The sequence below is a fragment of the Antarctobacter aquimaris genome (genome assembly GCF_900184945.1).
Classification (GTDB): domain Bacteria; phylum Pseudomonadota; class Alphaproteobacteria; order Rhodobacterales; family Rhodobacteraceae; genus Maliponia; species Maliponia aquimaris.
Genome location: NZ_FXYF01000002.1, coordinates 336,608 through 559,734 on the forward strand (window position 1 = coordinate 336,608; position 223,127 = coordinate 559,734).

Consider the following 223,127-nt stretch of genomic DNA (forward strand, 5'->3'; position numbering starts at 1 on the left):
GCCGAACCCTCTGTCGCCGTGCGGTCATCGGCCACCGCCGAGGACCTGCCCGACGCCAGCTTTGCCGGCCAGCAGGAGACGTTTCTGAACATCCGCGGCGAAACCGCGCTGCTGGCGGCCTGCCGGCGCTGCTATGCCTCGCTCTTCACCGACCGGGCGATCACCTACCGGCAATTGAAGGGCTTTGACCATTTCGAGGTTGCGCTGTCGATCGGCGTGCAGCTCATGGTGCGGTCGGACATCGGCGGCTCGGGCGTCATGTTCTCGCTGGATACGGAAAGCGGCTTTGACAAGCTGGTACTGATCAACGCCGCCTGGGGCCTGGGCGAAAACGTGGTGCAGGGCGCGGTCAGCCCGGACGAATACCAGGTCTACAAGCCCTTCCTCGACCGGCCCGGCACGGTGCCGATCCTGCACAAGGCCCTGGGGGCGAAAGAGATCAAGATGGTCTACGGCAGCGGCGACGGCGCGCCCACGCGCAACGTCCCCACCTCCAAGGCCGAGCGCGCGCGCTTCGTGCTGTCGGACGACGAGATCCTCGACCTCGCCCGCGCCGCCGTGCTGATCGAGCAGCACTACGGTCAGCCGATGGACATGGAATGGGCCAAGGACGGCGAAACCGGGCTGGTCTACATCGTGCAGGCCCGGCCGGAAACGGTGCAGTCGCGGTCAGAGGTAGGCGTGTTCAGGACCTACACGCTGGGCAAGACCGGGGAGAAACTGCTGTCCGGCCTCAGCGTCGGCGGCGCGGTCGCCTCGGGCGAGGTCTGCCTGATCGAGACCGCCGCCGAGATCGACCGTTTCGTCGACGGCTCGGTCCTTGTCACCTCGACCACCGACCCGGACTGGGTGCCGATCATGAAGCGCGCCGCCGCCATCGTGACGGACCACGGCGGCCGCACCTCGCACGCAGCGATCATCAGCCGCGAGCTGGGCGTGCCCGCCATCGTCGGCACCGGCAACGCGACCGAGGTCCTGCACGACGGCCAGCAAATCACCGTCTCCTGCGCCGAAGGCGACGAGGGCGCGATCTACGAAGGCACGGCCGAGGTGAGCATCACCGAAACCCACCTGGACGCGGTGCCCGAGACCCGCACCCAGGTCATGCTGAACATCGCCAACCCGGCCGCCGCCGCGCGCTGGTGGCGCTTGCCGGCGGACGGCGTGGGCCTGGCGCGGATGGAATTCGTCGTCTCGAACGAGGTCAAGGTGCACCCGCTGGCGCTGACCCGCTACGACCAGCTGGAGCCGGGCGAGGCGCGCGATGCCATCGACCGGCTGACGCAGGGTTACAAGGACCGGACCGAGTATTTCGTCGACAGCCTGGCCATGGGCCTCTCTCGCATCGCGGCGACCTGGTATCCGAACCCGACCATCGTGCGGATGAGCGATTTCAAGACCAACGAATACGCCGACCTGCTGGGCGGGCGGGCGTTCGAGCCGGCCGAGGAAAACCCGATGATCGGCTTTCGCGGCGCCTCGCGTTACTACTCGGACGGCTACCGCGACGGGTTCGCGCTGGAGTGCCGGGCGATTCACCGGCTGCGCGAGAGAATGGGATTCGACAACGTGGTGGTCATGATCCCCTTTTGCCGCACGGTGCAGGAGGCCGACCGCGTGCTGGAGGTCATGGCCGACAACGGGCTGAGACGCGGCGAGAACGGGCTGCAGGTCTACGTGATGTGCGAGATCCCGTCGAACGTGATCCAGGCCGAGGCCTTGGCCGAACGGTTCGACGGTTTCTCCATCGGCTCCAACGACCTGACCCAGCTGACGCTGGGCATCGACCGCGATTCCGAGGCGCTGTCGGGGCTGTTCGACGAACGCGACCCGGCGGTGCTGTGGATGATCGAAACGGTGATCGCCAAGGCGCGCAAGGCCGGGCGCAAGATCGGCCTCTGCGGCCAGGCGCCCAGCAACGATCCCGATTTCGCGCGGCTGCTGGTCAAGGCCGGGATCGACACGATCTCGGTCACGCCGGACAGTTTCCTGGCGGTCAAGGCGCATGTCGCCGAAGCCGAAAAGGACGGCTGATCCGGGACACATCTCTGGACACATCTCTGGGCGCGGGGTGGATGGATCCGCCCCGCGCCCATGCCTCGTGTCGCCCTGGCAGGGGTCACACGATGAGGAAATCGTCCGCGCTGATCGTCGGCAGGCTGGTCAGCTGGGCAAAGGCAACGGCGGCGGCGCCACCGGAGCCGTCGGCATCGTAGTACAGCGTGCCGGTGTCGGTCTCGTAGAGGATGCGATGGTCGGCCGATGTTGCGACCGGCGTGTCGCTAGCCAGGAAGGCCGACGCATCGAGATCGCCAAGCGCCAGCGCGCCAAAGATGGCGCGGTTCAGCACGATCGTGTCCACCCCGGACTCGAAGTCCAGGATGCGGTCCACGTTCGACGCCGCCAGCGCGGTGTCAAAGACAAAGTGGTCTGCGCCCGCGAATCCCTTCAACACGTCCCTGCCCTCGCGGCCGGCGAGGGTGTCGTTGCCGGCATAGCCGTACAGGTAGTTGCGCCCCGCGTCGCCGGTCAGATGGTCGTCGCCATCGCCGCCAAACACGTTCTCGAAGCCCGAGATCACGTCGCCCTGCGCCTCGCCGCCCGACGCGCTCTGGAAACCGGTCACGCCGACCCGCAGGTCGATCCGCACACCTTCCGGCAGGTCGACGTATTGCAGCGTGTCGATGCCATCGCCGCCCAGCATGGTGTCGGCCCCTTCGCCGCCGCGGATCGAATCGTTGCCCGCGCCACCGTCGATGTAATCCGACCCGGTAAAGCCCCAGATGTAATTGTCGCCCGCGTCGCCAAACAGACGGTCGCTGTGCTCGGAGCCCTGGATGTTCTCGAACCCGGTCAGCACGTCCCCCTCGGCATCGCCGCCGATCCCGACCACGCCCGCCACCAGGCTGACGGTTACCCCGGTGGGCGAGCCAAGGTAGCGCACCCAGTCGAGGCCGTCGCCGCCGTCCAGCGTGTCCGCCCCCGCACCGCCGCGAATGACGTCATCGCCGCCAAAGCCCAGGATGACGTCGTTGCCGCCATAGCCGAACAGGATGTTCTTGCCCGCGTCGCCCCGGATGGTGTCGGCGTATTCGGAGGCGTAGACATGTTCGAACCCCGAGATCACGTCGCCCTGCGCCTCGCCGCCCGAGGCGCTCTGATTGCCGCTGGCGTCGGCGTTCAGGTCGACGACAACCCCGGCGAACGATCCGCGATAGTACAGGACGTCGTCCCCCGTTCCACCGAACAGCGTGTCCGCCCCCGGGCCGCCGACGATCGTGTCGTTGCCGGCATCGCCATAGATGACGTCATCGCCCGCCATGCCGTCGAGAAAATCGTTGCCCGACATCCCGATCATGACGTTGCGCCCCGCCTCGCCGTACAACGTGTCGTCCAGCGCGGTGCCCGTCACCGTGTCGGTCACGTCCGCCAGGTTCACCGGGATCGCACCCAGCGACATGATGTACTTGTCGCTTTGCACGGCAAAGGACAAGGTGGCCGCTCCGATGCCGAACACGTCCTTGGCGCCGGTATAGGACAGCGCCGTCGGATTGCCGAGGTAGGTCATCAGGTCCGACAGCTTGCCCATGAGGGCCAGCACGCCGGTCCCCGCGCCGGACACCGCCACACCCGAACCCGCGGCCGCGTCGAGCGTGCCCGAGTTGGTGGAGACGAAGATCGTCAGCACGTTCTTCTTGGACCCGAGGCTGTTGAACTTGACCCCGGACAGGTCGATGTGACCGGGAACCTCTTCGGAAAGGTTCAATACGGTCGGCATGTCCTTGGAGATGGCGTGCCTGACCGCGCCACCTGTGTCCGGGGCGGTGGTGACGGTGACCTCGGGCGAGATCGAGAGGCTGGTCTTGAGGGGTCTGGTCTTGGCCACGGTATCGAGTTCCTCTGCTTTTTCGTCTTCCAGGCAGTTCCCGGTGGGCGGCATGTCGGGCGCTGACGAATAGCGCCGCCGTGACGACCGCCCGCAGGATCCCCCGGTTCAAAGCCGGTGCGGTTAACGTTAATCGCGAGTTAACTGTTCGAATGTGGCAAACATTTGGTGAAAAGACGCAGGGTTCGAGGTTTTTGGGAAACGCTGCCTGACCGCGCAGGCTGCTTCCGGCCCCCGTTTTCAGGTGGTTCCCGATCCAAACTCACCCCTCCCGGCCGGATTGTTCACCCCGACCGCCCAATCGGGTTAACCCGCCGTTAATGTTTCGAAAAAGGCGCAAACTTTCGCCACAATTGCCTTTCATTGTCGGCGTCAACCAAGAAATGGAGAGCAGGCAAATGGTTTCGACAACGCTTCAGGACGCCCGCCTTAACAGGGACGCACGGATCACCCGTCTGCGGCTCGTTGCGGACAAACAGGCCGGCAAGGCGCGGCACGAGGACATCGCCGTTATCGGCCTGGGCTACGTCGGCCTGCCGCTTGCGGTGCGGCTGGCGCACAGCTTCGAACGGGTTGCCGGCTTTGACATCTCGGCACGCCGGGTGGACCAGATCAACGATGGCTACGACGCCACCAACGAGATCGACCCGCTGACCCTGCGCGGCAGCGGCCTGACCGCCAGCACCGCCTGCGCCGACATCGCCGATGCCAGCTTTTACATCGTCACGGTGCCGACCCCGATCGACGACGCGCGCAAGCCCGACCTCGGTCCGCTGGTCTCCTCCTGCGAGGTGGTCGGCCCCTGCCTGAAGGCGGGCGACATCGTGGTCTTTGAATCGACCGTCTACCCCGGCGCCACCGAAGAGATCTGCGTGCCGATCCTCGAACGCCTGTCGGGCCTGCGGATGGGAGTCGACTTCGGCATCGGCTACAGCCCCGAGCGGATCAACCCCGGCGACAAGGTCAACACCGTGACCAACGTGGTCAAGGTGATCTCGGGCGACAGCCCGGACACCCTGGCGCGGGTGCGCGCGGTCTACGAAACGGTGATCGACGCCGGCCTGCACGCCGCACCCAGCATCAAGGTGGCCGAGGCCGCCAAGGTGCTGGAAAACACCCAGCGCGACGTGAACATCGCCCTGATGAACGAGATGTCGCTGATCTGCGACAAGATCGGCATCAACACCCATGACGTGATCGATGCCGCCGCGACCAAGTGGAACTTTGTCCGCATGACCCCCGGCCTGGTGGGCGGGCACTGCATCGGCGTCGATCCCTACTACCTCGCCGCGCTGGCCGAACGGATCGGCCACAACCCGCAGGTGATCATGGCGGGACGCCGCACCAATGAAATGATGGTGCGGCACGTCGCCGACGCGGCGCTGCGCCTGCTGATCCAGCAGGGCGGCGAGATCGTCGGCAAGCGCGTGGGCGTCTGCGGCGTGACCTTCAAGGAAGACGTGCCCGACCTGCGCAACTCCAAGACGCTGGAGCTGATCGAGGTGCTGCGCGGCTACGGGCTGGACCCGATCGTGCACGATCCGCACTGCGACGCCCGGGATGCCGCCAACCACGGGATCAAGCTGACCCGGAACGAGAATTTCACCGACCTGGACATGATGATCCTGGCCACGGCGCACCGCGAATACATCGAGGACAAGGGCTTTGTCGGCCGGATCCGCGACGGCGGCGCGCTGATGGACGTCAAGGCGGTGCTGCGCAAGGTGCCGATGCCGGAAAACCTGACCTACTGGTCGTTGTAACCGCTCGGGTGGGGGCCGCCACGATGTACACAGTCACGCCGATCGGATCGTGCCGGATCACGACGCCGCTGAAGCTGGGCCAAGCCTCGCACGGGTTGCGCCTGAACCTCGGGCGCAGCTACGGCTACTGCCATTCACCCGCCGAGGCGGTGCAGCAGGCCCGCTTTCTGCGCGGCGAGCTGGACATCCCGGCAGAGGTCTGGCCGCTAGTCTCGCGCTCGCGCGACCGCGACGAGACGGCGGGGCAAGAACACGCCCAGTCCGACCTCTACCTGGTCGAGATCTCCTCGGCCAAGGAACTGACGCTCGACGGGTTTTCGATCCAGCTGAACTACCTGCGCGCAGGCTTTGCGGAGTTCTTTGCCGACACCGACCGCGCCCGGCGCTATTGGGACCTGGCCGAGACCGGCGACAGCGCCGCGACCGAAGAATTCCTGGCCAAGACCTGGGGCCGAAATCGCAAGCAGCGCGCCGAGGCCGCGACCCTGTCGCGCATCCGCCGCCGACTGGTGACCCCCGACAGCCTGCGCGCCGACCTGCAAACGCTGGCCGCTCTGCTGACCGAGGTGGTCTTTGTCACTCACGTCGACGCCGTCACGCCGGACGGGCAGGTCATCGCCTCGCGTTCGGCCCTGATCGGGATGCTGCGCGCGGAAACCCGCGCGCTGGGCCTGCCCTGCTACGACCCGACCGAGCTGATGGTTGAGTATGGCCAGGCGGCGGCGCTGGAGGATGACAGCACCAGCCTTGCCCATTTCACCCCCGAGTTCAGCGCCGCCCTGATGGCCGACTGGATGCGGCAGCACGTGGCACCGCGGACCGCGCGGATGGCCGCCACCCGGCCCGAGGCGCTGGCCGCCCAGGTCGCCGCCGCCATCGCCGAAACCCGTCTGGTCGAGGCGCAGGCCCGGCTCACCGCTCTGCCCAAGGACGCGCCGCAGACCGCGACCCTGACCCGCGACCTGAACGACAGTCAGGCCAAGGCTCTGGCCGCATGCGCCGCCGAGACCGGCACAGACCCGGTGGACCGGCTGCGCCGCGCCGCGCGGCTGGGCGCCTTCGAGACAGTCGCGGCAATCATGGACTCGTTGCCTGGCGGAACCGATGCCCTGCCCTGTCCGATCCTGACCGAGCTTGCGCTTGCCGCCGTCGATGCAGGTGAGGTGGCGCAGGCGGCCACCCTTGCCATCGCGGCCTGTCGCGCGAACGGCACGGCGCCGCGCCCGCTGCGGATCCTCGCGGACCTGGCAAGCGATCACGGGCTGGCGCTGGCGCGCCGGGTGACCCGGGACGAGCTGGCCCGCATCCAGGCGCAGCTGACAGATGCCCAGATCGCCGAGGCCCTGGCCCACCCCCGCGCGCCGGTCAGCACGCTGATCGCCGCCGCCCTGCCCGGGGACCGCATGGCCAGGATCGCCGAGCGGACCGGGCCAAAGACCGCCGCCAGGGCGCTGACCCGCTGGCGCACCTTGCAGGGCAAGGGCCGCCTCCGTGACCCCGCGCTGGTCGCGCTGCTGGACCGCTGGACAGGCGAAGCCATGGCCCTGCCAGACCCGCTGGACCGGGCCAGGGCGCTGGCCGTCCTGCGCACCGCCGACGCGCGCCACCCGGGCCTGCGCGCCGCCCTGCGCGGCGCCAGAGGCGACCTGGTTTTCCGCATTCGCGCCCTGGGCAGGGCGCAGGACCTGGCCGCGCTGCTGGCCCTCGAACCCGAGGTGCGGCTGTTGCCCGCCGCCGGCGCCGAGTTCGACCTGTGGTGCGCCCGGCTGCACGCCGCCGCCGGCAACGATGATCACGCCATCACGTCGGGCCTTGCGGCGGCCGAGGCAATGCCGGACAACATCAACATCTGGGTGCTGCTCATGCGCGCCGCTACCAGAACGGGCGACAAACCCCTGGCAGACCGCGCCGCGGCGCAGGTGGTGCAGCTGTCCGGATCCGAGACTTGCAAACTGCGGACGGAGGCGCTGAAAGTCCGGAGCAACCTGAACGTCGAGGTATGAGGTGATGACCAATCTTGCGAACAGGCTGGATTTCTCAAACGGCGCCCCGCCGCTGCCGCAGGGCGTGTCCGACGAGATCTTCGAGCTGTCCAAGACGGTGACCTGCGCCGAAAAGGCGGCGCAGATCCTCGACCGGCTGGAGCCGCTGCTGGACAGCTACCGCGCCGACCGCAACCTGGCCATCGCCTCCGGGCTGCTGATGGAAAAGCTGCGCACCGAATTCGACATGCGCGGCGTCTGGAAGCAGTTGTTCGAGCAGTTCCCCGACGATCCCATCGCCCTGCGCATGGTGATGCGCTGGTTTCGCCGCGACGGCCGCGTGGCCGAAGGGCTGGACCTGATCGCGCGCTTCTACCCCGATTGCTGGCGCAGCCTGCCGCAGGCGCGCATCGCCCTTCCCGGCCTGTTCGAGCTCAAGGCCTGGGCCGAACTGGACCAGCTCTGGTCCACCCTGTCGGTCCTGCACACCGGCGACCGGACGATTCGCATGGAGTACATCAAGGCGCTGGTCGAGCAGCACCGCTATCCCGAGGCGGCCAAGGTCGCCGCGACGGTGCCGGGGCGCGACCGCATGGGCAAGGCATCGCAGGATCTGCTGGAAGAGGTCGAGGCCAAGGCGGCGATGATGTCACGGCTGGAACTGGACAACGCCATGATGGCGATCGACGCGCTGCTGGCCCGTGCGCCGGCGCGCCGGCCGCTGGAGGATGCGACGCGCGTCGTCTTCTTTTCCGGGCAACTGGGCACCGGCGGCGCCGAACGCCAGATGACCCGCATCGCCTGCGCCCTTCGGGACAGCGCCGCGCGCACCGGCGCACCCGCGCCCGAGGTCTGGGTCAAACACGCCAACCCGGCAACCGGCGCGGATTTCTACCGCCCCATGCTGGCCGAGGCCGGTGTGCCCACCCGGGTCTTCACCGAGGAACCGGAGGTGCCGCCGGAGGCGCTGGAGGGCCTGACCGACGAACAGCGCGCCTTGCTCGACCTTCTGGCGCCCGACGTGCGCCGCCACACCTGCCAGCTGTTGCAGGCCTTTCGCGCGCACCGGACCCAGGTCGCCTATCTCTGGCAGGACGGCGGCATCGTGCAATCGGCCATCGCCGCCGTGCTGGCCGGGGTGCCGCGCATCGTCACCTCGTTCCGCGGCCTGCCGCCCAACCTGCGCCCGCACTTCTGGCGCGACGAACTGCCGGTGCTCTACAAGGCGCTGGCGCGGATGCCGCATGTCACCCTGACCGCGAACAGCCGGAAGGCCGCCACCGCCTACGAGGACTGGCTGGACCTGGCGCCCGGCACGGTCCAGGTGATCCCCAACGCGGTCAACGTCATGCCGCCTGACGGCGACGCGACGGACCGGGCGATCTGGTTCGACATCCTCGACCGCTCGGAAGGCTGCACACGGACCGTCGTCGGCGTCTTTCGCTTTGACGAGAACAAGCGCCCGCTGCGCTGGATCGAGGCGGCGGCGCGCTACCTGGCGCGGCGCGACGACACCCGTTTCGTGATGCTGGGCGGCGGCACGCTGTTCGCCGAGGCCGAGGCGCTGATCCGCAGCCTGGGTCTTCAGGACCGCATCTTTGCCCTGGGCATCCGCAGCAACGTGGGCTTCTACATGCACCGCGCCGACCTGTTGATGCACCTGGCGCAGATGGAGGGCCTGCCCAACGTGCTGATCGAGGCGCAGCAGGTCGGCACCCCGGTGCTGGCGACCCCGGCGGGCGGCACCGACGAGGTGGTCGAACACGGCATCACCGGCCATATCCTGTCCGACGCCGAGACGCTGCCCGAGGACGAGCTGGACGCCGAACTGGCGCGCCTTCTGGACCACCCGGAGGCGCTGGCCGCGCTGGGCGCCACCGCCATGGTGCATTCGATCGATCGCTTCTCGGTCGAGACAATCCTTGACCGCACGACCGAACTCTTCAAGACAGTGGGAAAATAGGGCACACTCCAAACAATAATAACGAGCAGGCAGACCGACATGACAACCGTTTTCGTGACCGGAACCGCAGGGTTCATCGGCTTTCACCTCGCAGGCAAGCTGCTGGCGGACGGTTTTGACGTGGTCGGCTACGACGGCATGACCGATTACTACGATGTCGCGCTGAAACGGCGCCGGCACGGGATCCTGTCGCAAAATCCGCGGTTTCGCGCCGTCGAAGGCATGCTGGAGGACATGGAGTCGCTGTCGCGCACGGTGGACGATGCCGCGCCGGACGTCATCGTCCACCTCGCCGCGCAGGCCGGGGTCCGCTACAGCCTGGAGAACCCGCGCGCCTACGTCGATTCGAACCTGACCGGCACCTTCAACGTGATGGAATGCGCGCGCGAACACGCGGTCGGCCACCTGCTGATGGCCTCGACCTCCTCGGTCTACGGCGGCAACACCGAGATGCCGTTCGACGAGAGGCAAAAGACCGACATCCCCCTGACGCTCTACGCCGCCACCAAGAAGGCCAACGAGGCCATGGCCCACAGCTACGCGCACCTGTGGCACATCCCGACGACGATGTTCCGTTTCTTCACGGTCTACGGCACCTACGGGCGGCCGGACCTGGCGCTGTTCAAGTTCGTGCGCGCCGCGCTGGCCGGAGAGGCGATCGACGTCTACAACCACGGCCAGATGTACCGCGACTTCACCTATGTCGAGGACCTCGTCCACGCCATCCGCCTGCTGATCGACACGCCGCCGCCGCAGGTCGAAGGCCGCGGCGACCCTCTGGAGGGCGACAGCCTGTCTCCGGTCGCGCCGTTCCGGGTGGTCAACATCGGCAACGGCGCCTCGGTCGCGCTGATGGACTTCATCACCGAGATCGAAAAGGCGCTGGGGATGGAGATCCCCAAGAACATGATGGAGATGCAGAAAGGTGACGTGCCCGCGACCTGGGCCAACACCGACCTGCTGGAGCGGCTGACCGGTTACCGGCCAAACACGCCGGTGTCCGAGGGCATCGCCAGGTTCGTCGCCTGGTATCGCGACTACCACGGGGTCTAGCGGATGACGATGGCCACCGCGCAGATCACGCCCCCGGGCACCTTCGGCAGGATCCTGATCCTGCTGGACCGTGAACGGCGGACGCGGTTCGCGGGTGGCGTGCTGGGCTACCTGTGGGCCTACATCACCCCCATCGTCTGGATCGCGCTGATCGTCGGGCTGTTTGTCCACCTCGGGCGCACGCCGCCCATCGACGCCGAACTGGCGATCTTCGTTACGACCGGGGTGCTGCCCTACGTGGCCTTTCGCCAGACCGTGACGGCGCTCAGCCGCGTGCTGCCGGCGCATCGTCACCTGCGCTACCTTCCGGGGGTGTCCACCGACTCGGTCCTCTGGGCGGCGATGCTGCTGGAGGCGTTCAACCTGATGATCTCGGCGCTGCTGATCTTCGGTTCGGTCACGCTGTTGTTCGGCTCGGCGCTGCCGGCCTCGCTGCCGGGGGTCTTGTCGGCCTTCCTGGTGGCCTGGGTCCTGGGCATCGGCGTGGGCCGCTTCGTGGCGATCGGAGGGCTGATCAGCCCCACATTCGCGCGCTTTGTCCCGCTGGCGCTGCGGCCGTTCTTCTGGCTGTCGGGGGTGTTCTACGTCGCCGCCGAGCTGCCCGGCCCGGTGCGCGAACTGTTGTGGTACAGCCCCTTCCTGCACGTGACCGAGCTGCTGCGCGAGGGGTACTTCCTGTCCTTCACCTCGCAGTTCGCCGATGCGCAGTACCCGCTGATGGTGGGCGCGGTGCTGTACCTGGCCTCCATGCCGCTGGAACGCTTTGCCGCGGACCGGCGTCTGCTGCGGCGGATGACATGATCGAGCTGCGCAACGTCAGCGCCCTGACCCCGGGCCTGCTGCACCGCCAGCCCATCGTGTGGGACGCCAGCGTGCGGTTCGAGAGCCGCGAACGGGTGGGCATCCTTGCCATGCCAGGCAGCGGCAAGTCCACGCTGGCCCGGCTGCTGGCAGGGATCGACCAGCCCGACCGGGGCACCGTCCTGAGCGAGGGCCGCGTCAGCTGGCCGATCGGCTTTGCCGGCTTCCTGCACCCCGAGATCTCGGTCCGCGCCAACCTCGAGACCTTTGCCCGGCTGGTCGGGATGACACCGCGCGCGGTGACCACCTTCTGCGAGGATTTCGTGGGCATCGACGGGCTGCCCGGGATGGTCATGAAACAGCTGACGCCGACGCAGCGCGCGATCCTGGCCTATGCCTGCGCGCTGGCGGTGCCGGGACCGGCGACCTGGATCGCCGACGAGGTCATCTCGGTCGGCGAGAACCAGCACCGGCAGCGCTGCAACGAGGTCCTGACCGAACGTCTGACCGAGGGCGGTCTGATCTTCCTGTCGCGCAGCCCGAGGTTGCTGCGCGCCTGGTGCGACCGGTTCCTGGTGCTGATCGACCGCCGGCTGATCCCCTGCGAGGACGTGGACGTGGCGCAGGGAGCGCTGGAACTGGACGCCCGGGACCGAAACGCCATGGGACGAGGTGCGGCATGAGCAAACCAGTCAAGACCGAGGCGGAACGCATCGCGGCCTGGAAGGAACAGCGCGCGCAACTCGCCGCCGCGGACGAGGCCGAGCGGCGCGAGAGGGCCAGCCGCCCCGCGCCCGCGCCGCAGGACACCGACAAGGACGCCGTCACCGTCACGGCACCGGAGGGCGCGGCGGACATGGCCCCCGTGGCTCCGGCCACGGATGCCCCGGAACAGGACGCCGGCCCGGCAGAGGCCACAGCCCCCGCCCCCGAAACGCCCGCCCCCGATGCGCCCGCCGCATCGACGCCGGCCCCCGAGGCCCCCGCGCCCGAAAGCCCTGCCCCAACTGCCGCCAAGATCGCCCCCGAGGCCGAGTCCACGGCGCCCGAACCGGCACCGACGCCCGAAGTCACCCGTTCACCCGCCGAGCTGTTTCTTGACAGCGTGCGTGCCTCGGCCCCCAACGCCCTTGCCAAAGACGCGCCGGACGCCTCCACGGGCCGGATGCGGCTGGCGCTGGTGGTGGTCGTGCTGCCGATGCTGCTGGTGGCGGCCTACCTCGCCCTGATCGCCACCCCGCTCTACGAGGCGCGGTCGGTGATCGCCATCACTCGCACCGGCGACGCAGGGATCAGCGTGCAGGCCGGTCTGCTGGGTGGCGAAAAGCCCGCCAACCTCCAGGACGTGTTTCGCGCCGACACCTTCATCAAGAGCCGTGCCGTGATGGACTCGCTCGAGGAAGACCTGGGCCTCGTGTCGGACCTGTCGGGCGAGGCAATCGACCCGCTGCGGCGGCTGCGCGACATCCCCTTCCTGTCGATCAGCAAGCACGACCAGTTTGACCGCTTCGTGCAATCCTCGGTGGACGTGCAAAGCGGTCTGCTGACGCTCTACGTGCGCGCCCAAAGCCCCGAAAAGGCGGTTCTGGTCTCCGAGGCGGTGCTGCGCCATGCCGAGGCGCAGGTGTCGAGGCTGGGCCAGGCCCTGTTCGACCAGCGCCTGTCGGACGCCGCCGCAATGCGGATCGCCGCCGAAGACCAGGTCAAGCAGGCGCAGGACGACCTGGTGACGCTGCAACTGCGGTTTCAGGACGTCGATCCGCGCCAGCGTGTCGCCAACATCTACGCCCGCATCCGCGAGCTGGAGGACGAGGCCTACCGCACCCGCAACGAGATCCAGAAGCTGCAGATCGCCGGGGTCGGCTCCAGCCGCCAGACCGAACAGCTGGAGGCGCTGGTGCTCAGCCTCGAGGCGCAGATCGGCCAGCAGCGCGCGCAGCTTGTCTCGCCCGATGGCGGCTCGGCCACGCCGCTCAACAACATGCTGATCGACTACGAACGCGCGACGCTCGCGCTGGACCTCGCGCGCGAGTCGGTCCGCACCGCGATCGAGACCGAGGCCGAGACCACCCGAGAGGCCGCGCTGAACCGCAGCCATTTCCAGGTGGTGGTTCCCCCGGGCACGGCCGACCAGCCGCTGTACCCGCGCAGCTTTGCCACCTTGCTGGTGTCGCTCGTGCTCTGCCTGACCATCTTTGCGGGCATCCTGTCGCTGCGCAACGCGCGTTACTGATCCGGCACGCAGGCCCCTGTGCGCCGCGCAGACCGGCCGGCGCGCTCCGCGCTCAGGTCTGCAACAGCCTCGCCAGCTGATCGCAGGCGCGCATCGCCTTGTCCGGCTCCCCGGCCTTGACGAAGTCCGCGATGCGCTGCACGGCCGCGGCAGAGTTGATAGGGTCAAGGCACAGGTCGGCATCCGCGTCGCGCGTGGCGGTCAGGGTATAGCTGGCTTCCTTCTCGGTCTCGAAACCCCGGCTGTAGCGGCTGCTGATGCGGCCGAAATCGTAGAACAGGCCGCCGTTCTCGATCGCCCATTGCATCGCCAGCAGCGTCAGCATCGCGCGCGCATCGCTGTCCTGCCCGGTCACGCCGGCCAGGTGCGTCAGGGTGCCTTCGAGCGGATCGAACACATGCGCGAGGCCGCCCAGCAACGTCTCGCCGGCCCAGAGGTGCGGCAGCACCAGGCACTGTTCCGCCGCCGCGATCCGCAGGGCCGGGCGCGCCTCTTTCAGTCGGTCGCGGGCGCGGCGGTCGCCCCGGGCCTTGGCCAGCGCGTCCAGCGCGGCCAGTGCCGGGTCCAGGTCCTGCGCCGCGGCGAAGCGCAGATGCAGGTCGCCGCGCCCCATCCGCGCGCGCCAGTGCCCCCACAGCGCCGCCACCTCGCGGCTCACCTGCCCGGCCAACAGCTCCTCGATGCTGTCCGGCAAGGGCAGCACGCGCGCGACCATACGCTTGCCCGACGGGGCGGAGGCAGGATCCTCGACCGTCACGCGGCAGCCCTGCGCGGCCAGCCGTTGCGCCATCTTCTCGACCCGCCCGCCCTGCGGCAGGTAAGCCAGGGTGAACTTGCTCCACGGCATGGTTTGCAGGGCGCGGGCAAAGCGGTCGATCACCTGGTCCTCGACCTCGGGCGCGCAGAGCAGCCCGCCGCAGGGCGCATGGGACAGCCGGGTGCCGCATTCGATCTCGGTCTGGAGACGGTTGCGCGACCGGCTCCAGTGCAGGCGGTATTTCAGCGGTAGCGCGCCGGCCAGCTGCTGCGATCCGCGCGCGGTGGCGGTCAGCACCGACCAGCGCGCCGGGTTGTCGCAAAAACTGCGCCGCAGCCATCCCCAGGAAAGAAAGACACTGGACTCCAGATCGCGACGGCCAAGCGCCTCCCACGGCTCCCGAAGGGCGTCAAAGCCGGTCAGGCTGTCGACCAGCGACACGTCCATGTCGGCGCTGAAACGGGATCTGTCGGGGGTTTGCAGCATCTCGATCACGCCGCCTGTGCGATCATCTGGTCGAACATCCGCGCGGCATCCTCGAAATCGCGCCCGATCGGCGCGGTCAGGGCGCGGCGCGCGGCGAAATGTGCCCCGACGCGGCAGAGATGCGCGGCAAACTCGGGGTGGACCCCGGCGTCGTCGTAGCGGCGCACGCGGGTCTTGGACAGCCAGCCACGCTTGCGCGCCTCCTTGACGATCAGCTTGAGCCGCTGCACGCAATGCAGCGTGACATAGAGCGCGAGGTAGTCGAGATAGGCGTCGCGCGTGTGCCCGGTGCCGGGGTCGTAGGCGTCGCTGACGATCTGTTCCATCGTCGCCGGGGGCAAGGGCCAGGATTCGTCACCGATCAGCCAAGCCAGGTCCTCGGCGCCGTGGCGGACGCCGGCATATTCGAAGTCGAACCACTTCAGCGCGTCGCTGTCGTCCAGCGCCGCATTGCCGGATCGGCAATCCCATTTCACGAACTGGCGCGCGGGGGTGCGGACCGCCTCGGCCAGCGCCGCGCGGTCCACCCGGGCCGAGCGCCCCGACGACAGCGGCGCCAGCGCGTCGATCGCCTGGGTGAAGTTGTCGATCCAGTCGTCGTTCACGCCCAGGTGCGGCAACTGCCGGTCCAGTCCAGCCTGGCGGGCGGCGGCCTGGATGCGCAGGATCTTGTCCACCGCCTCGGTCGCCAGCTCCAGCCGCCGGCGCTGCCCCACGCGCGCGATCTCGACATTCAGGCGGCGCGCGCCGATGTCGGACTGGAACAGGATCTCACCGACCACGCCCAGGCATTCCGGAGCATCTTCGGTGAAAGGCCGCAACCGCGACAGCACAAAGGCCTCGAGGTGGGCGCGGCGGAAATTCGGCCGCAGGGTGGCGATGACCGTGCGGTCGGCAAAGTGGAGGCGGCAGCTGGATCGGGAGTCGCCGCCCGGGGTGCTGACCTCGCGCACCTTGGCGCCAAAGCGCGCCTCTGCGGCCGTTACGATGCGATCGCGTCTGGTCTGGCGGCTGCTGGTTCCCAATGTGATCTCCCCCGTTTCGGTGTGCCGTGCGCGCCCGGTGCGAACCGGCACATCGGGCCACGGCGATGGTGTGGACCCGGCCCATCCAGAGATGGGCCGGGCCGTCTGTGCCGGCGATCAGTAGACGTCGCCGTAAGTCCCGCCGGAGGTCGCGCCGGACACGGTCCCGCCCGAGGCTTCGCCGTCGATCTCCTGGGTCATCAGGTCCATCACGTCCTCGGTGTGCGGCTGGTAGGCGGGCAACCCGGCCGAGCTGTGATGCGGCCCGGAACTGCCGGTGGTGCCGCTGCCCTTGGTGCCGCCCGAGCCGGAGCCCTTGGTGCCGCCCGAGCCGGACCCCTTCGTGCCACCCGAACCGCTGCCCTGGGTGCCACCAGAGCCGCTGCCCTTTGTGCCACCCGAACCGCTGCCCTTGGTGCCGCCCGAACCGCTGCCCTTCGTGCCACCCGAACCGCTGCCCTTGGTGCCGCCCGAACCGGAGCCCTTGGTGCCACCCGAACCGGAGCCCTTCGTGCCACCCGAGCCGGAGCCCTTCGTGCCACCCGAGCCGGAGCCCTTGGTGCCGCCCGAACCGCTGCCCTTGGTGCCACCAGAGCCGGAGCCCTTGGTGCCGCCCGAGCCGGACCCCTTCGTGCCACCCGAACCGCTGCCCTTCGTGCCGCCCGAGCCGGAACCCTTGGTGCCGCCCGATCCGCTGCCCTTGGTGCCACCCGAACCGCTGCCCTTGGTGCCGCCCGAACCGGAGCCCTTGGTGCCACCCGAGCCGCTGCCCTTCGTGCCACCCGAACCGCTGCCCTTGGTGCCGCCCGAACCGGACCCCTTCGTACCACCCGAACCAGTACCCATCGTGCCGCCCGAGCCATCGGGATCGTCCTCGATCGGGTCCTTGACGAGGTAAGGGTCCAGGGACACCTTCGGTGGCAGGCCCGGGCCATGCTCTCCGATGACCTCGAAATCGCTGATGGTGTAGTAATAGCTGGTCGGATCTTCCGGCAGAATGATCTCGCTCACTCCGTCGAAGTGGCCCCAGCCCACGGCCTGGCCGTTCTCGTCCAGAAACTCGACGCTGCCGCCCTGCAACCCGGTCTCGGGGTTCACGCCGACGTTGATGACAAAGGCCGCCCCGGCGTCCGACAGGTCCAGCACGAGGTCATGCGCCCCGCTGTCCGGCGCATCCGCCCCCAGCGCGTCCATCTCGCCCGCAAGGTTCGCGTCGTACCAGGTCTCGAAGGAATCGCCCTCGACGCCGCCATTGTGGTAGGCCTTGCCCGAGCTTGCCGCCTCGTGGCCAGAACCGGAGGTGCCGCCCGTCGCGGACGCCTCCTTGGACTTCGCGACCTTGGCCGTCTCTTTGATTTTGCTCATATGACTCTCCAATCGTCCGTTTTGAAATTCCGGCCAGACGTTCCACATCGCCGATGCCGTGGATCAGGAGAGAAGCTTTCGGCTTTGAGTCTCATTTTCCAGAGAAACCAGGAATTAAGGAATTTTCAGGGCAGGACTGTCCGGCCGGCAGAGACCAATGGCGGCGCCCCGGCAGAGGTGTTCCTCAACCGGGAACAATCCCGTCGCGGGTTTTGGCCGGGCGCGCAGCTGCAGGTTTTCGAAATCCGGGTCGATTCGCAGCGGGCCTGTCGTGCCGACGCGCTGGCGGTCCGGCCCGACCGCCGCCATGGCAACCGCCCGCCCTGTCACCGCGGGGCCGATGGTCCGCCTTGTTCAACGCCCTGGATGGGCGCATTGACCGGCGGCGGCAAATCGCCCTCCGGCACGTCGAAATAGGCGGTATAGGCCGCCACGATCCTTGGCAGGTCTGTCAGCAGCTCGCGCAGGTGCAGGCGGACCGCCGCGTTGGCCCCGGCGATGGCGCCGCGTTTGATCTGGTCGACGATATCGCCGTGCTGCGCGATCACCTTGCGCAGCGGGAACTGGCCCAGCGACAGGAACCGCACGCGGTCCATCTGCGACTTCAGCCCCTCGATCTGTTTCCAGGCCCCGGCCTTTCCGGCCGCATCGGCCAACGTGCGGTGGAACAGCTCGTCCATCTCGATGAAATCGGCGGGGTCGCCACGGCTGGCGTCCTCCTGCCACGCCAGCTGGCTGCGCAACTCGGCGATCACGGCGACGTCGGGAGCCCGGGCAAGGATCTTGGCGATGTCGGCCTCGATCGCCTCGCGCAGGAAACGCGCGTCCAGCACGGCGGCATAGCCGATCCGGGTGACGATGGTCCCGCGCTGCGGCAGCACCGCCAGCAGACCCTGGTCGGCCAACCGGATGAACGCCTCGCGCACCGGCTGGCGGCTGACGTCGTAGACCCGCGCAACCTCGGATTCGGACAGCCGGTCGCCCGGTGTCAGATCATTGCGGATGATGCGTTCGCGCAGGATGCGGGAAATCTGCGGCGTGATGGGCATCGCCTGGTCCAGGGCCCACCTCGCGTTGCGCTTGATCGTCATGATTCGCCGTCCTCCCGCCGATCTACCATACTAGCTTGCAAGATGATGGGCTGCTAAGAAAGGCGGGCCACACCGACTCGGGAGGACACCATGAAGCAGACCTGGCGCTGGTTCGGACCAAAGGACCCGGTGACCACCGACGACGTGGCCCAGGCGGGGGCCGAGGGCATCGTCTCGGCCCTGCATCACCTGCCCAGCGGCGCGGTCTGGACCCCCAAGGAGATCGCCCAAAGGCAGGCCGAGATCGCCCGGATGCGCGATGGCACGCCCTCCGGTCTTGACTGGGCGGTGGTCGAAAGCCTGCCCGTCTCCGAGGACATCAAGAAGCAGCAGGGCGACTGGCGCGACCATATCGCCAACTACAAGACCAGCCTGGAAAACCTCGCCGCGGCGGGGATCGAGGTGATCTGCTACAACTTCATGCCGGTGCTCGACTGGACCCGCACCAACCTTGCCTGGCGGCTGCCCAACGGCGCGACCTGCATGCGCTTTGACCTGACCGATTTTGTCATATTCGACCTGCACATCCTGCAACGCCCCGGCGCCGAACACGACTACGACGAGGCGCTACGCGAGGCCGCCGCGCGCCGCTTTGCCGCGATGACCGCGCAGGCACGCGCGGCGCTGGCCGGCAACGTCGTCCATGGCCTGCCCGGCGCGGCGGAACACTTTTCGCTGGAGGACGTGCGCGCGCACCTGGCGCAATATGCCGCGATGACCGAAGACACCCTGCGCGGCCACCTCATCGACTTCCTGTCCGAAATCGCCCCCATGGCGCAGGCGCTGGGCCTGCGGCTCTGCTGCCACCCGGACGACCCGCCCTTCCCCCTGCTCGGCCTGCCCCGCGTCATGTCGACCGAGGCGCAGTACCGCACCATGATGCAGGCGGTGGACCTGCCCGCCAACGGCATCACGCTGTGCTCGGGCTCGCTGGGGGCGCGGCCGGACAACGATCTGCCCGGCATGATGGACCGCCTGGGCGACCGGGTGCATTTCCTGCACCTGCGCAACGTCACGCGCGAGACATCGAACATTCGCGGATCCTTCCACGAGGCCGAGCACCTGGGCGGCGACACCGACATGGTCGCGCTGGTCGAGGCCGCGCTGAAGCAAGAGGCGCGCCGCAAGGCCGCCGGGCGCGCCGACTGGTCGATCCCCTTCCGCCCCGATCACGGGCAGGACATCCTGGACGACCTGGGCCGCCGGACTCAGCCGGGCTACCCCCTGATCGGGCGGTTGAAGGGGCTCGCCGAACTGCGCGGCGTCATTGCCGCGCTGTCGCCCCGGATCACCGTTTGACCGGTCGCCCGGGCGGATCTGCACCCGGTCGCACCGTGCCGAAAGAGCGTGAAAATCCTTCCAAGACAGTGTCTTGCGCGTTCCTTTTGGGACGGGTGGTGGGTGATGAGAGACTCGAACTCCCGACATCTTCGGTGTAAACGAAGCGCTCTACCAACTGAGCTAATCACCCGGAACCGGAGTTGCAGATAGCCAAAGCCCGCGTCGGGTGCAAGCCCGAAGACCGACGCCCGAAAACAGCCGTCCGGACATGCAAGACGCGCCCGCATCGGGGCGCGTCGAGGCAAACCTGGTGGGTGATGAGGGATTTGAACCCCCGACATCTTCGATGTGAACGAAGCGCTCTACCACTGAGCTAATCACCCGGTGCGGGTCTATTAAAGCCAGCGGCGCCATAGCGCAAGAGGCCCCGGACGCAAAAATCGCGCCGTCCCCGCCCCGGAAAATCGCGGCACAGGCATCACACCGTTACGCGAAAAACACTGTTCATCAAGCGCTTGCTTGACTCGTCACGAATCCCCATTGCACGATTTTCGATACACACACCACCTGGGCTGGAGACACACATGAGAAAGACACTTGCTGCCGCAAGTCTTGCCATCGCCGCATCGACATCGACCGCCGCCCTTGCGGGCGGCTACAGCGATCCGGTGATCCCTCCCCCGGTCATCGTCGAAGAGACACAGGCGACCAGCAGCAGCGCCGGCATGCTGCTTGCGCTGATGACCATCGTCGTCTTCGGCGTGGCCGCGTCGCAGTAATCCGCGCGGTCCGGCCAAACCGGACCAGCGTCACGCGACGGAGACGAGACGGACAAAGATCGAAGGGGCTGTCCGGTTGACGCCGGACAGCCCCTTTGCATGTCCGAAACCGCCCAGGCCGGTCAGAAAGCGCAGATTTGGCCCGTTTTCACCGTCCGATCGGCAAATTTCACTTGCCGCAAGGTCAACCCCTCTGACACCCTATATCCTGGGCGTGGGTATTTTTTTGCGCCGTGTGGAATTCGTTCTGCCAGAACACCACAAAGGGGGAAATCATGAAACACCTTGCATTGACGACGGCGCTCTGCGCCGCGATGGCCACCGGCGTCGCCGCCGATCAGAAGATGCGGCTTTCGCCGGACCAACTGCGCAAAGACATGGTCGTCTCGACGCAATCCTTCGACATCGCCGAAGGATCGGCCGCCACCTCGTCCGGCGCGGGGCTGCTGATCCCGCTGCTGCTGATTGTGGTCCTCGCGGCCGCCGTCAGCTCGGGCGGCGGCGGGCATGGCCATCACTACTACCCATACTAGCCCGGATTTGTGCCGCGGAACCGCGGCGACAGACGCAAAACGCGCGGTGCCAGGCACCGCGCGTTTTCCGTTTCCGGCATCCCGGGACAGTCAGTGTGCCGTGGCACCGGCAACCGAGTCCTCGGCCTGCTTGTTGGCCGCGGCCGCCGCCGCTTCCTCGGCTTCCTCATCCCATTCGATCGGTTCCGGCGTCGCCACCAGCGCGATCTTCAGGACCTCGGAGACATGCTTGACCGGGATGATCTCCAGCCCGTTCTTCACGTTGTCCGGCAGTTCGGCCAGGTCCTTCTCGTTCTCTTCGGGGATGAGAACGGTCTTGATCCCGCCGCGCAGCGCCGCCAGCAGCTTTTCCTTCAGCCCGCCGATCGGCATCGCGTTGCCGCGCAACGAAACCTCTCCGGTCATGGCGATGTCCTTGCGCACCGGAATGCCGGTCAGCACCGACACGATCGAGGTCACCATGGCCAGGCCCGCCGAGGGTCCGTCCTTGGGCGTCGCACCGTCCGGCACGTGGACGTGGATGTCGATCTTGTCGAACTTCGGCGGCTTGACCCCGATCTTGGGCGAGATCGAGCGGACATAGCTGGAGGCCGCGTCGATCGACTCCTTCATCACGTCGCCCAGCTTGCCGGTGGTCTTCATCCGGCCCTTGCCCGGCAGCTTGAGCGCCTCGATGTGCAAGAGGTCGCCACCCACGGAGGTCCAGGCCAGCCCGGTGACGACACCGACCTGGTGTTCGTCCTCGGCCAGGCCATAGCGGAATTTCCGCACGCCCAGGAAATCCGCCAGGTTCGCGGAACTCACCACGACCTTCTCGGTCTCCTTCTTGACGATCTTGGTCACCGCCTTGCGCGCCAGCTTGGCGATCTCGCGTTCGAGGTTCCGCACCCCGGCCTCCCGCGTGTAGTAGCGGATGATGTCGGTGATCGCGCCATCCTCGACGGTGAACTCGGTCTTCTTCAGACCGTGGTTCTTGGTGACCTTGGACAGCAGGTGCCGCTTGGCGATCTCCAGCTTCTCGTCCTCGGTGTAGCCCGAGAGCGAGATGATCTCCATCCGGTCCAGCAACGGGCTGGGCATGTTGTAGCTGTTGGCCGTGGTCACGAACATCACGTTCGACAGGTCGTATTCCACCTCGAGATAGTGGTCGACGAAGGTCGCGTTCTGTTCAGGGTCGAGCACCTCCAGCATGGCCGAAGCCGGATCGCCACGGAAGTCCTGCCCCATCTTGTCGATCTCGTCGAGCAGGATGAGCGGGTTCGTGGTCTTGGCCTTTTTCAGCGCCTGGATGATCTTGCCGGGCATGGAGCCGATGTAGGTCCGGCGGTGGCCACGGATCTCGGATTCATCGCGCACGCCGCCCAGCGAAATGCGGATGAACTCGCGCCCCGTGGCCTTGGCCACCGACTTGCCCAGCGAGGTCTTGCCGACGCCCGGAGGGCCGACAAGGCACAGGATCGGGCCTTTCAGCTTCTGGCTGCGCGCCTGCACGGCGAGATACTCGACGATGCGCTCCTTGACCTTGTCGAGGCTGTAGTGATCCTCGTCGAGGATCTCCTGCGCCTTGTTGAGGTCCTTCTTGACGCGGCTTTTCACGCCCCACGGGATCGACAGCATCCAGTCGAGGTAGTTGCGCACCACCGTCGCCTCGGCACTCATCGGGCTCATGTTGCGCAGCTTCTTCAGCTCCGCTTCGGCCTTTTCCCTGGCTTCCTTGGACAGCTTGGTGCCGGAGATCTTTTCCTCCAGCTCGGCGATTTCGCCCTCGCCCTCCTCGCCGTCGCCCAGCTCCTTCTGAATGGCCTTCATCTGCTCATTCAGGTAGTACTCGCGCTGGGTCTTCTCCATCTGGCTCTTGACGCGGGTCTTGATCTTTTTCTCGACCTGGAGAACCGACAGTTCCCCCTGCATCAGGCCATAGACCTTTTCCAGCCGCTCGCTGATGGCAAGCGTCTCCAGCAGGTCCTGCTTTTTCTGAACGTCCACGCCCAGGTGGCCGGCCACGAGATCGGCCAGCTGCGCCGGGTCGGTCGCCTCGCCCACGGCGGACAGCGCCTCTTCGGGGATGTTCTTCTTGATCTTGGCGTAACGCTCGAACTCTTCGGCCACGGTGTGCAGCAGCGCCTCGATGGCGGCGGGATCGCCGGGCATCTCGGTCAGGTGCGCGGCCTTGGCCTCGAAGTAGTTGTCGTTCGGGATGTATTCCTCGATCCGCACGCGGGTCTGGCCCTCGACCAGCACCTTGACGGTGCCGTCAGGCAGCTTGAGCAGCTGCAACACGTTGGCGAGCACCCCCGCCTTGTAGATGCCGTCGGTGCCGGGATCGTCGATCGACGGGTCGATCTGGCTGGCAAGCAGGATCTGCTTGTCGTCGTTCATCACCTCTTCCAGCGCGCGCACCGACTTTTCCCGCCCCACGAAGAGCGGCACGATCATGTGCGGAAACACCACGATGTCTCGCAGCGGCAGCACCGGGTAAGAGGGATTGAGGGGATGTTTCATGCTCGTGTCCTGTTCTTGGCAAGACCGCCCGGCCCCGATCGCGGCAACCACGGCAGTCTCCGGTCATAGGGGCTAGATGTGGGGTGGGAGCGCCAGCTTTCAAGCGCACCGGCCCGCGCGGCCCAGCGTCACGCCAGAATGACCCTCCGACGATGCCGGTGCAAGTGGACTTCGTGTCGAATGCCGCTTTCCCCCGGGCGCGCGGCCCGGCATCACCGTGGCGCGACCGCAACAGCCCCGTCCGCGCGGCCCCTGCCGGACAGGCGGGACTTGACGCCCTTTCACGTCAAACCTAGGCGAACGCCCAGTAAATCAAAGGTTTGACCGAGCATCATGAAACCACGTCATTGCCTGCTGGCTCTCCCGCTGATCCTCACCGCCTGCGTCAAGTACAGCGAGATCACCACCCCGCCGCAGACCGTCACCTTTACCGAAGCCCGTGCCCAGAGTGCCGCCACCGGGTTCACCGACACGATCTTTCGCAGCTTTCGCAGCACCGCGAAGGGCACAAGGGATGACCAGGAGTTGATCGGCCTGCGCTGCACCCTGCAGGGCAACGGGTTCAAGGCGTCCTTCGTGACCCCGGCGATCCTCAGGATGCCCGCCTACAAGGGCGCCGCCGACCCCGCCAGCGTGACCTGCGGCGACAAGGCCGACAGCGCGACCGAAACGCTGCCGCCGATCAACATGACGTTGGCGCGGATGAACCAGTCGACATCGTCGTCGGGCGGGCTGCTGGGCGTCGCCCTGACCGCGGCGGCCAAGGGCATAGCCAAGGCCGCGCGCGACCCGCTGAAGGACGAGTTCAACTATCCCGGCACCGTGCATGTTGTCCTGGGCGCGAAATGAGGCGCGCCGCGACCCTGGCAGCGCTGGCGCTGCTGTCCGCCTGCGCCCCCGAACACGATCCACCCGAGACCCCCGTCGCGTTGCCGCCGGCCCCCGGCCGCAGCGTGATCGCCACCGAAACGGTGACTGTCAGCGCCTTCCTCGCCGGGGCCTCCGCCTCGCTGGCGGAACTGAACACCGCGCGCTGCGCGCTGCGGCGCGGGGCACAGTCGGTGGCTTTCACGACCCCGCGCAACGTCGCCATCCCGATCCACGATGGCCCGGCCGACCCGCTCGACATTTCCTGCACCGCCGCCATCGGACCGCGCGAGGCGCGCACCGCCCTGCGCCACCTGCCGTTGGGCGGCACCACGTCCGGGGGGCGCCGCTACCCCGCGACGATCACCCTGCGCTTCAAACAGTGAGACGGACCCGCCGCCCCTGACCGGCGGCGGGTGACCGCACATCGCCAAGCGCGTCGCCGCGTGGATCCTCGCCTCTTCGTCGGCGGTGAACCGCTCTTCCCGGCAAGCTGGGCGCCAGGACACCGCCAGGGTCACAGGGGACCTCTCGCGGTCCGGCGACCTGCCGGGGCGCGCCACGGGTCCGCACCGCCGTCTGCCTCGGCGCCACGAAACACCGCTTGGCCACCCCGCGCGTGACGGGCCCACCCGCGATGCCCGGCGCCCGGGCCGTTACATCAACCCGCAGGGCGGCCCGGGCCCCAACGGATGGTCGATGGTCACTTCCGTGGGCGACCAGTCAAAGACCGCCAACGCCTGCCCGCCGTCAAATCCGATGAACAGCGTCTCCGTCTCCGGCTGCAAGGCCACCCCTTCGGCGTCGTACCCCCAGGCCGACAGCGGCGTGACCGAGATCACCCGCCCGTCCGGCGCCAGCTCGAACAGCGCGTTCAGCCCTTCGTTGTCGTCCACCACCAGGATGTTGCCCGAATACGGGTCCCGCTCCACGCCCTGCGGCTCCACCATGGGCGGGTCAAAGCTGTCGCCCCACAATTCCATCAGCACCGTGCCGTCCGGCGCCACCCGCATCAGCCGCGCCGGATCGTCCTCCACCACCAGAAAGGAGCCATCGGCGTCCAGGTGCATCCCCTCGGTGTCGCGGATCGTCGGGCTCAGCGAAAACGGCGCCTGCATCGGTCGGCCCCTGCGGTCGACCCACTGGAAACCGCCCCAGCCGTTGGCGATCAGCACGCCCTGCTCGGCCACGGTGACCGAGCGGACATAACCCATGTCGGTCTCAAACCGCAGGATCTCGCGCCCGCCGGTCGACAGCAACACCAGTTCGGAACTCTCGCTCGCCACCCAGACGCCGCAGACCTGCGCGTCATAGGCCAGGCTCACCGCCCGCAGGCCCGGAAAGGTCTCGAGGTGTCGAAGATCCGCGGCCGCCGGGGTTCCCAGCACAAGCAGCCCACCCAGAACAAGCCCGCGCATCGCTCCCTCCTTCACCAGTTGAAGCAGGCTATGGGCCGGAACCCGCCCCGATCAATGCCGGCGCGGCGCAGGGGCCATCTTTGGTCGAAAAACATCCCGGTGGAGTCGCCCTCATGGGCGACGGGGGCAGCGCCCCCTACACCGGCGGGATGTCGCCTTCTGCCCGCTGCGCGTGAAACGCCGCCTCGAAATCGGCAAAGGACCCCGCCTCGATCGCCGCCCGCATCCCCGCCATCAATTCCTGATAATAATGCAGGTTGTGCCAGGTCAGCAGCATCCCCGAAATCATCTCGCCGGCCCGGAACACGTGGTGCAGGTAGGCGCGCGAATAGCTGCGGCAGGCCGGACAAGTGCAGTCCGCGTCCAGCGGGCGCGGATCGTCGGCATGGCGCGCGTTCTTGATGTTGACCTGTCCGCGCCGCGTCCAGGCCTGCCCGGTCCGCCCCGACCGCGAGGGCAGCACGCAGTCCATCATGTCGATGCCGCGCTTGACCGCGCCGACGATGTCGTCGGGCTTGCCCACGCCCATCAGGTAGCGCGGCTTGTCCTCGGGCAGCATGTCCGGCGCATAATCCAGACAGCCGAACATCGCCTCCTGCCCCTCGCCCACCGCAAGGCCCCCCACCGCATAGCCGTCAAAGCCGATCGCCTTCAGCGCCTCGGCCGATTCCCCGCGCAAATCCTGTTCCAGCCCACCCTGCTGGATGCCGAACAGCATGTGCCCCGGCCGGTCGCCAAAGGCCTCGCGCGACCGCGCCGCCCACCGCATCGACAGCCGCATGCTCTCGGCGATGCGCTCCCGATCGGCGGGCAAGGCGGGGCATTCGTCAAAGGCCATGACGATGTCCGACCCCAGCAGCTTCTGGATCTCCATCGACCGCTCGGGCGACAGCATGTGCTTCGATCCGTCGATATGGCTGCGAAACGTGACCCCCTCCTCGGTCAGCTTGCGCAGATCGGCCAGGCTCATCACCTGAAAGCCGCCCGAATCTGTCAGGATCGGCCGCTCCCAGTTCATGAAGCGGTGCAGCCCGCCCAGCCGCGCCACGCGCTCGGCCCCGGGCCGCAGCATCAGGTGATAGGTGTTGCCCAGCAGGATGTCCGCCCCGGTCGCCGCCACGCTTTCGGGCAGCATGCCCTTGACCGTCGCGGCGGTGCCCACGGGCATGAAGGCGGGGGTGCGGATCTCGCCGCGCGGGGTGCGGATCACGCCCCGCCGGGCGCGCCCGTCGCGGGCCGATACGTCAAAGGATGTCAGAGCCATGCGCCCTGCTCTACACGGTTCCCCCCGCTGGGCGGAAGCCCCAAAATCCACCCCCGCGCCGACCCGAGGCAAGGCCCGGTACGGCCGCAGCCGAGATACCCTGCGCGCGCCGACAGGCGCGCTCCGCCGGATCACGCGCCCCCTTGCCGAAGCACGCGGCCCCCGCCACTGTGCCGACATGAGCAGAACCCCCACCTACAAGGGCGGCATCAAGGCCGTCCTCGACCAGTACGAAGCGCGCCGCGCGCCCCTGCCCGGCGGCGACACCGCCTTGCCGCCCTCCGATACCGACCTCGCCGCCCTGGCCGCGCAGACCGTCGCAGACCCCGCCACCGGTCCCTTCGCTCCGCCCTTCAAGGACCACCTCCACCGCAAGCTCTACCAGCTGCGCGAGGAACTCCAGGGCGCCTCCGAACTGACCGTCCTGCACGGGCTCACCATCTCGCACCTGCGCAAACGCAGCTACCCGGACCAGGCGCCGCACCTCTTTCAGCGCATGTGGGCCGAACAGGGCGCGCACCTGCTGAGCCAGCTCGACGCGCGCTGGCTGGTTTCGGCCGTCACCACCTTCGGCGACCACGGCACCACCCCGGTACAGCGCGCCAGCGGTCTTGCCCTCTCGACCCTGTTCGGCGCGATGAAGCTCTACGAAAGCGAACGCCTCTACAGCGGCAAGACCCCGGACAAACCCTTTGCCCTGGCCGACAAGGTCCGCGCCAAGCTGCCCTTGCAGATGGACTCCTACGCGCTGGTCAACGGCGGGCTGGACGTCAACCTGATCGCCCGGCTCTGGCAGGAGGCCGAGGGCGACGCCGTCATCCGCCCCCTCGCCCACCACCTGCTCGACCTGCTGATCCATGATGAGGGCGGGGTCTTTCGCCGGCTCGCCGTCCTGAGCGCGCGCAAGTCGCGGCGCGAACAGATCGAAAAGGCACCGGTCAACATCGCCCCCGTCCCGGCCCGCCCCCGCGCCACGCCCGAAACCACCCGCTGGGGCCTCGTCGCCACGGTCAAGGCGCCGTTGCCGCAACTGGCCCGCTTTGCCGCGCACCACCTCGACCTCGGCGCACATGTCATCCACCTCTACATGGATGCGCCCGACCCGGAGGCCGCCGCCTACCTGTCGCGCCACCCTCGCCTGCGCGTGATCCCCTGCGATGACGCCTACTGGCAGGCCTCGGGCCGCGCCCGCATGCCCGCGCACCAGCTGCGGCAGGCCTTCAACGCCACCCGCACCCTGCGCGACAGCGCCGACACGCTGGACTGGCTGGGCCACATCGACCACGACGAATTCCTGATCGCCGCGCGCCCGGTGGCCGAGGTCCTCGCCACCGCCGACCCGAACGCCGCCTTTGCCCGCGTCCCGCCCGCCGAGGCGCTGGCCGTCGACCAGGGCACGCCTTGTCACTTCAAGCTGACGCACAAACAGGCCGGCGTTGCCAAGGCGAAACTCCAGGAGATCTATCCCACCTTCGGCCTGCACCTCTACGGCGGTTTTCTCAGCCACACCGGGGGCAAGGTCTTTGCCCGCCCCGGCATCCCCGACACCCGTCTTGGCATCCACACCCTGAAACACAAGGGCGAGGACGCCACCAACAAGACCCGCGCCGAGGGGCTGGTGCTTGCGCATTTCCACGCGCCGTCGTGGCAGCATTTCCGCAGCCACCTGGGCTTTCGCCGCGACAAGGGCTCGTACCGTTCCCACTCCGAGCGCCCCGAGATGGGACAGGCCGCGCTGCTCGAATTCCTGATGCAGGAAGAGGGCGACGCCGGCCTGCGCGCCTTCTTCGACGAGGTTTGCGCCGACACGCCCGCCCTGTGTGACCGCCTGGAGAAACATGGCATGCTGGTCACCCACGATTTCGACTTCGACGCCACGGTGCGCCGCGTCTTCGGTCAAATGCCATGACTCGCTGGGGCACCGTCACCACGGTCAAGGCGCCGCTGCGCGCGGTGCTGGACTTTGCCGCCTGGCACCTCGAACAGGGCGCGCACCGGCTCTACGTCTACCTTGACGCCCCCGCGCACGACACGCAGGCCGTGTTGTCCGCGCACCCCAGGATCCGCGTCTTTGCCACCGACGACGCCTGGTGGGCAAAACGCAACGGCCGGCCGGACAAGCACCAGGCGAGGCAGGCCGCCAACGCCCGTCACGCCAACAACCGCAAGCCCGAGGTCGACTGGCTGGCGCATATCGACGTGGACGAATTCCTGCTGTCCGATATCCCCGTCGCGGATCATCTGGCCGCCCTGCCCGCCAGCGCCCTCTGCGCCCGCGTCCGGCCGGTCGAGGCGCTGGCGCCGGGCAACGGCACCGCGCCGGGCGAAACCGCGTTCAAGGCGTTCCCACTGGACCAATCCGCCCGGCAACAGGCGGCCGAGGCGTGTTTTCCCACCTGGGGCCGGCACCTGTCGGGCGGGTTTCTCAGCCATGTCGCGGGCAAGCTGTTCTTTCGCGCGGGCACCAAGGGCCTGCAAATCCGCATCCACAACGTCACCCTCGACGGCGTGCAGAACCCCGGCCAGGCCGACCTGCCACAGATCGAACTGGGCCATTTCCATGCCGCCAGCTGGGAGCATTTCCTCGCCGCCTACCGCTTTCGCCTGGAGCGCGGTTCCTACCGGGCCGAGCTGAAACCGCAGGCGCGGACAGAGGACGCGGTGAACCTGCACGACCTGTTCCGCAGCATCGAGGCCGCCGGCGGAGAAGCCGCGCTGCGCGCCTTTTTCGACGAAACCTGCACCGCCGACCGCGACCTTTGCACGCGGCTGGAGGCGCATGGCCTGCTGCGCCGGCGGCGGATGGACCTCGACACCCTGCGGACTCGTCACTTTCCCGGGATCAATCCGTGACATTCGCCCCGATCGTTTCCATATAGCAACCAGCGGACCGGGAGGCGTCCGGGTGTCCTTTCGGCGCCGCGAGCGTTCTCATTGACCTTTCTCCCAGTTTTTACTATGGCGAACCGCACACAGGGGTGACAGCACTCAAGATATGGGCCATCCGGCCCACCCCCCAGCTAGACGTGCGGGCCAGGTTCAGTGTCCGCAAGCAAACGGACATCCATGACCAAGTTCAGCGATCTCAACCTCAGCCCCAAGGTTCTCAAGGCCGTCGAAGAAGCCGGCTACGAAATCCCCACCCCGATTCAGGCCGGCGCCATTCCGCCCGCGCTCGAAGGCAGGGACGTGCTCGGCATTGCCCAGACGGGCACCGGCAAGACGGCCAGCTTCACCCTGCCGATGATCACCAAGCTGGCGCGCGGCCGCGCCCGGGCGCGGATGCCGCGCAGCCTGGTGCTGTGCCCCACGCGCGAACTGGCCGCGCAGGTGGCCGAGAACTTCGACACCTACTCCAAGCACGTCAAGCTGACCAAGGCGCTGCTGATCGGCGGCGTCTCGTTCAAGGAGCAGGACACCCTGATCGACAAGGGCGTCGACGTGCTGATCGCCACCCCCGGCCGCCTGCTTGACCATTTCGAGCGCGGCAAGTTGCTGCTGACCGGCATCGAGATCATGGTGGTGGACGAGGCGGACCGGATGCTCGACATGGGCTTCATCCCCGACATCGAACGAATCTTCAGCCTGACCCCCTTCACCCGGCAGACGCTGTTCTTCTCGGCCACCATGGCGCCCGAGATCGAGCGCATCACCAACACCTTCCTGTCGGCCCCGGCCCGGATCGAGGTGGCCCGCCAGGCGACCGCCTCCGAAACCATCGAGCAGGCCGCCGTGGTGTTCAAACCCTCCCGCAAGGACCGCGAGGCCAGCGAGAAACGCGCCGTGCTGCGCGCCCTGATCGACAGCGAAGGCGAGGCCTGCACCAACGCCATCATCTTCTGCAACCGCAAGGTCGACGTGGACACCCTGTCCAAGTCGCTGAAGAAATACGGCTATGACGCGGCGCCGATCCACGGCGACCTCGACCAGTCGCAGCGCACCCGCACGCTGGACGGCTTTCGCGATGGCAGCCTGCGCTTCCTGATCGCGTCGGACGTGGCGGCGCGCGGTTTGGACATTCCGGCGGTCAGCCACGTGTTCAACTTCGACGTGCCCAGCCATGCCGAGGACTACGTGCACCGCATCGGCCGCACCGGCCGCGCCGGGCGCAAGGGCAAGGCATTCACCATCTGCGGCCCGCGCGACGACAAGTACCTCGAAGCGGTCGAAAAGCTGCTCCAGAAGGAAATTCCGCGCGTCGAAAACCCGGCCGCCAAGGGCGGCTCCGACGTGGAGACTGCCCCGGTGCGGGATGAGGAACCCCGCAAGACCGAACGCAAGCCACGCAGCCGCAAGTCCGACAGCCGCCCGCCCAAGGCCGCCGAGGCCCCGCGCGTCGCCGAGGCCCCGGTTGCCGAAACCCCACGCGCCGAGCCGGCCCGCAGCGACAGCCCGCGCACCGAAACCCCGCGCAGCACCCCGCCCCGCAATGAAAGCCCGCGCGGCGACCGCCGTGGTGGCCGTGACAGCACCGTTGTCGGCCTGGGCGACCACATGCCCGAATTCATCGCGCTCAGCTTCGACGAGCGCCGCGCCGGCTGAATGACGCCCGGAGGCAACTCCGGGCCGCCTGTCCTGTCATGGTACGGGATCGTCACGTCCGGCAGGACGTGACCCCGCGCCGCGACAGAGACGGCTCAAAGCACCCAGATTGACAAAGGCCGCGCCCTCGGACGCGGCCTTTCTTCATCGCACCGTCCCGCGCGCCCTCAGCTCAGGCGGCTGACCACCACCGTCACTTCGGGCTTCTTGCCGATCTCGGTCAGCGAGGTGTTGCGCACGACGCGGCGCAGCCCTTCTTCCAGCTTGTCGTCATCCTTCAGCGTCTTGTCCCCGGCCCGCGCGATGAACTGCGCCAGGTCCTCTTCGAGGATGTCGACCAGCGGCGCATGGCTGCGGCCGGTTTCCGGCAGACCCATCAGGTCGCACCAGGGCTCTCCCAGCGGCGCGTCCTCTTCGTCGAGGATCACGGTCACCACGACATGTCCGTTCAGCGCCAGGCGGATGCGGTCACGCACGATGCCATCCATCGCGCCGATCTGCACCGACCCGTCGAGGTAGGTGCGCCCGGTCTCGATGTATTCCGCCACGGTGGGCGCGTTGCCGCTGAGGTCGATCATCATGCCGTTGACCGCCAGCACCCCTGTCCGTCCGCGCGCCGTGGCGATGCGGGCATGTTCGCGCAGGTGGCGGTGTTCGCCGTGCATGGGCACCACGATCTGCGGCTGCACGATGTCATGCACGGTCTCCAGGTCAGGCCGGTTGGCATGACCCGAGACATGGTAATCGCCCATCGACTCGTCGACCACGTCGACGCCCTTTTCCGACAGCGCGTTCATGATGCGGATCACGTCGCGCTCGTTGCCCGGGATGGTCTTGGAGGAGAACAGGAACAGGTCGCCCTCCTTCAGCTCGATGCCGTTGTACTTGCCCCGCGCCAGCTGCGCGCTGGCGGCGCGGCGCTCGCCCTGGCTGCCGGTCACCAGAAGCATGACGTCTTCCCGCGGCATGTGCGCCGCGTCCTCGGGGCCGATCACCTTGGGGAAATCCTTCAGCACGCCGGTTTCCACCGCCGCCTCGATCATCCGGCGCATCGCCCGGCCCAGCAGGCAGATCGACCGCCCCGCGCGCGACCCGGCCTCGGCCAGCGTCTTCACCCGCGCGACGTTGGAGGCAAAGGTGGTGGCGACGACCATGTTCTTCGCCTCCTTCACCAGTTTTTCGATCGACGGCCCCAGCATCTTTTCCGACCGGCCCGGATGGCGCGAAAACACGTTGGTCGAATCGCAGATCAGCGCCTTGACCCCCGGTTTGGACACCTCGGCCCAGAGCGCCGGGTCCCACGGTTCCCCTACCAGCGGTGTCGGGTCCAGCTTGAAGTCGCCCGAGTGGATCACCCGCCCGGCCGGCGTGTCGATCACCAGTGCGCTGGTTTCCGGGATCGAATGCGAAATCGGCAGGAACCCCACGGTGAACGGCCCCACCGTCACCGTCTGCGGCCAGGCCGACACGGTGCGCACGGCCTTGCCCTCGACCCCGTATTCCGCCAGCTTGCCGCGCGCGATGTTCGACGTAAAGGCGCGGGCGTAGATCGGCATCCCCAGCGCGTCGAAGGTATGGCCCACCGCGCCGACGTGGTCCTCGTGCGCGTGGGTGATGAAGAGCGCCTCGATGCGTTCCTTGTTCTTCTTCAGCCAGGTGATGTCGGGCAGGATCAGGTCGACGCCGGGCGTCGAATCCATGTCCGGAAAGGCCACGCCGATGTCGACGACGATCAGCCGTTCCGCACCCGGCTTGCCATAGCCGTAGACGTAGCAGTTCATGCCGATCTCGCCGGCGCCGCCCAGCGGCAAATAGATCAGTCGGTTCTCGCTCATGTGCCTGCTCTCTCGGATGAATTGTATTTATGGATGACGGTCAGCCCGTGCATTGTCAGGTCCTCTCGGACCACGTCGAATAGATCGGTCGATTGCTGGAACAACGGCGCCAGCCCGCCGGTGGATATGACCTGCATCGGGCGGTCACGCTCGGCCTTGATGCGGGCGCAGATTTCGCGCACGAGACCGACGTAGCCCCAGAAGATGCCGGACTGCATGCAGGCCACGGTGTTGGTGCCCACCACGCTTTGCGGCTTGGAGATGTCGACATGCGGCAGCGCCGCGGCGGCCAGGTGCAGCGCCTCCAGCGACAGGTTGACCCCCGGCGCGATCACCCCGCCGACATAGGCGCCGTCGGTGTCGACCACGTCAAAGGTCGTCGCGGTGCCGAAATCGACCAGGATCAGGTCGCCGCCGTACAGCGAATTGCCCGCCACCGTGTTGACCAGCCGGTCCGGCCCCACCTGTGTGCCCGCGTCCACGCGCACATCGACCGGCAACAGGCAGTCCGGTTTGCCCACCACCAGCGGGCGGGTGTTGAAATAGCGGTCCGACAGCACCCGCAGGTTGAAAACCACGCGCGGCACCGTCGACGAGATGATCACATCGGTGATCTTCGGGTCGATCTTCTGGAAATTCATCAGCGTCGACAGCCAGACATAGTACTGGTCCGCGGTGCGCTGGTGCTGCGTCGAGGTGCGCCAGGTCGCGATGAACCGCGTGCCATCCCAGATCGAGAAGACGGTATTGGTGTTGCCACAATCAATGGCCAGGAGCATGGGGTGCCTATTCGAAGAAGATGTCTGCCGCGGCGATGCTGACGCGGCCCTTGGGGGTCTTTAGGACAAGTTGGCCACTGGCGTCCACCGTCTCGAACACGCCGCTCACGCTGTCACGCAGCGTTCGCGCGGTCACCCCCTCGCCCAGCCGCGCCGCGCGGTCCAGCCAGAGCCGGCGCAGCGGGTCGAAACCGTAGGTCGCCAGCGTGGTCTCGTGCCGGGCAAATGACGCTGCCAGCGCGTCCAGGAATCGCTCCGGCGTGACCCGCACCCCGGTTTCCACCAGCAGGGACACCGGCGGCACCGCGCCCGGCTCCACCTGCGCCGCGTCCGGCGCCGCCAGCAGGTTGACCCCGACCCCGATCGCCAGCCAGCCACGCGGGCCGCCCGCGCTTTCCAGCAGGATGCCTGCCAGCTTGCCGCCGTTCAGCAGCACGTCGTTAGGCCATTTCAGCGACAGCCCGGCCCGGGTCCCGATGACCGCCTCCAGCGCATCGTAGAGCGCCAGCGCGGCGACGAAGGACCGCAGCGCCGCGTGGTCCGGCGGCTCGCTCATCGGCATCACCAGCGTCGCGGCGAAATTGCCTTCGGGGTTTACCCAGGGCCGCCCGCGCCGCCCGCGCGCCGCGGTCTGCCGCAGCGCCAGGATCCACTCCGGCCCCGCCAGCCCGGCGGCGATGCGCGCCGCCTCGGCGTTGGTGCTGTCCACCTCGTCCAGCACCCGCCGCCCATAGCCTTCGGGCCAGTCCGTCATGCGCGGCTCCCCGTGCTTCTTCTGGCCCCAAGTATCCCGGGGGAGTCCCGGACCTTGTCCGGGACGGGGGCAGCGCCCCCGAACCGCCGTGCGCCCGCAGGGCGCACGGCCACCAGGATCACTTGACCAGCGTCGCCGCCGCGGCCTGTGCCACCCCGTCGATGCCGAACAGGTTCACGATCCCGACCACCATGAGGATCGCCGACCCCATCAGGAAGCCCCAGAGCACCGGCGACTTGCCCCCGTCCAGCGCATCCTCGCGGTCCTGGCCAAAGTACATGTAGAACACGATCCGCAGGTAGTAGAAGGCGCCGATCACCGAGGCCACCACACCCGCCACGGCGAGCCAGGCAAAACCCGCCTCGTAGGCCGCGCGCAGCACGTAGAGCTTGCCGAAGAAACCCACCAGCGGCGGCACCCCGGCAAGGCTGAACAGCAGCACCAGCATGGCCAGCGCCTTGCCCGGCTCGCGTGCCGAATACATGCCCAGCGACTGGATGTCCGTCACCGGCTGGCCGTCGCGCTCCATCGACAGGATAAAGGCAAAGGTGCCGACGTTCATGGTGACGTAGATCGCCATGTAGATCAGCATGGCCTGCACGCCCAGCTGGGTGCCGGCCGCCAGGCCCATCAGCGCATAGCCCATGTGGGCGATCGAGGAATAGGCCATCAGCCGCTTGATGTCGCGCTGCCCGATCGCCGCGACCGCGCCCAGGAACATCGACAGCAGCGACAACAGCGCCACCACCTGGCCCCAGTCCGCCGTGGCATTGCCGAAGGCGTCGAACATCACGCGGGCGAACAGCGCCATGGCCGCGACCTTGGGCGCGGTGGCAAAGAACGCGGTCACCGGCGTGGGCGAGCCCTGGTAGACGTCCGGCGTCCACATGTGGAACGGCACCGCCGAGACCTTGAACGCCAAGCCCGAGATCAGCATCACGAGGCCGATCAGCAGGCCGATGGACATCTCGCCATGGGTCGCGGTCTGCACGATGCCCGAGAACAGCGTGGTGCCCGCGTAGCCATAGGTCAGCGACGCACCGTACAGCAGCAGGCCCGACGACAGCGCCCCCAGCACGAAATACTTCAGCCCCGCCTCGGTCGACTTGGCGCTGTCGCGGCGCAGCGAGGCCACGACGTACAGCGCCAGCGATTGCAGCTCGAGCCCCATGTAGAGCGACATCAGGTCCCCGGCCGAGACCATCATCATCATGCCGACCACCGCCAGCGCGATGAGCAGCGGGTATTCAAAGCGCAGCAGGCCGCGGCGCTCCATGTAGGCTTCGCTCATCAGCAGCACGCAGGCGGCCGAGATCAGGATGGTGACCTTGGCAAAGCGGGCAAAGCCGTCGTTCACGAACATCCCGTTGAAGGCGACCTGCGTGCCATGCCCCGTGGTGCCGATCCAGAAGGCGAGCGCCAGGAACAGCGCCGAGGTCGCCCAGACCAGCATCGGCGCGAGCTTGTCCTTGCTGGTGTAGACCGCCCCCACCAGCGCCGCCATCGCGTAGACCGACAGCAGGATTTCCGGCAGGATGATGTTGAGATCAGCCGAGATCATGCCCGCACTCCTCAGTGTTCAGCCACGGCAACGCGCGTGTCGACCGCACCGCGGCCGGCACTGGCAAGCGCCGTGTCGTATTTCGAAACCAGCGCCTCGACCGCCGGACCGGTGCGGTCCAGGATCGGGGCCGGGTAGACGCCCATCCAGATCGTCATGATCACCAGCGGCGCAAAGATCGCCTTTTCCCGCCGGTTCATGTCCTTGATGGTCTTCAGGCTTTCCTTGATCAGGTCGCCCATGACGACGCGGCGGTACAGCCACAGCGCATAGGCCGCCGACAGGATCACCCCGGTCGCGGCGCCCGCCGCCACCCAGGTGTTGACCTGGAAGATGCCCATCAGGGTCAGGAATTCGCCGACAAACCCGCTGGTTCCCGGCAGGCCGACGTTGGCCATGGTGAACAGCATGAAGATCAGCGCATAGGCCGGCATCCGGTTCACGAGACCGCCGTAGGCGTCGATCTCGCGGGTGTGCATCCGGTCATAGATCACGCCGACGCAGAGAAAGAGCGCGCCAGAGATGAAGCCGTGGCTGATCATCTGGAAGATCGCCCCGTCGACGCCCTGCTGGTTGGCGGCAAAGATGCCCATGGTCACGTAGCCCATGTGCGCGACGGACGAATAGGCGATCAGCTTCTTCATGTCCTCCTGCACCAGCGCGACGAGGCTGGTGTAGATGATTGCGATCACCGACAGGGTGAAGACAAAGTTCGCCATCACGTCCGAGCCCACCGGGAACATCGGCAGCGAGAACCGCAAGAAGCCGTAGCCGCCCATCTTCAGCAGGATCGCCGCCAGCACAACCGACCCGGCGGTTGGTGCCTGAACGTGCGCTTCGGGCAACCAGGTGTGAACCGGCCACATCGGCATCTTCACCGCAAAGCTGGCAAAGAAGGCGAGGAACAGCATGGTCTGCATCCCGCCGACGACGTGAATGCCCAGAATGCTGAAATCTTCGGAGGCAAAGTTGTGTTTCAGCAGCGATACGTCACAGCCGCCAATGCAGGTGGTGCCCGCATCCGCATACATGCCCACCATCGCCACCAGCATCAGCACAGAGCCAAGGAAGGTGTAGAGGAAGAACTTGAACGAGGCATAGATCCGGTCCTTGCCGCCCCAGATGCCGATGATCAGGAACATCGGGATCAGCCCCGCCTCGAAGAACATGTAGAACAGCACCAGGTCCAGCGCCATGAAGACGCCCAGCATCAGCGTTTCCAGCACAAGGAAGGCGATCATGTATTCCTTGACCCGGTGGCTGACGTCCCAGCTGGCCGCGATGACCAGCGGCATCATGAAGGTGGTCAGCATGACAAACAGCACGCTGATCCCGTCAACGCCCATGCGGTAGCTGAGGCCCAAGAGCCATTCGCGCTCTTCCAGCATCTGGAAGCCGGTGTTGCCGGCGTCGAACTGGAACAGGATGAAGAGCGAGATGACGAAGGTCGCCGTCGTCGCAATCAGCGCAAGCCACTTGGCATTGCGTTGTGCCGCCGCGTCGTCGCCGCGCAGGAAAAGGCCCAGGATCAGGGCCGCCAGCGCGGGCAGGAAGGTGACGATGGAAAGCAGGTTATCCATTGGCTTTCTCCCTTTTGTCCAGGCTCAAGACCGCCACACATAGAGCAAGACACACACAGTACACGACGATTGGCAACCAAGAGAATTTGATCGACACGATCAAACCAACAACGCCCAATCCCAGAAAAAGCGCCAGAACCATGACGATCCCACCGATCATCCGCGTCAATCCCCACCGCCGGGATTGGTCGGTGCCACGATCAAGCCAAGCGCCCAATGCGGACGCAATCACGCCCAGCACGAACAGTAGAAAAACAAGCGCCATTAGTGCGCCCCTCCGCTGAGCGTCATCCAGGTGATGAAGACCGCGATCCCGATCACCATCCAGAAGGCATAGGTAAAGATGTAACCGGACTGCGCCCGCCCCGCGAGCCGGGTGAAGAAGGGCACGACGCCCATGGCAAGGCCGTTGATGCCGCCCTTGATGATCGCCTCGTCACCGCCCTTCCACAGGATGCGTCCCAGCGCCTTGGCCGGCTGCACGAAAAGGAAGTCGTAGATCTCGTCGATGTACCACTTGTTCAGCAGGAACAGGTACAGCGGGCGCTGGCTTTCGGCCAGACGCCTGGGCATGGCCGGGTTCACGATGTAGAACCAGTAGGCCACGGCAAAGCCGATGATCATGGCAATGAAGGGCGAGACCTTGACCCATTTGGGCGCGTGGTGTGCGTCGTCCATCACGTGGTTGTCCGGCGCCATGTAGATCGCCCCTGCCCCCGGTGCCGCGTAGCCGGCATCGGCATGGCCGTCCGCGGCCTCGGCCTGCGCGGTGTCGGCTGCGGGCTCGGCATGGGCCGCGTCGGCGGCGGGGGCCGCATGGTCTGCCTCTGCGGCAGGTGCTGCATGCCCGGCGTCGGCCGCCTCGCCATGCTCGGCTGCGGCAGCATGCGCCGACGGGATGCCGAAGAAGCGGTTCACCCGGTCATGGTCGCCGAAGAAGGACCCGTACCACAGCATCCCCGAGAACACCGCCCCCAGCGCCAGCACCCCGAGGGGGACCAGCATCACGGTCGGGCTTTCGTGGGCGTGCTCATGCGTGTGCTTGTCGCCGCGCGGCTTGCCGTAGAAGGTCATGAACATCAGCCGCCAGCTGTAGAAGCTGGTGAACAGCGCCGCGATGACCAGCGCCCAGAAGGCAAAGCCGCCGTTGGTGCCGGCATAGGCGCTCTCGATCACCGCGTCCTTGGACAGGAACCCGGCAAAACCGATGGTGGTCAGCGGGATGCCGACGCCGGTGATCGCCAGCGTGCCGATCATCATCGCCCAGAAGGTGTAGGGCAGTTTCTTGCGCAGGCCGCCGTAGTTCCGCATGTCCTGCTCGTGGTGCATTCCGTGGATGACCGACCCTGCGCCAAGGAACAGCATCGCCTTGAAGAAGGCGTGCGTGAACAGGTGGAACATCGCGACCGAGTAGACCCCCACACCGGCGGCCACGAACATGTAGCCCAGCTGCGAACAGGTCGAATAGGCGATCACGCGCTTGATGTCGTTCTGCACCAGGCCCACGGTCGCCGCGAAAAACGCGGTGGTCGCCCCGAGGAAGGTGATGAAGGCGGTCGCATGCGGCGCGAATTCCATGATCGGCGACATGCGGCAGACGAGAAAGACACCGGCGGTCACCATGGTGGCCGCGTGGATCAGCGCCGACACCGGGGTCGGGCCTTCCATCGCGTCCGGCAGCCAGGTGTGCAGGATGAACTGCGCCGACTTGCCCATCGCGCCGACGAACAGCAGGAAGGCCACCAGTTCGGCCGCGTTCCACGAGGTCCACAGGAAGGTGATCTGCGTCGCCGCCAGGTCGGGCGCGGCGGCAAACACGTCGTCGAACTTGACGCTGTCGGTCAGGAAGAAAAGCGCAAAGATCCCCAGCGCAAAGCCGAAGTCGCCGACCCGGTTGACCACAAACGCCTTGATCGCGGCGGCGTTGGCACTCGGCTTGCGGTAGTAGAAACCGATCAGCAGGTAGGAGGCGACGCCCACACCTTCCCAGCCAAAGAACATCTGCACCAGGTTGTCCGAGGTCACCAGCATCAGCATGGCGAAGGTGAAGAACGACAGGTAGGCAAAGAAGCGCGGCTTGTAGCTCTCCTCGCCTTCCTTGAAGTTGTCGTCATGCGCCATGTAGCCGAAGGAATAGAGGTGCACGAGCGAAGACACCGTGGTGACCACGATCAGCATGATCGAGGTCAGCCGGTCGAGGCGGATGCCCCAGGAGGTGTCCAGCGTGCCGGAGGTGATCCACGACATCACCTCGACGTGGCGCGTCTCGGGCCCGTGCTGGAAGAAGATGATCCAGGAAAAGGCGCAGGCCAGGAACAGCAGGCCGGTGGAGATCCACTGGGCGCCGCGGATGCCCGTCAGCTTCCAGCCGAAGCCCGCGATCAGCGCCCCCGCGAGGGGAGCAAAGAGGACGATGCTTTCCATTTTTGTTTTCCTCTCAGGCGGTGATCAGCGACAAGATCAGCATCAGCTGCGGATCGGGAAATGGCACAGGAAGAAGCTTTGCGACCGCAAGGCCGATCCACATTTCCGGCGAAAAGCCAGTCAGCAGGGCAAGGCCGGGCAAACCGATAGTTGACATGGTCGACCTCAGCCTTTCATCACGTTGACGTCTTCGACCGCGATGGTGCCGCGGTTGCGGAAGAAGCAGACCAGGATGGCGAGGCCGATGGCGGCCTCGGCCGCGGCGACGGTCAGCACGAAGAGCGTGAAGACCTGCCCCACCAGGTCACCCAGGTGCGTCGAGAAGGCGACGAGGTTGATGTTCACCGCCAGCAGCATGAGTTCGATGCTCATGAGCAGGATGATCACGTTCTTTCGGTTCAGGAAGAGCCCGAAGATGCCGATGACGAACAGCACCGCCGCCACCGTCAGGTAATGTTCCAATCCGATCATGTGCGTCCCTCCGGGCGTTTTGCCCGCTTTTGGTCTTTCAGTCTTGTACTCCGCCGCACCGGCGAAGCCCTGTCTTGCGCCCCGCCTTGCGCGGGACGGGTCATCCCAGCGGGCGCGCCCGCCCCCGCAGCTTCAGCCGGGACAGCTTGTCCTCGGTCCAGCCTTGCACGCGCACCGGCAGCAGCAGCATCGCCCGGCGCAGCAGCCACGCCCCGGCCACGATCTTGAACAGCCAGAAACCGGCGTAGAGCGCCAGCCCGGTGGGCGACAGCAGAATGTCCCAGACTGCGCTCATCCGCGCGCTCCCTTGCTGTCGGGATAGAACAGGCGGCAACCGCAGGACAGGTCGAACGGCTTGCCCGACTGGCCCAGCATCACCGGCGCGGCCAGCGAAGCAATGCGAGTCACCTTCAGCCCCTCTTCCCCGGCCACCTGTCCCAGCACGTCCAGCGACACCGGCGTCTGGGTGTACTCGGCAAAGAGCTGGCCATAGGCACCCTCGGTCGCGGCCATGTGGTCTTCCATCGTCATCGGGTCGGCCGGGCCGAACAGCAGCGCCTGGCCTTCGAGGCAGTCGAGGATCACCCGCGCCTCGGAGACATAGCAGGCGTTGCCGTCGAAATGCAGCTGCGTGACAAAGCCGGAGCGCACGTCCTCTGCCTCGGTCACACCCTCGGCGCCAATCGGCATCCTGTCATGCCGCAGCGCGCAGTTCGCCCCCGCGACGGTCTGCGCCGCCTCGTTCATCGCCGGCGAACAGGCCAGCGCGGGACCGGCCGCCATCAGGACCGCCGCCGCCAGGATATGCCGAAGCGCTGCGTTCACAGACCCTGCCCCGGTTTGACGTCGCGCAGTTCCATCGCCTTGGCCGGGTCGCGGTACATCTGCGCCAGGATGTCCTGACGTTTGACGTCCTGGCGGTGGCGCAGGGTCAGCACGATTGCGCCGATCATGGCGACCAGCAGGATCAGCCCTGCCAGCTGGAACAGCAGGAAATACTGGTCGTACAGGATCAGCCCCAGCGCCTGCGTGTTGTGCACGCCCTCGGGCGTCGGTTGCGCCAGCTGTCCCGCCGCCAGTTCGGAGGCTTCCCAGGCGCCGAAGGCCATGGCCAGCTGCATCAGGATCACCAGGCCGATCAGCAGCGCCAGCGGCATGTATCTCGCCATCTCGGCCTTCAGCTCGGCGAAATCCACGTCCAGCATCATGACCACGAACAGGAACAGCACCGCGACGGCCCCGACGTAGACGATCACCAGCAGCATGGCGACGAATTCCGCCCCCATCAGCACGAACAGCCCGGCCGACGACAGGAAGGCCAGGATCAGCCACAGCACCGAATGCACCGGGTTGCGGCTGATGACGGTGAACAGCCCGCCCGCGATGACGCCGAAAGCGAAGAGGTAGAAGGAAAAGACCATCATGTCTCGTCATCCTTGTTGTCAGAGATGACCTCGCGCGCCAGGTCCATGGCGCGGGTCATCGCGGGAATTCCGGCGAACATCGACATGTGGCCGATGGTTTCGGCGATCTCTTCCGGGGTGGCCCCCGCCTCGAGCGCGTGGCGCACGGTCAGCCGGAACGGCGTCTCGGCCTGCGCGCCCTGCATGGTCAGCCCCGACAGCGTCAGCAGAAGCCGGGTCTTGGCGTCCAGCCCGGTCTTCGACATGCCCTTGCCGAACCACATCTCCATGGCGTCCTTGGACATGGTCGGCCAGAGCTTTTCAAAGCCCTTGGGGTCAAAGCTGGACAGCGCCGGGTTGAAGGCCTTGGCCATCTCCTGCGCCTGCGCCATCATCAGCTCGAACGGTGTCTTGTTATCGCTCATTTCGCGTCCTCCGCGTCCACGTCCGGCCCAGGGCAGGCGCCAAAGACCGAGATCCGCGCCTCCAGCCAGTTCTGCCCGTCGAACTTGCGTCGCTCCAGGATCGACACCGCCTCCACGCCGTCCCGCTCGAACGGCGCCACGCTGGCCAGCCCGTTCGGCAGGCCGGTGTAGCTGTCGCCCCAGTCCGCCATCAGGCGGGCATGGATCGCCGCGATCATCGCCTCCTGGTCCGGCGCGCCGGCGGTCAGGAAGCAGCTGCAAAACCCGTCGTGCGCCATCAGGTTGACCACCGCCTCGGGCGCCAGAACCCAGCTCTGCTTGACCCGCTCCAGACCCGCCGACTCGGCCCGTGCGTCGAGCGTGGCAAAACCGGGCGCCGCCGCCATGCAGACCTGGGAAAACACCTCGGCCCGCTTGGCGCGCCATTCCGGCCCGCCCTCCAGGATGGATTGGCCGGCCGCGGCCTGCGCGGCGAGGATCACGGATATGAACGACAGTCGGATCATGTGCGGGTCAGCGGTACGGAGCGTCGATTTCGAGGTTTCGGGCGATTTCGGCCTCCCAGCGCTCGCCGTTCGCCAGCAGCTTGGCCTTGTCGTAGTACAGTTCCTCGCGCGTTTCGGTGGCGAACTCGAAGTTCGGCCCCTCGACGATGGCATCCACCGGGCAGGCCTCCTGGCAGAAGCCGCAGTAGATGCACTTGGTCATGTCGATGTCGTAGCGCGTGGTGCGGCGGCTGCCGTCGTCGCGCGGTTCGGCGTCGATGGTGATGGCCTGCGCCGGGCAGATCGCCTCGCACAGCTTGCAGGCGATGCAGCGTTCCTCGCCGTTGGGATAGCGGCGCAGCGCGTGTTCGCCGCGGAACCGCGGGCTGAGGGGGCCCTTTTCATGCGGGTAGTTCAGCGTGGCCTTGGGGGCGAAGAAATACTTGAGCCCCAACTGGAAACCCTTGATGAAGTCGGCGAGCAGAAAGTACTTTACGGCCCGGCCATAGTCGATGGTCGCCATGTCAACCTTGCTCCTGTGCGAGTCTGTTCAGTTCCGCGTCCAGCGCCTCGGCCATCGGGTCTTCGCGGTGCTGACCGCCCTGCGACGCCGGCACTGCGGCCGGTCTTGCGACGGGTGTGGGCGCCGGGGACTTGGTGCGGGCCGCCTCGGCCGCCTTCATGTCCGCCGCCCAGCGAAAGATCGCGGCGGCGATCTCGGTCGCCTGCGGCATCAGGTTGCCGTCGCTGTCGACATCCGGCAGGCCGGTGTCGCGCACGACAAAGTCACCAAGGTCGATCATGTCGACATACTTGGCGTCGAGGATGGCGGATTTCAGGTCAGACATGGCGCAGGCCTCCCTTGGCACGGGCACGCACCTCGCGCGCCCCCGCCGTCAGGATACCACGTCCGCGCGATCCCATGACCGCCCGCCCCACGCCGGGGTTGTCCGAAACGATATGTTTCCGATCCGGCAACACTGTCAGCCTCCGACCGTCCAGCGGGCATAGCTGTCGAAGAACCAGCCGAACTTGGCCGCGAAGGCGACGAAGACCACCCAGCCCAGCGAGAACGGCAGGAAAACCTTCCAGCCCAGGCGCATCAGCTGGTCGTAGCGGTAGCGCGGGGTGATCGCCTTCACCATCGCGAAGATGAAGAAGAAGAAGGCCATCTTGGCGACCATCCACAGCGCGCCGTCCGGCAGGCCCGGGATCGGCGACAGCCAGCCGCCGAAGAACAGCAGCGTGGTCAGCGCGCACATCAGGAAGATGGCGATGTATTCCCCGGCCATGAACAGCAGGAAGGGGGTCGAGGAGTATTCCACCTGGTAGCCCGCCACCAGTTCAGATTCCGCCTCCGGCAGGTCGAAGGGCGGGCGGTTCGTCTCGGCCAGCGCCGAGATGAAGAACAGGAAGACCATCGGGAAATGCGGCAGCCAGTACCAGCTGAAGAAACCGTAAGAGCCGTCCTGCGCGGCGACGATGTCGCCGAAGTTCAGCGAGCCGGTCGAGAGGATCACGCCGATGATGATCAGGCCGATCGACACCTCGTAAGAGATCATCTGCGCGGCCGACCGCAACGAGCCGAGGAACGGGTATTTCGAGTTCGACGCCCAGCCGCCCATGATCACGCCGTAGACCTCGAGCGAGGAGACGGCAAAGACGTAGAGGATGGCCACGTTGATGTCCGACAGCACCCAGCCGTCGTTGAACGGGATCACCGCCCAGGCGATCATCGCCAGCACAAAGCTGGCCATCGGCGCCAACATGAACACGGTGCGGTCCGCACCGGCGGGAATGACCACTTCCTTGACGACGTATTTCAACGCGTCGGCGACCGTTTGCAGGATGCCGTAGATGCCCACGACGTTGGGACCGCGCCGCATCTGGACCGCGGCCCAGATCTTGCGGTCGCCGTAGACGAGGAACAGCAGCGACACCATCACGAAGCCAAGCACCGCGAGGCACTGCGCAAAGATGATGACAAAGGTGCCCAGAGGCGTGGCGAAGAAATTTTCCATCAGGTCCTCACACCATCGGTATTCCGTTCTCGGCACAGGCCAGCGCCACCACCTCGGCGTCGATGGTCTTGAGCCCGCGGGGCAGCGCCGCCGAGATGGTGTAAACCGCATCTCCGCGCCAGAGGCCACCCTCTTCGTATGCAGTCGTGCGCAAATGCCGCGCGAAACCGTAGCCCCGGATCAGCGCATACTGCGCCGCCGCACATTCGGCGTAGTCCTCGACGTCGCCGGCATCCCGCGCGCCCCGCATCGTCACGTCGAACTGCACCAGGTCCCCATCCAGCAGCCGCGTCTCGATGCCCTGGTAGACGGGCAAGAAGGGAGCTGCCGGCGTTTTCTCCGGGGTGGTGCAGGCCGACAGGCTCGTGGCGAGGGCCAGCAGGGTTATCACGGCGATCTCCCGCACTTATTCCGCGGCCAGGGGGGTGGCGGCGCGGTCGCGGGCCATCTTTGACAGCTCGGCCATCAGCGCGCTGGCGCGGGCGATCGGGTTGGTCAGGTAGAAGTCGCGGATCGCATAGCGGAAATCCGCATCGCCCAGCGTGCCCGTCTCCAGCGGATGCCAGTCGTTTTCCGGAACCTCGTCGATCTGCGCCAGGTGCGGCACCTCGGCGACCAGCGCCTGGCGCAACTGCGCGAGGCTGTCCCAGGGCAGCTTGGCCCCGACCTCGGCCGACAGCGCACGCAGGATGGCCCAGTTTTCCTTGGCCTCACCCGGCGCGAAACCGGCGCGCAGCGCCAGCTGCGGGCGGCCTTCGGTGTTGACGAACAGGCCCTGTTCCTCGGTGTAGGCCGCGCCCGGCAGGATCACGTCGGCGCGGTGCGCGCCCCGGTCGCCGTGCGAGCCCTGGTAGATCACGAACGCGCCTTCGCCGATCTCGACCTCGTCGGCGCCGAGATTGTAGATCACGTCCGCGTCCTGCACGGCTTCCATGCCGCGGTCATTGACCGCGCCCACGTCCAGCGCGCCGACACGGCCGGCCGCGGTGTGCAGCACCAGCAGCTTGGCGTCGCGCGCCTCGGCAATGGCCATCGCCATGGCCAGCACCGCCGCGCCGTCCGCCTCGGTGATCGCCCCTTGGCCGACGATCACGATGCCGCGCTCGCCTTCCCCCACCGGTTCGCTTTTCGCCAGCTCCAGATGCTCGGCCAGCGCCGCCCGGTCGGTGCCGAAGTGGTGCACCTCATAGGTCAGGTCGACCATCGGCCCGATCAGGCCGACGGTTGCACCGTTGATCCAGGCCTTGCGAATCCGCGCGTTCAGCACCGGCGCCTCGTCGCGCGGGTTGGCGCCGATCAGCAGGATGCCGTTGGCCGAGTCGATGTCCTCGATCGCCGCCGTGCCGACATAGGCCGAGCGGTTGCCCGCGGGCAGTTTCGCCCCGTCGGTGCGGCATTCGACGACGCCGCCCTTGGCTTCGACCAGCTTATTCAGCGAATAGGCCGCCTCGACCGGGGCCAGGTCGCCGACGATGCCGGCCAGCGCCTTGGCGCCATTGATCTTCGACGCGGCGAGGCCGAGCGCCTCACCCCAGGTCGCCGGGCGCAGCTTGCCGTTCTCGCGGATGTAGGGGCGGTCAAGGCGCTGGCGCTTCAGCCCGTCCCAGACGAAGCGCGTCTTGTCGGAAATCCATTCCTCGTTCACGCCGTCATGGTTGCGCGGCAGGAAGCGCATCACTTCGCGGCCCTTGGTATCGACCCGGATGTTGGACCCCAGAGCGTCCATCACGTCGATGGATTCGGTCTTGGTCAGTTCCCAGGGACGGGCGGTAAAGGCGTAGGGCTTGGACACCAGCGCGCCCACCGGGCACAGGTCGATGATGTTGCCCTGAAGGTTCGAATCGAGCGTCTGATTGAGGTACGAGGTGATCTCGCTGTCCTCGCCGCGCCCGGTCTGGCCCATCTGGGTGATGCCGGCCACCTCGGTGGTGAAGCGCACGCAGCGGGTGCAGGAGATGCAGCGCGTCATGTGCGTCTCGACCAGCGGGCCGAGGTTCAAGTCCTCGGAGGCGCGTTTCGGCTCGCGGAAGCGGCTGAAATCGACGCCGTAGGCCATCGCCTGGTCCTGAAGGTCGCATTCGCCGCCCTGGTCGCAGATCGGGCAATCCAGCGGGTGGTTGATGAGCAGGAACTCCATCACCCCTTCGCGGGCCTTCTTGACCATCGGCGAGTTGGTCTTGACCACCGGCAGTTCGCCGTTGCGGCCCGGGCGCAGGTCGCGCACCTGCATGGCGCAGGACGCGGCGGGCTTGGGCGGGCCGCCCACGACCTCGACCAGGCACATGCGGCAGTTGCCGGCGATCGACAGGCGTTCGTGATAGCAGAAGCGCGGCACCTCGATGCCGGCCACCTCACAGGCCTGGATAAGGGTCATCGCCCCCTCGACCTCGATTTCCCGTCCGTCGATGATGATCTTGCGCAAATCGGACATGCCCATGCCTCTCCCGTGTTTCGGCTGGCAGCGCCCACGCCGAGGCGGGCTGCAGTCGCAGCGGTTCTATCGCGCAACGGGCGACATGACCAGATGCCGGGACGATGAAAAACCGGGAAAAAACGACGCGGGGCCGTGGATTATCCGCGGCCCCGCGCTGGTGTGATCGCGGGATCCGAATACGTTCTCGCTGCGCCGCAGCTAAGCCATGGACTCAGCGCAGAAAAAAGCCCACCGGGCCGCCGCTGGCGATCTGGTCGCGGCCGTAGCGGCACAGCGCCTTCTTGTCCTTGGCGTTCACCCCCTGCGCGGCCAGGTAGGCTTCGGCCTTTTGCCGCATCCGCTTCTTTTCCGCGCTGGAGTTGACGTAGTCGTCGATCTCGTCGTCGGAGTATCCCAGCGCCTTGGCCCGCTTCTCCAGTTCCTTGATCTGCGACAGCGCGCGGATCATGCGCGCGTTGATGTCGTCGCAGGTCTTGCGAATCTCGTCGGCGATGGCGATCGCCATGAGTCCGTCGTCGATCTCGGAGACCTCGCGCAGCGGCGGCTTGGCGCTGGCGGGCAGAGCGAGGCACAGGCAGAGGAACGAGGTGAGAATCAGGCGCATGCGCGGCCCTCCTGGTTGATATCACGGCGTACAGGTGGGGTCTGTGCGGGCGGATATGCAATAACAGGCTGCTGCGCGCGCTGGCTTGGGCGGATTTCCACGGGCCGGGGCGCGCCCTGCGCAATCTCTTGCCGGTCAGACGTCGCGGCAGACCCCGCGCAGGGTGAGCGTGTCGTTCGCCACCGGCAGCGGCCGGGCATCCGGCCCGACGACCCAGTCGATGTCGGAGGTGCCGAAATACTGGATGCAGTGCTGAGTCGCCTTGTATTCCGCCGCCGCCACCGCGCCGACCGCCGATTTGGACACCTGGTTGATGGTCACGGTAAAGGTCTGACGCGCCTTGCGCTCGGACTTGACCTGGCCGCGAAAGCGCTGGCCGTCGAATACCGGAGCGTCGCTGCGGAAGATGCCCGCGCGTTCACACCCGCCCAGGCTGGCCGCCATCAGAACCACGCATAGAACCCGAGTCATCATAGTGCTGCCCTCTCCGCCGTGTCCGCCCTGCCCGTCCGGGGGGCGCTGCGGTCGCCGTTGTCTGCCATGTCCCGCGCCGCCGGTCCAGCCCGCCTAGGTCGCGCAGCGCCGTTCGCGCCACATCCGCGCCTGTGGCAGATGGGCCCAGCCGAACGCCTGGTCACTGTCTCCGTTGCGCTGGAAGAGGTCAAGCCGCGCCAGCCCCTCGTCCAGGGTCGGGCGGTGCCCCTCCGCGATCCACCACATGACGAAATGCTGATCGGTCATCAACTCGAACCATTCGGCGCGGCGGTCGTAGAACTGCTTGTGGATGGTGCCCCAGACAAAGCGCTCCAGGCTCTCGGCGTCCTGCCAGACCGTCAGGTTGGCCACGAACTGCGGGTCGCCGCCGATCTTGGTGTCGGTGTTGCCGGTGCCCGGCTCGCCGGAGCCTTCCATCATCCAGACGAATCCCGGCATCCGCTTGCCCAGCCCGTTGACCCTGTCCAGCGCGCCCATGAACTCGGCCACGCGCGGATCGTCGGTGGGGGCAACGAGGCGCCCGATGTTCAACTGTGCCAGATGCATGGATGGCTCCTTTCAGAGCGACGCCGCGTGTCGGTCCTGTTTCGTGGTCGGCACGTCCCAAATACCGAAGTCAAGGACCAACCCGGCCGGTATGCCTGCGGGAGTTTTTTCTTCACCCCGCGCAGTTCAAATAGGAGCTGCTCAGCCTCTGCGGCAATTGTCTTTGGAGCAGATACCCCATGATCGGCCAATGCCTTCAAGTCTTGGAAATCTGCCAAGGAAATAAATGCGCTTTCCAAATGCCCCCGCATGGTTGGGTCAGTTGTCAGTTTTAGCGCTTCAAGGAGCCCTTCTTTGATTACTTCTTTTGAGAAAGGGAGTTCTCGAACGTCTCTTTCAACGCTTCCGCCCTCGCCTAAGACCTTTCCATATTCATTGATGATGATCTCCAGGCTTGGTTTTTTTGGCGCTGAATGTCCTGAAAACAGACGTTTGAGCCAGTTCATCTATCAATTCCCCAGAGGTTTGCGCCCGTGCCAGGCCTTTTCCAGAAAGGACAGCGTCACCCCTGCCCCGACAAACACCAGCCCGGCGATCGCACCATACAGCCACTCCGGCGCCAGCCGCACCGTGATCGCGACATGGGCGTACCAGGCCGGCAAAAAGCAGAAGGCGGCGGTCAGGACCGCCGCCGCCAGGTTCTGCAAGGTTCTCAGGAGGCGTCCGAACAGACCCCGCACCGGATCACTCCGCGGCGACCGCGCTCACCCGCCCGGTCTTCTGCGCCTTGATGCGGTCCTCGATCTCGTCGCGGAAGTTGCGGATCAGGCCCTGGATCGGCCAGGCCGCGGCATCCCCCAGCGCGCAGATGGTGTGGCCCTCGACCTGCTTGGTCACGTCCCACAGCATGTCGATCTCCTCGGGGTCGGCATTGCCCTGCACCAGGCGTTCCATCACCCGCATCATCCAGCCGGTGCCTTCGCGGCAGGGCGTGCACTGGCCGCAGCTCTCGTGCTTGTAGAACTTGGCCAGCCGCCAGATCGCCTTGATGATGTCGGTCTGCTTGTCCATCACGATGACCGCCGCGGTGCCCAGGCCCGAGCCCAGTTCGCCGCGCAGGTAGTCGAAATCCATGATCGCATCGCGCATCTTCTCTCCGCGCACGCAGGGCACGGACGATCCGCCGGGAATCACCGCCTTGAGGTTGTCCCAGCCGCCACGGATGCCGCCGCAATGCTTTTCGATCAACTCTTCGAAGGAGATCGACATGGCCTCTTCGACAACGCAGGGGGTGTTGACGTGGCCGGAGATGGCGAACAGCTTGGTGCCCTTGTTGTTGTCGCGGCCAAAGCCCGAGAACCACTCCGCCCCGCGGCGCAGGATCGTCGGCACGACGGCGATGGATTCGACGTTGTTCACCGTGGTCGGGCAGCCGTAGAGGCCCGCGCCGGCCGGGAACGGCGGCTTCATCCGGGGCATGCCCTTCTTGCCTTCGAGCGATTCCAGCAGCGCGGTTTCCTCGCCACAGATGTAGGCGCCGGCGCCGTGGTGCAGGAACAGCTCGAAGTCCCAGCCGCTGCCGGCGGCATTCTTGCCCAGCAGGCCCGCGTCATAGGCCTCGTCGATGGCGTTCTGGAGCGCCTCTTTCTCGCGGATGTATTCGCCGCGGATGTAGATGTAGCAGGCGTGCGCCTGCATCGCGAAGCTGGCGATCAGGCAGCCCTCGATCAGCGTGTGCGGATCGTGGCGCATGATCTCGCGGTCCTTGCAGGTGCCCGGCTCGGATTCGTCGGCGTTCACCACCAGATAGGCAGGGCGGCCATCCGATTCCTTGGGCATGAAAGACCACTTCAGGCCGGTCGGGAAACCTGCCCCGCCGCGTCCGCGCAGGCCCGAGGCCTTCATCTCTTCGATGATCCAGTCCCGGCCCTTGGCGATGATGTCCCTGGTTCCGTCCCAATGGCCGCGCGCCTTCGCCCCCGCGAGGGTGCGGTCGTGCATGCCGTAGAGGTTGGTAAAGATCCGGTCCTTGTCCTGCAGCATCTCTCAATCCTTGTCTTTCGGGCGGTCCCGCCAGAGTCCGTATACCAGCCACAGCGCCCAGACAAAGCCCCCAAGTGCGGCAAGGTCAAAGAGCGCGTGCAGGCGCTGGCTGATCCCCAGCGCCATGCCGATGGCATTTGCCGCAACCCAGCCGAGGCCGGTTCCGGCGATCACCAGCGCGGCCACACGGCCGCGCCGGCTGAAGTCCTGTCTGCCCGGCACCGGTGCCGCGGCTTATTTCGCCAGACCGGCGGCCTGCGCCACCCAGCCATTGCGCGAGGCGCGCCCGGGCACGCCCGGCAGGTTTTCGTCGGCCCAGGCGACATTGGCGTCGGTCCAGGCGGCGATCTGGGCGTAGGTGTAGATGCCTTCGGCGTTCAGCGCCTCGGCCAGCTTGGGGCCGACACCGTCGAGCACGGTCAGGTCATCGGGCTTGGCCGGTGCCGCGATGGCCTTGGGCTTGGCCATGGCGGGGGCGGCTTCGGCCTTGGGGGCCGCTGCGGCTTCGGCGGCCTTCTCGACCTTCGGCGCAGGCGTGGCTTCGGCCTTGGCGGCCGGGGCGGCCTCGGCGACCTTCGCGGCCGGCGCAGGCTCGGCGGGCTTCTCGACCTTCGGCGCGGGCGCGGCTTCGGCCTTGGGGGCCGGTTCGGTCTTTGCAGCGATCGGGGCCGGCGCAGCTTCGGCGGGTTTCTCGGCTTTTGCCACCGGGGCGGCTGCGGGTTTCTCGGCCTTCGCCGCGGGCGCTGCGGCCACCTTCTCGGCCACCGGAGCCGGGGTCGCCACCGGGGCAGCCTTCGCCTTGGGCGCCGGGGTCTCGGCCACTTCGACCGCCTTGGCCTCGATCACCTCGGGCGCGGCGCTCTTTGGCTTCGCGGCGGGCTGGACCACCACGGGCTTGGCGGGCTTGGACTCGGCCGCCTTGGCGGCGACGGTCACGCTGCCCAGCGGCGTGCAGATCGAGGCAAAGCCCCTCGGCAGGCCAGACCAGGGCAGCATGGCCAGCTTCATCATGCCCTGGCTCGTCTCGATGGCGAAACGGGTCTGCATCGCCATCATGCGGACGATCGGGGTGTAGTCCGGGGTCATCGAAAAGATCGGGGTCGTTCTGGTCACGTTCTTGCTCCAATAGACGGGCGCAGGTCACCTGCGCGTGTATCAGCGCCGTTCCTCCCCAACAGTGCCGCGGCCACGCCTCGCATACACCATCACGCTGCGCAAGCCTTGGAAATGTCGCAGTCGCCGCACGCGCGCCGGCGTGACCAAGGACCCGGCAAAGGGTCGCCGAAAACCGCCCGCGCGGCGATCAGGACCCGGTCCCTCCGCCGGCCTTATCCCGGGCAAGGTCCTTCGCCTGGGCCACCCAGGCATCGCGGATCACCCGGCCCTTGAAGCCCTCGAGGTTGGAGTCGACCCAGGCGATCTCGGCCTCGGTCCAGGCGGCGATCTGGTCAAAGCGGTAGATCCCGAGGCTCTTGCACAGCTGTTCCAGCTTGGGACCGATGCCCTTGATCTGCTTGAGGTCGTCGCCGCCATCCTCGGGCGCGGCGTCCAGCATCCTTGGCCGGACCGGCGCGGCCTCCGCCGGGGCGGTGTCCTCGGCAGGCGATTCGGGTGCCGGTTCCGGGGCGGGCTCCGGCACCGGTTCGGCCGCGACCACGGGCTGCGGTTCAGGTGCAGGGTCCGGCTTTGGCGTGGCTGCCAACGGCGCGGCAACAGGAGAGGACGGCGCCGGCCGGGCCACGGGGGCCGCAGCCGCAGGCCTGGCCGACGCGGGCAGCCCGCCGGGCAGCACCGGCCCGGGCAGTTTGGCGCAAAAGATCGTGGAAAACGCCAGCCCCAGCGCCGCCAGGATCACCAGCGACACGAAGATCGCCGATATCACCCGCCAGTCGCCCAGCACGATCAGCAGCACAAAGGCCACAAAGGCGGCCATCGCTGCCATGGTCCAGCTCATCAGGCCGCAGTCTTCCATCTCGGTCTTTTGGGCCATGTCATCCTCCCCCATGCCGCTCCAGGCCGTGTGTGACCACGACTATCGCCGCAAAAGGACGCCAAGGCCAAGGAGACTTTCGCCCAAGCCGTGGATTGCGCTCAGGTCTGCGCCTCGGCCGCCAGTTCGCGCGCCTGCGGGATCCATTCATCGCGCGAAGCGCGGCCCTTGAACCCTTCGAGGTTGGCGTCGACCCAGGCCAGTTCGCGGTCCGTCCAGGCGGCGATCTGGTCAAAGTGGAACACCCCCATGCCGTTCAGCATCTCTTCGAGCTTGGGGCCGATGCCCTTGATCCGCTTGAGATCGTCGGGCGTGCCGTCGCGCGCGGCCTCCAGCGCGGCGGGCTTGTCCGCCTCCGTCGGCTCTGGGGCGGCGTCGTCGGAGGCGGGCGCTGCCTCCTTGGCGGTGGGCGCCGGAGCGGCGGCGCGGCGGCCGGACTGGTCAGTCCAGGGCGCGACCAGCGGCACCTCGGTGCCGTCGATCCGCTTGACCGTGTCGCCGATGTCCTGCGCCAGCTGCGCGCTGGCGTTCAGCTTGATCGAGCCGTTGACGTATTCGGTCAGCGTGGTGATCCCGCCCTTGGGTTCCGAGGCAAAGCGGCCGTTCTGCGGCCCCACCTGCGGCACCTCGCCTTTCGCAAGCGCGTCCAGCAGCGCGCGCAGCCTGTCGGCGGTCAGGTCCTCGTAGTAGTCCTTGCCGATCTGCGCCATCGGCGCGTTCGTGCAGGCGCCAAGGCATTCGACCTCCTCCCACGAGAACTTGCCGTCGGCGGACAGTTTGTGCGGCTTGTCGGCGATCTTTTCGCGGCAGACGGCGATCAGGTCCTCGGCGCCGCAGATCATGCAGGAGGTGGTGCCGCAGATCTGGATATGCGCCACCGATCCGACCGGCTGAAGCTGGAACATGAAGTAGAAGGTCGCCACCTCCAGCGCCCGGATATAGGCCATGTCCAGCATCCCGGCGACGTGCTCGATGGCGGGACGGCTCAGCCAGCCCTCCTGCTCCTGCGCGCGCCACAACAGCGGGATGATGGCGCTGGCCTGGCGGCCCGCCGGGTACTTGGTGATCTGCTCGTTCGCCCAGGCCAGGTTGGCGGGGGTGAAGGCAAAGCTTTCGGGTTGCTCGGAGTGCAGTCGGCGCAGCATGGCTTTCGGCTTTCGGTCTCTCGGCGGGCACCTTGGCGCGGCGCCCGAAGGGTTTCAGTCTGTCATCCTCTCCGGTCTCTGGACCGGCACGTCAACTGGCGGGGGCGGCGGGCGCCTCTGCGGTCTGGGTCTTGGGGGCGCAGGCGCCGGTCAGCAGCCGCACGCCGCCGTTGGACAGCGACACCGCCTGCTTCTGTTCCACCTTGTACTGCGCGATGCTGATCAGCTTTTCGCGCGGCATCCCGGTCTGAAGCTCGACCGGCAGGTAGTCGCTTTCGTCCACCAGGTCGCAGCCGATCGACGCCACCGCCGCGTCGAACACCGCGAGATCCTCTTCGGCCACCCCTTCGGGCAGCACGCAGCCGGCCAGCGGCATCGCGGCAACAAGGGCAAACAGCGTCTTCTTCATCGTCTCTTCCTTACGTCCGGCCACCGCGCGGCGGCCTGTCCAAAGCCCGCGTCAGGGACAGCCCAGCAGGCGCACCCGGCGGTCATCCTCGGCATCGACGACGATCAACCCGGCGTCGATCATCATCTTCAGCGTGTCTTCGCCCTTTTCGCCCACCGCGTCCAGAACGTCCTCGGTCAGCGGTCCGCGATAGCCGGCGTCCTGCGCGGCCTGGCGTGCCAGTTCCATCTGGATCTCGGTCTTGTCGTCGTCCTTGGACAGGGTGCAGCCAAAGGCCTGCAAGGTGCGTTCGACCGCGCCCACCATCGCCACGGGCGGCAGCCTGTCCACCGCCTCGGCAAAGCTCTCCGCGCTCTGCGCGGCCCCGGCGGCGGCCTCGTCCAGTTGCGCCGCGGCCTTGGGCCCAAGGATCGGCAGGCAGGTGTCGAGCACGAGATAGCCATCGTCCGGCCCCTCGCCGACCTCGCAATAAAAGGTCGCGCCGCCGTTCGACAGGATCAGCCCGTCATCCACGGTCCCGCGCACCTCGAAGCCCAGCGATTCGTCGAAGACCGGCAGATCCTGGGCCAGCGCCGGTGCGGCGACCAGGGCCGCCAATGCGATTGCGTAACGTGTCATGCGTGTCTCCCTCATGACCGGCAGGGCGGCACCGCCACCCGCAGGCTGCTGCGATCCTCGGCCACGTTGGCGGCGCACGCGCCGATCTCGAACCGCTCGTCACTGGTATCGAGACCGCTGCGGTAGCCCTGCCCCGCACTGGTGACCGGCACCAAGGTGTCGGTCAGGCCGATCACCGCGTAGGGCGCATCGGGGGCCAGCACGGGCAGCGGTTCCGCGAAGGCGGGCCATGCTGCCAGGGCAAGGAAGGCCCCCGTCCCTCTCACCTGTCGATCTCCCCGAACACGACGTCCATCGTGCCGATGATCGCCGCCACGTCGGCCAGCTGGTGGCCGCTGGCGATGTGGTCCATCGCCTGGAGGTGCGGATAGCCCGGCGCGCGCAGCTTGGCGCGGTAGGGCTTGTTGCTGCCGTCCGCCACCAGGTAGACGCCGAATTCGCCCTTGGGTGCCTCGACCGCGGCGTAAACCTCGCCGGCGGGCACGTGGAAGCCTTCGGTGTACAGCTTGAAGTGGTGGATCAGCGCTTCCATCGAACGCTTCATCTCGCCGCGCGACGGCGGGGTGATCTTGCCCCGGGCCAGGATGTCGCCCTGCCCTTCGGGCGCGCGCAGCTTCTCGATCGCCTGGTGGATGATCTTCAGGCTCTCGCGCATCTCGGCCATGCGGCAGAGGTAGCGGTCATAGCAGTCGCCGTTCTTGCCCACCGGGATCATGAAGTCGAACTCGTCGTAGCACTCGTAGGGCTGCGACCGGCGCAGGTCCCAGGCAAGGCCGGAGCCGCGCACCATGACGCCCGAGAAGGCCCACTCGTTGATCTCTTCCTCGGTGACGACACCGATGTCGCAGTTGCGCTGCTTGAAGATGCGGTTTTCCGTCAGCAGACCGTCGAGGTCGTCCAGCAGGCGCGGGAACTCATGCGCCCACTGCTCGATGTCGTCGATCAGCGCCGGCGGCAGGTCCTGGTGGACGCCGCCGGGGCGGAAATAGGCCGCGTGCAGCCGCGCGCCGCAGGCCCGCTCGTAGAACACCATCAGCTTTTCGCGTTCCTCGAAGCCCCAGAGCGGCGGCGTCAGCGCGCCCACGTCCATGGCCTGCGTGGTCACGTTCAGCAGGTGATTCAGGATGCGGCCGATTTCCGAATACAGCACCCGGATCAGCGAGGCGCGGCGCGGCACCTGCACGCCGGTCAGCTTTTCGATGGCCAGGCACCAGGCATGTTCCTGGTTCATCGGCGCGACGTAGTCCAGCCGGTCGAAATACGGCAGGTTCTGGAGATAGGTCCGCGATTCCATCAGCTTTTCAGTGCCGCGGTGCAGCAGGCCGATATGGGGATCGCACCGTTCCACAATCTCGCCATCCAGTTCCAGCACCAGGCGCAGCACGCCATGGGCCGCCGGGTGCTGGGGCCCGAAGTTGATGTTGAAATTGCGGATTTTCTGTTCGCCCTGCAGCGCGTCCACGCTGCCGTCGTCAAATTTTGATCCGTCCATCATTTCATTCCCTCAGAATACCGCCCGGACAAGCGCATCAAGCGCCCCGCCGACAAGCCCCAGACCGACAAACACCGCGGAAAACGCCGCCAACTCCCGGTATTGCAACATCGAAATTGGCGGCTTTGGCATCGCCATAACATCGCCCGCGACTGCGACCCGTGTACGCATTTCTTGACCTGTCATGGCCATATCCGAGCCTCCGGGCCAAAAACCGCGCCGAGCGCGGCCCCAAGCATGGCAATGCCCGAAAAGACCACACCCGCGACAATGGCAACGCCAACAAGCCAGCTTGTGTTCCTGTCTGACATGCCGCCAGAGGCAAAGGCCATCTGGACCACATAAGCGACCGCAACGATGATCGCCACAAAGACCACGCTGATCAGGATGCCGACCGCACCGCCCCAAAACGCACCAGCAAGGCCGGGCAAGGCCAGAACGGCCAGAATACCCGTGCCACCAATGCGCTTTTTCAAGCGGATGGGGATGCGGGCACCGCTCATGCGCGCGTCGCCTTGAGGGTCGCGTTGGCGGGCACTATTTCGCCCCTTCCTTTTCATCCCCGGGCAGCACGTATTGCGCGCCTTCCCAGGGGGACATGAAATCGAACTGCCGGTATTCCTGCACCAGGCTCACCGGCTCATACACGACGCGCTTCTGCTCTTCGTCGTAGCGCACTTCGGTATACCCCGTGGTCGGAAAATCCTTGCGCAGCGGGTAACCGCGAAAGCCGTAGTCCGTCAGGATGCGGCGCAGGTCCGGGTGGCCAGAAAACAGGATCCCGAACATGTCGAAGACCTCGCGCTCGAACCAGTTGGCGCTGGGATGCACGGTCACGACCGACGGCACCATCTCATCCTCGCGGATGCTGACGCGCAGGCGGATGCGGTGGTTCTGGTACATCGAGAGGAAGTGGTAGACCACGTCGAACCGCTTGGGCCGTTGCGGGTAGTCCACGGCAGTGATGTCGATCAGCGTGGAAAAGCGGCAGGTTGCGTCGTTCTTGAGGAACTCCACGAAGCCGCGGATGTTCGAGGGCGCGACGTCGATGTTCAGCTCGCCGTGGGTGACGTCCCAGCCCAGCACGCAGTCGGGGCGCTTGAGCTCGATGTGCGTGCCAAGTTCGTTCAGGGCTTCGGTCATCTCACTCTCCTCAGCGGACCAGCGTGCCGGTGCGGCGGATCTTCTTCTGCAGCGCCATGATGCCGTAGACCAGCGCCTCGGCCGTCGGCGGACAGCCGGGCACGTAGACGTCCACCGGCACGATGCGGTCACAGCCGCGCACGACGCTGTACGAATAGTGGTAATAGCCGCCGCCGTTGGCGCAGGACCCCATCGAGATCACATAGCGCGGCTCGGGCATCTGGTCGTAGACCTTGCGCAGCGCCGGGGCCATCTTGTTGGTCAGCGTGCCGGCGACGATCATCAGGTCGGACTGGCGCGGGCTGGCGCGCGGCGCGGTGCCGAAACGTTCGAGGTCGTAGCGCGGCATCGAGGCATGCATCATCTCGACCGCGCAGCAGGCCAAGCCAAAGGTCATCCAGTGCAACGACCCGGTGCGCGCCCAGTTGATGATGTCCTCGGTGGAGGTCAGCAGAAAGCCCTTGTCCTGCAACTCCCGGTTCAGCACCTGCGTGGCGTGCTCCCGGTCGGGACCGGCGTCATTCGCAGCAACCGTGAAACTCATGTCGACCCTCTCTCGATACCGCGCCCCGACCGCACCCCGGTATGGCGGGGCGGTCCGACGCGGACGTCATCCAAAATCCAGTCGGGCCGGCGCGCCGCCAGCCCTGCCGCCCGGAACAGCCGCTGTGCGGCTCACTCCCATTCCAGCGCGCCCTTCTTCCATTCGTAGGCAAAGCCGATGGTCAGCACGCCAAGGAAGACCATCATCGACCAGAAAGCCACGTCCGACACGTCCTTGAACGCCACCGCCCAGGGGAACAGGAAGGCGATCTCGAGGTCGAAGATGATGAACAGGATCGACACCAGGTAGAACCGCACGTCGAACTTCATCCGCGCGTCGTCAAAGGCGTTGAACCCGCATTCGTAGGCCGAGACCTTTTCCGGGTCCGGGTTGCGCACCGCGATCACCACGGCGGCCAGGATCAGGACAAGGCCGAGACCGATGGCAATGGCCAGAAAGACGAGGATGGGAAGGTATTCCCGCAGCATCTCTTCCAAGACGAGGCTCCTTCAGGATCGGGCGCGAGGGCGCTTGGCAAAGAGACCCTTATCGCCGCGCCCCGGCAGGGTCAACAAGTGCCGAAAGCATTCAAAACCCAGCGAATAATCGCGTTTTGCAGGCGCAGAACGGATTTTCCTTTGTACACAATGGGATGCTGCCCGATGCGTTGGACCTGTCGTGAATCCCCGCGCCCAAGCGTCGCGCCCCATCCCCTTGGCACCACGCGGGTTTCCCGCGCCGGGACTCGACCTGCCGCCTCAGCGCAGCGTGACGATCATCACGTAGCCCGCCAGCCCCGCCATCACCAGCGTCACCGGGAACCAGACCGCCCGTTCGGGCCGGGACGGGGTGATGCCGTTCAGGATGCAGGTCAGCACGCTCACCCCCAGTGCCAGCCAGCCGGTCCAGCGCGGCCAGTCCAGCCCGGGAAAGCCCGCGGCCGCCAGGATCGCCAGGCCCTGAAACAGCAGCACCGGGATCGAGATTGCCGCCACCAGCCGCCCTGACAGGGGCAGCGCGCCCTTGTGCCGCCCGCCTTGCGTCCATTCGCCCAGCGGAGCGCCGCCGATCAGCGCCAGCTGGAAAAAGATCACCGCCAGGCAGGCGGTCGCATACAGGTGGGCAATCTGAATCAGCATCCGTCCGGCTCAGGCCCAGGGCGCCGGCCGCTTGTCGAAGAAGGCGGCGATGCCGTCGCGCGCCTCGTCGGTTTCCCAGCGGTCGGCCAGCGCGTCGATCGCACCCTCCACGTCCCCGGCGGAGACCTCGCCGCCCAGCCGCCGCAGCAGCGCCTTGGCGTCGCGCACCGCCCCCGGCGCGCAGGCCAGCGTGCGGGCCACCTCTTCCTCGATGGCCGCGTCCAGCGCAGCGGCGGGCACGACCCGGTTCACCAGCCCCAGCCGCAGCGCCTCACCCGCGTCGAAGAGGCGCGCGTTCATGAAGACCTCGGCGGCATTGCGCGCGCCCATCCGGTGGACAACATAAGGCCCGATGTTGGCCGGGATCAGCCCCAGCTTGACCTCGGTCAAACCCAGCCTGATCCCCTCGGCCGCGATCACCTGGTCGCAGACCGCCATCAACCCCAGACCGCCGCCAAAGGCATTGCCCTGCACCTTGCCCAGCAGAGGCTGCGGCAGCGCGTAGAGCGCCCCCAGCGCCCGGGCGATGCGCGCCGATTCCACCCGCCGGGTGTGCCGGTCCATGGCGAATTGCTCGCGCATCCAGGCGAGGTCCCCCCCGGCGCAAAAGCTGGCCCCGGCGGCCGACAGCACCACCACCCGCACCGACGGCTCCCGCGCCAGCGCCTCGGCGACGCCTTGCAGTTCCGACATCATCTGCGCCGACAGGGCGTTGTGCTTGTCCGCCCGGCTCAGCACGATCTCCGCCAGGCCGCGCCCGTCGCGCCGCACCTCGATGTAGTCCATGTCTGTCCTCATTTGTCGTCCACCCGTCGCAACAGGCTGATCTGAAAGGCCTGTTCGCGCCCCGAGGGTGTCACATGCACATGACGCTGCGCCGCCTCCAGCCGCAGCCCCTGCCCCAGTTCCGCCGCCAGCGCCTCGGGCGCATAGCGCACCACCGGCAGGCCGGAACAGCGCTCCGGCCCGTCCTCGGCAAAGGTGGCGATCACCGCCGCCCCGCCGATCCGCAGCCCGGTCCGGAGGGCTGCGGCATAGGCAACCCGGTCCTCCGGCGCGGTCAGGAAATGGAACACCGCCCGGTCGTGCCACAGGTCAAAGGGCAGCGCCGCGCGCCAGCGGGTGATGTCCGCCGCCACCCAGGCGATCTGCGCCGCCCCCTCGCCCAGCCGCGCCTGCGCGATCTCCAGCGCCGCCTGCGAGATGTCCAGCACCGTCACGTCCCAGCCCAGCCCCCGCAGGTGCCCGGCCAGCCGCGACGCGCCGCCGCCCACGTCGATCGCCCGCCCCGGCGCCAGACCGGCCCGTACGATCATCGCCAATGAGACCTCGGGCTCCGCCTCGAACCAGCTCACCCCCGCCTCACCGCCGGCGTAGGCCGCCTGCCAGTGGTCCTGCCGGTCGGTCATGGCGTCCCCCGCATCGCCCGCGCCATCAGCGCCCCGCGCATCAGGACATCGCGGTCAAGCCCAGTCTCGTAACCCCGCGCGACGACGAAATCATGCACCTGTTCGGTCGCCACGTTGCCCGCTGCACCCGGCGCATACGGGCAGCCGCCCAGCCCTCCCACCGCCGCGTCAAAGACCCTCAGACCGCGCGCCAAAGCCACCGCGACATTCTCCAGCGCGTGTCCCGCCGTGTCATGGAAATGCCCCGCCAGCCGCTCCGCCGGCATCTCCTGCAAGACCGCCTCCAGCATGGCGTCCACCGCCTCGGGCACGCCGCGGCCGATGGTGTCGCCCAGCGAGACCTCGTAACAGCCCATGTCCCGCAGCGCCGCCACCACCCGCGCCACGGCCCCCGGCGCCACCGCCCCGTCATAGGGGCATTCGACCACGCAGGAGACATAGCCGCGCACCGGCACCCCGGCGTCCCGCGCCGCCTCGGCCACCGGGACGAAACGCGCCAGCCCCTCGTCGACCGAGGCGTTGATGTTGGCGCGCGAAAACCCTTCCGAGGCCGCGCCAAATACCGCCACCTCGTCCGCCTGTGCCGCCAGCGCGCGCTCCAGCCCCTTCAGGTTCGGCGTCAGCGCGGCATAGGACACCCCCGGCGCACGGGTGATCCCGGCCAGCACCTCGCCGGAATCGGCCATCTGCGGCACCCACTTCGGGCTGACGAAAGAGGCGCATTCGATCCGCCGGAACCCCGCCCCCGACAACAGGTCCACCAGCGCGATCTTTTCCGCCGTCGGGATCAGCCGCGCCTCGTTCTGCAAGCCGTCCCTCGGCCCGACCTCAAAGATCTCGACCCGTTCCGCCATGTGCCCCTCCCCCTGCTTCTTCTCTGTCCAAATACCCCAAAAACGCCGCCCCCGGCGGTGTCCCTCAGCTCTCCGGCACGGGGTAGAAGTCGCGGTCGTAGAACCGCTGCGCGCCCTCGCGCGCCACCGCGCGGGCATAGGCGGGCCGCGCCTCGATCCGCGCCTTGTAGGCCTGCAACTCCGGGAAAGGATCCAGCTTCACGTAATAGGGGACAGCGAATAGGTTGAACCCCATCATCACGTCCGCCGACGAGAACCCGCCCGGCAGCAGCCAGTCGCGCCCGCCCAGCCGCGCCTCCATCCCGGCCAGCGCCTGGCGCAGCCGCGCCACCGTCAGCTTGACAACGATGGGCGACGGTTTCGCCGGCGGCCGCAGAAAGACCATCTGCAGGTTCAGGTTCTCGATCAGGCTGGCCTGCGTCTCGGCGTAGTGAATCCATTGCAGGTAGGCGGGCCGCTCCGGGTGGTCGGGCGTGCGGCCCAACTCGGGCGCGCAGCGCTCGGTCAGGTGCTCGACGATCGCACCGGACTCGGCCATCTCCAGCCCGTCCCATTCGATCGCCGGGATCCGCACCGCCGGAGAGACGCGCGGCAGGTCACTCTCACGCATGGCCGGGGTGCCGATGCGATGCTCGATGACCTCGAGCCCGCCGAACCGCTCGATACCGATTTCTTCCAGCAGCCAGAGCACCCGGAACGAGCGGCCGTACTGCACGTGATGCAGCCGGATCATGCCGCCGTCTCCTCTGTCTCTTCCAGCCGCACCAGCGGCGCGCCGGCCTCCACCTGATCGCCCTCGCGCACCAGCACCTCGGCGATGGTGCCGTCGCGGGCCGCCACCATGGTGTGCTCCATCTTCATCGCCTCCAGCACGGCCAGCCGGTCGCCCGCCAGCACCGCTTGCCCGGCGTGGACATGGACCGAGACCACCCGCCCCGGCATCGGCGCCAGCGTCAGCGCCGCCCCCGCCGTGGCCCCGTCAGAGCGCACCAGCGGATCGGGAACGGTAAAGCCCACGCCGAAATCGGCAAAGACCGTCACCCGGCCCGGCGAGACATGCACGCCGCCGCCCGGCGCACCGTCAAAGGTCCAGCCCGCCGCGCCGCGCCGCGCCGCGATCTCCTGCCCCTCGACCCGCACCCGCGCCCTGCCCGGCCCCTGCATGGCGACCGCGACGTCGCGCCTCTCGCCGCCATGCTCCAGCACGACCGAACGCCAGGCCGGCGCCCAGAGCGCAAAGCCGGTCTCCCATCCCGTCGCGTCCAGCAGGCACAGCGCACCCAGCGCCGCCTCGGCCCAGACCTGCGGCCGCACCTCCGTAGAGGGCACCAGCGCGGTCATGTCGCGCGCGATCAGCCCGGTGTCCACCTCGCCGCGTGCGAACCCGGCGTGCTCCGCCAGCGCACCCAGAAAGGCGAGGTTGGTCACCGTGCCCGCGACCCGCGTGCGCCGCAGCCCGGCGGCCAGCCGCCGCAGCGCCACCGCGCGCGACGGCCCGTGCACCACCAGCTTGGCGATCATCGGGTCGTAATGCGGGCTGATGACATCACCCGCGCGCACGCCGGTCTCGGCCCGCATGCCTTCGGGAAAGGCCAGTTCGGCCAGCGTCCCGGTCGCGGGCAGGAATCCGGCGGGCACGTCCTCGGCATAGAGCCGCGCCTCGAAGGCGTGGCCGGTGATCCTCAGGTCCTCTTGCCGGGCGGGCAGCGGCTCTCCGGCGGCGACGCGGATCTGCCATTCCACCAGGTCGACGCCGCAAATCTCCTCGGACACCGGGTGTTCCACCTGCAACCGCGTGTTCATCTCCATGAACCAGAAACCGTCCGTCCGCAGCCCGTCCGAGCCGTCGACGATGAACTCGATGGTGCCTGCGCCCTTGTAGCCGATCGCCTCGGCGGCGCGCACCGCGGCCGCCCCCATGGCTTCGCGCATCTCGGCGGTCATGCCGGGCGCGGGCGCCTCCTCGATCACCTTCTGGTGGCGACGCTGGAGTGAACAGTCGCGTTCGAACAGGTGCACCGCGCGGCTACCGTCTCCGAACACCTGCACCTCGATGTGCCGGGGCCGCTGGATGTAACGTTCCAGCAGCACCGCGTCGTTGCCAAAGGCGGTGCGCGCCTCGGCGCGGGCGCGCTCCAGCGCGTCGATGAACTGCTCGGGCGCCTCGACCAGCCGCATCCCCTTGCCACCGCCGCCGGCGACGGCCTTGATCAGCACGGGATAACCGATGCGATGCGCCTCGACCTCCAGGTGCCCGGGGTCCTGGTCTTCGCCCAGGTAGCCCGGCACCACCGGCACGCCGGCCTCCTGCATCAACCGCTTGGCCGCGTCCTTCAGCCCCATCTTGCGGATCGCCTGCGCCGAGGGCCCGATGAAGACCAGCCCGGCCGCCTCCACCTCCTGCACGAAGTCGGGGTTCTCCGATAGAAAGCCGTAACCCGGGTGGATCGCCTGGCAGCCGGTGGCCAGCGCCGCCGAAATGATGCGGTCGCCGCGCAGGTAGCTTTGCGCCGGGGCGGCCCCGCCGATGTGGACTGCCTCGTCGGCCAGCGCCACGTGCAACGCCTGCGCGTCCGCGTCCGAATGCACCGCCACCGTGCCGATGCCCATCGCCTTGGCCGTGCGGATCACCCGGCAGGCGATCTCGCCCCGGTTCGCAATCAGGATCCTGTCAAACATCGCCATGTCCCCCGCCCACGCCAAGGCGTGTGTGTTTCGTTGTATCCGCAGGAAAGAAACCGTGGTCCCGCCATCGCGCGCCCGGGCCAGGGCCCGCGGCGTGGCGGGTCAACGGTGTTGCACCGCCGCCCTCAGGTGCCGTTCCGTCACCGAGTTGTCCGCGACCAGGATCACCCGCAGCGCGCTGGTGCTGACCACCCCTGCCGCGATCTGCGCCGCCTGCTCGCGCGGAAAGCCGAACAATCCGGTCGAGATCGCCGGAAAGGCGACCGACTCGCAGCCCGCTTCCTCGGCCAGCCGCAGACACTCGGAATAGCAGCGTTTCAGCAGCTTGGCCTCGTGGTGCGTGCCGCCTTTCCAGACCGGGCCCACCGTGTGGATCACGTAGCGCGCCGGCAGGTCGTGTCCGAGCGTCAGCTTGGCCTCGCCCACCTCGCAGCCACCCAGGCGGCGGCAGGCTTCGCGCAGTCCGGCGCCGCCGGCCTTCAGCAGGGTGTCGTCGGGGCTGCCGGCCTGGGTCAGCGAGCGGTTGCCCGCATGGACGACCGCGTCGACCTCCAACCGGGCCAGGTCCGCTTGCCGGATTTCGACACTCATATGCTCTCCCTTCGCGCCCCCCCCGCCCGATCATGGGGCGGGTACACGCAAAAGGTGAGTCCCCCATCGGCATGTCAGCCGATTCTTGCCGACTCCACTGCGGACGACGGCGTATGGCCAAGGCTCCCACGACGCCCCCCGTCACATGCGGAACACGCCAAAGCGTGTCTCCTCGATGGGCGCGTTCAGCCCGGCGCGCAGGGACAGGGCCAGCACCGCGCGGGTCTTGCGCGGGTCCATCACGCCATCGTCCCAGAGCCGTGCGCTGGCATAGAGCGGGTGCGACTGGCGCTCGAACATCTCCAGCGTCGGGCGCTTGAACGCGGCCTCTTCCTCGGCCGTCCACTGCCCGCCGGCGCGCTCGATCGCGTCGCGCTTCACCGTGGCCAAGACACCCGCCGCCTGCGGCCCGCCCATGACCGAAATGCGGCTGTTGGGCCAGGACCACAGGAACCGCGGCTGGTAGGCGCGCCCCGCCATGCCGTAGTTGCCCGCGCCGAACGATCCGCCCACCAGCACCGTCACCTTGGGCACCGAGGTGGTGGCCACGGCGGTCACCATCTTGGCGCCGTGGCGGGCGATGCCCTCGTTCTCGTACTTGCGGCCGACCATGAAGCCGGTGATGTTCTGGAGGAAGATCAATGGGATGCGCCGCTGCGAACACAGTTCCACGAAATGCGCGCCCTTCTGCGCGCTCTCGCTGAACAGCACGCCATTGTTGGCGACGATGCCCACGTCCATGCCCTCGATCCGGGCAAAGCCGCAGACCAGTGTCTCGCCAAAACGCGGCTTGAACTCGTCGAAATACGAGCCGTCGACCGTGCGCGCGATCACCTCGCGGATGTCGTAGGGGGTGCGCAGGTCGGCCGGGACCACGCCCAGCAGTTCCTCGGGGTCATAGGCAGGCGCCTCGCCCGTAGGGTGGGTTTTCAACCCACCACCCCCAAGGCTGTCCACGGCGCGACGCGCCAGCGCCAGCGCATGCGCGTCGTCCTCGGCCAGGTAATCCGCCACGCCCGACAGCCGGGTGTGCACGTCGCCGCCGCCCAGGTCCTCGGCGCTGACCACCTCGCCGGTCGCGGCCTTGACCAGCGGCGGCCCGGCGAGGAAAATCGTCCCCTGCTCACGCACGATGATCGACACGTCCGACATGGCCGGCACATAGGCGCCGCCCGCCGTGCAGGACCCCATCACCACGGCGATCTGCGCGATGCCCTTGGCGCTCATCCGCGCCTGGTTGTAGAAGATCCGTCCAAAGTGGTCGCGGTCGGGAAAGACCTCGTCCTGGTTGGGCAGGTTGGCGCCACCCGAGTCCACCAGGTAGATGCAGGGCAGCCGGTTTTCCTCGGCGATCTCCTGTGCGCGCAGGTGTTTCTTGACCGTCATCGGGTAGTATGTGCCGCCTTTCACGGTGGCATCGTTGCAGACCACCATGACCTGCCGCCCCTCCACCAGGCCGATGCCGGCGATCACTCCCGCGCAGGGCGCCGCGCCGTCGTACATGCCATGCGCCGCCGTCAGGCCCACCTCGAGGAAGGGCGAGCCCGGGTCCAGCAGGTTGGCCACCCGATCACGCGGCAGCATCTTGCCGCGCGACAGGTGCCGGTCGCGCGCCTTGTCGCCGCCGCCCGCCATGGCCAGCGCGGCGGCCTCTTCGATCTCGGCCAGCGCGGCCAGGTGTGCGGCGCGGTTGGCGGCAAAGGTCTCGCTGCCGGTCAGCGCCTGTGAGTGCAGTTTCATCGCCCCGTTTCCTTGTCCGTGGGCCGTGTGTCCGGCCCGCTCATGGTTTCAGCCCGTCGGGCCGCGCCTTTGGCCGCGTCGGCGGCGGCGGTACGGCCCAGCCCGCCACTGTGGCCGGTTCGGCCAGGTCCAGGTAGCGCGCCGCCTGCCAGGCCAGGATCGCCGTCTCGACCGCCCCGCCCGCCTCGCGCGTTTCGCACCAGGCCTGCAAGGCCTCGGACTGCCCGTCACAATCCGGACCCGCCGAGATGCCCTGCGACAGCACATAGGCGCGGCGAAAGACCTGCCCGGCAAAGCCGCCGTCGGTCACCGTCTCGGGTGCGGGCAGCGCGGCCAGGATCGCCGCCTTGAGCGCCTCCTGTTCCGCCGTCAGCGCGCGCTGACAGTCCAAAGGCGCCTCGGAGCGGTCGCAGCGCACGATGCCGATGGTGCCGCAAAACTCGGTCTCGCGCATGTCGCCGATGTCGAAGTCCTGTTCCGTTTCAGGACGTTCGCGCAGATTTTCAAGGTCCTGCTCATAGCGCGCCACGACCACCGCCATGCAGCTGGCGAAATCGGGCAGCGGCTCGGGCTCCGGTTCGGTCTGGGCCAGCACGGGCAGCGCGGCCAGGGCCGCCAGCAGGGCGATCGGTCTCATGCCCGGTCCCCCTCCACGTCCGGCGGAGCCAGCAGCCGCCGGTGCATCAGCCAGCGCATCCGGTAGGCATAGCGCGCCGCGCGGCTCACATCGGTCTGGAAGCTGGCGTTGACCACCGCCGCCACCGCGCCGCCGATCACCGGCACCACCTGCGCCGCCTTGCGGCTGCCCAGCGACACGCCGGCCTGCCGCAGGATGCGCTCCACCACCTTTTCGGTCACCCATTCGCCGCCCTTGTCCAGCGCCATGCGGCCAACCGGGTTTTCCAACACGCGGGCCATCTGCGACAGCGCGCCCAGCGACTCGTGCCGCGCCTGGTCGGCATGGGACGAGGCGAGTTCCAGCACCAGCAGGCGATAGGCGCGTTCGTCCTCGGTGTCGGCGACAAAGCCGAAGGCGGCCCCCGTCGCCCGCACGTTACGCGCCGCCATGGCAAAGGTCGCGGGGATGTCCGCCGTCAGGCCGGCGACGCCGAACCATCCCGCCGCGCCGCCGGTCGCGGCGTTGGTGCCCGCCGCCCAGGCCTGCACGCGCACCGCCGCCGCCTCGCAGGCGGCGATGTCGTGGATGTCGTGCGAGGTGATCTCGGCGGGGATCGTCAGCCCCGCCGCGCGGTCCGCCAGCGCCAGCCCGCGCCGCATCAGCCAAGGCGGTATCGCCCGCGCCATGGCGTTGCCCACGGGCCGCGTCACCCTCTCCGCGCCCTGGCCCAGCAGGGTCTGGCGGCGCTGTTCATAGGCGCGTTGCGCGTCCAGCGCGCGGCGCACGGCTTCCGAGGGGATGATGGGATCGTCGGACGTCATTCCAGTCCCTCCCGCGCCGCCAGCGCCTTCAACTCCTTGCGGATCACCTTGCCGGTGACGGTCATCGGCAGGGCCTCGACGAAACTGATTTCCCTTGGGTAGGAATAGCTTGCCAGCCGTCCTTTCACCCAGTCCTGAAGCGCCTCGGCGCTGATTTCGACGCCGGGCCGGGTGACAACGTAGGCCTTGACGATCTCGGTGCGCAGGGCGTCGGGTTTGCCCACCACGCCCACCGTCGCCACCGCCGGATGGGTCAGCAGGCAATCCTCGATCTCGGCCGGGCCGATGCGGTAGCCGGCAGAGGTGATCACGTCATCCTCGCGGCCCACGAAGCGGATGAAGCCGTCCTCGATCACGCCCCGATCGCCGGTGATCAGCCAGTCGCCGCGGAATTTCTCCGCCGTGGCCTCGGGGCGGCGCCAGTATTCCAGCATCATCGAGGCACAGCCCCGCCGCACCGCGATGTCGCCTTCGCCCTCGGTGGGTACACCCTCCGCGTCCACCACCGCCACGTCGAACCCCGGCACCGCGCGGCCCAGGCAGCCGGGGCGCGGGGCAAACAGGGTGCCGCAGGAGCTGGCCACCATGTTGCACTCGGTCTGGCCGTAGAACTCGTTGACCGTCACGCCAAAGGCCTCGCGCCCCCAGGCCAGCATCTCGGCGCCCAGCGGCTCGCCCCCGCTGGCGACCGAGCGCAGGCCCGGCACCACGGCGCCCTCCGCCTTCAGCATCCGCAGGGCGGTCGGCGGGAAAAACACATTCCTGACAGCGCCTTCGGAGACGATCCTCAGGCAATCCTCGACGTCGAATCGGCGCATCCGCGCGGCCACCACCGGCACCCCCAGCGCCAGCCCCGGCATCAGCACGTCGAACAGCCCGCCGATCCAGGCCCAGTCCGCCGGGGTCCACAGCACGTCGCCGCGCGTGCCGAGGAAATCGTGGCTCACCTCGACCCCCGGCAGGTGGCCGGTCAGGATGCGGTGGCCGTGCAGCGCGCCTTTGGGCTTGCCCGTGGTGCCCGAGGTGTAGATCAGCACCGCCGCCTCCTCCGGCCCCGTGGCCACCCCGGCGCGCGAGGCCAGCCAGGGCGACGGCAGGTCCGACCCCCTGAGCACCGCGCAATCGAAGGGGCGCAGCATCCCGGCGCCCTCCTCGTCCGTGACCACCACCTTGCAGCCCGAATCCTCCAGCCGCGACCGCAGCGCATCCTCGCGGAACAGCATGAACAGCGGCACGGAAATCGCCCCGATCCGCCAGGCGGCGATGTGTGCGGCGGCGCAGAGCGGCGACTGCGACAGCAGCACGCCCACCCGGTCGCCGCGCAGAACGCCGCGCGCGATCAGGCCCGCCTCGACCCGCCGCGACAGCTCCCACAACTGGCGGTAGGTAACGTTGCGGCGATGCCCGCGCGACAGGTCGATGATGGCCAGGCGGTCCGGTTCCACCGCCGCCCAGCCGTCACAGACCTGGTGCGCCAGGTTGAGGTCCGACGGCAGGTCCCAGCGGAACCGGGCGCAGAGCGCCTCGTATGTCGGAGCGCGGCGCAGCATCAGCCCGGTGTCACCATGCTCTCGAGATACCAGGTCTGTTCAGCCGTCACGCGCAGCTGGCAGGCGGCCTCGGCCGGGCCGCCGCCGGTACCACCGCCCCAGAAGCTGCGCTCGTAGGCGCAGGTGGTGTCGCGGAAGGTGATCCAGGCGCGCTGCATCTCGCGCAGCGCCGCCTCCATCGAGGGACCAAAGCCCGCGTTGTCCTTGTCGACCTGCTTGGCATGGCGCAGGGCAAAACCGTAGGAGGTGTTCAGCCGTGCGTCCCACCAGTCCAGTTCGCGGTAGTTGCAGCCCGACACGGCCACGGTGGCATAGCCGCCCGGCGTGTCGTTGATGCAGGCTTCGGCCGACAGGCCGATGCAGTCGCGGAAATCGGCACCGGACGCGAGGCAGGATTCGGTCGCGCGCGGCGAAAAGACCAGCTCCTGCGCGGCGGCGGGCGCGGCGACCATGGCCCCAAGGACCAGGGAAAGGGCAAGGATTTTCATATGTTCGGCTCCAATATCGTGCTGTTGCCGCCGTCCGGGTCGGCAGGGCGCACCAGCCGCCCCAGTCGGTCCAGCCGGTAGACCCGCCGATCCTGCCCCGTCCCGCAGCGGATCACCAGCCACACCTGCACCCCCGGCACCGCCGTGCAATCCGCCTGCGCTGCTCCGGTCTCGTCCATGTAGCGCGCGGCCCAGGTCTCGATCGCGTCGGATTCGGTCAGGTTGGCGACCCGCCAGCCGTGCCGGTAGCCCAGCACCGCCGCCACCAGCAGCAGCCCGGCCAGCGGAGTGAACCACAGCCAGCGCGGCACCTCAGCCTCGGCTCACGCCATCGCCGCCATCAGCTCGCGCCCGACCAGCATGCGCCGGATTTCCGAGGTGCCGGCGCCGATCTCCATCAGCTTGGCGTCGCGGAACAGCCGCGCCACCGGCGCATCGGAAAGGAAGCCCGCCCCGCCCATCGCCTGCACCGCCTGGTGCGCCTGCACCATGGCCTGTTCCGAGGCGTAGAGACAGCAGGCAGCGGCGTCCTGCCGCGTCACCTGTCCCCGGTCGCAGGCCTTGGCGACCTCGTAGACATAGGCGCGGGCCGAGTTCATCGCCGTGTACATGTCGGCGATCTTGCCCTGCATCAGCTGAAAGCTCCCGATCGGCTGGCCGAACTGCCTGCGCTCGGCCATGTAGGGCATGATCTCGTCAAGGCAGGCCGCCATGATGCCGAGGCCGATGCCTGCCAGCACCACGCGTTCATAATCCAGCCCCGACATCAGCACGCGCACGCCCTTGCCCTCTTCGCCCAGCACGTTGTCGAACGGCACCTCGACATCCTCGAAGATCAGCTCGGCGGTGTTCGACCCGCGCATCCCCAGCTTGTCGAAATGCTTGCTGGTGGAAAACCCCTTCATCGACTTCTCGATCAGAAAGGCGGTGATGCCCTTGGCCCCGGCCTCGGGATCGGTCTTGGCATAGACCACCAGCGTATCGGCGTCCGGGCCGTTGGTGATCCAGTACTTGTTGCCGTTCAGCACGTAGCGGTCGTTGCGCTTTTCGGCGCGCAGCTTCATGCCGACCACGTCCGACCCGGCCCCCGGCTCGGACATGGCCAACGCGCCGACGTGTTCGCCCGAGATCAGCCCGGGCAGGTACTTCTGCCGCTGCGCCTCGGTGCCGTTCAGCTTGACCTGGTTCACGCAGAGGTTGGAATGCGCGCCGTAGGACAGCGAGACCGAGGCCGAGGCCCGCGCCACCTCCTCGACCGCGACGGTATGCGCGAGATAGCCCATGCCCGCGCCGCCGTATTGCTCGGGGACCGTGATGCCCAGGAGGCCCAGTTCGCCCATCTCGCGCCAGAGCGGCGCGGGAAACTCGTTGCTGCGGTCGATCTCGGCGGCCATCGGCTTGACCCGCTCCTGCGCCCACTTGTGCACCATCTCGCGCAGGGCCTGGACGTCCTCGCCCAGATCGAATGTCATCGTCGCCAGAAACACGCCCGCCCCTCCCAAAGTAATGAACGCTTGTTCATTTAACGGCTTTGACCGAGTCGGGTCAATGGGTTTGCACGCGGGGTTTGTACGCGGCGAACGGCGGCCCCCTGCGCGGGGGCCGCCTGGCCGGTGGTCCGTCTGTGCGGTGCGCCGCGGGGTCAGCGCAGGATGTAGACAATCCTGCGGGTGTCGGGATCGACCACGGTCACCGTGTTGTTGAGCGCGATATAGGCATAATCGCTGTCCGGGATCGGCACCAGCTCGGCCTCGCCCTCCAGCGTGGCGCCGACGACCACCTCGCCCTCGGCATAGACCGGGTCGAGCGGGTTCTCGTGGATGTAGGTGATCGTGCGCTCTTCGACATCGGCCGAGGCGCCGAGACCGCCGCCCAGCATCGCGCCGCCGACGATGGCGAGCGGACCGCCCAACAGCGCCGCACCGGCGACGGCGCCGGTCAGGGCACCGACGGCAGCCCCCTCCTCGCCGCCGGTCGTGTAGGTCACCGTGCCCACCTGCAGTTCCGAGGCCGGATCGTAGATCGGCAGCGGCGCCACCAGCGAGGCCGTCAGGTAGTCGCCATAGGCCCAGCCCTCCTGCCCGTCGTGGATGACCTTGCACCAGTTCGCCTCCGGCAGGCAGCCCACGACATCTGTCGCGGCCTCGGCGTCGATCACACCCAGCACCTCGTATTGCGGGCCGGGCCCGGCGCGCAGGTTGAGGTCGGTGACGGCATAGCCGACGGCGGCCTGGGCTGCGCCGGCGGTGGTCAGGGCAATGGCCGAAACGGCCGCAAGAATACGGGTTCTCATCACAAGTCTCCTTGGTTTTCAGTCACATGCCGACAACACGCCCCGGACCGTGAAGTTCCGTGAGGGTGCCCCGTGGCTGCGCGGATCACCGCCGACGCGCGGGGTGTCGCGGGCCGGACGATCACCGCTTGACCCCCCGCGCGCGGCTGTCCTAATGGCGCCATGACCATGACCGCCCCTGTCTCTCATGCCCCGCTCTGGCTGCTGATCCTGTTGCAGGCCGCCATCTCCGCCGCCAGCATGGTGGTCGAAATCGTCGCCGGGCGGATGATCGCCCCCTATGTCGGGATGAGCCTCTACACCTGGACCGCGATCATCGCCGTGGTGCTGGCGGGGCTGTCGGCGGGCCACTGGTGGGGCGGGCGGATCGCCGCGCAGGACACCGGCCGCGCGCTGCGACAGGCCGGCTGGACCATGGTCGCTGCCGCGCTGGCCACCGCCGCCGCGTCGCTGCTGCTGCGCGCCACGGCGGGGCCGGTGCTGAACAGCCTCGCCCATCCCATCGCCGCGATCACCGCGCTGAGCGCGCTGGCCTTCTTCCTGCCCTCGCTCTTTGCCGGGGTGCCCGCGCCGGTGCTGACCGTCGCCGCCATGCGCGGCCGCGACCAATCGGAACGCGCGCTGGGGGCGATGTTCGCCGCCGGCGCCATGGGCGCCATCGCCGGCACCCTGCTGGCGGGATTTCTCTTTGTCGCCTGGCTGGGCTCGGTGGCGACGCTGGCGGTGATCGCCGCGGTCTACGCACTGGCGGCGCTGGTCTGCTTCCGGCTGGGCCGGGCGGCGCGTGGCGAAACCACGCTGGCGCTCGGCGCGCTGGCGGGGGCGATGCTGACCGCCACCGCAGCCCTGACCCAGCCCGCCGTCTGCGACCGTGAAAGCGGCTACTACTGCCTGCGCACCGTCGCCCTGTCGGACGACCCGAACGCGCCGGTCAACCTGATGGTGCTGGATCACCTCGCCCACGGCATCAGCGCCCGCAACGACCCGCGCGTGATGTTCACCGATCACACCGCCATGCTGGACGCGCTGCCCCGGATGCGCATGGGCGACCGGGCGTTCAGCTCCTTTCACATCGGCGGCGGCTCCTACTCGGTGCCGCGCGCCTGGGCCGACCGCGGCATGACCCAGATCACCGTCGCCGAGATCGACCCCGAGGTGACGCGCAAGGCTGTGGCCGAGTTCTGGTTCGACCCGGCCAGCGCCACGGTCCTGCACCGCGACGCCCGCATCAGCCTGCACGACGATCCGCAGCGCTACGACGTCATCGTCGGCGACGCCTTCACCGACATCGCCGTACCGCAGCACCTGATCACGCGCGAATTCTTTGCCCTGGTCGCCGATCGCCTCGCGCCCGGCGGCGTCTACGCCATGAACCTGATCGACAATGCGGACCGGCTGGACGCGCTGGCCGCCGTGGTCACCACCCTGCGCGCGGTCTTCCCCTCGGTCGAGGTCTGGACCGAGGCGCGCCCGCCGCAGCCGGGCGAGAGGCGCATCTTCGTGTTGCTGGCCGGCGCGCAGGACAGCCCGGTCTCCAGCGTCACCACCCCCGCACCCGAACCGAAACGCTTTGCCGCGCTCGACCCCGCCTTTGTGGCGGCGATCCTGGCCCGCACCGCGCCACGGGTGCTGACCGACGACCACGCCCCGATCAGCCGGCTGATGGGCCTCGACCCGGTCATCGATTGAGCGCCTCGCCGCGCGCCGGTGTCTTCCGGCCGCAGGTATCCCGGGGGGCAAAACCGCCCTCCGGCTCTTGCCCCCGCCCCGGCCTGCACCGTACCAAGGCCCTGTAGACAACGGACCCGAGGCACCATGGACCGGCAGGCATACGAGGCGGAACTGGCCCGCGCCGACACGGCGCTGGCAGGCGGCGCGGCCCCCGAGGCGGCGGCGCGGCTGGATGCCCTGCCCGAACGCTGGGCCTTTGCGCCCGAAACCCTGCACCTGCGCCACCGGCTGTTCCGGCGCGGCCAGCCCGCCCTGCTGGCGCGTCCGCTGCCGCCCGAGGCGGCGCAGCGACTCTCGGCGCTGCTCAATACCCGCCGGCTGGACGCCGCCGTGACGCTGGCGCGCAGCCTTGCCGCCGCGCATCCGCAGGCCGCCACCCCGCACGAGGCCCTGGCCCTGGCCTACAACGCCGCGCGCCGCTTTCCGCTGGCCTACAACGCCGCGCGCGAGGCGCTGGTGCGCGCCCCTGACCGCGCCGCGCTCTACCGCGAACTGGCGCTGGCACTCTATGAAACCGGCCGTTTCGAGGCGATGCAGGCCCCCGCCCGCCACGCCGCCGAGGCGCTGCCCGACGATCCGCAGGCGCAGCGCATGGGCGCGGTGGCCGCGCTGATCCACGGCGACCGCGACACCGCGCGCGACCGCTACGGCCGCCTTGCCGCCCTTGTCCCGGAAAACGGCGCGGCGCATCGCGGCTATGCCGAACTGCACCGCTACACCGACCGTTCCGACCCGCACCTGAAGAAGATGCTGAAGATCCTGAAGTCCGGCAAACCCACCCCTGCCGAACAGCTGGAGTTCCACTTTGCCCTCGGCAAGGCCTATGCCGACCTCGGCCAGGCCGACGCCGCCTTTGACCACTACGCGCGCGGAAACGCGCAGAAAAAGGCGCTGCATGACCTCGGGGTCGACAAGGACCGGCAGGACTGCGCCGCGGTCAGGGCCGCCCTGCCCGCCTTTTACCCCGCCCCGGCAGATGCCCAGGCGGACCCGGTGCCGATCCTGATCGTCGGGCTGCCGCGCTCGGGCACCACGCTGACCGAAAGCATCCTGGCAGCACACCCGCAGGTCGCCACCGCCGGGGAACTGCCCTACCTGCGCCAGCACCTGCTGCCGCTCCTGCGGGCGGGCACACCGCCCGACCCGGCGCAGCTGGACAAGGTCCGCAAGGGCTATCTCGAGACGCTGCGCGCCGCGTCCGGGGGCAAGGCCTGCGTCATCGACAAGATGCCCGCCAACTTCGTGCTGGCCGGTCCGCTGGCCCGGCTGATCCCCCAGGCGCGCATCGTCGCCATGCACCGCGCGCCGGTGGCGCTGGGCTGGTCGGTGTTCCGCCAGTGCTTTGTCCGCACCGGCAACGGCTTTGCCTACGACCTGCGCGACATCGCCGATTACATGGCCCTCTACCGGGACATGCTGGACACCTGCGAAACCAGCGGCATCGCCCTGCACCGGCTGGACTACGCCACGCTCACGGACCGGCCCGAAGAGACCGTCGCCGCGCTGTTGCAGGCGCTGGACCTGCCCTGGGATGCGGCCTGCCTCGATTTCGCCGGGTCCGGCCGCGCCGTCGCCACCGCCAGCGCGCTCCAGGTGCGCGGCGGCATCTACCGCGGCAGCGACGAGGACTGGCGCCCCTATGCGGCGCATCTTGGCCCCCTGGTTTCCCGCCTCAGGGACAACGGCCTGATCTGACCGGCGGTCCGCCGGGGCGCTCTTGGCTTCGGACTAGTCCGCGTAGGTCACTTCGGTCCGCAGGTCGGGCCGCCGCGTCCAGTCCCAGTAGAGCGCGTTCAGCCGGTCCGCCACGGGGCCCGGACGCCCGTTGCCGAACAGCCGGTCATCGACTCGCGTCACCGGCAGCACGCCCCCGCCCGAGGAGGACAGGAACACCTCGTCGGCCTCCAGGAATTCCTCCAGCGGCAGCGCCCGTTCCTCGGTCTTCAGCCCGATCGCGCGCGCCATCTCCAGCGCGGTGCGCCGGGTGATCCCCTGAAGCACGCCCAGGTCGGGGGTTACCACCGTGTCGCCCTTGACCGCAAAGGCGTTGAAGCCCGGCCCCTCGGTCACGTTGCCGGCGTGATCGCACAGCAGAACGGTCTCGAAGCCCGCATCCTTGGCCTCGAACAGCCCGGCGGTGAAATCGCCCCAATGATAATTCTTGGCCCTCGGGTCGACGCTGTCGCGCGGGATCCGCCGCACCGCCTTGCCGATCCAGACCGACGCGCCGGCCTCCAGCACTTCGGGGCGGATCACGTGCACGTAGGGGACGACCCAGGAATAGAAGTGGTTGACGCAATCGCGCGGGTCGCGCGTACCGGGGACGCGCGGGGTGCCGCGCGCCACGACCATCGCGCAATAGGCATCCCGCAGACCGGAGGCCGCGACGATGGCGGCCAGCGCCGCGCGGATCTCGTCCCGCCCCTCCGGGACCTGGTAACGCCCCGCCGCGATGGAGGCCAGGAAACGGTCGAGGTAATCGTCCAGCCGGAAAAACGCCCCCGCGACCACCGGCACCACGTCGTAGACGATGTCGGAATGGGTCAGGCCCCAGTCGGTCACGCCGATCCTGGCCTCCGAGATCGGGATCACCTCGCCCTGCATCCAGGCCGCGCCGGCGGCGAGGGCGTTCATGCGCTCTGCCCCTGGAACACGGCGCCCACCTCGGCGCGGATGATGCGGGCGATCAGCGCGCAGTCCTCCAGGCTGAAGGTCAGTGGCAGACGCATGTCCAGCAGGCCGCGCAGGATGCGGTCGGTCTGCGGCATCGGCTGGGAGGGGGCATAGCGCCAGCTGTCGTAGCGCGAGGTAAAGCCGGTGGGCTCGGCCCCGCCGAACCACTTCAGCTCAACCCCGCGCGCCGCGCAGCGCCTCAGCACCTCCTGCACCGCTGCCCCCGGCCAGTCCGGCAGCAGGAACTGGATCGACGAGCCGACATAGCGTTCGGCCTCGGGCCGGACCGGCAGGCGCAGGCCGGGCGTGCCGCGCAGCCCCTGCTCGACCGTGCGGTAACGGTCGTTCCAGCGGTCGACCTGGGTATCCAGGGCGCGCAGCTGCGGCCGCAGGATCGCCGCGCGCAGGTTGTCCATCCGGCCCGAAACATTGGGGGTGACGTATTTCACCCGCTCGAAAACCTCGGGCGGCGGTCCGGCCAGGTGGCGTTCGTACAGCATGTAGGAACCGGACAGCACGATCGCGCGGGCCGCGACCTCGGCATCGTCGGTCACCAGCAGCCCGCCTTCGCCGGAATTGACGTGCTTGTAGGTCTGCATGGAATAACAGCCCACCAGCCCGTGCCGCCCGGAGGGCACGCCGTTCCAGGCCGCGCCCATGGTGTGGGCGCAATCCTCGATCACGGTGATCCCGGCCCGCGAGCAGATCGCCATGAGGCGGTCCATGTCGCACAGGTGCCCGCGCATGTGGCTGAGCATCAGCACGCTTGTCCCGTCGACCTTGGCCTCCAGGTCATCGAGGTCGATCACCAGGTCCTCGGTCACGCCGACGAACACCGGCACCGCGCCGACGCTTGCGATGGCGCCGGGCACCGGGGCCAGGGTAAAGGCGTTGGTCAGCACCTTGTCGCCGGGGCGCACGCCGACCGCGCGCAAGGCACAGCCCAGCGCATAACCACCCGAGGCCACGGCGAGGCAGTAGCGCGCGCCGGTCAGGGCAGCGAATTCCTGTTCCAGTATAGCGGCATGCGCGGTCTCACCGGGGACGGTGTTGTAGCGGTGCAGACGCCCGCCGCGCAGCACCTCGACGGCGGCGGCGATGGCCTCCTCGGGAATCGGTTCCTGCTGGGTGAAACTGCCGGTGAAACGCTCTGTCATGCGTCCGTTTTGGCGCAGGGCGGCGGCGCGGGTCAATCCATTCGCGACCGTGCGCGCACGGTCCGCGTCGCTTTCCGCCCGCACCGGGCACCGGCGCGCGCCTAGTCTGGCGGCATGACACCGATCTCGTTCCTTCATGACCTGACTTGGGACGACCTGCCCGACCTCGTCCGGGCGCGGGCCAGGGCCTGCCTGCTGGACCTGCTGGGCGTCGCCGCCGGAGGCCTGGGCACAAGGCTGTCGCGGATCATCCGCGACCATGCGGCCGAGGACATGCCCGGACCCATGCCGCTGCTGTTCGACGGGCGCAGCGCCGCCCCCGCGGCGGCGGCCATGGCCATGGGCATGACCATCGACAGCCTCGACGGGCACGACGGCTACAACCCCGCCAAAGGGCATATCGGCTGCCCGCTGCTGCCCGCGCTGCTGGTCTTTGGCCACCAGCGCGCGGTCTCGGGGCAGGAGGTCCTGACCACGCTGGTCATGGGCTATGAATTCGGCGCGCGCGTCTCCGAGGCGCAGCACGCCACCTGCCCGGACTATCACACCTCGGGCAGCTGGGGCGCGGTCACGGCGGCGGCGGCGGGGGCGCGGCTGTGCGGGCTGTCGCCCGAGGTGACGCGGCACGCGCTGGGCATCGCCGAATATCACGGGCCGCGCAGTCAGATGATGCGCTGCATCGACGATCCCACCATGGTCAAGGACGGCTCGGGCTGGGGCGCGCTCTGCGGCGTCTCGGCGGTGCAGCTGGCGGCGCGCGGCTTTACCGGCGCGCCGGCGATCACGGTGGAGGATGCGCCCGGCGCCTGGACCGGGCTGGGCACGGACTGGCGCATCCTCAAGCAGTATTTCAAGCCCTACCCGGTCTGCCGCTGGGCCCAGGCGCCCATCGAGGGCGTGCTGGCGCTGCGCCGGGCGCATGGGGTGACGGCGGCGCAGGTCGACCGGATCGAGGTGGAAAGCTTTCACGAGGCGATCCGGCTGGCCACGGCCCGCCCTGTCACCACCGAGGAGGCGCAGTATTCCACGTCCTTTCCGTGCGCGGTGGCCATGGTGCGCGGCGATGTGCGGCCCGAAGACATCGACGGCGACGCCCTGTGCGACCCGGAGGTGCTGCGCCTGTCCGAAGGGCTGGTGATGACCGAGGCGGCGGAGGCCAACCGCGTCTTTCCGGGCACGCGGCTGGCGCGGGTGACGCTGGTGCTGCGCGATGGGCAGCGGTTAACGGGCGACTGGATGACGCCGCGCTGGGACTGGCAGGACCCGCCCTCGGACGTCGAACTGGTCGACAAGTTCCACGCGCTGGCCGACCCGGTGCTGGGGCGCGACCGGGCAAGCGCGATCCACGCCGCCATCGAAGGACTGGAGCACACACCCCTGAGCGATCTGACCGCGCTGCTGTTTCGCGCGGTGTGACGCCGATAGCAGCGGCAGGTCAGCCTATTCCGGGCTGATGACGCATCAACCGATCAGGCGCGCAACGGTCGGGGCAAGCTCGTCGAAATGGTCGATCACCGCCTCGGGGTTCAGGTCCAGCACGGCGCGGCCTTCGGGCGCGAAGGTCACCAGCACGCAGGGCACGCGGGCGGCGGCGGCGGTCTTGCGGTCGGTGTCGCTGTCGCCCACCAGCAGCGAGGCGCCGCGCGCGCCGCCGCAGCCGTCCACCGCCGCCCAGTAGGGCGCGACGTCGGGCTTGCGCGTGGGCAGGGTGTCGGCGCCGATCATCGAGCCGAACAGGCCGCGCACGCCCAGCCGGGTCAGCAGGGTTTCGGCCAGGCCTTCCGGTTTGTTGGTGCAGACACCCACGGCATAGTCGGCGCGGCGCAGGTCTTCGACCGCCGCGACCGCGCCGTCATAGAGCTTGGTATGCACGTCAAGCGCCTGCCCATAGGCGTCGAGCAGGTGGGGATACCAGGCCTCGACCTCAGCCTCGGTATGGCGGCCCTCGCGGGTCAGACCCTCGGTCAACATCCGCTTGCCGCCGCGCAGGGCGATGCCGGCATCGGCCAGCGGATCGAGCCGGGTGGCGATGCCCATGCCTTCGAAACAGGCGTTCGCGGCGGCGATGAGATCGCCGCTGGTGTCGGCCAGGGTGCCGTCGAGATCGAAAATGACGCATTTGCGCATCGGCTGGTCCTTCTGTCACATGCCGCAATCCGACGTGAACCGCCCGGCCTTGCACCACTGAACCAACCCGATAAAACGGACAGGAAAAAGAGGCAATTCCGGAGCAGCCCATGAACAGCGCCCTGATCGTCCTGGCTGCGGGCCAGGGCACCCGCATGAAATCGGACAGGCCCAAGGTGCTGCACTGCGTCGCCGGTGCCCCGCTGCTGTGGCACGCGCTGCGCGCCGGTGCCGCGCTGGAACCGGAGCGCTGCGTCGTCGTGGCGGGCCACGGGTACGACGCGGTCAAGGCCGCGGTCGAGGAGTATGACCCCGACATATCCGTCGTCCTGCAAGCCGAACAGCTGGGCACCGGCCACGCGGTGGCGCAGGCGCTGCCCGCGCTGGACGGCTTCGAGGGCGATGCCTACGTGCTCTATGGCGACACGCCGTTCATCTCGGGTGAGACGCTGGAGGCGATGCGCACCGCGCGCGCGCGGTTCGACGTGGTCGTTCTGGGCTTCGAGGCCGCCGATCCGGCGCGCTATGGCCGGCTGGTGATGCAGGGCGAGGCGCTGGAACGGATCGTCGAGTTCAAGGACGCCTCCGAAGACGAGCGGGCCATCACCCTGTGCAACTCGGGCGTCATGGCGATGGATGCGGGCGTCTTGCGCGGCCTGCTGGACAAGGTCGGCAACGACAATGCCTCGGGTGAATACTACCTGACGGACGTGGTCGGGCTGGCGCGCGCGGCGGGGTTGAGCGCCACCGCCGTCTCCTGCGCCGAGGCCGAGACCATGGGCGTGAACTCGCGCGAGGACCTGGCGCGGGCCGAGGCGGCATTCCAGGCGCGGGCGCGAGCCGAACTGCTGGACATCGGCGTCACGATTCAGGCGCCCGAGACGGTGCACCTGGGCTGGGACACCCATATCGGCCGCGATGCCGAGATCGAGCCCATGGTGGTCTTTGGCCCCGGGGTCACGGTCGAATCAGGCGCGCGCATTCGGGCGTTTTCGCACCTCGAAGGCTGCCATGTCAGTCGCGGCGCGGTGGTCGGCCCCTATGCGCGACTGCGCCCCGGGGCGGAGCTGTCCGAGGACGTGCACATCGGCAATTTCGTCGAGATCAAGAACGCGACCCTGGCCGAGGGCGTCAAGGCGAACCACCTCAGCTATATCGGCGACGCCGAGATCGGCGAACGGACCAACATCGGCGCCGGCACCATCACCTGCAACTACGACGGCGTGTTCAAGCACCGCACCGTGATCGGCAAGCGCGCCTTTATCGGCTCGGACACCATGCTGGTGGCGCCGGTGACGCTGGGCGACGGCGCGATGACGGGCTCCGGCTCGGTCATCACGGCGGACGTGCCGGCGGGCGCGCTGGCGCTGGGCCGGGCGCGGCAGGAGGTCAAGCCGGGCTTTGCGACGCGGCTGATGGACATGCTGCGGGCCAAGAAGGCAAAGCAGAAACAGGATGCGGTCTGACCGCGCCGCAGGTTTTCGGGCAAGGGATTTGGGATCATGTGTGGAATAGTCGGCATCCTGGGCGAACACGAGGTTGCGCCCCAACTGGTCGAGGCGCTGCGGCGGCTGGAATACCGCGGCTATGACAGCGCGGGCATCGCGACGGTGCACAAGGGGCAGCTGGACCGCCGCCGCGCCATGGGCAAGCTGGTGAACCTGTCGGACCTGCTGGTGCACGAACCGCTGGCGGGCAAGTCGGGGATCGGCCACACCCGCTGGGCGACCCATGGCCAGCCCTCGACCGACAACGCGCATCCGCACCGCTCCGGCCCCGTCGCGGTGGTGCACAACGGCATCATCGAGAACTACAAGGAGCTGCGCGCCGAGGTGGCCGCCGCCGCCGGGCTGCACCCGCAGACCGAGACCGACACCGAGACCATCGCCCTGCTGACCCATCACCTGATGCAGACCGGGCTGGGCCCGGTCGAGGCGGCGATGGCCTGCATCGACAAGCTGGACGGCGCCTTTGCGCTGGCCTTCCTGTTCGACGGCGAGGAGGACCTGATGGTCGCCGCGCGCAAGGGCTCGCCGCTGGCGATCGGGCATGGCGAGGGCGAGATGTACGTCGGCTCGGACGCCATCGCGCTGGCGCCCTTGACGCCGCACATCACCTACCTGGAGGAAGGCGACCGCGCGGTGCTGACCCGCACCGGGGTGACGATCCGCGATGCCAAGGGGCGGCTGGTCAACCGCGAGATGCGCACCGTGCAGATGGACGCCGCCCGCGTCGACAAGGCCGGCTACAAGCATTTCATGGCCAAGGAGATCGCCGAGCAGCCGCGTGTGTTGTCGAACGCGCTGAACGCCTACCTGACCGAAGAGGGCATCGCCCTGCCCGACCCGGGCATCGATTTTACCCGGATCGACCGGCTGACCATGGTGGCCTGCGGCACCGCCTTCTACGCCTGCCTGACCGCGAAATACTGGTTCGAGCAGCTGGCCGGGATGCCGGTGGAGGTCGATATCGCCTCGGAATTCCGCTACCGCGAACCGCCGATCATGCCGCGCACGGCGGCGCTGTTCGTTTCGCAATCGGGCGAGACGGCCGACACGCTGGCGGCGCTGCGCTACTGCCGGGGCAAGGCGGACAAGATCTATTCCGTGGTCAACGTGCCCAACAGCTCGATCGCGCGCGAAAGCGACCTGGCCCTGCCGATCCACGCCGGGGTGGAGATCGGCGTCGCCTCGACCAAGGCGTTCACCTGTCAGCTCAACGTGCTGCTGCTGCTGGCGCTGAAGGCGGCGGAGGCGCGCGGCCGGCTGACGCGTGAGGCGCGCGACGAGATACTGACCGCGCTGCGGGCGCTGCCGGGGACGTTCAACGCGGCGCTCGACCGCGACGAGGTGATCGCCGGCGTCGCCCGGCGGCTGGCCGAGGCGCGCGACATCCTGTTCCTGGGGCGCGGGCTGATGTATCCCCTGGCGCTGGAAGGCGCGCTGAAACTCAAGGAAATCAGCTATATCCACGCCGAAGCTTATGCGTCTGGCGAGCTGAAGCATGGTCCCATCGCGCTGATCGACAAGCATGTCCCGGTGGTCGTCATGGCCCCCAGGGATGCGCTGTTCGAAAAGACCGTGTCGAACATGCAGGAGGTCATGGCGCGCGGCGGCCGGGTCTGCCTGATCACCGACAGCGAAGGCGCGGCCGCCGCCGGGCAGGACGTCTGGCGGGTGATCCAGATGCCAAAGGTGCCGGACGTGCTGACGCCGATCCTCTATGCCCTGCCGGCGCAACTGCTGGCCTACCACACTGCCATCGCCAAGGGCACTGACGTGGACCAGCCGCGCAACCTGGCGAAATCGGTGACGGTGGAGTGAGATGGCAACGCAATACCCCGGTCTGACCGAGGCGCTGACGCGCTTCGTCGCGGCGCAGCACATCTTTTTCGTCGCCACGGCGGCCGAGGACGGGCGGGTGAACCTGTCGCCCAAGGGGATGGACAGCCTGCGGGTGCTGGGACCGAACCGTGTGGTGTGGCGCAACCTGACCGGCAGCGGCAACGAGACGGCGGGCCACCTCGCCCGCGTCAACCGCATGACGCTGATGTGGTGCGGCTTTGAACGCCAGCCGATGATCCTGCGCGCCTATGGCGCGGCCAAGGTGCTGCACCTGCGCGATGACGGATTCGCGGAGCTGAACGCCCGGTTCCCGGCCTCGGTCGGGGTGCGGCAGGTCTACGACGTGACGCTGGAGATGGTGCAAAGCTCCTGCGGCTACGCGGTGCCCCACTTCGATTATGCCGGGGAGCGTGATACGCTGGCCGAATGGACCGAGCGCAAGGGACCGGACGGCATCCGCGCCTACTGGGACGAGAGGAACCGAGTTACCATCGACGGGATGCCCACCGGCGTTCTGCCGGAATGAGCGGGCGCCAAGGTTTGACGGCGGTCGGGGGCTCTGCCCCCGTCTCCCTTCGGTCGACTCCCCCGGGATATTTGTGGCCAGAAGAAACGCGGGGCGCGGCGCATGACGGTTGACGAGGCGCTGGATCTGTTGCGGGCGGCCGGGGATGTTCGGCGGGCGGCGGGATCGGCCGCCTACCACAAGGCGGCGCGCGTCTACCTGGGCGTGCCGAACCCGGTGTTGAACGATTTCGCCCGCGACTGGCGGCCCGGGATGGACCTGGAGGCGCGGATCGCGCTGGCGGACGGGCTGTGGCGGAGCGACATCCACGAGGCGCGGATCCTGGCGGCCAAGCTGCTGACGCAGGCGCGCATTCGGCCGGACGACGCGCCGGTTTGGCGGCTGATCTGTTCCTGGGCGCCGGAGTTCGACGGCTGGGCCGTTGCGGACCACGCCTGCATGGCGGGCCAGCGCCGGGTGATGGCGGACCTGTCACGGCTGGACGAGGTCGAAGGCTGGACCCGCAGCGACCACATGTGGACCCGGCGCGCGGCGCTGGTGATCACCCTGCCGCTGGCGAAACTGACCTTTCCCAAGCCCGAAGAAGTGGCGGCGCGGGACCGGGTGCTGGGCTGGGCGGCGGGCTATGTGCCCGACCGCGACTGGTTCATACAGAAGGCGGTGGCCTGGTGGATCCGTGACCTGTCCAAGCACGACGCGCCCGCGGCACGCGATTTCCTTGTGTCCCATGGCGCGGGGCTGAAAGCCTTTGCCCGCAAGGAGGCGGGCAAGTACCTGCGCGGCTAGCCGCCGGCGAACACCCGCAGCGTCGGCAGGGCGGTGAGCGGCGCCTCGACCAGCCGCATCGCGGCCAGCGACAGGCGGCTGCCGGCGGTGGGCGGGCCGTCGATCGGGATCAGGTCGACCTGGGCGGACTTGCCCGTCGCGGGGTTCAGCACCCGGCCCTTCTGCGGCGCACTGACCAGCGGCGTTTCCAGCCAGAAGCCGGGGCGCACCGGGTCGCCCAGGCTGGCCACCGTTTCGCCCAGCAGCTTTTCGGCGGCAGCGGCGGGCGCGGCGGCGGCCTTGCGACGTTCTTCGGCGGTGGTGGTGTCGAACTGCTCGGCGGTGCGGGCGTTGGGCGGCGGCTGGCGCGCGTCGACCGCCTCCGGCCGGGCCTGCGGCCGCGTGGTGCCGGGCGGCGGGGTGGCATCGGCGCGCGCGGCCTCCTTGCCGAAGGGCAGCTTGCCGCAGCTTGCGAGGGTCAGCCCCGCAAGGATGACAACCATGGTCGTGAGACTCCGCACCGGGCACCTCCCTGAGACTATTGTATGGCAAGACCCACTATTGCCGAAATTGCGACCGGGGACTAGTGTTGCCCGCATGACAGCCCCGCTCATAGATCCGTTCCGCCGCCCGATCTCCTATCTTCGGGTCTCCGTCACCGACCGCTGCGATTTCCGCTGCGTGTACTGCATGTCGGAGAACATGACATTCCTGCCGAAGAAGGAGCTTCTGACGCTCGAAGAGCTTGATCGCATGTGTTCGACCTTCATTCTACTGGGGGTGGAAAAACTGCGGATCACCGGCGGGGAACCGCTGGTCCGGCGCGATATCATGACGTTTTTCCGCCGCATGACGCGGCACCTGGAGGCCGGCGCGCTCAAGGAGCTGACGCTGACGACCAACGGCTCGCAGCTGGAGCGGTTCGCCGGGGACCTCCACGAGGCTGGCGTGCGGCGGGTCAACGTCTCGCTCGACACGCTGGACGAGAAGAAGTTCGCCGACATCACGCGCTGGGGGCGGCTGCCGCAGGTGATGAAGGGGCTGGACGCGGCGCAGGCGGCCGGTCTGCGGGTCAAGATCAACGCGGTGGCGCTGAAGGGCTTCAACGAGGACGAGCTGATCGCCATGACCGAATGGTGCGCCGAGCGGGACCTCGACCTGACCTGGATCGAGGTCATGCCGATGGGCGACATCGGCAACGAGGACCGGCTGGACCAGTACTGGAAGCTCTCGGACCTGCGCAAGCGGTTGGCCGAGCACTACACCCTGACCGACCTGCCGGAACGCACCGGCGGCCCGGCGCGCTATGTGCGGCTGGAGGAGACGGGGCAGAAGATCGGCTTCATCACGCCGCTCACGCACAACTTCTGCGAAAGCTGCAACCGTGTGCGCCTGACCTGCACGGGTGAGTTGTTCATGTGCCTCGGGCAGGAGGACAACGCCGACCTGCGTTCGGCCCTGCGCAATTTCCCGGGCGACGACGCACCGCTGGAACAGGCCATTCGCGCCGCCATCGACCGCAAGCCCAAGGGGCATGACTTCGACTACTCGCGGCAGACTGTAGACGGGCGCGTGTCGCGGCACATGTCGCACACGGGTGGCTGACGTCTTTCTGGAGGTCGCGCTGAACGGACCCTGGTCGCGCGACCGCCAGCCGCTGATGCCGATTTCGGTCGAGGACCTGGTGGCCGAGGGCCTGGCCTGCGCGGCGCTGGGGGCCGCGGTGATCCACCTGCATGTCTACGATCCTGCGACGGGGCGCCAATTCGAGGATTTCGACGCCTACGCGCGGGTGATCGAGGGCATCCGCGCGCAGGCGGACGTGATCGTCTACCCGACCTTGCCGCTGGCCGGGTCAGCCGACGCCATTGCGCCGATGCGCCCAGAAGAGAGATTCGCGACGGTCGAGGCGCTGGCACGCGCGGGGCTGCTGGAGTGGGCGGTGATCGACCCCGGCAGCACCATCCTCGCGTCGCACGCAGAGCTGGCCACGGGCGGCAACGGGTTTCTCTACCGCAACTCGGTCGAGGAATTGCGGCACGGCTTTGCGCTGGCCGCCGAGCACCGGTTTCACCCCAGCTACGCGATCTACGAGCCGGGTTTCCTGCGACTGGGGGCCGAGATGGCATGGCGGGCCGGCTGCCCGGAGCCGGTCTATCGCCTGATGTTCAGTGACGGCTTCACCTTCGGCTTTCCCCCGCGCGTCTATGCGCTGGACGCCTACTGCGCGCTTCTGGACGAGGTGGCCCCCGGGGCGCTGTGGATGAGCGCGGGCTTGCAGGTGGACCTTTCCCCGGTCTTCGACGCGACGCTGGCACGCGGCGGGCACATTCGAGTCGGGCTGGAAGACGCGCCGTTCCACTGCGACACAGGCAACGTGGCGTTGACCGAAGCTGCGGTGGCGCGGATCGTGGCGGCGGGCCACAGCCCCGGATCGGCAGCCGCCTTGCGCGCTCGGCTGGGCTAGGTCGGGCGGCTGATCTGCCCGCCACCCACCGGCGCGGCGACGCCGGTCGTCGAGGGCGCCGAGGTGGGCAGGCCGCGCGCGACGCGCACCGCGAGATAGGCAAAGGCCTGCGCCTCCAGCATGTCGCCGTCCAGCCCCACATCCTCGACCGGTATCACCGGGCAATCCAGCCCTGCGGACAGCATCCGCATCATCACAGGGTTGTGCCGCCCGCCACCGGTGACAAGAAGGCGCTCGGGCGGGCTGGGGCAATGCTCCATCCCCTGCATCACCGCCGCCGCCGCCATGGCCGTCATCGTGGCCGCCGCATCGGCATCCGACAGTTCGCGCACGAGGTCCAGCATCAGCGCGAAATCGTCCCGGTCCAGAGACTTGGGCGGCATCTTGCGGAAAAACGACTCCGCCAGGAACAGCTCCAGCGCGCCCTCCTCCACCCGGCCCTTGCGGGCCAGCGCGCCGTCGCGGTCGCAGTCGAGGCCAAGCCGGTCGGCCACGAGGTCGTTGATGGGCGCGTTGGCCGGGCCGGTGTCGAAGGCCAGCAGCGCGCCCTCGGAATCGGGTTTCGCGGCCGCAGGGTTCACCCAGGTCAGGTTGCCGACGCCGCCAAGGTTGAGAAAGCACAGCGGCCGTTCCGCCCCGATCCAGCGCGCGCAGGCCCAGTGGAAGAAGGGCGCCAGCGGCGCGCCCTCGCCGCCCAGCGCCACGTCGGCCGAACGGAAATCCCAGACCACCGGCTTGCCCAGCGCCTGCGCCAGCGCCGCCCCGTCGCCCAGCTGGTGCGTGCCGCGCCCGCGCGGGTCATGCGCCAGCGTCTGGCCGTGAAACCCCACCAGGTCCGCGTTGGGAAACTGCGCCAGCAGCTCGGCATGGACGTCCTGCACGACGCCCAGCGCCGCCTCCAGCCCCGGCCCCGGCCAGCGCCCGAGGGCAGCGCGCAGCACCGCGCGTTCCTCCGCCGAATAGGCCCGGTAGCCGCAGGTGCCGAAATCGAAAATCCGCTCGCCATCGGTGTGCAGCATCGCCGCGTCGACCCCGTCCAGCGACGTGCCCGACATCGCGCCCAGCGCCCAGATCGCCTGCCCCTTCAACATGCACTTTCCCTCGGCCTTGCCCGTGCTTATACCTGCGCGGCAAAGTATACAGAGGCACCGACATGACCTACCATCCCAAATCGGACTTCATGGCCGTCATGATGCAGCGCGGCTTTCTTGCCGACTGCACCGATTACCAGGGCCTCGACGAGGCGCTGTCCAAGGGGATCGTGCCGGGCTACATCGGGTTCGATGCCACCGCGCAGTCGCTGCACGTGGGCAGCCTGATCCAGATCATGATGCTGCGCTGGATGCAAAAGACCGGGCACCAGCCGATCACGCTGATGGGCGGCGGCACGACCAAGGTGGGCGATCCCAGCTTCCGCGCCGAGGAACGCCCGCTGCTGACGCCGGCGCAGATCGACGCCAACATCGACGGCATCAAGCAGGTCTTTGCCAAGTACCTCGACTACGACACCGGGCCGAACAAGGCCTTGATGCTGAACAACGCCGAGTGGCTGGACGGGCTCAACTACCTCGAGTTCCTGCGCGACATCGGGCGGCACTTCTCGGTCAACCGGATGCTGTCGTTCGAATCGGTGAAATCCCGGCTGGACCGCGAACAGTCGCTGTCCTTCCTCGAATTCAACTACATGATCCTCCAGGCCTACGATTTCCTTGAGCTGCACCGCCGCTACGGCTGCCTGTTGCAGATGGGCGGGTCGGACCAGTGGGGCAACATCGTCAACGGCATCGACCTGACGCGCCGGGTGGTCGACGCGCAGATCTTTGGCCTGACCTCGCCGCTGCTGACCACCTCGGATGGGCGCAAGATGGGCAAGTCGCAGGACGGCGCGGTCTGGCTGAACGCCGACATGCGCGCGCCCTACGAGTTCTGGCAGTTCTGGCGTAATACCACGGACGCAGACGTGGGCCGGTTCCTGAAGCTCTACACTGAGCTGCCGGTCGAGGAATGCGCGCGCCTGGGCGCGCTGGCGGGGTCGGAGATCAACGAAGCCAAGATCGTGCTGGCGAACGAAGTCACCACGCTGTGCCACGGGGCGGACGCGGCAGCGGCGGCTGAGGCGACGGCGCGCGAGGTGTTCGAGCGGGGCGGCATCGGGGATGACCTGCCGACGCTGGAGCTGAGCGCCGAGGAGATCGGCGGCGGCATCTCGATCGTGCAACTGCTGGTGCGGTCGGGTCTGGCCAAGTCCGGCAAGGAGGCCAAGCGGCTGATCGCCGAGAACGGCGCGCGCATCGACGATGCGGCACTGACCGACGCCGGTCTGGTGCTGGACGCCGGCGCGCTGTCCTCGCCGGTCAAGCTGTCGGCCGGCAAGAAGCGGCACGCGCTGGTCAAGCTGGCGGAGTGATCCGCCGCAGGCTCAGAACACCGCCTGGGTCAGCGCCAGAGCCGCAAAGGGCAATGACAGGACCGAGGCCAGCAGCAGGGCGGCGGCAGCGGTAGGCCGTGGCCGGGCGAGAGCCTTGGCATGGGAGCGGGGCGGCGTGGCGCGCGGGGGGGCGTTTTTCATGCCGCCAGTTAACACGATGGAAACTTGCCACAGGGTTAACATGCGCCATGATTCACGCGCTCGCCCTGCCTCTGCCCCAGTCCGAGGAATTTGCCCGCACGTTTGAGGCGCTGGGCCGTCCGCTGCGCCGCTACCGGCGCACCTGCGGCGATGATCCGCGGCTGTGGTGGCAGGTGCAGTCGCGGCGGCTGAAGGCGCTCGGCCGGATCGATCTCGTGTCACGCGGGCCGGTCGCCGCCGAGCCTGCCGACCTGGACGACTGGTCCAACGAGTGGCGCCGCTGGCATGACGGGCGGCCGCTGGTGCTGAATGCCGACGGCATGCCCGCGGGGGCGCTGCGCCGGGCCGGGTTCTGGCCGCTGATGACCCCGGCCAGCCTTGCGCTGCTGCCGCTGGGCGATGACGCAGCGATGCGCGCCGCACTGCGGCAGAAGTGGCGCAACCGCCTGAACCGGGCCGAGGCCGGGCCGCTGACCGTGACGGAACGGGCGCTGACCGACGGCCACTGGATCCTGGGGGCCGAGGCGGCGCAGACGCGCCAGCGGCGCTACCGTGGCCTGCCCGTCGACTTTGCCGCCGCCTTTGCCGCGACAAACCCGGGGCAGGCCCGCGTCTTCGAAGCGCGGCTGGGCGATGCGCCGATCGCCGCCGCGCTGATCCTGAAACATGGCCGCATGGCCACCTGGCAGATCGGCGTGACCAGCGACGAAGGCCGCCGCCACCACGCCATGAACCTGCTGCTGTGGCGCGCCATGTCGCAGCTGGCGGACGCCGGGCATGACTGCCTCGACCTGGGCATTCTCAACAGCCAGGACGCGCCCGGCCTCACGCATTTCAAGCTGGGCACCGGCGCGCGCACCCACCGGCTGGGCGGCACCTGGCTGCATCTGGGCGCGCTCGCCCCGCTCGCCCGCCACCTGCCCGGCTGGCTGATGCGCTGACCGGCAAGCGCACCCCAGGGTTTCTTCTGGCCACAAATATCCTCGGGGGGAGTCGCCCGCAGGGCGGCGGGGGCGGCGCCCCCTCTTCCCCTCACAACAAGCGGTCAGTTCCCCAGCATCCACTTCCCCTCCGGCCAAAAGGCGTGAAAGGCAAAGGCGAACATCACGTCATGCGGCAGGTCCGCGCCACTTTCGTCCCGCACCCGGACGGACCCAACGTCGCGCCCCGCGGCAATCGCGCCCGCATCCAAGGCCGAGGCCTGGCCAGCGCGCCAGGTGATCACCACGCCGGCCTCGCGCACCTCCTGCTCCTGCGCCAGCCGGTCCATCGGCCAGGCGCGGTCGCCCACGCGCACCACCCGCATCAGCGCCGGCACGCCGTGCGGCGGCGGTTCGCCGGAATAGAGGAACGGCCGCTTCGAGGTGTCGTAGCCGCGATAGGGGTTCTGGCCATAGGGGCGGTTCCAGGCGGGTTCCGCCATGACCACCCCGTCGGGATGCCTCTCGCGGAACTGGTCGAGGCTTTCCATCCAGCTGGGCAGCGCGGTCAGCCGCACGCCGGTCAACTCGCCGACGATGCCTTCGCCCAGCGCCTGCTGCCACCAGCTCTGCGTCTCGCGGTCATACATCACCATGTCCGAATTGCGCAGCTTGCCCGAAACGCCGAAGGTCAGCACACGCCCGCCGACCCGCCGGTCGAAGGTCAGCGCGGAATTGCACAGCGGGCAGAAGGTGACCGCCACCGGCACGCCGCCGATGACGTCGTTGACGATCTCGTGCCAGGTCAGGTAGCGGATTGGGTAGGCGCGCGGGCGCTGGCCCTGGATCACAACGGCGATCAGCGGTTCGTTGCCCGGAATGCCGGTCACCTTGTCCAACTCCACGAACTGCGGGTCCGACAGCGCCGGGATGCCGTCCTTGGGCGGGCCGCCGGAGAGGATCTCGGTCCAGCTGGTCACGCTGGTGCGGTCGAAATCCGTATCCGGCCATTCCGACCGCCAGAACGCGGGATCGGCCGTGGCGGCGGCCGCCCAGAGCACGGCAAGACATGAGATGAGCAGACGCATGGACCTTCCTCCCGGGGTTGGCAGGAAGGATGCCGGACCGCAAGCGATCTGGCCAGCCCCGCGCACGCGCTCGTGACGGCGCGTGCGCGGTAGGATCACTCTCCGGTGACGGTCACCGCGACCATGCGGTCGGGTTCGCCCAGCACAGCGCCGTTGGCACGCGCGTCGCCGCGCTTGATGGCGTCGACCACCTCCATGCCCTCGGTCACCTTGCCGACCACGGTGTATTGCCCGTTCAGGAAGGGCCCCGCATCGAACATGATGAAGAACTGCGAGTTGGCGCTGTCCGGGCTCTGCGAGCGGGCCATGCCGACCACGCCGCGCTCGAACGGGATGTCCGAGAACTCGGCCTTGAGGTCGGGCAGGTCCGATCCGCCCATGCCGGCGCGGCGCATGTCAAAGCCCTCGCCCCCCGACTTGCCGAAGGTCACGTCGCCGGTCTGCGCCATGAAGCCGTCGATCACCCGGTGGAACACCACGCCGTCATAGGCGCCGGATTTCGCCAGCGCGGCGATCCGCGCGGCATGGCCGGGGGCCACGTCCTCTAACAGGTCGATGACAACGGTGCCGTTCGCCTCGCCGGCGATCTGGATGCTGAGACCCAGGTCGGCCGCCTCCGGGGTGACGGCAGGCTCTGGCGCGGGGGCCGGAGCGGATGCGGGATCAGGCGCCGGGGCGACAGCCACGGCCTCCGGCACGCCGGTGTCCGGTCCCTGCCTGTCGCGCAGGATCGTGTAGACGCCGGCCAGCACCAGCACCACCGCGATGGCGATGAAGCGTCCGCTATTGCGCGACATCAGCGGCCACCTTGACCGAGATCATCCGGTCGGGTGCTGTGGGCGGCTCGCCCCGGGCGATCTTGTCGACATGCTCCATGCCCGACAGCACGCGGCCATAGACCGTGTACTGGCCGTTCAGGAAATGGTTGTCCTTGAAGTTGATGAAGAACTGCGAATTGGCGCTGTTCGGCGCCTGGCTGCGGGCGGCGCCCAGGGTGCCGCGGTCATGCGGCAGCTTGGAGAACTCGGCCGGCACGTTCGGCAGGTCCGATCCGCCGGTGCCCGCGCGGCGCAGGTTGAAGTCCTTTTCCATGTTGCCGTGGGCCACGTCGCCGGTCTGCGCCATGAAACCCTCGATCACGCGGTGAAAGCAGACGTTGTCATAGGCTCCCGCGCGGGCGAGGTCCTTCATCCGCGCCGCGTGCTGGGGTGCAACCTCGGTCAGCAGTTCGATGACGACGGTGCCGTCCTTGAGTTCCATGAGGATCGTGTTTTCGGGGTCCTTGATGTCGGCCATGTCTCTCTCCGTTCCAAAACTGCGACGAGAGGTAGCCTGAGCCGGGGCCAAAGCCAAGACGGCGTTGACCTCCGGGCCGCTTAGGGTCTAGTGGGCCGGGGAGCACGACACCGGAGGGAACGGGATGGGCTGGAACACGCTGGACGACATGGACCTTGACGGCAAACGGGTCCTGACCCGCGTCGATATCAACGTGCCGATGGAGAACGGGCAGGTCACCGACGCCACCCGGATCGAGCGCATCGCCGCGACGGTGCAGAGCATCCTGGACAAGGGCGGCAAGCCGATCCTGCTGGCCCATTTCGGCCGCCCAAAGGGCGAACGCCGAACCGACATGAGCCTGCAGCCGCTGATCCCCGCGCTGGAGGCAACGCTGGGCGTCGAGGTGGTCTTTGCCGCCGACTGCATCGGTCCCGCCGCGGCGGCGGTGATCGACGGGCTGGGGCCGAACCAGGTGGCGCTGCTGGAAAACACCCGCTTTCACAAGGGCGAGGAAAAGAACGACCCCGAGCTGGTGGCCGCGATGGCGGCGCTGGGCGACGTGTTCTGTTCCGATGCGTTTTCCGCGGCACACCGGGCGCATGCCTCGACAACGGGGCTGGCGCATGCCCTGCCCGCCTGTGCGGGGCGGCTGATGCAGGCGGAACTGGAGACCCTGAACAGCGCGCTGGGCGCGCCGCTGCGGCCGCTGCTGGCGGTCGTGGGCGGGGCCAAGGTCTCGACCAAGCTGGACCTGCTGGGCAACCTCGTCGAAAAGGTCGACGTGCTGGTGATCGGCGGCGGCATGGCCAACACCTTCCTGGCCGCCAAGGGCGTCGACGTGGGCAAGTCGCTGGCCGAGCACGACATGGCCCCCACCGCCCGCGAGATCATGGCCCGGGCCGAGACCGCCGGCTGCCGGATCCTGCTGCCGGTCGACGTGGTGATCGCCCGCGAGTTCAAGGAGGGCGCCGCCAACGAGGTGGTGGCCGTGGACGCCTGCCCGCCGGATGCGATGATCCTGGACGCCGGGCCGCAATCGGTCGAGGCGATCACCGACGCCATCGACGAGGCCCGCACGCTGATCTGGAACGGCCCGCTGGGCGCCTTCGAGATCGCGCCCTTTGACGCCGCGACCAACGCCGCCGCCCGCCACGCCGCCGAGCGCACCGGCCTGGGCAAGCTGGTGTCGGTGGCCGGCGGTGGCGACACGGTCGCCGCGCTGAATAAGGCCGGGGCGGCCTCGGATTTCTCCTACGTCTCAACGGCGGGCGGTGCCTTTCTCGAGTGGATGGAAGGCAAGGTCCTGCCCGGCGTCGCGGCGCTGGACGTGGCAGGCAACGAGCATCACGACGAAGAAGAGTGACGCACCACAGGGCACCCGGGATACTGCCGGGTGCCCGGATCACCGCCCCTGGGCGATCTGGCGTTCCATCGTATAGAGCAGGCGGATCGCCGCGGGCGCGGTAAAGGCGGTGGCATGCCTGCGCTTGTCGCCGCCGTCGAAATCGCTCAGGTCCACCACCTCGATCGGCAGGCCGGCAAGATGCGTCTTGTCCTGGATCGAACCCAGCCGCCAGGGCTTGCCCGTCAGCCAGGCCGAGATGTTCAGCGCCGAGTCCTCGGTCGAGATCACCACGAGAAATGGCTCGGGAAAGGGTTCGATGCGCAGCGCCTGCTGGACAAAGACGTCTTCGTCGATGTCCGGGCTGATCAGCGCCACGCCGCGCAGCGCCTTCAGCACCTTTGTCTTGCCGCCGATGGAGATCTGCCGCAGCGTCTCCATCGTCAGTTGCGAGCCCATGGAATGCGCCAGCAGCGTGACGCGCCAGCCGTCATCGGCCAGGTCGGTCAGCACCTTTTCCAGCCCGTCGCGCGAAAAGATGACGCTGTCGCGGTCGTAGACATAACCACGCGGGTTGCCGGCTGAGGCCCAGGAATAGACCACGATGGGGATCTGCGCGTCAAAGTCGTGCGCGACCTGCGCGACGCGGTAGACCGCCTCGGCGTTGTTGACGTTGTAGCCGTGGACAAACAGCACCATGTCGCGCCGCCCCGGTTGCGAAGCACCCTTGAGCCCGTCGAGAAAGGCCCGGTCTGCGCCGTAAGGCCCGCCGTTGCGGGTCACGAAGTGCTTGTGTGGGTCCGGTTGCGCCCGACCGGGCCACTCGATCTCGCCTCTTTTGTGGCCCGGCGGGATCGAGATGTCGGCCCAGCCATAGCGCAGCGCCCGCCCGCGCGAGTCGCCAAAGGCCTGCTGGACGAGATTCACGTCGCCTTGGGGCGCAAGGTTTCGGTTGGTGGCGACAAAGACGCGCCGCAGGGTGGCGGACTCGCCCTCGGCCAACGGGACATAGCCGATTTCGCCCCGCGTGGCGCAGGACGCAAGGAGGACGCACAGCGACAGGATCAGCAAACCGCGCAACATTCAGGAAAACTCCGCCGTTGCCCGATTCGTTTCCAGCCCCCGGCGGCAGTTCGCGGCGTTGGCGTGCAAGCGTGCAACGCCCGCACCGCGCGGACGGACCTCACGGCGCGGCAAGGTCGCGCAGCAGCCGGATCGCCACCGGCGAGGTGAAGGCGGTGGAATGGCCTGTCCGGTCGCCGCCCTCGATGGAACTCAGATCGATGATGTCGATCGGCAGGTTGGCCAGCCGCGCGGGGTTCTGGATCGAGCCGAGCCGCGTGGGGGTGCCGGTCAGGAAGGCCGAGAGGCTCAGCGCGCGGTCGCGGGTGGAGACGATGATCAGGAAAGGCTGCGGGAAGGGCTTGATGCGGCTGGCCTGCCGCAGGAACACGTCCTCGTCGATGTCTGGGCTGATCAGCGCCACGCCCGACAGGTCCGCCAGCGCGGCACCGCTGCCCGAGATCGCCATCTGGCGCAGAGTCTCCATCACCAGCTGGCTGCCCATGGAATGCGCCACGATCAGCGTGCGCCGGTTGGCGGCGGACAGGCCCTTGAGCAGGGTTTCAAGGTCGTCGCGGGTGAAGATCACGCTGTCGCGGTCATAGACATAGCCGCGCGGATCGCCCGCCGAGGGCCAGGAGAACGAGATCACCGGGTCATCGGTCTCGAAGTCGTGGGCGATCTGCGCCAGCCGGTAGATCGCCTCGGCGTTGTTGATATTGAAGCCGTGCACGAACAGCACCACGTCGGGCCGCCCGTTGTTGCGCGGAAGCGCGCGCAGGAAGGCCTGCTGGTTCGCGTAGCGTTCACCCGAGCGGGCGACGAAATGCCGTGCCGGATCGGGTGTCTGGTCTTCCGGCCACTCGATCCGGCCGATTTCGTGCACCGGCGGAATGGAGATGTCCATGTGCCCGTAGCGCAGCACCGCATCCCGGCTTTCGCCGAAGGTCTGGTTCAGCGCCTCGTCCGGCGCCTCTGCGTCCAGATGGCGGTTGCTGGCGATGTAGACGCGCTGCACCGTCGCGCCGTAGCGGTCCGGCATGAACCCCTGCACGACGGTGATGACTCCGCGCGGCGCACAACCGACGATGGAGAGCGACAGGATCAGGACGACAACGATACGACTCATGGCAGCACAATCGCGCACAGCCGAAGGCGCGTCGAGGGCGTTCACCCCTCCGGAATGACGACGCCGGCGAAATCCGCCCGGATCACCTCGCGCGCGACCTCGGCGAGGCGGTTCAGGCTGGCGGCGTTGCCGCTGCTGGCGCGCCAGACCAGCCCGATGGAGCGGGTAAACCTGCCGCGCCGGAAGGGGCGCACCGCCACGTCGCCGCGCGGGGCGCTGATCTCGGACCGGACGTAGAGCGCGGGCAGAAAGGTCAGCCCCATGTTCATCGCCACCATCTGGCGCAGGGCATCCAGGCTGGTTCCTTCGTAATCCGCGCTGAGATGCGCGCCGAGATCACGGCACAGCGTTGCGATCTGGCCATGCAGGGCATAGGCGCTGGACAGCGACAGCACCTCCTGCCCGGCCAGATCCTCGTCCCGGATCTCGGCGGCTTGGGCCAGCGGATGTTCATGCGCCAGCGCGACCGAAAGCGGCTCACGGAACAGCCGCAGCACGGTGACGTCCCTGGCCGCGACCGGCAGCTGGGTCAGGATGACGTCGTGCCGGCCGGCCACCAGGTCCTCGGTCAGCTCGCGCGGGGCGCCGTCGCGCAGCACCAGCTTGGCTTCGGGGTAGGCGGCGTGCAGGCGGCGCACCAGTCCCGGCAACAGGTACGGCCCGATGGTGGGGGTGGAGCCCAGCCGCAACTGCCCCGGCATCCCGGTTTCCAGCAGCTGCGCGGTTTCGACCAGCGCCTCGAGTTCCTCGACGATCCGGGCGGCGCGTTCCCGCACGGCGCGGCCCTCAGGGGTCAGCACCACGCCGCGCCGACGCCGTTCCACCAGCTTCAGCCGCAGCCGCCGTTCCAGTTCGGCGATTTGCAGGCTGAGCGATGGCTGACTGATCCCGGCGCGCGCGGCGGCGCGGCCATATTGGCCGGTCTCGGCCAGGTGCAGGAAATAGCGCAGCTGGCGCAGGCTGGGGGCTTCGGTCATGGGTGGGCCTCTGGTCGGGGGGCGACACTGGTAATATAGGTATTTCCTATCCAACTTTGCAGTCCCATTGGCTTTCACCCGGGACACCAAGGCCCCATCTCAGGTCCACGGTACACGGCAAGGAGGTAGAAATGACGACGACACGGATGACCAAGGGCAACAGCGCATCGGTTCAGGCGCGGATCGCGGCCCTTCGGACACGCCATGCGGACCTCGAGGCGCAGATCGACAACGAGCACGGGAGACCGCTGCCCAGCGCCGGGCGCCTGCGCGCGCTGAAGGCGCGCAAGCTGATGCTCAAGGACGAGATGGCCTATTACGATGGCGTGTTGCGCACGCTGGCCAACCTGGATTCGGACTCCTCGCGGGGCGCCGCATGATGACCCCGATGGACTACCTGCGTGCGGCGCAGTTGATGCGATCGGGTGACCTCGACGATTTCGCCGACGCCCTGGGCGAGGCGACACCGCCGCCGCCGCGGCCCGGGAGCACCGCCGGCCGAGTACCGGGGCGTGCAGAAATGCAACGCCGGCCGGCAGAGAGCGGCCGCTAGACGGATGATGACCCGCGCGGGATTCCCTTTCCCGCGCGGGTGTGCGAGTCTGGCTGAAGGCGCTCGTTGAATGAGGCGCCGCAAGAGGCAGAGACATGACCACCCGCAGGCCCCGCCCGTCGCTGGGCGTTCTCGTCTTCTTCACCGCCACGCTGAGCCTTTCGGCCTATTTCACCTTTGCCGCCGTGCAGGGCGACTACGGGCTGTTCCGCCGCGCCGAGATCACCACCGAGGGCGACCGCCTCACGCGGGAACTGGAAGGGCTGCGGCTCGAGGTGGTGCGGATGGAGAACCTGACCCGCCGCCTGTCGGACGAATACCTCGACCTCGACCTGCTGGACCAGCAGGCCCGCGACGTGCTGGGCCTGGTGCGCACGGACGAGATCGTGGTGCACTGACCCGGCTGACCGGTCCGACACGCATCGGAAGCGCCCCGGACGGGCTTTACGCCGGGCCGCCCCCCGCCTATCCTTCCGCCAGATAGTTCAGCCTTGAACGATTCCGGGGAGGAGACGGCATGGCGGCCCGCAAGACCACGGCGAAACCCAATGTTTCGCCCGAGGAGCTGACGAAATACTACCGCGACATGCTGCTGATCCGGCGGTTCGAGGAAAAGGCCGGCCAGCTCTATGGCATGGGCCTGATCGGCGGGTTCTGCCATCTCTACATCGGACAAGAGGCCGTGGTGGTCGGCCTGGAGGCCGCCGCCGAAGAGGGTGACAAGCGCATCACCTCCTACCGCGACCACGGCCACATGCTGGCCTGCGGGATGGACCCCAAGGGCGTGATGGCCGAGTTGACCGGCCGCGAAGGCGGCTATTCCAAGGGCAAGGGCGGCAGCATGCACATGTTCAGCCGCGAAAAGCATTTCTACGGCGGGCACGGCATCGTCGGCGCGCAGGTGCCGCTGGGCGCGGGGCTGGCCTTTGCCGACCGCTACAAGGGCAACGGCCGCGTGACCTTTACCTATTTCGGCGACGGCGCGGCCAACCAGGGCCAGGTCTACGAGACCTTCAACATGGCCGCGCTCTGGCAGCTGCCGGTGATCTTCGTGATCGAGAACAACCAGTACGCCATGGGCACGGCGATGAAACGGTCGACCTCCACGCCGGACATCTACCACCGCGGCAACGCGTTCGGTATCCCCGGCGAGATGGTCGACGGCATGGACGTGCTGGCGGTGCGCGACGCCGGGCTGAAGGCGGTGGCACACTGCCGCGCCGGCAAGGGGCCCTACATCCTCGAGGTCAAGACCTACCGCTACCGCGGCCACTCGATGTCGGACCCGGCCAAGTACCGCACCCGCGAGGAAGTGTCGAAGATGCGCGAGGAGCGCGACCCGATCGACCACGTGCGCGACATGCTGCTGCAAGGCGGCCACGCCTCCGAGGAAGACCTCAAGGCGATCGACAAGGCGATCAAGGCCGAGGTCAACGCCTCCGCCGACTTTGCCCGCGAAAGCCCGGAACCGGCGCTGGACGAACTCTGGACCGACATCTACGCGGAGGTCGGCTGATGCCCCACTTCGAGATCCACGCGACCGATCCGGCCCGCGCGCGCCGGTTCTACGGCGGGCTGTTCGGCTGGCGCTTTGACCCGATACCGGGGGCGGAACAGGTGGACTACCAGCTTGTCGCCGGTGCCCTTCTGGGTGACGGCCTGACCGGAGGCATGATGAAGCGCATGGGCCCGGCCCCCGCCCCGCATGGCCCGGTGCGCGGCTGCACCCTGAGCTTTGAGGTCGCGGATGTGGATGACCGCTATCGCTGGGCGCTCGACAACGGCGGGGCCGAGGCGCTGCCCCCGACCGACTATCCCGGCATAGGCCGCGCGGCCTATGTCGAGGATGGCGAAGGCAACATCGTGGGGCTGATCACGCCCGAACCGCGGGGAGAGTGACCGCATGGCAACCGAAATCCTGATGCCCGCGCTGTCGCCGACCATGGAGGAAGGCACCATCGCGAAATGGCTGGTCAAGGAGGGCGACACGGTCTCCTCCGGGGACGTGATCGCCGAGATCGAGACCGACAAGGCGACGATGGAGTTCGAGGCGGTCGACGAAGGCGTGATCGGCAAGATCCTGGTCGCCGAGGGCACGGCGGACGTGAAGGTGAACACCCCCATCGCGGTGCTGGTCGAAGAAGGCGAAAGCCTGGACGCCGCACCCGTTGCCACCGCGCCAAAGGCGCAGGCAACTCCGGCCGCCGAGGTGGCCCCCGCCAGGGCGGCCGGCGAGGCGGCCGGCGCCCCTGCCCCGCAGCCCGAGCGCAATGAGCCCGACTGGCCCGAAGGCACGAAGACCAAAAAGCAGACCGTGCGCGAGGCGCTGCGCGACGCCATGGCCGAGGAGATGCGCCGCGACGGCGAGGTCTTCCTGATGGGCGAGGAGGTCGGCGAATACCAGGGCGCCTACAAGATCAGCCAGGGCCTGCTGGAGGAATTCGGCGCCAAGCGCGTGATCGACACGCCGATCACCGAGCACGGTTTCACCGGCATCGCCGTCGGCGCGGCCTTCGGCGGACTGCGGCCCATCGTCGAGTTCATGACCTTCAACTTCGCCATGCAGGCGATGGACCAGATCATCAACTCGGCCGCCAAGACGCTCTACATGTCCGGCGGGCAGATGGGGTGTCCCATCGTCTTTCGCGGCCCCAACGGTGCGGCCGCCCGCGTCGCCGCCCAGCACAGCCAGGACTACGCCGCCTGGTACGCCCATGTCCCCGGCCTCAAGGTGGTGATGCCCTACTCCGCCTCGGACGCCAAGGGCCTGCTCAAAAGCGCGATCCGCGACCCCAACCCGGTGATCTTCCTCGAAAACGAGATCCTCTACGGCCGCAGCTTCGACGTGCCCGTGCTGGAGGATTTCACCGTCCCCTTCGGCAAGGCCCGCATCTGGCGCGAGGGCACCGACATCACGCTGGTGAGCTTCGGCATCGGCATGACCTACGCGCTCGAGGCCGCCGAGAAACTGGCCGAGGAGGGCATCAGCGCCGAAGTGATCGACCTGCGCACCCTGCGCCCGCTGGACACCGCCACGGTCATCGCCTCGGTGCAAAAGACCAACCGCTGCGTCACCATCGAGGAAGGCTGGCCCGTTGCCTCCATCGGCAACCACATCTCCGCCGTGCTGATGCAGGAGGCCTTCGACTGGCTCGACGCCCCGGTGATCAACCTCACGGGCAAGGACGTGCCGATGCCCTACGCCGCCAACCTCGAACGCCTCGCCCTGGTCACCACGGCCGAGGTGGTCGCCGCGGCGAAGAAGGTCTGCTACCGATGAGCACCCCGGTCGAGGTCCAGGGCCGCGACGTCGCGCGCGAGGCCTACCGCATTGCCACCGATGCAGGCCGCGCCTGGGTCCCGGAATGCCTGATGCAGGGCGGGTTGCGCCCTGGCGGCCGCCCCTCGCACCAGGAGGCCTACGAATGGATCGCGGCGCACCGGACCGCCCTCGCCCGCGCCATCGACGACTTGGCGCGCGGCCGGACCCCGCGCCCGCCCTATGACCTCGTCACGCTGATCGAGGCCCGCTGACATGGGTCTTCTTCTCTGTCCAAATACCCAATTCCACGCCCCGCAGCCGCGCTGAGAGGAGGATCAAGATGCCCACGGAAATCCTCATGCCCGCCCTGTCCCCCACCATGGAGGAAGGCACGCTGGCCCGATGGCTGGTCAAGGAGGGCGACACGGTGTCTTCCGGCGACGTGATCGCCGAGATCGAGACCGACAAGGCGACGATGGAGTTCGAGGCGGTCGACGAAGGCACCATCGGCAGGATCCTCGTCGCCGAGGGCACCGAGGGCGTCAAGGTCAACACCCCCATCGCCGTTCTCTTGGAAGAGGGCGAAAGCGCCGCCGACATCTCCGACGCCCCGGTTGCCACGGCGCCGAAGGCGCAGGCAACCGCGGCCGCCGAGGTGGCCCCGAATGGGGCCGGCGAGACGGCCGCCGCCCCGGCGCAGCCGCGCGAGGGCACGCGCGTCTTCACCTCCCCCCTCGCCCGGCGCATTGCCGATCAGAAAGGCCTGGACCTGGCGCAGATCAAGGGCACCGGCCCGCGCGGCCGCATCGTCAAGGCCGACGTCGAGGCCGCGGCCGATCAGCCCCAGCCCGCCGCCGCACCGACCGCGGCTGCAGCCCCTGCTCCGCAGCCGCGCCCCCCCCTTGCCGCCAACGCCGAGGCCGTGCTCAAGACCTACGCAGACCGCCCGCACAAGGAGATCGCGCTCGACGGGATGCGCCGCACCATCGCCGCGCGCCTCACCGAGGCCAAGCAGACGATCCCGCATTTCTACCTGCGACGCGAGATCCGGCTCGACGCCCTCATGGCCTTCCGCCAGCAGCTGAACGACCAGCTCGCCCCGCGCGGCATCAAGCTCTCGGTCAACGACTTCATCATCAAGGCCTGCGCCAATGCGCTGCAGCAGGTGCCCGCTGCCAACGCGGTCTGGGCTGGTGACCGCATCCTGCAACTGACTCCCTCCGACGTGGCCGTGGCGGTGGCGATCGAGGGCGGTCTGTTCACCCCGGTCCTGCGCGACGCCCACCAGAAAAGCCTCTCCGCCCTCTCGGCCGAGATGAAGGACCTCGCCACCCGCGCCCGCGACCGCAAGCTCGCGCCGCAGGACTACCAGGGCGGCAGCTTTGCCATCTCCAACTTGGGCATGTTCGGGGTCGAGAACTTCGACGCGGTGATCAACCCGCCGCATGGCGCGATCCTCGCCGTCGGCGCCGGACTCAAGAAGCCCGTGGTCGCGGCGGATGGCAGCCTGGCGGTGGCGACCGTCATGTCCGTCACTCTCAGCGTGGATCACCGGGTGATCGACGGCGCGCTGGGGGCCGAATTGCTCAAGGCCATTGTTGAGGGTCTCGAGAATCCGCTCGCCCTGCTGGCCTGACCCGGCCCGCCATGAAAAACGCCGGCACGGCCTTTGGGCCGCCCGGCGTTTCCTTTTCCATTGACCGCACGGGTGCAGCCCCTGTCGTCCGATCAGACCTCGTCGCCGAACAGCAGCTGATCCATGGTCACGGAGGGTTGCGAACACCCCGCCTCCCCGACGATCTTCGCCGGCACACCCGCCACGGTCTTGCAGGGCGGCACGTCCTTCAGCACCACCGACCCGGCGGCGATGCGCGAGCAGTTGCCCACCTTGATGTTGCCCAGCACCTTGGCCCCTGCGCCGATCAGCACGCCATCGCCGATCTTGGGATGGCGGTCCTCTTCTTCCTTGCCGGTGCCGCCCAGTGTCACCGAATGCAGCATCGACACGTTGTCGCCGACGACAGCGGTTTCGCCGATCACGATGGAATGGGCGTGGTCGATCATGATGCCCCGGCCGATCCGCGCAGCGGGGTGGATGTCGATCCCGAAGACCTCGGAACAGCGCATCTGGAAGAAATACGCCAGATCCGTCCGGCCCTGTTGCCAGAGCCAGTGCGCCACCCGGTAGGCTTGCACCGCCTGGAATCCCTTGAAGAACAGCAGCGGCTGTAGAAAGCGATGGCAGGCGGGGTCCCGTTCGTAGGTCGCGGTGATGTCGGCCCGGGCGGCCAGCGCCAGCTCCGCCGACGCGCCATAGGCTTCGTCGCAGATCTCGCGCACGATCTGCTCGGACATCTCTCCATTGGCCAGCTTGAGCGAGATGCGGTAGCTCAGGGCCCGGTCGATCGACGGATGGTGCAGGATCGAGTAATGCACCAGCCCGCCCAGCAGCGGCTCGTCGATCACCGCCTGCTCCGCCTCGCGGCGAATCCGGGCCCAGACCGGGTCCAGTTCCGCCAGTTGTACGCGCGTTTCAGCCATGGCTGTCCTCCTTTGACGCCGCAACCCTATCAGATAGGGTCGCGGGACCGAAACTCAAATCCGTGATGCAGGAGATTTCAATCATGGATGACAGCCGGATCGACCGCTTCCGTGACCTGATCATGTCCCGCCTGGCGGGACTCGACGATGACGACGCGCTGGGCCGCAAGGGTCAGTCGACAGTGCAACTGGACCAGCAGGCCGTCGGGCGGCTTTCGCGGCAGGATGCGCTGCTGAACCAGTCCACGGCCTGGGCCACCCAGGCACGGCGCGACCTGCAACGCCGAGCGTTGCAGGCTGCCCTGGCCCGGATCGAAACCGGAGATTTCGGCTATTGCGCCGACTGCGGCGAACCGATCGTCGAATAGCGGCTGGAACTGGACCCGGCCGTCACCCGCTGCATCTCCTGCGCGTCCGGTTGACACAGCGCCAACAGCGCGCCCAGCACCTGCAACTGGCAGTCCAGGTAGTCCGGGTCGTCAAAGGTCCGCTCGCGTCCCATCTCGTGTCCGTAGGCGGCCGCCATCAAGGTGCCGTTGCCCCAGCGCGGATGCGCCTTGCCTTCGGTCTGGCAGAAAAGGTCGGCCGCCTGCGCCTCGGCGATCAGGCGGCGGGCAACGTCCGCCCGCCGCGCGCCGGTGACCGGCAGCAGTGCCCGCGCCGCAGCACTCACATCCCCCGGCAGCACCGGTCTCATGCCGCCTTACCCCTTTTCACAGCGCGGTTGCAGGTGAGAAGCTGCGGGCGCGCAGGCGATGCGGGTATGGCTGTCATGCTGGCTGTCCCCGATGGCTTGGGTCGCTGAGCCGCCCGTATCGCCGCCTCTGTCCGACCGCTGATTACGCGGTGCCCCCGATGGCTTTGTAAGGCGATGCAGGCGGGACGAGGCACGCTGGCGCCAGTGGGAAAGGAGGCTGGGCGATGAAGATGTGCGTCGGCATAGACGCGGCGAAGGTCACGCATTGGGCGGAGGCGGTGGCGGTGGATGGCGAGGGCCGGGTCGTTCTCGACCGCGCGGTCGAGAACGACCCGGAGGCGATCGACGGCTTTGTCGCGGAGCTTCGCGGGCTCGGACAAGAGATGGCGATCGGGCTCGACGTGGTGGGCTCCTTCGCCCGTTTCCTGGAAGCCACGCTTCTGGCCGAGGGCTTCGCGCTGGTTCACACCCCCGGGATCGCGGTGAACCGCGCCAGTCAGGGCTTCGCCGGCGGCGAGCGAAAGTCCGACCCGCGCGACGCCCGCACCATCGCCGAGCTGGTGCGCACCCGCGATCTTCGGCCGATCCTGCCCGACGACGACAGCATCGTCGCGATCCGGCTCAAGGTCGGGCGCCGGCGCGAGCTGATCCAGGACCAGACACGGCGCATAGCGCGTCTGCGCGGGCTTCTCTGCGGCATTCATCCCGGCCTCGAACGGGCGCTCGACATCACCTGCAAGGGACCTCTGGCGCTGCTCGCGCGCTATGTCACGCCGGCCGAGATCCGCCACGCCGGCAAGGCGCGGATCGTCGCGCATCTGAAGAAGACACCGCATCTGCATGGGACGCAGGCCCTGGCGGACCGTGCCCTGGAGGCGGCCCATGCCCAGAAGATCGCCGTGCCGGGCGAAGCACCCACGGCCGACCTGATCCGGGAACTGGCCGCCGAGGCCCTCGATGCGAGGGCGAAGATCGCGCGCATCGACCGCGACCTCGAGACCCTTCTGACCGACCACCCTGACGGCGCCCTCATCCGTTCGCTGCCGGGGATGGGGGCGGTGCTCGCGGCAGAGTTCATTGCCTGCACCGGCAACATACGGCGCTTCAGATCGGCCGATGCGCTGGCGTCCGCCGCCGGCCTCGCGCCGGTTCAGCGCCAGTCCGGCAAGCGCGCAGTCTGGCGGCGTGCCTATGGCGGAGACAAGGCCCTCAAACGCGTCTTCTACCAGAGCGCCTTCTGCGCCGTCTCCGCCCGAGACCCGCTCTCCAAGGCCTTCTACGACCGCAAGCGCCGCGAGGGAAAGCACCACAACCAGGCTCTCATCGCCCTCGCGCGGCGCCGTGTCACCGTCATCTGGACCATGCTCCAAAGACGCGAGGCCTTCGATCCCGATCGAAAAGCAGCTTGACTTGTCCATTACGCAGCCGCCTCGGCCACTGCGAAGGGTCCCGGCCCGTAACGGTCCGACATCTGCGCCACGGCGATGGCGTAGCTGCCGCTGACCCCGTCGGCGTTCTGTTCCGCGGCGCCATAGGTCCATTCCGGACTGGTCACCAGCGCCTCGCGCAGAACAGTCCCGCCCTGCCGGACCTCGACCCGGTAAAGCTCGCTTGCCTCGCCCAGCGGGACCTCCGCCAGGTCCCAGCCATCGCCGTCAATCCGCGTGCGCCGGATCCAGCGCGCGACAAGGTCGCCGCCCTCGACCGTGGTGCGCAGATGCGCCGGCCGGTAAGGCCGCAGGCCGTTGCCCTCGAAGGTCAGTGCCCGATGGGTATAGGACCCGTGGTCGTAGCCCTGGCTCGCCGGGCCGATGCGGTAATGCCGCTCCAGCCCGCGCTGCGCCGCCTTCAGCCCGATCTGCGCCGGCGCGCCGTTCATCAGCACCACCCAGGAGCCCGCCGGCCAGACCGGGGGCATGATCCCGTCGCTGCCCGCCTGCCCCCGCAACCGGTGCGACAGCAGCCAGCGCCCGTCGGACACCAGCGTCACGTCCCGGAACTGGAACAGTTCCCAGTTGCCCGGCTTGCCGTCACCGACCGCCATCAGGTTCGCGCCGGTCAACAAGGCCGCGTCGCTGACCGAGGCAAGTGTCCCGCTCGCCAGCCGGACTTGCAACGGCGCGCCATGGTCCACTATCCCGGGCCGCGCCGCCGGCAAGTCGGTCTCGGTCACGCCGACCACCGATTGCGCAGCAAGCAGACTGTTCAGGTCATAGCCGGAATCCTGCGCCGCGTCGTAGACAGCGACCGATCCCGGCCAGGGCTCCGCCGTCAGTGCCAGGTGGGGTGCATGCGGCACCTCATCTCCGCTCATCAGAGGCAGGTCGAGGAACACCGGGGCCACCGGCACGGCGGGCGTGAAGGGGCGCAGCCGCGCCGTGTCCTCCGGCATATCCGACGGCAGGAAGACATCCGGCTCGATGCGCACCGCGTCGACGATCTGCCGCTCCATGACTTCGACCCGGTCGATGCGCGCCAGCGTCGTCCCGCTGGCCGCAGGCAGCCGCACGATGTCCCCCGCGCCCAAGGTCAATCGCGACGGCGGCAGGGCAAAGCGCAACGAGTCGCGCGCCACTCGCGCCTCGGACAGCCAGCGCTCGGCGGTCTGCCGTCCCTCGCCTCGCGTCAGGGCCAGCGCTATGTCAGTCTCTGACACCGAATGCGTCGCCTCGTCCGGCAACACCGCCTCTTCGGCGGCCACCTGGTGATCGGCATCCGCCAGGACGAACTGCACCCGCACGCGCCCCGCCATCTCGGCCTCACCCGCTCGGGTCTCTTGCAGGTCGCCGTCGATCTCGTCGCTGACCGCAAGATCGGACATGGACAGATCGACCGCCCCGGACCCGCGCCGCATCCGAAAGACCAGTGTCCCGTCGCGTTCGATCGCGTCAAAGCCATAGGCCAGCATCAAGGGCTGCAAGGCCCGCCGCGCGTCGGTGACCTGCGGCACAACATAGCCGCGAACGACTCCGTGCAAGCCGGAGGTGTCGATCGCCGTCAGCCCCACGCGGTGGCATATCTCCGCGACGACGGACGCCAGGCTCCGCCCCGACAGCCGTCCGTTCAGCCAGTGCCCATGGCGATAGTTGGGTCCGTCCGACCACAGGCTCTCGTTGCCGGGAAACCAGGGGTAAGGTCGCGCGTCCCAAGCCCAGACAAAGGCACGGCTTAGGTCCAGCATCGGCCCCGCGTAGACCGAAGACGCCGGGTTGTTGCCGGTCTCTCCCCAATACCCCAGTTGCGCGCGCAGGTACTGCCGCTGGATCGCCTCGTCGCGCAACCCGTTCGAGAAATGCGGCAGGCGCGATTCCGAGGATTTCGGATCCAGGAACTTGTTGGGCTGGTTAGTGCCCTTGTCGACCGCCGCGCAGCCCAGTTCGGTGAACCAGATCGGCTTGGACTCGGGCTGCCACGCGGTCGGGCTGGCCTGACGCACGCCCGAAATCCGCTCGTGGTGTGCATTGGCCCACCAGTTGCGAATGTCCTTGGTGCGCCAGACCCAGGGTTCGTTATGGGCGCCGTCGCTGATCGGCGTGCGCACCTGCGCCGCGCGGTCCGCTTCCGAATCATAATACCAGTCATACCCCTCGCCGCCCTCGATGTTGGCGCGCAGGTAACCCAGGTCGTGGACCGCGCCCCAGGCGGCATCTGCATGGCTGTCGCCATCGCGCCAGTCGGACAGCGGCATGTAGTTGTCGATGCCGATGAAATCGATCTCGGCATCCGCCCAGAGCGGATCGAGGTGGAAATAGAGGTCACCCGAGCCGTCCTGCGGATGATAGCCGAAATACTCCGACCAGTCGGCGGCATAGCCGATCTTGACCGAGGGACCGAGCAGCGCCCGGCACTCGGCGGCAAGGCTCTTCAGCTGTGCAACGGCGGCAAAGCCGGCAGCCCCCCGAATCTGGGTCAGACCGCGCATCTCGGATCCGATGCAGAACGAGTCGACCCCGCCCGCCACGGCGCACAGCGCCGCCTGGTGCAGGATGAATCGCCGATAGCTCCACTCCGAGGGTCCGCTGTAGGTGACCGCTCCGCCGGACACGCCGAAATCGCTGGCCGAGGCGCTGCCGAAAAACGCCGCGACCTCCGCGTCCGCTGCGGCGGTCTGGTCGGGTGAGCCAGGCTGCCCAGGGGCCATGCTCAGCGTGATACGGCCACGCCAGGGCAGCGCCGGCTGGTCCGCCGCGCCGGTCCAGGGGTCAGGCAGGCCGTTGCCCGCCATCTGGTCCATCAGGATGAAGGGATAGTACATCACAGCAAGGCCGTCGGCCTGCATCCGCCGGATCGCCTGGATGACCGATGCGTCGGTCGGCGTCCCGCCGTACACAGGGCGGCCTGCCTCCTGCGGCACGACCTCCGCCTGGGACCGGGACACCCCAGCCACCGACCAGGCCATTCCCTTGGCGTCGTATTGCGCCTGCTCGACCTTCGGGCGGATCGTGCATGTCCCGCAGCGCAGGTCATCGCCAAACCAACTGACGATCAGAGAGGCCGCACCGATGTTCGGCGCCTCGTCCTTCAACTGCCTCAGGGAGGTGACGAAATCAGGCTCTTCAGACGGCGTGCTCACGTTCGCCACGACACTGCGGCCCGGCGCCGACGGAAGACCGAAGAAGCCCGGCGCGACCTCACTCATGTCACCCAGGTAAACCGGCTCGGTCGCGAGTGCGTACTCCCCGGTGCCCGGGATCATCGCCACGCCCTGCACCAGCGCCGGCACCTCGTCCAGGGCCAGGTCCGGCCGCGCGACCTCGAAACTAAACTGCGGCACCCGGTTGCCAAAGCGCTCCAGCCGCAGGTCCTCGATCACCACATAGGCCGTGCCACGGTAGGCCGGCACCCGCCCGACGCCCTCGACCGCCTCAATCTTGGGGTCTGGGAGTTGGTCCTGCGACCCACTGTAGACGCGCATGTTCAGGTCGCCCACGGCGATCTCTGCCCCGTCCGCCCAGACGCGGTTGACGCCGGTGATCTCGCCCTCGCACAGCGCAAGGGCAAGACTCACCGAATAGCTGTAGGCCTTCACCTTGGGTTGCGACGGCGCCCCCTTGCCCGAGCCGCCGGACTCGCGAACACGCTCCTTGAACTCGGTGGCCCAGATCACGTGCCCGCCCACGCGCATCCGCCCGTGGACTTGCGCGATCGGCGCACCCTCGCCCGCGCCGGTCAGCCGGAACCGGTCGATCTTGCCGGTCTCCACCGCATCGGATCCGGCCCCCAGCAACCGCTGGTCCAATGCCCGCCCAATGGACGCGCCGACAAAGCGGCCCACGGCCGTCATCGACAGACCCAGGAAAGAGCCGCCGATCGAACTGCCGATTGCCGCGCCAGCCGCAGAAAGAAGGATCGTCGCCATCACTCAATCTCCGTTGGAAAGGCAAATCGGGCCACGACCCGACGCGCCCAGGGCGCGCTCAACGCGCTTTCGATCACACCGTGCCCGGTGTAGGCATGGATGAAGGACGCCTCGGCGCCTGTCCTGGCCAGAAGCCCCACGTGTTTGGCCACCGCCCCGTCCCGCATCCGGAACAGCAGAACGTCACCCGCGGCCGCCTCCGCCAGCGGTTTCGCCGACAGGTGCCGCAGCCCCGCATGCCAGAGCAATTCGTCGCCCTGCGGCTCCGACCAGTCCATGCTGTAGGCCGGGATCGCCTCGGGTTCCGGTCCGATCACCTCGCGCCAGACCCCGCGCAAGAGGCCGAGGCAATCACAGCCTGCCCCCCGGACCGAGGCCTGGTGCACATAGGGCGTGCCGATCCAGCCACGCGCGGCCTCCACCACAAGGCTCATCGCCGGCTCCCACCGTCCAGCCGCTTGGCCTGGCTCGGGTGCACGGTGATCCAGTCCTCTTCGGGCAGGTCCGGAAAGCCCCGAAAGTTCAGATGGTTGCCAAATTTCAACCGGCAGGTCTCAAAACGCTTGTCGCAACCGGCGGTGAAGCGCACCTGGTCGCCGGCCACGGGCGCGACGCGCAGCTTCTCCCAGACCTCGATGACCCGCGTGCCATCGGCGCGTAGCTGGTCACGCTTGATCGCAGCGGACAGCCCTTGCGCCGCACCGCTCAGAACCTCCACACGGCCGCGCTGGAACCAGCCCGCGGAAAAGCCCGGCAGGGCACCCGCCAGCAAAACCCGGTCGTCCTCGACGCCGACCAATCCCCCTTCGAAGACATACCCGCCCGAAGTCAGGTCAAACCCGCAATCCTTGTCCCCCAGCACCGCAGTGCACGGTTTCTGGTAGACCCGGCCGACCGGACGGTTCAGCGTCTCGGTCAGGCCACGCAGTTCGGCGTGAAAGGCCCCGTCGCCGCGCCGGATCTCGCCGATCGTGCCGCGGAACAGGATCTTGCGCGCCTCCACGTCCGCCCAGTTCACCAGCCAGCAGACGACCTCCGCGCCATCGTATCGCCCGGCCGCGATGTCGGTCTCCGAGATCGCCGCAGCGCTCAGCGCCCCCATGGCCTCGGAGTTGTCCACCGACAGCCCTGTCGCCTGGCTCAGCGCGCGCGCCGTCAACCCGCTGTCCGCCTTGAAGGTCAGCGTGTCAAACACCAGGTCCCCATCGTGGTCGGTAAACCCCAGGCGCGTCCCGTCCCGGCGCGTCACCGCCCAGGCCCGCGCCACCGTCGTCAGCCCACCCGCCAGGTGGGCGTGTAGCTCCGCCGCCCCCATCAGACCCGAACCTCCACCACCGGTACGTCCGGGACCTGCCCGGCGTTGAAGCTGCCCGCGCTGACATGGATCCGGTCGGTGTCAAACCGCACCGGTACGTCGTAGACAAACCCCGCCCGCACCTCGACGCCGATGCCCGGCGCCACATCCAAAGTCACGACGCCGGTCGCCGGATCGACGGCAAAGCCCGCACCTTCACTCTGCGCAACGCCGCCCACCGCGATCAGCACCGACCCGGCCACAGGCTTGGTGATCGGCCGCAGGTAACTTGCCCCGCCCGAGGCGTAGGTCTTGGACAGTTGGAAAGTCACCGCGACTCCGTCTCCAGTCCCGATCAGCTGGTCCGATGCCGCAGGGATCTGCGACGGCGCGCAGGACTTGAAGTCAGCCCAATCCTTCCAGCGGAAACCGTACAGCTGCCCCTGCCGCGCCTCGAAAAAGGCGATCAGATCCGCCACGTCGTCCAGCGACCGCAGCCCCAGTCCCGCGTCATAGCGGCGGCGCGAATGCGCCCAGGGCGTGTTGCGCTCCTCGAACCCGGAGGTCAGCGCCACGATGTCCGTCCGCCGCTCCGGCCCGCCGACCGAGCCAAAGCTCAGGTCGGTCGGAAATCTCACCTCGTGAAAGCTCATGTCACCCTCCTCAGCGGTTGCGTGCGCCGCGGCCCAGGACCTGGCTCATCCGTGCCGCGATCTGGCTCTGGCTGCGCTGGAAACTGGCCGCATCCGGCGTCGAGATGTTCATCACCACGGTCACCGCCGCCTGCGCCCCGCTCTCGGCGCGCACCCCCAGCCGGCCGTCGGCCCCCCGGGTCAGCGGCATGATCGCCTCCGGCCCCGCCTCGCCCATCAGCCCGGTGCCGCCGCGCATCGGGAACGTTGTCGGCCCGCTGACCACCCCGCCATTGGCAAAGGGCATCACCCGCCCCTGCGAAAAGCTGCCGCCATCGGCAAAGGCGGAAAACCCGCCAAAAACCCCCGACACGGCAGAGGACAACAGCCCGCCCACATGGTTGGCCACCGGCGTCACCGCCGCCTTCCACGCCGCGTCGATCATCGACTGGGCGACCGTCTTCAGCGCGTCCGACAGTTTCATGCCGTCCAGCACCACGCCGTCGATCGCCCGCGCCACACCCCGACTCAGCGTCGCTTCCAGCCTCTCCGCACCGCGGCCTGTCGCCGAAAACGTCTCGTGGATGCGCTTCAGCTCGGCGTCGAACTGCGCCGCCATGCCGACCGCGCCGCCCAGCGAGGTTTCCAGTGCCTCGACCTGGCTTTCCAGGTCCTCGATCATCTCGCTCATGTGCCGTCACCTCGTGTCATGTCGTCGGGAAAGGCCGCCATCAACTCGGTCAGCCGCCCGCGTCCCATCGGCCGCGCACCGCCGCCCTCGCCCAGCATCAGTTGCAGCTCGGCCGGCGTCAGCGCCCAGAATTCCCAGGGTTTGAGGCCAAGGCCCCGCATCCCCGCGCGCATCAGCGCCGGCCAGTCAAACCCGGCCATCCGCCGTCTCCGGCAGCATGAAGGCTCGTGCCAGCAGTTCCGCCGCCGCCCGCGCCGCCGCCATTGGACCGCCGTCGATCTCGGCGGCCAGCAGGTCCTGCGTGCGGCCCGTCCAGCCGCCGCCGCGCAAGCCAGCCACGATCAGCGCCAGAACGTCGCGCGTGCTGAAACTTCCCGCCTCGAACCGCTGCACCAGATCGACAAGCGACCCGCTCTGAAGCTCCGCCTCCAGTTCGGCCAGCGCCCCCAGCGTCAGCCGCATCACGTGGCTCTGGCCATCGACGACCAGAACCACCTCCCCCCGCCACGGATTGCCCATCAGGCCGCCGTAAAGCTCAGGGCCCCGGCCGAGGCGAGCGCCAACTCGTAGGTCGCCTCGCCGTCGTGCGCGCCGGCATATTCGATCGAGGTCACCTGGAACGGCCCTTCGACGGTGCCGAAATCCGGGATGATGACCTGGAATGCCGGTGTCTCGCCGTCAAAGAAGATCTGCCGCGCCCGTTCATCCGTCGCGCCGTCCTTGAACACGCCCGATCCGCTCAGGCTGGCCGAGCGCACGCCCGCGCCGGCCAGCAGCTCGCGCCAGCCCCCGGTCGAGTCCAGCGAGGTCACGTCGACCTGCTCCGCGTTGAAGCTGATTCGCGTGGCACGCAGCCCCGCCAGGGTCTGGAACGACCCGCCCACATCCACCTTGATCAGAAGGTCTTTGCCGTTTTGTGCCGCCATGGCTCTTACTCCGATTTGAAGGGTCAGTTGTCTTCCACGCGCGCGCGGAAAGTCAGATCGATGCGCCGCAGACCGCGGCTTTCGCGCCCGGCCTTGGCCTTTTCGAACCACAGGCCCACCAGGTGCCCGCGGCCCAGCGCCAAGTCCGCCCCGTGCAGGGCATCGCTGATCGCCGCCGCCGCATCCTTGGCCGTCTGGAATCCGGACTTCGAGGTCACGACCGAGACCAGGAAGCGGTGCCAGGCGCCGTTGCCGCCGGTGTCGCTGGCGTCCTTCGCCGTCTCGGGCCCCAGCGCCACGTAGAGCGACGGCAGGCTGCCCTGCGGCAGCGCGTCGTAGATGTCGGCGCCCACCAGCGCGCCCAGCGCCGCGTCGCCCTGCAGGCGGGCATACACCGCCGCCTGAAGCGCTGCTGAAACCGCATAGCTCATGGCGCCACCTCCTCCTGGCACTGGCAAACCAGGTAGAGTCCCGCAGGCTCATCCTCGGTCACTGCCTCGATGCGAAAGATCCGGGTGCCGAGGACAAAGCGCTGCCCCGGCTCGGGCCTGTTCGAATGACCTTGCGGCGCGCCGCGCGTCACGATGCGAAAGGCGCCGACCGACACCGCCCCGGTCTCGCCGCTGGCCAGCCGTCCGGTGCGTGGCTTGACCTCGGCCCAGAGCGTGCCCAGCGCCGTCCAGGTCTCGACATAGCCGCCGGCCCCGTCGCTCACCCGCTGCGGCGACTCCAGCACCAGTTGTCTGTTCAGCCGCCGTGTCATGCGCCCAGCCCCATCCGCACCGGGCGATACCGGGCGATCAGGCTGGTGACGCCGAACGGCATGCAACCCTGGCTCAGCGCTGTGTCGCTGCGATACTCGTAGTAGTGCGCGGCCAGCATCAGCACCGCCTGCTTGAGATCCTCGGGCACGGCGTCGAACGTCGCGCCATAGCCCGCGTCGAACCGGACCTCGACTGAGCCGCCCGAAGGGACGTTGGGCAGGTAGGTCGCCATCGGCCGCAGCTTCGGATCAAAGGCATCCTTCTTCAGGCGGTAGGCGGCAGGATCGACCGTGGTGGCCGCCCCGTAGGCATCGACCAGCGTCACCTCGGTGATCGACTGCACCGGCGTCACCGGCAGCCGCTGTCCTTCCGGCGAGGTCCAGTCGTCCAGCGTCATCAGGAACCCCCGGGCGATCAGCGCCTTGCTGGTGCGCCCCTCGATGGCGGCCAGCGCCGCCCGCAGAAAGGACACCAGCACCGGGTCCTGCAGGTCCGCCTCGGTAAATCCGCTGCCCAGCAGCAGATGATCCTTCAGGGCGTTCACCGGAAGCGCCGCATCCGGCACCTGCGTTTCTTCCACCAACATCATGTCTTTTCTCCGAAATCCTCGACCATCCCAGGTCCGCCGGGGGGTGGGCGCGCGCCGCCCAGGCTGCACTGGCGGAGGGGTTTGGCTGGACAACTTGGACAGGCGCGCGCCCTTGGAGAGACGGGCCCGAAGGCCCGCCCCCCATCTCGTCGCCAGCCTCAGCCGACCGCGATGCGCAGCAGCTTGATGGCCGCAAAGTCGCTCACGTCGCCGCCCACGCGCTTGGAGGCGTAGAACAGCACGTGCGGCTTGGCGCTGAACGGGTCACGCAGCACGCGCAGGTCCGGACGTTCGGCGATGGTGTAGCCGCTGGAGAAGTCGCCAAAGGCGATCGGATAGGCATCCGCCGCGATGTCCGGCATGTCCTCGGCAATCAGCACCGGGTAACCCAGCAGGCGGCCCGGCTCGCCAAAGGCAAAACCGTCGGCCCACAGGTGGCGGCCATCCGCGTCCTTGAGCTTGCGCAGCGCGCCGGCGGTCTTCGAGTTCATCACAAAGGTCGCCTTGGCGCGGTAGGGCGCATTCAGCGCATAGACCACGTCGATCAGCGCGTCGCCGTCGCCGATCCCTGTGCCCGACCCCGACGGAACCGAGCCCAGCGAACCCCAGGTCCAGCTGTCGTTGTCCACGATGGTGTGGTTCAGAAAGCCGCGCGGCTTGTCGACGCCGTTGCCGGTGACAAAGGCGGAGGCCTCGGAGCGCGCGAACTTGTCAGCGATGCGGCCTGCCAGCCAGGTGTCGACGTCAAAGGCGCTGTCGTCCAGCAGGCGCTGCGACACCTTCGGCATGGCGTTCAGCTCGTAGAGCGGGATAGAGATGCGCTCGATCGTCGGCGTGCCGGTCTCGGCGGTCGCGGAGGTCTCGTTCGCCCAGCCCGCGCCGGCGTCGTTGCGGTCGATCAGCACGTCGTACGAGGTCGAATCGACGTTGACAACGTTGGCGACCTTGCGGATCGACGCGGTGCCGCTCAGCGAGGACTTGATGGTGTCCGCGGTCTGCGGATCGACCAGGTAGCCGCCGTCCGAGTTGATGGCGGTGGACATCGCCTTGCCTTCCAGCTCGAGGCCGCGCAGGCCGTCGTCATCGCCGTGGCGCAGGTAGGCATCAAACGCCTTGCGGTGGGGGACTTCGACCTCGACACGGGTCGAAAGCGCGGGGCGGTTCGCCCGGGCGGTCTTGTGATCAAGCATGGTCAGTCGCTCTTCCTGTTTCTGAAGCTTCTCTTCAAGGTCGGCCGCGAGGGCCTTGTAGTCCCCGATCAGTCCCGCCATCGCGGCACTCACCCGGGCGACCGGAGACACATCTTCCCCGGTCCGAGACTTGGTCTCGGTCTTGTTCATCCCTTGGTTCCCTCATGAGTGGCGCGCGTCAGCCGCCCGCCAGGTTGCGGCGCATGGCCTCCAGGGCCTCCGCCAAATCGCGCAGGGCGGCATCGTCCGGGGCCTCGCCCTTGGACGCCACCCGCGCACTGGGCAGCATCGGGAAGGTCACCAGCGACACCTCCCAAAGCTCCAGTTCCGTCAGGACACGATGGCCCTTGTCGTTCTTCGCGGCCTTCAGCGTGCGGTAACCGATCGACAGCCCGTCGATCGCGCCCGCCTCGATCAGCGCCGCCGCCTCGCGGCCGCGCTCGACGCTGTCCAGCAGCCGGCCCTTGACGTAGAGGCCGCGCTCGTCCTCGCGGACCTCGTCCCAGATGCCGATCGGCTGCGCCGGGTCGTGCTGCCACAGCATCTTGACCTTGCGCCCCTCCGTGCCCAGCCGCGTCAGCGACCGCGCATAGGCACCCTTGGCCACCACGTCGCCGCCCTGGTCGCAGGCGCCAAAGAGCGAGGCATAGCCCTCGATCTTGCGCCCCTCGACCGTCACCTCGGCGTCGAAACGGCAGAACTTGTGCTCCAATTCCATCCTGGTTCCTTTCCTCGCAGGCCCACCGCTCAGGGCGTCGCGTTCATCAATCCCTGGAAGACATCCGCCAGGATCGCCCCGGCGACGCCGTAGACCGTCAGCCACAGCCGCCGCTCCAACCGCTCCATCAGCGCCTCCAGACGCTGGAACCGGTCGGTGAGCGCGTCGAACTGCAGCTTGCTCACCCGCTCGTGCGCTTCCAGCCGCAGGCCCGGCGCGCAGGCAAAGGCCTCGTGCCTCGATCTGAGTTCAGTCACCCTCGCTCTCCTCCATCTCGGCCGGCAGGCCCAGCAGCCGGCGCTTTTCGGCGCGGGTCAGGAAATCGGCCAGCGCCACGCGGTTCCACTGCGCATCGCGCTCGGTGGCCAGCGCCGGCACCTGGTCCAGATCGGGCGCCAGCAGCACCTCCTCGCCCAGCCAGCCCGACAGCCAGCGCCCGACGCTCGCCGTGACCTTGGTGGCCAGCGGCAGCACCGTCTGGCGGTAAAAGGCCCGGTGCGCCTCGGCGTAGTTGGCGTAGGTCGCCTCGCCGGGGATCCCCAGCATCATCGGCGGCACGCCAAAGGCAACCGCGATCTCCCGCGCGGCCGACTCCTTGGTCTTCTGGAACTCCATGTCCGAAGGCGAAAAGCCCATCGGTTTCCAGTCCAGCCCGCCTTCCAGCAGCATCGGCCGTCCGGCATTGCGCGCCCCCTGGTGATGCATCTCCATCTCGGCCTGGAGGCGCTCGAACTGCTCGGGGCTCAGATGCCCCTGCCCCTCGGTGCCCTTCCAGACGATCGCGCCCGAAGGTCGCGCCGCGTTGTCCAGCAGCCCCTTGGACCAGCGCGACGCCGCGTTGTGCACATCCACCGCCTGCGCCGCCGCCTGCAAGGGCGACAGGCCATAGTGGTCGTCCTGCGGGTGAAAGGACTTCACGTGGCAGATCGGCGAGATCTCCCCGCCGGCATGAAAGCGGTGCTTGCGCCCGCCCACCGCGTATTCATAGGCCACCGGCCAGCCATCGGCCCCGGGCACCACGCTCATGCGATCGCTGCGCAACACGTGCAGCTCAAAGGGCAGCCCAGAGTCGCCCGCCACCGCCTCGACATAGCCGTCGCCCGACAGCAGCAACTGGCCGTAAAGCGCCTCGAACAGCTCGGCCCGCCCCTGGCCGGGATTCGGCGCCGCCACCAGCTTCAGGATCGGATGCGTCGCATAGCGCTGCCCCTCGTCCTGCAACACCAGCGGCAGCGCCGCCGCCGCCTCCGCGATCAGCTTGACCGCGCGAAAGCCCACCGGATTGCCGGCAAAGGCCTGCTTGGTCAGCGAAACCGTGTCACGCGGGCTCCAGGCCACGCGCCCCGACGACAGATGCGCCACCAGGCGGCCGGTGGCCGAGGCCTTGGCCTCGGGTGCCGCCTGTGCCCCCTCCGTGTCCCGGGACCGCCGCAGAAAATCGAATACCATGCCTCGTCGCTCCTTTCCTCGGGCAGCCGCTTCCGGCCCCGCCCGCACCGTCCGAGAGAACCCGAGGCTTTCCCCAGGCGTCCCGGCTGTCCCGTCATTCGTCTGCCCGGGACCGAAACCCGTCCCGAACGTCTCATGAGCCAACCTAGAAAGCGGCGATTAATCCGGCGTCACAGCACCGCCCGCCCTTGCCGCAACACCCCGCTCCAGGTTTCTTCTGGCCAGAAGTATCCCGGGGAGCGCGAGGGGCTGGCCCCTCGCTAGCGGGGCGGCGCGGGCGGCACACCGCCCGGACATGCACAGGGATGCCCCGCTGTCAGATCACCCGCATCTGCGGCACCCGCCGCGCCGGGCGCACGCCCAGCATCAGCTCGGTCAGCGCCCAGACCAGCGCGTCCACCCGGTCCGGGCTGCCGGAGCCTTCGTAGCCCTGCGGCGTCATCAGGCACATCTGCGCCTCCAGCGCCTCCAGTCCGCGGCCGTGGAACACCCGCCCCTGCTCGTAGAGCGCCGCCACCGGCTCCGCCCGCAGAGTCTTGCCCCGCGTCGCGTGGACCGCCTTGAACGGCAGGTCCGGCGCGATCTGGCGCAGGGTCGCCTCGACCATGGCGCCGCCCTGGTTGACCTCCGCCACCACCCGGTCCGCCTGCCAGCGTTCCGCCGCGCGGACCGCCGCCGTCGCCCAGCCGGTCGGCCCCAGCCCCTGAACCGAGGCATCCTCCAGCACGTAGACCCGACGCTCGCGCGGGTCCTCGGCCTCGACGATCCCCGCCACCACGATCCCGCAGGCGTCCGAACGTTTGCCCCCGCCCGCCGGCGGATCGACCGCGACCACGATGCGGTCCAGATCCGGCACCCGCCCCGACCGCCCCGTATCGAACATCGCCCGCGTCCACAGCGCCCCGTCGACCTGCTCCAGCAACACGCCGTCCAGTTCCTGCCGCCCCAGCGAGCTGCCGGCGTAGCGCGCCCGCACCTCCTCGAGGAAGGACTTGGCCAGATGCGCCCGGTTCGCCTCGGTCTTCGCATGGGTCGACACCGTCGACGGCAGCTCCATGAGCTCCTTCAGAACGTTCACGTTGCGCGGCGTCGTCGTCACGCAGACCCGCGGCGACGCCCCCAGACGCAGGCCGAACTGCAACATGTCCCAGACATCGCGCGCCCGCTTCCACTTGGCGAACTCGTCCACCCAGGCGCCGTCGAACTGCGGCCCGCGCAGCGCCTCCGGGTCCTGCGCCGAGAACAGCACCGCCTCGGCGCCGTTCGGCCAGACCAGCGTGCGCCGGGTCGCGTTGTGGCGCGGCTTGCGGTCGGGCGGCGAGCAGGACAGGATCCCGCTCTCGCCGTAGATCATCACCTCGCGCGCCTGGTCGTAGGTCTCGCCGATCAGCGCGATTCGGCGGCAGCGCCCGGCATCCAGCGGCTTGGCCCCTTCCACCTGTGCGCGCACCCACTCGGCCCCGGCGCGGGTCTTGCCCGCGCCGCGCCCGCCCAGGATCACCCATGTCCGCCAGTCACCCTCGGGCGGCAACTGGTGCGGATGCGCCCAGAACTCGAACAGGTAGGGGAGCGCAAGGCGCTCCCCCTCCGTCATTTCATCCAGAAACCTCTCCTTCAGCACAGCAGGCCCGGAGGCTATCCAGACGGCACCCGACCGCAAGTCGGGCTGCCTCGAGATCGATCGCGTAGGCGTCGACGATCCCCTCTTCCTTTCTGATGATCGCTTCAAGTTCCAACTCCGTTTCCCGGGCTGCACGCAGCCAGTACTTCAGTTCCCCGAGAACCTTTGCGGCCTCGGACTTCCGGTCGATGTCCCCTCGGCGGATCCTGTCCTGTGCCTCCTCGATCTGGTCGAGAAGATCGGTGATTGTCGCCGTCGCCCGCTCTCGCTGCTTTTGCAGTCTTTCGCACCGCGTATCGGCGGTGAGGATGATCGGCTGTCGGTCGGTCTTCTGCTCGTGGCTGCTCATGCTCGACACCTTGCTTGCCTGTAGGTTGCCCCTCCGTCAGGGTGCAAGGAACGAAAGACGGCCCCAAAGGGTCTCCCCCGGGGCCGCCTGCCGCACCTCGTCCAGCATGCGAAAAACATACGCAGGACCGTGCGCCGGGTCAATCCCGCCTCCGCGCGCAACTGTCTGAATTCGTTTACGCTTCCCAACACGGGATGAACGCCGCGCGGAACGGCGCTTGCCGCCGCCCGCTCCCTCTGGCAAGACATGCGTCAGAAAGGACGACCAAATGCCCCAGCTCTCGCACCGCATCACCACGCTCAACGACGGCGGCTCCGACGGCTGGGAGGTGTTCTACCGCGCGCGCGCCATGATCGTCGCGGGCACCCCGGTGACCGAACTCACCATCGGCGAACACGACATCGGCACCGATGCCAGCATCCTTCAGGCGATCCACGCCGCCGCCCTGCGCGGACACACCGGCTATGCCATGGTCCCGGGTGTCCACGCCCTGCGCCGCGCCGTTGCCGAACGGCTCACGGCGCGCACCGGCGTGCCCACAGGCCCGGAGAATGTCCTGATCACGCCCGGCGGGCAGGCCGCGCTCTTTTCCGCGCATGTGACCGTGCTGTCGCCCGGCGACGCGGCGCTCTACATCGACCCCTATTACGCCACCTACCCCGGCACGATTCGCGCCGCCTCCGGCACCCCCATCGCCATCCAGACAGAGGCCGCCCGCGCCTTTCTGCCCTCCGGCGCGGCGATTGCCGAGGCCGCCCGCAAGAGCGGCGCAAAAAGCCTGCTGATCAACACCCCCAACAACCCCACCGGCACCGTCTACCCCCGCAAGACGATCGAAGACATCGCCGAGGCCTGCACCGCGCAGGACCTCTGGCTGATCTCCGACGAGGTCTACGACACCCAGGTCTGGCAGGGCGCGCACGTCAGCCCGCGCAGCCTGCCCGGCATGGCCGAACGCACGCTGCTTGTCGGCTCCATGTCCAAAAGCCACGCCATGACCGGCTCGCGCGTCGGCTGGCTGGTCGGCCCCGCCGAGGCGGTGGATCGCCTGATCGACCTCGCCACCGCCACCACCTACGGCGTGCCTGGCTACATCCAGGACGGCGCCCTCTTTGCGCTGGAACAGGGCCCCGGCCTCGAAGACCGCGTCTCCGAACCCTTCCGCCGCCGCCGCGATCTCGCCCTGCGGGTGCTCGCCGAACAGAACACCGTCACCGCGATCCCGCCGCAGGGCGCCATGTACATCATGCTGGACATCCGCGCGACGGGCCTCTCGGGCCGCGACTTCGCCGAGGCGCTGCTCGACGCCCACCACATCGCCGTCATGCCCGGCGAAAGCTTCGGCCGCTCCGCCGCCGGGCACGTCCGCGTCGCGCTGACCGTCGACGATGCACGGCTGGAGGACTCCCTGCGCACCCTCTGCGCCTTTGCCGAAACCCGCGCGCAGGCCGCCTGAGCGGGCCATGGGCACGCCGGTCAGCAGCCTGCGCAACCTTGGCCCCGCCACCGAAAGGGCCATGACCGGGGCGGGCATCCCGGATGCCGAAACCCTGCGCGGGCTGGGTGCGCACGAAGCCTACCGCCGGCTGATCGCCGCCGGCGAGCGGCCGCATTTCATCGGCTACTACGTGCTGCACATGGCCCTCCAGGGCCGCCCCTGGAACGACTGCAAGGGCGCGGAAAAGGACGCCCTGCGCCGCCAGTTCGACGCGCTCAAGGCCGAAACCGCCGCCAAGCCCCGCAGCGACCTCGATCGCATCCTGAACCAGATCGGCGTGATCGATCGCCGCCCGCGATGACCCCGCCCTTCTTTGGTTTTCCAAATACCTCGGGGGAGTCTCCCGGCAGGGAGACGGGGGCAGCGCCCCCTCCTACCGCAACGCCGAAACCGGCATATCGGCCGGAAAGGCCATCCACGGCCGCAGCACCATCTGACCCAGGTCGGTGTCCTCCAGCTTCAGCCGCATCGACAGCGCGCCCCCCTCCAGCCGCCGCACGTCACAGGTGATGGTGAACAGATCGCCATAGGTCACGTCCCAGCCCTCGGTGACCGCACGCACCTCGCCCCAGCGGCCATCCAGCTCCCAGTCGTCCACGTCGAAACCCAGCTTCGGATCATCAGCCAGCCAGCGCATCCCACCCTTGCAGATCCGCACCAGCGTCTCGTCCGTCACCTCCGGCCGCCGCGTCGTGATCACCCAAATATCCCAGGCCGCCGCCTTCTCGATCGTGTCGACCGCCAGGTAATCCTCGCCCCGGTGCACCAGCATCTGCGCCAGCAGCGAACGGGGAAAGCGGTTGATGTTCGAGGTCAGGTAAGTGTGGTCGAGGTCCCCGGCAATGCGCGCAATGGCATCCACCGCCACGTCAAAGGCCCGCGTGACCGTGGCCGCGTCATAGGCGCCTTCCGGGATCTCCAAAGCCGGCGCATGGAACCCCAGCCGCGCGCCCGGATGGATCAGCCGCATGTTGAAGATGTACTCGTACCAGCCGAACGTCCCACCCATGAAAGCCACCGCGCAGGCCGACAGGCATTCCGCCCCCTCCGGCACCACCGTCGCGGTGAAATGCGCCGCCAGCACCTCGGCGATCTTCACCCCCTCGTCCAGCGACCCACCGGGGCTGTCCAGGCACAGCGCCGGGTTCAGCTCGTCGTGGTCCAGCGGGAACAGCCGCTCCAGCACCTCGCGCAGGCGCTCGGCGTCCCCCGCTCCGATCCGCCCGCTCAGCCGCAGCGCACAGGTGCCGCGCTCGATCTCGTCGAAACTCAGCGTGCGCGCCTCGATCACCTCGATCTCCGCCGCCGCCAGCCGCAGCGGCGCCAGCAGGCCAAGGCACAGCAGGATCAGGACACGCATGGCAACACCTCCGGGCGGATCGAACCGCCGTCAGTCTCGGCCCCGCGCCGCCGCCCTGTCAACGCCCCCGCCCAACTGCAAAGGGCCGCCCGCGACGCGGACGGCCCTGGTCACTTCACGAAGACAGGTGGCTCAGCCAACCAGTTCCAGCCCCGAGAAGAAGAACGAGATTTCCTGCGCGGCGGTGTCCGGCGCGTCCGACCCGTGGACCGAGTTCTCGCCAACCGATTCGGCGAACTCGGCGCGGATGGTGCCCGCGGCGGCATCGGCCGGGTTGGTCGCGCCCATCACTTCGCGGTACTTCACGATGGCGTCCTCGCCTTCCAGCACCTGCACGACGACCGGCTCGGAGGCCATGAACTCGCACAGCTCGTCATAGAAGGGGCGCGCGGCGTGCACGGCATAGAACTGGCCGGCCTGCGCCTTGGTCAGGTGAATGCGCTTCTGCGCGATGATGCGCAGGCCTGCGGCCTCGATCTTGGCGTTGATCGCGCCGGTCAGGTTGCGGCGGGTTGCGTCGGGCTTGATGATCGAGAAAGTCCGCTGGACAGCCATTTGAATACTCCGATGTGGTCAGTTTCGCCGCGCTGTTAGCATGGGTCGCCAAGCTGAGAAAGGGGGGCGCCGCGGTGACAGTGGCGTTTCGGGGGCCGGGACACCTTCCAGGCCGGGCCGGCGGCGCCGGGCAGGCGATGGTGACCGGGGTCGGCGGCAGAACCCGCCCCGTGGGCACCTTCTCCGGAACGATCTCTTGTCTCGATGCCGCGACGGCACCGGCTCGCGTGTTCCCCGAGGCGTCCTGCCCCACAAACATTCGGCACGCCTCCCGCCGGTTTCCCTGCAGTCGAAAACCCTGGCATAGACGGCCCGGCGGGGCTGGTCGCCGTATCCTGGCGGTGCTAGAGGGGCCGAATGCTGCGCATCGAAAACATCTCGTATTCCGTCGAAGGCCGCCCTCTGTTCGAAGGCGCCTCCGCGACGATTCCCGAAGGCCACAAGGTCGGCCTCGTCGGGCCCAACGGCGCGGGCAAGACCACGCTTTTCCGCCTGATCAAGGGCGAGCTGACCCTCGACAACGGCGAACTCACCCTGCCCTCACGCGCCCGCATCGGCGGCGTCAGCCAGGAGGTGCCCGCGTCAGAGACCTCGCTGATCGACACCGTGCTTGCCGCCGACACCGAACGCGCCGCCCTGCTGGCCGAGGCCGAGACGGCGCAGGACCCGCACCGCATCGCCGAGATCCAGACAAGGCTGGCCGACATCGACGCCTGGAGCGCCGAGGCCCGCGCCGCCACCATCCTGCGCGGTCTCGGCTTTGACGACGCGCAACAGAAACAGCCCTGTTCGGCCTTCTCGGGCGGCTGGCGGATGCGCGTCGCGCTGGCCGGCGTGCTCTTTGCCCAGCCCGACCTTCTGTTGCTGGACGAACCGACCAACTACCTCGACCTCGAAGGCGCGCTCTGGCTCGAATCCTACCTCGCCAAGTACCCGCACACGGTAATCGTCATCAGCCACGACCGGGGCCTCTTGAACCGCGCCGTCGGCAGCATCCTGCACGTCGAGGACCGCAAGCTGACCTACTACGGCACGCCCTACGACGGCTTCGTCAAGCTGCGCGCCGAGAAACGCGCCCAGCTGGCCGCGACCGCCAAGAAACAGCAGGACCGCCGCGCCCACTTGCAAGGCTTCGTCGACCGCTTCCGCGCCAAGGCCTCCAAGGCCAAGCAGGCCCAGGCCCGCCTCAAGATGATCGAGCGGATGGACATGATTACCCCGCCCGAGGAGGCCGCCAAGCGCGTCTTTAGCTTTCCCCAGCCGGACGAGCTGTCGCCCCCCATCATCAACATCGAGGGCGGCGCCGTTGGCTACAATGGCACCGCCGTCCTCAAGCGGCTGAACCTGCGCATCGACCAGGACGACCGCATCGCCCTGCTGGGCAAGAACGGCGAGGGCAAATCGACCCTGTCGAAACTGCTGTCCGACCGCCTGCCCCTGATGGAAGGCCGCATGTCGCGGTCCTCCAAGCTGCGCATCGGCTACTTTGCCCAGCACCAGGTCGACGAACTGCACCTCGACGAAAACCCGCTCCAGCACCTGCAACGCGAACGCCCCGACACGCCGCCCGCGAAACTGCGCGCCCGGCTGGCCGGCTTCGGCCTGATGGCGGCACAGGCGGACACCGAGGTCGCGCGCCTGTCCGGCGGGCAGAAGGCGCGGCTGTCGCTGCTGTTGGCCACGCTCGACGCGCCGCACCTGCTGATCCTCGACGAACCCACCAACCACCTCGACATCGAAAGCCGCGAGGCGCTGGTCGAGGCGCTGACCGCCTATTCCGGCGCGGTGATCCTGGTCAGCCACGACATGCACCTGCTGTCGCTGGTCGCCGACCGGCTCTGGCTGGTCAGCCAGGGCAGCGTGCGCCCCTACGACGAGGATCTCGAAACCTACCGCGCCATGCTGCTGGCGCGCGACACGCCGGCCAAGCCCGGCAAACCGATGGAAAAGCCCAAGCGCCTGTCGCGCGACCAGATCCTCGACCTGCGTGCCGAGGCCCGCAAATGCGAGGACCGCGTGACCAAGCTGGAAGAGATGCGCGAGAAGCTGGCGAAAAAGCTGGCCGACCCCGCGCTCTACGAGACCGACAAGGTCGGCGAACTCGAGGTCTGGAACAAGAAATACGCCGAGATCATGGAAGGCCTGCACCGCGCCGAGGCGATGTGGGAAAAGGCGCTGGAACGGCTGGACGAGGCCGAGAGCGTCTGACCCCGCGATTCAGGCCATCCTCACCGCCACACCGCCAATCCCCTCGATCCGCACCTCCACCTCTTGCCCCGGCTTGACCGGCATCGCGCCCAGCGAGGTGCCGCAGGCGATCACGTCGCCGGGCATCAGGGTCATGTCCTTCGACAGCCGCGCCACGATCTCCTCGGGGCCAAAGATCATGTCCGAACAGGCATAGCTCTGCCGCTCGCGCCCGTTCACCGTGACCTTGACCTCCAAAGCCCGCCAGTCGAGGCCCGTCACGATCCCCGGCCCGATCACGCCAAAGCCGTCAAACCCCTTGGCCCGCGTCCACTGCGGGAACGACGGGTCCTCGGTCAGGATGTTGAGCGCGGTGAAATCGTTCACGCAGGTATAGCCCAGGATCGCCGCGCCCGCCTCGTCGGCCGGGACGTTGCGGCACTCGGCGCCGATCACCACGCCCAGTTCGCCCTCGAACAGCACGCGGCCGATGTCGGGCGGGATCGCCACCGTGTCGCCCGGCCCGGCCAGGCTGGTCACCGGCTTGAGGAAATAGAGCGGATGCGCCGGCTGCGCCCAGCCGTTCTTTTCCGCCGCCGCGTGGAAATTGTTCCACAGCCCGATGAACTTTCCCGGCACCACTGGCGCCAGCAAGGTCACCTCCGCCAGCGCGACCGGATCGCCCGCCCCCTGCTCGGCCCCCAGTGCGGCGCGCGGATGCAGCGCGCCGCCCTCCACGATGCCCGTCACCACGCTGCCGTCGCCCTTGCGCGCCCGTGCCCATTCCATGACTGTCCTCCCCGTGCAAAGCCCTGTGTCCGACCAGGGGTCTAGTGCCTGGCCGCGCCAAGGCAAAGCCGGTTGTCTATGCGCGCATCCGTTTTCGCCCATGTTGACCGCCCTGTCCAAAACGGCAATCCGGCCCGGCGCCCAAGAGTTCCCGACAGCAGGCCCTTGATCGCGGGGGCCGAAAATGACAAGGCAGCGCCATGGACACCGCCTTTCTCATCAGCGCCTTCGTCACGCTGTTCGTCGTGATCGACCCCATCGGCCTCACCCCGATGTTCATCGCGCTCACGCAGGACACCGACGCCGCGCACCGCCGTGCCGTGGCGCTGCGGTCTTGCGCGGTGGCCATCGGCATCCTGACGCTGTTCGCCTTCTTCGGCGAGGCGGTCCTGGGCTTCGTCGGCATCTCGATGCCCGCCTTCCGCATCGCCGGCGGGATCCTGCTTTTCCTGACCGCGCTCGACATGCTGTTCGACCGCCGCACCAAGCGGCGCGAGGACAATGCCGAGCGCGAGGATTTCCCCGACCCCTCCGTCTTTCCGCTGGCGATCCCGCTGATCGCCGGTCCGGGGGCCATCGCCTCGATGATCCTGCTGGCGGGGCGCGCGGGCGATGGGCTTGAAATGGCGGGCATCCTGGCGGTCATGGCAGGCGTGATCTGCGTCGCGCTGGCACTGTTCCTGGTCGCCGGCGCGATCGAGCACCTGCTGGGCCGGGTCGGCATCATCGTGATCACGCGCCTCCTGGGCATGCTGCTCGCGGCGCTGTCGGTTCAGTTCGTGCTGGACGGGCTGCGCAGCTTCGGGCTGGCCCCGGCCTGAGGCGACCCCCCCCCTGTACCTTGGCCGCAGAGTGCCTATCTTTGCAGGGTATGCAGGGGGAGCGGGCCATGTCGGGCGACCAGATCGGAAACCTCATCTACCTCGGACTGCTGGCGGCGGTGATCGGCAGCTGGCTGGTCCTGCATGGCCGCAACAGCCTGAACAAGACCCTTCAGCAGATGGCGGCCTGGGCGCTGATCTTTGTCGGCGTGATCGCCGCCTACGGGTTGTGGAGCGACATCCGCGGCACCGTGACGCCGCGCCAGATGGTGTTCGAGAGCGAAGGCAAGGTCGAACTGCCGCGCGCCCCGGACGGGCATTACTACGTGACGCTCCAGATCAACGGATCGCCCACCCGATTTGTCGTGGACACCGGCGCAACCTCGATCGTGCTGACGCGCCGGGACGCCGAGCGTGCCGGGATCGACGACAGCGGCCTGCACTTCCTGACCGAGGCGATGACCGCCAACGGCGTGGTCCAGACCGCCCGCGTGGTGCTGGACGAGGTCGGCCTGGGCCCCTTCCGCGACCAGCGCGTGCCGGCCTATGTCAACGCCGGAGAGATGGAGAACTCGCTTCTGGGGATGAGCTACCTGGGCCGCTTTACCCGGCTCGAGATCACCGGCGGGACGATGGTGCTGCAACGCTGAGGCTCAGGCCTCGGCCTTCTTTTCCCAGCGGCCCGATTCCTCGGACCAGTACTTTGCCTTGCAGCCCGCGCCGGTGAGTGCGCGCCACTGGTCGCGCGCGCGCTGCAAGGCCGGGCCGTCATGGCCGTCGAACAGGACGCAGACCCGCTCCAGCGCGCCGACTTCCTCGGGCGCGACCTCGGCGCCGTCGATGCTCATGAGGCAGGCAGGCTCGTTGGCGGCGCGGCGCTCAGAGGTCAGCAGCACCGGCTGGTCGGCGTCGTGTGGCCCGCCGGACAGGCCGTGCGGCAGAAACCCGTCCTCGGGCCCCAGCCACAGCTTCTGGTCCAGCCAGTCCAGCCGCTGCGGATCGGTGCCGCGCACCGCAACCCGCCAGCCGCGCGCCAGAGACCGGTCCAGCAGCTCCGGCAGCACCGCCTCCAGCGGGCGGCGGGTCAGGTGGTAGAAAAAGGCCTCTCCCATCGCGTGCTCCGCCTGTGACGCCGGGGGCATGGGGGGCGCTGCCCCCCGTCTGCCTGCGGCAGCCCCCCCCCCGGGATATTTCCGGACCAAAGATGCGCTGGCCAGGGTCAGTCCTTTTCGAAGCGGTCGCGCACCAGCCGGTCCAGCGCCAGCACGCCCCAGCCGGTCGCGCCCTTGGGGGCGAGCGCGCCGTCGGTCGTCACCTGCGCCACCCCGGCGATGTCGAGGTGGATCCAGGGGGTTTCCGCCTTGACGAAGCGTTGCAGGAACTGCGCCGCGGTGATCGCGCCTGCCGGGCGGCCGCCGACGTTCTTCATGTCGGCCTTCTGGCTTTTCAGCATGTCGTCGTAGGCCTTGCCCAGCGGCAGCCGCCAGGCGCCCTCGCCCTCGGCCTGCGCCGCCTTGAGGAAATCGGCCGCCAGCGCATCGTCGTTGGAGAAGACGGCGGCGTTTTCATGCCCCAGCGCGATGATGCAGGCGCCGGTCAGGGTGGCGAGGTCGATCATCGCGGCGGGTTTCTCGGTCTCCTGCGCGTGCCACATCACGTCGGCCAGCACCAGCCGCCCCTCGGCGTCGGTGTTGATCACCTCGATGGTGTCGCCCTTCATCGACTTGACGATGTCGCCCGGACGCTGCGCCATGTGCGAGGGCATGTTCTCGACCAGGCCCACCATGGCGACCACATGCGCCTTGGCCTTGCGCAGGGCCAGCGCCTTCATGACGCCAGCCACGGTGCCGGCGCCGCCCATGTCCATGGTCATGTCCTCCATGCCCTGCGCGGGCTTGAGGCTGATGCCGCCGGTGTCGAACACGACGCCCTTGCCGATCAGCGCCAGCGGCGCGCCCTCGGCCCCCTTCCAGCGCATCGTGACGACCTTGGACGGCATCGCCGAGCCCTGGCCGACGCCCAGCAGCGCGCCCATGCCCAGCTTTTCCAGCTCCGGTTCGTCCATCACCTCGACCTCGACCCCGAGATCGCGCAGCGCCTCCAGCCGGGTGGCGAACTCCACCGTCGTCAGCACGTTGGCCGGTTCGCTGATCAGGTCGCGGGTAAAGACCACGCCCTCGGCCAGCGCGCGGCCGGTGGCAAAGGCGGCCTCGGCCTCGGCCGGGTCCTTGACCATCAGCGTCGCCGCGGCCAGCGGCTCGGCCGCCTCGGACTTGCGCGCGGAAAAGACGTAGCCGCGCAGCGCGATGCCCAGCGCGATCTCCTCGGGCAGGCGCGTGACCTCGACCAGAACGGTCATCGCGGATTTGCCCGCCAGCCGCGCCAGCGTGCCGCCGGCCTTGCGCGCCTCGGCGGTGGCGGGGCGGCGGTCCAGCTTGACGATGTCGACCGCCTCGGCGGCCATGCCGGCGGGCCAGGCCAGGCTCAGCGCCTCGCCGGCCGACAGCTTGCCCCAGGCGGCGCTTTCCACCGCGCGGCCCACGCCGCCCTTGGTCAGACGGTTCAGCCGCCGCGCCCCGGGGCTGAGCGTTCCGTCGGCGGTCACCATCACGGCCACCCGGCCAGCGGCCTCGCCCAGCGCCTCGAGTTCCACCTCGGCAAAGCTGATCGCGCGCACATCGGTCATCGTGTTCTTTCCCCTGAGCAGTGTTTCGCCACGAGAGGTAACGCCCGATGCCCCGCTTGACCAGTGCCACCTTTCGCATTCCCGTGTGATCCTTTAGTCTGCGCGCACCTTGTCCGTTCTGGGGGGAACCGGCGTTTGCAGAGATTCGACAGATATGTGCTGTCGCAACTGGTAGTCGTGTTCGGCTTTTTCGCCCTAGTCCTTGTGTCGGTCTACTGGGTGAACAAGGCCGTCACGATCTTTGACCAGCTGGTTTCGGACGGTCATGCCGTCGGCGTCGTGGCCGAGTTCACCGCCCTGTCCCTGCCCGCCGTCGTGGCCATGGTGCTGCCACTGGCGGCGTTTGCCGCCTCGGTCTACGTCACCAATCGGATGAGTTCGGACAGCGAGCTGACCGTGGTGCAGGCGACCGGCTATTCGCCCTGGCGGCTGGCGCGACCGGTGCTGATCTTTGGCGTGCTGGTCGCGCTGATGCTCTCGACGCTGACGCATGTCCTCGTGCCGAAGTCGCTGGAACAGCTTCGCCTGCGCGAACGGGAACTGGCCGCCTCGGTCACCGCGCGGCTGCTGCGCGACGGGGTCTTTCTGCATCCGATCGCCGGCGTGACCTTCTACATCCGCGACATCACCGCGACGGGCGAGTTGCGTGATGTCGTGCTGTCGGACCGCCGCACCGAGGGGCGCGAGGTCACCTACACCTCGGAGCGGGCCTACCTGATCCGCGACGACGAAGGCCCCAAGATGGTGATGCTGTCGGGCATGGCGCAGACGCTGGACATGGTCGAGCGGCGGCTGTCGACCACGAATTTCACCGACCTGACCTATGACGTGTCCGGGCTGATCACCTCGTCCCGGCCAACGAAACGGCGGCTGAACTACATGTCGACCTTCGAGCTGCTGGCCGATCCGGTGGCCTCGGCCGAAGAGGCCAAGGACAAGCCCGGCGAGGCGCTGGAAGAGGCGCACATGCGGTTCCAGCTGCCGCTGCTGGCGCTGGTGGCGGCGCTGGTCGGCAACGCGGCGCTGATGGTGGGCGGCTTTTCGCGTTTTGGCGTCACCCGGCAGATCGTCTTTGCCATCGTCCTGCTGGTGGCGGTCAAGCTGGTGGAAAGCGCGGTCACCGACCCGGTGCGCGGCGATCCGCGACTCTGGCCGCTGGTCTACCTGCCCAGCCTCATCGGCCTGCTGATGGTCTGGGCGCTGCTGCGCCAGGCGGCGCGCCCCTTCCGGCCCCGGCGCGCTCGGCGCGGCGACCCGGCAGAGGTGGCGGCATGATCCTGCACCGCTACTTTGCCCGCCGCTTCCTGTGGCTGTTCCTGGCCCTGCTGGCGATCTTCGGGCTGTTCCAGGGCCTGCTCGACCTGATCGAGGAAATGCGCCGCTTCGACGATTCGGTCAGCTTTGGCCACGTGGTGCAGATGGTGCTGCTGAAATTGCCGACGGGTCTCTACGAGATCATCCCGCTGGTGGTGATCCTGGCCACTGTGGCGATGTTTCTCGGCCTCGCGCGGTCGTCCGAGCTTGTGGTGACGCGCGCCGCCGGGCGCTCGGGCCTGACCGCGCTGCTGGCGCCGGTGCTGGTCGCGCTGGTGCTGGGCGGGCTGGTGGTGGCGCTGATGAACCCCATCGTTTCGGCCACGTCCAAGCGCTACGCCGACCTGCTGGAGGTCTACGAGAGCGGCACCACCTCGGCGGTCTCGATCGGACCCGAGGGCCTGTGGCTGCGGCAGGGCGGAACCGAGGGGCAGGCGGTGATCCATGCCGCCCGCGCCAACCCCGAGGCAACCAGGCTGTTCGAGGTCTCGATCGTCGTCTACGCCCCCGGTGGCGGGCCGATGACCCGCATCCTGGCGGAAAGCGCCCGGCTAGAGGACGGGTTCTGGCTGCTCAGCAACGCCAAGGCCTGGCCGCTGGCGCTGGGCCTGAACCCGGAATCCGGGGCCCGCACGCATGACCTGCTGCGGTTGCCGTCCAGCCTGACGCAGGACAGCATCCGCGACCGCTTTGGCAAGCCCTCGGCGGTGGCGATCTGGGACCTGCCCGCCTTCATCGCCGGGCTGGAATCGGCGGGCTTTTCCGCCCGGCGGCACGTGGTCTGGCTGCACATGGAACTGTCGCGCCCGCTGTTCCTGGTGGCGATGACGCTGGTCGGCGCGGCCTTCACCATGCGGCCCACCCGGCTGGGCCGCACCGGCGTCGCGATCCTGTCCGCGGTCCTGCTTGGCTTTGGCTTGTATTACGTGCGAAGCTTTGCCCAGATCATGGGGGAAAACGGCCAGCTTTCGCCGCTGGTCGCGGCCTGGGTTCCGCCGGTGGCCTCTGTCCTGCTGGCGATGGGGCTGGTTCTGCATATGGAGGACGGATGACACGCGCGTTCCCACGTCTGGCCTCACGTCTGGCCGGCCTGGCCGCAGTGCTTGCGCTGCTGCTGGCCCTGCCCCTGCGCGCGCAGGACACATCGCAGGATGGCGCGGCCAAGCCGGCCATGCTGCTGGCCGATTCCGTCTACGTCGAGAACGAGGAGCGCCTGGTCGCCACCGGCAACGTCGAGGCGTTCCACGACGGGGTGACGCTGACCGCCACCCGCATCCTCTATGACCGTACCACCGACAGCCTGACCATCGACGGCCCGATTCGCATCACCGACGCCGCGGGCAACGTCATGACCGCCGATTTCGCGCAGCTGGACCGCGGCTTGCAGAACGGCTTGCTGGCCGGCGCGCGGCTGGTGCTGGACCAGCAGTTGCAGCTTGCCTCGGTCGAGGCGCGCCGCGTCGAGGGCCGCTACACCCAGCTCAGCCGCGTCGCCGTCACCTCCTGCCAGGTCTGCGGGCCACGCGGCGTGCCGCTGTGGCAGATCCGCGCCGCCCGCGTCGTGCACGACCAGGAAGAACGGCAGCTCTACTTCGACGGCGCGCAGTTTCGCGTGCTGGACGTGCCGGTGTTCTACTTCCCGCACCTGCGCCTGCCGGACCCCACGCTGAAACGCGCGCGCGGCTTTCTCGTGCCCAGTTTCCGCAGCTCCACCCTGCTGGGGTTCGGCATCAAGACGCCCTACTTCGTCCCCTTCGGTCCGCACAAGGACCTGACGCTGACGCCCTACCTGTCGCCCAAGACGCGCACGCTGGAACTGCGCTATCGCCAGGCCTTTCGCAACGGCAGCCTGACCCTGGAGGGCGCGGCCAGCTCCGACACGCTCAAGACCGACGGCCTGCGCGGCTACCTCTTCGCCGAGGGCGATTTTCTGATCGCCGGGGACTACAAGCTGGATTTCCGGCTGAAATCCGTCTCCGACGACGCCTATCTCAACGATTACGGCATCAGCAGCGCCGACCGGCTGGAAAGCTCGGTGTCGCTGCGCCGGGTGCAGCGGGACGGCTTCATGCGCGCCAGCGTGCTGAACTACGAGACGCTGCGCGACTTCGAAAGCAACGACACCCAGCCCCGCTTCATCGCCGATTATTTCATCGAACGGCGCTATTTCCCGCGCATCGGGGGCGAGCTTCGCCTGGCCGCCGAGGCGCACGGCCACCTGCGCCAGTCCAAGCGCGCCACCGACGGCCCCGACGACGATCTCGAGGTCGACGGCCGCGACGTCGCGCGCCTCAACGCCGAGTTTAGCTGGCGGAACCGCTGGACGCTGGCGGGCGGGCTGCGCGCCGGGGTCTCGACCCACCTCTGGGTCGATCGCTACATGACCGAACAGGATGTCACCTCCTCGCCCGAGGTCAGCCGCGCGATCGCCGGTGTCGCGGTGGAACTGCGCTACCCGATGCAACGGCGCGGCGCGGCGGGCGGGCGCACCCTGTTCGAACCGGTGGTCCAGCTGGGCTGGGTCGGCGGCGAACGGCTGAAGAACCCCAACGACGAAAGCACCCGGGTCGAATTCGACGAGGCCAACCTGCTGTCGCTGTCGCGTTTCCCGGCCGCCGACCGGCGCGAACACGGCGCGACGCTGGCCGCCGGGGTGCGCTGGATGCATCAGGCGCCCACCGGCTGGTCCGCCGCGCTGACGCTGGGCCAGGTCTGGCGCGACAGCGCGGACAGCGATTTTTCGCGCACCTCCGGGCTGGCTGGCACCACGTCCGACCTGCTGATCGCCGGGCGCTTTTCCAACCCGCTGGGGATCACCCTGTCGATGCGCGGCCTGCTGGATACCGACATGCAGGTCGCCAAGGCCGAGGCGCGCGCCGGCTGGTCGACCTCGCGGATGGACCTCGGCGCCTCCTACCTGCTGCTCGAGGCCGACCCCGACGAGGACCGCGACCAGACGCAGGCCGAATGGACCTTTGACGGCCGCTACCAGGTGACCCGCCACTGGGCCACCTCGGGCGAGGCGCGCTACGATCTTTCCGACCGCCGGGTTGACCGCGTCGGCCTTGGCCTGCAATACCGCAATGAATGCATCCAGGTGGACTTCCAGGCCACGCGGAACTATGCCTCCGCGACCAACCTCGAACCCTCCACGGAATTCGACCTGACCGTCGCGCTGATGGGTTTCAGCACCGGCGGCAGTGGCAAGGAGTATCGCCGCACATGTTCCTTCTGACCCGTTTCCTCTCGCCGCTCCTTGTCGTCGCCGGACTCGCGCTGGCGCCCGTGCCGGCCTCCGCGCAAAACCTCTTCGGGCCGGCCATCCGGGTGAACGACGCGGTGATCACCGGCTACGAGATCCAGCAGCGCCGGCAGATGCTGCAGGTGCTGCGGGCGCCCGGCGACCTGACCAAGGTCGCGCGCGACCAGCTGATCGACGACCGCCTGCGCGTGCAGGCCGCCTCCGACAACGGCATCCGCCCGACCGAGGAAGAGGTGCTGGACGGCATGGCCGAATTCGCCGGCCGCGCCAACATGGACCGCGACCAGTTCGTCGCCGCGCTCGCCGCCGAGGGCGTGGCCGAGCAGACCTTCCGCGACTTCGTGCAGGCCGGCCTCAGCTGGCGCCAACTGGTGCAGGCGCGGTTCGGCGCGCGCTCTTCCGTCTCCGAGGACGAGATCGACCGCGCCCTGTCGCGGCAGGGCGGCGGCAGCAGCGTCCGCGTCCTGCTGTCCGAGATCATCATGCCGATGCCCCCCGAGCAGGAAACCGAGGTCCGCGAGCGCGCCGAGCGCATTGCCCGGATAACCAGCTTTGGTGCCTTCTCGGCCGAGGCGCAGCGCTACTCCGCAACCGCCACCCGCGACGCCGGCGGCCGCCTGCCCTGGCAGAACCTCAGCGACCTGCCGCCGCCGCTGCAACCGGTGCTGCTGGGCCTCGCCCCCGGCGAGGTCACCGACCCGATCCCGCTCGACGGCGCCATCGCGCTGTTCCAGCTGCGCGACATCGCCGAGGGCGACTATACCGCGCCCAGGGTGGCCGCGGTGGAATACGCCGCCTATTACATGGCGGGCGGGCGGTCGCCCGAGACGCTGGCCAAGGCGCGCGAGATCGCCGGCCGGATCGACCGCTGCGACGACCTCTACGGCATCGCCAAGGGCCAGCCGCCCGAGGTGCTGGAACGTGGCACGCTGCCGGTGAACGACCTGCCGACCGACATCGCCTTCGAGCTGTCCAAGCTCGACCCGGGCGAGGTGTCCACCGCGCTGACGCGGTCCGGCGGGCAGACGCTGGTGTTCCTGATGATGTGCGGCCGCACCAGCGAGATCGCCGAGGACATCGACCGCACCGAGATCACCATCGGTCTGCGCAACCAGCGCCTGGCCGCGCTCGCCGACGGCTATCTCGCGCAGCTGCGCGCCGACGCCCTCATCGTCGAGAAATGACGCGGGCAGAGGCGCCGGTTGCGCTCAGCTGCGGTGAACCTGCCGGCATCGGGCCGGAGCTGGCGGAATCCGCCTGGGAGCAGCTGAAAGGCGACCTGCCCTTCGTATGGATCGGCGATCCGGCGCACCTGCCCGGACAGGTGCCGCATGTCATCGTCGACGATCCGGCACAGGCGGTTGAGGCCTCGGCCGCAGCCCTGCCGGTCTGGCCGATCCCGGTGCCCGGCCCACGCGTGCCCGGCGTGCCGCAGCCAGTGCAGGCCGGCGGCGTGATCCGGTCCATCGAAGAGGGCGTGCGGCTGGTGCAGTCGGGCGCGGCACGGGCGCTTTGCACCCTGCCGATCCACAAGCAGGCGCTGGCCGAGGGCGCAGGCTTTGCCTTTCCCGGCCATACCGAGTTCCTCGCCCACCTGGCGGGGGTGGACGAGGTGGTGATGATGCTGGCCTCGGACCGCCTCCGCGTGGTCCCGGTGACGATCCACATCGCGCTGTCCGAAGTCCCCCGCGCCCTGACCGCCGACCTGCTGGAGCGGCGCATCCGCATCACCCGCCGGGCGCTGGTCACCCAGTTCGGCATCGCCGACCCGCGCCTCGCGGTGGCCGGGTTGAACCCGCATGCCGGCGAAGGCGGGCGCATGGGCCGCGAGGAGAGCCAGCTGATTGCCCCGGTGCTGGAGCGCCTGCGCGCCGAGGGGATGGACCTGCGCGGCCCGCTGCCCGCCGACACGATGTTCCACGAACGCGCCCGCGCCGGCTATGACGCAGCGCTCTGCATGTACCACGACCAGGCGCTGATCCCGATCAAGACGCTGGACTTCGACGAAGGCGTGAACGTCACGCTGGGCCTGCCCTTCGTGCGCACCTCGCCCGACCACGGCACCGCCTTCGACATCGCGGGCCGTGGGATGGCGAACCCGTCCTCGACGCTGGCCGCCCTGCGCATGGCCGCGCGGCTGGCATGAAGTCGCCCCGCGCGCCACGGGCGCAAATTTCACCCCTGAAATTTGCAAATTCCGTCCGCGGAATTTGCGCCAGACCCCGCCGAGGCACATGAGCCAGATCGATTCCCTGCCCCCGCTGCGCGAGGTCATCGCCACGCATGAGCTCAGCGCGCGCAAGTCGCTGGGCCAGAACTTTCTTCTGGACCTCAACCTGACCTCGCGCATCGCCCGTATCGCCGGCGACCTGACGCAGACCGACGTGCTGGAGGTCGGCCCCGGTCCTGGCGGGCTGACCCGCGGCCTTCTGGCCGAGGGCGCGCGCAAGGTGCTGGCCGTGGAAAAGGACCGCCGCTGCCTGCCCGCGCTGGCCGAGATCGCCGCCGCCTATCCCGGCCGGCTGGAGGTGATCGAGGGCGATGCGCTGGATGTCGACGTCTCGGCCCACCTGACACAACCCTACGCGATCTGCGCCAACCTGCCCTACAATGTCGGCACCGAACTGCTGGTGCGCTGGCTGACGCCACCAGATTGGCCGCCGGCCTGGCGCTCACTCACGCTGATGTTCCAGAAGGAAGTGGCCGAGCGGATCGTGGCCGAGCCGGGATCCAAGGCCTACGGACGCCTCGCGCTGCTGGCCCAGTGGCGCTGCGACGCGCGCATCGCGCTGACCCTGCCGCCAAGCGCCTTTACGCCGCCGCCCAAGGTCAGCTCGGCCGTGGTGCACCTGACCGCCCTGCCCGTACCGCGTTTCGCCGCGGACCAGAAGGTGCTGGAACGGGTGGTGGCGGCGGCCTTCAATCAGCGGCGCAAGATGCTGCGCGCGGCGCTCAAGGGGCTGTCGCCCGACATCGAGGCGCATCTGAACGCAGTCGGCATCGCCCCCACCGAACGCGCCGAGCGCGTGCCGCTGGAGGGCTTCTGCGCCCTGGCGCGCAGCCTCGCGGCCGCGAACCCGTAACTCAAAGGATCATTCCGCAGCGTCAGGCGGGGGCACGTCGCCGGGAGCCTGGGATTCGGGCGCGTCGGCCTCGGGCTTCTTGCGCGGCTTGCGCGGGGCGCGTGGCTTCTTGGGCTTGTCCTCGGCCGCGGCCTCCGGTGCGGACGCCTCGGCGTCGGGCTGCTGCTCGGGCGCCGGGTCGGCCGGCCTCGGCTTGGGTGCGCGCTGGCGCGGCTCCGGCTTGGGTTCGGGCTTGGGATCGGACTTGGGCTGGCGCTCGGCCCGGCTTTCGGGCGTGTCCACCAGTCCGGGGCCGTCATCCTCGCCGGTCAGGTCCAGCACGTCGGGCAGCACCGGGGCGCCACGCTCTTCCGAAGACGGCCCACCCTGCTGCGGCCGCGGCTGACGCTCGGGACGGCTCTCCGGCTCGCTCCCGTCGCGCTGCGGACGGTCACGGTCGCGCTGGGGCTGACGGTCGCGATTCTCGCGGCTCTCGCGCTCCTGCTGAGCCTGGCGGTCCTGCTGCGCCTGGCGGTCGCGGTTCTCGCGTTCCTGCTGCTCGCGCCGCTGGTCCTGCTCGCGCTGGGCCTCGCCCAGCATGCGCAGGTAATGCTCCGCGTGCTGCTGGAAGTTCTCGGCCGCCACACGGTCATTCGACAGTGCGGCGTCGCGCGCCAGCTGGTTGTATTTCTCAATGATCTGCTGCGGCGTGCCGCGCACCTTGCCCTCCGGGCCGCTGCTGTCGAACACGCGGTTCACAACATTGCCGACAGGATTGCGGTTGCGGTTATTCTTGTTCCGCGAGCGGGATTTGGAAGAACGCATATGTTTTTATTTCCAGCCTTATTGCGACGGCTTGGTGACGGAATGCAGCGCGTCATGCGCCAAACTGGTCGGTGTCACCCTGATGTTGGCTTGATGTTGCACCGGACCGGCCCGCAAGCCGTTCGACTGCGCAACTTGGTCTGAATATGCACATGGACTGCGCAGAGACAAGGGGAAACGCCCGGCGTTCACCTTTTTCGGGCCGAAAAATGCTGAAAACCGCCCGGCAGCGTGGCAACGACCACACGATCGCGCCCGGCGAGGTCCGGAATGACCCGCACACCGTGCAGCCCCGAGACCTGGAACAGCCGGCTGACCGCCATGCCCTGGCTCGCGCCGATCTCGACCACCAGCCGCCCGCCCGGCGCCAGCCGCAGCGCCGCGCCGTCCAGGATGGCGCGGTAGGCGGTCAGCCCGTCGGCCTCGTCGGTCAGCGCCAGCCGCGGTTCATGCTCGCGCACTTCGGGCGCGAGGAACGGCATCTCGGACACGGCGATGTAGGGCGGGTTCGACACGATCAGGTCAAAGCCCGCATCCTCCGGCCCCAGCGGCGCGTACCAGCTGCCCTGCCGCAGTTCGGCGCGGTCCTCCAGCCTTAGCGTGTTGCGGTTCCAGTAGGCCACGTTCAGCGCCGCCTCGCTGATGTCGGTGCCGATGCCCACCGCGGCCTGCCGTTCCGCCAGCAGGGTCAGCAGGATGCAGCCCGACCCGGTGCCCAGGTCCAGCACCGTGGCAAAGGGTTCCGTCAGCGCCACCTCGATCAGCGTCTCGGTCTCGGGGCGCGGGTCCAGCACCTCGGGCGTGACCAGGAAATCGCGGCCGTAGAACATCCGCCGCCCGGTCAGGTGGCTGACCGGCATCCGCTCGGCCCGCCGTTCGACCAACGTCAGATAGACCACCTCCAGGTCCGGCTCGACCGGCTCGGGCAGGAACAGGGTCAGCCGCCCGGCGGGCACCTTGAGCACATGGCTCAGCAGGCGGCGCGCATCGCGGCCCGGGTCGGGCACCCCCGCCTCGACCAGCCGCGCGGTGGCGCGCGACAACAGGTCCGCGCCGCGCGTCATCCCTGCATCTCGGACAGCAGCGCCGCCTGGTGTTCGGCGGTCAGCGCGTCGATGATCTCGTCGAGATCGCCGGCCAGGATCTGCTCCAGCCGGTACAGCGTCAGGCCGATGCGGTGATCGGTCATCCGCCCTTGCGGGAAATTATAGGTGCGGATGCGCTCGGAGCGGTCGCCGCTGCCGACCTGCGCCTTGCGCGCCCCCGCCCGTTCCGCATCGGCGCGCGAGCGTTCCAGGTCGAACAGCCGCGCGCGCAGCACCTGCATGGCGATCTCGCGGTTGCGGTGCTGCGATTTCTCGGAACTCGTCACCACGATGCCCGACGGGATGTGGGTGATCCGCACCGCCGAATCCGTGGTGTTGACGTGCTGGCCCCCTGCCCCCGAGGACCGCATGGTGTCGATGCGGATGTCGTTGGGGTCGATGCGGATGTCGACCTCCTCGGCCTCGGGCAGCACCGCCACCGTCGCGGCTGAGGTGTGGATGCGCCCGCCGCTCTCGGTCTCGGGGACGCGCTGCACCCGGTGTACGCCGCTTTCGAACTTGAGCCGGGCAAAGACGTTGTCGCCGACGATCCGCACCACCAGTTCGCGCACGCCACCCAGTTCGGACAGCTGTTCCTCGACCACCTCCCAGCGCCAGCCTTTCGCCTCGGAATAGCGCTGGTACATGCGCGCGAGGTCGGCGGCGAACAGCGCCGCCTCGTCGCCCCCCGTTCCGGGACGGATCTCCAGCATGGCGGGGCGGGCATCGGCGGCATCGCGCGGCAACAGCGCCAGTTGCACGGCGTGTTCGGCCTCGGGCAGACGGGCGCGCAACTCCGGCAGTTCCTCTTCGGCGAGCGCGCGCATCTCGGGGTCCTTCAGCAGCGCTTCGGCGCCGGCGATCTCGTCGCGCAACCGCTCCCATTCGGCGATCTGGGCGACCACCGGCTTGAGTTCGGCGTATTCGCGGCCCAACGCGGCAATGTCGCCCTGCCCCGTGGACATGCGCGCCTCGACGTATTCGAGTCGTTCCTTGATCTGCTGCATGCGGTCTGTCGGGATCATGCGGTTGCATTGCCGATTGCGCCGTGAGCGTCAAGCGTCGCGGCGCGGGTCGGGACCGACGCGGCATCGGCAAAAGCCTGTCGGTTCGCCGCGATGCGGCGCTCTGTGGCTTGACGCTCCGGCCCCGGGGTGCATCTGTCATCCCAAGAGTCGTGGCAAGACCGCGCCGGGCCGGGCACACAGCGCCGGGCGCATGACAGGATTGCCCAGAACCCGCTTGGAGGATGAAATGGCCGTCACCCTGAACGTCAACGGCACCGCGCAAGAGGTGGACCTGCCCCCGGAGGTGCCCCTGCTCTGGGCCTTGCGCGACGCGCTGAACCTGACCGGAACGAAATTCGGCTGCGGTGTCGCGGCCTGCGGCGCCTGCACCGTGCACATCGACGGCGAGGCGGTGTTCGCCTGCCAGGTCCCCATCGGCGAGGTCTGGGGCGATATCACCACGATCGAAGGGCTGGGCACGCCCGACGCGCTGCACCGGCTGCAACAGGCCTGGATCGACCACCAGGTCGCGCAGTGCGGCTACTGCCAGTCCGGCCAGATCATGCAGGCCGCCGCCCTGCTGGCCGCCACGCCCAATCCCACCGATGACCAGATCGACGCCGCCATGTCCGGCAACCTGTGCCGCTGCGGCACCTACCCGCGCATCCGCGCCGCCATCAAATCCGCCGCAGGGGAGGCCTGAGCCATGGCCAGCATCGGCAAGATCGCCCGCCGCACGTTCCTGATCGGGGCGGCCGCCATCGCCGGCGGCGCCGCCTTCGGCGCCTGGTACGTCACCCGCCCCGCGCCGAACCCGCTGAAACCCGGCGACGGCGAATCGGCGCTGAACGCCTTTGTCCTGATCGACGGCACCGGCGTCACCCTGATCGCGCCCCGCGCCGAGATGGGACAGGGCACCATGACCACCTGGGCCGCCCTCATCGCCGAGGAGATGGATCTCGACTGGGCGCAGGTCCGGGTGATCCACGGCCCGCCCGCGCAGGCCTATTTCAACAGCGCTCTGATGGGCGAGGGTTTGACCCACAAGGGCTATGACGCCTCCGCCTTCCAGCATTCGCTGGGCGAGATGATGGGCCACCTGGGCAAGGTCTTTTCCATGCAGGTCACCGGCGGCTCGACCGCCATGAAGGACGGGTACGAGCGGATGCGCGTCACGGGTGCCGCCGCGCGCGAGATGCTCAAGACCGCCGCCGCCGCGCGGCTGGGCGTCTCCATCGCCGACCTGCGCACCGAAAAGGGCGCGGTCATCGCCCCCGACGGCACCGCGATCCCCTATCCCGACCTCGCTGCCGAGGCCGCTCAGGTGGAACCGCCGCGCATCGAGCTGCGCCGCCAGGAGCAATGGACCCTGCTGGGCAATTCCCTGCCCCGGCTCGACATCCCCGCCAAATCCACCGGCACCGCGCAGTTCAGCATCGACACCCGCCTGCCGGGGATGCGCTATGCCGCCGTCCGCATGGCGCCCACCCGCGGCGGCATGAAATCCTACGACGCCTTCGAGGCCAACCGCATGCCCGGCGTGGAAAAGGTCGTCGACCTGGGCGATGGCCTCGCCGTGATCGCCACCAACACCTGGCTGGCGCAGCAGGCGCTGGACACCATCGGGGTCGAATGGACCCCCTCCGCCTACCCCGAGTCCACCGAGGCCATGTTCAGCGCCATCGAGGCGGCCTTTGACACCGAGCCGGATTCGGTCCTGCGCGACGACGGCAACGCCGACCGCCTGCCCCAGGGCGCGACGCGGATCGAAGCCGAGTACCGCGTGCCCTTCCTCGCCCATGCCACCATGGAGCCGATGAACGCCACCGCCTGGTTCGACGGCACCAACCTGCGACTGTGGTGCGGCAACCAGGGCCCGACCTTCCTGCGCGATGCCTGTGCCGCCGAGGCGGGAATCGCCCCCGAAGAGGTCGAGGTCAACGTCACCCTGATGGGCGGCGGCTTTGGCCGCCGCGGCGAATTCGACTACGCGGTGATCGCCACCCGCGTGGCCAAGGCGATGCCCGGCACCCCGGTCAACGTCACCTGGTCGCGCGAAGAGGACATGACCCACGATTTCTACCGCCCCGCCGCCATCGCGCGGATCACGGGTGCCGTGGCCGACGGCGCGCCCGTCACCTTCGACGCGCGGGTCGCCTCGCCCTCGATCGCCGCGCAGGCGCTGAAACGCTGGGTCGGCTTTTCGCCGGGCGGCCCGGACAAGGGCATCGTCGACGGCATCTACAACCAGCCCTATCGCATCCCCAACTACCGCGTCGCGGGATACCGGGCCGACATCGCACCGCCGCTGGGCTTCTGGCGCTCAGTCGGGTCCAGCTTCAATGGCTTCTTCCATGAAAGCTTCATGGACGAACTGGCCCATGCCGCCGACGCGGACCCGCTCGACTTCCGGCTGAAGCAGATGCGCGACGAATGGCTGCCCGGTTTCTACGTGCTGGAGGCGGTGCGCGACATGTGCGGCTGGACCGGCACCACGCCCGAAGGCACCGGCCGCGGCGTCGCCATGGTCTACAGCTTCGGCACCCCCTGCGCCGTGGTGATCGAGGTCATGCAGACCGAAGGCGGGATTCGCCTGACCAACGCCTGGATGGCCGCCGACCCCGGCGTCGCGCTGGACCCCTCGATCATCGAGGCGCAGCTGACCGGGGGCCTCGCCTACGGCCTCTCCGCCGCCATCGGCGAAGATATCACCTTTGCCGGCGGGGTCGTCGACCAGAAGAACTTCCCCGACTACGAACCCTTGCGCATGTCGCAGATGCCCGCCGTCGAGGTCAGCATCCTGGAACACCAGGAGCGGCTGAACGGCATCGGCGAGGTCGGCACCCCGCCCGCCGCCCCGGCGCTGGCCAACGCGCTGTTCGACCTGACCGGCAAGCGGGTGCGCGAACTGCCGCTGCGCAAGGCGTTCGATTTCTACATCTGATCCTTCTGACTTCGGCCCGGCCTTTTCCCGTGAAAGGCCGGGTTTCGGAAAATCCGCTTCAATGGCCGACGCGCGCCACCGTGCCGCCCCATTTCTTGCGCAATGCGGGGGCATAACCGCATGACCGGCGCGATCCCGCGGGATCCCGCCGCGGGTACGTTAACCAGTACCCCGGCCCCTGCCGACCCGCAGGGGCCGTTTTTCTGCCTGCCCCCGCGCTCCGGCGCCGGGCGGGACAGGGTTCCGCGAGGCCGGCATTCCGGGCTAGGCTGTGGCACGCAGACCGGCCCCCAGGAGACCCCGATGGATTATCCCCCCTTCATGCAGGCGCTTCCCGCCCTCGACATCCCCTTTCCCGAAGACGTGGTCAGCGCCCGCGCGGTCCGCTCGGACCAGGCGCTGGTGGTCTATTTCGCCGTGCATCAGCCGGTGGAACTGCCCGAGCACAGCCACGGCGCGCAATGGGGCCACATGTTCCACGGCCGGATGTCCCTGACGATCGGCGGCAAGACCCGCGAGTGCCGACCCGGCGACAGCTGGAACATCCCCGCGGGCGTGCCGCATTCCGCGCGAATCGAGGCCGGCAGCCTGCTGATGGATGTGTTCGAGGAACCGGACCGCTACCCGCTGAAGGGCTGAGCGCGCCGCCCGTCAGCCCGCCGCACGCAGCCCCTGCGCGCCGCGGTCACGCGCCCAGCCGCGCACCGCCTTGCCGAAAGCCTCGAACAGCGGGCGCGAGACCGGGTCGTTCGCGGCGTTCCATTCCGGGTGCCACTGCACCGCCAGGGTAAAGCCGGGCGCATCGCGCACATGGATCGCCTCCGGCGTGCCGTCGGGGGCGTGGCCCTCGATCACGATGCGGCGGCCGGGGGTCTTGATCCCCTGCCCGTGCAGCGTGTTGGTCATCACCTCGGTCGCGCCGAACAGCCGGTGGAACACGCCGCCCTCGGTCAGCGTCACCTTGTGGCGCAGTTCGAACTTTTCCTCCAGCGTGCCGTCAGGCGGCATCCGGTGGTTCAAGCGGCCCGGCAGGTCGCGGATTTCCGGGTAGAGCGAGCCGCCCATGGCCACGTTGACCTCCTGGAAGCCGCGGCAGATGCCCAGAAAGGGCTGGCCGCGCGCCACGCAGGCCCGCACCAGCGGCAGCGTGATCGCGTCGCGCGCCCGGTCATGCGCGCCATGCGCCTCGGTCCAGTCCTCGCCGTATTCCTCGGGGTGGACGTTGGGCCGCCCGCCGGTCAGCACGAACCCGTCGCAGCACTCCAGAAGCTCTTCCACGTTGACAAAGCGCGGGTCGGCGGGGATCACCAGCGGCAGGCAGCCCGAAACCTGCGCCACCGCCTCCGAATTCATCTGGCCGCCCGCATGGGTCGGATACTGATCGTTGATCAGGTAGGAATTGCCGATGATTCCGACGATGGGTCGCTGCATGCCCCGGACTCCTGTGGTCAGGGCCTTATTAAACCACGGGGGCCTTGACGAAAAGTGTCCGCCCGCACATCGCGCCCTGCGGTCGCACACAGGGCAGCGGATTGCCGCCTCGGCGGGCAGGTCAAACCCGCGACCGGGCATTTTGGGGGCGCTGCCCCCGCCGCCGCAAGCGGCGTCTCCCCCGAGGTATTTTTCAAACCAAAGAAGAAGTAGGCGCCGGGCCCGGGCTTCTTTGGTTTCCGAAATACCTCGGGGGTGAGGCCGAAGGCCGAGGGGGCAGCGCCCCCTCCTTCTTTCCCGTCCCGAAAGCGCTTAGCCGGCCGCCTTCAGCTCCAGCCGCCGGCGATGCAGCACCGGCTCGGTATAGCCCGAAGGCTGCACCCGCCCCTCGAACACCAGCTCGCAGGCCGCCTGAAAGGCGATCCCGTCAAAGCCGGGCGCCATCGGCCGGTAGGCCGCATCGCCGGCGTTCTGGCGGTCCACCACCTCGGCCATGCGCTTCATGATGTCCATGACCTCGTCCCTGGACACGATGCCGTGGTGCAGCCAATTGGCGATGTGCTGGGAAGATATCCGGCAGGTCGCGCGGTCCTCCATCAGGCCCACGTCGTTGATGTCCGGCACCTTGGAACAGCCCACCCCCTGGTCGATCCACCGCACCACGTAGCCCAGGATGCCCTGCGCGTTGTTCTCGACCTCGCGACGCACCTGCTCGGGGCGCCACTTGCGAAAGGCCGCCAGCGGGATCTCCAGCACCGCGTCCACGTGCGCGCGCCGCCCGCCCTTGCGCAGCTTGGCCTGCACGGCAAAGACATCGACCCGGTGGTAATGCAGTGCGTGCAGCGTGGCGGCGGTGGGCGACGGCACCCAGGCGCAGTTGGCGCCCGCCTTGGGATGCTCGATCTTGGCCTCCAGCATCGCCGCCATCTGGTCCGGCATGGCCCACATGCCCTTGCCGATCTGCGCCTTGCCGGACAGCCCGCACTCCAGCCCGATATCGACGTTGCGCGCCTCGTAGGCGCCGATCCAGCCCTTGCGCTTGATGAAATCCTTGCGGCTGAACGGCCCCGCCTCCATCGAGGTGTGGATCTCGTCGCCGGTGCGGTCGAGAAAGCCGGTGTTGATGAAGGCAACGCGATGCCTGGCCGCGCGGATGCATTCCTTGAGGTTGACGCTGGTGCGGCGTTCCTCGTCCATGATGCCCAGCTTGACGGTGTATTGCGGCAGGCCCAGGGCCGCCTCGACAAAGGTGAACACCTCGTCGGCAAAACCCACTTCCTCGGGTCCGTGCATCTTGGGTTTCACCACGTAGACGGACCCGGTGTGGCTGTTGCGCAGCCCTCCGGGCTTGGACAGGTCGTGCATGGCGATCAGTGCGGTCACCATGGCGTCCATCAGCCCCTCGTAGATTTCCGAGCCGTCGCGCAGCAGGATCGCCGGGTTGGTCATCAGGTGGCCGACGTTGCGCACCAGCATCAGCGCGCGGCCCTTGATGGCAAAGGGCGTGCCGTCCGGACCGACGAATTCCAGGTCCGGGTTCAGCGCACGGGTCATCTCCTGCCCGTTCTTGACGAAACGGTCGGTCAGGTCACCCTTCATCAGGCCCAGCCAGTTGGCATAGGCCAGCGCCTTGTCCTCGCCGTCGACGCAGGCGACCGAATCCTCGCAGTCCATGATGGCCGAGACCGCCGCCTCCAGCCGCACGTCGGCCAGCCCCGCCTGGTCGCGCGCGCCGATCATGTGCGTGCGGTCGAACACCAGCTCGACATGCAACCCGTTGTTGCAAAGCAGCACCGCCTCGGGCGCCTTGGGGTGGCCGCGATAGCCGCGGAACTTGTCCGGCTGGATCAGCGGCTGGTCGTCGACCAGCAGCGCGCCACCCTGCACGTGGTAGCGCCGCGCGTCGGCGTGGCTGACGCCCTCGACCGGAAAGGCCTCGTCCAGGAACACCCGCGCCCGCGCCACCACGCGCGCACCGCGTCCCTTGTCATAGCCGCCCTTGGGCGGGGCCGAGCCCATGGCGTCGGTGCCGTAGAGCCCGTCATAGAGGCTGCCCCAGCGCGCGTTGGCCGCGTTCAGCGCGTAGCGCGCGTTGGTGATCGGCACCACCAGCTGCGGGCCGGGCACGCGGGCGATCTCGGGGTCGGTGTTGGCGGTCTCGATCTCGAAGTCGCCACCCTCGGGCAGCAGGTAGCCGATCTCGCTCAGGAAGGCCTTGTAGGCCTCGTGGTCGTGCGGCTGGTTGGCGCGCGCCTTGTGCCAGTCGTCGATCTGCTTCTGCAGGCTCTCGCGCTTGTCCAGCAGCGCCGTGTTGCGCGGGCCGAAGTCATGCGCCAGCGCCGAAAGCGCGGTCCAGAATTCCCCCGCCTTGACACCGGTGCCCGGCAGGGCATGGGCCTCGATGAATGACGCAAGGCGTGTGTCCACCTGCAACCCCGCGCGCTCTGTTCGGTCGACCATGGTATACCTCTTCGGATGATGTGGCGCGGACCCTAGCATTTCGTTTCCGATAGGCAACATTCGACAGCCGCAATACTGTGCCTTCGCGGCGAAAGTTGCGCATGACACGGACAGGAGGACAGGCCTTGGCCGAACATCTCATCGACCTTGCCACGTGGCCGCAGGCCGACCGGTTCCACTGGTTCCGGCGCTACGAGCGGCCGCATTACGCCGTGACCACGCGGCTGACCATGACGCGGCTGATGGCGCAGCGCAAACCCTCCGGGGTGTCGCCTTATCGCGCCTGCCTACACGCCATCGGCAGCGGGCTGCACGCGGTGCCGGCGCTGTGCACGCGCTTTCGCGGCGACCGGGTGGTGCGGCATGACCGGGTGGCGCTGTCGGTGACGGTGCCCAGGGTGGACGGCGGGTTCAACTACGCCGACCTGCCCTTCGATCCCGACTATGCCCGGTTCGAGGCAAAGGCCTCGGCGCGCATCGTGGCGGCGCGCACCCGCGACGGGCTGGGCGCCAATGACGGATCGCAGGATGCGGTGGCCTACCTGTCCTGCCTGCCCTGGCTGGATTTCACCGCGCTGGACAACGCCCTGCCCGATGCGCAGGACTGTATCCCGCGTGTGTCCTGGGGCCGGATCGTGCCCGAAGGCGACGCATGGCGCATGTCCATGGCGATCCAGGTGCACCACGCGCTGGTCGATGGCGAACACCTGGGCGCGTTCTTTGCCGCCGTGCAGGACGCACTGGACACGGTCTGATCCGGGCGCGGAAACGCCTTTCGAAAGGCGTTCCAAGCGATTTCGAAATCGCTTGAAAAGCGGTGTCCCAGCCGCATGCCAACGGCGTTCGAACGCCGTTGCAAAGGCGCTTCGAAGCGCCTTCCCCGCGCCTCAGGCCGCCGCCTCGTCCTCGCCCGCCTGTTGCCGCGCCCAAAGCGCCGCGTAGCGCCCGCCACGGGCCAGAAGGCCCTCGTGCGTGCCCTGCTCGACCACCTCGCCGTCCTGCAACACCACGATGCGGTCCGCGTCCGCGATCGTCGACAGCCGGTGCGCGATGGTGATCACCGTGCGCCCCTCGCCGGCGCGGCGCAGCGCCTCCTGGATGCTCGCCTCGGTCTCGGTGTCCAGCGCGCTGGTCGCCTCGTCCAAGAGCAGGATCGGCGGGTCCTTCAGCAGCGTCCGGGCGATGCCGACGCGCTGCTTTTCCCCGCCCGAAAGCTTCAGCCCGCGCTCGCCCACCTGGGTGTCATAGCCCTCGGGCAGACTGGCGATGAAGTCGTGGATCTGCGCATCCCGCGCGGCGGCGTGGATCTCCGCCTCGGTCGCGCCGTCGCGGCCATAGGCGATGTTGTAGCGGATGGTGTCGTTGAACAGCACCGTGTCCTGCGGCACCACGCCGATCGCCGCGTGCAGGCTGTCCTGCGTCACGTCGCGGATGTCCTGCCCGTCGATCGTCACCCGCCCGCCGTCCACGTCGTAGAACCGGAACAAGAGCCGCCCGATGGTCGACTTGCCCGACCCGGACGGCCCCACCAGCGCCACGTTCTGCCCCGCGTCCACCCGCACGTCGATGCCGCGCAGGATCGGCCGCGACGCGTCATAGCCGAACTTCACCCCCTCGAAGGCCACCACCCCGCCGGTCACCTTCAGATCCGGCGCGCCGGGCTTGTCCGACACCTCGCGCGGCTGCTCCAGCAGGTCGAACATCTCGCCCATGTCGACCAGCGCCTGGCGGATCTCGCGGTAGACCGTGCCGAGAAAGTTCAGCGGCATGGTGATCTGGATCATGTAGGCGTTGACCATGACGAAATCGCCCACCGTCAGCGTGCCGTTCTGCACCCCCAGCGCCGCCATGACCATGACCGCGACCAGCCCCGATGTGATGATCAGCGACTGCCCGGCGTTCAGCATCGCCAGCGAGGTGGCGGTGCGGATCGCCGCATCCTCGTAGCGCTCCATCGCCACGTCGTAGCGCGCCGCCTCGCGCCCCTCGGCGCCGAAATACTTGACCGTCTCGAAGTTCAGCAGGCTGTCGATGGCCTTCTGATTTGCGTCGGTGTCCTGCCTGTTCATCTCGCGCCGCAGCTTCACCCGCCACTCGGTGACCTTGAAGGTGAACACGACGTAGAGCGCGATCACCCCCGCCACCACGATCAGGTACCAGACGTCGAACAGGAAAAAGAGCACCGCCGCGATCATAAGCAGTTCCAGCAGCAAGGGGCCGATGGAGAACAGCAGGAAGCGCAGCAGGAACTCCACCCCCTTCACGCCGCGTTCGATGATCCGCGACAGCCCGCCGGTCTTGCGCGTGATGTGGTAGCGCATCGACAGGCGGTGGATATGGGTAAAGGTTTCCAGCGCCAGCCGCCGCAACGCGCGTTGGCCGACCCGGGCAAAGACCGCGTCGCGCAATTGCTGGAAACCGACGCTCATCAGCCGCGCCATGCCGTAGGCCACGGTCAGCCCCACCGCGCCCAGCATCAGGTCCGACACGTCGCCCGACAGCGTGTCAACCGCCGCCTTGTAGATCAGCGGCGTGCCCACGGCGACCAGCTTGGACAGCAGCAGGAACCCTAGCGCGACCACCACCCGCTGCTTGACCCAGGTCTGGCCCTCGGGCCAGAGATAAGGCCCGACCCGGCGGATCGTGCGCCAGCCCGAGCGGCGTTCCTCGGCGGCGGTCTGCCGGTCGGTGGTCAGGTCGGGGGGCATGGCGTGGCCTTCTGCTGTCGCATACCACCTAGCGGGCGACCGGCGGAGTTTCCAGAGCCGTCGGTCGCCGTGCAGGTGTCAGGACCGAGAGGCTCAGTCCGTCGGCCCCGAGGGCAGGTCGAAGATCTGGCCGGGATAGATCAGGTCAGGGTCGCGGATCCGCTCGCGGTTGGCCTCGAAGATGCGGACGAACTGCATCCCGTCGCCATAGCGCTGCCGCGAGATGCCCCACAGCGTGTTGCCCGGCTGGATCGTCACGGTCGCGATCCCCCCGCCCTGGGTCACGGCGCGTTCCAGCACCGCCGCGCTTTCGCGCAGAAAGGGGCTTTCGACCCGGGCCAGCACCTGCCCGCGCGCGTCGATCTGGTCGATCCGCAGGGTATAGGTGCCGGTGTCCACCTCCGGCAGGTCCACGCGCCAGCGGCCGTCCTCGCGGATGCGCGAGGTCGTGATCGGCGCATTGTCCAGGTAGATGCGGACAAAGGCCGAGGTGTCGCCCCGGCCGGACAGCAGCACGTCGCCCGCGTCGTTGTAGCTGATCGCGTCCAGCGCCACGTCCCCGGGCGCGATCGGGTCGGTCGACAGCGCCTCCACCCCGCGCGGGGTGGACAGCAGCACCGCCGGCGCGCGCGGCTCTGCCGGGACGGCGCCGGCCAGGGGCTCGGCCCGGGCGGTGATCACCGGGTCGCCCGCCGGGGTCCGCGCGTCGGTGGCCAGGGCGGACTCGGGCTGGGCGGGGGCGCCGGGGGCGCGCGCCGTGACCAGCGGGACCTCCGGGTTGGTTACGGAGGCGGGTGCGTCTCCCGCCGGCACCGATCCGGTGACGGTGGCAGGCGCGGCGGTGACGACCGGCGCCCCGCCGTTGTCCGGCAGCGCCGGCACGGCGGCGCCGTCGGGATCGCCGGTGGCGCCGGGGGCGGCCAGCGGACCGGGGGCGTCGCCGGTCTGCGGCAGCGGCACGGCGCGCGCCACGCCATCCGGCACAGGCGCAGCAGACGGGTCAGGGCTGCCCGAGGTGACGTTGGGACCATCGACCGTGGCGGCAGGCCGTGCGGGCGAGACATCCGGCGCACGCGGCGCGGGGATCAGCCCCGGCGCGGCAGCCACGTCCACCGACGACCCCGGCGCGCCTTCGCCCGCCGTCAATGTACCGGACGCAGGGGCGCCCTCACCGCCCGTCGCCGCGCCGGGCGCGGGGGCGGGTTCGGCGCCGGCCTGGGTCTCCAGCAGCGGCGTCGCGGGGCCGGTGCCGCCGGGGCGCGGCGCGGGTCTGATCTCGGCCGCGGCGACCTGCGCCGGGGCGACGATGATCTCGTCGTCCGACACGACCACGGTGTCATCCTTGGTCATGCGCAGGCTGATGACCGACGCCTCCGCCGCCGACAGTTCGAGAAAGACCGAGAACTTGCCGTCGCCGCCGATGGTGACCGTCTCGGCCAGGTCGCCGTTGACCAGGATCTCGAGCAGCGCGCCCGGCTCGCCGCCGCCCGCCACCAGCGAGAAACCGTCGGTTTCGGCGCGCACCACGTCAAAGCGGGGCCGGATCAGCGTCGCATCGCCGTCGAACAGCAGTTCGGGCACAACCGCGCCCTGCCCCGGCTCGAACAGCGGCAGCAGCGCCATGTCCGCCAGTCCCGGCTCGGCACCCGGCTCGGGCGGCGCGGCGGCGGCCACGGTTTCGGCCGGAGCGGACTCGGCCGGAGCGGTCCGCGCAAGGGTGCCGGCCGGCGCGCCCTCGTCCGGGGCCGGCGCGGTGGCCGTTTCCGCCGGGGCCGAAGGCGCGGGTTTCGGCGCGGTGCCGGGGTCCGGCGGGGCGACACCGGGACGCGGTGCGCTGGCCGTCTCGACCGGCGTCTCCCCCGCGACGCCCGGGATCGGCGTGTCACCCGGACTGGGGGCCAAAGCGGTGTCGCCGGGGGCGGCGACGGCGGGTCTGGGGGCCGTGGCCTGTTCCGACGGGGCGGCACCGGGCAGCGGCGCCTCGGCCGCGTCCAGCGGCGCGGCGGCGGGCGCGGGCACCACCGGCGTCACACCCGGCTGCGGCGCGTCGGAGGACACCAGCGGGGCGGCGCCCGGTGCGGGCGCGACGGTCGTCGGGGTCGGCTGGACTCCGGGATCGGCGGCGACCGCCGTCGTGGCCGGGTCCGCCGCCACGAGCGGCTTGTCCGGTCCGGTCGCGGTCGGCGTGGCCGGGGCCTGCGGCGCCACGGCCAGCGGCGCGGGCTGCGGCGCCGGGGCGTCGGGTGCGTCCGGCGCGCGGTTCATCGTCACGGCGATCACGCCCGCGACGCCCGCGCCCGCGAGGACCAGATACAAAGCTGTCTTGCTCATGGCAGTCTTCCGTTGTGCAGTTCCTGCGGTCGCTGCCCCCCGACGGGACCACAGGACGGTCGAACTCTAGTATCTCACAGGCCATCAAGGGTCAAAAGTCGTTTTTTCATCTGGTCTTGGAGCCCGGACTGCACACGCGGTCCACCTGCGTCCCCTGCGGGGCGCGCATGGGAGACAATCGCGACGTCACCACCCAGGCCGAGGCGCCGGGCCAGACCATGGCGGCCGAGGGCTGGCGGCTGGTCCGGGGCGCGGGCGACGTGGGTCTGATCGGCTGCATGGCGCGGGCAGCTGTGCCGACCGCTCGCTCCTCGACGTCGTTCAGAGCGGCGCGTCGGCGGGCGAGGTCATGACCCGCCTGCGCCGCGCCCTTTCCTGAGCCAGGCTGGCGACCGAGTAGATCGCCAGCGCGACCCAGATCAACCCGAAGGCGACGATGTACCAGATGGTCAGCGGCTCTCCGAACAGCACGACCGCGCAAAAGAACTGCAGCGTCGGGTTGATGTACTGCAACAGGCCCAGCGTGGTCATGTTCACCCGTTGTGCCGCGGCCGAGAACATGATCAGCGGCAGCGCCGTCAGGAACCCGGAAAACACTAGCAGGACCGAAGTGTAGAGGTCGCCGCCGAACACGCCCTTGTCCTGCATCGCCAGCGTCACCAGCCAGGTCAGGCTGATCGGCGCCAGCAGCAGCACTTCGGCGGTGACGGACACCACCGGCCCCACCGCCAGCCGTTTCTTGACGATGCCGTAGGCGGCAAAGGTGCTGGCCAGGATCAGCGCGATCCAGGGCGCGGTGCCCAGCCCCCAGGTCAGCTGCACCACCGCCAACGTTGCCAGCCCCACGGCCACCCATTGCGCCACCCCCAGCCGCTCGCGCAGGACGACGACGCCCAGCAGCACCGCCAGCAGCGGAAAGATGTAGTAGCCCAGCGAGGTTTCCCGCAGCTGGCCGATCTGCACCGAGAAGATGAACAGGAACCAGTTGGCGGTGATCATCAGCGCCGAAAACCCGGTGATCGCCACCTTCTTCGGGCTTCCCAGCGCGTCGCGCAGACGCGCCAGCCGTCCCTGGAAGGCCAGCAGCCCGGCAAAGACCACCAGCGACCAGAAGGTGCGATGCGCCAGCAACTCCAGCGGCGGCACATGGACCAGCAGCTTGTAATAGATCGCCGACAGCCCCCAGATCGTGCAGGCGCCGATCATCAGCAGGATGCCCCGGGTGTGCGTGCTCATGGCGGCCCCTATGCCGGCCGGGCCGATCCGGGGGCGCGGCGCTCTGCCGCATCCCCCCGCCCCGGCCCCGAAGTCCGACAGGCTGGTGTCACAGCGCCCGCGCCTGGGCAAAGGACACCAGGCGCCGGGACTCCTCGTCCCACAGGTGCACCCGGACGCTTTGCAGGCTCTGCCGGATCGTCATCCGGTTGCTCTGTGCCAGTTCCGCGTGATCCCGCAGCACCTCGGGCAAGCGATAGAACGGGATTCGGCTGTAGAGGTGGTGGACGTGGTGGACGCCGATGTTGGCGCTCAGCCATTGCAGCACCGGAGGCAGCACATAGTACGAGCTGCCCTTCAGCGCGGAATCGTGCAGCTGCCAGTCCTGCTCGGAATCCCAGTGCGTGGTTTCGAACTGGTGCTGCACGTAGAACAGCCAGACCCCCGCCGTGGCCGCCAGCAGCGTCGAGGGCAGGAAAATCAACAGGATGGGCGCGAGACCGCCAAAGTACAGCACGAGTCCCATCCACACGAGCAGCGCGGCATTGGTGCACAGCGCGCTGACCCAGAAGGTGACACTGCCCATCAACCCCAGCGGCAGCCTGTTCTGGAACAGGAACAGGTAACCCGGTCCCAGCCCGAACAGGACCACGGGATTGCGATACAGCCGGTAGATCAACCTGTTGAACGGGGTCAGCGCACGGTACTCCTGGACCGTGTAGGTCTGGATGTCCCCCATGCCCCGGCGTCCGAGATTGCCGGCCGAGCTGTGGTGAATGGAGTGGGAGCGCCGCCAGACGTCGTAGGGTGTCAGGGTCAGCACCCCGATCGCCCGCCCCAGCCAGTCGCTCAATGTCCGGCTCTGAAAGAACGCCCCGTGGCCGCAATCGTGCTGGATGGCGAACAGGCGCAACAGAAAGGCGGCGTTGAACAGCGAGAGCGCGAAGGTCAGCCAGTAGCTGACCGACATGGACCACCATGCAAGAACCCACAAGACCAGGAACGGACCCAGGGTGACCGCAAGTTCGAACGAACTGCGGACCGGATCGGATTCGCGGTACTCGGCGAGGAGCCTGACCCATTCCCTTGCGGGACGGGCTTCGCTCAGCTGACTGACAACTTCGGATTTATCGACCATCGTCGGCTTGTCATGTCTGGGGCCGGCTTTGTCAACGGCCGAAGAAACAGCGCAACCCGCGCGGCGCGCGGGCCGGCCGTGCCGCCCCCCGCCGCGTCACCGCCTGGCCGCCCTGGGAAACGACCCGCCGCCGAGGCGCGCAGACATCCTTTCCGCCACGAATTGCCCCGGAAACGCAAAGGGGAGCGGCCTTGTGCCGCTCCCCCTTCGTGTCGTCCCTGGCGCGATTACAGCCGCGAGGCGACGTTTTCCCAGTTCACCAGGTTCTCGAGGAAGTTCGACAGGTAGGCCGGGCGCTTGTTGCGGAAGTCGATGTAGTAGGAATGTTCCCACACGTCGCAGCCCAGCAGCGCGGTCTGGCCAAAGCACAGCGGGTTCACGCCGTTCTCGGTCTTGGTGACCTTCAGGCCGCCATCCTTGTCCTTGACCAGCCAGCACCAGCCCGAGCCGAACTGCCCCGCACCCGCGGCCGAGAACTGCGACTTGAACTCGTCGACGGTGCCAAAGCTGTCCTTGATCGCGTTCTCCAGTTCGGAGGGCATCGCCTTGGCGCCGGGGCCCATCATCTCCCAGAACTGCTTGTGATTCCAGTGCTGCGAGGCGTTGTTGAAGATGCCGCTCTGCGCCACGGCGCCGGCCTGGTAGGTGCCCTTGACGATCTCTTCGAGCGTCTTGCCCTCCCACTCGGTCCCGGCGACCAGCTTGTTGCCGTTGTCGACGTAGGCCTTGTGGTGGATGTCGTGGTGGTACTCCAGGGTCTCCTGGCTCATGCCCTGGCTGGCCAGCGCATCGTGTGCATAGGGAAGATCGGGAAGTTCGAAAGCCATGTGTCACCCCTCCGTGGTGTTGCCGTTCTCTGCCGCAATAGGTGTCGCCCCTGCGCCCCAAGGTCAACCCTGACGAGACCGGGAAAGTTCCTTTCACCTCGAAACTTCCCTGGTCCACGCGCCGCAGACCCCCAGATGATGGACGGCAGCACAGGTATTGCAGCCGGGAAAATGCTGCTAGCCTGCCGGAATCCAGCAACCGAGGCGCCCATGACCAAAGCACTGACCCTGATCCTGACGCTGATTTTCGCCGCAAGCACGGTGAATGCCCAGACCAACGGCGGCCAGCCGGTCGAAAGACAGGGCGGGGACTGGCTGTCTGGCCACTGGGGCGGCCATGTCATCTGCAGCGACGGTCGGGCCTGGGCCATCTTTCACCATATCCGCTCTGACGGGCGCAGCGCCGAATCCGACTACTACTTTTTCGGGTCGTCCAGGGGCACCGCGCAGGTCGATGTCTTTTCCACCGATACGGTGCTGATTTTCGATCCCCGCGACAGCACCGTCTACGGGTGGCAGTACACCCGCGAAGGCAACGCCCTGGTCGGCACCTCGCGCGGAATCGATTGCCGCTCCAGGCTGGCCGCCATCAGCGAGAAAGAGTTTCGCTATGGCACGGGCACCGCGCGCTGATCCCCTGTCAGGTCGTATCGCCCGGATCGGACAGGGGCCGTGCCGCGCCACCTGTCCCGGCGTGGCGCGGTCGGCGTCGTCTCACGGCGACAGGTCCTGCACGATGCAGGTGCCCGCCCGGTTGTACACCCCCTCCAGCCCCAGCGGGCGCGCGGTGACGTTCACCTTGCCGCTCGCCTTGAGGTAGGTGGCGCGGTAGTCCATCCGCACGCGCTGGTTGCTAGCCGACCGCGTCTCCAGCGACCAGGCAAATGTCACACGCGCGGCGTTGTCCTGCACCAGCCGCCCCTCCAAGGGCACGCCGCCGTTCAGGCCCAGGATCGCCGGGTCCGAAACCACCACGCGGTCAATCGCCCGGTCCAGCCCGAAGAAGATCAGCGGCTGGATCCAGTCGCGGTCCTTCGCGCCTTCGAAGGTGCACTTGAACCCGGTCTTTTGCGCCTCCGCCGCACCGCCAAGGGCGGCCCAGAGCAGCAGGGTCAGAAGCACGGTGCGCATGGCGGGTCCGATCGTCGCGGGCAACCCCGCCACTATCGGCACCGCCGTCACGCTTGGCAACCGGGCGTGCGGACCATGGCGCGTAATAGCCAACCCGAGCCCCGAAGCGCGCCGTGATCTTCGGCAGGGCGCACTCCCGGTGCCGCCGGACCGGTCTCCGGCGCCCCCCGCCGCGCAAATCACCTGCGGCGCCGCCCGCCGGGCAGCGCCGCGTATCACGTCCCGTCGGCCGGTCCGCGCTCAGTTGGCAGGCGTGGCCAGCGGCTGGCCGTTCTCGATCACGTAGGTCGCGATCACCTTTGCCCCCTGCGCCCCGCTCCTTGCGTCGTGGATCACGCCGGCGGGGACGAGGTAGGAGTCCCCGGCGACCAGATCGCGCGGCGCCTCGCCGTCGATCAGCAGCGTAAAGCTGCCTTCGATCACGTAGCCGGATTCCGGGCCAGGATGGCTGTGCCGGCCGATCAGGACGTCGGGCACGATCTCGGCCAGACCGATCACCGTGCCGTAGTTCGAGTCCGGCACCGCGAATTTCTGCAACGGCGTGCGCTTGATGGTCTCCGCCGGCGCGGCGGTCGTCTGCTGGGCAAGCACGTCCCCTGCGGGCGCAAGCCCAAGAACGAAGGCAAGGGCAAGGGCGCAAACACCCGGTCTGATCGAAATCATCTGGAGTCTCCTTTCGTGACAACGATTTGGCGATGTTCGGTCAATCGTGGGCGCGTGTCTTGGACAAGGACGAACAGCGGCACGGACTGGGGCGAACTGGCGCCCCGGTCCGTGCCGCGAAACACGGTGCAAAGACCAGGCAAAGCGCGTATCCTGCGACCATGGCAGTCGGGGCCGGGAAACGGGTGATGCGGCTGGTTGATACCGACAGCGGGAGCTTCCGCTTTTCGACGCAGGGCGTCGCGCCCGGCAAGCGACTGGCCGCGCTGCGCGAGATTTTCGGCGAGATGATCCGCCTCGACTTCGAGGCGACGCAGGACCAGCCGGTCGAGGCGGAACTGGCCGTGGACATCACGCCGGGCTTGCGCCGGACGCGCATCGTCTCGCCGCTCACCGCCCGCATTGCCCGGCCCGCGCACATGCTGGCCGATGGCGAGGACTCGCTCTGCCTCATCATGAAGACCGGCGGCAAGCTTGCGCTGTCGCAGCGCGGGGTCGAGGCCGAGGCCGCCGACGGCGACGCGCTGCTGCTGATGTACCGCGAACCGGCGGACCTGAGGTTCTCGGACCTGACCTATGTCGCCGTGCGCGTGCCCTTCGCGGCGCTGCAACCGCTGGCGACGGACGTGGAACTGGCCACCGCCCGGCGCATTCCCGGCAGCAACGAGGCGCTGCGCCTGCTGCGGGGCTACCTGCCCACCCTGCCCGCCCGCTTCGAGGCGCCGCAGATGTCGCGGCTGGCGGCGGCGCATGTCTACGACCTGATCGCGCTGGCGTTGGGCGCGACCGAGGAGGCCGCGCAGACCGCAGGGCGCGGCGGCCTCAGGGCGGCGCGGCTGGATGCGGTCAAGCGCGACCTGGCGCGGAACGCCGATCTGCGGCTCGACGAGCTTGCCCGGCGTCACCGCATCACGCCGCGCTACGTCCAGTTGCTGTTCGAGGACGAGGGCACCAGCTTTTCAGCCTTCGTGCGTGACCTGCGGCTGGCGGCGGCGCACGCCATGCTGGCAAGTCCGCGCTACCGGGCGTGGACGCTGACCAGCATTGCGTTCGAGGCCGGGTTCGGCGACCTGTCCCATTTCAACCGCTGCTTTCGTCGCCACTACGGCATGACGCCGTCGGACCATCGCGCCCGGTCGGCTGCCGCGCGCGACGGCTGAGCGCGCTCAGTGAAACCCGACGTGCGCCTCGGGGTGCGCCGCGGTCTTGAGCAGGGCGAACATGTAGTCGGCCACCGAGCGGAAGCAGAACACCTGCGCGGTGCTGCGCTCGGTCAGCCAGACCCCGGCCGCGACCTGGGCAAAGCGCGTGCGGCGCAGCTCGCCCACCGGCAGCCCCTCGGGCGAGGTGTCGGCCGGCGTCAGCTTGGCCAGCACGTCGCGCAGCTGCGAGCCTTGCAGCCGGAACAGCGCGCGGGCATCCGAGATGTTGACCGCCAGGTGGTGTTCGCCGGTCAGCGCCTTGTCCAGCTGCGCCACCGCCTGCCCCGCCTGCCGGTAGGGCACCAGGATCAGCAGTTCATCCGGCGACATCCACAGCAGGCCGTTTTCGCCAGAGGTGTTGGCGCCGCGCTGGCCGGGCATCTTCATCCCGGTCAGGCCGGTGACGGCCTTCTGCAAGGCCTCCGACGACAGGTCGCCACGCAGCGTCACCATGCCCTGCGGGCCGATTTCGCGGACGTCGACCAGGCCTTCGTGATGCGCGCCCTTCAGGGGCAGGACCGGCTCAGACATTCTGTTTCTCCCCTTCCGGGTCGTAGAACACCGCGCTGACGATGCGCGCCTTCACGACGGTTTCGCCGTCGTCCTTCATGAAGGGGATCTCTTCGCCCATGCGGTCGGGTCCGTGCAGGACCAGCCCCATGGCGATGCCCTTCTTCAGCGTCGGCGAGTAATAGGTCGATGTCACGCGCCCTTGGGTGTTGCGCTGGCCGTTGGCGTTCTTGCCGGGTGCCACCGCATAGGCCCCATCCGGCAGCACCGATCCGTCCAGCGTCTCCAGCCCGACCAGCTTCCACCGCTTGGGATCGGCCATGTGGCTGCGTTCCTGCGCCCGCTTGCCCAGGTAATCCGCCTTTTTCTTGGAGATCGCCCAGTCCAGCCCCAGGTCCTGCGGGATGACCGTGCCGTCGGTCTCGTCGCCGATCATGATGAACCCCTTTTCGGCCCGCATGACGTGCAGCGCCTCGGTGCCATAGGGGGTCGCGTCCCATTCGCGGCCCTTGTCCATCAGCATGTCCCAGAAAGCGCGGCCCAGGTGCGCGGGCACGGCGATCTCGTAGCTGAGTTCGCCCGAGAAGGAGATCCGGTAGACCCGCACCGGGAAGCCGCCCAACGTGCCGTCCTTCCAGTCCATGAAGCCCAGAGCCTCTTTCGAGACATCCATGCCGCCCAGCTTTTCCAGAAGCTTGCGGGAATTGGGGCCGACCACGGCGACCTGCGCATACTGTTCGGTGACATTGGCGGTGTAGACCTTCCAGTCCCACCATTCACACTGCAGCCAGTCCTCCATGTGGGCATGGATACGGTCCGCGCCGCCGGTAGTGGTGTGACACAGGAACGTGTCCTCGTCGATCCGCGCCACCACGCCGTCATCGGTGAGAAAGCCGTTTTCGGTACACATCAAACCGTAGCGGCATTTGCCCGGCTTCAGCGTGCTCATCATGTTGGTGTAGAGCATGTCGAGGAACTTGCCCGCGTCCGGCCCCTTGACGATGATCTTGCCCAGGGTCGAGGCATCCAGCAGCCCCAGGCTGGTGCGGGTGGCCAGCACCTCGCGCGTGACCGCCGCATGTTTGCTTTCGCCCTTGCGGGGAAAGCAGTAGGGCCGCCGCCACTGGCCAACAGGTTCCCATGCAGCGCCGTTCTCTTCGTGCCAGCCGTGTATCGGCGTCTTGCGGATGGGCTGGAAGATCTCTCCGCGCGCCTCGCCCGCGATGGCGCCCATGGAGATCGGCGTATAGGGCGGGCGGAAGGTGGTCGTGCCGACCTGCGGGATATCCTCACCCAAGCTGTCAGCAAGGATCGCCAGACCGTTGATGTTGCTCAGCTTCCCCTGATCCGTCGCCATGCCCAGCGTGGTATAGCGCTTGGTATGCTCGACACTTTCATAACCCTCGCGCGCGGCCAGCTGCACGTCCGAGACCTTGACGTCGTTCTGGAAGTCCAGCCAGGCCTTCATGCGTAGGTCGTCCCAGGCCTTGGCGGGCATCAGCCAGATCGGCTCGATCGGTGCCTCGGCGGTCTTGGCCGCCTTGGGGGCTGCAAAGCGGCGCGGCTTGCCCCCCGCAGCCTTCGACACGGATTTCCCTGCATAGTCAGCGTCTTCCAGGACGTCCTTCAGCGCCAGGAAGCCGTTCGCCGCGCCCGCGCAGGTGACAAAGGGCGCGCCGTCCTGGCCGGTGGGCGCGTTCTGCGGATCGGGGCGGAAAAAGGCACGCCCGGCGTCCCAGGTCAGCTTGCCGCCGCAATGGGACCAGAGGTGAACGACCGGCGACCAGCCGCCCGACATGGCCACCGCGTCGCATTCGATCTCGCGCAGGGTCGCGCCGCCGCCGTCGATGTTGCACAGCGCCACGCCGGTCACGCGCTTGCCGCCCTTGACCTTGGCGATGCCGCGCCCGGTCTCGACCGTGATGCCCAGCGCCTTTGCCGTGGCCATCAGCGCGCCGCCGCCCGTCTGCCGCGCGTCGATCACCGCCGGCACGTCCAGACCGGCCATTTTCAGGGCAATTGCCGTGCGATAGGCGTCGTCGTTGTTGGTGACGATCACCGTCCTATGGCCCGCCGCGACGCCGTAGTTCACCAGGTAGTCGCGCACGGCCGAGGCCAGCATGACGCCGGGAATGTCGTTGCCGGCAAAGCTCAGCGGCCGTTCGATGGCGCCGGTGGCGGCGATCACCTGTTTCGTGCGGATGCGCCAGAGGCGGTGACGCGGGCCGCCCGCCTTGGGCGCGTGATCGGTCAGCCGCTCGTAGCCCAGCACGTAGCCGTGGTCATAGACCCCGGCCCCCATGCAGCGGCTGCGCAGGGTGACATTCTCCATGGCGTCAAGCGCTTCGACGGTGGTCTTGACCCAGGTGTCCGGGTCCATGCCGTCGATCTCGCCGCCATCGACGGGCGCGCGCCCGCCCCAGTGCGGCGTCTGTTCCAGCAGCAGCACCTTGAGACCGGCCTCACCCGCCGCCTTGGCCGCCTGCAACCCGGCGACACCGCCGCCGATCACCAGCACGTCGACGTGGACATGCAGGTGCTCGTAGGTGTCGGGATCGCGCGTCTCCGGGTCTGGTGCCTTGCCCAGGCCGGCGGACTGGCGGATGAAGGGCTCGTAGATGTGCTTCCAGAAGGGGCGCGGGTGGATGAACATCTTGTAGTAGAAGCCCGCCGTCAAAAAGCGCGAGAACAGCCCGTTGACCGCGCCGGCGTCGTATTCCAGCGAGGGCCAGTGGTTCTGCGAGGTCGCTGTCAGCCCCTGGAACAGCTCGGTCGTGGTGGCGCGCTGGTTCGGCTCGTGGCTGTCGAACTGGCCCAGGTTGACCAGCGCGTTGGGCTCTTCGGCGCCCGAGGCGACGATGCCGCGCGGGCGGTGGTACTTGAACGACCGGCCGACCAGCATCCGGTCATTGGCCAGCAGCGCCGAGGCCAGCGTGTCCCCGGCGTGGCCGCTCAGCCATTTGCCGTTGAAGGTGAACTTGACGGTCGAGGAACGGTCGACCAGACGGCCGCCGTTGGGAAGACGGGTGCTCATGTTCAGGCCTCCATGCCGTTGGAGAGGCGGGACAATTGGGTATTTTCACAGAGAAGAAACATCAGGAGAAGTCCCTCCACGTCCAGCCGGGGCGCTTTTCCGAGATCTTGTCGCGCAGCGCCTTGGGCGGTTCGGTGCTCTGCGCCGCGTAGGTGCCAAAGACCTCCATGGTCACGGTGCAGCGCGCGGCGAGGAACCATTTGCCGCAGCCGTTGGCATGGCGCCAGCGTTCGAAATGCACGCCCTTGGGGTTGGCGCGCATGAAGAGGTAGCCCTCGAAATCGGCGTCCGAGGCGCCGGGGCCAAAGCGTTTCAGATGCGCCTCGCCGCCGGCGGTCAGCTCGGTCTCGTCAGCGGTGACGCCGCAGTAGGGGCAGTCGAACATCAGCATGTGAGGGCTCCCATGGTCGGGGTGCAGTGGGGATTGGCGAACGCCAGGTCGCCGAACCCCCAGATCAGGGTGCCGAGGCAGACGATACCGATCTCGGCCTTCATCAGCCGGCTTTCGCGGGTCACGCGGGCCTGGCGCAGACTGGAATAGCTCTCGGCCAGCCGCGAAAACGCCTCGGGCGAGATCTGGCCGGCCTCGGTCATCGCCGCGTCGAGGTAGGCGGCTTCGAGCTTTTCGAACCGGGTCTCGTGGCGCGCGTGGGCCCGTTCCGCCGCCAGCAGTGCCCGGCCGACGCTGACCACGCCGAACACCACCAGCACCGCGCCGGCCCGGGCAAAGGCGTCTGGCGAGACCCAGAGGTCCGCCGCCATGCCGCCCAGCACAATCGCCAGTGTCCCGAACAGCAGGATCGCCTCGTCGCGGCTCATCAGTGCGCGACCCCCGCCGCCACGCTTTCGTCGATGAACTTGCCCTCGCGGAAGCGCCACATCGAGAATTCCTCGCAGAGCGGCGAATGCCCCCGCGCCATCAGTTCGGCAAAGCCCCAGCCCGAGCCGGGGATCGCCTTGAAGCCGCCGGTGCCCCAGCCGCAGTTGACAAAGCAGTTCTCCAGCGGGGTCTTGGACAGGATGGGCGAGCGGTCGCCGGTCATGTCGACGATGCCGCCCCACTGCCGCAGCATCTTGAGCCGCGACACCATCGGAAAGGTCTCGATCAGCGCGGCCACGGTGTGCTCGATGTGGTGGAAGCTGCCGCGCTGGTTGTAGGCGTTGTAGCTGTCGGTGCCGCCGCCGATCACCATCTCGCCCTTGTCGGACTGGCTCATGTAGCCGTGCACGGTGTTGGCCATGACGACGCAGTCCATCACCGGCTTGATCGGCTCGGAGACCAGCGCCTGCAGCGGCGCGGACTCAATGGGCAGGCGAAAACCGGCCTTTTCCGCCATCACGCCGGAATGCCCGGCGACCACGATGCCCAGCTTTTCGCAGCCGATGTGGCCCTTGGTGGTGTCGACGCCGGTGACGCGGCCGCCCTCACGCGTCACGCCGGTGACCTCGCATTTCTGGATGATGTCCATGCCCATGTCGGAACAGGCGCGGGCATAGCCCCAGGCCACCGCGTCGTGCCGCGCGGTCCCGGCCCGCTCCTGCCAGAGCGCGCCCAGCACCGGGTAGCGCGGCCCGTCGAGGTTGATGATCGGAACGATCTCCTTGACCTCGCGCGGGGTGATGAAGCGCGTCTCGACCCCCTGCAGCGCGTTGGCATGGGCGGTGCGCTGGTAGCCGCGGACCTCGTGCTCGGTCTGGGCCAGCATCATCACGCCGCGCGGGCTGAACATGACGTTGTAGTTCAGGTCCTGGCTGAGCGTCTCATACAGGCTGCGCGCCTTCTCGTAGATCGCGGCCGAGGGGTCCTGCAGGTAGTTCGAGCGGATGATGGTGGTGTTGCGCCCGGTGTTGCCGCCGCCCAGCCAGCCCTTCTCGATCACGGCGACATTGGTGATGCCGAAATTCCTGCCCAGGTAGTAGGCGGTGGCCAGGCCGTGCCCGCCCGCGCCGACGATGATCACGTCATAGCGGCTTTTCGGCTGTGCATTGCGCCAGGCGCGTTCCCAGGTCTTGTGGCCCGACAGGGCGGCGCGGGCGATGGCAAAGGCGGAATAACGCTTCATGGGCTCGAATCCGGTTTGTCCGTGTTCCATGTGCCGTGGTACTTCAGGCAACGCGGCAGTTCCAGCGGGTTGCAAGCCTCACAATCGCGTGCAGTTGCGACATCGCGCACCATCGCGGCCTTTTGCCCTTTTTTCCCGGCCGCTTGGGCCTTAAGTCAGGGGCAGTTTCGAAGGGGGACGCATGACGCTGTTCTGGATCCTGACGGGGGCTGCGGCGGTGATACTGACCGCGGCGCTGATGCTGGCGCTGCTGCGCGGGCGGCGGGCGACCGGCCCGGCCGAGGCCTATGACCTTCAGGTCTACCGCGACCAGCTGACCGAGATCGAGGCCGACGCCGCGCGCGGCAAGATCCCCCCCGAAGAGGCCGAGCGCCTGCGCCTGGAGATCTCGCGCCGCCTGCTGGCCGCCGATGCCAAGGTGCGCGGCGCCAGCGCCGGGGGCGACCAGCCCCGCGCGCTGGGCTATGTCATGGCGGCGCTGATCCCGCTGGTGCTGATCGGCGGCGGCTTTGGCCTCTACACGCAGATCGGCGCGCCCGGCTACGGCGACGTGCCGCTGCAACTGCGCCTGGCGCGCGCCGAGGAGGCGCTGAAAAGCCGCGTCTCGCAGCAGGAGATCGAGGCGCGCATTCCGCCGCAGCCCGCCACCGACGCCTCGCCGGAATACCAGGACCTGGTGGTCAAGCTGCGCGCCGCCGTGGCCGAACGCCCCGACGACCTGCAGGGCAACCGCCTGCTGGCCCGCTCCGAGGCGGCGCTGGGCAACTTCCGCGCCGCCTACCAGGCGCAGCAGCAGATCATCCGCCTCAAGGGCGACGCCGCGACCGCGCAGGACTACACCGACATGGCGGACATGATGATCCTCGCCGCCGGCGGCTTTGTCTCGCCCGAGGCGCAGGCCGCGCTGGAACAGGCGCTGGCGCTGGACCCGTCGAACGGCGTGGCGCGCTACTACGGCGGGTTGATGATGGCGCAGGTGGGGCGCCCCGACGTCGGTTTCCGCATGTGGAGCCAGCTGCTGCGCGACAGCGCCCCGCAGGATCCCTGGGTCGAACCCATCGTGGCGCAGATCGAGGATCTCGCCTATCTCGCCGGGCAGCAGAACTTCGAGATGCCGGTCCTGGGCGGCGGGCGTGGGCCCAGCCAGGCCGATGTCGCCGCCGCCGCAGACATGACCCCCGAGGACCGGATGCAGATGATCGGCGGCATGGTCGCGCAGCTGTCCGACCGGCTGGCCACCGAGGGCGGCCCGGTCGAGGACTGGGCCAAGCTGATCAACGCGCTGGCCGTGCTCGGCCGCAAGGATGAGGCCGACGCGATCTGGACCGAGGCGCAGACCGTCTTTGCCGCCAGCGACACCGCGCTTCAGATCCTGAAAGAAACCGCCGTCCGCGCCGGGCTGGACAACTAGGGCCATGACCGTCGGCCCCCTGTCCTGTCCCCGGCCTTCTTCTGGCCAAAAATATCCCGGGGGAGTCGCGCCGCAGGCGCGGCGGGGGCAGCGCCCCCTGCCCGGCCGCCATCCCGCCGCGCGGTGGCCACAGTGATCCACGACGACATCACCGATTTCGCGGCCGCCCTGCCGCCCGCCACCGCGCTGGCCGGGCTGGACCTCGGCACCCAGACCATCGGCGTCGCGGTCAGCGACACCTTCCGTTCCGTCGCCACGCCGCTGGAAACCATCCGCCGCAAGAAGTTCACGCTGGACGCGGCGCGGCTGAAAGAGCTGCTCGAGGCCCGCCGTATCGGCGGCGTGGTCCTCGGCCTGCCGCGCAACATGGACGGCTCCGAAGGCCCGCGCTGCCAGTCGACCCGCGCCTTCGCGCGCAACTTTGGCGCGATCTGGGATGGGCAGATTGCCTTCTGGGATGAACGGCTGTCCACGGTTGCGGCAGAAAGGGCACTTCTGGAGGCGGATACGACCCGAAAGCGTCGCGCCGAGGTGATCGACCATGTCGCCGCGGCGTATATCCTTCAGGGGGCGCTGGACCGGTTGCGCCACTTGGGCGACTCGGAGCCGCTGTGAGAGGTGACATGAAGGACGAGATCTGGCGCCGCGACGAAGTGGAAAGCCCCTGCGTGAAGGTCTGCGTGATCCATCCGCAGGAACGGTTGTGCACCGGCTGCCTGCGCACCGCGCGCGAAATCACGCTCTGGGCCAGCATGTCGGCCGAGGAACGGCGCGAGGTGCTGGACGACCTGCCCGGCCGTGCCGGCCGGATGCGCAAGCGCCGCGGCGGGCGCGAGGCCCGCCTCAAGCGCCAGGATTGACCGCAGCCGCCGCCCCCGGAACACCCCCCTGTCCCGCGATATCAAATGCGCCCGGACCCCCGCCCGTGAGCCGGTTCAGGTCTCGATCCAGGCCACCGCCCCACCCGCCAGCATCGGCCGGAAATAGGCGATCATCCGGCCTTCGGGCGGGGCCTTGGCGCCTTCGGCCCAGGGGGCGACGCCGTGCAGGCAATGGCGGTGCAGCAGCAGCGCCTCGCCCGGACGGGCATGCAGCGTGACGCGCGGGCAGCGCTCGAAACAGTCGCGCCGCGCCTGCTGGTAGGCCTGGGTCAGATCGACCTGCGGCCAGTCCTCGGGCGGGTGCCGCTCCAGCACCGCGCGCAGGGCGGCGCGGATGCGCGGGCCGCTGCCCTCGTAGACGGTCAGCGGGCTGGCCTCCGGGTCCGTCTCGGTCAGCGGCAGGCCCAGGATCCAGGCGTGCGGCTCGCGCAGGTATCGCTTGCGCTCCGGCGCCTCGGCGATCAGCCCGTCCACATGCGCCGCGTCGCGGACCAGGCGATAGCGAAACGCCGCCTCGGACTCGGCCTTGCGGGGGCGCGGATAGCCGGGATAGGTCACCGACAGCTGCGCCGGGTGCAGCGCCGGCAGCGGCGACAGCGCCCGGATCACCGGCCCCGCCAGCGGCACACCGCCGATGCTGCCGTCGGGCAGGGTCGGCAGCGCGTCGACCCCGACGAACCAGGTCCCCTGGCATTGCAGCCAGGTGGCGCGCATCGCCGGATCGGCGGTCACGCGCACCCCTTCGGCACGGGCCGCCCGCGCCCAGGCCAGCACCTGCGGGTCGGCCTCGGCCCTGATCCACCCGCGGGTGTCCAGCGGGCTCAGGTCCATAGCACCTTGCGCAGCATGTTGAGGGCGACGATCAGGATGAACACGGCAAAGATGCGCCGCAACAGCAGCGCCGGCAGCGCATGGGCCAGCCGCGCGCCCAGCGGCGCGGTCAGCACCGTCATGCAGACCGTCGCCAGGAAGGCCGGCCCGTTCACCGCGCCCAGCGTCCAGGGCGGCGCATCGGCGATCGGCACAAACAGGAACGCCGCCACCGAAGGCGCGGCGATCAGCAGGCCAAAGCCCGCCGCCGTGGCCACCGCCCGGTGCATCGGCACCGAATAGAGCGTCATCAGCGGCACGCCGAAACTGCCGCCGCCGATCCCCATCAGCACCGAGAAGAAGCCCACCAAAGGCGACAGCACCGCCCGCGTCAGCCCGCGCGGCATCTGCGGCGCGATCCGCCAGTGCGGCTGGCCCAGCAGCAGGAACAGCCCCACCGCCCCGGCCAGCGCGGCAAACACCAGCGCCAGCGTGTCCGACCGCAGCGCCGCGGCCACCAGCACGCCCAAGAGCGCCCCCGCGGCAATCCCCGGCGCCCAGCCGCGCAGCACAGCCCAGTCCACCGCGCCGCGCCGGTTGTGCGCCAGCACCGAGCGCGCCGAGGTGACGATGATCGACGCCAGCGAAGTGGCCAGGCACACCTGCATGATCTGGCTGCCGCCCATCTGCATGGTCTCGAAGACATAGTAGTAGGCGGGCACCAGGATGATGCCGCCGCCCACCCCGAACAGTCCGGCCAGCAGCCCGGCAAGTCCGGCGGCGACGATCAGGATGCCCAGCAGCGGCAGGAGGTCGGGTATTGTCATCCTCTCATGCCGCCTGCGCCTGGGCCAGCTCGGCCAGCGCCGCCTCGACCACCTCCGGCCCCGCCCCGTCGCGCGGGCCGCGTTCCGACAGCACCTGCCGCCAGCGCCGCGCCCCCGGCCGCCCGGCGAACAGGCCCATCATGTGCCGCGTGACCTGGTGCAGCCGGCCCCCGCCCGCGATGTGCGCCTCGATGTAGGGCAGCATGGCGCGGGCGATGTCCTCGGGCGTCCGGCGCGCGCCCTCGTCGCCCCAGATCCGCGCGTCGGCCTCGCCCAGGATGTCCCAGGGCTGGTGATAGGCGGCGCGGCCGACCATGACGCCGTCAAAGCCGTCCTCCAGAAAGCCCGCGACCGCGTCCAGCGAGGCGATGCCGCCGTTGATCGACAGCTGCATGTTCGGAAACAGCGCCGTCATCCGTCGGACAAGGTCGTACTCCAGCGGCGGGATCTCGCGGTTTTCCTTGGGGCTGAGCCCTTGCAGCCAGGCCTTGCGCGCGTGCACGATGACCCGGGAACACTGGATCGCGCCCAGCCGCGCCAGGAACTCCGGCAGCACGTATTCGGGGTCTTGGTCGTCGACGCCGATGCGGCACTTGACGGTGATCTCGGCATCCGTCGCGTCCTGCATCGCCTTGACGCAATCGATCACGATGCCGGGATGCTTCATCAGCACCGCGCCGAATGTGCCCGACTGCACCCGGTCCGACGGGCAGCCGCAGTTGAGGTTGATCTCGCGGTAGCCCGCCGCCGCCCCCAGCCGCGCCGCCTGCGCCAGCTCACGCGGGTCCGACCCACCCAGTTGCAGCGCAACCGGTTGTTCTTCGGGCGCATGGTCCAGCAGGTGCAGCGCCCCGCCGCGCACCAGCGCGGGCGCGGTCACCATCTCGGTATACAGCAGCGCCCGCCCGCTGATCAGCCGGTGGAAGTAGCGGCAATGCCGGTCGGTCCAGTCCATCATCGGCGCGACGGACAATCTGGCGTGGTGGTTCATCGTCATCTTATCGCATCTTCAAACTGCTGGCAGCGGGTCCGGCGACGCCGGATGGCGCCCCGATATCCCCGTACCACCCTGACGACCGATCCGGACCCGGCAGACAGCGCAGGCCTTCCTATAGCCGATATCTGCGAGGGAAGGAAACCGCCCGACACGCGCTTGGGCAGCCACGCCGATCCCGCCGACCACGCGCCGAGTCGATCCCGGCATGGAACCCATCGGCCGACTCGGTCGCCCTCGCGCCGAGACAGGCAGAGGCGGGCACCACGGGTGGCGAGATCTGACGATAGACGGGTGCGGCGGACGTGGCCTGCGGCCTTGTCCGAGCCGTCGATCTGGCGCATCCAACGCACCGGCAGCCGGCGTGAGGGTCGCCAATCCATGCAACGGATGGTTTATTGACCCAGAGCATGGACACGGAATCCGAGTGCGGACTTACTGCGAAGAACGACAGACAAGATATTGATTTTGATAGAAATAAAACCGATCATCCGCGACTCACCCGGGCTGCGAAACCCGCGGTCCGATTACGCCCGCGCACCGGTCTCGGCGACATCCCGCCACGCCATAAGCCACTCTCTGCCGATGCGATTTTCAGCCGGCACGCGACAGCATTGACCGGGTTTCCAGTTCCGTGGGAGCGTAACGTATCCGTGCATTTACAGAACTCCTGCAATTTCTAGGAGAGTCCTTCGTGGCAGATGATTTCAACATGGATCACGAACCCGAGGTCGCCGACGGCGACGCCCCCAAGGGTCTGGCCGGCATCATCCCCGAGCGCACAAGCGATTTCGAAGAGATCGAGATCCCCGAACTGCAATTGCCCAAGGGCGGCGGCGCCCTGCGCGGCATCGACGAGAAATTCGCCGTCAATTCCGCAAACGGCACGGCCTCGCTGACCCTGCAACTGCCCTTGACGCCCAATCGCAACGGCTTCACCCCCAGGATTGACCTCAGCTATTCGTCGGGCGCGGGCAACGGCCCGTTCGGCCTGGGCTGGGCGCTGGGCCTTTCGACGATCCAGCGCAAGACCGACCGCCGGCTGCCGCGCTATCTTGATGCGCCGGACGAAGACGCCTTTCTGATCACCGGGGCCGAAGACCTCGTCCCCACCCTGCAAGAGACGGCCCCCGGCACCTGGGCCCCGCGCGACCGGACCGTCGGCGCCTACCGCGTGCGCCAGTTCCGGCCGCGCACCGAAGCGGCCTACCAGCGCATCGAGCTGATCAGCCACGCGGTCCACGGCAGCTACTGGAAGGTCACGGACCGCGCCAACACCGTGACCTTCTATGGCCGCAGCGCGGCCGCGCGGGTGGCCGACCCCGGCGATCCGACCCGCGTGTTCCGGTGGCTGCCGGATCTGAGCTACGACAACAAGGGCAACTGGATCCGCTACGAATACAAGGCCGAGGACCAGGCCAACATGCCCGCTGCCGAGGCGCATCGGCGCGCGGGCCTTGCGCCCTTTGCCAACACCTATCTCAAGCGCGTGCGCTACGGCAATCGCACCGCCTGGTATCCCGACCCGGCGCTGCCCTTCGATCCGCCCCAGCCGGACGACGCCACGCATCTTTTCGAACTGGTGCTCGACTACGGCGAACACGCCCCCGATCGCCCGACGCCCGGCGAGGTGCAGCCCTGGACCTACCGCGCCGACGCCTTTTCGAGCTACCGCTCGGGGTTCGAGATCCGGACCGCCCGGCTGTGCCAGAGGCTGTTGATGTTCCACCATTTTCCGCAAGAGGACCTGGGCGGCGACGCGCTGGTGCGGTCGATGGATTTCACCTATCAGCCGGTGGAGCTGACCGCCGCGGGCCAATCGGTCGCCACGCATCTGAGCGAGGTGGAACAGGCCGGTTATGTCCGGCGCGCGGACGGCAGCTATTCCCGCAAGGCGCTGCCGCCGCTCAGCCTGCGCTACCAGCCCGGCCGCTGGAGCCGGGACGTGCGAGACGCCGCGGCCGAAGATCTCGTCGATGCCCCCGCCGGGCTGGCGCCGCCCTGGCGCATGGTCGATCTCTTCGGCGAAGGGATCGCCGGCGTGCTGACCGAGGCCGGCAATGCCTGGATCTACAAGCACAATCGCGGGCCGCGGGCCGATACCGGCACGCCCGCGTTCGAGCGCGGCCGGATGGTCGCCCCGCGGCCCAACCTTTCCGGGCTGAACGACGGCACGATCAGCCTCGAGGATCTCGAGGGCAACGGCGAAAAGCAGATCGTCGTGACCGGCCCGCAACTGGGCGGGTATTTCCCGATCGACGGCGATACCGAACTCTGGGGCCACTTCCGCGCCTTTCGCAGCCAGACCAATCTCGATCTGCGCGACCCGTCGGTCAAGCGCATCGACCTCACCGGCGAGGGCCGCGCCGGGATCATGGTGGCCGAGGACGAGGCCTTTGTCTGGTACGCCTCGGACGGCAAGAACGGCTTTGCCGCCGCCGAACGCGCCTGGCGCACGCTGGACGAAGAGCGCGGCCCGGCGGTCGTGTTTTCCGAGGCGGTCCAGACCGTGTTCCTGGCCGACATGACGGGGGACGGGCTCACCGATATCGCCCGCATCCGCAACGGCCAGATCGTCTATTGGCCCAATCTCGGCTACGGCCGCTTCGGGGCCAAGGTCGCGATGAGCGATGCGCCCGTCTTCGACCATCCCGACCGGTTCGACCCAAGCCGCCTGCGGCTGGCCGACATCACCGGGACCGGCCCGTCCGATCTGATCTACCTCGGCGATCGCCCGCGGGCCTGGATCAACCAGGCGGGCAACGGCTGGAGCGCCGCGCAGGACCTGGCCGGCCTGCCGCCGATGACGCGGCACGACAATGTGCAGGTGGCCGACATCCTGGGACAGGGCACGCCCTGCCTGATCTGGTCCTCGACCCAGCCCGGCGCGGCGCGGGCGCCGTTGCGCTACGTCGACCTGATGAGCGGCCGGAAACCGCACCTGCTGATCGGCTATTCCAACAACATGGGCAAGGAGACGACGCTGAGCTACCGCAGCTCTACCCATGACTACCTGCGCGACAAGCGCGCCGGGACACCCTGGGTCACGCGCCTGCCCTTCCCGGTGCAGGTCGTGTCGGACAGCGTGGTCGAAGAGCGCGTGACCGGGACACGGCTCAGCGCGCACTACACCTACCACCATGGCTATTGGGACGCGGAAGAAAAGGAATTCCGGGGCTTCGGCCGCGTCGACCGGCGCGACACCGAGGACTACGAAGACTGGGTTCTGGCGGCGGATGGCAGCACGCTCGACCTGTCGCGCGCGCTGTTCCAGGCGCCGATGCTGACCCGCACCTGGTATCACAACGGCGCCTGGGACCGGCAGCAGCGCATCCTGACCCGGTATGCCGACGAATACTGGCCCCGCGCCTACGACCGCGCCTTTCCACTCTCGCCGCTGGGGATGACCGAACCGGCCCTGCCCGACGGCCGCATCGCCGCGGCGCCGGGCATCGCCGACCCGCTGGCCATCGCCCGCCTGTCCCCGGAGGAGCGGCGCGAGGCGCTGCGCGCCTGCAAGGGCATCGTCCTGCGCCAGGAGGTCTTTGCCCTCGATGCCCCCGGCATCGGTGCGACCGAGACCGAAATGCAGCGCCAGATGGTGCCCTACACGGTCGACACCCATTCCTGCCACATCCAGCTGGTGCAACCGCGCGGCCCGAATGGCCATGCCGTCTTTGCCATCGCCGAAGACGAGGCGCTGCAAATCAGCTATGAACGCGATCCCACCGATCCCAGGATCGAACACGCGCTGAACCTCGAAATCGACGATCTGGGCAACGTGCTGGAAAAGGCCAACGTGCTCTACGGCCGCGATCCCGCCCGGGCGGCCCTGGCCACCGCCCGTCTCAGCGACCCCGCCACCGATTTTTCCGACTTTGCCGACCAGCCGCGCCTCGCCGCCGAATTCGCCGACGCGCTCAGCCGCGCCGAGGCGGCGCAGGAACGCACCCGCGTTCTGATCACCCGAACCGGCTACACCAACGACATCGACACCGATGCCACCTGGCGCGCCCGCGCGCCCAGCGAGGTCGAAACCTTCGAGATCACCGGCGCCTTCGCCGCCGGCGACCTGTTCACCCTGTCCGAGCTTCGGGGGATCCTGTCGGACCCCGCGAGCGTCGAGATCGCCTACGAGTCAGACCCTTCGGGCGGCATCGAACGTCGGCGCATCGAACACCAGCGGACCTACTACTATGACGAGGGCGCCGCAGCCGCCCTGCCCCTGCACCAGATCGCCTCGCACGGTCTGCCCCAGCGCGGTCAGGTCTGCGCCTTCACGCCGGGGCTGCTGAGCGCGCTCTATGGCGGGCGCATCGCCGATCCGGGCACCGAACTGCCGCGCGGCGGCTACCTGCCCGAGGACGGGGCCTGGTGGCTGCCCACCGGGACCGTGCGCTATCGCGATCCCGCCGACACCTTGGCCACCTTGCAATCGCGGTTCTTCAAACCCCGCGCCCATCGCGACGCCTTTGGCAGCGAAACCCGCGTCCGCTATCACAAATCCTATTTCCTGATGCTCGAGGAAACCGCCGATGCGGTGGGCAACACCACGCGGATCGAAAGGTTCGACTTTCGCCTGCTCTCTCCGGTGCTGCTGCGCGATGCGAATGACACTCTGACCGCCATCGTCTCGGACGAATTGGCGCTGGTCAAGGCGCAGGCCTTTCTCGGCAAGGATCTCGACGGCGACGGCGTGGCCGAACTGGAACTGGCCGACACGCTGCTGGGGCAGGACGCCGACAGCTCGGCCGAGGCCGCGGCGGTCGCGGCGCTGCTGGCCACCGAGGATGCCACGGTGATCGAGGCGCAGGCCCGCGCGCTATTGGGTCAGGCGACGATGCGCTACGCCTACGATCTGCACGCCTGGCGCACCCGCGGCACACCGGCCGTGGCCATGATGATCGGCCGCGAACGCCACCATTCGGTCGATCCCGCCTCGCCGCTGCACCTGAGCTATGACTACACCGATGGCTCGGGCGCCGTCGCGATGACCAAGATCCAGGCCGAGCCGGGCATCGCCCAGCAGGTCACGATCGCCGCCGATGGCAGCGCCAGCATCGCCCAGGTGGACACCGGCAGCGCGCGGCGGTGGACCGGAACCGGGCGCAAGGTTCTGAACAACAAGGCAAAACCGGTCAGAAGCTACGAGCCCTACTTCTCGGTCACGCCGGCCTTCGAAAGCCTGCCCGAACTGGTCGCAAGCGGCGTCTCGAGCGAGCTGACCTATGACGCGGCGGGCCGCCTGATCCGCACCGATCTGCCGGACGGCAGTTTTGCCCGCACCGAATTCTCGCCCTGGCAGGTGCGCGTTTTCGACACCGGCGACACCGTGCTGCAATCGCGCTGGCATGCCGAACGGGTCGGCCACCTCATCGACGCCGAGCTGATCGCCCAGGGCCGCGATCCCGCGCGCGAGGCCGAGGCCGCGCAGCGCGCCGAGATCTATGCCGACACGCCAAATACCGTCTGCCTCGATGCGCTCGGGCGGCCGGTGCTGTCGCTCGACCATGCCGGACGCGACAGCGCCGGCGACGCGGTGCTGTTCGCGACCTCCGTGCTGCTCGATGTCGAAGGCAACGTGCGCGAGGTGATCGACGCCCGCGGCAATCGCCCGATGCGCTTTGGCCACGACATGCTGGGCCGCCGGCTGACCCAGCACAGCATGGATGCCGGCGCGCGCTGGTCGCTGCCGACGGTGTCCGGCAAGCCGCTGATCAAATGGGACGCGCGCGGCCACGTCCTGCGCTTTGCCTACGACGCGTTGCAACGCGAGCTGACCCAGCATGTGACCGGCGGCGACGGCCCCGCACCGCTGGACAACACCGTCATGCGCGCGCTCTATGGCGAAGGCCAACCCGATGACCGGCGCCGCGGCCTGCGCGGGCGCCTGTTCCGCCGCTGGGACACCGGCGGCCTGAAGGAATGGACCGCCTTCGACGGCAAGCACAACCTGATCGAGACGGCGCGCCGATTTGCGGTGAACTACCGCGACCTGGTGGACTGGTCCGGCGATCTCGAGGCGCCTCTGGAGGCCGAGACCCATGTCACCCGCTTTGCCCACGACGCGGTGAACCGGACGGTCAGCACCACCGCCCCCGACGGCAGCGTGACCGAACACCGCTACAACGAGGCCAACCTGCTGGAACAGGTGGATGTGACCCTGCCGGGCGCCGCGACAGAGACGCTGGTGACCGGCATCGACTACGATGCCAAGGGCCAGCGCCGCGCGATACGATACGGCAACGGCACCGAAACCACCTACCGCCACGATCCCATGACGTTCCGCCTGACCGGGCTGACCACGGTCAAGGGCAACGGCGACACGGCGCAGGACCTGTCCTATACCCACGACTGCGGCGGCAACCTGACCCATCAGCAGGACCGCGCCATCCCCGTGGTCTTCTTCGACAACCAGAAGATCGCCGCCGTGGCAAGCTATGCCTACGACCCGCTCTATCGCCTGGTCAGCGCCACCGGGCGCGAACATGCCGGGCAACAGGCCAGCGGCAATTTCGGACCGCTCGACAACTGGGACGACGCGGCCGCCAAGGCGCAGCACCAGCCCGGCGATGCCATGGCCTGGCGCACCTGGTCGCAACGCTACGACTACGACGCGGTGGGCAATGTCCTGCGTCTGGCCCATGCGGCCACGGGCGGCTCCTATACCCGCGTCTATGCCTACGAGGCGGCGACGAACCGCCTGCTTCAGACCACGGTGGGCAGCCAGACCTATGCCTACGACCACCATCCGCTGCACGGTTTCCTGCGGCAGATGCCGCATCTGCCGGTCATGCGGCACGATTTCCGCGACGAACTGGCGGCGGTCTCGCGCCAGGCCCTGGGCGCCGGCACGCCCGAGACGACCTATTACGTCTACGACCACGACGGCGCGCGGATCCGCAAGGTCACCGACCTCGCCGCCGGCCCGGGCGCCGTGCCGCGACCCAAGGACGAACGGCTCTACCTGGGATCGCTGGAGTATTACCGCGTCCACAACGGCGGACCCGCCGGCCTCGAGCGGCGCAGCCTGAGCGTCAGCGACGACACGGGACGCGTCGCCGTCATCGACAGCCGCAACGGCATCGACGACGGCACGCCCCTGCGCATCACGCGCTACCAGCTGTCGAACCACATCGGCTCGGCGGTGATGGAGCTCGATGCCACCGGCCGAACCCTGACCTACGCGGAATTCCACCCCTATGGCACGCTCGCCTACCAGGCCACGGACTCCACGCTTCAGGTGGCGCCGCAGACCTACCGCTACAGCGGCATGGAGCGCGACGAGGAAAGCGGCCTGTCGCATCACGGTGCGCGCTACTACGCGCCGTTCCTGGCCCGGTGGTGCAAACCCGACCCGGCCGGGATCGGCGACGGGATCAACGATTACCAATACGTGGCGGCCAATCCGCTCCGCCTGTCGGACCCGACCGGCGAAGGCGGCTGGGACCGGTTCCTCGGCGGCGTCAAGATGGTCGGCGGCGCGCTCGAGACGGTGGCGGGCGGGGCGATGATCGTCGGCGGCGCGGCGACCGGCTGGACCGGGGCGGGCATCGCCGTCGCCGGCGGCGGTGTCGTCGTCGGCGCGCACGGCATCGACGTGATGGTTTCGGGCGCGCGCACCATGTGGCACGGCGAGGCCGTGGACACCGGCACCTCCGCCCTGCTGCAATCGGCGGGCATGAGCCGCGAAGCCGCCAATCTCACCGATGCCGGCATTTCGATCGCCGGCTCGCTGGGCTCCAGCGCGGTGCTGCGCGCCCCGGCGGCGGCGGGGGCGGTGGACGATGTGCTTGGCGCCAGCGACGATGTCGCGCGCGTGGCGCTTGGTTCGGCCGACGAGGCGGTGACCGGCGGGCAAAGCAGCGTTTCCGTCGCATTCTCGCCCGGTGTGCCGACCGGGCACAACATGGTCGGCGTCACCACCGGCGGCACCACCACCTGGTCCCACCTGGTGGTCCGCGAACTCGACGATGTCTCGGGCGGGCTGGCCCATGTGGTGCGCCCCGGCACCGGGGCCGTGATCCAGAGCACCCGCGGACCCGCGGCGGCGGGCGGCAGCTATCTCACCGCCACCGTGCCGGTGACGCAGGCCGAAGCGCAGGCGGCGCGGGCGCTGATGTCGTCGTCGGCGGGATCGGCGGGCACCTACAGCTATCTCGGCAACAATTGCACCACCTACGCCACCTCGGTCCTGCGCGAGGCGGGGGTCTTTGCCCCGGCCGCGGCGACCCCGGGCACCACCTTTGCCACCGTGGCGCTGCAATCGCCGACGGTGATCCGCACGGCCGCCGCCGGCGGCGGTGCGGCGGGTGTGATCACCGCCGCCAGCGCCGGCGAAGAGCTGTTTTCGGACATGTCGGTCGAGACCAATGTCACCCTCGCCCCCGAACCGGCCGCCCAGCCGATGACGATGATGCCCGTTGCCGCCCCCGCGGCACCGGATCCCGCGCCCCAGCAAAGCGTGATGCCGGATCCCGAACCGCAGACCTGTTCCGAGGACTTCTACGTCCCCGAACAGTCGAGCTCCGGCTATTACGACCACGTCGAAGGGGTTTGTTACGCGTATTGAGTGCCCGCTCCGGCCCGCTGTTTTTTTCGGCCGCCGTCACGAGAAAGGACGCCGCCATGGATTTGATCCTCACCGGTAAGGTTATTGCACCGAATTCGCCCCTGGGGCTTGCGAATGCCCGCGTCGAGGCCTGGGAAACCGCCTCCGACCCGGCCCGGCGGATCGCTGCGGCCCCGGTGCTGCGCGGCGGCGCCTTCACGCTGGTCATTGCGGAAAACCTGGCCAAGATCCTCAAGGAAAAGGACATCCCGGTCGATCTGCGCGTGGTGGCCCGGGGCACGCCGGTGCGGGTCGATCCGCCGGTCGCCTGGCGCGTCGGCGACGCCACCGAAGGGCTTGCCCTGCGGGTCGGGCTCGACTCCCAGGGCCACGACATGCAGGGCGCGCGCGCGGTCTTTGGCCAGGTCACGCACGGCACGGCCCGGCCGCGCCCGGCGGCGGGCCTGCGGGTGCGTGTCTTCGATCGCGACATGCGCTCCGAAACCCTGCTGGGCGAGACCCTGACCGCGCAGGACGGCCGCTATTCGGTCACCTACACGCGGGAATCCTTTGCCGCCGCGGAAAAGGACTATGCCGATCTCGTGGTGCGGGTCTTCGATGCCGAAGGCAAGGTCGCGCTGAACCATCCCGGCCCCGACCAGATCCTGTTCAACGCCGGTCCCGAGGCCCGGATCGACATCCGGCTCGACACCGCCCCGGCCGAGGCCACAAGCCTGTTCGAGCGCCTGCTCGACACGCTCAAACCGCTGATCCGCGACGTGCCGCTGACCGAGCTGAGCGAGAACGGCGCGCGCGACGACATCACCTTCCTGTCGCGCGAAACCCGGACCCCCGGCATCCAGATCGAACACCTTGTCATGGCCCACCGGCTGGCCGAAGAAACCGGCACCGATCCCGCCGTGCTGTTCGCGCTCTTGCGCATGGACACGTTTCTTGGCCGTGAAACGCCCTCGCTGCGTCCGTCGCGCCCCGAGATCCGTCTCGACGACGATCTGCGCGGCATTCTGCTGGATGCGGCGCTGGTTCCCGGCGACCAGATCACCCGCGACGTCAAGGCCGCCGCCGAGGCGCGGATCGTGCCCAAGGCCGCGGTGCGCAAGGTCAAGAAACTGCGCGACGTCCTCGAAGGTCTCCGCGACACGGCCGAAACCCGCAAGGACACCGGCGAACCCACTCTGATCGCGCGGGAAATCGGCCGCCTCGCCGCGCCGGACCGGCTGGGCAGGCTCGCCGGGCTGCTGCGGGACGGCACCGATATCGAAACCGTCATCGCCGAGCTGACCCGGCCCGGCGACCCGTCCGGCGCGGGCGAAACCGGCGACGACCCGGTGACCGAGGTGATCACCGAAGGGCTGCTGGGCGGCGGCGCGTCACTGGAAAAGGTGGCCAGGGCCGCTGACCTCGACCCTTCCAGGCTGGCCGGTCTCGACGACAGCGCGCTCCGGCAGGCGCTGCGCAAGGCCGATCCGCAGGCCAGCGACAAGGCGCTGACCCAACGCGCCCGGAAACTCGCACGCGAGGCCGAGGCGCTGCACCCCACCGAGGCGCTGCGCGGCAGGCTCGCCTCGGGCCGCAGGCTCGGCCGGGATCCGCAGCGCACCGCCGCCCTGTTCGAGCGTTTCCCCGATCTGAGGATCGAAACGACCCGGCTCGATCACTTTTTTGCCGACAAGAAACTGACCCGGCCCGCCGACCGCGAGATGCTCGCCGATCTGAAAAAGGTGCAACGGGTGATGCGGATCGCCCCCGATCTCGACCGCGCCGAGGGGCTGTTGCAGCAGAAACTCGGCTCGGCCGCCGACGTGGTGCGCAGCGGCAAGGCACGGTTCGTCGACGAGATCGGGCCCAAGGCCGGTCTCAGCCGCGCCGAGGCCGAAGCCACCTTTGCCCGCGCCGAGGTCAGCCATTCCGCCGCCCTGATGATTTCGGGCGATATCCAGGCGATGCTGGGCAGCGCGCCGGCGGTGTCGACATCGGCCACGCTGAAGCTGAAATCCGCGACCCTTGCGGATGACTTCCCCAATCTCAAATCGCTGTTCAAGGGCGTGGACACCTGCGCCTGCCCGCATTGCCGCTCGGTCCTGTCGCCCGCCGCCTACCTGGTCGAGATCATCGAATACCTCGGTCAACGCGACATGGTCGACCTGACCCAGACACCGCCCGCGCGGGTGAACAAGGCGCACGAGGTGCTCTTTGCCCGCCGAGGCGAGATCCTCGATCTCGATCTCGATTGCGCCAATGCCGAAACGCCGCTGCCCTATATCGACCTGGCCTGCGAGATCCTGGAACACGCGATCGCGCCGCTGCCCGGCGTCGTCTTCAACGGTGCGCTCGCGGCCGGCACGGTCATTCCGGCCCCGCTCCTGTCGCTGGTCCAGGCCCAGGGCTGGGCGGTGACCGACAAGGCCATCCTGCAAGAGGCGGGCAGCGCCGGCGACCTGATCCTGCGCGACAGCGCGCTGACCGCCAAGCTGACCAACACCGGCGGCAACACCTGGTCGATCACCCGGCTGCGGCAGACCCACGGCACCGCGCAGGAGCGCGCCGCAGCGCCCGAATACGTCAACGCCCAGGCCTATGCCTCCCTCGCTGCCGAGAGCTATGCCTTTGCCCTGCCCTTCGATCTGAACCATTGCGAGGCCAGCGCCTATTTTGACCGGTTCGGGGTCCGCCGCGCCAGCCTCATGCGCGATTTCGAAACCGGCGGCGCACCCGGCGCCGCGGCCATCGCCGCCGAAGAGCTGGGGCTGACCGAGGCGGCGCGCACGGTCATCGTCACCGATGGCAGCGCCGCGCAGGACGGGGTCTGGGGCCTGCCCGCGGTCAGTGTCGTCGCGGACATGGCGGTCGTGTCGACCCTGCTCGACAAGACCGGGCTGAGCTACGACGCGCTCGACCGGCTCTTGCAGATGTCCTTCATCGACCCGGCGGACGCGATGTTCATCGAACATCTCGACCTGAGCTGCGATCTGGACCAAAAGCGCGTCGCCGGGCTGTCGGCGGCCGCGCTCGACCGGATCCACCGCTTCCTGCGCCTGCAAAAGGCGACCGGCTGGCGCGACGTCGTGCTGAACTCCGTCCTGACCCAGGCTCGGCTCGGCAACGGCACGCTGGACAACCAGGCGCTGGTCCACGTGGCCGACATCCAGCGGCTGGCCCGCAGGACCGGCCTCACCCCCGAGGTGCTGACCGGCTGTTTCGGCGATTTCGACCGGACCCAGCTGACCGGCACGGACGAAAGACCGCTTTACCAGCGGCTGTTCCAGAACGCCGGCACCCTGGGCCATGTCGAGCCGCTGCTCGGCGTCGACCAGGTCGGCGCGGGCGGCACGCTCTCGGCGGCGGCCGCCGCGCTGGCCGCCATCCTGCGCCTGGCGCGCACGGATTTCGACAGGCTGGTCGCGGCGCTGACCGACGATCAGCTGACCTATGCCAATCTCAGCACGCTCACCGCCGCCGCGCGGCTGATCGAGGCGCGCAAGCTCACCGCCAGGGACTACCTGACCCTGCTGCGGCGCAGCGGACGGGTTCCCACGGCCGCGCCGGCGGAAATGCTGGCGTTCCTCGACGATCTGGACCACGCCCGGTCGGGCCCGGTCGCGCTGGCCGACATGCCCTTTCTGCTAGAACACGGCGGCGAGGATGCGGCGCAGCGCGAGATCCGGGACGAGACGATCACCGCCTTGCTGGAGGGTCTGCAAGGCGCCTACCAGGACGCCTTTGCCGAAGCCAGATCGCCCTACGACGACGGGCTGTCCGCCGCAGAGCTGCGCGCGCCGATCAAGGACCGGCTGCTGCGCCTGCCCGAGATGGGCGAGGAGGACGCCAACACGGTCCTGCGCATCTACGACGCCGACTGGACCTCGCCGCCCGATCCCGACGCCGCGGCGACACTGACCGGGCTGCTGGGTGGCGCGCTGGATGTCGCCGGGATCGTCCCGGCTGCGGCGGCGATCCTCGCGGCGGCGACGCCGGCCACGCGCGAGACCGCGCAAAAGGCCTTTGCCGACACGCTGCTGGCGGCGATCGCGGCGCATCTGCACGGCCGCGCCAAGGCCACCGCCCTGCGCGACGCGATCGCCGATTTCTCGCGCGCCGACGGCGATACGGTCGAGATTGTCCTCGCCGCCGCCAGGCTGCGCCAGCCGGGCCCGGCCCAGCCGCTGGTGTCGGCGCTCCTGACCGACGATGCCCTGATCGACACTGCGGGCGATCCCGCCGCCCCGCCGGCGATCACCGCGGCCGCCTTCGCCGATCAATACGCGGCAATCCGGCTGCTGCAAAAAGTCTTTGCCGTCCTGTCCGCCACCGACCTTGCGCCCGACGACCTGGCCTGGGTGATGGCACATGCGGCCGACTTGGGCTGGATGCAGATCGACAGCCTGCCCTGGCAGGGCGGGCAGGCCGCGGTCCCCCACCTGCACTGGGACCGCCTCAGCCGGGCGCTGGCGCTGTTCGCGGCGTATCCGCCGATGCCCGATCCCGCCAATCCCGCCGTGCCGATCACCCTGCGCGCCACGCTCGATGCGCTGTTGCCCGGGGCCGGCACGACGCGCGACGCCTGGCTCGACGCGCTGGCGCGGCTCACCGGGCGCGACCGCGCCACGCTGGCCGACCTCGATGCGCATTTCGGCTGGTCCACACCGAACCTGTCGCAATGGCATCTGCCCGAAACCTGGGAGGCGCTCGCCCGCTGTCTCGCGCATCTGCGCGCGCTCAACGCCACCGTGGCCGAAGCCGCGTCCTGCGCGCAGCCCGTGCTCACGGCGACCCAGACGGCGAGCCTGCGTACCGGGCTCAAGGCGCGCTATGCCGAAACGACCTGGCTGACCACCCTGGGCGAGATCATGGATGCGATCCGCCCCAAGAAACGCGACGCGCTGGTCGCCTACCTGCTGGCCACCCGGCCGGAATTCACCACCGCAAACGATCTTTACGACCATTTCCTGATCGACACCCAGATGGAGGCCAGGATGCCTTCGTCGCGGATCGTGCAGGCGCACGGGACGATCCAGCTGTTCGTCGAACGCAGCCGCATGGGACTCGAACCGCAGGCGGCGGCCGACACCGGCGACACCGGCTGGGAGCAATGGGTCTGGATGCGGAATTACCGGGTCTGGGAGGCCAACCGCAAGGTTTTCGTCTATCCCGAAAACTGGATCGAGCCGGAGCTTCTCGACGACAAGTCCTTCCTGTTCGAGGCGCTCGAAGACACGCTGCTGCAAAACGAAGTCACCGAAATCACCGCCGAGGATGCGCTGGCGCGGTATCTCGAAGGGCTCGACGGGATCAGCTTTCTCGAGGTCGTCGCCTGCTGTTACCAGTCCGAGACCTACACCATGCACGTCTTTGCCCGCACCAAGGGCGGCGATCCGGCGCAGTACTACTACCGCACCTTCGAGAAAGAGCGCTATTGGTCGCCCTGGTCGCTGGTCGAGGTGGACATCACCAGCAACACCCTGCTGGCCTTTGTCCGGCGTGGACGGCTGAACCTGGCCTGGCCGGTCATCAGCGAGGAATCCAAGCCCGACCAGGACGTCGTGACGCCGGGTGTCTCCGAAAGCCCCTCGTCGGGCACCATGCAGAACCCGGCGATGCGGCTGCGCATCCAGTTGGCGGTCAGCGAATACGCCAATGGCGACTGGAAGCCGCGCAAGATATCGCAGGATGCCATCGTCACGCCCGAGACCTACACCACCGATCCGTCCCGGCTGGACCGCGAACAATACAACCTGATCTACAGCCAGTTCGACGATCAGATCTGGCTGTTCCACACCGATATCGACGGCGCCGAATACCACACCCGCGACGGCATCTTCGACGTGGCGGGCTGCAAGGGCTACCCCGAGCTTCTGAAAACCGCGCAGGAATCGCTGCGCGATTTCTACCCGGATTACCTCGACACCGAACTTGCCGCGCAACGCTATGTCGAGCTGGGCCGCGACGGCGCCGACAGCCTGGCGATCCGCAACATGATCACCTTCTGGGGCTTCGCCACGCGGCTGCGGACGACCCCCGGCACCTTCCGGGTCACCCACCCGCATGTGATCACGCTGATCGACCTGCTGTACCTGTTCCTCCAGGCGCTGCTCTACAGCGCCCATTCGACAAGTTCGGTTGCGGCGGCGCGCTACATCAAGCTGCCGCTCGGCACCTGGCTGCCCTATTTCTTCGAGGACAGCGAACGCGCCTACGCCGTCGTGCCCGGTCTCTACAGCCCGGATGACGGCGGCAAGACCAAGCGGACCTTTTCCGACATCCTGAAACTGGTCGAGGATATCCTGGCGCTGGTCGCCAGGTACGTCGCCCGGCTGACCGCCACACCGGCCCCCGATCCCGCAGCGGTCCTTTCGGACCTGCTGGAGGATCCCGATTTCATCGACATCCGGGACGAGATCCAGCGCTATTTCGGCCTGCGCTTCGCCGAGCGGTTCGAAAACCTCTATCACCCGCTGGTCTGCCCGCTGCGCGCGACGCTCTACAAGTCCGGCATCGACAAGATGATGGCGCGCGACAGCCAGTTGCAGATCACCGCCTTCGACTTTGACGATACCTTCGATCCCACGTCCCTGGTGGCCCAGCCCTATCCCGTCGAGGATGTCGATTTCTCCTCCTCGGGCAGCTATGCGGCCTACAACTGGGAGCTGTTCTTTCACACGCCGCTGATGATCGCCAAGCGGCTGGCCTCGGAAAACCGCTTTGACGAGGCGATGGAATGGTATCACCGGATCTTCAATCCCACCGGCACGCTGGACGGCGACGCGCCGCAGAAATACTGGGTCACAAAGCCGTTCTTCCAGGCCACCAGCGGCGACTACCTCGCCCAGCGGATCGACCGGCTGTTGACCGATGTCGCCGATCCGGCATCCCCCGAACGCCACGAGCTTGAGGTCGCGATCGCGGAATGGCGGCGCAAGCCGTTCCGGCCGCATGTGGTCGCGCGGTTCCGGCCCGTCGCCTACCAGCGCGCCACCGTGATGAGCTATATCGGCACGCTGATCGACTGGGGCGATTACCTGTTCCGCCAGGACACGATGGAAAGCATCACCCAGGCGACGCAGCTCTACATCCTGGCCGACAAGCTGCTGGGCCCCAAGCCGCGCACGGTGAAACCGCCGGTCGCGGTGACCGCCCAGACCTACACCCAGCTCAAGGCCGATCTCGATGCCTTCGGCAATGCCCTGGTCGAACTCGAAACCTACCTGCCGGACCTCGGGATCCTGCCCGAGGGCGGCGATGAGCTGCCCGCGCCGCCGGTCACCCTGTCCAGCCTCTATTTCTGCATCCCGCCGAATGAGAACATGCTGAAATACTACGATACCGTCGAGGACCGGCTGTTCAAGATCCGCAACAGCCAGAACATCGACGGCGTCGAACGGGTCCTGGCGCTGTTCGCGCCGCCGATCGACCCCGGCATGCTGGTCCGGGCGGCGGCGGCGGGCCTGTCGCTCTCGTCGATCCTGGCGGGGATGAACGGCCCCCTGCCGGCCTACCGGTTCCAGGTCATGGCCAACAAGGCGACCGAGCTGACCCAGGAGGTGCGCGCGCTCGGCAACGCGCTGCTCGCCGCGCTCGAGAAAAAGGACGCCGAGGCCCTGGCGCTGTTGCGCAACGATCTGGAGGTGCAGCTTCTGAAAGCCCAGCGCAGCCTCCAGGAGCTCGAGATCGAGGCCGCCGAAGAACAGATCACCGTGCTGGAAAAGACCCGCGCCATCACCGAAGAGCGCAACGCTTTCTACACGGCGTTCGAACGCATCAACGCCAACGAACAGCTCAACCTCGACAAGCTGGCCGAGGCGCAGGACTTCGAAATGGCCGCCGGGATCGTGCGCGCCACGGGCGCGGTGCTGGGCATCATCCCCGACATCTCCTTCGGCGGTCACGGCGCCGGCGGTTCCCCGGCGGTGCATGCCACCTTTGGCGGCTCGACCCTCGCCACCGTCGCCGAGGCGGCGGCGACGGTTCTGAGCATCTTCAGCGGCATCGCGTCCTATGAGGCCACCCGCGCCGGCACCCTGGGCCGTCTCGACCGCACCAAGGACGACGCCGACCTGCAAGCGCGGCAGACGTCCCTGGAACTGGCCCATATCGACCAACAGATCGTCGCCGCCGGGCTGCGCCGCGACATCGCGGTCAAGGCGCTCGAGGTGCATGACGTGCAGACCGATCACGCCGAGCAAATCGGCACCTTCCTGGAGGACAAGTACACCAGCCGGGAACTCTATCAATGGATGGCGAATGACATCACCAAGGTCTATTACCGCGCCTACCAGCTGGCCTACGACACCGCCAGGAAAGCCGAACGGTGCTACCAGCACGAACTGGGCTCCAGCGAGACCTTCCTCGAATTCGGCTACTGGGACAGCCGCCGAAAGGGATTGCAGACGGCCAACAAGCTGCTGCACGACATAAAGCGGATGGAGACGCGTTACCTCGAGGCGAACCGGCGCGAATACGAGATCACCAAGCATGTCTCGCTGCGCCAGCTCGATCCGCTGGCCCTGACCAGGCTCAAGACCTCGGGCACCTGCGACTTTGAAATCCCCGAAGCGCTCTACGACATGGACCATCCCGGCCATTACTTCCGCCGCGTGAAATCGGTGGCGATCTCGATCCCCTGCGTGGCCGGGCCTTTCGCCTCGGTCAGCGCGCGGCTCAGCCAGGTGAACAACCGCTATCGCAAGAGCACCGCCAAGGCCGCTGGCGCGATGACGCCGCAGGCCGAATACGAAGAGGCGCCCGGCAACGACACCCGCTTTGCCTATGATATCGGCGCCACGCAATCGGTCGCGACCTCGTCGGGGCAAAACGACACCGGCCTGTTCGAGCTGAGCTTCCGCGACGACAGGTATCTGCCCTTCGAAGGCACCGGCGCGATCGGCGACTGGCGGCTGGAATTCCCCGACACGGTGCGGCAGTTCGACTATTCGACGATTTCGGATGTCATCGTGCATGTGCGCTACACCGCCCGCGACGGCGGCAGCAGCCTGCGCAGCCTGGCGCAATCCACGCTCAAGGCGAAGTTGCAGGACATCGCACAGGGATTGGCCAAGACCGGGATGCACGTGATGGTCGATCTCAAGCGCGACGACTACAATGCCTGGCATGCGCTGAAATCGACCGGGACGACCACGCTGACCCTCACCAGGGACCGCCTGCCCTATGCCCTGCAGCCGCTGACGCCGGTGCTGGGCACGACCACGCTGCTCGCCAAGGTCGCCGGCGCTCCGGCCAGCTTCACGGTCGGCGTCGGCGGCACGGACGTGTCGTTGAACTTCTCGCCGGAGTGGCAGCTCAACCACAACGATCACCCGGGCCTGGCGCTCGATGTGCCCGTCACCCTGACCGTGGCGGCCGGCGATCTGGCCGCGCTGGAGGAATTGAGCCTGGTGATCGGCGTCTCGGTGTCATGAGAGGCGCAGCACCCCGTTGCCCGCGCTGCGCCGCGCCGCTCGTCGCGACGCGGCGCTGGTTCGGGCTGATCCAGCACCTGCGCTCGCCCTGCCCCGCCTGCGGCGCGGACCTGGTCTTCGACACGGCGGGCGGGGTCCACCTCAAGGACAGCGCCCCGCGAGAGGAGAAGCGCTGACCGCGCCGATCAAACGGTGCCGCGCCGGGCAAGGGAAACCGGCCCGCCCGGGTGCGGGCGGGCCGGTCGGTCAAGAATCAGCGCAGCGAGGCGATGAAGGCGTCGACATCGTCGAGCGAGATGTATTCCACCTCGCTGGTGCCGCCCTCGGTAAAGGACCACACCACCGCCGGCGCCGACACGTCGCCGTTGGCGTCGAACCGCACGTTGCCGGTGCCGCCCTGGTACATCACGGTGCCGCCCCCGGCGAGCACCTCCCTGGCCTGCGCGAAACCGGCCGCGTCGGCGCTGACCGGCGTGCCCGCCGGATCCGTCACCCTGGCCACGGCGGCGGCGACATCCGCGCCCGAGGCGTCCGGCCCGGCCGCTTCCATCGCCAGGAGCGCGATCATCGTCGCGTCATAGCTGTTGGCCAGCCCCGGCCCGTTCGGCTCGGACCCGAACTTTTCGACATAGCGCGCGCGGAAGGCATCGGCGCTTTCGGCGCGCGGCGAGGCGGTGTCGGTGCCCAGCGTCTCACCCAGGTACTGCAAGCCCACATTGTCGCGGAACTCGTCCGATTTCAGCGAGTTGGCGACAATCATCTTCTGCGTGCCTCCCAGCGAGATCCACTCGCGCACCGCCGAGGTGCCCTCGGCCGGGTAGAGCGCCAGGTACAGCGCCTCGGGCTGCGAGCCCAGCGCCTCGGTCACTTCGGCGCGGTAGGAGGGCTGCGCGTCGTTGATCGCGACAGAGGCGGTGACCTCGACCCCCACGGCGGCGAAATCGGCCGCGATCAGCCGCGCCATGTCCTGGCCCCAGTCGTCGTTCTTGTAGAGGATGGCGACGGACTTGTAGCCCTTGTCCTGCGCCACCTTGGCGCCCACGGCAGACTGCACCGCGGTGGTGGCGAAGGTGCGGAACCACAGCCCCTTGGTGCCGCCCTCCTGCGCCAGCTTGGTAAAGGCGGTCGAGGACGAACAGCACGACATCTGCATCACGCCCGACGGCGCGGTGACCGAGGTCAGGATCGGCATCGACACGCCCGACGACACCGCGCCCAGCAGCACCTTGACGCCTTCGAGGTCGACCAGCGCCTTGGCCGCGTCCACGCCGACCTTGGGGTCGACCTGGCTGTCGCGCAGCACCATCTCGATCTTGCAGCCGGCCGCCCCCCCGGCCTCGTTCACCTGGTCCACGGCAAACTGCGCCACCTCGGCGATGGGGCGGCCCCAGTCGACGGAGGTCGGCAGCACGGCGCCGATCTTGGTGGTGCACTCCTGCGCGAATGCGCCGGAGGCGAGCAGCGACAGGCCGGCGGCGCTGCCCAGCATGAGCGCGCGAAGCGCCGATTTCCGTTGAGTCATTCCAGTTCTCCCTGTTGTCCTAGACGGTTTTTTCCGATTGTGACACGACAAGCCGCTCGGGGAACAGGCCCTGCGGCCTCCACAGCAGCATACCGACGATGACCGACCCGATCAGCACGAACTGGAGCGAGCCGGTATAGAGTTGCGCCTCGATCGGCGCATAGCGCGCCAGCGCCCAGCCCGATCCGGTCCAGGCGCCCCAGATCAGAAAGGTGCCCATGATCGCGCCCCGGTTGTTGCCCGCGCCGCCGACGATCAGCATGGCCCAGATCTGAAAGGTCAGCGTGGGCAGGATGTCCTGCGGGCTGACAAAGGCATAGAAGGTGCCGTAGAGCCCGCCCGCCAGCCCCAGCACCGCGTTGCCGGCGACAAAGGCGGTCAGCCGCACCCGCGCCGGGCGCTTGCCCAGCGATTGCGCCGCCTCCTCGTCCTCGCGGATGGCGCGCAGCAATCGGCCAAAGGGCGACCGCGACAGCCGCTCCAGCAGCACGTAGACCGCCACGAGGCACAGCAGGACGAAACAGAGGAACCCGAGGTTGTAGAGGAACCCGTCGCCCAGCACCTCCCGCAGGGGCCGCTGAAAGCCACGCACGCCCTTCGCCCCGCCCGCCAGCCACTCGGCGTTGCGCATCAGGTTCTCAAAGGCGACCGCCACGCCGAATGTGGCGATGGCCAGGTAGTCGTGCCGCAGCCGCAGCGTCAGCACGCCCACCGCCCAGGCCAGCGCCGCCGCCGCCGCGATGCCGCCCAGCAGCGCCAGCGGGTAGATCACCCCGTAGCCGCCCAGGTGCCCCTCCTGCGCCGTGCCGCCCAGGATCAGCGTGCCGTAGGCGCCCGCGCCGAAAAAGGCGACAACCCCGCCGTTGAACAGCCCGGTCTTGCCCCATTGCAGGTTCAGCCCCAGCACCGCGATGGCCAGGATCGAGGCCACCGTGGTAAAGAACACCAGGTAGGAGATCACCCCGATCATGAGCGCGCCTCACCGAACAACCCATAGGGCCGCACGATCAGCACCGCCAGGATCAGCAGGAAGGGCACGGCCGGCGCATAGCCCGAGGGCAGCACCAGCACCGACAGGTTGGTCGCCAGCCCGACGATGAACCCGCCCAGCACCGCGCCGTAGACGCTGCCGATGCCGCCGACGATGGTCGCGGCAAAGATCGGCAGCACCAGGTCGCGCCCCATGACCGGGATCATCTGGTAGGACAGCCCGTAGAACACCCCCGCCGCCGCCGCCAAGGCCCCCGCGATCACCCAGGTCGCGGCGATCATGCGCGACAGGTTCACGCCATTGACCTGCGCCAGCGCCGGGTTCTCCGCCACCGCCTGAAGCGCATAGCCAAAGGTCGTGCGCGACAGCACCAGGTGCAACAGCCCCATGATCACCAGCGCCGCGATCAGCACGAAGATCTGGTCCGGCTTGACCAGCAGCAGCGGGTCGCGGCTGACCACGATGGCGAACGAGATGTCGCGCGAATAAAGCGTGCTCGACAGGCCAAAGATCAACCCGATGACATTGCGGATCACCAGCGCCATGCCAAAGGAGGCAAAGACCATCGACAGCTCGCCCCCCTTCTCGCGCACGCGGCGGAACACCAGCACGTCGAACAGCACCGCCGTCGCCGCCGTCACCAGCATCGCCGCGACGATGGCCAGCGCCAGCGCGGGCGTCAGCAGCAGCGGCCCCAGCTTGGTCGCCAGCACCGGGTGGATCGCCTTGAACAGCGCATCGAACACCAGCGCGGCATAGGCACCGATGGACAGCAGCTCGGCATGGGAAAAGTTGGCAAAGCGCAGGATGTGCATGACCAGCGTCAGGCCAATCGCGCCCAACGACAGGAAGGATCCGGTCAGGATGCCGTCGGCGATCTGCTGCATCAGCTGGCCTCTCTCCGTCGTCCGCCCAGGTAGATCTCGGCCACGCGCGGATCGCCCAGCAGGTCCGCCGCAGGCCCGTCCAGCTGGTTGCGCCCCTCGGCCAGGATATAGCAATGGTCCGCGATCTTCAGCGCCGCCTTCACGTTCTGCTCGACCAGCAGGATGGTCACCCCCTCCGCCGTCAACTCGCGCGCGAGGCCCAGCACCTCCTGCGTGGCGATGGGCGACAAGCCCGCCGACGGCTCGTCCATCAGGATCAGCGAGGGGTTGGCCGCCAGCGCCATCGCCACGGCCAGCACCTGCCGCTGCCCGCCCGAAAGCGTGCCCGCGCGCGCCTTCAGTTTCTCTCCCAACATGGGAAAGCGGGTCAGCAGCGGGTCGATCCCGCTGCCGGGCACACGCCGCGCCGCCAGTTCCAGGTTCTGCCGGATGGTCAGGCTGCGAAAGATGTTGGCGGTCTGCGGCACATAGGCCATGCCGTGCCGCGCCATCAGGTCCGGGCGGCTGCCCGTAATCTCCTGCCCTGCCAGCGTCACACGGCCTGCGCTGACCGGGATCAGCCCGGCCACCGCCTTGATCAGCGTCGACTTGCCCGCGCCGTTCGGCCCGATCACCAGCGTGATCTTGGCCTCTTCGGCCGCCACCGACACGCCGCGCAGGATCGGCAGGTCGGGGACATAGCCCGCCGTCAGCCCCTCGACGCGCAGCAGTGGCTCAGACATCGACCGGCGCCCCCAGGTAGGCGTCCAGCAGCGCCGGGTTGGCCCGCGCCGCCTCTGCCGTGCCTTCAAAGATCACCCGCCCCTCGGCCATGGCGATCACCGGGTCGCAGTGGCGCATGACAAAATCCATGTCGTGCTCGATGATGACGAATGTCTTGCCTGCCGCGTTCAGCTCTTCGATCTTGCCGATCAGCACCTGTGTCAGCACCGGGTTCACCCCCGCCGCCGGTTCGTCCAGCAGGATCACCCTCGGGTCGCCCATCAGCACGCGGGCCAGCTCCAGCAGCTTCATCTGCCCGCCCGAGATCTTGCCCGCCGCGTGATCGGCCAGCGGCAGCAGCGTGACGAAGTCCAGAACCTCGCGGGCGCGGTCGCGGATGCGCCGTTCCTCGGTCCGCACGCGCGACGGAAACAGCAGCGGCCCCACCAGCCGCTCCCCGGTCTGCGCCAGCGGCGCCAGCATGACGTTCTCCAGCACGCTCATCCGCGCGAATGGGCGCGGCAGCTGAAACGTCCGCCCGAGGCCGCGCGCAAAGCGCATGTCGGGTGCCAGCCGCGTCACATCCTCGCCGCCCAGCGTCACGCGGCCCGCGTCCGGCGGCAGCACCCCGGCCAGCAGGTTGAACAGCGTCGATTTGCCGGCCCCGTTCGGCCCGATCAGCCCGGTGATCGTCCCCGCCCGGACCTTGATCGACACACCGTCGACCGCCTTCAGCGCGCCGAAGGTCTTGGAGACCGCATCGGTGGACAGGATGACCTCAGCCATCGGCGCTCCCAAGCACCTTGTCGTCGGGCCGGGTGTTGAGGTTGTATTTCATGATCCGCCCGTGCCGCCCCGTGCGGTCCCGCTCCAGGCCAAACACCGGCCCCTGCGGGCCGGGGGCACTGGCCAGCACCGCGTCGATGGCGGCGCGGTCCTCGTCGTCCAGCGCAAAGGAGAACACCGCCAGCGTTTCGGGCAGGTGGCGGGCATAGCGCGCGCCGACGATGGCGGCGGCAACGCCGGGCCGGTCCAGCACCCAGCGCGTGGCGACGGCGGCCAGCGACACGCCGTGTTTCGCGCCGATGTCCTGCAGGGTCAGCAGCAGCGTCTGGAAATGCGCCCAGGGGCCGAATTCGTCGATGATCAGACGGTATTTCACCAGCGACCGGTTCTCGAAGGCAAAACCGGGATCCTCGACCCCCAGCCAGCGCTCCGTCAGGAACCCGCCCGCCAAAGTGCCGTAACAGAGCAACCCCAGCCCGTGCGCCTGCGCCCAGTCCGCCAGCCCATGCTCCGGCCGCCGGTCCAGCAGCGAATACTGCACCTGCGTCGACACCAGGTCATAGCCCGCGTCGACAAAGGGCCGCGTCTCGGCCACGTCCCAGTTCGTTGTCCCCAGGTTGCCGATCTTGCCCTTGCGCTGGCAGTCCTTCAGCACCTCGAAGGCGGCGACCGGATCGCCCTGCGCCAGGTCCCACCAGTAGAACTGCACCAGGTGCAGCCGCTCGATCCGCAGCCGCATCAAGGAGCGGTCGACAATCGCCTCGATCTCTTCGGGGCGGATGTCGGCCAGCCGCCCGAGGTCGGGCACCAGCTTGGTGTGCACCATCACCCGCTCGGCCACCGAAGGCCCCCGCCGCGCCCGCAGGTCGGCGATGAACTCACCGATCATCTCCTCGACGCCGGTGTAGATGTCGGCGCAGTCGAACGTGGTGATCCCGGCGTCGACAAAGGCCTCCATGTCGCGCACGGCCTCGCTCCGCAGCACCTCGCCATGGTCCCCGGCCAGCTGCCAGCCGCCCTTGATGACCCGCGACACCCGGTGGCCCGGCCGCAGGGTCGCGCTCTCGACGCTCATGTCTCGTCCTTCCAGTAGGGGGTGTCGCGCGCCTCGGGCAGGCCGGTGGTGGCGGCGTGCGAGAACCGGCGCCGCCCGGTCCGCGTCACCCGGAACCGCCCGCCGCAATGCGGATCGGGACAGGCAATCTCGGCATCCGTGGTCATCCAGTCCTGCGCATCCGTGGCGCGCTGCTTGGCCGGCAAGAGGGGCAACAAGGCCGCCAAGGCATACATCGACACCCGCGCGCCCTCGGCGAACACCAGCGTTTCCCCCACCACGTCAAAGCCTTCGCCCTCGACATGGCGGCAGACCGGCGTGCGGCCGTCCAGCACCGTCTCGACCCTCAGGTCGTAGAGCCAGAAACCGGGGTCGTCGCTGTCCTGCATGTGCCTGCCGCCTTGCTTGGCCAAGACCGTGTTACCTGTGATATTTGATCACATATCCCGATTCGCCCCCTCAGGACAACGCAGGAGCGCGCCGCCAGATGGCCAAGCCGCAGATCGCCTCCATCGACCCGCTGAAGCTGCGCGAAAACGCCTATCTCGCCCTGCGCGATGCCTTTACCCGCGGCGAATTCGCCCCCGGCGACGTGGTCAGCCTGCGCGACCTCGCCACCCAGCTGGGCATCTCCATGACCCCGGTACGCGAGGCGGTGCGCCGCCTCGTGACCGAAGGCGCGCTGGTCGATACCCCCAGCCGCAAGCTGATGGTCCCCGCCTTCGACCCCGACCGCATGGACGAGCTGAAATCGGCCCGTCTCGCGCTGGAACCGCTGATCCTGACGCTGGCCATGGACCGCATGACGCCGCAGGATATCGACAGGCTGGAGGCGCTGCTGGACACCGCCACGCCGCGCCCCGACGGGATGCCGGACCTGTCGCGCAACTACGACTTTCACTTCACGCTCTACCGCCTCAGCGGCTCGACCGTGCTGTTGCCGCTGGTCGAGGGGCTGTGGCTGCAATACGGCGCCTATCTGAACCTCATCATCCGGCAGGCCGAGGCGCCCAAGGTCGAGGAACACGTCTTTCACCGCGCCATTGTCGCCGCCCTGCGTGCGGGCGACCACGCCGCCGCCCGCGCCGCCCTGACCGACGACATTAAACGCAGCTTTCACATCCTGAGATCGGAGCATGAGCCATGACCGGACCGGACCGCATCGCCCTGGGCGCGCACCTGAACATCAGCCGCGTCCTGACCGGCCTCTGGCAGGTCGCCGATATCGAGCGGGTGTCCGGCACCATCGCCCCCGACATCGGGGCCGGCTGGCTGGCCGATTACGCCGCGCAGGGGTTCGACAGCTTCGACATGGCCGACCACTACGGCAGCGCCGAGATCCTCGCCGGGCGGCTCTTGAAACGCCCCGAGGGCGCGCGCGCCACGGTCTTTACCAAGTGGTGCCCGCCCCCCGGCCCGATGACGCCCGACGTCGTGCGGCGCGGCGTCGAGGAACGGCTGGAACGGCTGGGCACCGACTGCGTCGACCTGCTGCAATTCCACTGGTGGAGCTTTGAGCATCCCGCCTGGCTCGACGCCCTGCACGAACTCGCCTGCCTGCGCGACCAAGGGCTGATCCGCGAGATCGGCGTGACCAACTTCGACGCCGCGCATGTGGCGCTTGCGCTGGCCGACGGCGTGCCGCTGCTGACCAATCAGGTCAGCTTCTCCCTCGTCGACCGCCGCGCCGCCGGTCCGCTCTCCGACCTCGCCGCCCGCAGCCCCCTGCGGCTGCTGGCCTACGGCACGCTCTGCGGCGGCTTCCTGTCCGGGAAATGGCTGGACCAGCCCGAGCCGCAGACCATCCCCGACTGGTCCAAGATGAAATACAAACGCTTCATCGACGTCACCGGCGGCTGGGACGCATTTCAGGGCATCCTGCGCGCCGCGCATTTGATCGCGGGCAAACACGGCGTGTCCGTGTCGAACGTGGCCACGCGCTGGGTGCTGGAACACCCCGCCGTCGCGGGCGTCATCGTCGGCGCGCGGCTGGGCGAGGCGGTGCATACCGAGGACAACCTGCGGCTCTTCTCCTTCGCGCTGGACACCGAGGATCAAGACCGCCTCAACACCGCCTTCGCCGCGACGAACCCCGTCCCGGGCGACTGCGGCGACGAATACCGCCGCCCGCCCTTCCTGACCGCGTCGGGCGATCTCTCGCACCACCTCGACACCATGCCGCGCGCCCACCTGCCGGTGCCGGTGCCGCACCGCGCCGAGGCAACCCGCGTGCTCAGCGGATCGGAGTGGGAGGACATCGCCGGCTATTGCCGCGCGCAGAAGGTCGGCGACCGCATCCTTGTTTCCGGCACCACCGCCACGGCAGGCCACAGCCGCAGGGTCGCCCCGGACGACGCCGGCGCGCAGGCCACCTATGTCCTCGACAAGATCCTCGCCGCGCTCGCCGCGCTGGGGGCTGCGGCCGAGGACGTGGTCCGCACCCGCATCTACCTGACAGACCCCGAGGACGTGCTGGCCGTGTCACAGGCCCACGGCCGCGTCTTTGGCGCGGTCAAGCCCGCCAACACGCTGGTCGTGGTGGCCGGGCTGATCGGCGGCTACCGGGTCGAGATCGAGGCCGAGGCGATCCTGCGGCCCTGAGCCTCAGCAGTAGTCCTCCGGCCCGATCACCTGGTCGCCCGAGTAGCGCGCGCCATGCGCCCAGCCCAGCGGCAGGCGGCGCTCGATCTCGGCCTTCAGGTCCGCGTCCAGCATCATCGACGCGCCGCGCACCAGTTCGTGCAGGTGGCCGGGGCTGCGGGTGCCGGGGATCGCGTGCACCGTGGGGCCCTGCGACAGCACCCAGGCAATGGCCAGCGTCGCCGTGGGATAGCCCGCCTGTGCCGCGAGGTCGCGCAGCGGCAAACTGGCCGCCAGGTTCCGCTCCAGGTTGCCGCCGTTGAACCGCGTGTTGGTCCGCAGAAAGGGCGAGGCCGCGACCCGCGCCGGCGTCGGCGGCGTGTCCGACAAGAGCCCCCGCCCCACCGGCGAAAAGGCGACAAGGGCGGTGCCCAGTTCGCCGCAGGCCTGCACCATGCCCAGCTCCGGCAGCCGCGTCTGGAGCGAGTATTCCGACTGGACAGCGGCCACCGGATGCACGGCAGCGGCGCGGCGCAGGCTGGTCGGCGCGATCTCGGAAAACCCGAAGGCGCCGATCTTGCCCTTGGCCACCAGCCCGGCCAGCGTCTGCGTCACTTCTTCGATCTCCAGCCGGGGATCGCGGCGGTGGACATAAAACAGGTCGACCCGCTCCAGCCCCAGCCGCTTCAGGCTCTGATCCAGTTCGGATTCGAGATGCGCGGCCGAGTTGTCGAACCGCCGCGCGCCGGTCTCCGGGTCGCGGGTGATCGAGGCCTTGGTGGCGATGCGGAACGGGATGCCGCCCTTGCCGCGATAGCGTTTCAGGAAACTGCCGATCACCGACTCGGAGGTGCCCATGCCATAGATGTTGGCGGTGTCGATATGGTCCACGCCCGCATCCATCGCCGCGTCCAGCACCGCGTGGCTCTGCGCCTCGCTCGCCGGGCCGTAGAACCCGGCAAACGACATCGCGCCGATGCCGATGGCCGACACCTCCGGCCCGCCTGCCCCGAGTGGTCTGCGCAACATGCCCTGCCCTCCCTGACTGTGCGGGCGCGACAGTGGCGGCGCGGGTCCGGCTTGGCAACCCCTCGGGCGGCTTGCGCTTTGCCGCCCCAGCCCGCATCGTCCCGGCCCAACGCCCCACCCCAAAAGGGAAACAATGCGCCCGATCCTGACCCGCACCGTTGCCGAAATGGAAACCCCCAGCGCCGCCCTGCGCGCCGAGGCCATCGCCCAGGGGGGCAGCGCCGCCTTCAGCGCCCGCGCGCAGGCCGACTGGCCCTGCCTGACCACCGTCGAGCTGCGCCAGCCGCCCAGCCCCCTGCCCCCGCCCCGGCAGCTGACCGTCGCCGCCTGGAACATCGAGCGCTGCAAGCGGGTCGAGGACTCCGCCGACCTGTTGCGCGCCACCGGCGCCGACGTGGTGCTGGCGACCGAAGTCGACCTCGGCATGGCCCGCTCCTCGCAGCGCCACACCGTCCGCGACCTCGCCCAAGACCTCGGCTTTGGCTACGCCTTCGGCACCGAGTTCGTCGAGCTGGGCACCGGCGACCCGGTCGAAACCGCGCTGTTCGCCGATGTGCCCAACGACCACGGTCTGCACGGCAACGCGATCCTGTCGCGCTATCCGCTGGAAAACGTCGCCCTGATCCCGCTGGACGCGGGCGGCATGTGGTTCGTTTCGCAGCCCAAGAGCGACGGCCAACTGCGGCTGGGCGGGCGCATGGCCCTGGCCGCGCAGATCGTCACCGCCGCCGGGCCGCTGACCATTGCGGCGGCGCATTACGAGAGCGAGAGCGACGCGCAGGGCCGCGCCACCCAGACCCGCGCCTTTCTCGACGGGCTGCACCACACCTATGGCGACGGTCCCGCCGTGCTCGGCGGCGACCTCAACACCAACCGCCTGATGGACGGCACCCGCACCGGCGCGCAGGCCGTCCAGACCCCCGCCGCCGCCGAACCCTGCTTTGATGTCTTCGCCGATCACGGTTTCGACTGGCGCGCCTGCAACACCGGGCAGGTCACGCTGCGCGCCGCCCCCGGCAAACCCGTGCGCTACCCGCTGCCGATCCTCGACTGGCTGTTCACCCGCCGCGTCGCCCCCTCAGACCCGCGCGTCCATGCCGCGCTGTCGCCCGCCGGGCACTACCTGTCGGACCACGAACTCCTCAGCGTCCGGATCGCCCCCTGAGTCTCAGGCCCCCAGCCAGCTCCGGTAGTCGCTGACCAGCAGGTGCAGCGGCGGCTCGTCCTCCTCGATCTCGGCAAACCGGCCGATCGGCTCGCGAAAGATGTTGTCGGTCTCGTCGTCGTTGACGGTGCTGACCTCGCCGATCAACACGTCGCCGCCCTCACCCCAGAAGGCGTGCCAGTCGCCCGGCCGCAGGGTCACGCTTTCGCCCGGCGCCAGCTTCAGCTTGCCGCCCGGCGGCACCTCGCGCCAGATGCCGTCGCACATGACAGAGACACCCACGTCCGCCGCGCAGTGCCCCAGGTCGTCCGAGCCGAACAGCTCGACCACCAGCGTCCCGCCGCCCCGGTTGATGATGTCCTCGGCCTTGATCACATGGGTGTGCATCGGCGACAGCTGGTCGCGGCGCGAGATCAGCAGCTTTTCGGCGTAGCACATGCCGCGCCCGGATTGCAGGTCCGTGAGCAGCCCGTTGCGCAGGGTGAACAGGAACAGCCCCAGCTCGTCGAACCGGCCCGCGCCGTAATCGGTGATATCCCAGCCGCAGCGCGCGTCGATCACGTGCCGCGCCTCGCCCGCGTGGGCGACAAAGGCCTCCGGCGTCCACTGCGCAAAGGGCGGCAGGACAAAGCCGTGGCGGCGGATCATCTCGTCCGCCTGCCGCATGACGGCGTTGATGTGCGAGCGTTTCATGCGCCAACCTCCCCTAGGTGTCGCGGCCCACACTAGGGCCGCCCACCCCAGCTTTCCGGCCTGCGCGCCGCGCGGTCAAGCCCCGGCGTCTGGCCCGGCGTCTGGCCTGGCGTCTGGCCCGCCGACAAGCGCAGCGTCTGGCCCGGCGTCGCGCACCGCCCGCCCCGTGTCGCTTTGCCCATTGCTCCGGAAAGATGCATCTGTCACACACAGTCCCGTGACCGGTCCCGGCGCGGCCTGCGCCGGGGGAAAGAGGGAATGCCGTGCGCCCCTGACAGGGCCAGTCGGCAGCTGCCCCCGCAACTGTAGGCGGAGAGCCTGGCCAAGACGCCACTGGAGCAATCCGGGAAGGCAGGCCCAGGCGAAGACCCGCAAGCCAGGAGACCTGCCGGACACCCGCGACCCGCCCCTTGCGGGAAACGGTTCCACCGGACGCCGGGGTGTGCGTCTGGCTCGTGTCCGTGGCGCGGGGTCCACCCGCCGTCGCGGCTCCGGGCCGGGCCTGTCCTGTCGTTCCAGACGCACCGCGCCGGGGATGGCGCGACATGGACAAGGACGACGACCGTGAGCTTTCTTCCGTCACGATGGCACAGGGCCCTTCTGGGGGCCTCGCTGGCGCTGCCCGCCACCCCGGCCCCGGCGCATTTCCTGCTCGAATACACCGCCGAGACGATCATCGCCCGGCCCGGCGAAGTGCCGGTGTCGCTGATCTTCTGGCACCCCTGGCAGAACGGCTACGTGATGGAGATGGCCCGCCCGCGCGCCTTCTACATGATCCATCGCGGCGACCGGACGGACCTGATGGACACGCTGGAACCCTTTGCCTTTGCCGGGGCCGAGAACACAGCCACCGCCTGGCGCGGCTCGGTGCCGGTGCGGCGCTCCGGCGACTACGTCCTCGTGACCGAACCCGAGTCCTATTACGAGCAGTCCGAGGACAAGTTCATCCAGCAGTTCGCCAAGGTGGTGCTGAACCGCAGCACCCTGCCCACCGACTGGACCGATCCCGTGGGCCTGCCGGCCGAGATCGTGCCGCTGACCAAGCCCTACAACGTGCTGGCCGGCGGCAGCTTTACCGGCCGCGTGCTGGCCGATGGACAGCCCGTGGCGGGGGCCGAGATCGAGGTCGAATTCATGGCCGCCCTGCCCGAGGGCGACCGCGCCGGCGCGCCGTCCGTCAAACCGCCGCCGGGCGGCGCGATGGTGGTTCTGTCGGACGCCGACGGCGTGTTCACCGTGACCGTGCCTCGCGCCGGGCACTGGGGCTTTGCCGCGCTGGCCATCGGCCCGGTGACGGAACACCAGGGTAAGCCGCTGAGCCAGGACGCGGTGCTGTGGATCCGCGCCTGGGACCTGGAATGAGGGGCCGCCATGCACATCGTTGACGGCGCGCTCTCGACCCCGGTCCTGGTCGGCGGCGCGGTCGCGGCGGCGGGCGGCATCGCGCTGGGCCTGCGCGCGCTGCCGCTGGAGCGGATCCCGGCGGCGGGCGTGCTCTCGGCCGCCTTCTTCGTCGCGGCGCTGATCCACGTGCCGCTCGGGCCCTCGTCGATCCACCTGATGCTGAACGGGCTGGCCGGGCTGATCCTGGGCTGGGCGGCCTTTCCGGCGCTGTTCGTCGGGCTCTTGTTGCAGGCGGTGTTCTTCGGCTTTGGCGGGCTGACCGTGCTGGGGGTCAACGCGGTCAACATCGCCCTGCCGGCGGTGCTGGTGGGCGTGCTCTTCGGCCGGCTGGTGGCGCGCTCCGCCCCGCTGGGGGCGGCGATCTGGGGCGGCATCGCCGGCGCGCTGTCGATCGCGCTGACCACCGTCATGGTCGCCCTGTCGCTGGCGCTGTCGGGGCGCGAGTTCCTCGCCGCAGCACACCTCGTGCTGGTCGCCCACCTGCCGCTGATGGCGGTCGAAGGCGTGCTCACCGGCTTTGCCGTCCTGCTGGCGCGCAAGGTCAAGCCGGACCTCTTCACCGCGCTGCGCGAGGACGTGGCATGAAACGGCTGGCCCTGATCTGCGCGCTGACCGCCCTGCCCGTCCCCACCCTCGCGCACAACGTGATCGCCGCCGTCTTTCCCTCCGGCAGCGCCATCGAGGGCGAGATCGGCTTTTCCAACGGCGACATGGCCGCCGACCAGCCGGTCGAAGTCTACGGCCCCGACGGCGCGCTGCTGGGCACCACCCGGACGGATGCCGAGGGCTTTTTCCTCTTCACCCCGACCCAGCCCGTCGCCCACAGCTTTCGCGCCGACATGGGCGCGGGTCACGTCGCCGACGTGACGCTGGCGGCCGAGGACGTCGCCCGCATCCTCGGCACCGCGCCCGCGCCCACGCCCGAACCCGCCGCCAATGCCCCCGCCGCGCCGCCCGGCAGCGGCCTCACCGCCGCCGACCGCGCCGAGATCGCCACCCTGCTGCGGGATGAGCTGCGCCCGCTGCGCCGCGAGATCGCCGCCTACCGCGAAAAGAACGACCTGCAGACCATCCTCGGCGGGCTCGGCTACATCCTCGGGCTGTTCGGGCTGGGCTTCTACCTCGCCGCCCGGCGCCAGATGAAAGGCTGACACCGATGGGTCACGTCCTCACCAACGGCGCCGCCACCCTGACCGAGACCGGCGCCGAACGCAGCGCCAGCCTGCTCGGCGCGCTCGACCCCCGCGCCCGCATCCTCGCCGCCCTGACCTACGGCATCACCGTGGTGGCGCTCGACACCCTGCCCGCGCTGACCCTCGCGCTGACCCTCTCGCTCACCCTGCTGGCGCTCTCCGGCCTGCCCGCCGGGCGCACCCTGAAACGGGTGGCGATGGTCGACGGCTTCATCCTCTTCATGCTGGCGCTGCTGCCCTTCACGGTCCCGGGCGATCCGATGTTCACCCTGTTCGGCTACCCGGCCAGCTGGCAGGGCCTCGCCCGCGCCATCGACATCGGCCTGACCGCCAACGCCGTCGTCCTCGCCCTCATGGTGCTGGTCGGCACGCTGGAGCCGGTCACGCTGGGCCACGCCCTGCACCGCCTGCGCGTGCCCGAAACGCTGGTGCACCTGATGATGTTCACCGTCCGCTACATCGAGGTGCTGCGCGAGGAATACCTCCGCCTGCGCGCCGCCATGAAGGTGCGCGGCTTTCGCCCCGGCACCAACTGGCACAGCTACCGCAGCTTCGGCTACCTCGTCGGCATGATGATGGTGCGCGCCATCGAACGCTCCGAACGCCTGCTGGGCGCGATGAAATGCCGGGGCTTTTCCGGCCGCATCGTGCTGTTGCAGGAGTTCCGCACCACCCGCGCCGACACCCTCTTTGCGCTGGTCGTGCTGGCCTGCCTGATCGCCCTCGCCGCGGTGGACCTGACATGGCGCTGATCGAGCTTCACGACCTGCACTTTGCCTACCCCGGCCAGCCCCCCGTGCTGGCGGGCGCGTCGATGCGGCTGGGCGCGGGTGAGCGTCTGTCGATCACCGGCGCCAACGGCGCGGGCAAATCGACCCTGCTGCGCATCATCCTGGGCCTCGTGCGCCCCGAGCGCGGCAGCGTGACCGTCTTCGACACCGAGCGCCGGCGCGAGGCCGATTTCCACGAGGTCCGCCGCCGCATCGGGCTGGTGTTCCAGGACCCCGACGACCAGCTGTTCTGCCCCACCGTGGCCGAGGACGTGGCATTCGGCCCGCTGAACCTGGGCAAGACGCGGGGGGAGGCGCTGGACATCGTCGACCGCCTGCTCACCGATCTCGACCTGCACCACCTGCGCGACCGCGTCACGCACAAGCTCTCGGGCGGCGAAAAGCGTCTGGTGACGCTGGCCACCGTGCTGGCGATGGACCCCGAGGTGCTGCTCTTGGACGAACCCACCAACGCGCTGGACCCCCGCAACGCCGACCGCCTGGCCGAGATCCTGACGGCGCTTCCCCAGCCGGTCCTGCTGGTCTCACACGACCCTGCGTTTCGGGAACGGATCGCGCCCTGTGCGTTGGAGTTGACCGAGGGGCGGCTGGTGCCGGTCTAGTACCCGCCCCAGATGCGGTTGGTGCCGTCAGACGAGGCCGTCAGGATTTGCGTCCCGTCAGGGGAAAACACTGCGCTGTTCACCCAGTCTTCATGCCCGGAGAGCCTGGCCATTTCCCGCCCTGTCGCGACATCCCAGACCCGCGCTGTCTCATCATTCGAGGCGGTTACTACCAGCGTACCATCCGGAGAAAACGCAGCCCGTGTGACAGTGTTGGAATGCCCCGATAGGGTAACAATTTGCTGACCCGTCGCTGCGTCCCAGACCCGAGCGGTCTTGTCACTGGAAGCTGTCAATATTCGTTTTCCGTCCGGTGAATAGGATGCACTCAACACAGCGTCCTTATGACCGATAAGCGTTCTGAGTTGCCGTCCCGTCTCAGAATCCCAGACCCTTGCAAGTCCATCGCCACAGGCAGTGACGACCCGCGTTCCGTTAGGGGAAAAAGCCGCGCTTCGAAAATCAATCCCGACACCTGACAGGGTCGCCACTACCCGGCCCGTTGCAACATCCCAAACCCGTGCGGTCTTGTCGCTGGAAGCCGTTACGACCCGCCGGCCATCGGGGGAAAACTCCGCGCTCAGAACGGAGTCACCGTGACCGATGAACGCTCTTAGTTGCCGTCCCGTCGCAGAATCCCAGACCCTTGCAAAACCATCGCCAGAGGCGGTGACGACCCGCGTTCCGTCGGGGGAAAAAGCTGCGCTTCGAAGTTCAATCCCAACAACCGCCAGAAGCCCGACACCTGACAGAGTCGCCACTACCTGGCCCGTTGCGACATCCCAAACCCGGGCGGTTTTGTCGCCGGAAGCCGTTACGATCCGCGTGCCATCCGGGGAGAATTCCGCGCTCCATAATATGCGTCCTCGACCAAGAATAGTTCTGACGCTTTTTTCCCAGTAGATGTCGAGCAACCGAGTGCTATCCAGTTCATCTGCCGCCAGAGCTGGCCCTTCTGGTTCTGCGCTGCGCTTGGCCTCCGCCTTCCATGCCGCCAACTGCTCCGCCAGCTTCCGCCGCTCCGCCTCGGCCGCCACGCGCGCCAGCCGCTCCGCCTCGGCCTTCTCCGCCGCCTTTCGCGCCGCCTCTTCGGCCTGCCGCCTGCGCTCTGCCTCGGCCTCCGCACCCTGCTGCCGAAGACGCTCCAGCTCGGCCTGCGCCGCGGCCAGTTGCGCCGCCAGCGCCGCGTTCCCCTCGTCCGGTGCGGGGGCCAGCGCCAGCAGTTCGGCCACCACCTTGGATTTCTGCGCGATCAGCGTCATCGGGATGGCAAAGTTGATCCCCTCGCGCGGGCTGCCCGCATGATGGAGCGCGATCACCTGGCGCGTGTCGTCGCTGAACACCGGCGATCCGGAATTGCCGTTCAGCGTGTCGCAGGTGTGGCGCATCTGCTTGCCCGCCAGCGGTTTGCTGTCCGTGGCGCGGCACTCCTTGCGGCTGACGTACAGCGCCTGCGGCACCGGCACCGGCGCCACCTGGAACACCGGGTGCCCCAGCACCATCAGCGGCATGCCGGCGTCGCGTGTCTCGTCGATGTCGCGCGCGGCCAGCTCCAGCGTGCCCCATTCCGCGGCCGGGTTGCCAAAGACCTGGAGGATGGCAAAGTCCAGATCGCCCGAGGCGCTGATCTCCACCGGCGCGGTGCCGACGTTGTAGGTCCGGGTGCCCTCCTCGATCCCGGTTTCCACGTAGCCGGTGATGAAGTTGATCGACTGCACCTGCCCGCCCTCCAGGCAATGCGCATTGGTCATCAGGTAGCGGTCGGAAATCAGGAAGGCGGTGCAATAGCCCACGCCCCGGGAAAAGGCCACGTCCAGCCGCCCCACGGCACGGCCCAGCCGGCGCAGTTCCGAGGACTCAGGGTAGAAGGACGCCGGCTCGGCATCGAATTCGCCACCGAAAGCCTGCTCGAACGTGATCGCCCCGGCGCTCTGCCTTGCCGTCACCACGACCTTGCCAAAGTTCTCCAACGGTGCGAGCGGGAAGTCCTGGGCGTCGGCGGCCCCGGCGCGGGCGAGGCCAAGGGCAAGGACCGAGGCGGCGGCGGTCAGGCGGGCAATTGACATGAGGCAATGGACTCCGGGCAATACGTGCCGCGTTAGCCTAACACGGTTGACGCGGCATCCGAGTCCGAAATGCCCGGCGCGGCGTCACGCGCGAAACCCTCGGCGTTTTGTACAAAAAGACATTTTTCGCGTACAGGACGTACAAAACGTACAAACCGACGCGGCGCCGCTACGGCGTCAGGAACCGCGAGATCCGGTCGTCCCAGAGCTGCGCCTCGCTGAGCGTTTCCACCAAGTCCGCGGGCTTTTCCACCTCCCGCGCCCCCGGCGCGGCGGCCAGGCTGTCCCAGGCGGCGGACAGGGCGGCGGGCAAAGTTCTGTGGGGAGTCAAACAGATACGCACCCCCAGCGCCGCCAGGTCGGCACCGGCCAGCGCGCCCTTGGGCTCTGGCACGATCAGCGGCAGGCGAGACACCTGCGCCGCCTCGGCCAGGACCTCGGGGGCACGCGCCCCGGTCACGAACAGCGCATCCGCCCCTTCGGCCCCGTAAGCCCTTACCCTGTCTATCAAATCTTGCGCCGCCAACAGCCGCGCATCGGTCCGCGCAACGATGACAAAGGACGGATCGCCCCGCGCCTCCAGCGCCGAAACCAGCCGCGCCCGCGCCTCTTCCAGCGACACCAGCGCCGGTGCCGTGGCGCCGAACCCGATGGGCAGCGCGGTGTCCTCCAGCGTCATCCCTGCAACGCCCACCGCCTCCAGTTCCTCGACCGTGCGCGTGGCGTGCAGCGCGTTGCCAAAGCCGTGGTCCGCATCCACCAGCAGCGGCAACGCCCCCGCACGGCAGATGCGGCGGCACAGGCCCGCGACCTCGTCCAGCGTCAACATCTGGTGGTCCGGCGCCCCCAGCACCGCCAATGCTGCCACCGATCCGCCCAGCATCGCCAGCGGAAACCCCAGCCGCGCCGCCGCCCGCACCGACAATGCGTCGTAGACCGAGGCGGGCCGCACGCAGCTGTCCCCCTCCAGGATCGCCCGCAAAACGCGGCGGGAGTCGGCGGGGGTCAACCGCTCAGAGCTCATCGCGCAGCCTCCGCTCCTGCGCCTCGCGCAGCAGCGCGGCAAAGCGATAGAACCCGTGCGCCATCTTGGAAAAGGGCGTCAGCAGGAAGAAGGTCAGCACGCTGCCCAGGTGCAGCGCCAGCAGCGCGCCGGTCAGCGCGGTCCCCGTGGCCGCATAGAGCAACAGACCGGACAGTCCGACAAACCCCAGGAGCCAGACAAAGGCCTTTTCGCCCGAGCTCCGCCCCGGCGTGCCCAGCTTTGGATCGGCCTTGCCGCGCAGCAGCATGAGCCCCGCGCAGCCCACCACCAGCAGGATGCCGCCCGGCACGCCCAGCAGCTTCGGCAGGGAAAAGAACCCATAAGGCGCCTTGATATCAAACACATAGTGCAGCACCGTCCCGGCCGAGGTCGCGGCGAAACACAGCAGAAAGCCGACCAGCACCGCCTGGTGCGCGTGGCGGCGCGCGTCGGAATAGCGCTCGCCCTTCTCATAGTTGCAGCCCTGCCCCTGGCCGCCCGACAGGTTGCGCAGCCGGGCCACGTCGCCCAGCGCCACGCGCAGATCGGCCAGCGTCAGCCCGCGGCCGCCCACCTCGCGCCAGTAGGCGCGCAGGCTGACGCCCAGCGCCGCCAGCGGCAGCAGGAAGGCGGGCGTGAAGATCGCCACCATCGCGCCATGGCTGAGCCAGGCGTAAAAGCCCTCACCCTCACCCGGCAGCGCGGCGATGGCCGCGAACATCAGCGCAAACCCGGCGACCAGCGCCGCCGCCAGCGCCCCACCGTTCTTCTGGAACACCCGCGCCAGACCCCCCGGCCAGGCCAGCCGCTCCCAGCTTTCGGCGCGGGCCGAGGCCAGCGCGCGCGGCAGGTTCAGGTCGAACTCGTGCGGGGCGGTGTACTGGCAGGCGTAGTAGCAGCCCCGGCAATTGTGGCACAGGTTCGCCAGCTGGGTTATGTCCCCGTCGGCAAAGACCTTTTCCCGGGTGATCGCCGGAAAGACCGAGCAGTAGCCTTCACAGTAGCGGCAGGCGTTGCAGACCTCGATCTGCCGGCGCGCCTCCATGACCGGATCGGACGAGATCGCCCCCGGGTCGGTCTGCAAACGGACGTCAAGCGACATGGGCGGCGGCCTCCTGTCCTGCGATGCGGCCAAAGACGGTGCCGATGGTCATGCCGAACCCGGCGAGATACCCCTGCCCCAGGATCGAACCTGCCATCATCTCTCCGGCGCTCCAGATGTTGTCATACAGCCCCTGCGGCCCGGTGGCGCGCGCGGTCAGGTCGACCTTGAGGCCGAGGTAGGTGAAGGTCACACCGGGGCGCAGTTCGTAGGCGTAAAAGGGCGGCTCGGCGATGGGGCGGGCCCAGTTGGTCTTGGCCGGGGTGAGGCCCTGCGTGGCCAGCCCGTCCAGCTCCTGCGGATGGAACGTGCCTGTTCCGCAGGCGGCGTTGAAGGCGTCCACCGTCTCTTGCAGCTTGGGCCCCGGCAGGCCCAGCTGCTGCGCCAGGCCCGGGATCGTGTCGGCGGTCACCGGCGGGTAGAGCGAGGGCATGAAGAGGTCGATGGAGCGCTGGTCGATGATCGAATAGGCCACCTGGTCGGGCTGCGCCGCCACCAGCCGGCCCCAGATGGCGTAGCGCTTGGGCCAGACGTCCTCGCCCTCATCATAGAACCGGTCGCCATCCTTGTTCACCACGATGGAGAAGGGCACGCAGTCCAGCCGCGTGGCGATGCCGCCGTCGTATTTCGGCGCGCGGCCGTCGATGGCGACGGCGTGGCACTGCGTGGGGTCGCCCACCGTCTGCGCGCCGTGGTCCAGCATGTCTTTCAGCACCAGCCCGCGGTTGTAGGGCGTGCCGCGGATCAGGAAGTTTTTCGCAGCCGGTCCCCAGGCACGGGCCAGCCAGTCGAGATCGGACTGGAAGCCGCCGGAGGCGAGGACAAAGGCGCGGCCCCGCAGCGTCACCCTCTGGCCGTCGATCTCGGCCTCGACATGGGTGGCGCGGGCGCCGTCGATGCCGACATGTTTGACCGTCGCCTCGTAGGCCACGATGATGCCCAGGTCCTCGGCGGTGATGTAGTAGGCGTTGACCAGCGCCTTGCCGCCGCCCAGGAAAAACGCGTTGGTGCGGTCCAGCGACAGCGTGCCCGACAGCGATTTCTGGAACCGCACGCCATGCGCCTGCATCCAGGGCAGGCAGTCCTCGGAGGTGCGGATCGCGTGGCGGGCCAGCGCCTCGTCGGTCTCGCCCTTGGTCACGCGCACAAGGTCCTGCCAGAATTCCTCTTCGTCGTAGGTATCGACCAGCGGACCCAAAGGGCCGTGGTGCATACAGCGAAAGTTGCGGGTGTGGCGCGAGTTGCCGCCGCGATAGTCGCGCGGCGCGCCTTCCAGGATCACCACCTTCGCCCCCGTCTCGGCCGCCTCGATGGCGGCGCAGAGACCCGCGTTGCCGCCGCCCACCACGATCACGTCCCACTCTTGGGAGCCGAGTTTCCGCGGATCGCTCATGTCAGTCCTCCCTGTCCAACGTGCGGCGCAGCATCCGCAGCCGCGTCAGCTGGGCGTTTTCAAGGTGCCGCCGCATGGCCTGCTCGGCCCCCTCGCCGTCGCGCGCCTCCAGCGCGGCCAGAACGGCGGCGTGTTCCTCCACCGCCTCGCGCGCCCGCACCGGCGATTCCATGCTGGAGGGGCCGAGGATCAGCAGGGTCTTTTCCACCGTCTCGGCCGATCTCAGCAGGAACCGGTTGCGCGCGGCATCCATCAGCCGGGCGTGGAACTGCCGGTTCAGCCGCACCAGCGCCTTGCCGTCGCCCTCGGCCGCCGCCATCTCGGCGTTGATCGACTTCAGCTCTTCCAGCTCGACCGGCGAGGCGGCGCGCGCCGCCAGCCGCGCGGCGGTGCCTTCCAGCACCGTGCGCATCTCGTACAGCTCCATGATCTCGGGGTAATCCAGCGTGCGCACGGCCGCGCCGGTGCGCGGCAGGTGGTCCACCAGCCCTTCGGATTCCAGCCGCCGGATCGCCTCGCGCACTGGGGTGCGGCTGATGTTCAGCCGCTCGGCGATCTCGGTCTCCAGCAGCCGCGCACCCGGTTTCAGCACGCCACAGCGGATCTCGTCGCACAGCCGGTCATAGGCGCTCTGCCCCTGCAACGGGCGGCCTGCCGTCTCTGGCCCACCCGGGGTCTGCTTTTCTCTTTCGCTCATGCGTCCCGTCGTATACACGTGGATACAAATGCGTCAAGACTCATCCCTCTCCCCCACCTCCCTCTGGTTGCGGCGCGCTGGAACGCTGGGCCTCGCGGCCCTGGGCGCGGCGCTGTTCTGGGCGCTGGGCCTGCCGCTGCCCTTCCTCTTTGGCCCGATGTTCGCCTGCCTTGGCGCCGCGCTGCTGGGCGCGCCGCTCAAGGGGCTGGGCCCGGTGTCCAAGGGCGCGCGCACGATCCTGGGCGTCGCGGTCGGCGCCTCGCTGACGCCGGAGGTGTTTCACCAGATCCCGCAGATGGCCGGGTCGGTCGCCTTTGTGCCGCTGTATATCGCCGCCATCGGGCTGATCGGCGTGCCCTATTTCCACAAGATCTGCGGCTTTGACCTGCCGACCGCCTATTTCGCCTCGATGCCCGGCGGGTTGCAGGACATGGTGGTCTTTGGCCAGGAGGCCGGGGCCGACGTGCGGGCACTGTCGCTGATCCATGCGACGCGGGTGCTGGTGATCGTGACCATCGTGCCGGCGGTGCTGGTCTGGTTCTTTGAGAACCCGCTGGCCGAACCGATCGGCGCGCCCGCCAGCGACCTGCCCCTGACCGAACTGCTGATCATGACGGCGGCGGCGCTGGGCGGCTGGCGGCTGGGCGCGCGGATCGGCCTGTTTGGCGCGGCGATCCTGGGGCCGCTGATCGTGACCGCGATCCTTTCGCTGGGCGGCATCATCGAACACCGCCCGCCGCGCGAGGCGATCCTGTTTGCGCAGTTCTTCATCGGCATCGGCATCGGCGTGGGCTATGTCGGCGTCACCCTGCACGAACTGCGCAAGGATGTTCTGTCGGGCATGGTCTTTGTGCTGATCCTCGCGGTGCTGGCCTTCATCGTGACCGAAATGGTGGTGCTGCTGGGTCTCGCCTCGCCGATGGAGGGGTTCCTGGCCTTTGCCCCCGGCGGGCAGGCGGAAATGACCGTTCTGGCGATCATCGCCGGGGCCGACCTGGGCTTTGTCGTGGTGCATCACCTGGCGCGGCTGATCCTCGTGATCCTGGGCGCGCCGATTGCGGCGGCGATGCTGGGCCTGCGTCCGCGACGCGGCACAAAAGGTGAATAAACCTAAATCGCGCATTCGTAAAATGCATTTGATTTATGTACCCCCCCTTGCCATGGTCCCCTGAGGCCGGAAGATTGCCGGTTCCGAAAGCCGCGGGTCAACCGCGGACCGCACGACCAGGGAGGACACACCGTGCACACCAAATCCATCGTCGCCGCCTTTGCGGCAGGCGCGCTTGCGGCTGTCACCGCACAAGGCGCAGCAGCACAATCCTACGAAGGCAAGACCATCGAACTGACCATTCCGTTTTCGGAATCCGGCGGCTCGGCCAAGTGGGCCAACTTCTACGCCCCGCTTCTGTCCGAGGCGCTGCCGGGCAAGCCGACCGTCGTGGTCCGCTACCGCCCCGGCGCCGGGTCGACCGAGGGCGCGAACTGGTTCCAGGGGCAGCAGGACGCCGGCGACGGGCTGACCGTCTTCGGCGACTCCGGATCGACCAAGTTCCCCTACCTGCTGGGCGACCCGCGGGTGCGCTATGAATACAACGACTGGCAGCCGGTGCTGGCCTCGGCCACCGGCGGTGTCGTCTACCTGCCGCCGGACCTGGGCGCCAAGTTCGACGGCGACATGGACGACCTGAAGGAAGAGTTCTTCCTCTACGGCTCGCAGGGGGCCACGACGCTGGACCTCGTGCCGCTGCTGGCGTTCAAGATGCTCGGCCTCCAGGTCGACCCGGTGTTCGGCGTCGAGGGGCGCGGCGACGGCCGGCTGATGTTCGAACGCGGCGAAGCCAACATCGACTACCAGACCTCTTCGGCCTACCTCGCCAACGTGCAGCCGCTGGTGGACCAGGGACTCGCCGTGCCGATCTTCAGTTGGGGCGCGCTGGACGACAACGGCGTGATCGTCCGTGACCCGACCTTCCCGGACATGCCGACCTTCAAGGAGGTCTGCGAGGCCACCGAAGGCTGCGAGACCTCGGGCATCGAATGGGACGCCTACAAGGCCTTCTTCGTGGCCGGCTTTGCCAACCAGAAGACGATCTTCCTGCCGCAATCCGCGCCGCAGGAGGTGGTGGACACCTATGTCGCCGCGCTGAAGACCATCGTCAGCGCGCCCGGCTTCAACGACAACGCGGGTGAAGTGCTGGGCGCCTATGCACAGCTGGTCGGCGCGGCGGCGGTCGAGGCGACCGAGCAGGCGACGACCATCTCCCCCGAGGCCAAGCAGTTCGTCATCGACTGGCTCAAGGACGCCTACGGCGTGACGCTCGAGTGAGCCGCCCGGCCTGACCATACCCCGCCCGGACCGTCCCGGGCGGGGTTCCCTGTCGTCATGAGCCACCGGAGCCTGCAATGGACCTATTCGCCCACGCGCTGAGCAGCCTCGGCGATGCCTTCGCCATGATCCTGCGTCCGCAACAGATCATGTATCTTCTCGGCGGCGTGCTGCTGGGCCTGTCCATCGGGGTCCTGCCCGGACTGGGCGGCATCGCCGGTCTCGCGCTGCTCTTGCCCTTCATGTACGGGATGGAACCGGTCTCGGGCCTGGCGCTGATGGTCGGCCTGCTCGCGGTGATCCCGACCTCGGACACCTTCTCGTCCGTGTTGCTGGGCATTCCCGGCTCATCCGCCTCGCAGGCCACGGTGCTGGACGGCTTTCCGCTGTCGCAGCAGGGCCATGCCGCACGGGCGCTGTCGGCGGCCTTTGTCTCGTCGCTGTTCGGCGGGTTGTTCGGCGCGGTGGTCCTGACGGTCTTCATCTTCATCGCGCGGCCGCTGATCCTGGCCTTCGGCCTGCCCGAGATGCTGATGATCACCATCCTGGGCCTGTCCATGGTGGCCATCCTCGCCGGCCGCGTGCCGCTGAAGGGCATCGTGGCGGCGGGTCTTGGCCTGATGTTCGGCACCATCGGATCGGCCCCGGCGGGCGGCTCCCTGCGGATGTCCAGCTATGACTACCCCTACCTTGTCGACGGCTTCCAGCTGGTGATCGTCGGCCTGGGCATCTACGCCATTCCGGAAATCGTGTCGCTGCTGCGGCAGGACAAGCCCATCGCCGAGGGCGGCAAGCTGGGCGATGGCTGGGGCCAGGGCCTGCGCGACTGGTGGCAGCACAAGTGGCTGTCGTTCCGCTGCGCACTGATCGGCGTGGTCGTCGGCGTCATTCCCGGGCTCGGCGGGTCGGTGGTGGACTGGCTGGCCTACGGGTCCGCCGTGCAGACCGCCAAGGACAAGTCGATGTTCGGCCAGGGCGACATCCGCGGCGTCATCGCGCCGGAATCCTCCAACAACGCCAAGGAAGGCGGCGGGCTGGTGCCGACGCTGATCTTTGGCATCCCCGGCTCCGGCTCCATGGCGATCTTTCTCGGCGGTCTGGCACTGCTGAACATGACGCCGGGCCCGCAGATGGTGCGCAACAATCTCGACATCACCTACACCATCGTCTGGTCGCTGGCGCTGGCCAACGTCTTTGGCGCGGGGCTCTGCATCCTGCTGTCCAAGTACATCGCCAAGATGACGACGATCCGCTTTACCATCATCGCGCCTTACCTCTTCATGATCATCGCCTTTGCCGCCTTCCAGTCGCGCCAGTCGGCGCTGGACCTCGCCGCGCTGGTGGGCATCGGCGTGCTGGGCATCCTGCTGCGCCGCTTCGATTTTTCCCGCCCGGCCTTTCTGATCGGCTTTGTGCTGAGCCAGCAGACCGAGATTTTCGTCAACCAGGCGGTGCAGATCGCCGGGTCGCGGTTCCGCCGCTCGGCCGAGGCGGGCTGGGACTACATCGCCTCGCCGATCACCATCGTCCTGCTGATCCTGACCGTGGTCTCGGTCGTGGTGGGCATCAAGGCGTCCAAGAACATCCGCGAGAACATCGACGCCCCCACCGGAACCAAGACCGCGCCGCTGATCTTCCTGTCGGCCATCACGCTCTACATCGCGATTTCCAGCTGGGACGCGTGGAACGTCGGCCGCCTGCAGGACCGCATCTTTCCGTTGACCATCGGCCTTGTCACGCTGGCGGGCGGACTGGTGCTGCTGGCGCGGATGGCCATGAGACCGGCCAGCGACGACGTCTTCATCGACCTCGAACAGGGCACCGAGGGGACGGCGACGCATGGCCTGTGGTCCACGCTGCTGTGGTTCTTTGCCCTGGTGGTGATGACCTTTGCGGTGGGGCTGTTCCTGGCGCTGACGGTCTTCCTTGTCGCCTTCTTCCGGGTGCGGGGCGGCTTTGGCTGGGGGCGGACGCTGTTCGCCTCGGCGCTGGGGCTGGCCTTCATCTGCGGGCTGGCCGCACTTCTGGGCCGTGACCTGCCGCCGGGCCACCTGCAAACGCTGGTCGACCTGCCCTGGCCCCTGACCTGACCCTGCACCCAGAGACGAGCATGACCCAGACCGCCATCCCCTACCTCTTCCTGCGCGGCGGCACCTCGCGCGGGCCCTACTTTCGCCGCGCCGACCTGCCCGAGGACCGCGAAACCCTGACAGACGTCCTCATGTCGGTCTGCGGCGCGGGCCACCCGCTGAACATCGACGGGCTGGGCGGCGGCAACGCCGTCACCACCAAGGTGGCGATGCTGTCGGCCTCCGAACGGGCAGATTGCGACGTGGACTATTTCTTTGCCCAGGTCGCGGTGGAAAAGCGCGAGGTCGATTACCGCCCGACCTGCGGCAACATCATGGTGGGCGTCGGTCCGGCGGCCATCGAGATGGGGCTGGTGCCCGCGCAGGACGGGGAAACCGTGGTGCGCATCCACGCCGTCAACACCGGCGCGGTGGTCGAGTCGGTGGTGCAGACCCCGGGCGGGCGCGTGCAGTATGACGGCGACGCCACGATCCCCGGCGTGCCGGGATGCGCCGCGCCGATCCGGCTGGGCTTCATGGAAACCGTGGGCTCGCTGACGGGCAAGCTGTTGCCCACCGGCAACCTGCGCGACGTGATCGACGGGATCGAGGTCACCTGCCTGGATGTGGCCATGCCGGTCATGTTCGCGCGGGCCGAGGATTTTGGCATCACCGGGTTCGAGACGCAGCAGGAGCTGGACGAGAACAAGGACCTCTTTGCCCGGATGGAGCCGGTGCGCCTGAAGGCGGGCGCGCTGATGGGCATGGGCGACGTGTCGAAATCCGTCACGCCCAAACTGACCCTGCTGGCCGCGCCGAAACACGGCGGCACCGTGACCGCGCGCTATTTCATGCCGTGGAGCTGCCATCCCTCGATGGCCGTCACCGGCGCGCAGTGCATCGCCGCCTGTGCGATCCTGCCCGGCACCGTGGCCGAGGGGCTGGCCGAGGGCACCGCCGGGCGCGATGCGCCGCTGACCGTGGGGGTCGAACACGCCACCGGCACCTTTGAGGTGGTGGTCGACTTTGCCCGCACCGAAGGCGGGATCGACATCCGCTCGGCCGGGCTGGTGCGCACCGCCCGCCTGCTGGCGCGCGGCGAGGTCATGGTGCCCCGGGCGGTGTGGAAAGGCTTCTCGTGAGGCCGGGAATGGCATACCATGGTATACGGACTTGATCCCGACGAGGTTTGCCATGCCCACCACCACCCCGCTCGACCGCGCCGCCGCCGCGCTGACCGAGGCCCTGGCCGAGGTGAAGACCGAGATCACCAGCTACCCCGCCCCCATCGCCGGCTGTGACGCGCAGTTCAACGCGCTGCTCGACACCCGCCGCCGGCTGGAACGCGCGCTGGAGGAATTGAACCGCCCCGAGTTCATCCCCACGCCCCGCCAGCCTGCCTGAGAACGGAGCCGACCGCCCATGCCCCAGCACGTCTTTGAAACGCTTGCCGACACCTTTGCCGCCGAAGGGGTCGAGGCCTGCTTTGCCCTGCTGGGCGATGCCAACATGGCTTGGGCCGCGGCGCTGGCGGATCGCGGCGTGCGCATGGTCTATGTCCGGCACGAACACTGCGCCGTCGCCGCCGCCACCGCCTACGCCCGCAAGTCAGGACGGCCCGGCATCGCCACCGTCACCTGCGGGCCGGGGCTGACGCAGGTGCTGACCGCCCTGCCCGCCGCCGTGCGCGCGCGCATCCCGCTGGTGATCTTCGCCGGCGAGGCGCCGCTGGGCGCGGCCTGGTACAACCAGTCCATCGACCAGGGGCCGTTCGTCACCGCGACCGGCGCACGCTACCGCGCGCTGCACCACGTCCCGCGCATGGCCGAGGCGGTGCGCGACGCCTTTGTCGAGGCGCAGGAAGACCGCGTGCCGGTGGTGCTGGGCGTGCCCTTCGACCTTCAGGCACAGGTCCCGGCCAAGCCGCTGGCGCTGCCGGTGCCGTCGTCCGAGATCCTGCCGCACCCCTCGCCGATGCCGCCGCATCCCGCCGACCTGACCGCCGCCGCCGCCCGCATCGCCAAGGCGCAGCGCATCGTCGTCATGGCGGGGCTGGGGGCGGCCGCCTCCGGCGCGGCGGAGGCCTGCCGCGCCTTGGCCGAACGGCGCAGCGCGCTGCTGGCCACGACGCTGCCCGCGCGCGGGCTGTTCCATGGCGACCCGTTCTGCCTGGGCATCGCGGGGGGCTTTTCCTCCACGCTGGCGCGCGCCTGCTTTGCCGAGGCCGACCTCGTGATCGCCGTGGGCTGCCGCCTCGCACAGCACACCCTGGACAAGGGCAAGCTGTTCCCTCGCGCCGAGATCCTGCAGATCGACACGCAGCCCCGCGCCCTCAGCCAGGGCCTGATCCCCGCCGCCCACCACCTGCGCGGTGATGCGCGCCTGACCGTCGAGGCGCTGTGCGAGGCGCTGCCCGGCGCCGAGGGCTGGCGCAGCGACCGGCTGGCCCATGCCATCGCCCAGGCGCCGTCGGACACCGCGACCTTCCCGCCCGAGCCGGGCTTGCATGACCCGCGCGACGTGGTCACGGCGCTGGACGCGGCGCTGCCCGAGGGCTGGCAGATGGTCAACTCCTCCGGGCATTGCTCGTTCTACGTCGCGCACATGGACCGGCCCTTTGACCGGTTCCTGACGATCCGCGAGTTCGGCGCCATCGGCAACGGCCTCTCCTATGCCATGGGCGTCGCCACCGCCCGCCCCGATGACACCGTGGTGCTGTTCGACGGCGACGGATCGGTCCTGATGCATGTGCAGGAGCTCGAGACCATCCGCCGCCACGGCCTGAACATCCTGGTCTGCGTGCTGAACGACCGCGCCTATGGCTCGGAGATCCACAAGCTGCGCGACGAGGGGCTGTCCGAGGCCGGGGCCGTCTTTGGCGACACCGACCTCGCCGCCATCGCGCGCGGCTTTGGCCTCGACGCCGAGCGGGTGAGCGACCTTGCTGCCCTGCCCGCCCATATCGCGCGCTTTGCGGCCTCCGGTGGCGCGATGCTGCTGGATTTCCCGGTGTCGGACAAGGTCGCCTCACCCGTCATTCGCCGCGCCCACCCCTCGGGGCATATCGGCACCGAACACCCCGTCGACCTGGAGGATTTGCTGTGAAGGTTCACGTTCTCGACGATTGGTACGATGTGCTGCGCGGGTTGCCCAGCTTTGCCCTGCTCGACGGGCACGAGGTGACGGTCTGGACCGACCGCGCGCCCGACGAGGCGACGCTGGCCACGCGGCTGAAGGACGCCGAGGCGGTGGTCCTGTTCCGCGACCGCACCGCCATCACCGCCACGCTGGCGGCGCAGTTGACCGGGCCGAAACTGATCGCCATGCGCGGCCAGCACAATCACGTCGACCACGCGGCGCTGACACGGGCGGGCGTGCTGTTCTGTTCGCACATGGCCAAGGACGGGCCGTCCACCTCGACCGCCGAGCTGACGCTGGGCCTGATCATCGCCGCGCTGCGCTACCTGCCCGACCAGATCGCCTCGGCCCGTGCCGGCCAGTGGCAGGGCGGCGCGCCGCTGGGCCGCAACGTGGGCGGCAAGGTGCTGGGCCTCTACGGCTACGGCAAGATCGGCCAGGCGGTCGCCGGCTATGCCCGCGCCCTGGGGATGCAGGTGCAGTGGTGGGCCAGCGACGAAGGCCGCACGCGGGCGCAGGCGGCGGGCGAAAGCGTGCCCGAAAGCCGCGAGGCCTTTTTCGCCACCTCGGACGTCATCAGCATCCACAAGCGGCTGACCCCGCCGACGAAGGGCGAGATCACCCATGGCGACCTGATGGCGATGAAACCGGACTCGGTCCTGGTCAACACCTCGCGCGCCGGGCTGATCGCGCCGGGCGCGGTGCTGGCGGCGCTGGAGGCCGGGCGGATCGGCCGCGCCGCGCTGGACGTCTTTGACGGCGAGCCGGTGACGGACCCCTCCGACCCGCTGCTGTCGCACCCACGGGTGATCCCCACGCCGCACGTCGGCTTTGTCACCGCCGAGGAACTGGACCGCCAGTTCACCGACATCTACGCGCTGGTCAATGCCTACGCGACCGGTGATCCGCAGCACATAATCAACCCCGCGGCCTGGACCGGGGATCGGCGCTGATCCGCAGGTGATCCGGGAAATGCGCCTGCATCTCGTCTTCGATCCGCTGCAACAGCGCGGCCGCGCCCTCGGACAACGGCGCGCCGCGCCGCGACACGACGCCCAGCTTGCGCTGCAACCGCACCCCGTCAAAGGGGCGCGACACCAGTGCTGTGGGCGCCATCGACAGCGCCGATTGCGGCAGGATGGTCAGCGCCATGCCCCGCGCCACCAGCCGCATGGCCATGGTCGCGCTCTGCACCTCGAACTGCCAGCGCAGGCGGTCACGCATCTGGCCAAAGGCGATGTCCAGCAGCTGCCGGTTCTTCGACTGCGAGGAGATGCGCACCATGGCAAGCCCCTCGATGTCGTCCAGCGTCACGCTGGCCCGCGCCGCCAGCGGGTGATCCTGCGGCAGGAAAAGGTGGTAATCCTCGTCCGCCAAGGGGCGGATGCGCAGGTCCGCCAGTTCCGCCGTGACGATGGTCAGCCCGAATTCCGCCGCCCCGCTGCGCACCGCCTCGACGATGCGCGTCACCGGGATGTCCAGCAGGTCAAAGGAGATGTCGGGCCGGTCCTGTTGCAGCCCATGCAGCACGGCGGGCAGAAAGGAATTGGCCACCGTCGGCAGGCAGGCAAAGGCAAAGCGCCGCGCCCGGTTCTGCGCGCCCGCCCGCGCCGCCTCATAGGTGTCCTGCAACGCCTTGAGCAGGCGCCGCGCCTCGGGCAGCAGTGCCTGCCCCGCCTGCGTGAGCGACACCTCGCGGCTCGACCTGATCAGCAGCGGCGCGCCGAGATCCTCCTCGATCTTGCGCAGCCGGTGGCTGAGCGCCGCCTGGCTGAGGCTCAAGGCCTCGGCCGCGCGCTGGAACGAGCCATAGTCGGCGATGGCCACAAAGGCCTCGAGGCCAAGGTAATCGACGCGCATTTCGGCTCCTCCGGGTCGGTGCCCGCCACGCTACAGCCGCGCGCGGCGGGGGCAACCCCATGACGCTGGCCGACCTGGTGATGCCCGAGGGGATGAGCGCGCTGGTCTTTGGCGTGCTGATGGGCACCAGCTTTGTCGCCTCGCTGATCACGGTCGCCTTTGGCATCGGCGGTGGCGGGCTCTTGCTGGCGGTGATGGCGACGCTGGTGCCCCCGGCGGCGCTGATCCCGACGCATGGGGTGATCCAGATCGGGTCGAACCTGGGCCGGGCGGTGCTGACCTTCCGGCACATCTACTGGCCCGCCCTGCCGGCCTTCTCCGTAGGCTCACTGATCGGCGCGGGGCTGGGCGGTGCGCTGGTGGTCAACCTGCCGTCGCACTGGGTGCAGATCGGCGTGGGCGGCTTCGTGCTGTGGTCCGTGCTGGGCAGGCCGCCCCGCCAGGTGCGCGACTGGCCGGGCGTGGTGGGGCTGGTGTCCAGCTTTCTGACCATGTTCTTTGGCGCGACCGGGCTGTTCGTGGCGACTTTCACCAAGTCACAGAAACTGCCGCGACACGCCCATGTCGCCACGCATGCGGCGCTGATGACCGTGCAGCACGGGCTGAAGACGCTGGCCTTCGGCCTGCTGGGGTTCGCCTTTTCGCACTGGTGGGGCTTTGTCGTGGCGATGATCGCGGCGGGGTTCCTGGGCACGCTGGTCGGACGCGTGTTCCTCAACCGAATGGACGACCGCCGTTTTCGCATCGCGCTGGACGTGCTGCTGGTCGCGCTGGCGGTCAAGCTGGTCTGGGGCGGGGTCTCTGCCTGGTGGGCAGGTCCGAGTTAGGCGGGCATCGAGCGAAGGGCTGCGCCCGAGCCTGGGAGGGCGCACAAGAACGATCGCGTTGAGCGCCGCGCTATCAAGCCCGCATGTCATGCGTGCGATGAGCCACACCGCCAAAGCGCCCTCCCGGGGGAGGGTCGGGCGCGGCCCGGGCTGACGCCCGCGCCAACAGCTGGACAGGGGATTACGCTTTCCGCAGCAGGTAGGTATCCATGATCCAGCCATGCCGCGCCCGCGCTTCGGCCCGCGTTACTTCGACCCGCGGCCCGGTCTCGGCCAGCGGACCCGCCTCCAGCACCTGCTCGGGCATCCCGAGGAAGCCACCCCACCAGATCGTCACCCCCTCGGGGTCGAGGTGGCGAAAGGAACACTCCCCATCCAGCATGACCACCACCGTCCCGGCCCCCTCGGGCCAGCCGTGATCGCGCAAGCGGCGCCCAGTGGTCACGACAACCGCCCCGTTCACCGTGTTGAAGGGGATGGCATGGGCGGCGGTGAGTGCCTGCAAGGCGGTGATCCCGGGGACCACCCGTACACGCGGCTTCGGCTGCAATCGTGCAGCGATGCGCAGGGTGCTGTCGTACAACCCCGGATCGCCCCAGACCAGCAGCGCCACCGGTCCCTCGGGCGCGCCCTCCAGCGCCGCCGCCCAGCGCAGGGCGATCTCGTCATGCCAGCGCTCGACCCGCTCGGCATAGGGCAGCGTCTCGTCGCGCACCGGCATCTCGAAGGGCACCACTCGCGCGGCAGACCCCGAGGCGCGCAGGATCTCCAGCCGCAATTCGGCCAGGTCCTCCTTGGCCGCGCCCTTGCGCGGGATCAGCACCACGGCGGCCTCCCGCAGCGCGCGCTGCCCCTCCAGGGTGACGTGCCCGGGGTTGCCGGTGCCGATCCCCACCAGCCAGAGGTCAGTCATAACCGACCCCAAGCTCGGCCATCGGACCGTAGAGGATCAGCGCCGGCTTGCTGCCGATCTCGCCCGCCAGACGCGCCGAAAGCCCGGTTACGGTGTCACGAGACAGCGACTGTTCTGCCGTACAGACCGCTTCGGCCAGGATCGCCGGGGTGTCGGCGGGCAGGCCATGGGCGATCAGCGCCTCGGCCAGCAGGGGAAAGGTCCGCTTGCCCATGAAGACCACGGTCATCGCCCCCGGATCGGCAAGCGCGCGCAGGTCGAGGTCCGGCGGCAGTTCGCCGCTGGCATCGTGGCCGGTGACGAACTGCACCCGCCGCGCGGTCAACCGCCGGGTCAGGGGGATGCCGCAGGCCGCCGCCGCCGCCACGGCCGAGGGCACGCCGGGGATGATCTCGTAGGGGATGCTGGCCTCGCGCAGCGCCACCAGTTCCTCCTCCAGCCGGCCGAACAGCCCGCCGTCGCCGGATTTCAGCCGCACGATCCGCCCGCCCTCACGCGCGTAGTCCACCAGCAGGTGGCTGACATGGTGCTGCTTGGGCGAGGGCCGCCCGGCGCGCTTGCCCACGCCGATCAGGTCCGCGCCGGGGCGCGCATGGGTCAGGATCGGCCCCGAGGACAGATCGTCGAACAGCACCGCATCGGCGCGCTTCAGCCGGTCCACCGCCTTGAGCGTCAGCAACTCCGGGTCGCCCGGGCCGCTGCCGACAAAACTGACGAAACCGCTCATGCGCCTGCCTCCGCCGAGATCAGGTGAAAGAATGTGCCGGTGACATGGCCCCGGCAGGACCCAGTCTCCGGCACCGGCCCGCCATCCGCGTCGGCCACGTGCGCCAGCGGCGCGTCGGGCTGGTCGAGGATGGTCGAGTAATGGAACTCGTGCCCACGCAGCGCCGTGCCGGGCGCGTATCCGGGCATCGGCGCGTCCAGCACCGCGCGGCGGTAGCCGAGGTGGAACTTGCGCTTCTCGTAGGAGGTGACGAGCCCCAGCAGCCCCGCCATGCGGTGCGACACGCCCTCCTTGTCCACCAGCGCCGCGCCCAGCGCCATGTAGCCGCCGCATTCGCCATGCACCGGGCGGGTCTGCGCAAAAGCCCGCAAGCCCTCGCGGAACCGCTCTGCCGCCGCCAGCCGGCCCGCGTGCAACTCCGGGTAGCCGCCGGGCAGCCAGGCGAGGTCGGCGCTGTTGTCCGGCGCCTCGTCCGCCAACGGGGAGAACGGCAGGATCTCGGCCCCCGCCGCGCGCCAACCCTCCAGCAAGTGCGGATAGGTGAACGAAAACGCCGCGTCGCGCGCCAGGGCGATGCGCTGCGCGGGCGGCCGTGGCAGGGGATGCGGCGCGATCACCCGCGCCCCCTGTGCCGCCGCGCGGATCGCCCCCAGGTCCACGTTTTCGCGCAGGAAGGCCGCGTAACCGGCAATGGCCGCCTCGAGATCGGGGTGTTCGACCGCCTGGATCAGGCCCAGGTGCCGCTCGGGCAGCGCCAGGTCGCCGCGCCGGGGCAGCACGCCCAGCACCGTGATCCCCGCCCGTTCCATCCCCAGCCGCGTCAGCCGTTCGTGCCGGGGCGAGGCGCAGCGGTTCAGGATCACCCCGGCAAAGGGCAGCTCGGGCATGTAGGCCTTGAACCCCAGCGCGGTGGCCGCCGCCGACTGCGCCTGCCCGCCCACGTCGATCACCAGCACCACCGGCCAGCCCATGCGCAGCGCCGTTTCCGCCGATGCGCCAAAGCCCGCCTGCCCCCGCGTCGCCACGCCGTCATAGAGGCCCATGGAGCCTTCGCCGATGCAGATGTCGGCCCCCGCCGCCTGCCCCGCGATGGCGCCCAATAGCGTCTCGTCCATCGCCCAGCTGTCCAGGTTGAAGGACGCCCGCCCGCTCGCCGCCAGGTGAAAGGCCGGGTCGATGTAGTCCGGGCCGGACTTGAAGGGTTGCACTGTCAGCCCGTCCTCGCGCAGCGCCCGCAGCAGACCCAGCATCACCGTGGTCTTGCCCGTGCCGGAGGCCGGGGCAGAAACCATCAGCCCGGGAGGAAGATCAATCATCGCCATGTCGCCACTCCGCCCAGGGGCTGTCGGAAGTCTGCGGCCGGTAGCGCCGGTCATAGTCCGCCGCATACAGCCGGCTTTCCTCGAAATCGCCCTCGCCCAGCGCGGGGCCGACGAGGATCAGCGCGGTGCGCTGGATGTCGTCGGTCACGGCAGCGGTCAGATCGCCTAGCGTACAGCGGATGACGGCCTGGTCCGGCCAGCTGGCGCGGTAGACCACCGCCACCGGACAGCCGGGGCCATAGTGCGGCAGCAGCTCCGCCTGCACCTTGCCCAACTGGCCGATCGACAGGTGCAGCGCCAGCGTCGCGCCGGTGGCGGCAAAGTTCGACAGGCTCTCGCGGTCGGGCATGGCCGAGGCACGCCCCTGCGTCCGCGTCAGGACCACCGATTGCGCCAGTTTCGGCACCGTCAGTTCCACCCCCAGCGCCGCCGCCGCCGCCGCAAAGGACGGCACGCCCGGCGTCACGGTATAGGGGATGCCCAGCGCCCGCAGCCGGCGCAGCTGTTCGCCCATGGCCGACCAGACCGACAGGTCGC

General features: G+C 68.6%; 213 protein-coding genes, 2 tRNA genes and 1 riboswitch (2 of these 216 running past the window's edge). Of the genes, 77 read left to right on the forward strand and 138 right to left on the reverse strand.

Annotated features, from left to right (window positions below; translation table 11 throughout):
• On the forward strand, positions 1-2,034 hold the 3' portion of the coding sequence (gene ppsA, locus MAA8898_RS04340) for a phosphoenolpyruvate synthase (RefSeq protein ID WP_094020007.1). The gene continues 366 nt to the left of window position 1, outside the view; the window shows 2,034 of its 2,400 coding nt (coding positions 367-2,400); its start codon lies beyond the left edge, outside the window; the stop codon is at positions 2,032-2,034.
• A gap of 85 nt (positions 2,035-2,119) precedes the next feature.
• On the opposite strand, the gene MAA8898_RS04345 is transcribed toward ppsA, so the two are convergent.
• On the reverse strand, positions 2,120-3,886 hold the full coding sequence (locus MAA8898_RS04345) for a calcium-binding protein (protein WP_176445065.1): 1,767 nt from the start codon (positions 3,884-3,886) through the stop codon (positions 2,120-2,122).
• A gap of 398 nt (positions 3,887-4,284) precedes the next feature.
• Here MAA8898_RS04345 and MAA8898_RS04350 point away from each other — a divergent pair, with 398 nt between their 5' ends.
• The 7 genes from MAA8898_RS04350 to MAA8898_RS04380 are packed head-to-tail and all read left to right on the forward strand — an operon-like array spanning position 4,285 to position 13,681.
• On the forward strand, positions 4,285-5,649 hold the full coding sequence (locus tag MAA8898_RS04350) for a nucleotide sugar dehydrogenase (protein ID WP_094019750.1): 1,365 nt from the start codon (positions 4,285-4,287) through the stop codon (positions 5,647-5,649).
• 23 nt (positions 5,650-5,672) lie between these two features.
• Positions 5,673-7,652, forward strand: a complete 1,980-nt coding sequence (locus MAA8898_RS04355) for a hypothetical protein (protein ID WP_141194788.1) — start codon at positions 5,673-5,675, stop codon at positions 7,650-7,652.
• A gap of 4 nt (positions 7,653-7,656) precedes the next feature.
• Positions 7,657-9,594: a glycosyltransferase gene (locus MAA8898_RS04360; protein WP_094019752.1), complete on the forward strand. Its 1,938-nt coding sequence runs from the start codon at positions 7,657-7,659 to the stop codon at positions 9,592-9,594.
• Between the two features lie 39 nt (positions 9,595-9,633).
• Complete coding sequence (locus tag MAA8898_RS04365; RefSeq protein ID WP_094019753.1) at positions 9,634-10,647, forward strand: NAD-dependent epimerase/dehydratase family protein; 1,014 nt, start codon at positions 9,634-9,636, stop codon at positions 10,645-10,647.
• 3 nt (positions 10,648-10,650) lie between these two features.
• Entirely contained in the window at positions 10,651-11,448 is a 798-nt protein-coding gene (locus MAA8898_RS04370) for an ABC transporter permease (protein WP_094019754.1), read from the forward strand.
• Complete coding sequence (locus MAA8898_RS04375) at positions 11,445-12,131, forward strand: ATP-binding cassette domain-containing protein (RefSeq protein ID WP_094019755.1); 687 nt, start codon at positions 11,445-11,447, stop codon at positions 12,129-12,131. Before MAA8898_RS04370 ends, MAA8898_RS04375 begins: the two co-directional genes overlap by 4 nt.
• Complete coding sequence (locus MAA8898_RS04380; RefSeq protein ID WP_094019756.1) at positions 12,128-13,681, forward strand: KpsE/RkpR family capsule polysaccharide export protein; 1,554 nt, start codon at positions 12,128-12,130, stop codon at positions 13,679-13,681. Before MAA8898_RS04375 ends, MAA8898_RS04380 begins: the two co-directional genes overlap by 4 nt.
• 52 nt (positions 13,682-13,733) lie before the next feature.
• Here MAA8898_RS04380 and MAA8898_RS04385 read toward each other — a convergent pair whose 3' ends face one another.
• From MAA8898_RS04385 to MAA8898_RS04400, 4 genes are all read right to left on the reverse strand, one after another.
• Positions 13,734-14,933: a GNAT family N-acetyltransferase gene (locus MAA8898_RS04385; RefSeq protein WP_094019757.1), complete on the reverse strand. Its 1,200-nt coding sequence runs from the start codon at positions 14,931-14,933 to the stop codon at positions 13,734-13,736.
• On the reverse strand, positions 14,930-15,949 hold the full coding sequence (locus tag MAA8898_RS04390) for a hypothetical protein (RefSeq protein ID WP_245853238.1): 1,020 nt from the start codon (positions 15,947-15,949) through the stop codon (positions 14,930-14,932). The genes MAA8898_RS04385 and MAA8898_RS04390 overlap by 4 nt, the downstream gene beginning before the upstream one ends.
• A gap of 117 nt (positions 15,950-16,066) precedes the next feature.
• Positions 16,067-17,314, reverse strand: coding sequence for a hypothetical protein (locus MAA8898_RS04395; RefSeq protein WP_094019758.1), 1,248 nt, complete (start codon positions 17,312-17,314; stop codon positions 16,067-16,069).
• A gap of 326 nt (positions 17,315-17,640) precedes the next feature.
• On the reverse strand, positions 17,641-18,405 hold the full coding sequence (locus MAA8898_RS04400; protein WP_094019759.1) for a GntR family transcriptional regulator: 765 nt from the start codon (positions 18,403-18,405) through the stop codon (positions 17,641-17,643).
• A gap of 90 nt (positions 18,406-18,495) precedes the next feature.
• On the opposite strand from MAA8898_RS04400, the gene uxuA reads away from it, so the two are divergent.
• Positions 18,496-19,704 (forward strand): mannonate dehydratase, encoded by a 1,209-nt coding sequence (uxuA, locus tag MAA8898_RS04405; RefSeq protein ID WP_094019760.1) that lies wholly within the window; start codon positions 18,496-18,498, stop codon positions 19,702-19,704.
• Between the two features lie 96 nt (positions 19,705-19,800).
• Here the strand turns inward: uxuA and MAA8898_RS04410 are convergent.
• Together MAA8898_RS04410 and MAA8898_RS04415 are read right to left on the reverse strand one after the other, a co-directional pair.
• A tRNA-Val gene (locus MAA8898_RS04410) sits at positions 19,801-19,876 on the reverse strand.
• A 118-nt stretch (positions 19,877-19,994) separates the two neighbouring features.
• A tRNA-Val gene (locus MAA8898_RS04415) sits at positions 19,995-20,069 on the reverse strand.
• Positions 20,070-20,270: 201 nt separating this feature from the next.
• Between MAA8898_RS04415 and MAA8898_RS04420 the strand changes: the two genes are divergently transcribed.
• Both MAA8898_RS04420 and MAA8898_RS04425 read left to right on the forward strand, forming a co-directional pair.
• Complete coding sequence (locus tag MAA8898_RS04420) at positions 20,271-20,465, forward strand: hypothetical protein (RefSeq protein WP_094019761.1); 195 nt, start codon at positions 20,271-20,273, stop codon at positions 20,463-20,465.
• 275 nt (positions 20,466-20,740) lie between these two features.
• Complete coding sequence (locus tag MAA8898_RS04425) at positions 20,741-20,998, forward strand: hypothetical protein (protein ID WP_094019762.1); 258 nt, start codon at positions 20,741-20,743, stop codon at positions 20,996-20,998.
• A 90-nt stretch (positions 20,999-21,088) separates the two neighbouring features.
• On the opposite strand, the gene lon is transcribed toward MAA8898_RS04425, so the two are convergent.
• A complete protein-coding gene (gene lon / locus MAA8898_RS04430) occupies positions 21,089-23,500 on the reverse strand; it encodes an endopeptidase La (RefSeq protein WP_094019763.1) in 2,412 nt (803 codons plus the stop codon).
• A 333-nt stretch (positions 23,501-23,833) separates the two neighbouring features.
• On the opposite strand from lon, the gene MAA8898_RS04435 reads away from it, so the two are divergent.
• Both MAA8898_RS04435 and MAA8898_RS04440 read left to right on the forward strand, forming a co-directional pair.
• The gene (locus tag MAA8898_RS04435; RefSeq protein ID WP_094019764.1) at positions 23,834-24,349 is read left to right on the forward strand and encodes a hypothetical protein; all 516 of its coding nucleotides are present in this window, start codon (positions 23,834-23,836) and stop codon (positions 24,347-24,349) included.
• Positions 24,346-24,753, forward strand: coding sequence for a hypothetical protein (locus MAA8898_RS04440; RefSeq protein ID WP_094019765.1), 408 nt, complete (start codon positions 24,346-24,348; stop codon positions 24,751-24,753). Before MAA8898_RS04435 ends, MAA8898_RS04440 begins: the two co-directional genes overlap by 4 nt.
• A gap of 270 nt (positions 24,754-25,023) precedes the next feature.
• On the opposite strand, the gene MAA8898_RS04445 is transcribed toward MAA8898_RS04440, so the two are convergent.
• On the reverse strand, positions 25,024-25,785 hold the full coding sequence (locus MAA8898_RS04445; protein WP_094019766.1) for an SdiA-regulated/phytase-like domain-containing protein: 762 nt from the start codon (positions 25,783-25,785) through the stop codon (positions 25,024-25,026).
• Positions 25,786-25,921: 136 nt separating this feature from the next.
• Complete coding sequence (gene tgt / locus MAA8898_RS04450) at positions 25,922-27,049, reverse strand: tRNA guanosine(34) transglycosylase Tgt (protein WP_094019767.1); 1,128 nt, start codon at positions 27,047-27,049, stop codon at positions 25,922-25,924.
• Positions 27,050-27,227: 178 nt separating this feature from the next.
• Between tgt and MAA8898_RS04455 the strand changes: the two genes are divergently transcribed.
• The 3 genes from MAA8898_RS04455 to MAA8898_RS04465 all read left to right on the forward strand — a co-directional run bounded on the left by MAA8898_RS04455 (position 27,228) and on the right by MAA8898_RS04465 (position 31,591).
• Positions 27,228-28,958 (forward strand): glycosyltransferase family 2 protein, encoded by a 1,731-nt coding sequence (locus MAA8898_RS04455; protein ID WP_094019768.1) that lies wholly within the window; start codon positions 27,228-27,230, stop codon positions 28,956-28,958.
• Positions 28,955-29,902 carry a glycosyltransferase family 2 protein gene (locus MAA8898_RS04460; RefSeq protein WP_094019769.1) on the forward strand — a complete coding sequence of 316 codons (948 nt, stop codon included), beginning with the start codon at positions 28,955-28,957 and terminating at the stop codon, positions 29,900-29,902. The genes MAA8898_RS04455 and MAA8898_RS04460 overlap by 4 nt, the downstream gene beginning before the upstream one ends.
• 213 nt (positions 29,903-30,115) lie before the next feature.
• Entirely contained in the window at positions 30,116-31,591 is a 1,476-nt protein-coding gene (locus MAA8898_RS04465) for a DEAD/DEAH box helicase (RefSeq protein ID WP_094019770.1), read from the forward strand.
• A gap of 167 nt (positions 31,592-31,758) precedes the next feature.
• Here MAA8898_RS04465 and MAA8898_RS04470 read toward each other — a convergent pair whose 3' ends face one another.
• The 53 genes from MAA8898_RS04470 to MAA8898_RS04720 form a co-directional block, all read right to left on the reverse strand.
• Entirely contained in the window at positions 31,759-33,426 is a 1,668-nt protein-coding gene (locus tag MAA8898_RS04470) for a ribonuclease J (RefSeq protein ID WP_094019771.1), read from the reverse strand.
• Entirely contained in the window at positions 33,423-34,205 is a 783-nt protein-coding gene (locus MAA8898_RS04475) for a type III pantothenate kinase (RefSeq protein WP_094019772.1), read from the reverse strand. Before MAA8898_RS04475 ends, MAA8898_RS04470 begins: the two co-directional genes overlap by 4 nt.
• 7 nt (positions 34,206-34,212) lie before the next feature.
• Positions 34,213-34,959, reverse strand: a complete 747-nt coding sequence (locus MAA8898_RS04480; protein ID WP_094019773.1) for a biotin--[acetyl-CoA-carboxylase] ligase — start codon at positions 34,957-34,959, stop codon at positions 34,213-34,215.
• A gap of 118 nt (positions 34,960-35,077) precedes the next feature.
• Positions 35,078-36,520, reverse strand: a complete 1,443-nt coding sequence (nuoN, locus tag MAA8898_RS04485; protein ID WP_094019774.1) for an NADH-quinone oxidoreductase subunit NuoN — start codon at positions 36,518-36,520, stop codon at positions 35,078-35,080.
• Between the two features lie 11 nt (positions 36,521-36,531).
• Positions 36,532-38,100: an NADH-quinone oxidoreductase subunit M gene (locus MAA8898_RS04490; protein ID WP_094019775.1), complete on the reverse strand. Its 1,569-nt coding sequence runs from the start codon at positions 38,098-38,100 to the stop codon at positions 36,532-36,534.
• Positions 38,093-38,365, reverse strand: a complete 273-nt coding sequence (locus MAA8898_RS04495; protein WP_094019776.1) for a hypothetical protein — start codon at positions 38,363-38,365, stop codon at positions 38,093-38,095. Before MAA8898_RS04495 ends, MAA8898_RS04490 begins: the two co-directional genes overlap by 8 nt.
• Positions 38,365-40,524 (reverse strand): NADH-quinone oxidoreductase subunit L, encoded by a 2,160-nt coding sequence (gene nuoL / locus MAA8898_RS04500; protein WP_094019777.1) that lies wholly within the window; start codon positions 40,522-40,524, stop codon positions 38,365-38,367. Before nuoL ends, MAA8898_RS04495 begins: the two co-directional genes overlap by 1 nt.
• Positions 40,525-40,537: 13 nt before the next feature.
• Positions 40,538-40,666, reverse strand: coding sequence for a hypothetical protein (locus tag MAA8898_RS27050; protein WP_281252844.1), 129 nt, complete (start codon positions 40,664-40,666; stop codon positions 40,538-40,540).
• A 23-nt stretch (positions 40,667-40,689) separates the two neighbouring features.
• Positions 40,690-40,995, reverse strand: a complete 306-nt coding sequence (nuoK, locus tag MAA8898_RS04505) for an NADH-quinone oxidoreductase subunit NuoK (RefSeq protein WP_023849383.1) — start codon at positions 40,993-40,995, stop codon at positions 40,690-40,692.
• 100 nt (positions 40,996-41,095) lie between these two features.
• A complete protein-coding gene (locus MAA8898_RS04510) occupies positions 41,096-41,290 on the reverse strand; it encodes a hypothetical protein (RefSeq protein ID WP_094019778.1) in 195 nt (64 codons plus the stop codon).
• Positions 41,287-41,820, reverse strand: a complete 534-nt coding sequence (locus tag MAA8898_RS04515) for a hypothetical protein (RefSeq protein ID WP_094019779.1) — start codon at positions 41,818-41,820, stop codon at positions 41,287-41,289. Before MAA8898_RS04515 ends, MAA8898_RS04510 begins: the two co-directional genes overlap by 4 nt.
• Positions 41,817-42,419: an NADH-quinone oxidoreductase subunit J gene (locus tag MAA8898_RS04520; RefSeq protein WP_094019780.1), complete on the reverse strand. Its 603-nt coding sequence runs from the start codon at positions 42,417-42,419 to the stop codon at positions 41,817-41,819. The genes MAA8898_RS04515 and MAA8898_RS04520 overlap by 4 nt, the downstream gene beginning before the upstream one ends.
• Positions 42,416-42,823, reverse strand: a complete 408-nt coding sequence (locus MAA8898_RS04525; protein WP_094019781.1) for a carboxymuconolactone decarboxylase family protein — start codon at positions 42,821-42,823, stop codon at positions 42,416-42,418. The genes MAA8898_RS04520 and MAA8898_RS04525 overlap by 4 nt, the downstream gene beginning before the upstream one ends.
• A complete protein-coding gene (locus MAA8898_RS04530; RefSeq protein ID WP_094019782.1) occupies positions 42,820-43,329 on the reverse strand; it encodes a hypothetical protein in 510 nt (169 codons plus the stop codon). Before MAA8898_RS04530 ends, MAA8898_RS04525 begins: the two co-directional genes overlap by 4 nt.
• 7 nt (positions 43,330-43,336) lie before the next feature.
• Positions 43,337-43,831: an NADH-quinone oxidoreductase subunit NuoI gene (gene nuoI, locus MAA8898_RS04535; protein WP_094019783.1), complete on the reverse strand. Its 495-nt coding sequence runs from the start codon at positions 43,829-43,831 to the stop codon at positions 43,337-43,339.
• 1 nt (position 43,832) lies between these two features.
• On the reverse strand, positions 43,833-44,156 hold the full coding sequence (locus MAA8898_RS04540) for a hypothetical protein (protein ID WP_094019784.1): 324 nt from the start codon (positions 44,154-44,156) through the stop codon (positions 43,833-43,835).
• Between the two features lie 135 nt (positions 44,157-44,291).
• Complete coding sequence (gene nuoH, locus MAA8898_RS04545) at positions 44,292-45,329, reverse strand: NADH-quinone oxidoreductase subunit NuoH (protein ID WP_094019785.1); 1,038 nt, start codon at positions 45,327-45,329, stop codon at positions 44,292-44,294.
• Positions 45,330-45,336: 7 nt separating this feature from the next.
• A complete protein-coding gene (locus MAA8898_RS04550; RefSeq protein ID WP_503100495.1) occupies positions 45,337-45,726 on the reverse strand; it encodes a YNQ4 family lipoprotein in 390 nt (129 codons plus the stop codon).
• Positions 45,727-45,735: 9 nt separating this feature from the next.
• Positions 45,736-47,760 carry an NADH-quinone oxidoreductase subunit NuoG gene (gene nuoG, locus MAA8898_RS04555; RefSeq protein WP_094020010.1) on the reverse strand — a complete coding sequence of 675 codons (2,025 nt, stop codon included), beginning with the start codon at positions 47,758-47,760 and terminating at the stop codon, positions 45,736-45,738.
• 214 nt (positions 47,761-47,974) lie between these two features.
• Complete coding sequence (locus MAA8898_RS04560) at positions 47,975-48,367, reverse strand: DUF5333 domain-containing protein (RefSeq protein ID WP_094019786.1); 393 nt, start codon at positions 48,365-48,367, stop codon at positions 47,975-47,977.
• Positions 48,368-48,502: 135 nt separating this feature from the next.
• Positions 48,503-48,838, reverse strand: a complete 336-nt coding sequence (locus MAA8898_RS04565) for a hypothetical protein (protein ID WP_141194789.1) — start codon at positions 48,836-48,838, stop codon at positions 48,503-48,505.
• 96 nt (positions 48,839-48,934) lie between these two features.
• A complete protein-coding gene (locus tag MAA8898_RS04570) occupies positions 48,935-49,408 on the reverse strand; it encodes a DUF3291 domain-containing protein (protein ID WP_094019788.1) in 474 nt (157 codons plus the stop codon).
• Positions 49,390-49,854 (reverse strand): hypothetical protein, encoded by a 465-nt coding sequence (locus MAA8898_RS25705; RefSeq protein WP_141194790.1) that lies wholly within the window; start codon positions 49,852-49,854, stop codon positions 49,390-49,392. Before MAA8898_RS25705 ends, MAA8898_RS04570 begins: the two co-directional genes overlap by 19 nt.
• 3 nt (positions 49,855-49,857) lie before the next feature.
• Positions 49,858-50,055: a hypothetical protein gene (locus tag MAA8898_RS04575; RefSeq protein WP_094019789.1), complete on the reverse strand. Its 198-nt coding sequence runs from the start codon at positions 50,053-50,055 to the stop codon at positions 49,858-49,860.
• Between the two features lie 37 nt (positions 50,056-50,092).
• Entirely contained in the window at positions 50,093-51,391 is a 1,299-nt protein-coding gene (gene nuoF / locus MAA8898_RS04580; protein ID WP_094019790.1) for an NADH-quinone oxidoreductase subunit NuoF, read from the reverse strand.
• 3 nt (positions 51,392-51,394) lie between these two features.
• Positions 51,395-51,613: a DUF5337 domain-containing protein gene (locus MAA8898_RS04585; RefSeq protein WP_094019791.1), complete on the reverse strand. Its 219-nt coding sequence runs from the start codon at positions 51,611-51,613 to the stop codon at positions 51,395-51,397.
• A gap of 12 nt (positions 51,614-51,625) precedes the next feature.
• Entirely contained in the window at positions 51,626-52,504 is an 879-nt protein-coding gene (locus MAA8898_RS04590; RefSeq protein WP_141194791.1) for a helix-hairpin-helix domain-containing protein, read from the reverse strand.
• Positions 52,505-52,694: 190 nt separating this feature from the next.
• The gene (locus tag MAA8898_RS04595; RefSeq protein WP_094019793.1) at positions 52,695-53,381 is read right to left on the reverse strand and encodes a helix-hairpin-helix domain-containing protein; all 687 of its coding nucleotides are present in this window, start codon (positions 53,379-53,381) and stop codon (positions 52,695-52,697) included.
• Positions 53,382-53,482: 101 nt separating this feature from the next.
• Positions 53,483-54,526 carry an NADH-quinone oxidoreductase subunit NuoE gene (gene nuoE / locus MAA8898_RS04600; protein WP_094019794.1) on the reverse strand — a complete coding sequence of 348 codons (1,044 nt, stop codon included), beginning with the start codon at positions 54,524-54,526 and terminating at the stop codon, positions 53,483-53,485.
• Between the two features lie 91 nt (positions 54,527-54,617).
• Positions 54,618-54,935, reverse strand: coding sequence for a hypothetical protein (locus MAA8898_RS04605; RefSeq protein WP_094019795.1), 318 nt, complete (start codon positions 54,933-54,935; stop codon positions 54,618-54,620).
• Between the two features lie 51 nt (positions 54,936-54,986).
• Complete coding sequence (locus MAA8898_RS04610; RefSeq protein WP_141194792.1) at positions 54,987-55,553, reverse strand: hypothetical protein; 567 nt, start codon at positions 55,551-55,553, stop codon at positions 54,987-54,989.
• Between the two features lie 11 nt (positions 55,554-55,564).
• A complete protein-coding gene (locus MAA8898_RS04615) occupies positions 55,565-55,819 on the reverse strand; it encodes a hypothetical protein (RefSeq protein WP_094019797.1) in 255 nt (84 codons plus the stop codon).
• Positions 55,816-57,048 (reverse strand): NADH-quinone oxidoreductase subunit D, encoded by a 1,233-nt coding sequence (locus MAA8898_RS04620; RefSeq protein WP_094019798.1) that lies wholly within the window; start codon positions 57,046-57,048, stop codon positions 55,816-55,818. Before MAA8898_RS04620 ends, MAA8898_RS04615 begins: the two co-directional genes overlap by 4 nt.
• Positions 57,049-57,057: 9 nt before the next feature.
• On the reverse strand, positions 57,058-57,237 hold the full coding sequence (locus MAA8898_RS04625; protein WP_094019799.1) for a hypothetical protein: 180 nt from the start codon (positions 57,235-57,237) through the stop codon (positions 57,058-57,060).
• Positions 57,228-57,548 carry a hypothetical protein gene (locus MAA8898_RS04630; protein ID WP_094019800.1) on the reverse strand — a complete coding sequence of 107 codons (321 nt, stop codon included), beginning with the start codon at positions 57,546-57,548 and terminating at the stop codon, positions 57,228-57,230. The genes MAA8898_RS04625 and MAA8898_RS04630 overlap by 10 nt, the downstream gene beginning before the upstream one ends.
• A 34-nt stretch (positions 57,549-57,582) precedes the next feature.
• Positions 57,583-58,188 (reverse strand): NADH-quinone oxidoreductase subunit C, encoded by a 606-nt coding sequence (locus MAA8898_RS04635; protein ID WP_094019801.1) that lies wholly within the window; start codon positions 58,186-58,188, stop codon positions 57,583-57,585.
• A gap of 10 nt (positions 58,189-58,198) precedes the next feature.
• Positions 58,199-58,732 carry a NuoB/complex I 20 kDa subunit family protein gene (locus tag MAA8898_RS04640; RefSeq protein ID WP_094019802.1) on the reverse strand — a complete coding sequence of 178 codons (534 nt, stop codon included), beginning with the start codon at positions 58,730-58,732 and terminating at the stop codon, positions 58,199-58,201.
• Between the two features lie 131 nt (positions 58,733-58,863).
• Positions 58,864-59,229, reverse strand: coding sequence for an NADH-quinone oxidoreductase subunit A (locus tag MAA8898_RS04645; RefSeq protein WP_094019803.1), 366 nt, complete (start codon positions 59,227-59,229; stop codon positions 58,864-58,866).
• Between the two features lie 261 nt (positions 59,230-59,490).
• Complete coding sequence (locus tag MAA8898_RS04650) at positions 59,491-59,871, reverse strand: hypothetical protein (protein WP_094019804.1); 381 nt, start codon at positions 59,869-59,871, stop codon at positions 59,491-59,493.
• A 9-nt stretch (positions 59,872-59,880) separates the two neighbouring features.
• A complete protein-coding gene (locus tag MAA8898_RS04655) occupies positions 59,881-60,657 on the reverse strand; it encodes a crotonase/enoyl-CoA hydratase family protein (protein ID WP_094019805.1) in 777 nt (258 codons plus the stop codon).
• A gap of 8 nt (positions 60,658-60,665) precedes the next feature.
• Positions 60,666-61,280 (reverse strand): class I SAM-dependent methyltransferase, encoded by a 615-nt coding sequence (locus MAA8898_RS04660; protein WP_094019806.1) that lies wholly within the window; start codon positions 61,278-61,280, stop codon positions 60,666-60,668.
• A complete protein-coding gene (locus MAA8898_RS04665; RefSeq protein ID WP_094019807.1) occupies positions 61,277-62,134 on the reverse strand; it encodes a hydroxymethylglutaryl-CoA lyase in 858 nt (285 codons plus the stop codon). The genes MAA8898_RS04660 and MAA8898_RS04665 overlap by 4 nt, the downstream gene beginning before the upstream one ends.
• Positions 62,135-62,198: 64 nt before the next feature.
• Positions 62,199-62,867 carry a glutathione S-transferase family protein gene (locus MAA8898_RS04670; RefSeq protein ID WP_094019808.1) on the reverse strand — a complete coding sequence of 223 codons (669 nt, stop codon included), beginning with the start codon at positions 62,865-62,867 and terminating at the stop codon, positions 62,199-62,201.
• Entirely contained in the window at positions 62,864-64,813 is a 1,950-nt protein-coding gene (locus tag MAA8898_RS04675; protein WP_094019809.1) for an ATP-binding protein, read from the reverse strand. Before MAA8898_RS04675 ends, MAA8898_RS04670 begins: the two co-directional genes overlap by 4 nt.
• A gap of 108 nt (positions 64,814-64,921) precedes the next feature.
• Positions 64,922-65,410 (reverse strand): macro domain-containing protein, encoded by a 489-nt coding sequence (locus MAA8898_RS04680; protein WP_094019810.1) that lies wholly within the window; start codon positions 65,408-65,410, stop codon positions 64,922-64,924.
• Between the two features lie 141 nt (positions 65,411-65,551).
• Positions 65,552-67,150: a carboxyl transferase domain-containing protein gene (locus tag MAA8898_RS04685; RefSeq protein ID WP_094019811.1), complete on the reverse strand. Its 1,599-nt coding sequence runs from the start codon at positions 67,148-67,150 to the stop codon at positions 65,552-65,554.
• Between the two features lie 40 nt (positions 67,151-67,190).
• Complete coding sequence (locus MAA8898_RS04690) at positions 67,191-67,787, reverse strand: hypothetical protein (protein ID WP_094019812.1); 597 nt, start codon at positions 67,785-67,787, stop codon at positions 67,191-67,193.
• Complete coding sequence (locus MAA8898_RS04695; RefSeq protein WP_094019813.1) at positions 67,784-68,590, reverse strand: EcsC family protein; 807 nt, start codon at positions 68,588-68,590, stop codon at positions 67,784-67,786. Before MAA8898_RS04695 ends, MAA8898_RS04690 begins: the two co-directional genes overlap by 4 nt.
• Positions 68,587-70,140, reverse strand: coding sequence for an AMP-binding protein (locus MAA8898_RS04700; protein ID WP_094019814.1), 1,554 nt, complete (start codon positions 70,138-70,140; stop codon positions 68,587-68,589). Before MAA8898_RS04700 ends, MAA8898_RS04695 begins: the two co-directional genes overlap by 4 nt.
• On the reverse strand, positions 70,140-70,628 hold the full coding sequence (locus MAA8898_RS04705) for a lysozyme inhibitor LprI family protein (protein WP_094019815.1): 489 nt from the start codon (positions 70,626-70,628) through the stop codon (positions 70,140-70,142). Before MAA8898_RS04705 ends, MAA8898_RS04700 begins: the two co-directional genes overlap by 1 nt.
• Positions 70,625-70,939: a hypothetical protein gene (locus MAA8898_RS04710; protein ID WP_094019816.1), complete on the reverse strand. Its 315-nt coding sequence runs from the start codon at positions 70,937-70,939 to the stop codon at positions 70,625-70,627. Before MAA8898_RS04710 ends, MAA8898_RS04705 begins: the two co-directional genes overlap by 4 nt.
• Positions 70,940-70,951: 12 nt before the next feature.
• Positions 70,952-72,115 (reverse strand): isovaleryl-CoA dehydrogenase, encoded by a 1,164-nt coding sequence (locus MAA8898_RS04715; RefSeq protein WP_094019817.1) that lies wholly within the window; start codon positions 72,113-72,115, stop codon positions 70,952-70,954.
• A gap of 155 nt (positions 72,116-72,270) precedes the next feature.
• Complete coding sequence (locus MAA8898_RS04720; RefSeq protein WP_094019818.1) at positions 72,271-72,921, reverse strand: DUF1236 domain-containing protein; 651 nt, start codon at positions 72,919-72,921, stop codon at positions 72,271-72,273.
• Between the two features lie 162 nt (positions 72,922-73,083).
• Between MAA8898_RS04720 and MAA8898_RS04725 the strand changes: the two genes are divergently transcribed.
• Both MAA8898_RS04725 and MAA8898_RS04730 read left to right on the forward strand, forming a co-directional pair.
• Positions 73,084-74,610, forward strand: coding sequence for a fused MFS/spermidine synthase (locus MAA8898_RS04725; protein ID WP_245853239.1), 1,527 nt, complete (start codon positions 73,084-73,086; stop codon positions 74,608-74,610).
• A gap of 126 nt (positions 74,611-74,736) precedes the next feature.
• Complete coding sequence (locus MAA8898_RS04730) at positions 74,737-76,347, forward strand: tetratricopeptide repeat-containing sulfotransferase family protein (RefSeq protein ID WP_094019819.1); 1,611 nt, start codon at positions 74,737-74,739, stop codon at positions 76,345-76,347.
• A 33-nt stretch (positions 76,348-76,380) separates the two neighbouring features.
• On the opposite strand, the gene MAA8898_RS04735 is transcribed toward MAA8898_RS04730, so the two are convergent.
• Entirely contained in the window at positions 76,381-77,286 is a 906-nt protein-coding gene (locus MAA8898_RS04735) for an aminotransferase class IV (RefSeq protein WP_094019820.1), read from the reverse strand.
• The gene (locus tag MAA8898_RS04740) at positions 77,283-78,482 is read right to left on the reverse strand and encodes a DegT/DnrJ/EryC1/StrS family aminotransferase (protein WP_094020012.1); all 1,200 of its coding nucleotides are present in this window, start codon (positions 78,480-78,482) and stop codon (positions 77,283-77,285) included. Before MAA8898_RS04740 ends, MAA8898_RS04735 begins: the two co-directional genes overlap by 4 nt.
• 114 nt (positions 78,483-78,596) lie before the next feature.
• Here MAA8898_RS04740 and MAA8898_RS04745 point away from each other — a divergent pair, with 114 nt between their 5' ends.
• Positions 78,597-79,898, forward strand: a complete 1,302-nt coding sequence (locus tag MAA8898_RS04745; RefSeq protein WP_094019821.1) for an MmgE/PrpD family protein — start codon at positions 78,597-78,599, stop codon at positions 79,896-79,898.
• 45 nt (positions 79,899-79,943) lie between these two features.
• Here the strand turns inward: MAA8898_RS04745 and MAA8898_RS04750 are convergent, their stop codons facing one another.
• On the reverse strand, positions 79,944-80,609 hold the full coding sequence (locus MAA8898_RS04750; protein WP_094019822.1) for an HAD hydrolase-like protein: 666 nt from the start codon (positions 80,607-80,609) through the stop codon (positions 79,944-79,946).
• A 110-nt stretch (positions 80,610-80,719) separates the two neighbouring features.
• Between MAA8898_RS04750 and glmU the strand changes: the two genes are divergently transcribed.
• From glmU to MAA8898_RS04770, 4 genes are all read left to right on the forward strand, one after another.
• Positions 80,720-82,075, forward strand: a complete 1,356-nt coding sequence (gene glmU, locus MAA8898_RS04755; protein ID WP_094019823.1) for a bifunctional UDP-N-acetylglucosamine diphosphorylase/glucosamine-1-phosphate N-acetyltransferase GlmU — start codon at positions 80,720-80,722, stop codon at positions 82,073-82,075.
• Between the two features lie 36 nt (positions 82,076-82,111).
• Positions 82,112-83,932, forward strand: coding sequence for a glutamine--fructose-6-phosphate transaminase (isomerizing) (gene glmS / locus MAA8898_RS04760; protein ID WP_094019824.1), 1,821 nt, complete (start codon positions 82,112-82,114; stop codon positions 83,930-83,932).
• 1 nt (position 83,933) lies between these two features.
• Positions 83,934-84,479 (forward strand): pyridoxamine 5'-phosphate oxidase family protein, encoded by a 546-nt coding sequence (locus MAA8898_RS04765; RefSeq protein ID WP_094019825.1) that lies wholly within the window; start codon positions 83,934-83,936, stop codon positions 84,477-84,479.
• A gap of 102 nt (positions 84,480-84,581) precedes the next feature.
• Positions 84,582-85,265: a DNA alkylation repair protein gene (locus MAA8898_RS04770; RefSeq protein ID WP_094019826.1), complete on the forward strand. Its 684-nt coding sequence runs from the start codon at positions 84,582-84,584 to the stop codon at positions 85,263-85,265.
• On the opposite strand, the gene MAA8898_RS04775 is transcribed toward MAA8898_RS04770, so the two are convergent.
• The gene (locus tag MAA8898_RS04775) at positions 85,262-85,747 is read right to left on the reverse strand and encodes a hypothetical protein (protein ID WP_094019827.1); all 486 of its coding nucleotides are present in this window, start codon (positions 85,745-85,747) and stop codon (positions 85,262-85,264) included. The two genes, MAA8898_RS04770 and MAA8898_RS04775, sit on opposite strands and share 4 nt — an antisense overlap.
• A 94-nt stretch (positions 85,748-85,841) precedes the next feature.
• On the opposite strand from MAA8898_RS04775, the gene moaA reads away from it, so the two are divergent.
• Positions 85,842-86,849 (forward strand): GTP 3',8-cyclase MoaA, encoded by a 1,008-nt coding sequence (gene moaA / locus MAA8898_RS04780; protein ID WP_094019828.1) that lies wholly within the window; start codon positions 85,842-85,844, stop codon positions 86,847-86,849.
• Positions 86,842-87,711 carry a beta-keto acid cleavage family enzyme gene (locus tag MAA8898_RS04785; RefSeq protein ID WP_094019829.1) on the forward strand — a complete coding sequence of 290 codons (870 nt, stop codon included), beginning with the start codon at positions 86,842-86,844 and terminating at the stop codon, positions 87,709-87,711. Before moaA ends, MAA8898_RS04785 begins: the two co-directional genes overlap by 8 nt.
• Here MAA8898_RS04785 and MAA8898_RS04790 read toward each other — a convergent pair.
• Positions 87,708-88,802 carry an anhydro-N-acetylmuramic acid kinase gene (locus MAA8898_RS04790; RefSeq protein WP_094019830.1) on the reverse strand — a complete coding sequence of 365 codons (1,095 nt, stop codon included), beginning with the start codon at positions 88,800-88,802 and terminating at the stop codon, positions 87,708-87,710. The genes MAA8898_RS04785 and MAA8898_RS04790 overlap by 4 nt on opposite strands.
• 62 nt (positions 88,803-88,864) lie before the next feature.
• Between MAA8898_RS04790 and tyrS the strand changes: the two genes are divergently transcribed.
• The gene (tyrS, locus tag MAA8898_RS04795; protein WP_094019831.1) at positions 88,865-90,118 is read left to right on the forward strand and encodes a tyrosine--tRNA ligase; all 1,254 of its coding nucleotides are present in this window, start codon (positions 88,865-88,867) and stop codon (positions 90,116-90,118) included.
• A 12-nt stretch (positions 90,119-90,130) separates the two neighbouring features.
• Here the strand turns inward: tyrS and MAA8898_RS26160 are convergent, their stop codons facing one another.
• On the reverse strand, positions 90,131-90,280 hold the full coding sequence (locus MAA8898_RS26160) for a hypothetical protein (RefSeq protein WP_176445067.1): 150 nt from the start codon (positions 90,278-90,280) through the stop codon (positions 90,131-90,133).
• 47 nt (positions 90,281-90,327) lie between these two features.
• On the opposite strand from MAA8898_RS26160, the gene MAA8898_RS04805 reads away from it, so the two are divergent.
• Entirely contained in the window at positions 90,328-91,221 is an 894-nt protein-coding gene (locus MAA8898_RS04805; RefSeq protein WP_094019833.1) for a GNAT family N-acetyltransferase, read from the forward strand.
• A 104-nt stretch (positions 91,222-91,325) separates the two neighbouring features.
• Here the strand turns inward: MAA8898_RS04805 and MAA8898_RS04810 are convergent, their stop codons facing one another.
• From MAA8898_RS04810 to MAA8898_RS04820, 3 genes are all read right to left on the reverse strand, one after another.
• The gene (locus tag MAA8898_RS04810) at positions 91,326-92,288 is read right to left on the reverse strand and encodes a DUF3179 domain-containing protein (protein WP_094019834.1); all 963 of its coding nucleotides are present in this window, start codon (positions 92,286-92,288) and stop codon (positions 91,326-91,328) included.
• A 95-nt stretch (positions 92,289-92,383) separates the two neighbouring features.
• Entirely contained in the window at positions 92,384-93,085 is a 702-nt protein-coding gene (locus MAA8898_RS04815) for a peptidylprolyl isomerase (protein ID WP_306456368.1), read from the reverse strand.
• On the reverse strand, positions 93,072-93,584 hold the full coding sequence (locus tag MAA8898_RS04820) for a peptidylprolyl isomerase (RefSeq protein WP_094019835.1): 513 nt from the start codon (positions 93,582-93,584) through the stop codon (positions 93,072-93,074). Before MAA8898_RS04820 ends, MAA8898_RS04815 begins: the two co-directional genes overlap by 14 nt.
• A gap of 124 nt (positions 93,585-93,708) precedes the next feature.
• Here MAA8898_RS04820 and MAA8898_RS04825 point away from each other — a divergent pair, with 124 nt between their 5' ends.
• Positions 93,709-94,929, forward strand: a complete 1,221-nt coding sequence (locus MAA8898_RS04825) for a phosphoglycerate kinase (RefSeq protein WP_094019836.1) — start codon at positions 93,709-93,711, stop codon at positions 94,927-94,929.
• A 39-nt stretch (positions 94,930-94,968) separates the two neighbouring features.
• Here MAA8898_RS04825 and MAA8898_RS04830 read toward each other — a convergent pair whose 3' ends face one another.
• The 3 genes from MAA8898_RS04830 to MAA8898_RS04840 all read right to left on the reverse strand — a co-directional run bounded on the left by MAA8898_RS04830 (position 94,969) and on the right by MAA8898_RS04840 (position 98,076).
• Complete coding sequence (locus MAA8898_RS04830) at positions 94,969-95,991, reverse strand: alpha/beta hydrolase (protein ID WP_094019837.1); 1,023 nt, start codon at positions 95,989-95,991, stop codon at positions 94,969-94,971.
• 100 nt (positions 95,992-96,091) lie between these two features.
• The gene (locus MAA8898_RS04835) at positions 96,092-97,099 is read right to left on the reverse strand and encodes an alpha/beta hydrolase (RefSeq protein ID WP_094019838.1); all 1,008 of its coding nucleotides are present in this window, start codon (positions 97,097-97,099) and stop codon (positions 96,092-96,094) included.
• Positions 97,100-97,140: 41 nt separating this feature from the next.
• The gene (locus MAA8898_RS04840) at positions 97,141-98,076 is read right to left on the reverse strand and encodes a hydrogen peroxide-inducible genes activator (protein ID WP_094019839.1); all 936 of its coding nucleotides are present in this window, start codon (positions 98,074-98,076) and stop codon (positions 97,141-97,143) included.
• A gap of 131 nt (positions 98,077-98,207) precedes the next feature.
• Here MAA8898_RS04840 and MAA8898_RS04845 point away from each other — a divergent pair, with 131 nt between their 5' ends.
• The 7 genes from MAA8898_RS04845 (at position 98,208) to MAA8898_RS04875 (ending at position 103,527) form a co-directional block, all read left to right on the forward strand.
• Positions 98,208-98,456, forward strand: a complete 249-nt coding sequence (locus MAA8898_RS04845) for a YdcH family protein (protein ID WP_217900482.1) — start codon at positions 98,208-98,210, stop codon at positions 98,454-98,456.
• 268 nt (positions 98,457-98,724) lie between these two features.
• A complete protein-coding gene (locus MAA8898_RS04850) occupies positions 98,725-99,027 on the forward strand; it encodes an FtsB family cell division protein (RefSeq protein WP_094019841.1) in 303 nt (100 codons plus the stop codon).
• Positions 99,028-99,146: 119 nt separating this feature from the next.
• Positions 99,147-100,145, forward strand: coding sequence for a pyruvate dehydrogenase (acetyl-transferring) E1 component subunit alpha (gene pdhA, locus MAA8898_RS04855; protein WP_094019842.1), 999 nt, complete (start codon positions 99,147-99,149; stop codon positions 100,143-100,145).
• A complete protein-coding gene (locus MAA8898_RS04860; RefSeq protein WP_094019843.1) occupies positions 100,145-100,528 on the forward strand; it encodes a VOC family protein in 384 nt (127 codons plus the stop codon). Before pdhA ends, MAA8898_RS04860 begins: the two co-directional genes overlap by 1 nt.
• Before the next feature lie 4 nt (positions 100,529-100,532).
• Complete coding sequence (locus MAA8898_RS04865) at positions 100,533-101,909, forward strand: pyruvate dehydrogenase complex E1 component subunit beta (RefSeq protein WP_094019844.1); 1,377 nt, start codon at positions 100,533-100,535, stop codon at positions 101,907-101,909.
• Positions 101,906-102,163 (forward strand): hypothetical protein, encoded by a 258-nt coding sequence (locus MAA8898_RS04870; protein ID WP_094019845.1) that lies wholly within the window; start codon positions 101,906-101,908, stop codon positions 102,161-102,163. Before MAA8898_RS04865 ends, MAA8898_RS04870 begins: the two co-directional genes overlap by 4 nt.
• Before the next feature lie 68 nt (positions 102,164-102,231).
• Positions 102,232-103,527, forward strand: coding sequence for a pyruvate dehydrogenase complex dihydrolipoamide acetyltransferase (locus MAA8898_RS04875; RefSeq protein ID WP_094019846.1), 1,296 nt, complete (start codon positions 102,232-102,234; stop codon positions 103,525-103,527).
• Between the two features lie 92 nt (positions 103,528-103,619).
• On the opposite strand, the gene cysE is transcribed toward MAA8898_RS04875, so the two are convergent.
• Positions 103,620-104,432 carry a serine O-acetyltransferase gene (gene cysE, locus MAA8898_RS04880; RefSeq protein ID WP_094019847.1) on the reverse strand — a complete coding sequence of 271 codons (813 nt, stop codon included), beginning with the start codon at positions 104,430-104,432 and terminating at the stop codon, positions 103,620-103,622.
• An 83-nt stretch (positions 104,433-104,515) separates the two neighbouring features.
• Here cysE and MAA8898_RS04885 point away from each other — a divergent pair, with 83 nt between their 5' ends.
• Entirely contained in the window at positions 104,516-104,800 is a 285-nt protein-coding gene (locus MAA8898_RS04885; RefSeq protein ID WP_306456372.1) for a TraR/DksA family transcriptional regulator, read from the forward strand.
• Here MAA8898_RS04885 and MAA8898_RS04890 read toward each other — a convergent pair.
• Positions 104,764-105,129: a DUF7742 family protein gene (locus MAA8898_RS04890; protein ID WP_176445068.1), complete on the reverse strand. Its 366-nt coding sequence runs from the start codon at positions 105,127-105,129 to the stop codon at positions 104,764-104,766. The genes MAA8898_RS04885 and MAA8898_RS04890 overlap by 37 nt on opposite strands.
• A 224-nt stretch (positions 105,130-105,353) precedes the next feature.
• Here MAA8898_RS04890 and MAA8898_RS04895 point away from each other — a divergent pair, with 224 nt between their 5' ends.
• On the forward strand, positions 105,354-106,538 hold the full coding sequence (locus MAA8898_RS04895) for an IS110 family RNA-guided transposase (RefSeq protein ID WP_094019849.1): 1,185 nt from the start codon (positions 105,354-105,356) through the stop codon (positions 106,536-106,538).
• A gap of 8 nt (positions 106,539-106,546) precedes the next feature.
• On the opposite strand, the gene MAA8898_RS04900 is transcribed toward MAA8898_RS04895, so the two are convergent.
• From MAA8898_RS04900 to MAA8898_RS04980, 17 genes are all read right to left on the reverse strand, one after another.
• On the reverse strand, positions 106,547-110,488 hold the full coding sequence (locus tag MAA8898_RS04900) for a baseplate multidomain protein megatron (RefSeq protein WP_094019850.1): 3,942 nt from the start codon (positions 110,486-110,488) through the stop codon (positions 106,547-106,549).
• Positions 110,488-110,922 (reverse strand): NlpC/P60 family protein, encoded by a 435-nt coding sequence (locus tag MAA8898_RS04905; protein ID WP_094019851.1) that lies wholly within the window; start codon positions 110,920-110,922, stop codon positions 110,488-110,490. The genes MAA8898_RS04900 and MAA8898_RS04905 overlap by 1 nt, the downstream gene beginning before the upstream one ends.
• Positions 110,919-111,803, reverse strand: a complete 885-nt coding sequence (locus tag MAA8898_RS04910) for a phage/gene transfer agent baseplate hub protein (RefSeq protein ID WP_094019852.1) — start codon at positions 111,801-111,803, stop codon at positions 110,919-110,921. The genes MAA8898_RS04905 and MAA8898_RS04910 overlap by 4 nt, the downstream gene beginning before the upstream one ends.
• The gene (locus MAA8898_RS04915; RefSeq protein ID WP_094019853.1) at positions 111,803-112,435 is read right to left on the reverse strand and encodes a DUF2460 domain-containing protein; all 633 of its coding nucleotides are present in this window, start codon (positions 112,433-112,435) and stop codon (positions 111,803-111,805) included. Before MAA8898_RS04915 ends, MAA8898_RS04910 begins: the two co-directional genes overlap by 1 nt.
• A 10-nt stretch (positions 112,436-112,445) precedes the next feature.
• Positions 112,446-113,105 carry an RcGTA-type gene transfer agent tail tape measure protein gene (locus MAA8898_RS04920; protein WP_094019854.1) on the reverse strand — a complete coding sequence of 220 codons (660 nt, stop codon included), beginning with the start codon at positions 113,103-113,105 and terminating at the stop codon, positions 112,446-112,448.
• Positions 113,102-113,305: a rcc01693 family protein gene (locus tag MAA8898_RS04925; protein ID WP_094019855.1), complete on the reverse strand. Its 204-nt coding sequence runs from the start codon at positions 113,303-113,305 to the stop codon at positions 113,102-113,104. The genes MAA8898_RS04920 and MAA8898_RS04925 overlap by 4 nt, the downstream gene beginning before the upstream one ends.
• A complete protein-coding gene (locus MAA8898_RS04930) occupies positions 113,292-113,624 on the reverse strand; it encodes a gene transfer agent family protein (protein ID WP_094019856.1) in 333 nt (110 codons plus the stop codon). The genes MAA8898_RS04925 and MAA8898_RS04930 overlap by 14 nt, the downstream gene beginning before the upstream one ends.
• Positions 113,624-114,031 (reverse strand): phage major tail protein, TP901-1 family, encoded by a 408-nt coding sequence (locus MAA8898_RS04935; RefSeq protein ID WP_094019857.1) that lies wholly within the window; start codon positions 114,029-114,031, stop codon positions 113,624-113,626. Before MAA8898_RS04935 ends, MAA8898_RS04930 begins: the two co-directional genes overlap by 1 nt.
• A 23-nt stretch (positions 114,032-114,054) precedes the next feature.
• On the reverse strand, positions 114,055-114,462 hold the full coding sequence (locus tag MAA8898_RS04940; RefSeq protein WP_094019858.1) for a DUF3168 domain-containing protein: 408 nt from the start codon (positions 114,460-114,462) through the stop codon (positions 114,055-114,057).
• Entirely contained in the window at positions 114,459-114,794 is a 336-nt protein-coding gene (locus MAA8898_RS04945) for a phage head closure protein (RefSeq protein ID WP_094019859.1), read from the reverse strand. Before MAA8898_RS04945 ends, MAA8898_RS04940 begins: the two co-directional genes overlap by 4 nt.
• Complete coding sequence (locus MAA8898_RS04950; RefSeq protein ID WP_094019860.1) at positions 114,791-115,384, reverse strand: head-tail connector protein; 594 nt, start codon at positions 115,382-115,384, stop codon at positions 114,791-114,793. The genes MAA8898_RS04945 and MAA8898_RS04950 overlap by 4 nt, the downstream gene beginning before the upstream one ends.
• 158 nt (positions 115,385-115,542) lie before the next feature.
• Positions 115,543-116,724 carry a phage major capsid protein gene (locus tag MAA8898_RS04955; RefSeq protein WP_094019861.1) on the reverse strand — a complete coding sequence of 394 codons (1,182 nt, stop codon included), beginning with the start codon at positions 116,722-116,724 and terminating at the stop codon, positions 115,543-115,545.
• Positions 116,725-116,752: 28 nt separating this feature from the next.
• Positions 116,753-117,292: an HK97 family phage prohead protease gene (locus tag MAA8898_RS04960; protein ID WP_094019862.1), complete on the reverse strand. Its 540-nt coding sequence runs from the start codon at positions 117,290-117,292 to the stop codon at positions 116,753-116,755.
• A 29-nt stretch (positions 117,293-117,321) separates the two neighbouring features.
• Complete coding sequence (locus MAA8898_RS04965; RefSeq protein ID WP_094019863.1) at positions 117,322-117,549, reverse strand: GTA head formation protein, RCAP_rcc01685 family; 228 nt, start codon at positions 117,547-117,549, stop codon at positions 117,322-117,324.
• The gene (locus MAA8898_RS04970; RefSeq protein ID WP_094019864.1) at positions 117,542-118,741 is read right to left on the reverse strand and encodes a phage portal protein; all 1,200 of its coding nucleotides are present in this window, start codon (positions 118,739-118,741) and stop codon (positions 117,542-117,544) included. Before MAA8898_RS04970 ends, MAA8898_RS04965 begins: the two co-directional genes overlap by 8 nt.
• 316 nt (positions 118,742-119,057) lie before the next feature.
• Positions 119,058-120,335, reverse strand: coding sequence for a DNA-packaging protein (locus tag MAA8898_RS04975; protein WP_094019865.1), 1,278 nt, complete (start codon positions 120,333-120,335; stop codon positions 119,058-119,060).
• Between the two features lies 1 nt (position 120,336).
• Positions 120,337-120,711 (reverse strand): hypothetical protein, encoded by a 375-nt coding sequence (locus MAA8898_RS04980; protein WP_094019866.1) that lies wholly within the window; start codon positions 120,709-120,711, stop codon positions 120,337-120,339.
• Between the two features lie 268 nt (positions 120,712-120,979).
• Between MAA8898_RS04980 and MAA8898_RS04985 the strand changes: the two genes are divergently transcribed.
• On the forward strand, positions 120,980-122,167 hold the full coding sequence (locus MAA8898_RS04985) for a pyridoxal phosphate-dependent aminotransferase (RefSeq protein ID WP_094019867.1): 1,188 nt from the start codon (positions 120,980-120,982) through the stop codon (positions 122,165-122,167).
• A 7-nt stretch (positions 122,168-122,174) separates the two neighbouring features.
• Entirely contained in the window at positions 122,175-122,510 is a 336-nt protein-coding gene (locus tag MAA8898_RS04990; protein ID WP_094019868.1) for a TfoX/Sxy family protein, read from the forward strand.
• 72 nt (positions 122,511-122,582) lie between these two features.
• Here the strand turns inward: MAA8898_RS04990 and MAA8898_RS04995 are convergent, their stop codons facing one another.
• Both MAA8898_RS04995 and ndk read right to left on the reverse strand, forming a co-directional pair.
• Positions 122,583-123,569 (reverse strand): hypothetical protein, encoded by a 987-nt coding sequence (locus MAA8898_RS04995; protein ID WP_094019869.1) that lies wholly within the window; start codon positions 123,567-123,569, stop codon positions 122,583-122,585.
• A gap of 132 nt (positions 123,570-123,701) precedes the next feature.
• Positions 123,702-124,124 (reverse strand): nucleoside-diphosphate kinase, encoded by a 423-nt coding sequence (gene ndk, locus MAA8898_RS05000; RefSeq protein ID WP_094019870.1) that lies wholly within the window; start codon positions 124,122-124,124, stop codon positions 123,702-123,704.
• A 357-nt stretch (positions 124,125-124,481) separates the two neighbouring features.
• On the opposite strand from ndk, the gene MAA8898_RS05005 reads away from it, so the two are divergent.
• Entirely contained in the window at positions 124,482-126,332 is a 1,851-nt protein-coding gene (locus MAA8898_RS05005) for an ABC-F family ATP-binding cassette domain-containing protein (RefSeq protein WP_094019871.1), read from the forward strand.
• Positions 126,333-126,341: 9 nt separating this feature from the next.
• Here the strand turns inward: MAA8898_RS05005 and MAA8898_RS05010 are convergent, their stop codons facing one another.
• Entirely contained in the window at positions 126,342-127,100 is a 759-nt protein-coding gene (locus MAA8898_RS05010) for a fumarylacetoacetate hydrolase family protein (RefSeq protein WP_094019872.1), read from the reverse strand.
• A gap of 200 nt (positions 127,101-127,300) precedes the next feature.
• Here MAA8898_RS05010 and MAA8898_RS05015 point away from each other — a divergent pair, with 200 nt between their 5' ends.
• Positions 127,301-127,921 carry a MarC family protein gene (locus tag MAA8898_RS05015; protein WP_094019873.1) on the forward strand — a complete coding sequence of 207 codons (621 nt, stop codon included), beginning with the start codon at positions 127,301-127,303 and terminating at the stop codon, positions 127,919-127,921.
• A gap of 68 nt (positions 127,922-127,989) precedes the next feature.
• Positions 127,990-128,571 (forward strand): retropepsin-like aspartic protease family protein, encoded by a 582-nt coding sequence (locus MAA8898_RS05020; protein ID WP_094019874.1) that lies wholly within the window; start codon positions 127,990-127,992, stop codon positions 128,569-128,571.
• A gap of 3 nt (positions 128,572-128,574) precedes the next feature.
• On the opposite strand, the gene MAA8898_RS05025 is transcribed toward MAA8898_RS05020, so the two are convergent.
• On the reverse strand, positions 128,575-129,033 hold the full coding sequence (locus tag MAA8898_RS05025) for a DNA polymerase III subunit chi (RefSeq protein ID WP_094019875.1): 459 nt from the start codon (positions 129,031-129,033) through the stop codon (positions 128,575-128,577).
• 107 nt (positions 129,034-129,140) lie between these two features.
• Positions 129,141-130,607: a leucyl aminopeptidase gene (locus MAA8898_RS05030; protein ID WP_094019876.1), complete on the reverse strand. Its 1,467-nt coding sequence runs from the start codon at positions 130,605-130,607 to the stop codon at positions 129,141-129,143.
• A 135-nt stretch (positions 130,608-130,742) separates the two neighbouring features.
• Here MAA8898_RS05030 and lptF point away from each other — a divergent pair, with 135 nt between their 5' ends.
• The 6 genes from lptF to rsmA all read left to right on the forward strand — a co-directional run bounded on the left by lptF (position 130,743) and on the right by rsmA (position 138,266).
• Positions 130,743-131,882 (forward strand): LPS export ABC transporter permease LptF, encoded by a 1,140-nt coding sequence (gene lptF / locus MAA8898_RS05035; RefSeq protein ID WP_245853240.1) that lies wholly within the window; start codon positions 130,743-130,745, stop codon positions 131,880-131,882.
• The gene (gene lptG / locus MAA8898_RS05040; protein WP_094019877.1) at positions 131,879-132,973 is read left to right on the forward strand and encodes an LPS export ABC transporter permease LptG; all 1,095 of its coding nucleotides are present in this window, start codon (positions 131,879-131,881) and stop codon (positions 132,971-132,973) included. The genes lptF and lptG overlap by 4 nt, the downstream gene beginning before the upstream one ends.
• Complete coding sequence (locus tag MAA8898_RS05045) at positions 132,970-135,156, forward strand: LPS-assembly protein LptD (RefSeq protein ID WP_094019878.1); 2,187 nt, start codon at positions 132,970-132,972, stop codon at positions 135,154-135,156. The genes lptG and MAA8898_RS05045 overlap by 4 nt, the downstream gene beginning before the upstream one ends.
• On the forward strand, positions 135,144-136,367 hold the full coding sequence (locus tag MAA8898_RS05050) for a peptidylprolyl isomerase (RefSeq protein ID WP_094019879.1): 1,224 nt from the start codon (positions 135,144-135,146) through the stop codon (positions 136,365-136,367). The genes MAA8898_RS05045 and MAA8898_RS05050 overlap by 13 nt, the downstream gene beginning before the upstream one ends.
• The gene (gene pdxA, locus MAA8898_RS05055; protein WP_094019880.1) at positions 136,364-137,329 is read left to right on the forward strand and encodes a 4-hydroxythreonine-4-phosphate dehydrogenase PdxA; all 966 of its coding nucleotides are present in this window, start codon (positions 136,364-136,366) and stop codon (positions 137,327-137,329) included. The genes MAA8898_RS05050 and pdxA overlap by 4 nt, the downstream gene beginning before the upstream one ends.
• Before the next feature lie 88 nt (positions 137,330-137,417).
• Positions 137,418-138,266: a 16S rRNA (adenine(1518)-N(6)/adenine(1519)-N(6))-dimethyltransferase RsmA gene (rsmA, locus tag MAA8898_RS05060; protein WP_094019881.1), complete on the forward strand. Its 849-nt coding sequence runs from the start codon at positions 137,418-137,420 to the stop codon at positions 138,264-138,266.
• Positions 138,267-138,275: 9 nt separating this feature from the next.
• Here rsmA and MAA8898_RS05065 read toward each other — a convergent pair whose 3' ends face one another.
• From MAA8898_RS05065 to prfA, 3 genes are all read right to left on the reverse strand, one after another.
• Positions 138,276-139,070, reverse strand: coding sequence for a DUF4167 domain-containing protein (locus tag MAA8898_RS05065; protein ID WP_094019882.1), 795 nt, complete (start codon positions 139,068-139,070; stop codon positions 138,276-138,278).
• Between the two features lie 188 nt (positions 139,071-139,258).
• Complete coding sequence (gene prmC / locus MAA8898_RS05070) at positions 139,259-140,134, reverse strand: peptide chain release factor N(5)-glutamine methyltransferase (RefSeq protein ID WP_094019883.1); 876 nt, start codon at positions 140,132-140,134, stop codon at positions 139,259-139,261.
• Entirely contained in the window at positions 140,131-141,180 is a 1,050-nt protein-coding gene (gene prfA, locus MAA8898_RS05075) for a peptide chain release factor 1 (RefSeq protein WP_094019884.1), read from the reverse strand. Before prfA ends, prmC begins: the two co-directional genes overlap by 4 nt.
• A gap of 229 nt (positions 141,181-141,409) precedes the next feature.
• Here prfA and MAA8898_RS05080 point away from each other — a divergent pair, with 229 nt between their 5' ends.
• From MAA8898_RS05080 to MAA8898_RS05090, 3 genes are all read left to right on the forward strand, one after another.
• Complete coding sequence (locus MAA8898_RS05080) at positions 141,410-141,865, forward strand: (2Fe-2S)-binding protein (protein WP_094019885.1); 456 nt, start codon at positions 141,410-141,412, stop codon at positions 141,863-141,865.
• Between the two features lie 3 nt (positions 141,866-141,868).
• Positions 141,869-144,106 (forward strand): xanthine dehydrogenase family protein molybdopterin-binding subunit, encoded by a 2,238-nt coding sequence (locus tag MAA8898_RS05085; RefSeq protein WP_094019886.1) that lies wholly within the window; start codon positions 141,869-141,871, stop codon positions 144,104-144,106.
• 303 nt (positions 144,107-144,409) lie between these two features.
• The gene (locus tag MAA8898_RS05090) at positions 144,410-144,745 is read left to right on the forward strand and encodes a cupin domain-containing protein (protein ID WP_094019887.1); all 336 of its coding nucleotides are present in this window, start codon (positions 144,410-144,412) and stop codon (positions 144,743-144,745) included.
• A 12-nt stretch (positions 144,746-144,757) separates the two neighbouring features.
• Here MAA8898_RS05090 and MAA8898_RS05095 read toward each other — a convergent pair whose 3' ends face one another.
• Positions 144,758-145,537 (reverse strand): gamma-glutamyl-gamma-aminobutyrate hydrolase family protein, encoded by a 780-nt coding sequence (locus MAA8898_RS05095; RefSeq protein ID WP_094019888.1) that lies wholly within the window; start codon positions 145,535-145,537, stop codon positions 144,758-144,760.
• A gap of 312 nt (positions 145,538-145,849) precedes the next feature.
• On the reverse strand, positions 145,850-147,997 hold the full coding sequence (locus tag MAA8898_RS05100; protein WP_094019889.1) for a malate synthase G: 2,148 nt from the start codon (positions 147,995-147,997) through the stop codon (positions 145,850-145,852).
• 125 nt (positions 147,998-148,122) lie between these two features.
• Between MAA8898_RS05100 and MAA8898_RS05105 the strand changes: the two genes are divergently transcribed.
• Entirely contained in the window at positions 148,123-148,752 is a 630-nt protein-coding gene (locus MAA8898_RS05105) for a CatA-like O-acetyltransferase (RefSeq protein ID WP_094019890.1), read from the forward strand.
• A gap of 132 nt (positions 148,753-148,884) precedes the next feature.
• On the opposite strand, the gene MAA8898_RS05110 is transcribed toward MAA8898_RS05105, so the two are convergent.
• Both MAA8898_RS05110 and MAA8898_RS26670 read right to left on the reverse strand, forming a co-directional pair.
• Positions 148,885-150,705 carry an ABCB family ABC transporter ATP-binding protein/permease gene (locus MAA8898_RS05110; RefSeq protein ID WP_094019891.1) on the reverse strand — a complete coding sequence of 607 codons (1,821 nt, stop codon included), beginning with the start codon at positions 150,703-150,705 and terminating at the stop codon, positions 148,885-148,887.
• 93 nt (positions 150,706-150,798) lie between these two features.
• On the reverse strand, positions 150,799-153,036 hold the full coding sequence (locus tag MAA8898_RS26670; RefSeq protein WP_245853241.1) for a LysM peptidoglycan-binding domain-containing protein: 2,238 nt from the start codon (positions 153,034-153,036) through the stop codon (positions 150,799-150,801).
• Positions 153,037-153,203: 167 nt separating this feature from the next.
• Here MAA8898_RS26670 and MAA8898_RS25710 point away from each other — a divergent pair, with 167 nt between their 5' ends.
• Positions 153,204-153,389 (forward strand): hypothetical protein, encoded by a 186-nt coding sequence (locus MAA8898_RS25710; RefSeq protein ID WP_141194793.1) that lies wholly within the window; start codon positions 153,204-153,206, stop codon positions 153,387-153,389.
• On the opposite strand, the gene rarD is transcribed toward MAA8898_RS25710, so the two are convergent.
• The 3 genes from rarD to MAA8898_RS05135 all read right to left on the reverse strand — a co-directional run bounded on the left by rarD (position 153,358) and on the right by MAA8898_RS05135 (position 156,216).
• Positions 153,358-154,272 carry an EamA family transporter RarD gene (rarD, locus tag MAA8898_RS05125; RefSeq protein ID WP_094019893.1) on the reverse strand — a complete coding sequence of 305 codons (915 nt, stop codon included), beginning with the start codon at positions 154,270-154,272 and terminating at the stop codon, positions 153,358-153,360. The two genes, MAA8898_RS25710 and rarD, sit on opposite strands and share 32 nt — an antisense overlap.
• Before the next feature lie 88 nt (positions 154,273-154,360).
• Positions 154,361-155,389: a fatty acid desaturase gene (locus MAA8898_RS05130; RefSeq protein WP_094019894.1), complete on the reverse strand. Its 1,029-nt coding sequence runs from the start codon at positions 155,387-155,389 to the stop codon at positions 154,361-154,363.
• A gap of 227 nt (positions 155,390-155,616) precedes the next feature.
• Positions 155,617-156,216 (reverse strand): superoxide dismutase, encoded by a 600-nt coding sequence (locus tag MAA8898_RS05135; RefSeq protein WP_094019895.1) that lies wholly within the window; start codon positions 156,214-156,216, stop codon positions 155,617-155,619.
• 210 nt (positions 156,217-156,426) lie between these two features.
• Between MAA8898_RS05135 and MAA8898_RS05140 the strand changes: the two genes are divergently transcribed.
• Positions 156,427-156,849, forward strand: a complete 423-nt coding sequence (locus tag MAA8898_RS05140) for a hypothetical protein (protein ID WP_094019896.1) — start codon at positions 156,427-156,429, stop codon at positions 156,847-156,849.
• A gap of 81 nt (positions 156,850-156,930) precedes the next feature.
• On the opposite strand, the gene MAA8898_RS05145 is transcribed toward MAA8898_RS05140, so the two are convergent.
• Together MAA8898_RS05145 and MAA8898_RS05150 are read right to left on the reverse strand one after the other, a co-directional pair.
• Positions 156,931-157,347: a hypothetical protein gene (locus tag MAA8898_RS05145; RefSeq protein WP_094019897.1), complete on the reverse strand. Its 417-nt coding sequence runs from the start codon at positions 157,345-157,347 to the stop codon at positions 156,931-156,933.
• A 240-nt stretch (positions 157,348-157,587) separates the two neighbouring features.
• On the reverse strand, positions 157,588-158,010 hold the full coding sequence (locus MAA8898_RS05150; RefSeq protein ID WP_094019898.1) for a cupin domain-containing protein: 423 nt from the start codon (positions 158,008-158,010) through the stop codon (positions 157,588-157,590).
• Between the two features lie 188 nt (positions 158,011-158,198).
• Here MAA8898_RS05150 and MAA8898_RS05155 point away from each other — a divergent pair, with 188 nt between their 5' ends.
• Positions 158,199-159,170 (forward strand): helix-turn-helix transcriptional regulator, encoded by a 972-nt coding sequence (locus tag MAA8898_RS05155; RefSeq protein WP_176445069.1) that lies wholly within the window; start codon positions 158,199-158,201, stop codon positions 159,168-159,170.
• Between the two features lie 6 nt (positions 159,171-159,176).
• Here MAA8898_RS05155 and MAA8898_RS05160 read toward each other — a convergent pair whose 3' ends face one another.
• From MAA8898_RS05160 to MAA8898_RS05180, 5 genes are all read right to left on the reverse strand, one after another.
• Positions 159,177-159,743, reverse strand: coding sequence for a sarcosine oxidase subunit gamma (locus tag MAA8898_RS05160; RefSeq protein WP_094019900.1), 567 nt, complete (start codon positions 159,741-159,743; stop codon positions 159,177-159,179).
• Entirely contained in the window at positions 159,736-162,756 is a 3,021-nt protein-coding gene (locus tag MAA8898_RS05165) for a sarcosine oxidase subunit alpha family protein (protein ID WP_094019901.1), read from the reverse strand. The genes MAA8898_RS05160 and MAA8898_RS05165 overlap by 8 nt, the downstream gene beginning before the upstream one ends.
• 61 nt (positions 162,757-162,817) lie before the next feature.
• Positions 162,818-163,147, reverse strand: a complete 330-nt coding sequence (locus tag MAA8898_RS05170) for a sarcosine oxidase subunit delta (protein ID WP_094019902.1) — start codon at positions 163,145-163,147, stop codon at positions 162,818-162,820.
• The gene (locus tag MAA8898_RS05175) at positions 163,141-163,575 is read right to left on the reverse strand and encodes a hypothetical protein (RefSeq protein WP_094019903.1); all 435 of its coding nucleotides are present in this window, start codon (positions 163,573-163,575) and stop codon (positions 163,141-163,143) included. Before MAA8898_RS05175 ends, MAA8898_RS05170 begins: the two co-directional genes overlap by 7 nt.
• On the reverse strand, positions 163,575-164,819 hold the full coding sequence (locus tag MAA8898_RS05180; RefSeq protein ID WP_094019904.1) for a sarcosine oxidase subunit beta family protein: 1,245 nt from the start codon (positions 164,817-164,819) through the stop codon (positions 163,575-163,577). The genes MAA8898_RS05175 and MAA8898_RS05180 overlap by 1 nt, the downstream gene beginning before the upstream one ends.
• Positions 164,820-165,000: 181 nt before the next feature.
• Here MAA8898_RS05180 and ccmI point away from each other — a divergent pair, with 181 nt between their 5' ends.
• From ccmI to MAA8898_RS05195, 3 genes are all read left to right on the forward strand, one after another.
• A complete protein-coding gene (ccmI, locus tag MAA8898_RS05185) occupies positions 165,001-166,230 on the forward strand; it encodes a c-type cytochrome biogenesis protein CcmI (RefSeq protein WP_094019905.1) in 1,230 nt (409 codons plus the stop codon).
• Positions 166,231-166,362: 132 nt separating this feature from the next.
• Positions 166,363-166,845, forward strand: a complete 483-nt coding sequence (gene ruvX, locus MAA8898_RS05190; RefSeq protein WP_094020016.1) for a Holliday junction resolvase RuvX — start codon at positions 166,363-166,365, stop codon at positions 166,843-166,845.
• 8 nt (positions 166,846-166,853) lie between these two features.
• Complete coding sequence (locus tag MAA8898_RS05195) at positions 166,854-167,090, forward strand: DUF1289 domain-containing protein (RefSeq protein ID WP_094019906.1); 237 nt, start codon at positions 166,854-166,856, stop codon at positions 167,088-167,090.
• A 75-nt stretch (positions 167,091-167,165) separates the two neighbouring features.
• On the opposite strand, the gene MAA8898_RS05200 is transcribed toward MAA8898_RS05195, so the two are convergent.
• From MAA8898_RS05200 to dusA, 3 genes are read right to left on the reverse strand one after another with little or no spacing between them, the layout of a single operon-like run.
• On the reverse strand, positions 167,166-167,942 hold the full coding sequence (locus tag MAA8898_RS05200) for a hypothetical protein (protein ID WP_094019907.1): 777 nt from the start codon (positions 167,940-167,942) through the stop codon (positions 167,166-167,168).
• The gene (locus MAA8898_RS05205) at positions 167,933-168,748 is read right to left on the reverse strand and encodes a sulfite exporter TauE/SafE family protein (RefSeq protein WP_094019908.1); all 816 of its coding nucleotides are present in this window, start codon (positions 168,746-168,748) and stop codon (positions 167,933-167,935) included. Before MAA8898_RS05205 ends, MAA8898_RS05200 begins: the two co-directional genes overlap by 10 nt.
• 4 nt (positions 168,749-168,752) lie before the next feature.
• Positions 168,753-169,739: a tRNA dihydrouridine(20/20a) synthase DusA gene (gene dusA, locus MAA8898_RS05210; protein WP_245853242.1), complete on the reverse strand. Its 987-nt coding sequence runs from the start codon at positions 169,737-169,739 to the stop codon at positions 168,753-168,755.
• A gap of 697 nt (positions 169,740-170,436) precedes the next feature.
• Between dusA and MAA8898_RS05215 the strand changes: the two genes are divergently transcribed.
• The 3 genes from MAA8898_RS05215 to MAA8898_RS05225 are packed head-to-tail and all read left to right on the forward strand — an operon-like array spanning position 170,437 to position 187,903.
• Positions 170,437-178,314, forward strand: coding sequence for a SpvB/TcaC N-terminal domain-containing protein (locus tag MAA8898_RS05215; RefSeq protein WP_141194794.1), 7,878 nt, complete (start codon positions 170,437-170,439; stop codon positions 178,312-178,314).
• 56 nt (positions 178,315-178,370) lie between these two features.
• On the forward strand, positions 178,371-187,727 hold the full coding sequence (locus MAA8898_RS05220; protein ID WP_094019911.1) for a Tc toxin subunit A-related protein: 9,357 nt from the start codon (positions 178,371-178,373) through the stop codon (positions 187,725-187,727).
• Positions 187,724-187,903, forward strand: a complete 180-nt coding sequence (locus MAA8898_RS05225) for a hypothetical protein (RefSeq protein ID WP_094019912.1) — start codon at positions 187,724-187,726, stop codon at positions 187,901-187,903. Before MAA8898_RS05220 ends, MAA8898_RS05225 begins: the two co-directional genes overlap by 4 nt.
• A 77-nt stretch (positions 187,904-187,980) precedes the next feature.
• Here the strand turns inward: MAA8898_RS05225 and MAA8898_RS05230 are convergent, their stop codons facing one another.
• Genes MAA8898_RS05230 through MAA8898_RS05260 form a run of 7 tightly spaced genes read right to left on the reverse strand, consistent with a single transcriptional unit; the run spans position 187,981 to position 194,058 of the window.
• Complete coding sequence (locus MAA8898_RS05230; RefSeq protein WP_094019913.1) at positions 187,981-189,249, reverse strand: ABC transporter substrate-binding protein; 1,269 nt, start codon at positions 189,247-189,249, stop codon at positions 187,981-187,983.
• Between the two features lie 19 nt (positions 189,250-189,268).
• Positions 189,269-190,219 carry a branched-chain amino acid ABC transporter permease gene (locus tag MAA8898_RS05235; protein WP_094019914.1) on the reverse strand — a complete coding sequence of 317 codons (951 nt, stop codon included), beginning with the start codon at positions 190,217-190,219 and terminating at the stop codon, positions 189,269-189,271.
• Entirely contained in the window at positions 190,216-191,127 is a 912-nt protein-coding gene (locus MAA8898_RS05240; protein ID WP_245853243.1) for a branched-chain amino acid ABC transporter permease, read from the reverse strand. The genes MAA8898_RS05235 and MAA8898_RS05240 overlap by 4 nt, the downstream gene beginning before the upstream one ends.
• The gene (locus MAA8898_RS05245) at positions 191,127-191,849 is read right to left on the reverse strand and encodes an ABC transporter ATP-binding protein (protein WP_094019915.1); all 723 of its coding nucleotides are present in this window, start codon (positions 191,847-191,849) and stop codon (positions 191,127-191,129) included. The genes MAA8898_RS05240 and MAA8898_RS05245 overlap by 1 nt, the downstream gene beginning before the upstream one ends.
• Positions 191,842-192,615, reverse strand: a complete 774-nt coding sequence (locus MAA8898_RS05250) for an ABC transporter ATP-binding protein (RefSeq protein WP_094019916.1) — start codon at positions 192,613-192,615, stop codon at positions 191,842-191,844. The genes MAA8898_RS05245 and MAA8898_RS05250 overlap by 8 nt, the downstream gene beginning before the upstream one ends.
• On the reverse strand, positions 192,608-193,690 hold the full coding sequence (locus MAA8898_RS05255; protein WP_094019917.1) for an aldo/keto reductase: 1,083 nt from the start codon (positions 193,688-193,690) through the stop codon (positions 192,608-192,610). Before MAA8898_RS05255 ends, MAA8898_RS05250 begins: the two co-directional genes overlap by 8 nt.
• Positions 193,687-194,058 (reverse strand): TIGR04076 family protein, encoded by a 372-nt coding sequence (locus MAA8898_RS05260; protein ID WP_094019918.1) that lies wholly within the window; start codon positions 194,056-194,058, stop codon positions 193,687-193,689. Before MAA8898_RS05260 ends, MAA8898_RS05255 begins: the two co-directional genes overlap by 4 nt.
• A 98-nt stretch (positions 194,059-194,156) precedes the next feature.
• On the opposite strand from MAA8898_RS05260, the gene MAA8898_RS05265 reads away from it, so the two are divergent.
• Positions 194,157-194,816, forward strand: a complete 660-nt coding sequence (locus MAA8898_RS05265; protein WP_094019919.1) for a GntR family transcriptional regulator — start codon at positions 194,157-194,159, stop codon at positions 194,814-194,816.
• Complete coding sequence (locus tag MAA8898_RS05270; RefSeq protein WP_094019920.1) at positions 194,813-196,270, forward strand: aldo/keto reductase; 1,458 nt, start codon at positions 194,813-194,815, stop codon at positions 196,268-196,270. Before MAA8898_RS05265 ends, MAA8898_RS05270 begins: the two co-directional genes overlap by 4 nt.
• A gap of 3 nt (positions 196,271-196,273) precedes the next feature.
• Here the strand turns inward: MAA8898_RS05270 and MAA8898_RS05275 are convergent, their stop codons facing one another.
• Positions 196,274-197,278 (reverse strand): aldo/keto reductase, encoded by a 1,005-nt coding sequence (locus MAA8898_RS05275; RefSeq protein WP_094019921.1) that lies wholly within the window; start codon positions 197,276-197,278, stop codon positions 196,274-196,276.
• Between the two features lie 133 nt (positions 197,279-197,411).
• On the opposite strand from MAA8898_RS05275, the gene MAA8898_RS05280 reads away from it, so the two are divergent.
• Positions 197,412-198,443, forward strand: a complete 1,032-nt coding sequence (locus MAA8898_RS05280; RefSeq protein ID WP_094019922.1) for an endonuclease/exonuclease/phosphatase family protein — start codon at positions 197,412-197,414, stop codon at positions 198,441-198,443.
• Positions 198,444-198,446: 3 nt separating this feature from the next.
• Here MAA8898_RS05280 and MAA8898_RS05285 read toward each other — a convergent pair whose 3' ends face one another.
• Entirely contained in the window at positions 198,447-199,136 is a 690-nt protein-coding gene (locus MAA8898_RS05285; RefSeq protein ID WP_094019923.1) for a D-lyxose/D-mannose family sugar isomerase, read from the reverse strand.
• Between the two features lie 205 nt (positions 199,137-199,341).
• A riboswitch (cobalamin riboswitch) is annotated at positions 199,342-199,543 on the forward strand.
• Between the two features lie 157 nt (positions 199,544-199,700).
• Here MAA8898_RS05285 and MAA8898_RS05290 point away from each other — a divergent pair.
• The 5 genes from MAA8898_RS05290 to MAA8898_RS05310 are packed head-to-tail and all read left to right on the forward strand — an operon-like array spanning position 199,701 to position 203,126.
• Positions 199,701-200,498 carry a DUF4198 domain-containing protein gene (locus MAA8898_RS05290; RefSeq protein ID WP_245853244.1) on the forward strand — a complete coding sequence of 266 codons (798 nt, stop codon included), beginning with the start codon at positions 199,701-199,703 and terminating at the stop codon, positions 200,496-200,498.
• Between the two features lie 9 nt (positions 200,499-200,507).
• The gene (gene cbiM / locus MAA8898_RS05295) at positions 200,508-201,125 is read left to right on the forward strand and encodes a cobalt transporter CbiM (protein WP_094019924.1); all 618 of its coding nucleotides are present in this window, start codon (positions 200,508-200,510) and stop codon (positions 201,123-201,125) included.
• Complete coding sequence (locus MAA8898_RS05300; protein ID WP_094019925.1) at positions 201,122-201,691, forward strand: NikL family nickel/cobalt ECF transporter subunit; 570 nt, start codon at positions 201,122-201,124, stop codon at positions 201,689-201,691. Before cbiM ends, MAA8898_RS05300 begins: the two co-directional genes overlap by 4 nt.
• A 5-nt stretch (positions 201,692-201,696) precedes the next feature.
• On the forward strand, positions 201,697-202,485 hold the full coding sequence (gene cbiQ, locus MAA8898_RS05305; protein ID WP_094019926.1) for a cobalt ECF transporter T component CbiQ: 789 nt from the start codon (positions 201,697-201,699) through the stop codon (positions 202,483-202,485).
• Positions 202,476-203,126: an energy-coupling factor ABC transporter ATP-binding protein gene (locus MAA8898_RS05310; protein WP_094019927.1), complete on the forward strand. Its 651-nt coding sequence runs from the start codon at positions 202,476-202,478 to the stop codon at positions 203,124-203,126. Before cbiQ ends, MAA8898_RS05310 begins: the two co-directional genes overlap by 10 nt.
• Here MAA8898_RS05310 and MAA8898_RS05315 read toward each other — a convergent pair.
• The 5 genes from MAA8898_RS05315 to MAA8898_RS05335 form a co-directional block, all read right to left on the reverse strand.
• The gene (locus tag MAA8898_RS05315; RefSeq protein ID WP_094019928.1) at positions 203,123-205,192 is read right to left on the reverse strand and encodes a trypsin-like peptidase domain-containing protein; all 2,070 of its coding nucleotides are present in this window, start codon (positions 205,190-205,192) and stop codon (positions 203,123-203,125) included. The genes MAA8898_RS05310 and MAA8898_RS05315 overlap by 4 nt on opposite strands.
• A 169-nt stretch (positions 205,193-205,361) precedes the next feature.
• Positions 205,362-206,216: an isocitrate lyase/PEP mutase family protein gene (locus tag MAA8898_RS05320; protein WP_094019929.1), complete on the reverse strand. Its 855-nt coding sequence runs from the start codon at positions 206,214-206,216 to the stop codon at positions 205,362-205,364.
• A complete protein-coding gene (gene tcuB / locus MAA8898_RS05325) occupies positions 206,206-207,318 on the reverse strand; it encodes a tricarballylate utilization 4Fe-4S protein TcuB (protein WP_094019930.1) in 1,113 nt (370 codons plus the stop codon). The genes MAA8898_RS05320 and tcuB overlap by 11 nt, the downstream gene beginning before the upstream one ends.
• The gene (gene tcuA, locus MAA8898_RS05330; protein WP_094019931.1) at positions 207,308-208,711 is read right to left on the reverse strand and encodes an FAD-dependent tricarballylate dehydrogenase TcuA; all 1,404 of its coding nucleotides are present in this window, start codon (positions 208,709-208,711) and stop codon (positions 207,308-207,310) included. The genes tcuB and tcuA overlap by 11 nt, the downstream gene beginning before the upstream one ends.
• A gap of 1 nt (position 208,712) precedes the next feature.
• Positions 208,713-209,408, reverse strand: coding sequence for a GntR family transcriptional regulator (locus MAA8898_RS05335; RefSeq protein WP_094019932.1), 696 nt, complete (start codon positions 209,406-209,408; stop codon positions 208,713-208,715).
• A 28-nt stretch (positions 209,409-209,436) separates the two neighbouring features.
• On the opposite strand from MAA8898_RS05335, the gene MAA8898_RS05340 reads away from it, so the two are divergent.
• The 7 genes from MAA8898_RS05340 (at position 209,437) to MAA8898_RS05370 (ending at position 217,894) form a co-directional block, all read left to right on the forward strand.
• The gene (locus MAA8898_RS05340) at positions 209,437-210,516 is read left to right on the forward strand and encodes an AbrB family transcriptional regulator (protein ID WP_094019933.1); all 1,080 of its coding nucleotides are present in this window, start codon (positions 209,437-209,439) and stop codon (positions 210,514-210,516) included.
• 132 nt (positions 210,517-210,648) lie between these two features.
• On the forward strand, positions 210,649-211,734 hold the full coding sequence (locus MAA8898_RS05345) for a type 2 periplasmic-binding domain-containing protein (protein ID WP_176445070.1): 1,086 nt from the start codon (positions 210,649-210,651) through the stop codon (positions 211,732-211,734).
• A gap of 77 nt (positions 211,735-211,811) precedes the next feature.
• Entirely contained in the window at positions 211,812-213,824 is a 2,013-nt protein-coding gene (locus tag MAA8898_RS05350) for a tripartite tricarboxylate transporter permease (RefSeq protein ID WP_094019934.1), read from the forward strand.
• Positions 213,825-213,844: 20 nt separating this feature from the next.
• A complete protein-coding gene (locus MAA8898_RS05355; protein WP_094019935.1) occupies positions 213,845-214,945 on the forward strand; it encodes a 4-oxalomesaconate tautomerase in 1,101 nt (366 codons plus the stop codon).
• A gap of 52 nt (positions 214,946-214,997) precedes the next feature.
• Entirely contained in the window at positions 214,998-215,207 is a 210-nt protein-coding gene (locus MAA8898_RS05360) for a hypothetical protein (protein ID WP_094019936.1), read from the forward strand.
• Positions 215,208-215,225: 18 nt separating this feature from the next.
• Positions 215,226-216,908 (forward strand): thiamine pyrophosphate-binding protein, encoded by a 1,683-nt coding sequence (locus MAA8898_RS05365; RefSeq protein WP_094019937.1) that lies wholly within the window; start codon positions 215,226-215,228, stop codon positions 216,906-216,908.
• Positions 216,905-217,894 carry a D-2-hydroxyacid dehydrogenase family protein gene (locus MAA8898_RS05370; protein WP_094019938.1) on the forward strand — a complete coding sequence of 330 codons (990 nt, stop codon included), beginning with the start codon at positions 216,905-216,907 and terminating at the stop codon, positions 217,892-217,894. The genes MAA8898_RS05365 and MAA8898_RS05370 overlap by 4 nt, the downstream gene beginning before the upstream one ends.
• Here MAA8898_RS05370 and MAA8898_RS05375 read toward each other — a convergent pair.
• Positions 217,860-218,801: a LysR family transcriptional regulator gene (locus MAA8898_RS05375; protein ID WP_094019939.1), complete on the reverse strand. Its 942-nt coding sequence runs from the start codon at positions 218,799-218,801 to the stop codon at positions 217,860-217,862. The genes MAA8898_RS05370 and MAA8898_RS05375 overlap by 35 nt on opposite strands.
• 59 nt (positions 218,802-218,860) lie before the next feature.
• Here MAA8898_RS05375 and MAA8898_RS05380 point away from each other — a divergent pair, with 59 nt between their 5' ends.
• Positions 218,861-219,628 carry a sulfite exporter TauE/SafE family protein gene (locus MAA8898_RS05380; RefSeq protein ID WP_094019940.1) on the forward strand — a complete coding sequence of 256 codons (768 nt, stop codon included), beginning with the start codon at positions 218,861-218,863 and terminating at the stop codon, positions 219,626-219,628.
• Positions 219,629-219,809: 181 nt separating this feature from the next.
• Here MAA8898_RS05380 and cobF read toward each other — a convergent pair whose 3' ends face one another.
• The 4 genes in view from cobF to cobM are tightly spaced (each overlapping or abutting the next) and all read right to left on the reverse strand, a layout consistent with a single transcriptional unit that may run on beyond the window.
• Positions 219,810-220,541 carry a precorrin-6A synthase (deacetylating) gene (gene cobF / locus MAA8898_RS05385; RefSeq protein WP_094019941.1) on the reverse strand — a complete coding sequence of 244 codons (732 nt, stop codon included), beginning with the start codon at positions 220,539-220,541 and terminating at the stop codon, positions 219,810-219,812.
• Positions 220,534-221,268: a uroporphyrinogen-III C-methyltransferase gene (gene cobA, locus MAA8898_RS05390; RefSeq protein ID WP_094019942.1), complete on the reverse strand. Its 735-nt coding sequence runs from the start codon at positions 221,266-221,268 to the stop codon at positions 220,534-220,536. Before cobA ends, cobF begins: the two co-directional genes overlap by 8 nt.
• Entirely contained in the window at positions 221,265-222,584 is a 1,320-nt protein-coding gene (locus MAA8898_RS05395) for a cobyrinic acid a,c-diamide synthase CobB (RefSeq protein WP_094020020.1), read from the reverse strand. Before MAA8898_RS05395 ends, cobA begins: the two co-directional genes overlap by 4 nt.
• Positions 222,577-223,127, reverse strand: the 3' portion of a protein-coding gene (gene cobM, locus MAA8898_RS05400) for a precorrin-4 C(11)-methyltransferase (RefSeq protein WP_094019943.1). It continues 244 nt past the right edge of the window; the window shows 551 of its 795 coding nt (coding positions 245-795); the start codon falls outside the window, past its right edge; the stop codon is at positions 222,577-222,579. Before cobM ends, MAA8898_RS05395 begins: the two co-directional genes overlap by 8 nt.

Excerpts from the sequence above, each read along its gene's own strand:
- nuoG (WP_094020010.1), bottom strand. The coding sequence starts at position 47,760 with ATGTCCGATTTGCGCAAGATCATCATCGACGGACGGGAAATCGAGGTC.
- MAA8898_RS04840 (WP_094019839.1), bottom strand. The coding sequence starts at position 98,076 with ATGACCGAAGCCCCCAGCCTGCGCCAGCTGCGCTATTTCCTGCACCTG.
- MAA8898_RS04870 (WP_094019845.1), top strand. The coding sequence starts at position 101,906 with ATGAGCACCCCGGTCGAGGTCCAGGGCCGCGACGTCGCGCGCGAGGCC.
- nuoI (WP_094019783.1), bottom strand. The coding sequence starts at position 43,831 with ATGGCGACCATCGACTATGGCCGGGCCGTAAAGTACTTTCTGCTCGCC.
- MAA8898_RS25705 (WP_141194790.1), bottom strand. The coding sequence starts at position 49,854 with ATGAACTGGCTCAAACGTCTGTTTTCAGGACATTCAGCGCCAAAAAAA.
- MAA8898_RS04940 (WP_094019858.1), bottom strand. The coding sequence starts at position 114,462 with ATGAGCTATGCGGTTTCAGCAGCGCTTCAGGCGGCGGTGTATGCCCGC.
- prmC (WP_094019883.1), bottom strand. The coding sequence starts at position 140,134 with ATGACGCGCGGCGCGGACCTGTTGTCGCGCGCCACCGCGCGGCTGGTC.
- MAA8898_RS05250 (WP_094019916.1), bottom strand. The coding sequence starts at position 192,615 with ATGGCTGAGGTCATCCTGTCCACCGATGCGGTCTCCAAGACCTTCGGC.
- MAA8898_RS05240 (WP_245853243.1), bottom strand. The coding sequence starts at position 191,127 with ATGCAGCAGATCGCCGACGGCATCCTGACCGGATCCTTCCTGTCGTTG.
- MAA8898_RS04420 (WP_094019761.1), top strand. The coding sequence starts at position 20,271 with ATGAGAAAGACACTTGCTGCCGCAAGTCTTGCCATCGCCGCATCGACA.
- ndk (WP_094019870.1), bottom strand. The coding sequence starts at position 124,124 with ATGGCTGTCCAGCGGACTTTCTCGATCATCAAGCCCGACGCAACCCGC.
- MAA8898_RS26160 (WP_176445067.1), bottom strand. The coding sequence starts at position 90,280 with ATGAAAAACGCCCCCCCGCGCGCCACGCCGCCCCGCTCCCATGCCAAG.
- MAA8898_RS05335 (WP_094019932.1), bottom strand. The coding sequence starts at position 209,408 with ATGAGCGAAAGAGAAAAGCAGACCCCGGGTGGGCCAGAGACGGCAGGC.
- MAA8898_RS04740 (WP_094020012.1), bottom strand. The coding sequence starts at position 78,482 with ATGACAGAGCGTTTCACCGGCAGTTTCACCCAGCAGGAACCGATTCCC.
- MAA8898_RS04520 (WP_094019780.1), bottom strand. The coding sequence starts at position 42,419 with ATGATGGTCTTTTCCTTCTACCTCTTCGCTTTCGGCGTCATCGCGGGC.
- MAA8898_RS04765 (WP_094019825.1), top strand. The coding sequence starts at position 83,934 with ATGGCAACGCAATACCCCGGTCTGACCGAGGCGCTGACGCGCTTCGTC.
- MAA8898_RS04495 (WP_094019776.1), bottom strand. The coding sequence starts at position 38,365 with ATGGCGCTTGTTTTTCTACTGTTCGTGCTGGGCGTGATTGCGTCCGCA.
- nuoH (WP_094019785.1), bottom strand. The coding sequence starts at position 45,329 with ATGGAAAATTTCTTCGCCACGCCTCTGGGCACCTTTGTCATCATCTTT.
- MAA8898_RS04695 (WP_094019813.1), bottom strand. The coding sequence starts at position 68,590 with ATGACGTCCGACGATCCCATCATCCCCTCGGAAGCCGTGCGCCGCGCG.
- MAA8898_RS04995 (WP_094019869.1), bottom strand. The coding sequence starts at position 123,569 with ATGCGTGTCCTGATCCTGCTGTGCCTTGGCCTGCTGGCGCCGCTGCGG.
- MAA8898_RS04700 (WP_094019814.1), bottom strand. The coding sequence starts at position 70,140 with ATGCTGCGCCGCGCTCCGACATACGAGGCGCTCTGCGCCCGGTTCCGC.
- MAA8898_RS05260 (WP_094019918.1), bottom strand. The coding sequence starts at position 194,058 with ATGCAGGACAGCGACGACCCCGGTTTCTGGCTCTACGACCTGAGGGTC.
- MAA8898_RS05300 (WP_094019925.1), top strand. The coding sequence starts at position 201,122 with ATGAAACGGCTGGCCCTGATCTGCGCGCTGACCGCCCTGCCCGTCCCC.
- lptG (WP_094019877.1), top strand. The coding sequence starts at position 131,879 with ATGATCCTGCACCGCTACTTTGCCCGCCGCTTCCTGTGGCTGTTCCTG.
- MAA8898_RS04605 (WP_094019795.1), bottom strand. The coding sequence starts at position 54,935 with ATGAAGAAGACGCTGTTTGCCCTTGTTGCCGCGATGCCGCTGGCCGGC.
- MAA8898_RS04875 (WP_094019846.1), top strand. The coding sequence starts at position 102,232 with ATGCCCACGGAAATCCTCATGCCCGCCCTGTCCCCCACCATGGAGGAA.
- MAA8898_RS04660 (WP_094019806.1), bottom strand. The coding sequence starts at position 61,280 with ATGACCGACCGGCAGGACCACTGGCAGGCGGCCTACGCCGGCGGTGAG.
- MAA8898_RS05395 (WP_094020020.1), bottom strand. The coding sequence starts at position 222,584 with ATGATTGATCTTCCTCCCGGGCTGATGGTTTCTGCCCCGGCCTCCGGC.
- MAA8898_RS04380 (WP_094019756.1), top strand. The coding sequence starts at position 12,128 with ATGAGCAAACCAGTCAAGACCGAGGCGGAACGCATCGCGGCCTGGAAG.
- MAA8898_RS04470 (WP_094019771.1), bottom strand. The coding sequence starts at position 33,426 with ATGAGCGAGAACCGACTGATCTATTTGCCGCTGGGCGGCGCCGGCGAG.
- tcuB (WP_094019930.1), bottom strand. The coding sequence starts at position 207,318 with ATGTCGCTTGACGTCCGTTTGCAGACCGACCCGGGGGCGATCTCGTCC.
- MAA8898_RS04910 (WP_094019852.1), bottom strand. The coding sequence starts at position 111,803 with ATGGGGGCGGCGGAGCTACACGCCCACCTGGCGGGTGGGCTGACGACG.
- MAA8898_RS04820 (WP_094019835.1), bottom strand. The coding sequence starts at position 93,584 with ATGGCCGACATCAAGGACCCCGAAAACACGATCCTCATGGAACTCAAG.
- MAA8898_RS04365 (WP_094019753.1), top strand. The coding sequence starts at position 9,634 with ATGACAACCGTTTTCGTGACCGGAACCGCAGGGTTCATCGGCTTTCAC.
- MAA8898_RS04860 (WP_094019843.1), top strand. The coding sequence starts at position 100,145 with ATGCCCCACTTCGAGATCCACGCGACCGATCCGGCCCGCGCGCGCCGG.
- MAA8898_RS04950 (WP_094019860.1), bottom strand. The coding sequence starts at position 115,384 with ATGATGTTGGTGGAAGAAACGCAGGTGCCGGATGCGGCGCTTCCGGTG.
- MAA8898_RS05195 (WP_094019906.1), top strand. The coding sequence starts at position 166,854 with ATGAAGGACGAGATCTGGCGCCGCGACGAAGTGGAAAGCCCCTGCGTG.
- MAA8898_RS04360 (WP_094019752.1), top strand. The coding sequence starts at position 7,657 with ATGACCAATCTTGCGAACAGGCTGGATTTCTCAAACGGCGCCCCGCCG.
- tgt (WP_094019767.1), bottom strand. The coding sequence starts at position 27,049 with ATGGCTCTGACATCCTTTGACGTATCGGCCCGCGACGGGCGCGCCCGG.
- MAA8898_RS05225 (WP_094019912.1), top strand. The coding sequence starts at position 187,724 with ATGAGAGGCGCAGCACCCCGTTGCCCGCGCTGCGCCGCGCCGCTCGTC.
- MAA8898_RS04490 (WP_094019775.1), bottom strand. The coding sequence starts at position 38,100 with ATGGATAACCTGCTTTCCATCGTCACCTTCCTGCCCGCGCTGGCGGCC.
- MAA8898_RS04480 (WP_094019773.1), bottom strand. The coding sequence starts at position 34,959 with ATGACGGACTGGCCCGAAGGCTATGGGCGGCGGGTGCTGGACGAGGTG.
- MAA8898_RS05150 (WP_094019898.1), bottom strand. The coding sequence starts at position 158,010 with ATGATTTCGATCAGACCGGGTGTTTGCGCCCTTGCCCTTGCCTTCGTT.
- MAA8898_RS04670 (WP_094019808.1), bottom strand. The coding sequence starts at position 62,867 with ATGATCCGGCTGCATCACGTGCAGTACGGCCGCTCGTTCCGGGTGCTC.
- MAA8898_RS04525 (WP_094019781.1), bottom strand. The coding sequence starts at position 42,823 with ATGAGCGATAACAAGACACCGTTCGAGCTGATGATGGCGCAGGCGCAG.
- MAA8898_RS04920 (WP_094019854.1), bottom strand. The coding sequence starts at position 113,105 with ATGAGCGAGATGATCGAGGACCTGGAAAGCCAGGTCGAGGCACTGGAA.
- MAA8898_RS04435 (WP_094019764.1), top strand. The coding sequence starts at position 23,834 with ATGAAACCACGTCATTGCCTGCTGGCTCTCCCGCTGATCCTCACCGCC.
- MAA8898_RS04425 (WP_094019762.1), top strand. The coding sequence starts at position 20,741 with ATGAAACACCTTGCATTGACGACGGCGCTCTGCGCCGCGATGGCCACC.
- MAA8898_RS04970 (WP_094019864.1), bottom strand. The coding sequence starts at position 118,741 with ATGGTATTCGATTTTCTGCGGCGGTCCCGGGACACGGAGGGGGCACAG.
- MAA8898_RS04815 (WP_306456368.1), bottom strand. The coding sequence starts at position 93,085 with ATGTCGCGCAATAGCGGACGCTTCATCGCCATCGCGGTGGTGCTGGTG.
- MAA8898_RS04560 (WP_094019786.1), bottom strand. The coding sequence starts at position 48,367 with ATGCGCCTGATTCTCACCTCGTTCCTCTGCCTGTGCCTCGCTCTGCCC.
- dusA (WP_245853242.1), bottom strand. The coding sequence starts at position 169,739 with ATGAACCACCACGCCAGATTGTCCGTCGCGCCGATGATGGACTGGACC.
- MAA8898_RS25710 (WP_141194793.1), top strand. The coding sequence starts at position 153,204 with ATGGGAGACAATCGCGACGTCACCACCCAGGCCGAGGCGCCGGGCCAG.
- MAA8898_RS05175 (WP_094019903.1), bottom strand. The coding sequence starts at position 163,575 with ATGAGCCGCGACGAGGCGATCCTGCTGTTCGGGACACTGGCGATTGTG.
- MAA8898_RS05110 (WP_094019891.1), bottom strand. The coding sequence starts at position 150,705 with ATGCCCCCCGACCTGACCACCGACCGGCAGACCGCCGCCGAGGAACGC.
- MAA8898_RS05065 (WP_094019882.1), bottom strand. The coding sequence starts at position 139,070 with ATGCGTTCTTCCAAATCCCGCTCGCGGAACAAGAATAACCGCAACCGC.
- MAA8898_RS04960 (WP_094019862.1), bottom strand. The coding sequence starts at position 117,292 with ATGGAATTGGAGCACAAGTTCTGCCGTTTCGACGCCGAGGTGACGGTC.
- MAA8898_RS04775 (WP_094019827.1), bottom strand. The coding sequence starts at position 85,747 with ATGGTTGTCATCCTTGCGGGGCTGACCCTCGCAAGCTGCGGCAAGCTG.
- MAA8898_RS05205 (WP_094019908.1), bottom strand. The coding sequence starts at position 168,748 with ATGACAATACCCGACCTCCTGCCGCTGCTGGGCATCCTGATCGTCGCC.
- MAA8898_RS04625 (WP_094019799.1), bottom strand. The coding sequence starts at position 57,237 with ATGGCCATGACAGGTCAAGAAATGCGTACACGGGTCGCAGTCGCGGGC.
- ccmI (WP_094019905.1), top strand. The coding sequence starts at position 165,001 with ATGACGCTGTTCTGGATCCTGACGGGGGCTGCGGCGGTGATACTGACC.
- MAA8898_RS04705 (WP_094019815.1), bottom strand. The coding sequence starts at position 70,628 with ATGAAAATCCTTGCCCTTTCCCTGGTCCTTGGGGCCATGGTCGCCGCG.
- MAA8898_RS04675 (WP_094019809.1), bottom strand. The coding sequence starts at position 64,813 with ATGTTTGACAGGATCCTGATTGCGAACCGGGGCGAGATCGCCTGCCGG.
- tyrS (WP_094019831.1), top strand. The coding sequence starts at position 88,865 with ATGACCTACCATCCCAAATCGGACTTCATGGCCGTCATGATGCAGCGC.
- MAA8898_RS04540 (WP_094019784.1), bottom strand. The coding sequence starts at position 44,156 with ATGTCTGACCTGAAATCCGCCATCCTCGACGCCAAGTATGTCGACATG.
- glmU (WP_094019823.1), top strand. The coding sequence starts at position 80,720 with ATGAACAGCGCCCTGATCGTCCTGGCTGCGGGCCAGGGCACCCGCATG.
- MAA8898_RS04680 (WP_094019810.1), bottom strand. The coding sequence starts at position 65,410 with ATGAGTGTCGAAATCCGGCAAGCGGACCTGGCCCGGTTGGAGGTCGAC.
- MAA8898_RS05320 (WP_094019929.1), bottom strand. The coding sequence starts at position 206,216 with ATGAGCTCTGAGCGGTTGACCCCCGCCGACTCCCGCCGCGTTTTGCGG.
- MAA8898_RS04640 (WP_094019802.1), bottom strand. The coding sequence starts at position 58,732 with ATGAGTTTCACGGTTGCTGCGAATGACGCCGGTCCCGACCGGGAGCAC.
- MAA8898_RS05355 (WP_094019935.1), top strand. The coding sequence starts at position 213,845 with ATGACCCAGACCGCCATCCCCTACCTCTTCCTGCGCGGCGGCACCTCG.
- MAA8898_RS05275 (WP_094019921.1), bottom strand. The coding sequence starts at position 197,278 with ATGTTGCGCAGACCACTCGGGGCAGGCGGGCCGGAGGTGTCGGCCATC.
- MAA8898_RS26670 (WP_245853241.1), bottom strand. The coding sequence starts at position 153,036 with ATGAGCAAGACAGCTTTGTATCTGGTCCTCGCGGGCGCGGGCGTCGCG.
- MAA8898_RS04895 (WP_094019849.1), top strand. The coding sequence starts at position 105,354 with ATGAAGATGTGCGTCGGCATAGACGCGGCGAAGGTCACGCATTGGGCG.
- MAA8898_RS04930 (WP_094019856.1), bottom strand. The coding sequence starts at position 113,624 with ATGGGCAATCCGTGGCGGGGGGAGGTGGTTCTGGTCGTCGATGGCCAG.
- MAA8898_RS04720 (WP_094019818.1), bottom strand. The coding sequence starts at position 72,921 with ATGAGAACCCGTATTCTTGCGGCCGTTTCGGCCATTGCCCTGACCACC.
- MAA8898_RS05030 (WP_094019876.1), bottom strand. The coding sequence starts at position 130,607 with ATGACCGATGTGCGCGCGATCAGCTTTGCCGAGGTGGAACTCGAGGCG.
- MAA8898_RS05025 (WP_094019875.1), bottom strand. The coding sequence starts at position 129,033 with ATGGGAGAGGCCTTTTTCTACCACCTGACCCGCCGCCCGCTGGAGGCG.
- MAA8898_RS05145 (WP_094019897.1), bottom strand. The coding sequence starts at position 157,347 with ATGCGCACCGTGCTTCTGACCCTGCTGCTCTGGGCCGCCCTTGGCGGT.
- MAA8898_RS05140 (WP_094019896.1), top strand. The coding sequence starts at position 156,427 with ATGACCAAAGCACTGACCCTGATCCTGACGCTGATTTTCGCCGCAAGC.
- MAA8898_RS04975 (WP_094019865.1), bottom strand. The coding sequence starts at position 120,335 with ATGACGGAGGGGGAGCGCCTTGCGCTCCCCTACCTGTTCGAGTTCTGG.
- MAA8898_RS05080 (WP_094019885.1), top strand. The coding sequence starts at position 141,410 with ATGGCCGTCACCCTGAACGTCAACGGCACCGCGCAAGAGGTGGACCTG.
- MAA8898_RS04370 (WP_094019754.1), top strand. The coding sequence starts at position 10,651 with ATGACGATGGCCACCGCGCAGATCACGCCCCCGGGCACCTTCGGCAGG.
- MAA8898_RS04835 (WP_094019838.1), bottom strand. The coding sequence starts at position 97,099 with ATGAGTCGTATCGTTGTCGTCCTGATCCTGTCGCTCTCCATCGTCGGT.
- MAA8898_RS05265 (WP_094019919.1), top strand. The coding sequence starts at position 194,157 with ATGGCCAAGCCGCAGATCGCCTCCATCGACCCGCTGAAGCTGCGCGAA.
- MAA8898_RS04865 (WP_094019844.1), top strand. The coding sequence starts at position 100,533 with ATGGCAACCGAAATCCTGATGCCCGCGCTGTCGCCGACCATGGAGGAA.
- MAA8898_RS05020 (WP_094019874.1), top strand. The coding sequence starts at position 127,990 with ATGTCGGGCGACCAGATCGGAAACCTCATCTACCTCGGACTGCTGGCG.
- MAA8898_RS04935 (WP_094019857.1), bottom strand. The coding sequence starts at position 114,031 with ATGGCGGCACAAAACGGCAAAGACCTTCTGATCAAGGTGGATGTGGGC.
- MAA8898_RS05360 (WP_094019936.1), top strand. The coding sequence starts at position 214,998 with ATGCCCACCACCACCCCGCTCGACCGCGCCGCCGCCGCGCTGACCGAG.
- uxuA (WP_094019760.1), top strand. The coding sequence starts at position 18,496 with ATGAAGCAGACCTGGCGCTGGTTCGGACCAAAGGACCCGGTGACCACC.
- MAA8898_RS05235 (WP_094019914.1), bottom strand. The coding sequence starts at position 190,219 with ATGATCGGGGTGATCTCCTACCTGGTGTTCTTTACCACGGTGGCCTCG.
- MAA8898_RS04395 (WP_094019758.1), bottom strand. The coding sequence starts at position 17,314 with ATGAGCAAAATCAAAGAGACGGCCAAGGTCGCGAAGTCCAAGGAGGCG.
- MAA8898_RS04925 (WP_094019855.1), bottom strand. The coding sequence starts at position 113,305 with ATGGCCGGGTTTGACTGGCCGGCGCTGATGCGCGCGGGGATGCGGGGC.
- MAA8898_RS04635 (WP_094019801.1), bottom strand. The coding sequence starts at position 58,188 with ATGACCGAAGCCCTGAACGAACTTGGCACGCACATCGAGCTCAAGCGC.
- MAA8898_RS04610 (WP_141194792.1), bottom strand. The coding sequence starts at position 55,553 with ATGACACGTTACGCAATCGCATTGGCGGCCCTGGTCGCCGCACCGGCG.
- MAA8898_RS04885 (WP_306456372.1), top strand. The coding sequence starts at position 104,516 with ATGGATGACAGCCGGATCGACCGCTTCCGTGACCTGATCATGTCCCGC.
- MAA8898_RS04455 (WP_094019768.1), top strand. The coding sequence starts at position 27,228 with ATGAGCAGAACCCCCACCTACAAGGGCGGCATCAAGGCCGTCCTCGAC.
- MAA8898_RS04570 (WP_094019788.1), bottom strand. The coding sequence starts at position 49,408 with ATGCATCTGGCACAGTTGAACATCGGGCGCCTCGTTGCCCCCACCGAC.
- nuoF (WP_094019790.1), bottom strand. The coding sequence starts at position 51,391 with ATGCTGCAGGACAAGGACCGGATCTTTACCAACCTCTACGGCATGCAC.
- MAA8898_RS05380 (WP_094019940.1), top strand. The coding sequence starts at position 218,861 with ATGACGCTGGCCGACCTGGTGATGCCCGAGGGGATGAGCGCGCTGGTC.
- MAA8898_RS05285 (WP_094019923.1), bottom strand. The coding sequence starts at position 199,136 with ATGAAACGCTCGCACATCAACGCCGTCATGCGGCAGGCGGACGAGATG.
- MAA8898_RS04745 (WP_094019821.1), top strand. The coding sequence starts at position 78,597 with ATGACACCGATCTCGTTCCTTCATGACCTGACTTGGGACGACCTGCCC.
- MAA8898_RS04460 (WP_094019769.1), top strand. The coding sequence starts at position 28,955 with ATGACTCGCTGGGGCACCGTCACCACGGTCAAGGCGCCGCTGCGCGCG.
- MAA8898_RS05280 (WP_094019922.1), top strand. The coding sequence starts at position 197,412 with ATGCGCCCGATCCTGACCCGCACCGTTGCCGAAATGGAAACCCCCAGC.
- MAA8898_RS04400 (WP_094019759.1), bottom strand. The coding sequence starts at position 18,405 with ATGACGATCAAGCGCAACGCGAGGTGGGCCCTGGACCAGGCGATGCCC.
- MAA8898_RS04565 (WP_141194789.1), bottom strand. The coding sequence starts at position 48,838 with ATGACTCGGGTTCTATGCGTGGTTCTGATGGCGGCCAGCCTGGGCGGG.
- MAA8898_RS04630 (WP_094019800.1), bottom strand. The coding sequence starts at position 57,548 with ATGAGCGGTGCCCGCATCCCCATCCGCTTGAAAAAGCGCATTGGTGGC.
- MAA8898_RS05180 (WP_094019904.1), bottom strand. The coding sequence starts at position 164,819 with ATGAAGCGTTATTCCGCCTTTGCCATCGCCCGCGCCGCCCTGTCGGGC.
- MAA8898_RS05230 (WP_094019913.1), bottom strand. The coding sequence starts at position 189,249 with ATGACTCAACGGAAATCGGCGCTTCGCGCGCTCATGCTGGGCAGCGCC.
- MAA8898_RS05005 (WP_094019871.1), top strand. The coding sequence starts at position 124,482 with ATGCTGCGCATCGAAAACATCTCGTATTCCGTCGAAGGCCGCCCTCTG.
- nuoE (WP_094019794.1), bottom strand. The coding sequence starts at position 54,526 with ATGCTGCGCCGACTGCACTCCGAGCAACCCGAAAGCTTTGCCTTCACC.
- prfA (WP_094019884.1), bottom strand. The coding sequence starts at position 141,180 with ATGATCCCGACAGACCGCATGCAGCAGATCAAGGAACGACTCGAATAC.
- MAA8898_RS04530 (WP_094019782.1), bottom strand. The coding sequence starts at position 43,329 with ATGATCCGACTGTCGTTCATATCCGTGATCCTCGCCGCGCAGGCCGCG.
- nuoL (WP_094019777.1), bottom strand. The coding sequence starts at position 40,524 with ATGGAAAGCATCGTCCTCTTTGCTCCCCTCGCGGGGGCGCTGATCGCG.
- MAA8898_RS04985 (WP_094019867.1), top strand. The coding sequence starts at position 120,980 with ATGCCCCAGCTCTCGCACCGCATCACCACGCTCAACGACGGCGGCTCC.
- MAA8898_RS04665 (WP_094019807.1), bottom strand. The coding sequence starts at position 62,134 with ATGGCGGAACGGGTCGAGATCTTTGAGGTCGGGCCGAGGGACGGCTTG.
- MAA8898_RS04955 (WP_094019861.1), bottom strand. The coding sequence starts at position 116,724 with ATGAACAAGACCGAGACCAAGTCTCGGACCGGGGAAGATGTGTCTCCG.
- MAA8898_RS05130 (WP_094019894.1), bottom strand. The coding sequence starts at position 155,389 with ATGGTCGATAAATCCGAAGTTGTCAGTCAGCTGAGCGAAGCCCGTCCC.
- MAA8898_RS04890 (WP_176445068.1), bottom strand. The coding sequence starts at position 105,129 with ATGAGACCGGTGCTGCCGGGGGATGTGAGTGCTGCGGCGCGGGCACTG.
- MAA8898_RS05365 (WP_094019937.1), top strand. The coding sequence starts at position 215,226 with ATGCCCCAGCACGTCTTTGAAACGCTTGCCGACACCTTTGCCGCCGAA.
- cobA (WP_094019942.1), bottom strand. The coding sequence starts at position 221,268 with ATGAGCGGTTTCGTCAGTTTTGTCGGCAGCGGCCCGGGCGACCCGGAG.
- MAA8898_RS04730 (WP_094019819.1), top strand. The coding sequence starts at position 74,737 with ATGGACCGGCAGGCATACGAGGCGGAACTGGCCCGCGCCGACACGGCG.
- cbiQ (WP_094019926.1), top strand. The coding sequence starts at position 201,697 with ATGGGTCACGTCCTCACCAACGGCGCCGCCACCCTGACCGAGACCGGC.
- MAA8898_RS04790 (WP_094019830.1), bottom strand. The coding sequence starts at position 88,802 with ATGTTGAAGGGGCAGGCGATCTGGGCGCTGGGCGCGATGTCGGGCACG.
- MAA8898_RS05160 (WP_094019900.1), bottom strand. The coding sequence starts at position 159,743 with ATGTCTGAGCCGGTCCTGCCCCTGAAGGGCGCGCATCACGAAGGCCTG.
- MAA8898_RS04685 (WP_094019811.1), bottom strand. The coding sequence starts at position 67,150 with ATGAAACTGCACTCACAGGCGCTGACCGGCAGCGAGACCTTTGCCGCC.
- MAA8898_RS04595 (WP_094019793.1), bottom strand. The coding sequence starts at position 53,381 with ATGGCCCAAAAGACCGAGATGGAAGACTGCGGCCTGATGAGCTGGACC.
- MAA8898_RS04620 (WP_094019798.1), bottom strand. The coding sequence starts at position 57,048 with ATGATGGACGGATCAAAATTTGACGACGGCAGCGTGGACGCGCTGCAG.
- MAA8898_RS05100 (WP_094019889.1), bottom strand. The coding sequence starts at position 147,997 with ATGGTCGACCGAACAGAGCGCGCGGGGTTGCAGGTGGACACACGCCTT.
- MAA8898_RS05015 (WP_094019873.1), top strand. The coding sequence starts at position 127,301 with ATGGACACCGCCTTTCTCATCAGCGCCTTCGTCACGCTGTTCGTCGTG.
- tcuA (WP_094019931.1), bottom strand. The coding sequence starts at position 208,711 with ATGAGCGATCCGCGGAAACTCGGCTCCCAAGAGTGGGACGTGATCGTG.
- cysE (WP_094019847.1), bottom strand. The coding sequence starts at position 104,432 with ATGGCTGAAACGCGCGTACAACTGGCGGAACTGGACCCGGTCTGGGCC.
- MAA8898_RS04810 (WP_094019834.1), bottom strand. The coding sequence starts at position 92,288 with ATGCGTCTGCTCATCTCATGTCTTGCCGTGCTCTGGGCGGCCGCCGCC.
- MAA8898_RS04845 (WP_217900482.1), top strand. The coding sequence starts at position 98,208 with ATGACGACGACACGGATGACCAAGGGCAACAGCGCATCGGTTCAGGCG.
- pdxA (WP_094019880.1), top strand. The coding sequence starts at position 136,364 with ATGACGCGGGCAGAGGCGCCGGTTGCGCTCAGCTGCGGTGAACCTGCC.
- MAA8898_RS05255 (WP_094019917.1), bottom strand. The coding sequence starts at position 193,690 with ATGAGCGTCGAGAGCGCGACCCTGCGGCCGGGCCACCGGGTGTCGCGG.
- MAA8898_RS05200 (WP_094019907.1), bottom strand. The coding sequence starts at position 167,942 with ATGGACCTGAGCCCGCTGGACACCCGCGGGTGGATCAGGGCCGAGGCC.
- MAA8898_RS05340 (WP_094019933.1), top strand. The coding sequence starts at position 209,437 with ATGCGTCAAGACTCATCCCTCTCCCCCACCTCCCTCTGGTTGCGGCGC.
- MAA8898_RS04915 (WP_094019853.1), bottom strand. The coding sequence starts at position 112,435 with ATGAGCTTTCACGAGGTGAGATTTCCGACCGACCTGAGCTTTGGCTCG.
- MAA8898_RS05010 (WP_094019872.1), bottom strand. The coding sequence starts at position 127,100 with ATGGAATGGGCACGGGCGCGCAAGGGCGACGGCAGCGTGGTGACGGGC.
- MAA8898_RS04465 (WP_094019770.1), top strand. The coding sequence starts at position 30,116 with ATGACCAAGTTCAGCGATCTCAACCTCAGCCCCAAGGTTCTCAAGGCC.
- MAA8898_RS04350 (WP_094019750.1), top strand. The coding sequence starts at position 4,285 with ATGGTTTCGACAACGCTTCAGGACGCCCGCCTTAACAGGGACGCACGG.
- moaA (WP_094019828.1), top strand. The coding sequence starts at position 85,842 with ATGACAGCCCCGCTCATAGATCCGTTCCGCCGCCCGATCTCCTATCTT.
- MAA8898_RS04980 (WP_094019866.1), bottom strand. The coding sequence starts at position 120,711 with ATGAGCAGCCACGAGCAGAAGACCGACCGACAGCCGATCATCCTCACC.
- MAA8898_RS05165 (WP_094019901.1), bottom strand. The coding sequence starts at position 162,756 with ATGAGCACCCGTCTTCCCAACGGCGGCCGTCTGGTCGACCGTTCCTCG.
- MAA8898_RS04945 (WP_094019859.1), bottom strand. The coding sequence starts at position 114,794 with ATGACACGGCGGCTGAACAGACAACTGGTGCTGGAGTCGCCGCAGCGG.
- MAA8898_RS05310 (WP_094019927.1), top strand. The coding sequence starts at position 202,476 with ATGGCGCTGATCGAGCTTCACGACCTGCACTTTGCCTACCCCGGCCAG.
- MAA8898_RS05085 (WP_094019886.1), top strand. The coding sequence starts at position 141,869 with ATGGCCAGCATCGGCAAGATCGCCCGCCGCACGTTCCTGATCGGGGCG.
- MAA8898_RS05155 (WP_176445069.1), top strand. The coding sequence starts at position 158,199 with ATGCGGCTGGTTGATACCGACAGCGGGAGCTTCCGCTTTTCGACGCAG.
- MAA8898_RS05045 (WP_094019878.1), top strand. The coding sequence starts at position 132,970 with ATGACACGCGCGTTCCCACGTCTGGCCTCACGTCTGGCCGGCCTGGCC.
- MAA8898_RS04805 (WP_094019833.1), top strand. The coding sequence starts at position 90,328 with ATGATTCACGCGCTCGCCCTGCCTCTGCCCCAGTCCGAGGAATTTGCC.
- MAA8898_RS05170 (WP_094019902.1), bottom strand. The coding sequence starts at position 163,147 with ATGCTGATGTTCGACTGCCCCTACTGCGGCGTCACCGCTGACGAGACC.
- MAA8898_RS04445 (WP_094019766.1), bottom strand. The coding sequence starts at position 25,785 with ATGCGCGGGCTTGTTCTGGGTGGGCTGCTTGTGCTGGGAACCCCGGCG.
- lon (WP_094019763.1), bottom strand. The coding sequence starts at position 23,500 with ATGAAACATCCCCTCAATCCCTCTTACCCGGTGCTGCCGCTGCGAGAC.
- MAA8898_RS04735 (WP_094019820.1), bottom strand. The coding sequence starts at position 77,286 with ATGAACGCCCTCGCCGCCGGCGCGGCCTGGATGCAGGGCGAGGTGATC.
- nuoK (WP_023849383.1), bottom strand. The coding sequence starts at position 40,995 with ATGATCGGATTGGAACATTACCTGACGGTGGCGGCGGTGCTGTTCGTC.
- glmS (WP_094019824.1), top strand. The coding sequence starts at position 82,112 with ATGTGTGGAATAGTCGGCATCCTGGGCGAACACGAGGTTGCGCCCCAA.
- MAA8898_RS04900 (WP_094019850.1), bottom strand. The coding sequence starts at position 110,488 with ATGGCGACGATCCTTCTTTCTGCGGCTGGCGCGGCAATCGGCAGTTCG.
- MAA8898_RS05245 (WP_094019915.1), bottom strand. The coding sequence starts at position 191,849 with ATGTCTGAGCCACTGCTGCGCGTCGAGGGGCTGACGGCGGGCTATGTC.
- MAA8898_RS04650 (WP_094019804.1), bottom strand. The coding sequence starts at position 59,871 with ATGCTGATTCAGATTGCCCACCTGTATGCGACCGCCTGCCTGGCGGTG.
- MAA8898_RS05135 (WP_094019895.1), bottom strand. The coding sequence starts at position 156,216 with ATGGCTTTCGAACTTCCCGATCTTCCCTATGCACACGATGCGCTGGCC.
- MAA8898_RS04830 (WP_094019837.1), bottom strand. The coding sequence starts at position 95,991 with ATGTTGCGCGGTTTGCTGATCCTGTCGCTGTGCGTCCTCCTTGCGTCC.
- MAA8898_RS04510 (WP_094019778.1), bottom strand. The coding sequence starts at position 41,290 with ATGAGCGCAGTCTGGGACATTCTGCTGTCGCCCACCGGGCTGGCGCTC.
- pdhA (WP_094019842.1), top strand. The coding sequence starts at position 99,147 with ATGGCGGCCCGCAAGACCACGGCGAAACCCAATGTTTCGCCCGAGGAG.
- MAA8898_RS05095 (WP_094019888.1), bottom strand. The coding sequence starts at position 145,537 with ATGCAGCGACCCATCGTCGGAATCATCGGCAATTCCTACCTGATCAAC.
- MAA8898_RS04905 (WP_094019851.1), bottom strand. The coding sequence starts at position 110,922 with ATGAGCCTTGTGGTGGAGGCCGCGCGTGGCTGGATCGGCACGCCCTAT.
- cbiM (WP_094019924.1), top strand. The coding sequence starts at position 200,508 with ATGCACATCGTTGACGGCGCGCTCTCGACCCCGGTCCTGGTCGGCGGC.
- MAA8898_RS05375 (WP_094019939.1), bottom strand. The coding sequence starts at position 218,801 with ATGCGCGTCGATTACCTTGGCCTCGAGGCCTTTGTGGCCATCGCCGAC.
- rarD (WP_094019893.1), bottom strand. The coding sequence starts at position 154,272 with ATGAGCACGCACACCCGGGGCATCCTGCTGATGATCGGCGCCTGCACG.
- MAA8898_RS04355 (WP_141194788.1), top strand. The coding sequence starts at position 5,673 with ATGTACACAGTCACGCCGATCGGATCGTGCCGGATCACGACGCCGCTG.
- MAA8898_RS05270 (WP_094019920.1), top strand. The coding sequence starts at position 194,813 with ATGACCGGACCGGACCGCATCGCCCTGGGCGCGCACCTGAACATCAGC.
- MAA8898_RS05090 (WP_094019887.1), top strand. The coding sequence starts at position 144,410 with ATGGATTATCCCCCCTTCATGCAGGCGCTTCCCGCCCTCGACATCCCC.
- cobF (WP_094019941.1), bottom strand. The coding sequence starts at position 220,541 with ATGACTGACCTCTGGCTGGTGGGGATCGGCACCGGCAACCCCGGGCAC.
- MAA8898_RS04725 (WP_245853239.1), top strand. The coding sequence starts at position 73,084 with ATGACCATGACCGCCCCTGTCTCTCATGCCCCGCTCTGGCTGCTGATC.
- nuoN (WP_094019774.1), bottom strand. The coding sequence starts at position 36,520 with ATGATCTCGGCTGATCTCAACATCATCCTGCCGGAAATCCTGCTGTCG.
- MAA8898_RS04770 (WP_094019826.1), top strand. The coding sequence starts at position 84,582 with ATGACGGTTGACGAGGCGCTGGATCTGTTGCGGGCGGCCGGGGATGTT.
- rsmA (WP_094019881.1), top strand. The coding sequence starts at position 137,418 with ATGAGCCAGATCGATTCCCTGCCCCCGCTGCGCGAGGTCATCGCCACG.
- MAA8898_RS04440 (WP_094019765.1), top strand. The coding sequence starts at position 24,346 with ATGAGGCGCGCCGCGACCCTGGCAGCGCTGGCGCTGCTGTCCGCCTGC.
- MAA8898_RS05220 (WP_094019911.1), top strand. The coding sequence starts at position 178,371 with ATGGATTTGATCCTCACCGGTAAGGTTATTGCACCGAATTCGCCCCTG.
- MAA8898_RS05350 (WP_094019934.1), top strand. The coding sequence starts at position 211,812 with ATGGACCTATTCGCCCACGCGCTGAGCAGCCTCGGCGATGCCTTCGCC.
- MAA8898_RS05315 (WP_094019928.1), bottom strand. The coding sequence starts at position 205,192 with ATGTCAATTGCCCGCCTGACCGCCGCCGCCTCGGTCCTTGCCCTTGGC.
- MAA8898_RS04990 (WP_094019868.1), top strand. The coding sequence starts at position 122,175 with ATGGGCACGCCGGTCAGCAGCCTGCGCAACCTTGGCCCCGCCACCGAA.
- MAA8898_RS05050 (WP_094019879.1), top strand. The coding sequence starts at position 135,144 with ATGTTCCTTCTGACCCGTTTCCTCTCGCCGCTCCTTGTCGTCGCCGGA.
- MAA8898_RS04690 (WP_094019812.1), bottom strand. The coding sequence starts at position 67,787 with ATGAGACCGATCGCCCTGCTGGCGGCCCTGGCCGCGCTGCCCGTGCTG.
- MAA8898_RS04850 (WP_094019841.1), top strand. The coding sequence starts at position 98,725 with ATGACCACCCGCAGGCCCCGCCCGTCGCTGGGCGTTCTCGTCTTCTTC.
- MAA8898_RS04825 (WP_094019836.1), top strand. The coding sequence starts at position 93,709 with ATGGGCTGGAACACGCTGGACGACATGGACCTTGACGGCAAACGGGTC.
- MAA8898_RS04655 (WP_094019805.1), bottom strand. The coding sequence starts at position 60,657 with ATGGACTACATCGAGGTGCGGCGCGACGGGCGCGGCCTGGCGGAGATC.
- MAA8898_RS04375 (WP_094019755.1), top strand. The coding sequence starts at position 11,445 with ATGATCGAGCTGCGCAACGTCAGCGCCCTGACCCCGGGCCTGCTGCAC.
- MAA8898_RS04475 (WP_094019772.1), bottom strand. The coding sequence starts at position 34,205 with ATGCTCCTGGCCATTGATTGTGGCAACACCAATACCGTCTTCTCGATC.
- MAA8898_RS04750 (WP_094019822.1), bottom strand. The coding sequence starts at position 80,609 with ATGCGCAAATGCGTCATTTTCGATCTCGACGGCACCCTGGCCGACACC.